179 protein-coding genes, 1 pseudogene and 2 riboswitches (2 of these 182 running past the window's edge) are annotated in these 230,686 nt (G+C 67.2%); of the genes and pseudogenes, 74 read left to right on the top strand and 106 right to left on the bottom strand.

Annotation, left to right across the window (positions count from 1 at the left end; translation table 11 throughout):
* The 4 genes from F1640_RS22825 to F1640_RS22810 all read right to left on the bottom strand — a co-directional run.
* Positions 1–388, bottom strand: partial view of a sodium:solute symporter gene (locus tag F1640_RS22825; protein ID WP_124808258.1) — the start only. It extends 1,178 nt beyond the left edge of the window; the window shows 388 of its 1,566 coding nt (coding positions 1–388); its start codon is at positions 386–388; its stop codon lies beyond the left edge, outside the window.
* A gap of 107 nt (positions 389–495) precedes the next feature.
* Positions 496–3,249 (bottom strand): TonB-dependent receptor domain-containing protein, encoded by a 2,754-nt coding sequence (locus F1640_RS22820; protein ID WP_223806484.1) that lies wholly within the window; start codon positions 3,247–3,249, stop codon positions 496–498.
* 144 nt (positions 3,250–3,393) lie between these two features.
* Entirely contained in the window at positions 3,394–4,500 is a 1,107-nt protein-coding gene (locus F1640_RS22815) for an anhydro-N-acetylmuramic acid kinase (RefSeq protein WP_194921927.1), read from the bottom strand.
* A complete protein-coding gene (locus tag F1640_RS22810; protein WP_124808260.1) occupies positions 4,500–5,357 on the bottom strand; it encodes a protein phosphatase 2C domain-containing protein in 858 nt (285 codons plus the stop codon). The genes F1640_RS22815 and F1640_RS22810 overlap by 1 nt, the downstream gene beginning before the upstream one ends.
* A gap of 149 nt (positions 5,358–5,506) precedes the next feature.
* Here F1640_RS22810 and F1640_RS22805 point away from each other — a divergent pair, with 149 nt between their 5' ends.
* The 5 genes from F1640_RS22805 to F1640_RS22785 are packed head-to-tail and all read left to right on the top strand — an operon-like array spanning position 5,507 to position 11,385.
* Positions 5,507–6,580: an SIS domain-containing protein gene (locus F1640_RS22805; protein WP_223806485.1), complete on the top strand. Its 1,074-nt coding sequence runs from the start codon at positions 5,507–5,509 to the stop codon at positions 6,578–6,580.
* Positions 6,577–7,728, top strand: coding sequence for an N-acetylglucosamine-6-phosphate deacetylase (gene nagA, locus F1640_RS22800; RefSeq protein ID WP_124808261.1), 1,152 nt, complete (start codon positions 6,577–6,579; stop codon positions 7,726–7,728). Before F1640_RS22805 ends, nagA begins: the two co-directional genes overlap by 4 nt.
* Positions 7,725–8,789 carry a beta-N-acetylglucosaminidase domain-containing protein gene (locus F1640_RS22795; RefSeq protein ID WP_124808262.1) on the top strand — a complete coding sequence of 355 codons (1,065 nt, stop codon included), beginning with the start codon at positions 7,725–7,727 and terminating at the stop codon, positions 8,787–8,789. The genes nagA and F1640_RS22795 overlap by 4 nt, the downstream gene beginning before the upstream one ends.
* Before the next feature lie 17 nt (positions 8,790–8,806).
* Complete coding sequence (gene dld / locus F1640_RS22790) at positions 8,807–10,522, top strand: D-lactate dehydrogenase (RefSeq protein ID WP_124808263.1); 1,716 nt, start codon at positions 8,807–8,809, stop codon at positions 10,520–10,522.
* Positions 10,519–11,385, top strand: a complete 867-nt coding sequence (locus F1640_RS22785) for a BadF/BadG/BcrA/BcrD ATPase family protein (protein ID WP_124808264.1) — start codon at positions 10,519–10,521, stop codon at positions 11,383–11,385. The genes dld and F1640_RS22785 overlap by 4 nt, the downstream gene beginning before the upstream one ends.
* Before the next feature lie 28 nt (positions 11,386–11,413).
* Here the strand turns inward: F1640_RS22785 and F1640_RS22780 are convergent, their stop codons facing one another.
* On the bottom strand, positions 11,414–12,892 hold the full coding sequence (locus tag F1640_RS22780) for a hypothetical protein (RefSeq protein WP_124808265.1): 1,479 nt from the start codon (positions 12,890–12,892) through the stop codon (positions 11,414–11,416).
* A 266-nt stretch (positions 12,893–13,158) separates the two neighbouring features.
* On the opposite strand from F1640_RS22780, the gene F1640_RS22775 reads away from it, so the two are divergent.
* On the top strand, positions 13,159–15,471 hold the full coding sequence (locus F1640_RS22775; RefSeq protein WP_124808266.1) for a bifunctional diguanylate cyclase/phosphodiesterase: 2,313 nt from the start codon (positions 13,159–13,161) through the stop codon (positions 15,469–15,471).
* Between the two features lie 6 nt (positions 15,472–15,477).
* On the opposite strand, the gene F1640_RS22770 is transcribed toward F1640_RS22775, so the two are convergent.
* The 10 genes from F1640_RS22770 to F1640_RS22725 form a co-directional block, all read right to left on the bottom strand.
* Positions 15,478–16,134, bottom strand: coding sequence for a 2-hydroxychromene-2-carboxylate isomerase (locus tag F1640_RS22770; RefSeq protein ID WP_124808267.1), 657 nt, complete (start codon positions 16,132–16,134; stop codon positions 15,478–15,480).
* 79 nt (positions 16,135–16,213) lie between these two features.
* Positions 16,214–17,521 (bottom strand): MFS transporter, encoded by a 1,308-nt coding sequence (locus tag F1640_RS22765; protein WP_124808268.1) that lies wholly within the window; start codon positions 17,519–17,521, stop codon positions 16,214–16,216.
* Positions 17,518–18,417 (bottom strand): TauD/TfdA family dioxygenase, encoded by a 900-nt coding sequence (locus F1640_RS22760; RefSeq protein ID WP_194921926.1) that lies wholly within the window; start codon positions 18,415–18,417, stop codon positions 17,518–17,520. The genes F1640_RS22765 and F1640_RS22760 overlap by 4 nt, the downstream gene beginning before the upstream one ends.
* The gene (locus tag F1640_RS22755; protein WP_124808270.1) at positions 18,414–20,042 is read right to left on the bottom strand and encodes a thiamine pyrophosphate-requiring protein; all 1,629 of its coding nucleotides are present in this window, start codon (positions 20,040–20,042) and stop codon (positions 18,414–18,416) included. Before F1640_RS22755 ends, F1640_RS22760 begins: the two co-directional genes overlap by 4 nt.
* A gap of 25 nt (positions 20,043–20,067) precedes the next feature.
* A complete protein-coding gene (locus F1640_RS22750) occupies positions 20,068–21,045 on the bottom strand; it encodes a TauD/TfdA family dioxygenase (RefSeq protein ID WP_194921920.1) in 978 nt (325 codons plus the stop codon).
* 96 nt (positions 21,046–21,141) lie between these two features.
* Positions 21,142–23,598 carry a TonB-dependent receptor gene (locus F1640_RS22745; RefSeq protein ID WP_194921917.1) on the bottom strand — a complete coding sequence of 819 codons (2,457 nt, stop codon included), beginning with the start codon at positions 23,596–23,598 and terminating at the stop codon, positions 21,142–21,144.
* Positions 23,599–23,720: 122 nt separating this feature from the next.
* Positions 23,721–24,488: an IclR family transcriptional regulator gene (locus F1640_RS22740; protein WP_124808273.1), complete on the bottom strand. Its 768-nt coding sequence runs from the start codon at positions 24,486–24,488 to the stop codon at positions 23,721–23,723.
* A 128-nt stretch (positions 24,489–24,616) separates the two neighbouring features.
* Positions 24,617–25,072, bottom strand: coding sequence for a DUF3237 domain-containing protein (locus F1640_RS22735; protein ID WP_124808274.1), 456 nt, complete (start codon positions 25,070–25,072; stop codon positions 24,617–24,619).
* A 76-nt stretch (positions 25,073–25,148) separates the two neighbouring features.
* Positions 25,149–25,631, bottom strand: a complete 483-nt coding sequence (locus tag F1640_RS22730; RefSeq protein WP_124808275.1) for a DUF3237 family protein — start codon at positions 25,629–25,631, stop codon at positions 25,149–25,151.
* Between the two features lie 157 nt (positions 25,632–25,788).
* Positions 25,789–26,427: a twin-arginine translocation pathway signal protein gene (locus tag F1640_RS22725; protein ID WP_124808276.1), complete on the bottom strand. Its 639-nt coding sequence runs from the start codon at positions 26,425–26,427 to the stop codon at positions 25,789–25,791.
* Positions 26,428–26,653: 226 nt separating this feature from the next.
* On the opposite strand from F1640_RS22725, the gene F1640_RS22720 reads away from it, so the two are divergent.
* The gene (locus tag F1640_RS22720; protein WP_124808277.1) at positions 26,654–27,496 is read left to right on the top strand and encodes a phosphatase PAP2 family protein; all 843 of its coding nucleotides are present in this window, start codon (positions 26,654–26,656) and stop codon (positions 27,494–27,496) included.
* A 19-nt stretch (positions 27,497–27,515) separates the two neighbouring features.
* On the opposite strand, the gene F1640_RS22715 is transcribed toward F1640_RS22720, so the two are convergent.
* The 11 genes from F1640_RS22715 to F1640_RS22665 form a co-directional block, all read right to left on the bottom strand.
* A complete protein-coding gene (locus F1640_RS22715; RefSeq protein WP_124808278.1) occupies positions 27,516–28,496 on the bottom strand; it encodes an acyl-CoA dehydrogenase family protein in 981 nt (326 codons plus the stop codon).
* Positions 28,497–28,513: 17 nt separating this feature from the next.
* The gene (locus tag F1640_RS22710) at positions 28,514–29,659 is read right to left on the bottom strand and encodes an acyl-CoA dehydrogenase family protein (RefSeq protein ID WP_190287143.1); all 1,146 of its coding nucleotides are present in this window, start codon (positions 29,657–29,659) and stop codon (positions 28,514–28,516) included.
* Between the two features lie 137 nt (positions 29,660–29,796).
* Complete coding sequence (locus F1640_RS22705; RefSeq protein ID WP_124808280.1) at positions 29,797–30,486, bottom strand: response regulator; 690 nt, start codon at positions 30,484–30,486, stop codon at positions 29,797–29,799.
* A 10-nt stretch (positions 30,487–30,496) separates the two neighbouring features.
* On the bottom strand, positions 30,497–33,154 hold the full coding sequence (locus tag F1640_RS22700) for a sensor histidine kinase KdpD (RefSeq protein ID WP_194921915.1): 2,658 nt from the start codon (positions 33,152–33,154) through the stop codon (positions 30,497–30,499).
* On the bottom strand, positions 33,151–33,747 hold the full coding sequence (gene kdpC, locus F1640_RS22695) for a potassium-transporting ATPase subunit KdpC (protein ID WP_124808282.1): 597 nt from the start codon (positions 33,745–33,747) through the stop codon (positions 33,151–33,153). Before kdpC ends, F1640_RS22700 begins: the two co-directional genes overlap by 4 nt.
* Positions 33,748–33,758: 11 nt before the next feature.
* Positions 33,759–35,756: a potassium-transporting ATPase subunit KdpB gene (kdpB, locus tag F1640_RS22690; RefSeq protein WP_124808363.1), complete on the bottom strand. Its 1,998-nt coding sequence runs from the start codon at positions 35,754–35,756 to the stop codon at positions 33,759–33,761.
* 43 nt (positions 35,757–35,799) lie between these two features.
* On the bottom strand, positions 35,800–37,503 hold the full coding sequence (gene kdpA / locus F1640_RS22685; RefSeq protein WP_124808283.1) for a potassium-transporting ATPase subunit KdpA: 1,704 nt from the start codon (positions 37,501–37,503) through the stop codon (positions 35,800–35,802).
* A gap of 12 nt (positions 37,504–37,515) precedes the next feature.
* Entirely contained in the window at positions 37,516–37,605 is a 90-nt protein-coding gene (gene kdpF, locus F1640_RS22680) for a K(+)-transporting ATPase subunit F (RefSeq protein ID WP_124808284.1), read from the bottom strand.
* A gap of 106 nt (positions 37,606–37,711) precedes the next feature.
* Positions 37,712–37,990 (bottom strand): hypothetical protein, encoded by a 279-nt coding sequence (locus tag F1640_RS22675; RefSeq protein WP_124808285.1) that lies wholly within the window; start codon positions 37,988–37,990, stop codon positions 37,712–37,714.
* 136 nt (positions 37,991–38,126) lie between these two features.
* Positions 38,127–38,840 carry an anti-sigma factor gene (locus F1640_RS22670; RefSeq protein ID WP_124808286.1) on the bottom strand — a complete coding sequence of 238 codons (714 nt, stop codon included), beginning with the start codon at positions 38,838–38,840 and terminating at the stop codon, positions 38,127–38,129.
* Complete coding sequence (locus F1640_RS22665; protein WP_223806486.1) at positions 38,837–39,301, bottom strand: RNA polymerase sigma factor; 465 nt, start codon at positions 39,299–39,301, stop codon at positions 38,837–38,839. The genes F1640_RS22670 and F1640_RS22665 overlap by 4 nt, the downstream gene beginning before the upstream one ends.
* 105 nt (positions 39,302–39,406) lie before the next feature.
* On the opposite strand from F1640_RS22665, the gene F1640_RS22660 reads away from it, so the two are divergent.
* Positions 39,407–40,657 (top strand): S8 family serine peptidase, encoded by a 1,251-nt coding sequence (locus tag F1640_RS22660; RefSeq protein WP_124808288.1) that lies wholly within the window; start codon positions 39,407–39,409, stop codon positions 40,655–40,657.
* A gap of 115 nt (positions 40,658–40,772) precedes the next feature.
* A complete protein-coding gene (locus tag F1640_RS22655) occupies positions 40,773–41,462 on the top strand; it encodes a hypothetical protein (protein WP_124808289.1) in 690 nt (229 codons plus the stop codon).
* A gap of 61 nt (positions 41,463–41,523) precedes the next feature.
* On the opposite strand, the gene F1640_RS22650 is transcribed toward F1640_RS22655, so the two are convergent.
* The gene (locus F1640_RS22650; RefSeq protein WP_223806487.1) at positions 41,524–42,825 is read right to left on the bottom strand and encodes an MFS transporter; all 1,302 of its coding nucleotides are present in this window, start codon (positions 42,823–42,825) and stop codon (positions 41,524–41,526) included.
* A 162-nt stretch (positions 42,826–42,987) separates the two neighbouring features.
* Here F1640_RS22650 and F1640_RS22645 point away from each other — a divergent pair, with 162 nt between their 5' ends.
* The 4 genes from F1640_RS22645 to F1640_RS22630 all read left to right on the top strand — a co-directional run bounded on the left by F1640_RS22645 (position 42,988) and on the right by F1640_RS22630 (position 48,678).
* Entirely contained in the window at positions 42,988–45,471 is a 2,484-nt protein-coding gene (locus F1640_RS22645) for a TonB-dependent receptor domain-containing protein (protein ID WP_375336210.1), read from the top strand.
* 65 nt (positions 45,472–45,536) lie between these two features.
* Complete coding sequence (locus F1640_RS22640; protein WP_124808290.1) at positions 45,537–46,658, top strand: glycoside hydrolase family 68 protein; 1,122 nt, start codon at positions 45,537–45,539, stop codon at positions 46,656–46,658.
* Entirely contained in the window at positions 46,655–47,548 is an 894-nt protein-coding gene (locus F1640_RS22635) for an ROK family protein (RefSeq protein WP_124808291.1), read from the top strand. Before F1640_RS22640 ends, F1640_RS22635 begins: the two co-directional genes overlap by 4 nt.
* 98 nt (positions 47,549–47,646) lie before the next feature.
* On the top strand, positions 47,647–48,678 hold the full coding sequence (locus tag F1640_RS22630; protein WP_124808292.1) for a substrate-binding domain-containing protein: 1,032 nt from the start codon (positions 47,647–47,649) through the stop codon (positions 48,676–48,678).
* A gap of 2 nt (positions 48,679–48,680) precedes the next feature.
* On the opposite strand, the gene F1640_RS22625 is transcribed toward F1640_RS22630, so the two are convergent.
* A complete protein-coding gene (locus F1640_RS22625; RefSeq protein ID WP_124808293.1) occupies positions 48,681–49,565 on the bottom strand; it encodes a sigma-70 family RNA polymerase sigma factor in 885 nt (294 codons plus the stop codon).
* Positions 49,549–49,995 carry a hypothetical protein gene (locus F1640_RS22620; RefSeq protein WP_124808294.1) on the bottom strand — a complete coding sequence of 149 codons (447 nt, stop codon included), beginning with the start codon at positions 49,993–49,995 and terminating at the stop codon, positions 49,549–49,551. Before F1640_RS22620 ends, F1640_RS22625 begins: the two co-directional genes overlap by 17 nt.
* A 968-nt stretch (positions 49,996–50,963) precedes the next feature.
* On the opposite strand from F1640_RS22620, the gene F1640_RS22615 reads away from it, so the two are divergent.
* From F1640_RS22615 to F1640_RS22600, 4 genes are all read left to right on the top strand, one after another.
* On the top strand, positions 50,964–52,007 hold the full coding sequence (locus F1640_RS22615) for a LacI family DNA-binding transcriptional regulator (protein WP_190287144.1): 1,044 nt from the start codon (positions 50,964–50,966) through the stop codon (positions 52,005–52,007).
* 150 nt (positions 52,008–52,157) lie between these two features.
* Positions 52,158–54,458 carry a TonB-dependent receptor gene (locus F1640_RS22610; RefSeq protein ID WP_190287146.1) on the top strand — a complete coding sequence of 767 codons (2,301 nt, stop codon included), beginning with the start codon at positions 52,158–52,160 and terminating at the stop codon, positions 54,456–54,458.
* A 65-nt stretch (positions 54,459–54,523) separates the two neighbouring features.
* Positions 54,524–56,245 (top strand): arylsulfatase, encoded by a 1,722-nt coding sequence (locus tag F1640_RS22605; RefSeq protein WP_124808298.1) that lies wholly within the window; start codon positions 54,524–54,526, stop codon positions 56,243–56,245.
* Between the two features lie 49 nt (positions 56,246–56,294).
* Entirely contained in the window at positions 56,295–58,532 is a 2,238-nt protein-coding gene (locus F1640_RS22600; RefSeq protein ID WP_124808299.1) for a beta-glucosidase, read from the top strand.
* A gap of 7 nt (positions 58,533–58,539) precedes the next feature.
* Here the strand turns inward: F1640_RS22600 and F1640_RS22595 are convergent, their stop codons facing one another.
* Together F1640_RS22595 and F1640_RS22590 are read right to left on the bottom strand one after the other, a co-directional pair.
* Entirely contained in the window at positions 58,540–59,472 is a 933-nt protein-coding gene (locus tag F1640_RS22595) for a formylglycine-generating enzyme family protein (RefSeq protein ID WP_124808366.1), read from the bottom strand.
* 56 nt (positions 59,473–59,528) lie between these two features.
* Positions 59,529–60,323 (bottom strand): enoyl-CoA hydratase, encoded by a 795-nt coding sequence (locus tag F1640_RS22590; protein ID WP_124808300.1) that lies wholly within the window; start codon positions 60,321–60,323, stop codon positions 59,529–59,531.
* A 129-nt stretch (positions 60,324–60,452) separates the two neighbouring features.
* Between F1640_RS22590 and F1640_RS22585 the strand changes: the two genes are divergently transcribed.
* Genes F1640_RS22585 through F1640_RS22575 form a run of 3 tightly spaced genes read left to right on the top strand, consistent with a single transcriptional unit; the run spans position 60,453 to position 63,694 of the window.
* Positions 60,453–61,511 (top strand): maleylacetate reductase, encoded by a 1,059-nt coding sequence (locus F1640_RS22585; protein ID WP_124808301.1) that lies wholly within the window; start codon positions 60,453–60,455, stop codon positions 61,509–61,511.
* Between the two features lie 28 nt (positions 61,512–61,539).
* Positions 61,540–62,382, top strand: coding sequence for a dioxygenase (locus F1640_RS22580; protein WP_194921913.1), 843 nt, complete (start codon positions 61,540–61,542; stop codon positions 62,380–62,382).
* Entirely contained in the window at positions 62,375–63,694 is a 1,320-nt protein-coding gene (locus F1640_RS22575; protein ID WP_206694932.1) for an MFS transporter, read from the top strand. The genes F1640_RS22580 and F1640_RS22575 overlap by 8 nt, the downstream gene beginning before the upstream one ends.
* On the opposite strand, the gene F1640_RS22570 is transcribed toward F1640_RS22575, so the two are convergent.
* From F1640_RS22570 to F1640_RS22545, 6 genes are all read right to left on the bottom strand, one after another.
* Positions 63,682–64,119, bottom strand: a complete 438-nt coding sequence (locus F1640_RS22570) for a hypothetical protein (RefSeq protein WP_190287149.1) — start codon at positions 64,117–64,119, stop codon at positions 63,682–63,684. The genes F1640_RS22575 and F1640_RS22570 overlap by 13 nt on opposite strands.
* Before the next feature lie 10 nt (positions 64,120–64,129).
* On the bottom strand, positions 64,130–64,651 hold the full coding sequence (locus tag F1640_RS22565; RefSeq protein ID WP_124808303.1) for a methylamine dehydrogenase light chain: 522 nt from the start codon (positions 64,649–64,651) through the stop codon (positions 64,130–64,132).
* Positions 64,648–65,277, bottom strand: a complete 630-nt coding sequence (mauD, locus tag F1640_RS22560) for a methylamine dehydrogenase accessory protein MauD (RefSeq protein WP_309229351.1) — start codon at positions 65,275–65,277, stop codon at positions 64,648–64,650. The genes F1640_RS22565 and mauD overlap by 4 nt, the downstream gene beginning before the upstream one ends.
* Positions 65,274–65,816 (bottom strand): MauE/DoxX family redox-associated membrane protein, encoded by a 543-nt coding sequence (locus F1640_RS22555; RefSeq protein WP_124808305.1) that lies wholly within the window; start codon positions 65,814–65,816, stop codon positions 65,274–65,276. The genes mauD and F1640_RS22555 overlap by 4 nt, the downstream gene beginning before the upstream one ends.
* Positions 65,813–66,985, bottom strand: a complete 1,173-nt coding sequence (locus F1640_RS22550; protein WP_124808306.1) for an amine dehydrogenase large subunit — start codon at positions 66,983–66,985, stop codon at positions 65,813–65,815. Before F1640_RS22550 ends, F1640_RS22555 begins: the two co-directional genes overlap by 4 nt.
* Before the next feature lie 64 nt (positions 66,986–67,049).
* Entirely contained in the window at positions 67,050–69,419 is a 2,370-nt protein-coding gene (locus tag F1640_RS22545) for a TonB-dependent receptor (protein WP_223806489.1), read from the bottom strand.
* 334 nt (positions 69,420–69,753) lie between these two features.
* On the opposite strand from F1640_RS22545, the gene F1640_RS22540 reads away from it, so the two are divergent.
* On the top strand, positions 69,754–71,856 hold the full coding sequence (locus F1640_RS22540) for a PQQ-dependent dehydrogenase, methanol/ethanol family (RefSeq protein ID WP_194921909.1): 2,103 nt from the start codon (positions 69,754–69,756) through the stop codon (positions 71,854–71,856).
* Between the two features lie 28 nt (positions 71,857–71,884).
* Here F1640_RS22540 and arsC read toward each other — a convergent pair whose 3' ends face one another.
* The 4 genes from arsC to F1640_RS22520 all read right to left on the bottom strand — a co-directional run bounded on the left by arsC (position 71,885) and on the right by F1640_RS22520 (position 74,865).
* Entirely contained in the window at positions 71,885–72,313 is a 429-nt protein-coding gene (arsC, locus tag F1640_RS22535; protein WP_124808308.1) for an arsenate reductase (glutaredoxin), read from the bottom strand.
* 16 nt (positions 72,314–72,329) lie between these two features.
* Positions 72,330–73,388 (bottom strand): ACR3 family arsenite efflux transporter, encoded by a 1,059-nt coding sequence (gene arsB / locus F1640_RS22530; RefSeq protein WP_375336214.1) that lies wholly within the window; start codon positions 73,386–73,388, stop codon positions 72,330–72,332.
* Positions 73,389–73,399: 11 nt separating this feature from the next.
* Entirely contained in the window at positions 73,400–73,786 is a 387-nt protein-coding gene (locus F1640_RS22525) for a helix-turn-helix transcriptional regulator (RefSeq protein ID WP_124808310.1), read from the bottom strand.
* Positions 73,787–73,878: 92 nt separating this feature from the next.
* A complete protein-coding gene (locus F1640_RS22520) occupies positions 73,879–74,865 on the bottom strand; it encodes an AraC family transcriptional regulator (protein WP_124808311.1) in 987 nt (328 codons plus the stop codon).
* Positions 74,866–75,139: 274 nt separating this feature from the next.
* On the opposite strand from F1640_RS22520, the gene F1640_RS22515 reads away from it, so the two are divergent.
* Entirely contained in the window at positions 75,140–76,693 is a 1,554-nt protein-coding gene (locus F1640_RS22515; RefSeq protein WP_124808312.1) for an aldehyde dehydrogenase family protein, read from the top strand.
* A gap of 279 nt (positions 76,694–76,972) precedes the next feature.
* A complete protein-coding gene (locus F1640_RS22510) occupies positions 76,973–79,297 on the top strand; it encodes a TonB-dependent receptor (protein ID WP_124808313.1) in 2,325 nt (774 codons plus the stop codon).
* Between the two features lie 208 nt (positions 79,298–79,505).
* On the opposite strand, the gene F1640_RS22505 is transcribed toward F1640_RS22510, so the two are convergent.
* From F1640_RS22505 to F1640_RS22495, 3 genes are all read right to left on the bottom strand, one after another.
* Positions 79,506–80,693: an SO2930 family diheme c-type cytochrome gene (locus F1640_RS22505; protein ID WP_124808314.1), complete on the bottom strand. Its 1,188-nt coding sequence runs from the start codon at positions 80,691–80,693 to the stop codon at positions 79,506–79,508.
* Between the two features lie 11 nt (positions 80,694–80,704).
* Positions 80,705–81,949, bottom strand: coding sequence for a parallel beta-helix domain-containing protein (locus F1640_RS22500; protein WP_206694931.1), 1,245 nt, complete (start codon positions 81,947–81,949; stop codon positions 80,705–80,707).
* 68 nt (positions 81,950–82,017) lie between these two features.
* The gene (locus tag F1640_RS22495) at positions 82,018–84,510 is read right to left on the bottom strand and encodes a TonB-dependent receptor (RefSeq protein WP_190287151.1); all 2,493 of its coding nucleotides are present in this window, start codon (positions 84,508–84,510) and stop codon (positions 82,018–82,020) included.
* A 292-nt stretch (positions 84,511–84,802) separates the two neighbouring features.
* Between F1640_RS22495 and F1640_RS22490 the strand changes: the two genes are divergently transcribed.
* Complete coding sequence (locus F1640_RS22490; protein WP_194921905.1) at positions 84,803–85,147, top strand: hypothetical protein; 345 nt, start codon at positions 84,803–84,805, stop codon at positions 85,145–85,147.
* A 403-nt stretch (positions 85,148–85,550) separates the two neighbouring features.
* Here F1640_RS22490 and adhP read toward each other — a convergent pair whose 3' ends face one another.
* The 5 genes from adhP to F1640_RS22465 all read right to left on the bottom strand — a co-directional run bounded on the left by adhP (position 85,551) and on the right by F1640_RS22465 (position 91,196).
* A complete protein-coding gene (adhP, locus tag F1640_RS22485) occupies positions 85,551–86,582 on the bottom strand; it encodes an alcohol dehydrogenase AdhP (RefSeq protein ID WP_124808317.1) in 1,032 nt (343 codons plus the stop codon).
* Between the two features lie 67 nt (positions 86,583–86,649).
* Positions 86,650–88,176: an aldehyde dehydrogenase gene (gene adh, locus F1640_RS22480; RefSeq protein ID WP_194921903.1), complete on the bottom strand. Its 1,527-nt coding sequence runs from the start codon at positions 88,174–88,176 to the stop codon at positions 86,650–86,652.
* 163 nt (positions 88,177–88,339) lie between these two features.
* Entirely contained in the window at positions 88,340–89,296 is a 957-nt protein-coding gene (locus F1640_RS22475) for a GAF domain-containing protein (protein WP_124808319.1), read from the bottom strand.
* Positions 89,297–89,390: 94 nt separating this feature from the next.
* Positions 89,391–89,951 (bottom strand): nuclear transport factor 2 family protein, encoded by a 561-nt coding sequence (locus tag F1640_RS22470; RefSeq protein WP_124808320.1) that lies wholly within the window; start codon positions 89,949–89,951, stop codon positions 89,391–89,393.
* 147 nt (positions 89,952–90,098) lie between these two features.
* Positions 90,099–91,196, bottom strand: a complete 1,098-nt coding sequence (locus F1640_RS22465; RefSeq protein WP_194921901.1) for a helix-turn-helix transcriptional regulator — start codon at positions 91,194–91,196, stop codon at positions 90,099–90,101.
* A gap of 185 nt (positions 91,197–91,381) precedes the next feature.
* On the opposite strand from F1640_RS22465, the gene F1640_RS22460 reads away from it, so the two are divergent.
* The 4 genes from F1640_RS22460 to F1640_RS22445 all read left to right on the top strand — a co-directional run bounded on the left by F1640_RS22460 (position 91,382) and on the right by F1640_RS22445 (position 97,295).
* Complete coding sequence (locus F1640_RS22460; protein ID WP_194921899.1) at positions 91,382–93,535, top strand: TonB-dependent receptor; 2,154 nt, start codon at positions 91,382–91,384, stop codon at positions 93,533–93,535.
* 73 nt (positions 93,536–93,608) lie between these two features.
* Positions 93,609–95,303 (top strand): amidohydrolase, encoded by a 1,695-nt coding sequence (locus tag F1640_RS22455; protein WP_124808323.1) that lies wholly within the window; start codon positions 93,609–93,611, stop codon positions 95,301–95,303.
* Between the two features lie 80 nt (positions 95,304–95,383).
* Positions 95,384–95,926 (top strand): Rrf2 family transcriptional regulator, encoded by a 543-nt coding sequence (locus F1640_RS22450; protein WP_124808324.1) that lies wholly within the window; start codon positions 95,384–95,386, stop codon positions 95,924–95,926.
* Between the two features lie 160 nt (positions 95,927–96,086).
* Positions 96,087–97,295 (top strand): NAD(P)/FAD-dependent oxidoreductase, encoded by a 1,209-nt coding sequence (locus F1640_RS22445; RefSeq protein WP_124808325.1) that lies wholly within the window; start codon positions 96,087–96,089, stop codon positions 97,293–97,295.
* A 69-nt stretch (positions 97,296–97,364) separates the two neighbouring features.
* On the opposite strand, the gene F1640_RS22440 is transcribed toward F1640_RS22445, so the two are convergent.
* Genes F1640_RS22440 through F1640_RS22430 form a run of 3 tightly spaced genes read right to left on the bottom strand, consistent with a single transcriptional unit; the run spans position 97,365 to position 100,169 of the window.
* Positions 97,365–98,660, bottom strand: a complete 1,296-nt coding sequence (locus F1640_RS22440) for a TolC family protein (protein ID WP_223806490.1) — start codon at positions 98,658–98,660, stop codon at positions 97,365–97,367.
* A 12-nt stretch (positions 98,661–98,672) separates the two neighbouring features.
* Positions 98,673–98,876, bottom strand: a complete 204-nt coding sequence (locus F1640_RS22435; RefSeq protein WP_124808326.1) for a DUF2892 domain-containing protein — start codon at positions 98,874–98,876, stop codon at positions 98,673–98,675.
* Positions 98,877–98,888: 12 nt separating this feature from the next.
* Entirely contained in the window at positions 98,889–100,169 is a 1,281-nt protein-coding gene (locus F1640_RS22430) for an NAD(P)/FAD-dependent oxidoreductase (RefSeq protein WP_124808327.1), read from the bottom strand.
* 219 nt (positions 100,170–100,388) lie between these two features.
* Between F1640_RS22430 and F1640_RS22425 the strand changes: the two genes are divergently transcribed.
* The 4 genes from F1640_RS22425 (at position 100,389) to F1640_RS22410 (ending at position 106,718) form a co-directional block, all read left to right on the top strand.
* Positions 100,389–101,420, top strand: a complete 1,032-nt coding sequence (locus tag F1640_RS22425; protein ID WP_124808328.1) for an efflux RND transporter periplasmic adaptor subunit — start codon at positions 100,389–100,391, stop codon at positions 101,418–101,420.
* Positions 101,420–104,644 carry an efflux RND transporter permease subunit gene (locus F1640_RS22420; protein WP_194921897.1) on the top strand — a complete coding sequence of 1,075 codons (3,225 nt, stop codon included), beginning with the start codon at positions 101,420–101,422 and terminating at the stop codon, positions 104,642–104,644. Before F1640_RS22425 ends, F1640_RS22420 begins: the two co-directional genes overlap by 1 nt.
* Positions 104,641–104,952, top strand: coding sequence for a helix-turn-helix transcriptional regulator (locus F1640_RS22415; protein WP_124808330.1), 312 nt, complete (start codon positions 104,641–104,643; stop codon positions 104,950–104,952). The genes F1640_RS22420 and F1640_RS22415 overlap by 4 nt, the downstream gene beginning before the upstream one ends.
* A gap of 95 nt (positions 104,953–105,047) precedes the next feature.
* Positions 105,048–106,718: an amidohydrolase gene (locus F1640_RS22410; RefSeq protein WP_124808331.1), complete on the top strand. Its 1,671-nt coding sequence runs from the start codon at positions 105,048–105,050 to the stop codon at positions 106,716–106,718.
* Between the two features lie 119 nt (positions 106,719–106,837).
* Here F1640_RS22410 and F1640_RS22405 read toward each other — a convergent pair whose 3' ends face one another.
* From F1640_RS22405 to F1640_RS22380, 6 genes are all read right to left on the bottom strand, one after another.
* Positions 106,838–106,996: a hypothetical protein gene (locus tag F1640_RS22405; protein ID WP_172700956.1), complete on the bottom strand. Its 159-nt coding sequence runs from the start codon at positions 106,994–106,996 to the stop codon at positions 106,838–106,840.
* Entirely contained in the window at positions 106,993–108,099 is a 1,107-nt protein-coding gene (locus tag F1640_RS22400; RefSeq protein ID WP_124808332.1) for a PepSY domain-containing protein, read from the bottom strand. The genes F1640_RS22405 and F1640_RS22400 overlap by 4 nt, the downstream gene beginning before the upstream one ends.
* On the bottom strand, positions 108,096–111,254 hold the full coding sequence (locus F1640_RS22395) for an amidohydrolase family protein (RefSeq protein WP_124808333.1): 3,159 nt from the start codon (positions 111,252–111,254) through the stop codon (positions 108,096–108,098). Before F1640_RS22395 ends, F1640_RS22400 begins: the two co-directional genes overlap by 4 nt.
* Complete coding sequence (locus F1640_RS22390; RefSeq protein WP_206694930.1) at positions 111,254–113,482, bottom strand: TonB-dependent receptor; 2,229 nt, start codon at positions 113,480–113,482, stop codon at positions 111,254–111,256. The genes F1640_RS22395 and F1640_RS22390 overlap by 1 nt, the downstream gene beginning before the upstream one ends.
* 39 nt (positions 113,483–113,521) lie before the next feature.
* Positions 113,522–114,160 carry an FMN-binding negative transcriptional regulator gene (locus tag F1640_RS22385; RefSeq protein WP_124808334.1) on the bottom strand — a complete coding sequence of 213 codons (639 nt, stop codon included), beginning with the start codon at positions 114,158–114,160 and terminating at the stop codon, positions 113,522–113,524.
* A 78-nt stretch (positions 114,161–114,238) separates the two neighbouring features.
* Positions 114,239–115,636: a PLP-dependent aminotransferase family protein gene (locus F1640_RS22380; RefSeq protein ID WP_255420443.1), complete on the bottom strand. Its 1,398-nt coding sequence runs from the start codon at positions 115,634–115,636 to the stop codon at positions 114,239–114,241.
* A 240-nt stretch (positions 115,637–115,876) separates the two neighbouring features.
* Here F1640_RS22380 and F1640_RS22375 point away from each other — a divergent pair, with 240 nt between their 5' ends.
* From F1640_RS22375 to F1640_RS22365, 3 genes are all read left to right on the top strand, one after another.
* Positions 115,877–116,344: a (2Fe-2S)-binding protein gene (locus F1640_RS22375; RefSeq protein ID WP_124808336.1), complete on the top strand. Its 468-nt coding sequence runs from the start codon at positions 115,877–115,879 to the stop codon at positions 116,342–116,344.
* Complete coding sequence (locus F1640_RS22370; protein ID WP_124808337.1) at positions 116,341–118,458, top strand: xanthine dehydrogenase family protein molybdopterin-binding subunit; 2,118 nt, start codon at positions 116,341–116,343, stop codon at positions 118,456–118,458. The genes F1640_RS22375 and F1640_RS22370 overlap by 4 nt, the downstream gene beginning before the upstream one ends.
* A gap of 76 nt (positions 118,459–118,534) precedes the next feature.
* Positions 118,535–119,545, top strand: coding sequence for a sugar kinase (locus tag F1640_RS22365; protein ID WP_190287152.1), 1,011 nt, complete (start codon positions 118,535–118,537; stop codon positions 119,543–119,545).
* A 12-nt stretch (positions 119,546–119,557) separates the two neighbouring features.
* Here F1640_RS22365 and F1640_RS22360 read toward each other — a convergent pair whose 3' ends face one another.
* Entirely contained in the window at positions 119,558–120,190 is a 633-nt protein-coding gene (locus F1640_RS22360) for a 2-dehydro-3-deoxy-6-phosphogalactonate aldolase (protein WP_124808339.1), read from the bottom strand.
* Between the two features lie 124 nt (positions 120,191–120,314).
* On the opposite strand from F1640_RS22360, the gene F1640_RS22355 reads away from it, so the two are divergent.
* Positions 120,315–121,022, top strand: coding sequence for a FadR/GntR family transcriptional regulator (locus tag F1640_RS22355; protein ID WP_124808340.1), 708 nt, complete (start codon positions 120,315–120,317; stop codon positions 121,020–121,022).
* Between the two features lie 24 nt (positions 121,023–121,046).
* Here the strand turns inward: F1640_RS22355 and cobU are convergent, their stop codons facing one another.
* The 9 genes from cobU to F1640_RS22310 form a co-directional block, all read right to left on the bottom strand.
* Positions 121,047–121,580: a bifunctional adenosylcobinamide kinase/adenosylcobinamide-phosphate guanylyltransferase gene (cobU, locus tag F1640_RS22350; protein ID WP_124808341.1), complete on the bottom strand. Its 534-nt coding sequence runs from the start codon at positions 121,578–121,580 to the stop codon at positions 121,047–121,049.
* Positions 121,577–123,037 carry a cobyric acid synthase gene (locus tag F1640_RS22345; RefSeq protein ID WP_124808342.1) on the bottom strand — a complete coding sequence of 487 codons (1,461 nt, stop codon included), beginning with the start codon at positions 123,035–123,037 and terminating at the stop codon, positions 121,577–121,579. Before F1640_RS22345 ends, cobU begins: the two co-directional genes overlap by 4 nt.
* Complete coding sequence (gene cbiB, locus F1640_RS22340; protein ID WP_124808343.1) at positions 123,025–123,960, bottom strand: adenosylcobinamide-phosphate synthase CbiB; 936 nt, start codon at positions 123,958–123,960, stop codon at positions 123,025–123,027. The genes F1640_RS22345 and cbiB overlap by 13 nt, the downstream gene beginning before the upstream one ends.
* Positions 123,953–124,744, bottom strand: coding sequence for an aminotransferase class I/II-fold pyridoxal phosphate-dependent enzyme (locus F1640_RS22335; RefSeq protein WP_309229350.1), 792 nt, complete (start codon positions 124,742–124,744; stop codon positions 123,953–123,955). Before F1640_RS22335 ends, cbiB begins: the two co-directional genes overlap by 8 nt.
* Positions 124,745–125,036: 292 nt before the next feature.
* Entirely contained in the window at positions 125,037–125,750 is a 714-nt protein-coding gene (locus tag F1640_RS22330; protein WP_124808345.1) for an adenosylcobinamide-GDP ribazoletransferase, read from the bottom strand.
* Positions 125,747–126,325: a histidine phosphatase family protein gene (locus F1640_RS22325; protein ID WP_124808346.1), complete on the bottom strand. Its 579-nt coding sequence runs from the start codon at positions 126,323–126,325 to the stop codon at positions 125,747–125,749. The genes F1640_RS22330 and F1640_RS22325 overlap by 4 nt, the downstream gene beginning before the upstream one ends.
* The gene (gene cobT / locus F1640_RS22320) at positions 126,322–127,338 is read right to left on the bottom strand and encodes a nicotinate-nucleotide--dimethylbenzimidazole phosphoribosyltransferase (protein ID WP_124808347.1); all 1,017 of its coding nucleotides are present in this window, start codon (positions 127,336–127,338) and stop codon (positions 126,322–126,324) included. Before cobT ends, F1640_RS22325 begins: the two co-directional genes overlap by 4 nt.
* 10 nt (positions 127,339–127,348) lie before the next feature.
* Positions 127,349–127,756, bottom strand: a complete 408-nt coding sequence (locus F1640_RS22315; protein ID WP_124808348.1) for a DUF1636 domain-containing protein — start codon at positions 127,754–127,756, stop codon at positions 127,349–127,351.
* Entirely contained in the window at positions 127,756–129,708 is a 1,953-nt protein-coding gene (locus F1640_RS22310; protein WP_124808349.1) for a TonB-dependent siderophore receptor, read from the bottom strand. Before F1640_RS22310 ends, F1640_RS22315 begins: the two co-directional genes overlap by 1 nt.
* Before the next feature lie 207 nt (positions 129,709–129,915).
* A riboswitch (cobalamin riboswitch) is annotated at positions 129,916–130,107 on the bottom strand.
* A gap of 58 nt (positions 130,108–130,165) precedes the next feature.
* Positions 130,166–130,367: riboswitch (cobalamin riboswitch) on the top strand.
* 244 nt (positions 130,368–130,611) lie between these two features.
* On the opposite strand from F1640_RS22310, the gene F1640_RS22305 reads away from it, so the two are divergent.
* The 4 genes from F1640_RS22305 to F1640_RS22290 all read left to right on the top strand — a co-directional run bounded on the left by F1640_RS22305 (position 130,612) and on the right by F1640_RS22290 (position 133,693).
* Entirely contained in the window at positions 130,612–131,184 is a 573-nt protein-coding gene (locus F1640_RS22305) for a hypothetical protein (RefSeq protein ID WP_124808350.1), read from the top strand.
* The gene (cobO, locus tag F1640_RS22300) at positions 131,181–131,783 is read left to right on the top strand and encodes a cob(I)yrinic acid a,c-diamide adenosyltransferase (protein ID WP_124808351.1); all 603 of its coding nucleotides are present in this window, start codon (positions 131,181–131,183) and stop codon (positions 131,781–131,783) included. The genes F1640_RS22305 and cobO overlap by 4 nt, the downstream gene beginning before the upstream one ends.
* A complete protein-coding gene (locus F1640_RS22295) occupies positions 131,780–133,069 on the top strand; it encodes a cobyrinate a,c-diamide synthase (RefSeq protein ID WP_124808352.1) in 1,290 nt (429 codons plus the stop codon). Before cobO ends, F1640_RS22295 begins: the two co-directional genes overlap by 4 nt.
* Before the next feature lie 129 nt (positions 133,070–133,198).
* On the top strand, positions 133,199–133,693 hold the full coding sequence (locus tag F1640_RS22290) for a flavin reductase family protein (RefSeq protein ID WP_223806491.1): 495 nt from the start codon (positions 133,199–133,201) through the stop codon (positions 133,691–133,693).
* A gap of 27 nt (positions 133,694–133,720) precedes the next feature.
* Here the strand turns inward: F1640_RS22290 and F1640_RS22285 are convergent, their stop codons facing one another.
* The 3 genes from F1640_RS22285 to F1640_RS22275 all read right to left on the bottom strand — a co-directional run bounded on the left by F1640_RS22285 (position 133,721) and on the right by F1640_RS22275 (position 138,704).
* Positions 133,721–134,203, bottom strand: a complete 483-nt coding sequence (locus F1640_RS22285) for a heme-binding protein (RefSeq protein ID WP_124808354.1) — start codon at positions 134,201–134,203, stop codon at positions 133,721–133,723.
* A gap of 26 nt (positions 134,204–134,229) precedes the next feature.
* Positions 134,230–136,296 (bottom strand): PQQ-dependent dehydrogenase, methanol/ethanol family, encoded by a 2,067-nt coding sequence (locus F1640_RS22280; protein ID WP_124808372.1) that lies wholly within the window; start codon positions 136,294–136,296, stop codon positions 134,230–134,232.
* An 83-nt stretch (positions 136,297–136,379) separates the two neighbouring features.
* Complete coding sequence (locus F1640_RS22275) at positions 136,380–138,704, bottom strand: TonB-dependent receptor (protein ID WP_190287153.1); 2,325 nt, start codon at positions 138,702–138,704, stop codon at positions 136,380–136,382.
* A gap of 300 nt (positions 138,705–139,004) precedes the next feature.
* Here F1640_RS22275 and F1640_RS22270 point away from each other — a divergent pair, with 300 nt between their 5' ends.
* Positions 139,005–139,970, top strand: coding sequence for an AraC family transcriptional regulator (locus tag F1640_RS22270; protein ID WP_190287155.1), 966 nt, complete (start codon positions 139,005–139,007; stop codon positions 139,968–139,970).
* A gap of 23 nt (positions 139,971–139,993) precedes the next feature.
* Here F1640_RS22270 and F1640_RS22265 read toward each other — a convergent pair whose 3' ends face one another.
* The 3 genes from F1640_RS22265 to F1640_RS22255 all read right to left on the bottom strand — a co-directional run bounded on the left by F1640_RS22265 (position 139,994) and on the right by F1640_RS22255 (position 143,383).
* Positions 139,994–141,304: an amidohydrolase family protein gene (locus tag F1640_RS22265; protein ID WP_124808357.1), complete on the bottom strand. Its 1,311-nt coding sequence runs from the start codon at positions 141,302–141,304 to the stop codon at positions 139,994–139,996.
* 142 nt (positions 141,305–141,446) lie between these two features.
* On the bottom strand, positions 141,447–142,250 hold the full coding sequence (locus F1640_RS22260; protein WP_124808358.1) for an SDR family oxidoreductase: 804 nt from the start codon (positions 142,248–142,250) through the stop codon (positions 141,447–141,449).
* A gap of 14 nt (positions 142,251–142,264) precedes the next feature.
* Positions 142,265–143,383 (bottom strand): HlyD family secretion protein, encoded by a 1,119-nt coding sequence (locus F1640_RS22255; RefSeq protein WP_194921894.1) that lies wholly within the window; start codon positions 143,381–143,383, stop codon positions 142,265–142,267.
* Between the two features lie 76 nt (positions 143,384–143,459).
* Between F1640_RS22255 and F1640_RS22250 the strand changes: the two genes are divergently transcribed.
* Genes F1640_RS22250 through F1640_RS22240 form a run of 3 tightly spaced genes read left to right on the top strand, consistent with a single transcriptional unit; the run spans position 143,460 to position 147,038 of the window.
* Positions 143,460–145,064: a DHA2 family efflux MFS transporter permease subunit gene (locus F1640_RS22250; protein WP_206694928.1), complete on the top strand. Its 1,605-nt coding sequence runs from the start codon at positions 143,460–143,462 to the stop codon at positions 145,062–145,064.
* An 11-nt stretch (positions 145,065–145,075) separates the two neighbouring features.
* Positions 145,076–146,458, top strand: a complete 1,383-nt coding sequence (locus F1640_RS22245; protein ID WP_124810987.1) for an efflux transporter outer membrane subunit — start codon at positions 145,076–145,078, stop codon at positions 146,456–146,458.
* The gene (locus tag F1640_RS22240) at positions 146,451–147,038 is read left to right on the top strand and encodes a TetR/AcrR family transcriptional regulator (protein ID WP_190287374.1); all 588 of its coding nucleotides are present in this window, start codon (positions 146,451–146,453) and stop codon (positions 147,036–147,038) included. The genes F1640_RS22245 and F1640_RS22240 overlap by 8 nt, the downstream gene beginning before the upstream one ends.
* Before the next feature lie 14 nt (positions 147,039–147,052).
* On the opposite strand, the gene F1640_RS22235 is transcribed toward F1640_RS22240, so the two are convergent.
* Entirely contained in the window at positions 147,053–148,165 is a 1,113-nt protein-coding gene (locus tag F1640_RS22235; RefSeq protein ID WP_124810988.1) for a LuxR family transcriptional regulator, read from the bottom strand.
* A gap of 80 nt (positions 148,166–148,245) precedes the next feature.
* On the opposite strand from F1640_RS22235, the gene cysD reads away from it, so the two are divergent.
* From cysD to estDL136, 4 genes are all read left to right on the top strand, one after another.
* The gene (cysD, locus tag F1640_RS22230; RefSeq protein WP_124810989.1) at positions 148,246–149,166 is read left to right on the top strand and encodes a sulfate adenylyltransferase subunit CysD; all 921 of its coding nucleotides are present in this window, start codon (positions 148,246–148,248) and stop codon (positions 149,164–149,166) included.
* On the top strand, positions 149,166–151,091 hold the full coding sequence (cysN, locus tag F1640_RS22225) for a sulfate adenylyltransferase subunit CysN (RefSeq protein ID WP_124810990.1): 1,926 nt from the start codon (positions 149,166–149,168) through the stop codon (positions 151,089–151,091). Before cysD ends, cysN begins: the two co-directional genes overlap by 1 nt.
* Positions 151,088–151,828 (top strand): 3'(2'),5'-bisphosphate nucleotidase CysQ, encoded by a 741-nt coding sequence (locus F1640_RS22220; RefSeq protein WP_124810991.1) that lies wholly within the window; start codon positions 151,088–151,090, stop codon positions 151,826–151,828. Before cysN ends, F1640_RS22220 begins: the two co-directional genes overlap by 4 nt.
* 74 nt (positions 151,829–151,902) lie before the next feature.
* Positions 151,903–152,838, top strand: coding sequence for a chloramphenicol hydrolase (gene estDL136 / locus F1640_RS22215; protein WP_124810992.1), 936 nt, complete (start codon positions 151,903–151,905; stop codon positions 152,836–152,838).
* Between the two features lie 81 nt (positions 152,839–152,919).
* On the opposite strand, the gene F1640_RS22210 is transcribed toward estDL136, so the two are convergent.
* From F1640_RS22210 to F1640_RS22185, 6 genes are all read right to left on the bottom strand, one after another.
* Positions 152,920–155,334, bottom strand: coding sequence for a TonB-dependent receptor (locus F1640_RS22210; protein WP_124810993.1), 2,415 nt, complete (start codon positions 155,332–155,334; stop codon positions 152,920–152,922).
* Between the two features lie 165 nt (positions 155,335–155,499).
* Complete coding sequence (locus F1640_RS22205; RefSeq protein ID WP_124810994.1) at positions 155,500–156,903, bottom strand: efflux transporter outer membrane subunit; 1,404 nt, start codon at positions 156,901–156,903, stop codon at positions 155,500–155,502.
* Positions 156,896–158,062 carry an efflux RND transporter periplasmic adaptor subunit gene (locus F1640_RS22200; RefSeq protein WP_124810995.1) on the bottom strand — a complete coding sequence of 389 codons (1,167 nt, stop codon included), beginning with the start codon at positions 158,060–158,062 and terminating at the stop codon, positions 156,896–156,898. Before F1640_RS22200 ends, F1640_RS22205 begins: the two co-directional genes overlap by 8 nt.
* Positions 158,052–161,279: an efflux RND transporter permease subunit gene (locus tag F1640_RS22195; RefSeq protein ID WP_124810996.1), complete on the bottom strand. Its 3,228-nt coding sequence runs from the start codon at positions 161,277–161,279 to the stop codon at positions 158,052–158,054. Before F1640_RS22195 ends, F1640_RS22200 begins: the two co-directional genes overlap by 11 nt.
* A gap of 152 nt (positions 161,280–161,431) precedes the next feature.
* Positions 161,432–162,802, bottom strand: coding sequence for a HAMP domain-containing sensor histidine kinase (locus tag F1640_RS22190; protein ID WP_124810997.1), 1,371 nt, complete (start codon positions 162,800–162,802; stop codon positions 161,432–161,434).
* Positions 162,792–163,472, bottom strand: a complete 681-nt coding sequence (locus F1640_RS22185; RefSeq protein ID WP_124810998.1) for a response regulator transcription factor — start codon at positions 163,470–163,472, stop codon at positions 162,792–162,794. Before F1640_RS22185 ends, F1640_RS22190 begins: the two co-directional genes overlap by 11 nt.
* 195 nt (positions 163,473–163,667) lie before the next feature.
* On the opposite strand from F1640_RS22185, the gene F1640_RS22180 reads away from it, so the two are divergent.
* The 4 genes from F1640_RS22180 to F1640_RS22165 all read left to right on the top strand — a co-directional run bounded on the left by F1640_RS22180 (position 163,668) and on the right by F1640_RS22165 (position 168,186).
* Positions 163,668–164,087, top strand: a complete 420-nt coding sequence (locus F1640_RS22180; RefSeq protein WP_124810999.1) for a group II truncated hemoglobin — start codon at positions 163,668–163,670, stop codon at positions 164,085–164,087.
* A 406-nt stretch (positions 164,088–164,493) separates the two neighbouring features.
* Positions 164,494–165,690: an AAA family ATPase gene (locus tag F1640_RS22175; protein ID WP_124811000.1), complete on the top strand. Its 1,197-nt coding sequence runs from the start codon at positions 164,494–164,496 to the stop codon at positions 165,688–165,690.
* A 44-nt stretch (positions 165,691–165,734) separates the two neighbouring features.
* A complete protein-coding gene (locus F1640_RS22170; protein WP_124811001.1) occupies positions 165,735–166,829 on the top strand; it encodes a ParB/RepB/Spo0J family partition protein in 1,095 nt (364 codons plus the stop codon).
* 106 nt (positions 166,830–166,935) lie between these two features.
* Positions 166,936–168,186, top strand: coding sequence for a replication initiator protein A (locus F1640_RS22165; RefSeq protein WP_124811002.1), 1,251 nt, complete (start codon positions 166,936–166,938; stop codon positions 168,184–168,186).
* Between the two features lie 660 nt (positions 168,187–168,846).
* Here F1640_RS22165 and F1640_RS22160 read toward each other — a convergent pair.
* The 3 genes from F1640_RS22160 to F1640_RS22150 form a co-directional block, all read right to left on the bottom strand.
* Positions 168,847–169,122 carry a helix-turn-helix domain-containing protein gene (locus F1640_RS22160; RefSeq protein ID WP_190287375.1) on the bottom strand — a complete coding sequence of 92 codons (276 nt, stop codon included), beginning with the start codon at positions 169,120–169,122 and terminating at the stop codon, positions 168,847–168,849.
* A gap of 263 nt (positions 169,123–169,385) precedes the next feature.
* The gene (locus F1640_RS22155; protein WP_194921892.1) at positions 169,386–169,700 is read right to left on the bottom strand and encodes a hypothetical protein; all 315 of its coding nucleotides are present in this window, start codon (positions 169,698–169,700) and stop codon (positions 169,386–169,388) included.
* Between the two features lie 102 nt (positions 169,701–169,802).
* Positions 169,803–170,651, bottom strand: a complete 849-nt coding sequence (locus tag F1640_RS22150; RefSeq protein WP_206694927.1) for a transposase — start codon at positions 170,649–170,651, stop codon at positions 169,803–169,805.
* Positions 170,652–170,784: 133 nt separating this feature from the next.
* On the opposite strand from F1640_RS22150, the gene F1640_RS22145 reads away from it, so the two are divergent.
* Positions 170,785–172,148, top strand: a protein-coding gene (locus F1640_RS22145) for an IS3 family transposase (protein ID WP_194919694.1) whose coding sequence is annotated in 2 segments (ribosomal slippage) — positions 170,785–171,132 and positions 171,135–172,148 — 1,362 coding nt in all. Because the reading frame shifts where the segments join, the coding sequence is not laid out codon by codon here.
* Between the two features lie 72 nt (positions 172,149–172,220).
* Here F1640_RS22145 and F1640_RS22140 read toward each other — a convergent pair.
* From F1640_RS22140 to F1640_RS22125, 4 genes and pseudogenes are all read right to left on the bottom strand, one after another.
* Positions 172,221–172,892: pseudogene (locus F1640_RS22140) on the bottom strand (ISL3 family transposase); the annotation flags it as partial.
* Positions 172,893–172,977: 85 nt separating this feature from the next.
* Positions 172,978–173,274 (bottom strand): Hpt domain-containing protein, encoded by a 297-nt coding sequence (locus tag F1640_RS22135; protein WP_223806874.1) that lies wholly within the window; start codon positions 173,272–173,274, stop codon positions 172,978–172,980.
* On the bottom strand, positions 173,271–173,531 hold the full coding sequence (locus F1640_RS22130; protein ID WP_124811351.1) for a lipid asymmetry maintenance protein MlaB: 261 nt from the start codon (positions 173,529–173,531) through the stop codon (positions 173,271–173,273). The genes F1640_RS22135 and F1640_RS22130 overlap by 4 nt, the downstream gene beginning before the upstream one ends.
* A gap of 33 nt (positions 173,532–173,564) precedes the next feature.
* Positions 173,565–174,974 carry a methyl-accepting chemotaxis protein gene (locus F1640_RS22125; RefSeq protein WP_194921890.1) on the bottom strand — a complete coding sequence of 470 codons (1,410 nt, stop codon included), beginning with the start codon at positions 174,972–174,974 and terminating at the stop codon, positions 173,565–173,567.
* Positions 174,975–175,195: 221 nt separating this feature from the next.
* Between F1640_RS22125 and F1640_RS22120 the strand changes: the two genes are divergently transcribed.
* From F1640_RS22120 to F1640_RS22110, 3 genes are all read left to right on the top strand, one after another.
* Positions 175,196–176,224 carry a chemotaxis protein CheB gene (locus F1640_RS22120; RefSeq protein ID WP_124811353.1) on the top strand — a complete coding sequence of 343 codons (1,029 nt, stop codon included), beginning with the start codon at positions 175,196–175,198 and terminating at the stop codon, positions 176,222–176,224.
* Positions 176,225–176,261: 37 nt separating this feature from the next.
* Positions 176,262–177,800 carry a globin-coupled sensor protein gene (locus F1640_RS22115; protein ID WP_194921888.1) on the top strand — a complete coding sequence of 513 codons (1,539 nt, stop codon included), beginning with the start codon at positions 176,262–176,264 and terminating at the stop codon, positions 177,798–177,800.
* Positions 177,801–177,888: 88 nt separating this feature from the next.
* Positions 177,889–179,691: a bifunctional diguanylate cyclase/phosphodiesterase gene (locus F1640_RS22110; protein ID WP_124811355.1), complete on the top strand. Its 1,803-nt coding sequence runs from the start codon at positions 177,889–177,891 to the stop codon at positions 179,689–179,691.
* Positions 179,692–179,718: 27 nt separating this feature from the next.
* On the opposite strand, the gene F1640_RS22105 is transcribed toward F1640_RS22110, so the two are convergent.
* Positions 179,719–180,699: an alpha/beta hydrolase gene (locus F1640_RS22105; RefSeq protein WP_124811356.1), complete on the bottom strand. Its 981-nt coding sequence runs from the start codon at positions 180,697–180,699 to the stop codon at positions 179,719–179,721.
* A gap of 246 nt (positions 180,700–180,945) precedes the next feature.
* Between F1640_RS22105 and F1640_RS22100 the strand changes: the two genes are divergently transcribed.
* The 5 genes from F1640_RS22100 (at position 180,946) to F1640_RS22080 (ending at position 187,488) form a co-directional block, all read left to right on the top strand.
* Complete coding sequence (locus F1640_RS22100) at positions 180,946–182,070, top strand: fumarylacetoacetate hydrolase family protein (protein WP_124811357.1); 1,125 nt, start codon at positions 180,946–180,948, stop codon at positions 182,068–182,070.
* Between the two features lie 53 nt (positions 182,071–182,123).
* The gene (locus F1640_RS22095) at positions 182,124–182,906 is read left to right on the top strand and encodes an SDR family NAD(P)-dependent oxidoreductase (RefSeq protein ID WP_124811358.1); all 783 of its coding nucleotides are present in this window, start codon (positions 182,124–182,126) and stop codon (positions 182,904–182,906) included.
* Positions 182,897–183,793: an SMP-30/gluconolactonase/LRE family protein gene (locus F1640_RS22090; RefSeq protein ID WP_124811359.1), complete on the top strand. Its 897-nt coding sequence runs from the start codon at positions 182,897–182,899 to the stop codon at positions 183,791–183,793. Before F1640_RS22095 ends, F1640_RS22090 begins: the two co-directional genes overlap by 10 nt.
* On the top strand, positions 183,790–185,694 hold the full coding sequence (locus tag F1640_RS22085) for a sialate O-acetylesterase (protein ID WP_309229349.1): 1,905 nt from the start codon (positions 183,790–183,792) through the stop codon (positions 185,692–185,694). Before F1640_RS22090 ends, F1640_RS22085 begins: the two co-directional genes overlap by 4 nt.
* Before the next feature lie 1,012 nt (positions 185,695–186,706).
* A protein-coding gene (locus F1640_RS22080; protein ID WP_202804794.1) for an IS5 family transposase occupies positions 186,707–187,488 on the top strand; the annotation gives its coding sequence in 2 pieces (ribosomal slippage) (positions 186,707–187,031 and positions 187,031–187,488; 783 coding nt in all).
* Here F1640_RS22080 and F1640_RS22075 read toward each other — a convergent pair.
* Positions 187,485–188,543, bottom strand: a complete 1,059-nt coding sequence (locus F1640_RS22075; RefSeq protein WP_124808867.1) for a LacI family DNA-binding transcriptional regulator — start codon at positions 188,541–188,543, stop codon at positions 187,485–187,487. The two genes, F1640_RS22080 and F1640_RS22075, sit on opposite strands and share 4 nt — an antisense overlap.
* A gap of 242 nt (positions 188,544–188,785) precedes the next feature.
* On the opposite strand from F1640_RS22075, the gene F1640_RS22070 reads away from it, so the two are divergent.
* Complete coding sequence (locus F1640_RS22070) at positions 188,786–190,201, top strand: sugar porter family MFS transporter (RefSeq protein WP_124808868.1); 1,416 nt, start codon at positions 188,786–188,788, stop codon at positions 190,199–190,201.
* 117 nt (positions 190,202–190,318) lie between these two features.
* On the opposite strand, the gene F1640_RS22065 is transcribed toward F1640_RS22070, so the two are convergent.
* Both F1640_RS22065 and F1640_RS22060 read right to left on the bottom strand, forming a co-directional pair.
* Complete coding sequence (locus F1640_RS22065; RefSeq protein ID WP_124808869.1) at positions 190,319–191,329, bottom strand: cupin-like domain-containing protein; 1,011 nt, start codon at positions 191,327–191,329, stop codon at positions 190,319–190,321.
* A gap of 5 nt (positions 191,330–191,334) precedes the next feature.
* Complete coding sequence (locus F1640_RS22060) at positions 191,335–192,027, bottom strand: SapC family protein (protein ID WP_124808870.1); 693 nt, start codon at positions 192,025–192,027, stop codon at positions 191,335–191,337.
* A 367-nt stretch (positions 192,028–192,394) separates the two neighbouring features.
* Between F1640_RS22060 and F1640_RS22055 the strand changes: the two genes are divergently transcribed.
* The 4 genes from F1640_RS22055 (at position 192,395) to F1640_RS22040 (ending at position 201,203) form a co-directional block, all read left to right on the top strand.
* Complete coding sequence (locus F1640_RS22055) at positions 192,395–195,316, top strand: TonB-dependent receptor (protein ID WP_124808871.1); 2,922 nt, start codon at positions 192,395–192,397, stop codon at positions 195,314–195,316.
* A gap of 79 nt (positions 195,317–195,395) precedes the next feature.
* Positions 195,396–196,958 (top strand): tryptophan halogenase family protein, encoded by a 1,563-nt coding sequence (locus F1640_RS22050; protein WP_124808872.1) that lies wholly within the window; start codon positions 195,396–195,398, stop codon positions 196,956–196,958.
* A gap of 73 nt (positions 196,959–197,031) precedes the next feature.
* A complete protein-coding gene (locus F1640_RS22045) occupies positions 197,032–199,695 on the top strand; it encodes a glycoside hydrolase family 3 C-terminal domain-containing protein (RefSeq protein WP_124808945.1) in 2,664 nt (887 codons plus the stop codon).
* The gene (locus F1640_RS22040; protein ID WP_124808873.1) at positions 199,692–201,203 is read left to right on the top strand and encodes a glycosyl hydrolase family 8; all 1,512 of its coding nucleotides are present in this window, start codon (positions 199,692–199,694) and stop codon (positions 201,201–201,203) included. The genes F1640_RS22045 and F1640_RS22040 overlap by 4 nt, the downstream gene beginning before the upstream one ends.
* Before the next feature lie 3 nt (positions 201,204–201,206).
* Here F1640_RS22040 and F1640_RS22035 read toward each other — a convergent pair whose 3' ends face one another.
* The 10 genes from F1640_RS22035 to F1640_RS21990 form a co-directional block, all read right to left on the bottom strand.
* Positions 201,207–201,947 carry a FadR/GntR family transcriptional regulator gene (locus F1640_RS22035; protein WP_124808874.1) on the bottom strand — a complete coding sequence of 247 codons (741 nt, stop codon included), beginning with the start codon at positions 201,945–201,947 and terminating at the stop codon, positions 201,207–201,209.
* Between the two features lie 99 nt (positions 201,948–202,046).
* Positions 202,047–203,504, bottom strand: coding sequence for a family 43 glycosylhydrolase (locus F1640_RS22030; RefSeq protein WP_194921887.1), 1,458 nt, complete (start codon positions 203,502–203,504; stop codon positions 202,047–202,049).
* An 11-nt stretch (positions 203,505–203,515) separates the two neighbouring features.
* Positions 203,516–204,217: an acetylxylan esterase gene (locus F1640_RS22025; protein WP_124808876.1), complete on the bottom strand. Its 702-nt coding sequence runs from the start codon at positions 204,215–204,217 to the stop codon at positions 203,516–203,518.
* Between the two features lie 40 nt (positions 204,218–204,257).
* The gene (gene xylA, locus F1640_RS22020) at positions 204,258–205,565 is read right to left on the bottom strand and encodes a xylose isomerase (protein ID WP_124808877.1); all 1,308 of its coding nucleotides are present in this window, start codon (positions 205,563–205,565) and stop codon (positions 204,258–204,260) included.
* 7 nt (positions 205,566–205,572) lie between these two features.
* Positions 205,573–207,021: a xylulokinase gene (gene xylB, locus F1640_RS22015; RefSeq protein WP_124808878.1), complete on the bottom strand. Its 1,449-nt coding sequence runs from the start codon at positions 207,019–207,021 to the stop codon at positions 205,573–205,575.
* Positions 207,022–207,027: 6 nt separating this feature from the next.
* Positions 207,028–208,140 (bottom strand): glycoside hydrolase family 43 protein, encoded by a 1,113-nt coding sequence (locus F1640_RS22010; RefSeq protein ID WP_124808879.1) that lies wholly within the window; start codon positions 208,138–208,140, stop codon positions 207,028–207,030.
* A gap of 164 nt (positions 208,141–208,304) precedes the next feature.
* Positions 208,305–209,231, bottom strand: coding sequence for a Gfo/Idh/MocA family protein (locus F1640_RS22005; protein WP_124808880.1), 927 nt, complete (start codon positions 209,229–209,231; stop codon positions 208,305–208,307).
* Between the two features lie 4 nt (positions 209,232–209,235).
* Entirely contained in the window at positions 209,236–210,237 is a 1,002-nt protein-coding gene (gene araD1 / locus F1640_RS22000; RefSeq protein WP_194921878.1) for an AraD1 family protein, read from the bottom strand.
* A gap of 23 nt (positions 210,238–210,260) precedes the next feature.
* Positions 210,261–211,787 (bottom strand): aldehyde dehydrogenase (NADP(+)), encoded by a 1,527-nt coding sequence (locus F1640_RS21995; protein WP_124808882.1) that lies wholly within the window; start codon positions 211,785–211,787, stop codon positions 210,261–210,263.
* 91 nt (positions 211,788–211,878) lie between these two features.
* A complete protein-coding gene (locus tag F1640_RS21990; RefSeq protein ID WP_206694924.1) occupies positions 211,879–213,189 on the bottom strand; it encodes a sugar MFS transporter in 1,311 nt (436 codons plus the stop codon).
* 204 nt (positions 213,190–213,393) lie between these two features.
* Here F1640_RS21990 and F1640_RS21985 point away from each other — a divergent pair, with 204 nt between their 5' ends.
* The 7 genes from F1640_RS21985 to F1640_RS21955 all read left to right on the top strand — a co-directional run bounded on the left by F1640_RS21985 (position 213,394) and on the right by F1640_RS21955 (position 225,421).
* A complete protein-coding gene (locus F1640_RS21985; RefSeq protein ID WP_124808947.1) occupies positions 213,394–214,500 on the top strand; it encodes an aldose epimerase family protein in 1,107 nt (368 codons plus the stop codon).
* 33 nt (positions 214,501–214,533) lie between these two features.
* Positions 214,534–216,342: an IlvD/Edd family dehydratase gene (locus F1640_RS21980; protein ID WP_124808883.1), complete on the top strand. Its 1,809-nt coding sequence runs from the start codon at positions 214,534–214,536 to the stop codon at positions 216,340–216,342.
* A 97-nt stretch (positions 216,343–216,439) separates the two neighbouring features.
* Positions 216,440–218,005, top strand: coding sequence for an alpha-N-arabinofuranosidase (locus tag F1640_RS21975; RefSeq protein WP_370449677.1), 1,566 nt, complete (start codon positions 216,440–216,442; stop codon positions 218,003–218,005).
* Between the two features lie 38 nt (positions 218,006–218,043).
* Positions 218,044–220,434, top strand: coding sequence for a glycoside hydrolase N-terminal domain-containing protein (locus F1640_RS21970; RefSeq protein ID WP_124808884.1), 2,391 nt, complete (start codon positions 218,044–218,046; stop codon positions 220,432–220,434).
* 112 nt (positions 220,435–220,546) lie between these two features.
* Positions 220,547–221,530, top strand: coding sequence for an alpha/beta hydrolase-fold protein (locus F1640_RS24915; RefSeq protein ID WP_309229348.1), 984 nt, complete (start codon positions 220,547–220,549; stop codon positions 221,528–221,530).
* The gene (locus tag F1640_RS21960; protein ID WP_370449678.1) at positions 221,527–223,452 is read left to right on the top strand and encodes an NPCBM/NEW2 domain-containing protein; all 1,926 of its coding nucleotides are present in this window, start codon (positions 221,527–221,529) and stop codon (positions 223,450–223,452) included. The genes F1640_RS24915 and F1640_RS21960 overlap by 4 nt, the downstream gene beginning before the upstream one ends.
* Positions 223,453–223,477: 25 nt before the next feature.
* On the top strand, positions 223,478–225,421 hold the full coding sequence (locus tag F1640_RS21955) for a glycoside hydrolase family 127 protein (RefSeq protein ID WP_124808886.1): 1,944 nt from the start codon (positions 223,478–223,480) through the stop codon (positions 225,419–225,421).
* Positions 225,422–225,442: 21 nt separating this feature from the next.
* Here the strand turns inward: F1640_RS21955 and F1640_RS21950 are convergent, their stop codons facing one another.
* The 4 genes from F1640_RS21950 to F1640_RS21935 all read right to left on the bottom strand — a co-directional run bounded on the left by F1640_RS21950 (position 225,443) and on the right by F1640_RS21935 (position 230,181).
* Positions 225,443–226,795: a cation:proton antiporter gene (locus tag F1640_RS21950; RefSeq protein ID WP_194921877.1), complete on the bottom strand. Its 1,353-nt coding sequence runs from the start codon at positions 226,793–226,795 to the stop codon at positions 225,443–225,445.
* A 166-nt stretch (positions 226,796–226,961) separates the two neighbouring features.
* Positions 226,962–228,194 carry an MFS transporter gene (locus F1640_RS21945; RefSeq protein ID WP_194921875.1) on the bottom strand — a complete coding sequence of 411 codons (1,233 nt, stop codon included), beginning with the start codon at positions 228,192–228,194 and terminating at the stop codon, positions 226,962–226,964.
* A gap of 74 nt (positions 228,195–228,268) precedes the next feature.
* The gene (locus F1640_RS25915; RefSeq protein WP_199558035.1) at positions 228,269–229,408 is read right to left on the bottom strand and encodes an ester cyclase; all 1,140 of its coding nucleotides are present in this window, start codon (positions 229,406–229,408) and stop codon (positions 228,269–228,271) included.
* Positions 229,405–230,181: an alpha/beta fold hydrolase gene (locus F1640_RS21935; RefSeq protein WP_168196161.1), complete on the bottom strand. Its 777-nt coding sequence runs from the start codon at positions 230,179–230,181 to the stop codon at positions 229,405–229,407. Before F1640_RS21935 ends, F1640_RS25915 begins: the two co-directional genes overlap by 4 nt.
* Before the next feature lie 127 nt (positions 230,182–230,308).
* Here F1640_RS21935 and F1640_RS21930 point away from each other — a divergent pair, with 127 nt between their 5' ends.
* On the top strand, positions 230,309–230,686 hold the beginning of the coding sequence (locus tag F1640_RS21930) for a cupin domain-containing protein (protein ID WP_124808890.1). It continues 642 nt past the right edge of the window; 378 of the gene's 1,020 nt are visible here — the first part of the coding sequence; it begins with the start codon at positions 230,309–230,311; its stop codon lies off the right edge, out of view.

Here is a 230,686-nt window from a genome sequence, read left to right as displayed (position 1 = left end):
CCAGGAACATGCCGCCGGCCCAGCGCGTCGCCTTCTCGCTGAAACGCAGGGTCAGGAGTTCATAGGCGGTCGTCGCCTTGATCCGGTAAAAGCGCGGGATCAGCACATGCGCGACGAAAATGGCTCCCAGCAAACCGCCGATATTGCCGCTGAGATAGGTGAGATCGCCGTGATAGCCATAGTCCGGCCCACCCAGGAAGGTCGCGGCGGACTGTGTGGCGGACAGCACCGAAATCGCCGCGAGCCAGGCCGGCACGTTGCCGCCCGCCAGGAAATAATCGTGCGCCGACGCGGTCTTGCGGGGCGTGAAGATCCATCCTCCCCCGACGAGCAGCAGGAGGTAGCCGGCGATCACCAGCCAGTCTGCCATCGAGAAAGGCAGCGTCATTGCGGAATTCTCCCGTCCTTTGCCCGGCATGCCATGGCCGGGGCCTTGGAAAAAGCCGGCGTCCGGTCAGCAGGGACCGACCGGACGCCGCGAAGGGTGGCAGGGTCTCAGAGATGCGCGGTCAGCGAAAGGCCGATCGTGCGCCCCATGATGTCGTAGGTATCGGGGAAGGTGTTGAACACGCCGCCGGTCGAAACACGCGGCGGGTCCTTGTCGAACAGGTTGTAGATACCGGCCGTCAGCGTGATCGCCTTGGTGAATTCATACGATGCCGACAGGTCGAAGGTATCCTGCGCCGCCAGCGTTTCCGTCGACCCGGCGGTGCTCGACCGCACCTTGCCGATGCGCTGCCAGTCGAACTGGATCACGCCCTTGTCGAACATCCAACCAAGGCCAACCGTGTGGCGATAATCGGGCTGGACCAGCGTGGTGCCATCGCTCGAACAGGTCGCGCCGAAGGTGCCCTTGCACTGCACCGCCGCCACCGTGGCGTTGGCCTGGATCAGATAGGACGTGACGATGTTGCCCTGATAGCTGAGGCGCATGCCCTTGCCGGGCAGCCAGTCGGGGCGGACGGTGTAGTTCGCCGCGATGTCGAACCCGCGCTGCAACAGGCGACCGAGGTTCTGGTTGTTGACGTAGGCGTCCTTGAAATAGCCGGTCGCCGGATCGCGGGTCACCAGCCCGCAGAGCGGGTTGCTGGCCGAGGGATTGGTGATGTAGCAGCTGGTGATCGCCGCGATCGGCTGGATCACGCCGACGGCGCCGCGCAGGTCCAGCTCGTACCAGTCGACCGTGACGTTGAGCCCCGGCACGAAAGTGGGCGTCAGCACCGCGCCCAGCGTCTTGGTATAGCCCGTCTCCGGCTTGATGTTGGGATTGCCGCCGTAGTAGTAGTTGCCGGTCAGGTAGCTGGCGGACATGGAATCCGCCGAACCCACCGCCGGGGCGCCGAAGCGCGCGCACTGCGCGGCGTTGCCGGTGCCGAGCACGCAGGGATCGCCGCCATAGCGGGGCTTGAGGCGATCGACCGTGACCAGGTTGTTGAACGGCAGCGACGAGGTGCTGGCGGCGAACTCGCCGAAGTTCGGCGCGCGCAGAACCCGCTGGTAGGTGCCGCGCAGACGCAGGTTGGCATCGACTTCCCAGTTGGCTTCCGCCTTCCAGGTGCCATGGTTGCCGAACAAGTTATAGTGCGAATAGCGATAGGCGCCACCGACGTTCAGCTTGCGGATCAGCGGCAGGTCATGCAGCAGCGGCACGAGCACTTCGCCGTAGAGCTCCGCCACATCGAACGAACCCTTGTAGGCCGCCTGCACGCCCTGGCGATAGGTATTGCCGCTGAGCAGCGCGCTGTCCTGCGCGATGGTCGCGTTTTCCTTGCGGTATTCCGCGCCGATCGCGAAGCCGATCGGGCCGGCGGGCAGCGAGAACAGTTCCTCCAGCGTGCCGCTCAGCGTGGCGGCGGTGACGAACTGGTCGCGCTTGCGGTTGAAGCCGTTGATCGAGCTGCCCAGCGCGCCGGCCAGGGCGCTCTGGTTCGGCCCGAAGATATTCACGGTGTTCACGATCGCGCCGAAGTTGTTCACGCCCGCCGCGTTGGCGACGAGGCCATCGCCGGTAATCAGCGAGTTCTCCGTCGAGCGGCTGTACTGCGCATAGATGTTCCACTTGGTCGAGGCCGTCAGCGGGCCACGCAGACCGGTCTGGAACTGCAGCGTGTCGCGTTCCGTATGGTACGTGATGAGGCCGAGTTCGGCCAGCGAGCGCGAGACGTTGACTTGCGCCGCGCCATTCACGAACGTCAGCTGGTTGCGGATCTGGTCGGTCAGGAACGGGTTGTTCTGGTTGATCGAGACCACACGGTTGACCGAGGCGGGCGTCGCGCCCGGCGTGCCGGTCTCTTCGGTGCGGGCGTTGGTGTACATCGCGCGGCCGTAGATTTCGACCTGCGGCGTGATCTCGTACTTGAACAGCGCGGCCACGTTGATGCGCTTCAGCGGCGAAACCAGCGGATAGCTGCCCGAAATGTTCGAGGTGGCCGAAGGCGTGGTCGTGAACGCGCCACCATCGGTGAAGCCGAACTTGCGCCCGCTGGCCACGTCGGTGAAGACGCCGCCGATGCTGGGGATCGTCTGGTTGGGCGTGGTCGCCCAGCTGCGCTGGCTGGCGGTAATCCCGTCCCGCTGGGTGTAGTCCGCCGCGATCACGATGTGGCCGCGATCGCCCAGCCCGGCGCCCAGCATCAGCGAGCCGCCATACTGCGCACCGCCATGCGTGGCGAGGCGCGCGGCGGACGTGGCCCGCAGGCCCTCGAAATCGTCGTTGAGGATGAAGTTCACCACGCCGGCCACGGCATCAGCGCCATAGACGGCGGCGGCACCGCCGGTCAGCACGTCCACCCGCTTGATCAGCGAGGCCGGAATCGCGTTCACGTCCACCGAGTTGCGGAAGCTGAACGGCGCGGCACGGGTGCCGTCGATCAGCACCAGCGAGCGGCTCTGGCCGAAGTTGCGCAGTTCGAGAACCTGCGCGCCGAATGCGTCGCTGCCCTGCGAGCCCTGGCGGACGCCGCCCGAAAGCTGCGGCAGCTTGGTCGAGAAATCCTCGATCGTCAGCGCGGACTGGAGCTTGATCTTCTCCTCGCTGGTCGAAGCGACGGGGCTGCTCGCGGTGAGGCCGGGCACGGCGATGCGCGTGCCGGTAACGACGATCTCCGCCGCTGGCGCTTCGGCGCCGGCATCCGACGGCGCATCGGCGGACTGCGCGTGCGCAACGCCCGTCCCCTGCACCAGCGCGACGGCGAGAGCGGCCGTGGCCACGGCATGACGATAGGATTTCACCATGGGATTTCCCTTCATTTTCCTGTTTCCCTGAACCCAGTCGCCGTCGCCGTGCTGACAGTGCGCCCCGAAGACTCGACGGCTTGCTCGGCTGGATTGACCTTCAAAATGCATACCTGTGCGAGAATGTAAAGTATCGGTATTTAACTGGTACTATTTTTATCATACCACAGCAGCGGATGCAGCCTGCGGACGCCACAGCGTTCCGCCGGTGAGCGGCGCTTTCACACCGGTCGTGCCGGGATAGGTCAGCGGCAATCCGCGCACGCTGCGCGCGGCCAGGAACGCCATGGCCTCGGCCTCGACGAAATCGCTGCGCAACCCCAGATCGCCGGCCGCCCGGCAATCGCCGAGCCGATCGCGCAACCCCTGCATGAGCACGGGATTGTGGCAACCGCCACCACAGACAATCCAGGCATTGGGCGGCTCCGGGAGGCTGCGACCGGCCAGCGCGACGGATTCCACCGTAAACGCGGTCAACGTCGCCACCGCGTCTTCCAGCGCCAGATCCGTCAGGCAATCCAGTGAAAAATCGTAACGATCCAGCGAGCGGGGTCCTTTGCCCCGGAAGTGTTCGTGCGCCAACAGATCGGCCAGAATCCGCGCATCGACCTGCCCCGCAGCGGCCAGTCTGCCCCCGTCGTCGTAACGGCCCGCGCCGCGCTGTTGCACGATCAGATCGATAAGACCATTGGCGGGACCGGTATCGAAGGCGACCAGTTCCCCGTCCGCGCCGATCCAGGTTACGTTAGCCACGCCACCGAGGTTCAGGAACGCCAGCGGCCCCGGCAGTCCCATCCGCGCCGCCAGCGCGGCGTGGTAGGCCGGCACCAGCGGAGCGCCTTCGCCGCCCGCGCGCAAATCGTCCTGCCTCATCTGCGCGACCACGGGCACGTCCAGCACATCGGCCAGCGCCTGCGGATCGCCGACCTGCACCGAAAGCTGGCGGCGCGGCCGGTGCAGCAGCGTCTGCCCATGAAAGCCCACGAGGTCGGGCCTGCGCCCCGCCTGTTCAATCGCCGCACGGCCCGCGCGCAGATAGCCCGCGTCGATCACCGCCCCCGCTTCTGCGAACGAGGACGGCACGCTGCCATGGCCATCCCACGCCAGCGCCTCATGCGTCGCCCGCACCACCACGGCGCGCTCGTCATCGGAGAACGGAACCAGCAGGCACGGCCCGTACCCGTCGATCCGTTCGCCATCGGTTTCGACCAGCGCGACATCGACGCCATCGAGCGAGGTCCCGCTCATGTATCCCATCACCAGCATCAGTTTGTGTCCTCCCAGCGGCAGACGACCAGGCTGGCGTCGTCGTGCGGCTTGACGCGCGCGAAGCGACGCAAGGAGCCCGGCGCACGCTCCAGCGCCCGCAGCGCATCCACCCAGCGCCGCCATTCATGGGCGCTGCGGATGGCCAGAAAATCGGCCGGGTCGGCCACGCCGAACAGTTCCGTAAGGCGCAGAAAACCGTCGCTGGCGATGGCGAAGCTCTGACCGGGGCGCAGCGGAAGGCGCGCCTGCCAGGCATGGTCCGCCGCCGCCGGTTCGGTGCCGAGCACCCAGTAGCCGCCTTCCCGGTTCATCAGCCGGCGATTGGCGACAAGGCCCGGCATCAGTCGCTCCTTGAGCGCATCCGGCGTGATCGCGGGGTCTTCCGCCAGAACCCCGCGCAACGCGGCCAAGGTGCGCTCTTCGATCGCATCCAGCGCTGCGCTGCCCCAGAGCCGCGCCGCGCCGTCCGCATCGGCCGCCACCACGCGGCAGTCGGCCAGGGTGGTGATCTCCGCCATGCCATCAATCGCCCGCACCATGGCGAACGCCGCGGAGGGCAACTCGTGATGCCCTTCCGGTTCGCGCACGCGCTGGCGCAGCAGGGCTTCGCCACACTGCGCCATGACCGTGCGCAGCGCTTCAACCGTGGGCATCGCCGGATGCGCGCGCAGAACGTCGGCGAGGAACCGGCTCGCCGTTTGCGCCAGCCATGCCGCGTCACTTGGTTCTTCCAGCAGCGAGGCGCCGATGCCGGTCGCGCCGTCGATCACCCAGGCCGCGTTTCCGCAATGCCCCACAACATCCTCGTTGATCGCGCCCTGGTAATCGGTGGCGGCTATCTCGATCCTGAGCATGCATACGCCTCCCTGAGCCCCACGCGGACGACACCGTCCCGCCGCCGCCGCATCGCGAATTCGCCAGATCGGTATCATCATTTTTGAAAATAATAAAACCATTTTAATGCCACTTGAGGTGAATCGCCCTGAATGGTATCTCACACGCCATGACCTCGACTCCCCATACCCTCGAAACGCTCGTGCCGGGCGCAACGCGGATGGCCGCGGAAGCGCTGTCCGCGCCGGCATTGTGCGCGCGGCAGCTCCAGCTTAATACCAATCTGGTCCGCGACGCCGGCCAGCGCCTGCGCGCGCTCGCCCCGTCCTTCGCGGCGACGCTGGCGCGCGGCAGTTCCGATCAGGCCGCCGCCTTCGCCAAGTTCCTGCTGGAAACGAAAGCCGGCATCCCCACGGTCAGCCATGCCCCGTCGACGGGTTCGCTCTATCACGCCACCTCGGCCCATTTCCGCAACGTGCCGCTGATCGCCATCTCGCAATCGGGCCGCAGTCCCGATCTGCTCGCCGCCGCCGATGACGCGCGCGCGCGGGGTGCGGTGGTCATCGCCGTGGTCAACGATGCCGCCTCCCCCCTCGCCGACCTCGCCGAGATCGTCGTTCCCGTCCACGCCGGCCCCGAAACCAGCGTGGCGGCGACCAAGAGCTTCCTTTGCACGCTCGTCGCGCTTACCCATCTCGTCGCCGAATGGAGCCAGGACGCGGCCCTGCTGGAAGCGCTGCCCCAGACGGGACGCGTGCTCGAACAGGCCGCCGCCGCCGACTGGACCGCCGCCGTCGCGCCGTTGAGGGACGCCAGCGAGATGCTCGTGCTGGGCCGTGGCCCCAGCCTGCCCATCGCCGGGGAAGCCGCGCTCAAGCTGAAGGAGACATCGAACCTCCATGCCGAAGCCTTCAGCAGCGCCGAAGTCGCGCATGGCCCGATGACGCTGGTGGGAGCAGGCGATCCGGTGCTGGTCCTCGCCCCGCTCGATATCGCCCGGACCGGCCTTCGCGCGCGGCTGGAGGATTTCGCAGCGCGGGGCGCGAACGTGATCGCCGCCGGCCTGCCCGAAGACGTGGCGCCCGCGAGCCTCGTCCTGCCGATGGACACGCAGGTCCATCCCGTGCTGGGCGCGATCGCGCAGATCCAGAGCTTCTATGGCCTCGCCAATGCGCTTTCACTGGCGCGGGGGTGCAATCCCGATAGCCCTCCGCATCTCAACAAGGTAACGCGCACGCTATGACGCTGACGGCTCTTACCGGCGCGAACATTGTTCTGGCCGACGCGGTTGCCGAAGGGCAGGCGCTGTTGCTCGATGGCGACCGCATTGCCGGCCTTGCTCCGGCGGATGCCCTGCCGGCCGACTGCGCCCGCCATGACCTTGACGGCGGCTGGCTGCTGCCGGGCTTCATCGACGTGCAGGTCAACGGCGGGGGCGACGTGCTCTTCAACGATCACCCCTCGGTCGAGGGCATTCGCGCCATCGCCGCCGCCCATCGGCGCTTCGGCACGACCGGGCTGCTACCGACGTTGATCAGCGACTATGCCGCCGTGGTCGATAACGCCATCGCGGCGGGCGAGGCGGCGCTGGCCGACCGGGTGCCGGGTGTCCTCGGCATCCATATCGAAGGCCCGCACCTCAACCCCGCGAAGAAGGGCATCCACGACAAGGCGCGCTTCGCGGCGGTCGATGCGGACGTCATCGCGCGGCTGGCGCGGCCCACCCTGGGACGGCGCGTGGTGACGCTGGCCCCCGAACTCGCGCCGGCAGGAACGGTGCGGGCGCTGGCCGATGCGGGCGTGCTGGTCTGCGCGGGGCACAGCCTTGCGGACTACGACCAGACCCGCGCCGCGCTGGGAGAGGGATTGGCGGGCTTTACCCACCTGTTCAATGCCATGACGCAGTTGCTCAGCCGCGATCCGGGCATGGTCGGCGCGGCGCTGGAAGATCGCGCCAGCCATTTCGGGCTGATCGTCGATGGGCTCCATGTCCATCCCGCCGCGCTGCGCGTGGCGCTGCGCGCGCGCGGGATCGACGGGGCGATGCTGGTGACCGACGCGATGCCCCCGGTCGGCGGCACGCAGGACCGGTTCACGCTGATGGGGCAGGACATTGCGGTGATCGACGGCACCTGCCGGGGGCCGGACGGCACGCTCGCCGGATCGGCGCTGAGCATGGTGCAGGCGCTGTGCAACGCGATGGACCTGCTCGGCTGCGACATCGTGACCGCATCGCGCATGGCGAGCGGCAATCCGGCGCGGTTCCTGCGGCTCGGCCACGAAACCGGCGCCATCGCGCCGGGCTTGCGCGCCGATCTCGTCCATCTGGACGAAACGCGCGCGGTCACCGCCACATGGATCGCCGGCGCGCGCGCGGATCACCCCGCATGATGCCCGAACTGGGCCTGATCGAAGGCCGCTTCGGACGCATCTGGACCGAGGCGGAGCGCGGCCATGTCGTGCAGACGCTCGCGGCGGCGGGCTATGGCTTCTACCATTACGGCCCCAAGGCCGACCGCGCGTTGCGCCGCGCCTGGCGCGAGCGCCACGATCCCGAACAGACCGCGATGCTCGGTCGCCTCTCGGCCCAAGTGCGGGCGGCGGGGATGCGGTTCGGCATCGCGCTGACGCCGATCGGCTCCACGCACCCGTTCGACGACGACGCCCGCGACGCCCTCGCCCGGCGGGTGGCGGACCTTGATGCCATAGGCATCGACGACCTTGCCATTCTGTTCGACGACCTGCGCGGCGACATGCCGGGCCTTGCCGCGCGGCAGGCGGACGTGGTCAACTTCTGCGCGGGCCTGACCCGGGCGACGCGGGTCTATACCTGCCCCACCTACTATTCGGACGACCCGGTGCTCGATCTGGTGTTCGGCGACCGGCCCGCCGGCTATCTCGGGGAACTGGGGCGACGGCTCGATCCGGCGGTCCTCGTCTACTGGACCGGCGAGGAAGTCTGCTCGCGGGCGATCGACCGCGCCCATCTCGAACGTGTGGCGCGGGAACTGGGGCGGCCGGTCTGCCTGTGGGACAACTATCCCGTCAACGACGGCGCGCGCATGTCGCGCTTTCTCCACTTGCGCGCGTTCACCGGCCGCTCCGCCGCTATCGCTCCGCACGTTTCCGGCCACGCGATCAACCCCGCGATCCAGGCGCACCTCGGCTGCATTCCCGCCCTGACGCTGGCTGCGGTTTACCGGCAGGGTGAAGCCTACGCCTATGGCGCGGCATTCGGCGAGGCCGCGCGGCAGGTGCTGGGCGCAGAGTTCGCGCAGATGCTGCAGCAGGATCTTCCGGCGTTTCAGGACGTTGGCCATGAACGGCTGGGATCGCGCGGCGAACGCCTGCGGGCGCGCTATGCGCCGATCGACCACCCCGCCGCGCGCGAGATCGTTCGCTGGCTGGACGGCGACGATCTGATGACCGACGACGAAGTCCAGACGCAATAGGGCCAGACAACGGCGCCATGACCGGAAAACGCGACACGGAATTGCTGGAGCGGCTGCGCGATGCGGTGGGGCGGCGTCACGTGCTGACCTCGGCGCGCGAAACGGCGCGCTACCGCCAGGGCTATCGCACCGGCAGTGGGCCGGCGCTTGCCGTGGTGCGGCCCGGCAGCCTGGTCGAGCTGTGGAAGGTGGCGCAGGCCTGCGTCGCGGCTGACGTCTCGATCATCATGCAGGCTTCGAACACCGGGCTGACCGGCGGCTCCACGCCCGATGGCGCGGATTATCCCGGCGGCCTCGTCATCATCAGCACCACCCGCCTTTCCGCGCTGCATGTCATCCGCAATGGCGCGCAAGTGCTGTGTCTGCCCGGCACCACGCTGCACCGCCTGGAGCAGGCCCTGCGCCCCCACGGGCGCGAGCCGCATTCGGTGATCGGCTCCTCCTGCCTCGGCGCCTCGGTCGTGGGCGGAGTCTGCAACAACTCGGGCGGGTCGCTCGTGCGGCGCGGGCCGGCCTATACCGAGCTGGCGCTGTACGCGCAGGTCCGGCCCGACGGCACGCTGGCGCTGGTCAACCACCTCGGCATCGCGCTGGGGGACGATCCCGAAACGATGCTCGCCCGGCTGGACGCGGGGGCCTTCGCCGAAGCCGACATCGATCCCGCCCTCGACCGCCGGGCGCACGACCATCGCTATGCCGAGCATGTGCGCGATGTCGATAGCGCCAGCCCGGCGCGCTTCAATGCCGATCCGCGCTGCCTGTACGAAAGCGCCGGCAGCGCGGGCAAGCTGATCGTCTTCGCCGTCCGGCTCGACACGTTCGCGCGCGAGGAAGACACCGCCACCTTCTACATCGGCGCGGCTTCGCCCGAACCGCTCACCGAACTGCGCCGGGCGATGCTGCGCGATTTCGCGCAGCCGCCGATCGCCGGGGAATACATGCACCAGACCGCGTTCGACGTGGCCGACCGCTATGGGCGCGACATGTTCTTCGCGATCGAGCGGCTCGGCACGGACCGGCTGCCCGCGCTCTTTGCCGCCAAGGGCCGGTTCGACGCGCTGTTCGGCAACGGCCTGAGCGACCGGGTGATGCAGTGGGCCAGCCGGTTCGTGCCCGATCCCCTGCCCGCACGGATGCGCGCCTTCCGCGATCGCTTCGCGCACCACCTGATCCTCAAGGTCTCGCGCGATCAGGTAGAGGCCACGCGCGGGCTGCTTGCCCGCCTGTTTCCCGGTGATGAGAACGGCGATCATTTCGAATGCACGCCGGCGGAAAGCGCCAAAGCCTTCCTGCACCGCTTCGTCGCCGCCGGCGCGGCCGTCCGCTATCGCGCGGTGCATCGGCGGGAGGTGGAGGATATCGTCGCGCTCGATGTCGCGCTGCCCCGCAACACCCGCGAATGGCGCGAACAACTGCCGCCGAACCTCGCGGAAAAGACCATTCACGCGCTCTATTACGGGCACTTCTTCTGCCAGGTGTTCCATCAGGACTACATCGTGCGCAAGGGCACCGATCCGCTGGCCTTCGAACACGCGCTATGGGCACTGCTCGACGCGCGCGGGGCGCAGTACCCCGCCGAACACAACGTCGGCCATCTCTACGTCGCGCGGCCCGAACTGGAGCGGTTCTACCGCAGCATCGATCCGCGCAACCAGTTGAACCCCGGCATCGGCCACACCACGCGCGGCCGCGACTGGACCGCAACGGCAACCCCTGGAGAACACCGGCCATGACCTATTTCCTCGGCATCGACGCCGGCGGCAGCAATTGCCGCGCGCGCCTGATCGACGCGGCCGGCGCTACCATCGGCGAAGGCCGTTCGGGCACCGCCAATGCACGCATCGGCATCGACGCGCTCTATGACACCTTGAAGGATACCGCCGACCAGGCGGTGGCGCAGGCCGGCCTTACCCCATCACAGCGGGCGCAGATCCGCGCCGGCATGGGCATTGCCGGCATTACGCGCCCCGGCGTGCGCGAAGCGCTCGGTGAACTGGATTTCGGCTTCGCCTCGGTCGCCTATGCCACCGACGCGCAGATCGCCAACCTTGGCGCGCATGGCGGCGAAGACGGCGCGATCCTGATCATCGGCACCGGCAGCGCCGCCCAGTTGCGCGTGCATGGCGAGGATTTCACCATCGGCGGCTACGGCTTTCCCATTTCCGACGAAGGCAGCGGCGCGGCGCTCGGCCTCTCGGCCATGCGCCACGCTCTGCGCGCGCTCGACGGGCGCACCCGCCGCACGCCGCTGAGCGCCGCCGTGACCGAGCGCTTCAACCACGATACGGCGCAGGCGATCGCGTGGATGGATCAGGCGACGCCCCGCGATTACGGTGCCTTCGCCCCGCTGGTGATGGACTATGCCGAAGCGGACGACGCCATCGCCCGCTCGATCGTGGAAGACGCGGCCGCGCATATCGAGCGCTTCATCGAGACGATCTTCGAGCGCGGCGCCACGCGCTGCACGCTGGTGGGCGGGCTCGCCCCCCGCATGAAGCCCTGGCTGCGTTCCCGCACCGTCGAACGCCTGAGCGATCCGCTCGGCGATTCGCTCGATGGCGCGCTCCGTCTCGCCGGCTATCGCGGACCGGCCTGACCCCGGGGGACGGCCCGGATACCCGCCGTCAGCGCCCGATCAGTCCCAGTGCGTGACGGATGAACGCGTCGCGGTCCGTGACCCACCGTGCTTGGGGCGGCAGTGCCGGATCGACCAGCGTCCAGCCCTGCGGCGCATAGACCTGCGCCAGCGTTCCCCTGGTGTTGAACGCCATGGAGACCATGCGCTGCTGCGCCAGCGTCGTCTGGCTGTTGCCTTCCATCGCCACGCCATCGGGCGCGAGATGCGTTCCTTGCGGGCGCAGCGCGATCGCATAAGGCTCCGTCCGGAAGCTCTGGACCGTGGTGTTGAGGAAGATCGACAGATAGACCTTGTCCAGCGCCTGTCCGACGACAGCGGCTTTCGTGGGCGGCATCCGCCACGCGGGATCGACCAGCAGGCTCCAGGGGTAATTCTCCGGCGCGCCGTATCGCAGTTCGGTACGCAGATCGACGAGGCCCTCACGCGGTGTCTGCGCCGGCGCGATCCGGTTCAGCCGCAGCCCGTTCGACCACGTGAAGCCAAAGGCGCTGACATCCACCAGCGGCATGGCCGACGGCGTGGAACCGACGGGTCGGTTCGATACCGTTACGTTCTCGTAGATGCGCAGATAGGCCTTGTCCTTGATCTGGTGGCCGCTGGCGAGGTTCTGCCACGCGCGCTGGCCCTGCCAGCTCGAACGGACGAAATGCGAAACCAGCGTACCGTTGATATAGGTGCCGTGTTCCTGATCGCTGTTGGTGCCGACGTTGCCGGCAATCTCGCTGTCCTCGACATAGAGCATGGTCTGGCCGCTGGGGACGAAGATCGCGTTCTTGCCGCCATAGATCTTCGAGCGCCGGATAACGGCCGTGAACAGGCCCGGCCGATGCCCGTCGAAGGCTTCCAGATAGACCGCGCCGATCGGCTGGATCGCGCCGGGGAAATCCAGTTCGACATCGCGCATTTCAAAATGCAGCCGCTGCTGGCCGATGTCGTAAAGGTGAAGGCCGACGGACGCCCACTCGTTCCCCGTCCGGAACGTAACACGGCGCCCGGGGATCGACGAGCGCAGGATATATTGGGTTCCGCGCAGATCACCCGCAACCTGCGGCATCAAGGGCGCGAACGGGTAGATGCACGGTTGCCCCGTGCCATCTAGCGCTTCATAAACGAGTTCGTAGCCCCCTTCGATGCGCCCGCCGAAATCATCGACGCTCCGTCCGGCATAGACTTCGCGGCCGGCGGCGCGCGAGGCATCGCATTTCACCAGCAGCCGGACGGCGGGGCGGCGCAAGCCATCCATCGGCATATAGAACGGATAGGCGCGGTCAGCCTGGTCGGGTGGCAACGTGGCTGCCGAGGGCGGCGAAGGTGTATCCTGCGCGCCGGCGAGCGTTTCCGGCATGGAAACGTCGGCATAGCGCAGGCTTTGCCCGGCTCCCGCCCCCGCACCGGACAGCAGGGGCAACGCCAGCACCGGCAGGGCCAGAATCGTCAGCAGTTTGACCCTTGCAGGCACGCGCACCGGTTGCTCCCTGTTTCACGCGAAAGGAACACCCTCCTAGACGGAAGGGCGTTAAGGCGAAGTATCGATGCGGCTGGCCCATGCCGCACTCCGGGAGCCGCGACAGGCATCCGAACATGCTCCGGATCGGTGGAATCCGCCTGTTCACATTCAACCGAACTTAACGATTGTGACCAATAAACCGTCGCCTCCGAAGCAGCGCCAGGCACGGTGAAGATTCGCCACGCCGCGAGAAGCGCTGCCCTGCCGCAGGTGATGGACCGCAGATGAGCTTGGTGGATACGACGGACGGACAGGCTCTACGCAAGGCGCAGGTCGAAGCCAGCCTGAAGCTGGCGCGGACGGCGGTCATCGGCGGTATCATCAACGCAATCATCGTCGCGACCGTCCTGTGGTCTTCCGTGTCCCACGCGGCCATCGCGTTCTGGACCTTGCTGGTCCTTGGGCAAGGCCTCGTCCGCATTCTGCACGCGCGCCGTCTGGCCAAGAACGATTACGAGGACCTGTCTCCGTCAAGGGACGGCCGCTTCATAGAGCTTCTTGCCACTCTTAACGGCATTGCCTGGGGCATTTCCATGGCGATCGGCGGCCTCGACGCCACGCCTGGCGTGTTCACGCTGCTGGCCATGCTCACCGGCGGCATGATGGGCGCCGCTGTCATCAGCTATGGCCCGCTTCCGCGCGCCGCCTTTTCCTATATGATCCCGCTGACGATCGGCTCGATCGCCGGATGGCTGCTGTCCGGCAATCCCCTGGCGACAACGGGCACGCTGCTGATCCTGTGCTACGCCGCCGTCCTCTCCCGCTCGATCAAGGGCAACGAAAAGGTCTTCGCTGAAAAAGTCGCGCGCGAGCAGGCGCTCCGGGAAAGCGCGGAGACCGTGCAACTCCTGCTCAAGGATTACGAGGCGCAAAGCGCGGACTGGCTGTGGTCGATCGACCGGGAGGGGCTGATCGTGGCCCCCACCGATCGTTTCGTCGAAGCAAGCGGACGCGACCGGGAAGCGCTTGAGGGGCATGCCCTGCTTTCGCTGTTCGAAGCCGGCCACGAGTACGAGCGTCTCGCCGAAATGCTGCGGAAACGGCAGGCGTTCCGCGACCTGACCGTGCAGATCGCCGTGGGCGGCGAAACGTGCTGGTGGCGGCTTTCCGCCCAGCCACGCGCCGGCGGCCGCATGCAGGGCGTCGCGTCCGACGTGACGGCGGAAATGCGCGCGGAAGCACGGGTCAGCTACATGGCGCACTATTGCGGCCTGACCGACCTCGCCAACCGCTTCCTCTTCAACGAGACGTTGAGCCGCGCGGTCAAGCGGCTGCACGAAGAGGAACGGACGGCCGTCCTGTGCCTCGATCTCGACCAGTTCAAATCGGTGAACGATACGCTGGGGCATCCCATCGGCGATCGCCTGCTCTGCGAAGTCGCGCGCCGCGTCGAGGCCTGCGTGCAGGAAAAGGCCATGGTGGCCCGCCTTGGAGGCGACGAATTCGCCGTTCTGATCGAGCGGGTGAAATCGTCCGACGAGGTGGAAGCCTGCGCTGCCCGGATCATCGATGCGGTCGACCAGCCGTTCATCCTCGACGGGATGCAGGTGATGACGTCGACCAGCATCGGCATTGCCTTCGCCACTGTGGCGGACAGCGATCCCACCGAAGTCATGAAGCGCGCCGACCTGGCGCTGTACAGCGCGAAGACCAACGGGCGGAACCGCTTCGCCCATTTCCAGGTCGGCATGGACGAAGCGGCGCGCGAACGGCGCGATCTGGAAATGGACCTGCGCGCGGCGCTGGTGCGCAACGAGTTCACGCTCCACTACCAGCCGCTCGTCAACATCTCGTCGGGCGACGTGGTGGGTTACGAGGCCCTGATCCGCTGGCAGCATCCCACGCGCGGGCTGATCATGCCCAACGCCTTCATCCCGCTGGCCGAGGAAACCGGGCTGATCGTGCAGGTGGGCGAATGGGTGATCCGCCAGGCGACGGCGCAACTCGCGCTATGGCCGGCCGACCTGCGCATCTCGGTCAATCTTTCGCCCGCGCAGATGCGCAGCGCGAACCTGATCCCCACCGTGGTCAACGCGCTGGCCAGCGCGGGGATCGACGCCGGCCGGCTGGAGCTTGAAATCACCGAAACCGTGCTGATGCAGGACAGCGAAGCCAACGTATCGACCCTGTACAAGCTGCGCGAGATCGGCGTGCGCATCGCGCTCGACGATTTCGGAACGGGCTATTCCTCGCTCAACTATCTGCGCAGCTTTCCCTTCGACAAGATCAAGATCGACCGGTGCTTCGTGGAATCGCTCGATCACAACGCCGAATCGCGCGCCATTATCCAGGCCATCACCGGGCTCGCGGGCAGCCTTGGCATGGACACCACGGCGGAAGGCGTCGAGACCGACGCGCAGCTACAGGCGCTGCGCGACAAGGGATGCACCGAGATCCAGGGCTTCCTCATCTCCCAGGCGATCGATCCCGACGGCATCGGGGAGGGAACGCGCCCTGCTTCGCCAAAGGGAGAAATCGACAGTCTTCCCGTCGAAGCGAAAGACGAGGACGCGGAAAAGCGCAACCGCGCAGCCTGATAGGCCCTATCCGTTCGTCCGGCGCGGCACGCCATAGCCCAGCCCTTCCAGCCGGGCCATCGCGGGGCCTCGAAACAGTGCGGGATTGGCCAGATAATCGTCGATCATCCCGATCGTGTCGAACCCCCAGAAAAGTTCCGCGCCCACTTCCACCGTCGGCACGCCGAAAACGCCCCGCGCGATGGCAGCCTCGGTATTGGCGCGCAGACGGTCCTTTACCGTGGGCGCGGCGAGTACCGCCGCCACGCGGTCCAGCCCCAGCGCCCGGCCGAACGCTTCCAGATTGGCCGGATCGCCAAGGTCCAGGCCATCGCGGAACACCGCATCGAACAGGGCGTCCACCGCATCCACCCGCGCATCGAGCGCGACCAGCAGGCGCAGCGCCTCGATCGAGCGGAACGGGTGAACATCGGGGAAGCGGAACGGAATGCCGTGCCGATCGGCAAGCCACTGGCACATGCGGTAGATCTGGATGCGCTTGGGCGGCACTTCGGCTGGTCCCAGTTGCCCCCAGTGCTGGAGCAGGCCGCCCAGCAGGACGGGTTCGGGCCGCAACGCCAGGGTGGCGTTCCGCCGCAACTGCTTCCACATCAGGTACGCGAACGGCGACACCAGATCGAAATAGAACGTGGCGGGCGTGGTCGCGGGTGGGAACGCGGACATGGCCGGATGCCTCCTTCCGGGCGATCATGTCGCCTCGCGAGCCATCCGGCAATGTCGGTGGGCAGAAAACCGCTGCGACCTATCCGTGCGCCCGCTCGCCATAGAGCCGGGCCGCGCGCATCAGGCAGGCGGCCGTGAGGACGGGGGTGACCGCGATGATCAGCATCGAATGCCGGATCGCCATGTCGCCATAGCGCGGCGTCAGCAGATCGGTGACGAAGCCGACAGCGCTTGGCCCCACGACGTTGCCGATGAAGCTGGCGCCGAACAGCAGCAGCGCGATGGCGAGCGCGCGCTGGCGCTCGGGCACGATGTTGACGGTGGCGGCATAGACCGGCCCCTGGTGGATCAGGGTGACGAAGCTGGTCAGCGCGAAGGCGGTGAACCAGACGGCGCGGTCCGAACCGAGCAGGAACACCGCTTCCGCAGGCCCCGCCAGCAGGCAGGCCAGCGCGGGCACGGCCAGCCGCCAGCGGATGCGGCTGGCGGGCAGCCGGTCGATCAGCAGCCCGCCGCACAGCACGCCCGCCGCGCCGATGAAGCCGCGCGTCGGCCCGATCGTGCCGGCAATCTCGGCCAGGCCCATGTGATGCACGCGCGAAAAGAACGTCGGCGTCCACGCCCCCGCCGCCCACACGTTCGCTCCCATCAGGGTAACACCCGCGAAAATCCAGGTGTAGCACTTGTCGGCAAACAGCGTCCGGATGTCGGCGAATATCTTCGTGGCGGACAATCGCTCGCGTTCGCGCGGCGGCGCCTTGCGCGCGGGCTCGCGCACGGTCAGCAGAAGCAGTAGCGCCACGATCATGCCGGGCACGCCCATCGCCACGAACATCGCGCGCCAGCCGTGGTTCTGCGCGATCCAGCCGGCGATCGGAAAGAACACGATGAAGGCGATCGAGTTGGCCGTACCGAAGATCGCCAGCGCCAGCGGCCGCCGGCGCGGGTGGAACAGGTCGGCGATGATCGAATTCGACGGCGGCAGCCCGCAGGCTTCGCCCGCGCCCATCAGGAAGCGCGCGATGGCCAGTTGCCAGATGCTGGTGACGAAGCCGGTCAGCACCGTCATCAGGCTCCAGAAGCCCAGCCCGATGGCGATGATATTGCGGCGGTTGAACCGGTCCGCCAGCCAGGCGATCGGCAGGCCCAGCAGCGAATAGAGGAAAATGAACGCGAGGCCGGTGGCGAGGCCCAGCGCGGTGTCGGACACGCCGAACTCGCGCTTGATCATCGGCAGCACCAGCCCCAGCAACGCCCGGTCGAGGTAGTTGAACACGGAAATGAGCGTCAGGATGAACAGCGGCCAGGTGGCCGACCACGGCCACGTCGCGTTCTCTTCGCCGGTTTCCTGGCCGGGTTCCTTGCCGGGTTCCTCGATCGCGCTCATTCTACCCTTATCCCTTCGCGCCGGGTGCGTTCGTGATCGTCGTCGATAGCCACCGACCGCTCGGCAAAGCGGATGTCGGCCGGGGGGCACAGGTCCGACCGCAGCCACAGGCGCAGCAACAGCCTGCGCTGCTCCGGATCGTCCTCGAACGCGGTGCGTCCGTGCAGCCACGACCAGTTGTGCCACAGCACCACGTCGCCGGGCGAGAGCCGGAATTGCGCGGTGGCGGCAAGTTCCAGTGCCAGCGCGCGCAGATCGGTGACGGCATCGGCAAACGCAGGCGGAAGCGCTTCCCCGCGCGCCTGCGCGGCGGCCTGCAGGAAATAGGGGTTGAAGCAGCACTGCACCCCGTCGCCATCGCCCGCGAAAACCGGAACCTCGCTGGCGCTGACCGGCGCGCGTGAGCGGAGCACCGGATTGGTGCCGAAAAAATACCCCTTGCGCAGCGCCGGCAGATGATGCGGTATTCGCTGCCGAACCGCGTCGTGCAGGTCCGCCGCGCGTACCAGAAACGAATCTCCGCCCCGCGCCGCCTCGCGCACCGTGCCCAGCGCCAGAATATCGTGCAGATCGGTATGCGGCGCCAGTTCGAGATCGGAATGCGTGCCGCGCGCCTGCGCATCGCCCGGCCGCCGCTCCACCCGCGCAACGCGTTCTCCTTGCGGCGACTGGATCGATGGCGTGCCCAGCCAGCGGCCCATCATCAGCAGGCGCTCGGCGAAGCCATCTTCCCCCACAACCGAGGGATCGCCGGTTTCGACCACAATCGCCCGCGCGCCCTGCGTAAACGCCGCGCGCAGATCGCCCCGCAGAGCCGCCAGCGCCGCTTCCTCACCGGCGGCAAACGCATGGCGTTCCGCGGCCGACAGGCCGCGACGCGGCACCACTGCGGTCACAGGCGCGAAGCTCTCGTTTCGGTATGCGTGATGAACTCGATCAGCGCGGGCTGACCGGCCTCGATCGCGGCAATACCGCGCCGGATCGCCGGGGCGATCTGGTCAGGCGTGGTCACCCGCTCGCCATAGCCGCCCAGCGCGCGGGCGAAGGCGGCATAATCGCCCGAGATGTCGGTGCTGCGATAGCGCTCGGTGGCGATCGGCATGACCGGCAGTTCGATCGCCATGGCGCTGTTGTTGAGCAGGATCGAAAGGATCGGCAGCCGTTCGCGCGCCGCCGTTTCGAAATCCATGCCGGTAAAGCCGATGGCGGCATCGCCCCAGACGTTGATGCACAGCTTGTCGGGACAGGCAAGCTTGGCGCCCATCGCCAGGCCAAGGCCATAACCGAGCTGCGTCGACTTGCCCCAGCCGAGGTAGGACAGCGGCGTCACAGACTTCCAGAACGGCGTCAGTTGGTCGCGCGGCGAGCCGGCATCGTGGGTGATGATCGTATTGGCCACGTCCACCGTGCGCTGCAGTTCCCACAGCACGCGATAGGGGCTGAGCGGCGTGTCGTCGCTTTCGAGCAGGGGCAGCCATTCCGCCAGCCAGCGGGTTTCCACCTCGCGGATTTCGGCAATGGTGGCCGAGGGATTGCGCGGGGCGTCCAGCCGGGCGCGGCAGGCGGCTATCAGCATGGCCAGCGTCAGCTGCGCGTCGCCCACCAGCGCCGCTTCGCAGCGCACACTCTTGTTGATGTCGGCAGGATCGAGCGTGGCATGGATGATCGGCACATGATCGGGCATGGCCACGCCGAACGCGGTCTCCGACAGGCTGCACCCGATGCCGAGGATCAGGTCGGCCCGGTCGAGGAAATGGCGAAGCTGGCCGGGGATGGCCGCGCCGCCCGATCCCAGCGCCAGCGGATGCGTTTCGTCGAACGCGCTCTTGCCTTCCAGACTGGTGGACACGGGCGCGCCGAGCAGCTCCGCCAGTTCGCGCAGTTCGGCATAGGCCTCGGCCCAATGGACACCCTGCCCCGCGTGGATCACCAGCCGCCGCGCGGCGACGAGCCGGTCCGCCACCGCCTCGACCGCTGCGGGATCGGGGCCGAAACGGGTGCTGATCACCGGGCGGTAGTCCAGTTCCCCCGGAATCTCCTCGGCCAGGACGTCCCATGGCATTTCGACGAGCGCAGGGCGCAACCGGCCGTTGCGCAAGGCCGAGAAGGCGCGGCGCAGCACCGCCGGCGTGTCCTCTGCACGCAGGATCGGCTCCGCCGTCTTGGTCACGTCGCGCATCGAGATCGAGGCGTTGAAGTTGTCCGGCACGTGGGCGATGCGCCGGGCATAGCCCTGCGGCAGCACCAGCACCGGCACGCTTTCCGAATAGGCCTGCGCCACGCCGCCATAGGCGTTCTCGGTGCCCGGCCCGTGCTGCATCGCGAACACGCCCATGCGGCGGCCGCGCGTCAGCCGTGACAGCGCATCGGCCATGTGTACGCCGGTCCGCTCCTGCCGGACGATGACCGGGCGGATGCCGATCGCCGCCGCCGTTTCCAGCACCGCGTTGCGCGGATAGCCGAAAATGACGTCAACGCCCTCGCGCCTGAGGATTTCCGCGATCGCGGCGCTCACCTTCATGCCGTTTCTCCGTGTCCGCCGCGGTTCAGTTGCCGGTCTGGCGCGCGGCCGGACCGAGCGGGCGTTCGCCCACCACGGTGGTACGGATCAGATGACGCCGCTCGTACTTGAAATCGTGGACCCCGCGATGGAGCGTGAAGCGGTTGTCCCACACGATCAGCGTGTCCTTCTGCCACTTGATGCGGCAATGGTAGTGCAGATGCTGCGCCAGGCTCTGGAGATAGGCCAGCAAGGCCCGGCTTTCGTCCTCGCTCCAGCCGACGAAGCGCTTGAAATAGGCACTCGTGGCAAACAGCGCCTTGCGCCCGGTTTCGGGATGGACGCGCACCGCCGGGTGGATGCTTTCGAGCTGGTCCTCGGTGAAATCGTGGCTTTCGCGCAGGCGCAGCCGCTTGTCGGGCGCGAGCTTCTCGTTCTTAGCCCAGATGTCCTTGCCCGAATAGACGACCTGCAGGCTATCGAGCAGCGTCTTCATCCCGTCGGACAAGTGCTCATAGACGAGGTAGGCGTTGGAAAAGGCCGTATCCCCGCCCCACTGCGGCACTTCCAGCGCGCGCATGACGATGCATTTGGGTGGCGTGGGCAGAAACGGGCTGTCGGTGTGGAAATGCTCGAACGAGGGCACCACGTTTTCGGGCTCGTGCGCTTCGCGGCGCACTTCCTGCATGTCGCGATGGCCGGCATAGGTCGGCGCCTGCGGCAGTTCGGTCAATTCGCCGAAATAGCGCGAGAAGGCCTTGTGCTGTTCCGGCGTCAGATCCTGATCGCGGAAGACGATCACCAGGAACTGCTCGAACGCCTTCATCACCTCGGCCAGCGTTTCCGCGTCAAGCGGCTGGCGCAGGTCCACCCCGGTGATCTCGCAGCCGCAGGCGCCCGAGATCGGTTCGACGCCGATCCTGCGAAATTCGGGCATCGGCAGGCCGGCGACGATGGGGGTTCCGGCGGGAGTTTCGGTGGCCGGAACGGCGGGGTTGGCAACGGGTCGAGACGACACGGTCATTCCTTTCCTGCGATAGTGCGGGTCGCCGGTCTCCGACCGGGCCGGATGTCCGGCGAAGGACGACCCACAGGCCGTCCTTCGCCGCATCAGCCGTTCCTAGAAACGGCGCTTGAGCGTGACGGCCCAGGTGCGCGGTTCACCGGGAACGCCCTGGATCGAGTTGGTCGATCCGCGATTGTCGAAAATGTCGGAATAATAGAGCTTGTTGGTAAGATTGCGGACTTCCACCGCCAGTTCCCAATCCTTCTCCGCCGTCGCGTAGGCCACGCGGGCGTTGACCAGCGTGCGGCTGGGGATCACGCCGAAAATGTCCTTGCCGCCGGTCGCCGCATCGACGTTGTTGGCATTGCGTTCGAACGCGTCCTCATGGTTGACGTCGATGCGGGGAATGATCGTGCCGGCCTTGCCCAGATCGAACTCGTATTGCGCGCCAAGGCTCCACTGCCAGGGCGAGATGTAGACGCCCTTGTCCTCCAGACCGATGCCGGCGCTCGCCGCGATCGCGCTGATCGAATCGTACTTGAAGTGGAGGTAGGCGAGCGACGCGTCGATCGAGAGGCCCTGCACCGGACGCAGCGCCAGCTCGGCCTCGAAGCCCTTGATCGTCGCCTTGCCGGCGTTGAGCGGCAGCGCGCACGGCGCGGCTGGCACGCCCACCGCCACCGGGCAGTTCGAGACCGTCACCAGGATGTCGTTGTACTTGTTGATGAACGCCGATGCGTTGAGGCGCACGCGATGGTCGAGGAATTCGCTCTTGAGGCCGATTTCATAGGCCTTGAGCGTTTCCGGATTGTGCGGCAGGGCCTGGGCCGGGAAGAAAGGCCGGGGATTGATACCGCCACCCTTGAAGCCGGTCGAGAACTGGGCATAGCCCATGATCGCGTCGGTCAGGTGGTACTGCGCGCCAAGCCGGTAATCGACCCGGCTCCCCGAGAACTCGCGCGACAGCCCGTTGAGCGGCGCCAGCGAAGCCGGAACGGCGCCACCGGTGGACGAGCCGGGAATGCCCTCACGCCCATAGATGAAGGTTTTGCTCTGGTCGGTGTAGCGGATGCCGCCCAGGATGGTCAGCCGCGCCAGCGGCGAAACTTCGGCGTTGGCGAACACGGCCTTGGTCTTGGCCGGAATCGTGTTGTCCTCGATGAAGTTCAGCGTCGGCAGTGTGACGCGCGACCGGTTGCGGCTGGTTCTGTCCAGATAGAACCCGCCGACGGTGAGGTTGACCATGTCGCCAATCTTGGCGGACAGGCGCAGTTCCTGGCTGAACTGGTGGTTATAGACGCGGTTTGCTTGCAGCCCGGTGTTGAATGGCGAACTGTCGCCGGACGAATAGTTGCCGTCGAACTTGCGATAGGCGGTGATCGAGGTGAGGTTGAGGTTGTCGGTCAGTTCCGCCGTGATCGTGCCCGAAACGCCCCAGCTGTTGATCAAGCCCTTGAGCGGCGCGGACCACGTGCCCGAACCATCGCGCGGGGTGACCTCGGTATAGTTTTCGTAGCTGACAAAGGGGCTCTTGGTGAACGTATCCTGCGCGTAGTTCCCGTAGGGCGAATACGAGATGTAGGGCGAACCCGATGCCGTGCCGAAGACGTTGCCATTGAGCACATAGGCCGAGGATGGCGGCGTCGCCACGCCGGTCAGCGTTGCGCCGGGGACCGCCTGGCGACCGACGTAGAGCAGCGTTGCGGGGCCGACCTCGCTGTTGTCGCGCGTCACGTCCGCCGCAAGGTCCACCGTCACCCGGCTGGAAGCCTGCCAGCGCAGCGCGAGCCGGCCGGCGACGTATTCCTTGCCGCCCTCGGTGCCCAGCTTGCACTTGTCGGCGGCCACCATGCTCGGCAGCGTGCTGCCGGGATGGGTGCAGGCATAGTCATAGCGGGTGACGTAACCGTCCTTCTTGACGGCAACGCCCGAAAGGCGGGCGAAGAGCTTGTCCGGCACCACCGTGAAATTCGCCGCGCCGCGCAGCTCCATGCGGTTGTAGCTGCCATAGGTCGCCGACAGGTAGCCGTCGTTCGAACCGTCGGGCTTCTTGGAATAGAGCTTGATCGCGCCGCCGATCGAATTCTGGCCGGCGAGCGTTCCCTGCGGACCACGCAGGATTTCGATGCGGTCAAGATCGATGAGGCTCAGCATCGATCCCTGCATCGTCGGCAGATAGACATCGTCGACATAGATGCCCACGCCCGGTTCGAGCGCGAACGAGGTATCGCGCTGGCCAACGCCGCGAATGTAAGCGACGACGGCGGGACCGAAGTTCGCCGAAGCCGTCCGGAGCGTCACGTTCGGGGCCTTGCCGCCCAGATCGACGAGGTTGGTCTGGCCGCGCTGTTCCAGCATGGCACCGCTCATCGCCGTGATCGCGATGGGCACGTCCTGCAGTTTCTGGTCGCGGAACTGCGCGGTGACGATGATCTCCTCGGCCGCCGGGTCCTTGCCCTTGGCCGTGTTGTCCGGAGCTTCCTGTGCGAATCCCGGCCCTGCCCAGAGCATCGCGCCGGCCAGCGCCATCACCGAACCGCCGGCCGCCCGTAACATAGCACCACGCGCCATTCGTCCATCTCCCCTTGTTGCGGCCATCTTTGTCCCGGCCTACGGGAGGTATAGAGCATGTTGATAAATCAACGGTCAAGGGCGTTCCGAATTTCGGAATCACAATTCCATTATACGGAAAACTAGCTGTAAGAGATGGCCGCCAGTTCGCTGATCCGCATGGCCGCCCCGCGGACGGCGGCGGCAAGGTCATCCTCTTCATGCAGCCGGTAGCGTGCCGAAGGCATGGTCACGCCGATGCAGCCCAGCATTTCCTTCTCCGCCCCGAAGATCGGCGCAGCGATGCCGGCGATGTCGTGACGCGGATCGAAATAGCGCGCCGTTCCTTCCTTCCGGATTCGCGCGAGGTCCGCTTCCAGTTCCGCCCGCGTTGGCCGGGGGCGCCCTGTCAGTGGGCCATCGCCGGCCTTGCGCAGCAGGATTTCCCCTTCCCCCGTCGGCAGGAACGCCAGAATGGCCCGTCCGAGCGAACCCCAGGGCAGGGCAACTTCGCCCCCCTTCTCCACCGCGAACCGCAGCAGGTGCGGCGTGGAGACCACATCCGCGATGATCCCGCAGCGCCCCGGCGGACTATAGGCGCACAGCACCGCCGTCTCCTGCCATTCGGCGACCAGCATGTCCAGGAACGGCCGCGCGCTGCGCGTCAGATCGAAGCGGGCAATGAGTTGGGAAGCCGTGCGGTAAAGCTCGCGCCCGGGGCGATAGCTCTGCCCGCTTCCCCGCTCCACGAAACCGCAATCGAGCAGCACCTTGAGCAGGCGATGGACCGTGCTTGGCGGCAGTTCCGCGCGCGCGGCGAGTTCGCCCAGACTAAACCGGTGCGGGCCGGCGGCGACCAAACGGATCAGGTAGGCGACGCGCTCGGCGGCACCACGCGGCGGTTCAGTCATGGCACCTCTTGTTGTTGATCCATCGCCTGTATCTCCCGCTTATGCTGCACGCCGGTCACCCGGCAAGGCAAGAGCGCTACGGACGGTGGTCAAGCAAGAGGGGACGCAAACAGTGGCACGGCGCGCGCTCAGACCAGCGCGTAGTAGCGGAACAGCGAGCGGTCGGGATCGGTTCGCCGTTCCCCGCCGCCGACGATGACCGTGCGCGAGAGCCAGTCGTGCGGCCCCTCGGGCACGCGGAAATAGGGCGTCAGCCGGAAGTATGACGGCTGCGGCTCACCCGGTAGCGGACGGACGAGATAGCCCTTGTTCTGGATGTAGATCGTCGTCCCGTCATCGGCCTGAAGCAGATAGTGCGCGTTCAGCTCAATGGTGCCGTCGGCGCGCACGGTCGCGTAGTCCGCACCGCTGTGCGGCACCACCGTACCGGACAGGCGCGGGCCGAAAATGGTGCCGCCGATCGCCGGGGTATAGCCTTGGTTGCCCCCGCCCGGAAGCGGACCGAAAATCACCCGGTCGGCACCGAACAGGACTTCGATGTCGAACACGTGCTCAAGGCGGCAGTCGGCGGGGGACGGGGTCATCGGTTTTCCTCGGAACTGAAAGGCAACAACGGGTTGCAATCAAAGGCGCCACCACCCGGGAGGCGATCGCGGCAGGTCACAGCACGACGAAGTAGTGGATGCGGTTGGCGCCGGGGATCTTTTCCGCCACGCCCACGAAGACATGCTGCGACAGCCAGGCGTGCGGCCCTTCCGGCGCATCGAACCGGGGCGTCACCCGCATGTAGTAATCGTCGAAGCCCACCGGCTCGTTGCGGCGCATCCGGTCGGCGATCTCGTCACTGCGCGCCCAGCGGAAGCCGCGGTTTTCCAGGTAGATGATCGCGCCGTCATCCGCTTCCAGCAGGTAACGCGCGTCGAAGTCAATCACCCCATTCGGGCGCGTCAGCGGGAAGTCCCCGCCCGACATCGGCACCACGCGGCCATTGAGGCGAGGCCCTTCGACCACACCCTCCTTGGCATAAATCGCCCCGCGCGAATCCCCTCTTGCGGCGGGAGCGACCCAGCTTGGCCGCGAAAGGGTGATCGAGATCGTGAAGGCGTGCTCAAGACGCGGCAGGAACGGATGCGGGTTCGACATCGCTCGAGCTAGACGCACAATAGTTGATTCGTCAATACAATAGCGATGGCGATGCCGCGCAGCATTTGGCGTCCGTCACCCTGATGCCGCTAGCGCCAATCTGGACGGGGACACCATGCTCCACGCGTTTAGGGTCAGGACCCAGCCACTGCTCGGCTTACTGCGCTTGCGCCGCTGATCCGGCTTTCCCGGCCTTGCTCGCCGCCACCATGGCATCCCACGCGCTCCATTCGATCGCACGGCCGGGATATGCGACGTTCGCGAACGGCCAGTCGGCCTTCACCCAGGCGGTCACCCACTGGTAAAGCTCGGCGTCGAAGCCCGCGTCGTATTCGGCCTTGGTCACCCACAGCCTGACCACGGCGTCGTAGCCGGGAACGGTGCTGGGATAGACATAGACACAGCCGCGTTCGCGCGTGCCATCGGGCGTCAGCACGGAATAGGCGAAGGACTTGCGGCCCTGAAACCGGGCCTGCTCGGTTTCCATGTCCTGCACGGCGTCGGCGGCGGAGATCCCCTCGCGGGGCCAGCTGGTGCTGCGCGAAAACGTCTTCTGCAAGTGCTCGATGGAGGCCATGTAGGCGTCGTAGTCGATCTTCGCCAAGGAGGGGGCGAGCGGCACGACCTTGAAACCCGGTCCTTCCACGTGAGTCGGAACGTTGAAGCCGGCCGATACAAAGGGCGGTGCCGGCGCGGCAACGGTCGCGGATGACGGCGCCGTCCCTTCAGCCCATGCGGCAGCCGCCGGCATGGCAAGCATCGTCAACGCCAGACCTGCACCGGCCTTCCACATCATCCTGTTACCCTTCCGGACCGAACGCGCCACACAAGCTGTCGGCCCTCGCAAGAACCGCAACGATGCGGTGGCTAGGGCGGCGGGCGGTGGCGGGCAATACGCCATTTGCGCGGGTGTTTCGCATTCTCGCCCCGCGCGTGAACCGCAGGGTTGGCGAAGCGAAAAAGGACTGGCATCACCCACCCCAGGCAGCCAGCCGGACGCTTGAACGAACGAGGCAGAAGCAATGACCAATCGCGGTACGATCACACTTGTCGCCCTGCTGTTGACCGGCGCCGGCGCGGGCGCCGCACTGGCCGGGCAGACCTCGCCCGGATCGTCCAGCGCATCGCCGTCTGCCTTGCCGATGACCGCAACGGCGGCGGGCGCCTATCTGGCTCCCGGCACGGGTATTGACAGTGTGGCGCTGGTGCCCCCCGCACCCGCGGCCGGTTCCGCCACGGAAGCGCGGGACCATGCCGCCGCCGACCGCGCGATGGCCTTGCAGGGCAAGGCGCGCTTCGCGCTCGCGGCGAGCGATGCCGATCTCTGGTCGCCCAAGGCCACCGGCACCTTTTCCTGCACCGCCGGCCTTGCCATCACACCGACGGACACGCCCGCGCTCAACCGGCTGATGCGCCGCGCCATGATCGATTTCGGCATGGCGACGAGCGGCGCCAAGGACAAGTACAAGCGCCCCCGCCCCTTCATGGAGAACGGCAAGCCAACCTGCACCCCTTCGCAGGAAGCCGGCCTGCGCACCAACGGTTCCTATCCCTCCGGCCACAGCGCCATCGGCTATGGCTGGGGGCTGCTGCTGGCGGAGCTGATCCCCGACCGCGCGACGCAACTGGTCGCGCGCGGCCGTACGTTCGGCGAGAGCCGCCGGATTTGCAACGTCCATTGGGAAAGCGATATCGAGGAAGGACGCGTGGTCGCATCCGCCGTCTTCGCCCGGTTGCAGGCCGAGCCGGGTTTCCAGGCCGACCTGGCGGCCGCCCGCGCCGAACTGGCCAGCCAGCCGCACAAGGCACCGGATCGCGATTGCGCGGCGGAAGCGGCCGCGCTGGCGGAGGACATCCCCGGATAAGAAGGTTCACTCGCCGCCGCTATCCGGCGAAGACTTCCGCGCGTACCCAGTCCACCGAACCCGCCGGATCGGCGAGCCGGGCATGGCCCAGCACGCCGTTCCAGTATCCTTCTGAGCCGTCCGCCAGGCGCCATTCGTGGAGCCGCCGGGTCAGCAACGGAAGGTCGAATTCCTCGCTGATGCCGATCGCGCCGTGGACGGCATGGGCAGTGCCGGCCAACCGCGCTGCCACCGACGAGGCGGTCGATTTGGCCACCGCAGCGGCCGCGAGCGAAACATCGAGCCCCCGCGCGCAGCCCAGTTGCGCGGCGATGCGGGCAGCGACGGCATCTTCCGCCATGACCGCGAGATTCTGTTGCAGGGCCTGCTGGCGGCCGATGGGCTTGCCGAACTGCACCCGTTCATTGGCATGGCGCGTCGTCATATCCAGCAGGCGGTGCGCCACGCCGGCGATCAGGGTGGCCCGAACGACCGCCGCCAGTGCCCGCAGCCCCGCCTCAGGGCGGGCGATCTCCTGCCCCGCTGGTGTGTCACGCCAACCGATCCGCGCGCACAGCGCGTGATGCACGCCCGTCGGCGTCACCGCCAGCGCATCGACCGGGGCAAGCACGAGGCGGTCACCCGTATCGACCAGGACATGCTTGGCCACGAGACCGCACGACACGATCTGCTCCGGCACGCCCGCCGTGGCGAGCGCGATCGGGCCATCGGGCGAGGCGACGCCAGCCCCGGCCATCAAGGCGCGCGCCACCATGGTTTCGGCCACCGGCAACGGCACGGCATGAGCGCCCACGGCCTCGATCAGCGGCGCGATAGTTGCCAGCGACAGGCCGGCTCCCCCCGCATCCTCGGGCACCAGCGCATCGAGAAAGCCCGATTGCGCCAGTTCGCTCCACATCGCCGAGGCATCGCCGCCGCTTTCCACGGCGCGCACCGCGGCCGGCATGGCAATCGCCACCAGCATCCGGTCGAAGGGTTCGAGCAGTTCGCTTGCATCCATCGGCTCTCTCCCGTCCCCTACCGCAGACCCATGCCGCGCGCGATGATCCCGCGCAGGATCTCGCGCGTGCCGCCGCGCAGCGAAAAGCTGGGCGCGATGTGCGTGACATAGAGCAGCGTGCGGTAGAGCTCGTCGCTCACCGGCTCGTCGGGATGCGCGGCCAGGTCGTCACCGATCGCCACGGGGAGGTCCTGTTCGAACGTCGTACCCCGATCCTTGACGATGCTCGCCTCAACCACCGGGCTCTCCCCCAGCGCAAGGCGCGCGGTGCAGGCGATCGACATGGCGCGCAGCGTGGCGATTTCCGCCATGAAACGGCCGGTCAGCGCATCCGCGTCACGGCGGCCAACCGCCTGCAGGTGCCGTATCCAGGCATCGAGCAGCACCACCGAGGAATAGATGCGTTCCGGCCCGGAACGCTCGAACGCGAGTTCGGCCGTGACCTGCTTCCAGCCTTCGCCTTCGCGGCCAATCAGCGCATCGGCGGGAAGCTCAACATTGTCGAAGAACACTTCGGCGAAATGCGCATCGCCCGTGAGATCGACGATCGGCCGCACCGCAACGCCCGGCGCCTTGAGGTCGATGATCAGCTGCGAAAGCCCTGCGTGCCGGTCTTCCGACGTGCCCGACGTGCGCAGCAGCGCGATCATGTAATCCGAATGCATCGCATTCGTGGTCCAGATCTTCTGGCCGTTGACGCGCCAGCCCGCGTCCGTGCGCTCGGCGCGGGTTCGCACGCTGGCAAGGTCCGAGCCGGAGCCCGGCTCGCTCATGCCGATGCAGAACAGCGCCTCCCCCCGGCAGATGCGCGGGATATAGGACTGGCGCTGCTCTTCGGTACCATAGCCCAGGATCAGCGGCGCGCTTTGCCGGTCGGCGATCCAGTGCGCGGCCACCGGCGCGCCGGCGCTCAGCAATTCCTCCACCACCACGAACCGGGCAAATGGCCCGCGCTCCTGCCCGCCATAAGCCCTGGGCAGCGTCAGCCCCAGGAACCCCGCCTGCCCCAGCGCACGGCTGAACGCGGCATCGAAGCCCTGCCACGATCGCGCCCGCCGATCCGCCGGCAGTCCCGCGACGTGACTGGCGATGAAGGCCCGGATTTGCGGGCGCAAAGCCTCATCCTCGGGCGGCAGCGCGGCCAGCGTCAGCGTGTCGAACACTGTGAGACATCCTCGATCAGAACCAGCCGCATGATCGTTCATGCGTTCCGCCGGACCGGCTTAACCGATCAGTTAAAGCGACGCAATGCAGGCTCCATCGCGCTTCAACCGACGGCAAGGGCAAGGTGGCAGGCGGGTTACGCCTCCACCTGCAGCCGATAGCCAACGCCGGGTTCGTTGCGCAGCAAGGTCGGCCGCGACGGGTCTTGCTCCAGCTTGCGGCGGATCGCGCGCGCCGCCACGCGCAAGTATTCCACATCGTTTTCGTGGCCAGCGCCCCACACCGTGCGCAACAGCTGGGTGTGCGTCACCACGCGCCCAGGCGATTTCGCCAGCTCCGCCACGAAGCCGTATTCCTTGGGCGTCAGGCGCACATCCTCACCGCCCCGGCTCACCCGGCGCGCCGCCAGATCGATCTCCACGTCGCCGTGGCGCAGCACTGGCGCGCCGGTGGCACTCGCCAGCCGGTGCCGCAGCGCCGCCCGGATGCGGGCGAGCACTTCCTCGCTGTCGAACGGCTTTGCCACGAAATCGTCCGCGCCAAGGTCCAGCGCCGCCACTTTCTCGTCCGTCGCATCGCGCGCGGAAACGACGATCACCGCCGCTCCGGCGACCTTGATGAGCGGGATGAGCTCCAGTCCATCCCGATCGCGCAGGCCAAGGTCGAGCAGAACCACTTCGGGCTTATCGATCTGCAGCGCCGCCAGCGTCTCGCGCGCGGACCCGGCCTCCACCACGCGATAGGCGGCGCGGGCCAGGCTGGCATGGAGCAGCCGCCGGATGGCCGGCTCGTCATCGACCACGAGTATCGTCACCGCACTGTTCATTCCGCACTGCTCATTCTGGGGGCAATTCCTTCAACTGGCCGGGCGGGAAGCGGATCGCGAACGACGCGCCGCGCCCGTCCGCGCGATCGGACGCGGAAACGCCCAGCCCCATCGCTTCGGCAAAACCCTTGACGATCGCAAGCCCCAGCCCGGTGCCGCCCTTGCGGTCCGATCCCTCGATCCGCGCAAACGTCTCGAAAATCCGCTGCGCCTGGCCTGCGGGAATGCCCGGCCCTTCATCCTCGACGAACAGCGTCAGCCCTTGCGGGTCGCGGTGGGCGCGCACGGTTATGCCCGTTCCGGGATCGCCATATTTGGCCGCGTTCTCGATCAGGTTGATCAGGCAATGGTGGAACAGTTGCGGATCGACCAGCACGAACGGAAGATCGGCGGCGATCTCTACGTTCACCAGACGCCCGTGCAGCGCCGTGCCCAGATCGTGCAACGCGCTGGCGACCGCCTCGGCCAGATCGACGGGCTCGATCTTGCGGTGCAGCGCCCCTGCCTCGATCCGCACCATGTCCAGCAGGTTGGCGACGAAGCGGTGGAGCCGTTCCGCCTCGGCGCGCGTCTCGGCGAGCTGGTCCTCCTGCTCAGGCGACATCGCGCGGATCTGCGCCAGCGAGCCGAGGATCGTGGTCAGCGGGGTGCGCAGATCGTGGCTGACGGACGACAGCAAGGCATGGCGCAGCCGGTCGCGTTCGCGGACGTGGGCGAGGTCCGCCATTTCCTCGGCCAGTGCGATCCGCTCCAGCGCCAGCCCGGCCTGGTCCAGCAGGCTCAGCAGGAACGGCAGCTGATCCGCCCGCACCGGCGCGCCCGCATCGGGGCGCGACAGGCCGAACACCGCCAGCACCCGGCTGGTGGTGCCGATCGGATAGAACAGCCATTCCGACGCGGTGAGCGTATCCGATCCCTGCCCCGCGGGCTTGTTGTTGTCGAAGGCCCAGCGGGCGGCGGCATCGTCGAGCATCGCCAGCCTGCCCCCCGGCGGCGCGGCAGCCCGCACCGCAAGGCCCGCCGCATCGGGCATCAGCAGCACCGTGTTACCGGCCAGGCGCTGCCCGATCTCGTCGCACAGCACCTGCGCCAGTTCATCGGTGGAAGCGATGCCGGTCAGCCGCCGGGCAAAGCCCGCGAGCGACCGGTTCTGCGCCGTGCTCGCCTGCGCCAGCAATGCCTGCGCCCGCACGCGCGAAGCGAGCTGGCTGCCGACGATGGCCACGCCCAGCAGCACCAGCACGGTGATGATGTTCTGCGGGTCCTGAATGGTGAAAGTGTTGAGCGGCGGGATGAAGAAGAAGTTGTACGCCAGCGAGCACGCGAGGCTGGTGACGATGCCGGTGCGCAGGCCATAGCGTGTCGCCGCCAGCATCACGGGCAGCAGGAACAGCAGGCCGATATTGGTAATGCTGCCCTGCGCGAAGATCATCCGCCCCAGCACGGTGATCGCCGCACCAAGGCCCAGCGACACGGCATAGCCCTGCCACGAACCCCAGCCCTCGCCCAGATCGGGAAGACGCATTTTGCGGGCCGCTCCCGCTTCGGACAGCGGCAGGACATGCACGGCAAGTCCGGGGGCATCGCGCACCAGCCGGTCCACGATCGATCCGTGGCGCAGTTCGAACCAGCGCGACCGCCGCGATTTTCCGACGATCAGCTGGGTCGCGCGCGCTTCCGCCGCGAACTGCCGCAAGCCGGCCAGCGCGCTTTCGGCGGGGATGGTCTCGATCTGCGCGCCGAGTTGCGAGGCAAGGCGCATGGCTTCGGCCAGCCGCGCACTTTCGGCCGAGGTGAATCCGGCATCGCGCGGGGTTTCGACATGGACCGCCGTCCACGGCGCGCGCAGCGCGTCGGCCAGCCGCTTGGCCGCGCGCACCAGTTCGATCGCGCCCGCCTGTTCGCTGATGGCCACGACCAGCCGGTCGTTGACCGCGAACGTGCCGCCCACCGCGTTGGCGCGCACATAGTCCAGCATCTGCGCGTCGACGGCTTGCGCCGCGCGGCGCAAGGCCAGTTCGCGCAATGCCGAAAGGTTGGACTTGGAAAAGAAGTGCCCCAGCGCGCGCGCGGCTTCGTCCGGCACATAGACCTTGCCTTCGCGCAGCCGTTCGATCAGCTCGTCGGGGGGAATATCGACGATCTCGATTTCCGCGTTCTCGATCACCCGGTCCGGCAGCGTTTCGCGCACGCGGACCTTGGTGAACGAGGCGACCAGATCGTTCAGGCTTTCGAGATGCTGGATATTGAGCGTCGAATAGACGTCGATCCCCGCCGCCAGCAGTTGCTCTACATCCTGGTAGCGCTTGTCGTGGCGGCTGCCCGGCGCGTTGGTATGGGCCAGCTCGTCGACCAGCACCAGTTGCGGCCGGCGCGCGAGAATGGCGTCGATGTCCATCTCCGCCAGGGTGTGTCCCTGATAGGCGATGGGTTTGCGCGGCATGATCTCGAAGCCGTCGACCTTGGCCTCGGTTTCGCGCCGGCCGTGGGTTTCGACCACGCCGACCACGACATCGACGCCCGCGTCACGCCGCGCCGCGCCATCGCTGAGCATCTCGTAGGTCTTGCCCACGCCCGGCGCCGCCCCAAGGAATACCTTGAGGCGGCCCTTGGCCTCGCGCGCGGCGGCGCGCAGCAAGGCATCGGGATCGGGCCTGGCGTCGTTCATGGCCTCCCGTGTGCGCCCGCAGGAGCCGCGCTGTCGAGAGCCAGATTGAGTTCCAGCGCGTTGACGCGCGGCTCGCCCAGAAAGCCCAGCGTCCGCCCTTCCACATGGCGGGCGACCAGCGCGCGCACGGCCGGTTCGCTTATCCCCCGCGCCCGCGCGATGCGGCCCACCTGGAAATAGGCCGCCTCGGGGCTGATATGGGGATCGAGCCCCGAGGCGGAAGTTGTCACCAGGTCAGGCGGAACGATGACGCCCGGTGAGGTCGCGAGAGCGCGGGTATCGGCTTTCACCCGGTCGGCCAGCGCCTGGCTGGTCGGGCCGAGGTTGGAACCGGCGGAGGCGGTGGCGTCATAGCCCCTGCCGGCGGCCGACGGGCGCGGATGGAAATAGCCGTCGCTGGCGAAGCCCTGCCCGATCAGGCTGGAGCCCACCGGACGGCCATCGCGATCGATCAGGCTGCCATTGGCCTGGCGGGGGAACAGCACTTGCGCCACTCCCGTCAGCACCAAGGGATAGGCAAGCCCCAGCAACAGGGAGAACAATACCGTGAGCACCAGCGCGGGGCGCAGCGCGGCCAGAAGATCCTTGGTCATATCGAAAATCCTCAGACGAGATGAAGCCCGGCGACGGCGAGATCGATCGCCTTGATGCCGATGAACGGCGCGACCAGGCCACCAAGACCATAGACCGCCAGATTGCGGGCCAGCAGCGGCCCGGCACCCATCGGCCGATAGGTCACGCCCCTGAGCGCCAGCGGCACCAGCGCCGGAATGATCAGCGCGTTGAAGATGATCGCCGAAAGGATCGCGCTTTCCGGGGAAGCGAGCTTCATCACGTTGAGCACGCCCAACCCCGGATAGAGCACCACGAACATCGCCGGGATGATCGCGAAATACTTGGCGACGTCGTTCGCCACCGAGAAGGTGGTCAATGCCCCGCGCGTCATCAGCAACTGCTTGCCGAGGCCCACGATCTCGATCAGCTTGGTGGGATCGCTGTCGAGATCGACCATGTTGCCCGCCTCGCGCGCCGCCTGCGTGCCCGTGTTCATGGCAACGCCGACATCGGCCTGGGCCAGCGCGGGCGCATCGTTGGTGCCATCGCCGCACATCGCCACCAGCTTGCCGCCCTGCTGCTCCTTGCGGATCAGCGCCAGCTTGTCCTCGGGCGTCGCTTCGGCCAGGAAATCGTCGACGCCGGATTCGGCGGCGATGGCGGCCGCGGTCAGCGGGTTGTCGCCGGTGATCATCACCGTGCGGATGCCCATGCGGCGCAGTTCCGCGAACCGTTCGCGCACGCCCGCCTTGATCACGTCCTTCAGCGCGATCACGCCGAGCAGCTGGCCATCCCGCGCGACCGCGAGCGGCGTCTGGCCCGACCGCGCGATCTCTTCGGATATGCGCCGCAGTTGGGGGGCATGACTGCCCGAAGCCGCCTCGGGATTGGCGCGCAGGATCGCGTCCACCGCGCCCTTCTGCACCAGCCCGGCGTCGGTCCTGACGCCCGAAATCCGGGTCTGCGCGGTGAAGGGAATGATCTCCGCGCCTGCGGGCAGGGCATCGATGGCGACACCGAACGTTTCGCGCGCGAGAACGACGATGGAGCGTCCTTCGGGCGTCTCGTCGGCCAGGCTCGCCAGCATGGCGGCCTGCGCCAGCGTGGCGGCGGCGATGCCGTCCAGCGGACGGAAGGCGCAGGCCTGCCGGTCGCCGATGGTGATCGTGCCGGTCTTGTCGAGCAGCAGCACGTCCACGTCGCCCGCCGCTTCCACCGCCCGGCCCGACTTGGCCAGCACGTTGAAGCGCACCAGCCGGTCCATCCCGGCAATGCCGATCGCCGAAAGCAGCGCGGCGATGGTCGTGGGGATCAGCGTGATGAGCAGCGCGGCCAGCACGGCGACGGGAATGTGCCCGCCGGCATAGCGGGCGAAGGCGGGCACCGTCGCCACCGCGATCAGGAAGATGATGGTCAGGCCCACCAGCAGGATCGTCAGCGCAATCTCGTTGGGAGTCTTCTGCCGCTCCGCCCCTTCGACCAGCGCGATCATCCGGTCGAGGAAGCCCTGCCCCGGCTCCTGCGTCACCCGCACGCGGATCGAATCCGAGATGACGCGCGTCCCGGCGGTGACGGCGGACCGGTCGCCGCCGGCCTCGCGGATCACGGGCGCGCTTTCGCCGGTGATGGCCGCCTCGTTGACGGAGGCGACGCCGGCGATCACTTCCCCGTCGGCGGGGATGAGGTCGCCGGTTTCGACCAGCACCTCATCCCCCCGCCGCAATTGCGAGGCGGGCACGACCTGGCCATTGGGCAGCCGGGCGGCAAGCTCGCTCTTGGTCGCGCGCAGCGACGCCGCCTGGGCGCGGCCGCGTCCTTCGGCCAGCGCTTCGGCAAAGGTGCCGAACAGCACGGTCAGCCACAGCCAGACGATCAGCTGCGCCTGGAAACCCAGCGGCAGCGGCTCGCCACCCAGCGCCAGCAGCAGCGTGAGCAACAGGGCCACCACCGCCGTGGTGAACAGCACCGGATTCTTCACGAGCGCGGCGGGATGGAGCTTGCGGAAGGCGTCGCCGATCGCGGGAACGGTCAGCTTGGCCGAGAACATGGATGCGGGAACGCTCTGGGGCGTGGTCATGATAACAAACCTCTCAGAACAGCTGGCCGGAGATCATGGCGAGATGATCCGCGATGGGGCCAAGCGCGAGGCTAGGAAGAAAGGTGAGGCCGCCGACGATCAGGATGATGCCCACCAGCAGGCCGACCCACAGCGGGCCGGTCGTGGGGAAGGACCCGGCGGTTTCGGGTGTGTACTTCTTGGCCGCGAGGCTGCCCGCGATGGCCAGCGCCGGAACGATCATGAAGAACCGGCCGATCCACATCGCCACCGACAGCAGCCCGTTGTAGAACGGCGTGCCGGCAGTCAGCCCGGCGAAGGCCGAGCCGTTGTTGCCCGTGCCCGACGAATAGGCATAGAGGATCTCGGTGAACCCGTGCGGCCCCTTGTTGAGCGGCCCGGCCAGCCCCGCCGGCAGCACCGCGCTGATCGCGGTGAAGCCCAGGATGCACAGCGGCAGCACGGCGATGGCCAGCACCGCCAGCTTCACCTCTTTGGCCTCGATCTTCTTGCCCACGTATTCCGGCGTGCGGCCAACCATCAGACCGGCAATGAACACCGCCAGCAGAGCGAACAGAAGGAAGCCATAGATCCCCGCGCCGACGCCGCCGACCACGATCTCGCCCAGTTGCATGTTGAACAGCGGGATCATCCCGCCCAGCGCGGTGAAGCTGTCATGCATGGCGTTGACCGCACCGCACGACGCGGCTGTGGTGACCACCGAGAACAGCGCGCTGGCGGCAATGCCGAAGCGCACTTCCTTGCCTTCCATGTTGCCGCCGGCCACGCCAAGCTGGTGCAGCACCGGATTGCCCGCCGCTTCCTGCCAATAGGTGATGCCGGCGCCCGCCAGGAACAGGATCATCATCGCGGCCAGGATCGCCCAGCCCTGTCGGACGTTGCCCACCGCCTTGCCGAAGCAATACGTGAGGCCCGCGCCGATCGCGAAGATCGACAGCATCTGCACCAGATTGGTCAGCGCGGTGGGGTTCTCGAACGGATGGGCGCTGTTGGCGTTGAAGAAGCCGCCGCCGTTGGTGCCCAGCATCTTGATCGCTTCCTGGCTGGCCACCGGCCCCAGCACCAGCGTCTGCTTCACACCTTCCAGCGTGGTCACGTCCACGCTCGACGCCAGCGTCTGCGGCACGCCGCTGGCCACCAGAAACAGCGCATAGACGATGCAGGCCGGCAGCAGCAGATAGAGCGTGACGCGCGTGCAATCGGCCCAGAAGTTGCCGATCGTGCCGCTCTCGCGCCGGGCGAAACCCCGGAACAGCGCGAAGGCGATGGCGATGCCGGTGGCCGCCGACAGGAAGTTGTGAATGGTCAGCGCCAGCATCTGGCTGAGATTGCTCATCGTGCTTTCGCCGGCGTACCACTGCCAGTTGGTGTTGGTAACGAAGGCGATGGCGGTGTTCATCGCGCCATCGCCGCCAATGGCGCCCAGCGCGCGCGGATTGAGCGGAAGCACCGCCTGGAACCGCAGCAGCGCATACGTGAACACCGTCAGCACCAGCTGGAACAGCAGCATGTGCAGCGCATAGGCGCGCCAGGTCTGCTCATGGTCTGGCCGGATGCCGGCAAGACGGTAGAAGCCGCGCTCCACCGGCCCAAGCACGCGATGGAGCGGTGTCGTCCGCCCTTCATAAAGGGCGAACAGGAATGCACCGACCGGCTGTGCCAGCGCGACGGTCAATGCCGTGAACAGCAGGATCAGGGTCCAGCCTTCGATGGTCATGGATGGCTCCGTTCAGAAGCGTTCGGGCCGCAGGAGCACGGCGAGAAGATAGACGAGCAGGCCGGCGGCGGTGATACCGGCCAGCAGAAGCGGAAGGGTCATGGCGAAATCCTCAGGCCTTTTCGCAAAGGCGGACAAAGGCGAGCGTAAGCAGGAAAAGGCCGCCCAGCAGGGCGAGCCACGCGATGTCGGGCATCGGACGGTCCTTTCAGTACCAGAGGCTGCGCGAGGGGATGGGGACGTGGCGGAACAGGCCCGGTCCCTCGATCACGAAGGCGAGCCCGCTGGTCAGCAGCAGGAAGACCACCCCGCACAACGCCAGTTCGCCGGGAGTGGTGTGGTGCGCCGGCGGCGTGGTAATGATCCGGTGCGCCCACACCGAGGCCCGGTGCGCGCCGCCGAGCAGCAGGACGCCAAGCGACCGCATGACGAGTTCGGCGGTCCACCAGCGTTCACCCCGGCGCAGGCGATCGAAAGCGTGTGACATGGAAAAGCTCCCGCAATGCAAATGCGGTGCTTCCACTGCGCCTTCCGGGCGTTAAGATTCCACGGGGAATTCAGGCCGCGCCGTAAAGATTCCATAAAGCGCGCGGGGCCGCTCGCGGCCGCCCGAACATGACGCCCTAACGCTTCCAATGCCGCGCAATAGCGGCCTTCTCCGCATCCGCATCGAGCGCCGACCCGCTCGCCATGTCCTGCACGGCCGCCATCAGGCGCGGATCGGCGCTGCCGGCCTGGCGATAGACGCCTTCTTCTCCAGCCGATCCACCGAACGCCTTCTCCAGCCGCCAGCCGCGCGCATCGCGGCAGGCGATCCCGGCCCCGGCCTGCCCGCTATAGCCACGGCAGAAATCGCCCTTGGCGTTGGCGAAGCTCAGCATCACGCGCACCGGCGCGCCCGCCGCCGGGGTTCCGGAAAGCTGCGTGTCGAGCGCCGCCGCCAATTGCCCGTCCGCATAGCCGGGGCCACCGCTCGGCGCCGGCCGATTGACCACCACGGCCAGCGCCAGCGAGGCCGCCAGCGCCGCCCCGGCGCCCCAGGCCCAGCGCGATCGCGTGCCGCTGGACGCCGACGCGGCGCGTGCCTTGCGCGCGGCATCGAGCGAAAGGACTTCGGCTTCCGGCCGCGCCCGCACCGCGCGGGTCAGCGCCTCGGGCAGCGGGGCGTCGAGAATCGGCGCGAAATGGGCGGAAAGCCGCGCCTTCAGGGCCCGGTGCGCTTCCACCTGGCGGGCGAGCGCGGGGTCCCGCGCCAGCGCCTGCTCCACGCGATCGCGCTCCGCGCCTTGGAGTTCGCCATCAGCATAGGCGGCGATCATTTCGGGGGTGATGGTCATGCCGCTTCTCCCAGCAGGGCGAGCAGGGCGTCGCGCCCCCGGACCAGACGCGAATTGAGCGTGCCGACCGGACAGCCGACGATGTCCGCCGCTTCCTTGTAGGACCAGCCTTCGACCATCACCAGCAGCACGGCCTCGCGCTGATCGTCGGGCAGGCGGGCCATCGCACGATCGACATCGGTCAGCATTGCGCGCGCTGCCTGCCCGCCGTCCGCGCCCACCGCGGCGCCGGCTTCCTCGTCTACGAAGGTCTGTCCACGCCGACTGGCCGCGCGCGTCTCGTCGATCCAAAGGTTGCGCATGATTCGGTACATCCAGCTATCCATCCGTGTCCCCGCCTGCCACTGGTCGCGGCTGCGCAAGGCGCGTTCCACCGTCATCTGGCAAAGATCGTCCGCCCGCGCCGGATCGCGCGCCAGCCCGGCCGCGAACCGGCGCAACCGGGGCAGCAGGGCCAGCATTTCGGATTCGAAGCGGTCTGACAGCGTTTTTGCCTTTCCGATGGATAAAACGGATGACGCCAATCGTTTCATCCATAATGAAATCCGAAAGATCGGGAAACGCGGATGCGAAGTCGAATATGGATACTCCTGTCGGTCGCCATGGCCTCCCCGGCGCTGGCGCAGATCGGCCCCATCGGTCAGCAATTGCCCGGCGTGGCCCAGCCCGTCGAGCGCGTGCTGGGCGGGACGCTGGAATCGGTCGATCGCACGCTCGGCACGGGCGTTGATGCCACGACGCGGACGGTGCGCGGGGCCGCCGCGCTGGCGCAGGCGCGGATCGACCGGATCGGCGATCTGGTTCGCCGCAACCCGGCGGCGATCGAGCGCGATGCCGACGGCAATCCCGCGCGCAAGGGCGAATTGCTGCTGGTAGCGCCGGATCAGGCGACGCTCGATGCCGCGCGGCAGCTTGGCTTTGCGGTCATGGCCGAGGAACGGCTCGATACGCTCGATATTTCCGTCACCCGGCTCTCCGTGCCGCGCGGCATGACGCTGGCCCGTGCGCAAGCCCTGCTGCGCAAGGCCGCGCCCGATGCAACCGTGTCCGCAGATACGCTGAACTTCCCGTCGGGATCGGCCGCGCCGGCGCGTGGGCGGGAAGGCAAGGCCTCGCCGCCGCTCCCCCCGGTCGCCACGCCGGTCGGCGTGATCGATGGCGCGCCCGGGCGGGCCATCCCCGTGGAAGCCGTCCGCGGCTTCGCGCCCGGCGCGCCGGCACCGGGCGATCATGGCAGCGCGGTGGTCTCGCTGCTGCGCCGCGCCGGGGTGCAACGGGTACTGGTGGCCGATGTCTATGGCGCGGGGCCAGCCGGGGGAAACGCGCTGGCGATCGCGCAAGGGATGGACTGGCTGATGGGGCGCGGCGTGCGGGTCATCTCGATCAGTCTGGTCGGACCCGCCAACGGCCTGCTGGCGCGGACCATGGACGCGGCGCAACGGCGGGGGGCGGTGATCGTCGCGGCGGTGGGCAACGATGGCCCGGCCGCGCCGCCGGCCTATCCCGCGTCCTATCCCGGCGTGCTGGCGGTCACCGGCGTCGACGGCCGCAACCGCGCTCTGATCGAGGCGGGTCGGGCGCGGCACCTCGACTACGCGGCCCCCGGCGCCGACATGCGCGCGATGAACGCTGCCGGACGGCTCGTGCCCGTGCGCGGCACCTCTTTCGCGACGCCGCTTGTCGCCGCGCGCGCCGCCAATGCCATGGATGCCCGCGCCGCGCTCCCGGCCGCACTCGACCGGGAGGCGATCGACCTGGGCGCGCGCGGGCCGGATGCGGTTTACGGCCGTGGCCTGATTTGCACAATTTGTCGATAAATCAGATATTTGTGAAAAATATCGAGCGAGCGTGGATTAAACCGAACGCATCCTTCGTTTTCAGGGCAAGGGGATGGATCAGGGTCCATCACCACCAAACGAAAGGATGGATACCATGCGTAAGCTCATCACGATTTCGGTTCTCGCCTTCGCCGTTTCGACCATGCCGGCCCACGCCCAGCTCCTGGGTGGCGGCCTTGGCGGCGGATCGCTCGGCGGCATGGTCGGCGGCACGCTGGGCGGTACGCTCGGCGGCGGCCTGAACGGCGACCTGCCGATCGGCTCGACCATGGACCGCGTGGGGTCGGCTACGTCCGGCGCGGCCAGCGCCACCGGCTCGACCACGGGCAGCACCCGCGTCAACCGCCACAACGGGCAGGTTCACGCCGACCGCAGCGCCAGCGGCAGCGCGACCGGTGCCGTCACCCAGAACCTTGCCAGCCCGGCCGGCGCCCTCACCGGCGCGGTTTCCGGCAGCGGCTCGGCCAGCGGGTCTGCCAACGCCGATGCGCAGCTGATCGGCACCGACCAGATCGCCTCGACCTCGCGCGCCGTGGCGGGAACGGCCCGCAACACCGCGAGCGCCGCTGCCGGCAAGGCTCGCACCACGGCTCAAGGCGCGGCGATGACCGCGCGGGACACCGCAGCCGGCGCGGCATCGCGGACCCGCGATGTCGCCGGCAAGGCGGCCCAGCGCGCGAACAGCACTGCGGGCGCCGTGGCCGACAAGGCCGCCAGCACCTCGGTGACCGGCGGGGTGACCGGTTCGGTCAGCGGAAACGGTTCGGCAACGGCCGGCAACTGACGCCCCGGGGGCACTCTCGAAGGGCCTGATCACTCCTTAAGGGGTGGTCAGGCCCTTTCGTTCAGGGCTGGGGCGCGGTGCGGACCCGCAGGGTGGCGACGGCCGCGAGCAACAGCATCAGCCCGGCCAGCGACAGCACGTTGCGTGGATCGGAGCCCAGCACGGTGCCGTATAGCAATGGCATCGTGACCGTCTGGATCAGCATCGGCACGACGATGAACATGTTGAAGATGCCCATGTAGATCCCCGTGCGTTCGGCCGGGATGCTGTTGGCCAGCAAGACATAGGGGCTGCCCATCAGGCTGGCCCAGGCGATGCCGATGCCGATCATCGGCAGATAGCTCCAGGCCTCGTTGCCCATGTGCGGCAAGGCCAGCATCGCCACGCCGCCCAGCGCGATGCTGACCGCGTGCACCGGCTTCACGCCCAGACGCCGGATCAGCGGAACGAGCGCGAACGCGGCGAGGAAGGCCAGGAAGTTGTAGAACCCGCCCAGCCGCCCGTTGACAAGCGTGGCATCGCGCAGCGCCACCGCCGAATCCGAACCGTGAAGCGACCGCGCCAGCGACAGCGTGACGTACTGCCAGTAGCAGAACATGCCATACCATTGGAACAACATGGCCACACCGAACTGCCGCATCGGCCCGGGCATTTCGCGCACCGCATCCGCGAAATCGCGCCACGCGGTTCCGGCCGACAATGGCTGGGCACGCATCGCCGCCGCCTCGTCCGCCGGCAAGGGCAGCTCCGGCACACGCCAGACCGACCATACGATCGTCGACAGCGACAGCACCGCGCCGATGATGAAGGCCACGCGCGTCACGTGCGGAATGCCGTTCGCGTCGACCGCGTCCGCGCTCATGCCGGCCCACACGAACAGCGACGGCGCAAGGTAGGACAGCGTCTGGGCAAGTCCGGTAAAGGCGCTCTGCGTCAGGAAACCGAGTGGCCGCTCGGCCGTGTCGAGCCGGTCGCTGACATAGGCCCGGTACGGTTCCATGGTGATATTGTTGGCAGCATCGAGCACCCACAGCAGCGACGCGGCGACCCACAAGGCGGGGCTGAACGGCATGGCCAGCAGGGCCAGGCTGCACAGCACCGCCCCGATCAGGAAATAGGGCGTGCGGCGTCCGATTCGCGTGGACGTGCGATCGCTGAGCGCGCCGATCAGGGGTTGGACGAGCAAACCCGTCATTGGGCCGGCCAGCCACAGCACCGGCATGATCGTCGCGTCCGCGCCCAGATAGGTGTAGATCGGCGCCATGTTGCTCTGCTGCAATCCGAAGCTGAACTGCAGCCCCAGAAAACCCAGATTCATCTGCACGATGCCAGGAAAACCAAGGCGTGGCCGGGTGCCCTTCATAGTTCCTCTCCTAACCGGGTTTGGCGCTGTTTGCTTGCATCGCTTGCCCTGTCCCCTGCGTAGCAAAAATGCAAAGGTTTGCAAATTATTCTTGCAAACGTTTGCAATCACCTTTAGCGACTGCCTGCAGATGTCGAGTCACTCGACCGTGTCAGGAGAGGGATGATGAAGGTTCTTCCGCTTAACGCCGTGCGCTTTTCCGCCGCCAGCCTGCTGGCAGCCAGTTCGATGTTCGCGCTGGGCGTCACCCCGGCCCTTGCGCAGGAGACTTCGGCGCAGGCCGATTCTCCCAACGATGCCGAGATCATCGTGACCGCGGTGGCACGCGGGCAGAACCGGCTGGATTCCTCGGTTTCCGTCAGCTCGCTCAACGCCGATCAGCTGCAGCAGACCACGCCGCGCTCGGTCGCCGAACTGTTCCGCAACATTCCCGGCATCCGGTCGGAAAGCTCGGGCGGTGAAGGCAACGCCAACATCGCGGTGCGCGGCCTGCCGGTCGCCTCGGGCGGCGCCAAGTTCCTGCAGCTGCAGGAAGACGGGCTGCCGATCCTGGAATTCGGCGACATCACGTTCGGCAATGCCGACATCTTCCTGCGTTCGGACTTCAACATCGCGCGCGTCGAAGCGGTGCGCGGCGGTTCTGCTTCGACCTTCGCCTCGAACTCGCCGGGCGGCGTCATCAACCTGATCTCCAAGACCGGGGAACAGGAAGGCGGCGCGGTGCAAGCGACGGTCGGCCTCGATTACGGCGAATACCGCGTCGACGCCGACTACGGCGGCAAGATCAGCGACAGCCTGCGCTTCCACGTCGGCGGCTTCTATCGCCAGGGCGAAGGCCCGCGCCGCGCCGGCTACGACGGCAATCGCGGCGGCCAGATCAAGTTCAACGTGACCAAGGATTTCGCCGGCGGCTACGTGCGGCTCTACGGCAAGTACCTCAATGACCGGGCCATCGGTTATCTGCCCAACCCGGTGCGCGTGACCGGCACCAACGCCAACCCGGTCTATACCAACCTGCCCGGCTTCAGTATCAACGAGGATACGCTGCATTCGCGCTATTTCACACGCAACATTACGCTTGATGGCAACAACAACCTGGTGGCCGACGACATCCGTGATGGCCAGCATCCGGTGGTCAAGGCCGTGGGCCTCGAAAGCAAGTTCGATGTCGGCGGCGGCTGGTCGGTGATGGAGCGCTTCCGCTACTCGGCGATCTCCGGCCGGTTCATCTCGAACTTCCCCTCGTCGGTCGATACCTCGGGCGCGGTGGCGACCAGCCTGGGCGGCGCGGGCGCGTCGGCGGTCTATTTCAATGGCCCCAACGCCGGGCAGGCGGTGGCTGCCAACACCTACCTTGCCAATATCGTGGTGTTCGACACCAAGCTGAACAGCCTGGACAACATCACCAACGATTTCCGCCTGACCAAGGACTTTGACCTGGGCGGCGGCAAGCTGACCGTGACCGGCGGCTTCTACAAGTCGCGCCAGACGATCGATACCGACTGGCTGTGGACCTCGGCGGTGATGGAAGTGAAGGGCGGCGGCGATGCGGCGCTGGTCAACATCGTCAACGGATCGGGCCAGCTCGCCACGCAGGACGGCTTCTATGGCTATGGCGCGCGCTTCTTCGGCAATTGCTGCCGCCGCAGCTACCGCCTGAGCTACGACACCAATGCGCCGTTCGCCGCGTTCACCTGGAACAAGGACGCGCTGACCCTGGACGCCAGCGTCCGCTACGACATCGGGCAGGCGCGCGGCTTCGTCGCCGGTGCCGATCTCGGCGGTGGCCGCAACGGCATCACCAGCTTCGACATCAACGGCAACGGCGTGATCTCCGGCCCCGAAACGCAAGTCTCGGTGATCCCGCTCGGCAGCCCCGCTCCGGTGCATTACAACTACAACTACGCCTCCTACTCGCTCGGCGTGAACTATCGCGTGCGTGACGATCTGGCGCTGTTCGCCCGGTACAGCCGGGGCGGCCGCGCCAATGCCGATCGCCTCACGTTCGGCCCGGCGATCCGCAACACCGATGGCAGCCTGGTCAATGCCGACGCCGCCGTCGATTTCGTGCGGCAGGCCGAAGGTGGCGTGAAGTACCGCTCGGGCGGGGTCGCGCTCTACGTGACCGGTTTCTACGCCACCACCGAGGAACAGAACTTCGAAGCAACGACCCAGCGCTTCCTCGACCGCAAGTACCGTTCCTATGGCGTGGAACTGGAAGGCAGCATTCGCAAGGGGCCGTTCCAGCTGAACGCCGGCGGCACCTGGACGCATGCCCGGATCACCGCCGATGCGCTCGATGCCACGGTCGTCGGCAACACGCCGCGCCGGCAGGCCAGCTTCGTCTACCAGATCAGCCCGGAAGTGAACCTCGACAAGGTATCGTTCGGCGCCAACGTGGTCGGCACCACCAGCAGCTACACGCAGGACAGCAACCAGCTGAAGCTGCCGGCCTATACCACGGTCAACGCCTTCCTGCAGGTGCGTCCGATCGAACGCCTGCAGCTCTCGGTGAACGCCAACAACCTGTTCAACGTGAAGGGTTTCACCGAAGCGGAAGACGGCGCGATCCCGGCCAACGGCATCGTGCGGGCCCGTTCGATCAACGGGCGCACGATCTCGGCCTCGGCGCGCATCTCGTTCTGATCTCCCTGCCTCGGGCCGGCCTGATGCGCCGGCCCGATTTTTCTTCTTTCGATCGGACCAGACCGATGCCCTGTTTCCGCTGGCTGCCCGAACATGTCGCGGGAATCGCCGCCCGCCCCCACCCGCAGGCGCGCCCTTTCACCCGCGCCGAAGCGCCCCGCATCGCCGCCGACATGGACCTGTGGGACCATTGGCCGGTGCTGGAAGCCAACGGTGATGTCGCCGCGATCGCGGGCGGCGCTCTGGTTATCTTCCTTGCGGCCCCCATCCTCGACGATCCCGAAGCGCGCCATGCCCTGGCGCGGCTGTGGCTGTTTCACCGCACACCGGCAGGCTGGCGCGATCTCGGCCCGGTGTTTGCCGATGGCTTTTCGCCCGGCAGCCGGGAATGGTCCGGCACGGCGATCGTCGATCCCGCACACAGCCAGGTCACGCTGCATTTCACCGCCGCCGGCGGGCGCGGCGAACCGGCGGTCACGTTCCGCCAGCGCCTGTTCGCCACCCGCGCCGCGCTGACCATCGCGGACGGCGTGCCCGCGCTGTCCGGCTGGACCGCCCCTGTCGAAACGCTGCGCCCCGATGGCGTGGACTACATGATCGATCTGGAGGGAACCGGCGCGGTCGGCGCGATCAAGGCGTTCCGCGATCCGTTCGTGTTCGAAGATCCCGCTTCCGGGCAGACCCGCCTGCTGTTTGCCGGTTCCCGCATGGGATCGGATTCGGACTGGAACGGTGTGGTCGGCGCGGGTACGTTGCAGGACGACGGCTCCTGGCGGCTCGACCCGCCGCTGGTCAGCGCCGATGGTCTGAACAACGAACTGGAACGGCCCCACGCGATCATGCACCAAGGTCTGGTCTATCTGTTCTGGTCCACCCAGCGCAAGGTCTTCGCCGCCGGCGGGCCGTGCGGCCCCACCGGTCTCTATGGTCTTGTGGCGCCGGGCATCGACGGCCCATGGACGCCGGTCAACGGCACGGGACTGGTCTTCGGCAATCCCGATTGCGCTCCGTTCCAGGCCTATAGCTGGCAGGTGCTGCCCGATCTTTCGGTCTGGAGCTTTGCCGATCTCGTCGGTCTTGCCGAGCTGCCGCGCTCGACGGAAGCGGCCCGGGCGGCCTTCGGCGGCACCGCCGCGCCCGTCCTCCGGCTGGCCCTGGACGGCGACCGGGCGAGCCTTGCCGCATGATCGACGAGCCGCTTCTCGCCGGGGTCGAGCTGGGCGGCACCAAGTGCATCGCGGTCGTCGCGCGCGGCACCGAAATCCTGCGCGAACGCCGCCTGCCGACGACCGATCCCGCATCCACGCTGGCAGGACTGTCCGAAGCGCTTGACGAATGGCAGGCCGAGATTCCGTTCACCGCGCTGGGCATTGGCACGTTCGGCCCGGCCCGCGTGTCCCCCGACGCGCCGGACTATGGCCAGATACTGCCCACGCCCAAGCCGGGCTGGACCGGCGCGCGGGTGCTGGACCACTTCGCCGATCGCTTCGCCGTGCCCATCGCGTTCGATACCGATGTCGGCGCGGCGGCCCTCGCGGAAGGACGCTGGGGCCGCGCGCGCGGGTGTTCGACCCATGCCTATGTCACGATCGGCACCGGCATCGGCATCGGCATCGTAGCCAACGGGCAGGTGCTGCACGGCGCCTTGCACCCCGAGGCCGGGCACCTGCGCGTGCGCCGGCGCACGGACGATACCTTTCCCGGCATCTGCCCTTTCCACGGCGATTGCCTGGAAGGCCTGGCCGCAGGCCCGGCCATTGCCGCGCGCATCGGCGGCGATGCCGCGCATATCGCCGATGACCATCCGGTCTGGGCCGATGTTGGCGCGGAACTGGGCGAACTGATGGCCACGCTGATCCTGACGGTGTCGCCCGAATGCATCGTGATCGGCGGCGGCGTGGGCGGTGCGCGGCCGGCGCTGCTCGACCGTATTCGCGATGCCGCGGCTGCAGCCCTGGGCGGCTATGTCCCCGGCGCCGACCGTGACGCGCTGGAAACGCTGATCGGCCCGCCGGGACTGGAGGCACGCGCCGGGCCGATGGGCGCGCTCGCGCTGGCCCTCACAGCATTGGGCTGACGGGGCTCGATTGACACGCTGACGCGGCTCCCGCAAACGTTCGCACGACTATCGGACCGGTCGCGCGCGATCGCCCGGGCAAGCGTGCGGAGCAGTCGATGGACGGGGATAACGAAAGCGAACAGCCGCCGGCCCGCGTCCGCAATATCGTCGAACTGGCCCGGATTGCCGGCGTTTCGGCCAGCACCGTCTCGCGCGCTCTGGCCGGCAACCCGCTGATCAAGGCGAACACGCGCGAACGGATACAGGCGCTGGCGGAAAAGCACGGCTTCCGCCTGAACCAGATGGCCAGCAAGCTGCGCACGCGGGAGACCCGCGCGATCGGCGTGGTGGTGCCGCTGGGGCACGAACGGCGACAGCACATTTCCGATCCGTTCTTCATGACCATGCTGGGCCATCTGGCCGACGGGCTGACCGAATCCGGATACGACCTGATGCTATCGCGCGTGCTGCCCGATACGCCGGGCTGGCTTGATGACATCGTTGACTCCGGGTTGCTCGATGGCGTGCTGATCATCGGGCAATCGGATCAGCTCGATGCGATCGAACACGTCGCGCAGCGCTATCGTCCGCTGGTGGTCTGGGGCCAGCAGACCCCGGGCTATCAGCAATGCACGATCGGGTCGGACAATCACGCGGGCGGCAAACTGGCCGCCCGGCACCTGATCGCCAGCGGGCGCACACGACTGGCCTTCCTGGGTGATATCCGCCCGCCCGAGATCGCCGCACGCTTCGCCGGCGCCAGCGCTGCCGTGCAGGAAGCCGGCCTGCCCGCACTGGAAGCGCTGCCGGTACACTTGAGCGGCGAGCAGGCGCAGGAGGATATTGCCACCCGGATCCGCAGGATCGGACGCACGCTGGACGGCATCGTCTGCGCGTCCGACGTGATCGCGATGACCGCGCTGCGCGCGCTGACGGACGAGGGCCTCGCCGTCCCGACCGACATTGCCGTTACCGGGTTCGACGATCTGCCGATCGCGGCGCAGACGGTTCCCCGGCTGACCTCGGTGCGGCAGGACATCGCCCGGGGCGCGGGCTTGATGATCGGCGCTCTCGCCGCCCGGTTGCGGGGCGAAGACAGCCCGTCGGTCCAGATGACGCCCGAACTGGTCGTGCGCGACAGCGCGTAGCGCTATCCGCTGCTTGTGTCGAAAGCTGCCGCAAGATGGCGCAGCTTGTCAGGATTGCGCACGATGTAGATCGCCGCGATCCGCCCGTCGCGCACGTCGAGGGCCGTCGTCTGGAGCACATCGCCTCGATCGACGCTGACATACCCCGGCAGGCCATCGATCATGGCGGTGCGCAGCAGCGTCGGCATCGATGTATTTTTGCGCTTGAGCCCGGCGAACAAGCGCAGTGCCCGATCGATCCCCCGCACGATGTTGCGGAAGGCGATCACCTTGCCGCCGCCATCCGAATAGATCGCGACGTCGCGCGCGAGCAGCGCAGACAGCGCGCCCGCATCGCCCTCGCGCGAAGCGGTGAAGAAGGCCCGGGCGATCCGGTCCGCCTCGCGCGCGTCCACCGGGAAACGCGGGCGCGCATCCTGCACGTGTTTGCGCGCGCGCGCGGCAAGCTGGCGAACCGCGGCGGGCTCGCGCCCCAATGTCGCGGCGATATCGGTCAGCGCCACGCCAAACACGTCGTGGAGCAGGAAGGCGGCGCGCTCCAGCGGGGACAGGCGCTCCATCGCCAGCATCAGGGTAAGCGTCAGGTCGTCGGCGATCGTCTCGTCAGGCTCGGTGGTTTCCATCAGTGGTTCGGGCAACCAGGCTCCGACATAGGTTTCCCGGCGAACACGGGCGGACTTGAGCTGATCGAGGCAAAGGCGGGTGACGATGCGGGTCAGATAGGCAGCCGGAGCATCGACGCTTTCCGCTTTTGCCGCCCACCGAAGCCATGCCTCCTGAACGATATCCTCCGCTTCGCTGACGGAGCCGAGCATACGGTATCCCAGGCGCAACAACCGTGGCCTTTGAGCCTCGAAATCAGCGGCATATTCATCCCTGCTCGGCACGCGCGTCCTCCACCGAGTGCGGCCAGCACCTCTCCCGTGCCGTATCGCGCCATGCCCACAGCGCAAGCGCAGTCGTCAGTATAGCCGGCAACGTCACCGCGGGAAAATCCCGGGCGAGTGCGCCGGTGCCGCAGATGCCAACCACCACTTCCCAAAAGTGGAACAGCGCATGGCCCGCCAGCCAGAACGCGGCGGCGGACCAGAGCGGAAGACGCGCCGCCGGCCGCGCGACGCCTGCAAGCATCGCGATCGCGACCAACAGGAAAATCAGCCCGATGTCGCGCAGGAAATGCTGGTTGAACGGGCCGGTGGTGGTGACACCGGGCACCGCGAAGTACCATCGGGCGGGCGAGAGCAGCATGAAGAGACCGTTGACGGCGGCTCCGATGCCGAGCGCCGAGGCCAGCGCGAGCGGCAAGCCCCGGCTCATGCCGTCCTCTCCGGGGATTGAGCGGCGCGCCAATGGCCCTGCGCTTGCGGAAGGGCAACGACAGGGACACCGAACCGTCCCGCGCCGCCGACGATAACAGGCTTCATGTTCGTATCTCCCATGCGCAATGCTTGTTTGCATGACGAGATGACGGCGACGAGTGTGACATGGGCGATGGCGAAATGAAAGCTCGCGCTCGTCGATGCCTCTCCGGATATCCAGGCGGTGCCGCTCGCGGTACCCTCGATCGAGCCGGATGCACGCCCCTCCGCTTCGGATGGGGATTTCGCGCGTCCCGGCCGGGCGCGGCGTCCTTCGCTGCGCTGGCCGGACGTCGAGACGTTACCGCCCTGGCACGTGCGATTGGGCAACTGGTGGCGCAACCGGACCGCGCCGAGGGAGATGCGGCGCGCGCCAAGCAACAATCTGCGCGACTTGGGCGCACGGCTACGCGAGGCGTCGCCGCTGGTGCTATGGCCACAGGATGGCGTGCTGGCGTTGCGGTCAGCCGACGTGAACCATTTGCCCGCTCCGGTGGCGCGACCCTGGTCCGGGAAGTAGCGGCCCTTGACACGGTTCGCTCAGCCGCCGCCGTGGACAATCCGGTCATGAGACCTCCTCTCAAGGGAATTTCGGGCTACCACTGTCATTCGTCAGTGGACTGTTTTGTCGGTGCCGAAGCCATCAGCCGTTTGTTCGCCACGCTGCGGATCATGTACGCAAAACGGTGAGCCTGGGCCAAATTGCTTCGCGGCGATCTTGCCGCAGCGGTTTGAAGAGATGACGGGCCGCCCCTACAGCGGCGATCATCCGTCACTGGCCATCCCGACCGCTCTGGAGTAATTGCCCTCGGGCCATGGCCTCTGCCGCGGCGGGCACGGCAAGGGCGGCGGGCGTTCACGGAGCAGCCGCCTGAACCGTGAACCTTTTCTGCGGCAGGTGCTCAGGGGGAACGTTTGAAACGGTCTGTGACCATTGTCGACATCGCCAAACACGCCGGCGTGTCTTTCAAGACCGTTTCCCGCGTTCTCAACGGAGCGCCGACCGTGGCCGCAGAGCTGCGCGATCGCGTTGAACAGGCGATACGGGACCTCGACTACAAGCCGAACAGGGCCGCCAGCCTGCTGCGTGGCGGCAAATCCCATGCTCTGGGATTGATCATCGGATCGCATACGGAGATCCTCCACGCTTCCGAACCCGATCATCACATGCCCAGTTATGCTGCGGACGTGATACTGGGTTTGCTGCAGGCGTGCCACGCAGCAGAGCATCATCTGGTCATCGAGAACATCTCGTCCGTGGATGCCCGGATGTCGGGAGAAATGCTGCGCCGTTTTCTCGATCTGGTAAAGCTGGACGGCGTTATCCTGGTGCCGCCGCTGTGCGATATCGCGTGGGTGCTCGACCTGCTCGACAACGCGGCAATTCCGTTTGCGCGGATCAATCCCGGCCTCGATCTGGACCGCGGGCTGTGCTTCGTCATCGACAACAACAGGGCAGCGCACGACGTGGGAGAAGCCATTCTCGCGATGGGACATCGGCGGATCGGCTTTATCGATGGCCCGGAAAGCCATGCGGCCCAGCGCGAACGCAAGATCGGCTTCCTCGACATCGTCGGCAGCGTGGCCGGCGCCAGCGTGGAAGTGCGGCAAGGCAACTTCCTGTTCGCCTCGGGTTTCGAGATGGGGCACGAATTGCTGGCTCTGGCCGAGCGCCCCACCGCCATATTTGCCGCGAACGACGAAATGGCCGCCGGCGTGCTGGCGGCCGCCATCGAACGGGGAATAGACGTGCCGGGCCAGCTGTCGCTGGTGGGTTTCGGCGGGCTTGCCGTTTCCGCGCATACCTGGCCCCGAATCGCCACGGTGCGGCAATCGACGATCGAGATTGCCCGGCTGGCGGGTAACAGCCTGATCGAGCGTGACGCGCGAGACGGCGTGGCATGGGACCGGGTCGTGACGATGCCTTACGAACTGGTGCCCCGCCAGTCGATGGCCCCGGCGGCGCGCTGACAGCCACAGAAACAACCGTCAGTCCGTCCACTGTTGACGCGGATTTTGCGCAACACTATGCGTTTGAGACAACGTTGTCCCGAATCGCTTTGCGTCAGTGGGCAAACGAAATCGGACCGAACACAATTCGGTCAGACAAGGGAGGGTGTCATGAATTATCGCCGCAGAGTGCTGTCGCTTGGGAGCGTGGCGTTTTCGATCGCGATGCCTCTGTCCGTGCATGCGCAGCAAGTTCAGGATAGCGCGGCCGCGGATGGAGAAACCCCCAGCGGCGAGATCGTGGTGACCGCGCAAAAGCGCGAGCAGAGCCTGCAGAAAGTACCTGTTTCGGTTGCCGTGCTTTCATCGACCGTGCTGGCGGACAACCGGATCAGCGGCCTGGAGCAACTTTCGCAGGTCTCGCCTTCGATCAACTTCACCAACAGCGCCAACACGCGCGGGCAGGGGTTGTCGATCCGCGGCATCGGCACGCTCAACTTCTCGGACGGCGTGGAGCCATCGGTTTCGACGGTGGTCGATGGCGTGGTCATCGGCCGGTCGGCGGCTTCGTTCTTCGATTTCAACGACATCGAGCGCATCGAAGTCCTGCGCGGTCCGCAAGGAACGCTGTTCGGCAAGAATTCTTCGGCCGGCGCGCTCAACGTCGTCACCGGCAAGCCCGATCTGGACACGTCATCCCTGTCGGCCTCGGCCAGCTACGGCACGTTCAACGACGTTCGCCTGAAGGCCACCGGATCGGCGGTGCTGGATCCGGGCCGCGCGGCGCTGCGCCTCTCGGGCTTCCGCTCCACCGCCGACGGGATCATCACCAACACCGTTAACGGCCAGAAGCTCAACGGCAACAACAGCTGGGGCCTGCGCGGCAAACTGTTGTTCAAGCCGAGCGACGTCACCTCGATCTATCTCATCGGCGACTACGGCGAGAGCAACCGCAACTGCTGCGCGTCGACCGTGCGCTCGGTGCTGCCGACGACGACCTACTACAACGGCCAGACGCGCGCCGCGCTGCTGGCGAGCCAGACCCTCGGGCCGATCAACCGACAGGTCACGATCGATGGCGATTACTTCAACCGCCAGAAGACCGGCGGCGCCTCTGTCGAAATCAACACGGAACTCGGCGGCCAGACGATTACATCGATCACGGCCTATCGCGAATTCAGGGTGTTCGACAACAACGATCCCGATCTGGTTCCCCTGCCCGTCGTAAGCCTGAACAACGCCCTGCAAAAGCAGAAGCAGTTCACGCAGGAACTGCGGCTGACCTCGCCGGCCGGCAAGCCGATCGAATATGTCCTCGGCCTCTACTATTTCTGGCAGGACGTCACCACCCGCACGCAGGTGAAAGGCAATCTGACGGTCAATCTGCCGGCCGGACAATATCTCGGCAACCAGGTCGACCGCGACATTACCACGAAGAACGTGGCCGCGTTCGGGCAGCTCACCGGCCATCTGACCGACTCCCTGTCGCTGATCGGCGGGTTCCGCCTGACGTCCGAACAGGCGGTGGCGCACTTCAACCGCACGGTGCTGCCAGGCGCGATCGCGGCGATGCCCAGCCTGGGCGGCCCGGCCTACGTCACCCCCACGCTCAAGGCCACCGACACCGATTTCAGCTACAAGCTCGGCATCCAGTATCAGGCTTCGCCCGATGTGATGGCCTATGCCAGCTACACCCGCGGCTACAAGGGACCGGCGCTCAACCTGCTCAACAACCTGACGGCGGCGACGGTGAACGCGGGGCTGGCTGTGCTGAAGCCGGAGATCGCGCGCAATTGGGAAGTCGGGCTGCGCACCACGCTGTTCGACCGGAAGCTGACGCTGAACGCGACCGGCTTCTACGAAACCTTCACCAATTTCCAGGCGCAGACCTACAGCGCGGTGCTGACCTCGTTCCAGCTGACCAACGCCGGCAAGCTCGTGACCAAGGGCGCGGAAATCGAGGCGATCCTGCGCCCGATGAACGGCCTCAGCCTTTCGGGCAATCTTGCGTTTACCGACACGGAAGTGCGCGGGCTGGTCGTCAGCTGTTATCCCGGGCAGACCGCCGCGCTCGGCTGCGTGACCGGCCGGCAGGACGTTACCGGCCAAGCGCTGACCAACGCCCCCAAGTGGGCCTATTCGCTCAACGCCAGCTACCGGACGGACATCGGCGACAATCTGCGCGGCGGTGCGAACCTGTCCTTCACCTACCGGTCGCGCACGCTGTTCAGCTTCCGCGATCCCAACACCGCCCAGCCCGGCTACGGCCTGCTCAACGGCAGGCTGTCGATCGAGACGCAGGACGGGCGCTACAGCCTTGCGGTGTTCGGCAAGAACCTCACCAACAAGCATTTCGCCACGCTCATCGGCACCGGACTGCTCGATACCTCGGCAACCGGCGCCGGCTATACCCAGTTGCTGACTCCGGACGCCTTCCGCACGTTCGGCGTCGAAGCGGCCGTTCACTTCTGATGCCTATCGCGGGGAGCGTCGGCACGTGCGCCGGCGCTCCCCGACCGTGCAGGAACGCCTGACCCATGCAGCTTTCCCGACGTCACTTCGTCAGTGCGCTCCTCGCCACGACCACCCTGGGGACCGCGCCCGCCCGGGCCATCGCGGGCAAAGGGCCGCGCCCCAACATCATCACGATCGTGCTCGACGACGTGGGCTATTCCGACATCGGCTGCTTCGGCTCGGAAATCCGCACGCCCGTGATCGACAGCCTCGCCAAGACGGGCCTGCGCTACGTCCATTTCGATACCAAGGCCGTGTGCGCTTCCACGCGCGCCGCGATGTTGACCGGGCGCAACGCGCACACGGTCAACATGCCCGACGTGCCCGATGTCGCGGCGGTGACCCCCGGCGATCCGCAGATGGCGCACCTGTTCCGCCTGCCGGGCAATGCGCAGACCATGGCGCAGGCCTTGCAGCGGCGGGGCTATGCCACCTGGGCGATCGGGAAATGGCATATGATCCCGATGGCCGAACTGGGCGCGGACGCCCCGCGCGAAAACTGGCCGTTGCAGCGCGGTTTCGACTATTTCTATGGCTTCCCGCGCGGCTGGACGGACCAGTATCGCCCCGAACTGGTGGAGAACAACGGCTATCTGAAGCGGGATTTCCCGGAGGGCTATCACCTCTCCGCCGATCTGGCCGACAAGGCGATCGGCCTCGTCTCGAACCATCTCGACCGGAACCCGGCCGCGCCGTTCTTCCTGAACCTGGCGTTTGGCACGGCGCATTCGCCGATCCAGGTGCCGCGCGAGTACTCGGCACCCTATGACGCGGTTTACGCAAAAGGCTGGGACGCGATTCGGGAGGAGCGCTTCGTCCGGATGAAACGGATGGGGCTCATCCCCGAGAACACGCTGCTGCCCGCGCGGGAATCGCGTGATCGCGCTTGGGCGGATTTATCGGAAGACGAAAAGGCCGTCTTCGCCCGGTACATGGCGGTCTATGCGGGCTTTATCGAACATTGCGACCGGCAGATCGGGCGGCTGCTCGATGCCCTGCGCGACCGGAAGGCGCTCGACAACACGATCATTGTGCTGTTGTCGGACAACGGCGCGGCTTCCGAGGCCGGTCAAGCGGGCTTCTTCGACGGCCTCTATCGTGCGAACACCGCTACGCCGGCCCAACAGCGCGCCCGTCTCGACGAACTGGGAACCGGCAAGACGCAGGCGGAATATCCCCGCCCCTGGGCGATGGCGGGAGACACGCCTTTGCGGCGCTACAAGCTGTGGCCCTATTCGGGCGGAACGCGCACCCCGATGATCTTCCACTGGCCGCGCATGGTCCGCGATGGCGGCGCGATCCGCCGGCAATTCGTCGACGTGATCGATATCGCGCCCACGCTGCTGGAAGCGGCGCAGGCCCGCTTCGACGCGACCGTGGAAGGCGTGCCGCAGATCCCGGTCGCCGGCAAATCGTTCCTTCCCACCGTGCGCAGCCGCAAGGCGCCGGGCCGGCAGGTGCAGTATTTCGAGCTGCGCGGCAACCGGGCGATCACCAGCGGCCGCTGGCGCGCCGTGGCGCTGCATGACTGCGACCAGCCCTATGCCAACGATCGCTGGGAACTGTTCGATCTCGACAGCGACTTTTCCGAAAGCACGGACCTCGCGTCGCGCTATCCGGCCAAGGTTGCCGAGATGAAGAGGCTGTGGGATGCGCAATGGGCCATGTATGGCAGCGGTGCTCTGGCGCAACCGGGCGCGCTGACGTGCCGGTATTCGGATATGTTCGACCGGCGGCCGGAATGATCGCCGGACGCGCGCCGACTGGATAAGACAAGAAACGGGGACGGGAACGATGAACAGGACAATGATGAAAGCGGGCCTTGCCATCCTGCTTGGCACGGCCGCCACGGCGGTCGTGGCGCAGGACCGGGTTGCAGCGGCCGGAAACGGTCCGGCCGCACCGAACAAGGCCGGCGAAGACGCGCTGCGCCGGGCCGACGCAACGCTGCGGCAGATGACACCGGACGAAAGGACCGTGCTGACCCACGGGATCATGCCCCTGCCGGTCGGCGTCAGTCCGCCGCCGATTCCGGCGGATGCCATTCCCGGCGCCGGCTATGTCGGCGGCATCGCCCGGCTGGGCGTTCCCGCACTCAAGGAAACCGACGCCAGCCTTGGCGTGGCCTACGTGTTCGGGCTGCGCCGCGATGGGGCCACCGCGCTGCCATCGGCCCTCGCCATGGCATCGACCTGGAATCCCCTCCTGATCGAACAGGGCGGCGCGATGATCGGCGCCGAAGCGCGCGCCAAGGGCTTCAACGTGATGCTGGGGGGCGGCGTCAATCTGATGCGCGATCCGCGCAACGGCCGCAATTTCGAGTATTTCGGCGAAGACCCGCTGCTCAGCGGCACGCTCGCCGGTCATGCGATCCGGGGCATCCAGTCGAACCACATCATCGCCACGATCAAGCACTTCGCGCTGAACGGGCAGGAGACTGGCCGCAAGTTCGTCGATTCCCGAATTTCCGAAGGCGCGGCGCGCGAAAGCGACCTGCTGGCCTTCCAGCTCGGCATCGAGATCGGCAATCCGGGCTCGGTGATGTGCGCCTACAACAAGGTCAATGGCGACCCGGCCTGCTCCAGCAGCTGGCTGCTGAACACGGTGCTCAAGCGCGACTGGGGCTACAAGGGCTTCGTGATGTCGGACTGGGGCGCAGTGCCCGATCTTCAGGCGGCGATGAACGGGCTGGACCAGCAATCGGGCGGGCAGCTCGACAAGGCGATGTTCTTCGATCGCCCGCTGGCCGAAGCCGCCGCCGGCAAACCCGCATGGGCCGCGCGGCGTGATGACATGAACCGCCGCGTGCTCTGGGCGATCTACGACAACGGGCTGGACAAATTTCCCGTCAGCCCCGGCGGCAAGATCGATTTCGACGCGCATGGCAAGATCGCGCAGGATACCGCCGAACAGGGCATCGTCCTGCTGCGCAACGAACGGGGAGCCTTGCCGCTTGCCGCTTCGGCCAAAAAGATCGCGGTCATCGGCGGATACGCCGACACCGGCGTTGTCTCGGGCGCGGGCTCAAGCCAGGTGCAGGGCCAGGGCGGGCCGGCGGTATCGATCCCGCTGGGCGGAGGCAGCGGTTTCGCGGCCTTCATTCAGGAGGCCTATCACCGCTCCGTGCCGCTGAAGGCGATCAGGGCGCAAGCCGGCGATGCCGCCGTTACCTATCGCAACGGCCGCTACATCTCGGAAGCGGTTACGCAGGCGAAGCAGGCCGATGTCGCGATCGTGTTCGCCACGCAATGGTCGACCGAAGGGTTCGACCAGCCCGATCTCACGCTGCCCAACGGGCAGGACGCGCTGATCGCGGCGGTGGCGGACGCCAATCCGAACACGATCGTCGTGCTCGAAACCGGCGGACCGGTGCTGATGCCGTGGCTTGGCAAGACCGCCGCGGTGATCGAGGCATGGTATCCGGGGGCACGGGGCGCGGAAGCGATTGCGAACGTGCTGTTCGGCAAGACCAATCCATCGGGCCGCCTGCCGATCACGTTCCCGGCCGCCGAAAAGCAGCTTCCGCGCGAAAAGGTCGATGGCTTCGACGTGCTCGAACCCGATTTCACCGGCAATCCGCCGCACGCGGACATGGCCCTTGTCGCCAACTACGACATCGAGGGCTCCGACCTCGGTTACCGCTGGTTCGCCCGCAAGGGGGAAAAGCCGCTGTTCCCGTTCGGCCACGGCCTGTCCTACACCACCTTCGCCACTAGCGGCCTCAAGACCGATGGCGCAACGGCCACGTTCACGGTCGCCAACACCGGCCAGCGCGCCGGCGCGACGGTGGCGCAGCTTTACATGGTCACGCAGGCGGGCGCGCGCCGGCAGCGTCTGGTGGGCTACGCACGCGTCGATCTGGCGGCAGGCGCATCGCAACCGGTCACGGTCACGATCGATCCGCGCCTGCTGGCGGACTGGAAGAACGGCGCATGGTCCATCGCCGGCGGCGATTACGGCTTCGCGCTAGGCGAAAACGCGGACGCGCTCAGCCCGGTCGTCACCGTGCGCATGAAGGCGCGGCGCTGGTAGGCGCCGATTACCCCGGGCGCACCACGCAGCGAAAGCCGATGTGCGTGGTGGAGGTATCGACCATTTCCGGGTGGCGCGCCGCCGGGCGGTAGCGCTGGCAATAGTTCGCCGCGCAGAGGTGCGATCCGCCCTTCAGCACCTTGCGCCCGATGCGCACCGCCGGCTGCGCCGGATCGTAGCTGCCCTTCAGCTTGCCGCCGCGCGGGTTGGAAACCGTACAGCAGGAACCCTTCGGCTTCTTGGGATCGGCTTGCGCCGCATGGTCGCTCCACCAGTCGCAGGTCCATTCCCAGGTGTTGCCGATCATGTCGTAGAGGCCATAGCCGTTGGGCGGAAAGGACCGCACCGGGGATGTCCGCTCCCATCCGTCCAGGCACTGGTTGGCGAAAGGGAACAGGCCCTGCCAGTAGTTCGCCAGCATCTGCCCGCCGGGCGCCAGTTCGTCACCCCAGGCGTATTCGCTGCCTTCCAGACCACCCCGCGCGGCATATTCGTATTCGGCTTCGGTCGGCAGATCCTTGCCCGCCCAGCGCGCATAGGCATCGGCATCCGCCCATGCGACATGCACAACCGGGTGGTCCCACAGGTCCAGATCGTCCAGCGAACTGCCGGGGCCAAGCGGATGGCGCCAGTCCGCCCCGAATTCGAAGTGCCACCAGTTGCCCGGTGCGCTCATGTCCACCGGCCCGCGCGTCTTGCGGAACACCAGCGATCCGGCGCGGTCCATGCCCGGCAGCATATCGGGATAGTCCTTCGGATCGGGCGCGATCTCCGCCTGCGTCACATGCCCCGTCGCCTCCACGAAGCGCGCAAACTGGCGATTGGTCACCGGCGTCTCGTCGATGTGGAAGGCATCGACCTTCACGCGGCGCAGCGGCGCTTCCTCCGGATAGAACGCTTCCGATCCCATCGTGAAAGTGCCGGCCGGGATGGCTATCATTCCCGCGTGCAGGTCCGTCACGGCTTCCAAACGCTCTTCCTTCCCCATCGCTACGCTTACACGCCCGCCCATACCGGCGCCCGCTTTTGCAGGAAGGCGTCGATCCCCTCGCCGGCGTCCTCCTCCATCATGTTCCGCGCCATCACTTCCGTGGCCAGTTCATAGGCATCGGCGCGCGGGCGTTCGCGCTGGGCATGGAACAGCGCCTTGCCATGGCGGATCGCGGCGGGGCTCTTGGCCATGATCGTCCGAACGAAATCGTCCACCGCCGCATCGAGATCCCCGCGCGCAACGGTCCGGTTGGTCAGACCCCAGCTCTCCGCCGTGGCCGCATCGATGAACTGCCCCGTCACCAGCATCTCGAACGCGCGCTTGGCCGGTACGTTGCGCGATAGCGCGACAGCCGGCGTCGAGCAGAACAGGCCGACGTTGATCCCCGAAACGGCGAACCGCGCATCGGAGGAAGCGACCGCGAGATCGCAACTGGCGACGAGCTGGCATCCCGCCGCCGTGGCGATGCCGTGCACGCGCGCGATCACCGGCACCGGCAGGTCGGCGATGGCCTGCATCACCTCGGTACAGGCACCGAACAGATCGCGATAATAGGCAATGTCGGGCGTGGCGCGCATCTGGCGCAAGTCATGCCCCGCACAAAACGCGCGGCCCGCGCCGGACAGCACCACGCAGCGCGCCGCGGGATCGGCGGCCACAACGGCCAGCTCGGCTTTCAGCGCCGCCAGCATCTCCTCCGACAGCGCGTTGAACTGCGCCGGGCGGTTGAGCACCAGATCGAAGCGCCCCCGATCGCGATGCACGAGGACGAGGGGGTCATCTTGGCTGGCAGACGTCATCGTGCGGGCATCCTCGATCCTGTTGTGGCCGACACCGGATTTTGCTTCGTATAGCGTACAGCGACTGCGAAAAACCGATTTTGCGCCTTGCCGCCGCCGCCCACCATGCGCCTTTCCCGCAGGAGGCCCATGCTCGACCGCTTCGCCTATACCACGTTGCCCGCACGCATCCTCTTCGGGCCGGGGATCGCGGCACAACTCGCCGGGGAAATCGAGACGCTCGGCTGCCGCCGGCTGCTGCTGGTTTCGACGCCGGGGCAGCGGGACAAGGCGCAGGCGATCGCCCAACCGCTCGAACGCAGGATCGCCAGCCATTTCGCCCATGCCACGATGCACACGCCGGTCGAGGTGACGGAAGCCGCGCTCGCGGAATTCCGCGACGTGGATGCCGATGGCGTGCTCGCTTTCGGCGGCGGCACGGCGGTTGGCCTCGCCAAGGCAATCGCCCTGCACACCGGCTGCCGGCAGGCGATCGTCGCCACCACTTATGCCGGATCGGAAGTGACCCCCGTGCTGGGGCAGACGGCAGCGGGCATGAAGACCACGGTGCGCGATCCCCGGCTGCTGCCCGATCTCGTGCTCTACGATCCCGAACTCACGCTGGACCTGCCCCTGCCGACCAGCATTACCAGCGGCTTCAACGCCATCGCGCACGCGGTGGAGGCGCTCTACGCGCCCGATCGCAATCCCGTTTCCAGCCTGATGGCGCTGGAAGGCGCGCAGGCGATGGTGGGAGCCCTGCCCCGCATCGCCGCCGATCCCCAACACCTGCCCGCGCGGACCCGCGCGCTCTATGCGGCATGGCTGTGCGGCACGGTGCTGGGCGCGGTTGGGATGTCGCTGCACCACAAGCTGTGCCACACGCTGGGCGGCAGCTTCGGCCTGCCCCATGCCGAGGTGCATACCGTGATCCTGCCGCACGCGCTGGCTTACAACACCCCGGCGGCGGTGGCGGAACTCGCCCCGCTGGCGCAAGCGCTGGGCGACGATCCCGCGCGGGCGCTGCACCGGCTGGCGCGCGACCTGGGCGCGCCGACATCGCTTGCAGCGCTCGGCATGGCGGAAAGCGATATCGACCGCGCCGCCACGCTGGCCACGCAGAACACCTACCCCAACCCGCGCCCTGTCGAACGCGGAGCGATCCGCGATCTGCTGGCGCGGGCGTGGCAGGGAGAGCAACCGGCATGACCGGGCCAATCATCAGGGAGCAAGGCGCATGAGCTATTTTACGGAGGCGCAATCGGCCGAGGCGGTCAACGCCCGGCTGGGCGCGGACATCGACCCGCGCCTTGACCGGATCATGCGCTCGCTGGTCACGCACTTGCACGCTTTCATCAAGGACGTCGAACTGACGGGCGAGGAATGGGCCAAGGCGATCGACTTCCTGACCGCCACCGGCCGCATCTGCAGCGCGGAACGGCAGGAGTTCATCCTGCTGAGCGACGTGCTGGGCGCATCGATGCTGGTCGATGCGATCAACAACCGCCGGCCGGACAAGGTCACGCAGAACACGGTGCTCGGGCCGTTCCACGTCGCCGGCGCGCCGGTGCGGGAAATCGGCGAAAGCATCTGTCTGGATGGCGAAGGCGAAGCCTGCCTGTTCGAAGGCATGGTTACGGACATAGCGGGGCGGCCCGTCGCCGGCGCGGAGATCGACGTATGGTCCGACAACGCCGATGGCTTCTACGATGTTCAGCAACCCGGCGTACAACCGCAATGGAACAATAGGGGCCGATTTATAACCGATAGGGATGGGCGATACGCCTTCATCGGCATCAAGCCCGTATCCTATCCCATCCCGCACGACGGTCCGGTGGGCCAGATGCTCGACGCGACCGGGCGGCATCCGTGGCGCCCGGCGCATACCCATTTCATCGTCTCCGCGCCCGGTTTCGACCGGCTGGTGACGCATACGTTCGTTGCGGGCGACGCATGGCTGGAAAGCGACGCGGTGTTCGGCGTCAAGGCGCCGCTGATCGTGGATTATGAACCCACGCCCGATGCCGCAACCCCGTGGCGCTGCGCTTTCGATTTCGTGCTGGCGCCTGCCGATGCGTGAGAAGCCCATCGCGCAGGACAGCGCCGCATCGTGGTACGTCGTGGCGATCTGCATGGCCGCCTATGTGCTGTCGTTCGTCGACCGGCAGATCCTGTCGCTGCTGATCGGACCGATCCAGGCCGATCTCGGCATCAGCGACACCCAGTTCGGCCTCCTGCACGGCTTCGCTTTCGCGATCTTCTACGCCACGCTCGGCGTGCCGATCGCCGGCTTTTCGGACCGGATGGCGCGCCCGGCGGTCATATCCGCCGGCATCGCCGTGTGGAGCCTCGCCACCGCCGCCTGCGGCCTTGCCGGCAGCTTCGCCGCGCTGTTCGGCGCGCGCGTGATGGTGGGCGCGGGCGAAGGCGCGCTTTCCCCGGCCACGCAATCGCTGATCGCCGATCTCTTTTCCCGCGAAAAGCTGGGCCGGGCGCTGGCGGTCTATTCGCTCGGCTCGTTCGTGGGCGCGGGGCTCGCCTTTGTCGCGGGCGGCGCGGTGATCGCGGCGGCGACGGCGCACGGCACGGTGCATATCGCGGGCCTGGCGCTGCGGCCCTGGCAGCTGTGCTTCATGATCGTGGGTCTGCCGGGCCTGTTGCTGGCACTGATCGTCGCCATGACCGTGCGCGATCCTCGCCCCGCCGCAAGCGCGGAACGGGCAGACCTCCCGCCCGGCATCGGCGCGGTTTTCGCCATGATGCGCCGGCATCGCGCGATCTTCGGCCCGCACCTTGCCGGCTATGCGCTGACCGGCTGGGCGCTGTTCGGCACGCTGGCCTGGGCGCCCGCCGTGCTGACCCGCGCTTTCGGATTCGATACGCGCGAGGCCGGGCTATGGCTCGGCCTGATCGCGACCTGCGCGGGTGGCGGCGGCGCCTATGCCAGCGGCTGGCTGATGGACTTGCTCGACCGTCGCAGCGGACGGGGTGACGGCGCGCTGCGCGTCGGCATGATCGGCGGGCTATGCTCGGCGCTGTTCGGCGGCGCACTGGCCTTCGCGCCTTCGCCGGGCACGGGCCTGGTGCTGCTGGCGGGTTTGCAGTTCTTTTCGTCGTTTCCCATCGCGCCGTCGGGCGCGCTCGTCCAGATTGTCGCGCCGCCGGCCATGCGCGCGCGGGTTTCGGCACTGCTGATCTGCTGCACGTCGCTGCTGGGCGCGGGCGTAGGAACGCTGCTGATCGGCCTGCTGAACGACCATCTGTTCGGCGCGGGCGCCGGGATCGTGCAATCGCTGGCGCTGGTGACCGTGATCGGTGGCGTGGGCGCGGCGACGATACTCGCGCCCGGATGCAAGCCTTTGCGCGCCTTCGTTGCGGGTCAGCGGGCCTGAACCCGCGCCTCGGCCATTGCCGCCTTGAGCCGCGCGCGGACCGGCCCCGGCGACCGTAGCCAATCGGCACGCAGCCGCGCCACTTCCTCGGTCGTATAGTCCTCGAACCCCGCCGGCATCGGCCCCATCCGGCGGACCAGCCAGTTCATCAGCCGGGCCACGTCGGCATCGCTGAGGCGTGAGGTGGAAACGCCGGGCACGCGCACCAGATACTCGCGCCCACCCGGCAAGGCTGCGAAAGGACCGAGCTGCCCGCGCATGTCGGGCACCTTGCCCGCCATGCCGCGCCCGTCGGGCAAGTGGCATCCCTGGCAGTGCAGCGCATAATCCACCCACGCGCGGTGCGCGCGCTCGTCCGGCGCCGTGCCGGTCGCCGCGACGCCGAACACCAGCGCCAGCGGGAGCAGGACAACCGGTCGCCGCACGGCCGCGCCGTCAGTCCGCCGGCCCGAGCACGACCGACGTGGAGCAGTGGTAGGCGACCCCCGCCTGCGTGCCGAGGCACCAGTCGAGATCGTTGGACGTGGTCGGCTGGTAGGTCGGCGTCGCGCCTTCGTCGCGGCTGCAGTTGCAGCGGCCGCACGCGGATTTGCCGCAGCAATCGTTGTAGCTGATGATGTAATTGCGCCCGTCCACGGGGTTGCGGCAGGTGCCGACCCAGGTGATCGGCGAAGGCTCGGTTCCCGGCGGGCACGAGGATGCCGAACCGCCGCAGCACGAACAGAGGAAGCCGTCCACCGCACAGTAGCGCCAGTATTCGCAGGACATCGGATCGCCCTGCTCCTGCACCTGCACGGGATTGGGCGCGCGTTCCGCGCGCGCGCGCGCCACCGGCAGCAGCGTGGCGGCACCCGACACGGTCAGGAAAGCGCCCAGCCGCCCGATGAAGCCCCGGCGCGACGTGCCGCGCGCGGCGCTGCGGGCCAGGTATTCGGCGGCGCGGTCCAGTCTTCTCATGCTTTGCTTCCCTGGTTCTGCCCCAGCAGCCCCGCCGCGCGGGCGCGCTGGAAATCCTGCAGCGAGGCGACGCCGATCCGGCTCGCTTCGAACAGGCTTTCAAGATGTTCGCGGTTGTTGATGAGGCCCTTGGCCACGATCTGGTTGTTGGCGTCGATCAGCACGGCATGGGGCAGCTTCGACACCTGGAAGGCGATGCCGAGCGGCGTCGACAGCACCAGCGGGAAGGCCTCCAGCCGTTCGCGCTCGACCATTTCGTATTGCGCCTGCGCATCGCCATCGCTGGCCAGCACCACCTGCAAGGCGTCACCCTGTTCGCGCGCGATCGATTTGACCACGGGAATCAGCGACTTGCACACCGGGCAGGTCGGCGAAAGAAAGAACAGCAGGGTGGATCGCCCGTCCGCCGGACCGCCGATGCGCACGGCGCGGCCATCGATGGCTTCCAGTTCGAACGCCGGCGTCTCCTGCCCCACTTCGGGGCCGCCCGGCAGCATCAGCGCGCCGACCGGACCAAGCCGTTCGTGCAGCATCCCCACCTGCCGCAGCAGCGCGACGACCACCAGCGCCAGCACGAGCACCAGAATCCACAGCGCGATCAGCGCGGCAATCACGGCATTGGTCACGAGCGGATCTCCTTGCGGGGAAGGTGCAGCGCCATGTCGGCACCGGCATGAATCAGCGCCATCAGCGCGAGGCCGCCGAGCAGGGTGACGGCGTCGAGCCATACCAGCGGGCGGGAGGAAACCGGCAGCAAAGCGGTCAAAACCGCCGCAAGCAGGAGCGCGTTGCGGCCGACGAGGCCCCAGCGCAGTTCGGGCACGCGCGCGCCGAAGCCGAGGCAGCCGCAATCGATCCGCGTGTTCCCGCGCAGGAGATTGATGGCGATAGCGGCCGCATAAGCCCCCAATAGCAGCGCGCAACCGAGCACGCCGGCCCGGCCCAGAGCAGGCCACAGGGGGCTGGCCAGCGCCGCCGCGCCGGCCGTGATTTCCGCCGCGATCACCGCTGGGGCTGCAACGGACTCCCCTCCGGCGGGCAACAGGCGATAGGCGCCCAAGGTTGGCACGAAACGCGCCAGATCGCGCATTTTATGCACGCCCGCCGACACGAACAGGCATCCCGCGCCGATCGCGGGCAACAATGCGAGAACGGGATCGATCATCGCGCGCCCACCGTGGCCACGACCGGCGCGGGCTGGATCAGCGTGAGGTCGGCCCCCAGCCCTTCCACCTTGCGCAGGACCGCCCCGGTGCCCGGATCGCGCACCGCCAGCGTGCCGCTGCCGAACAGGGTGGTGTAGAGCAGCGGCGCATCGTCCCCGCTGACGGCCACCGCGCTGGCCGGCTGGTCGAGCGCGATGCGGGCGGTGCGCTTGGCCGAGGCAACGTCATAGACCCAGATTTCCTCGCCGGGATATTTGTGGGTGCCCGCGCCGCCCTTGTGCATCAGCACGAACAGCCGCCCGCTGGGCGCGTGGTAGGCCAGCGGCTGCAAACCGCCCGGCCGCCACGCGGATTCGTCCGGCCCCGCCAGCTTCCAGCGCGCCTTCACCGCGATCTGCCCGCCGGCCCCGTCGATCACCGCGACATCGCCGGCAAAGGTGGTGAACAGCCAGGTCGATGGGCCGATCCGCACCGGCTTGTCGCTGGCGGGATCGTCGGCGGTGAACAGCGGCTTGGTCGTCGCGCCCAGACGGACCGCGCCGTCCGCATCGAGCGCGACCGCCTGCAACGATCCGTCGGCGCATTGCATCAGGAATCCGCGCGGCCCGGTCATGTGCATCAACCCGCAGCCGGGCGTCGGAAATTCGCCCACCAGCTTGCGCGCCTGCGCATCGACCACGCTGACCGACTGTTCGGGCGTGAAATTGTACACCAGCAGGAACCGCCCGTCGTCGGTCAGCGGCATGGTGGAGGGCAGCGGCAGCGACTGGATGCGCTTGGCCGGGATCTCCACCTCGTCGCCCGGCATCAGGTCGCTGATCTTGAAGAACGTGACGACATCGGTGCGCGTGCCCCGGCTACCGCGCGAATAGTACGTGCCCGGCACCATCGCCGTGCGCCCTTCGGGCGAGACGGCGACACCGGTGTGCGACATGCCGCCCGGAATCGTGCCGAGGAAATGGCCACTGTCCGCATCGATCAGATAGGCGCGGCCATCGGCGATGTGCAGGAAGCTGATGTCGTTCACCAGCACCCAGTGCGGCGGCATCTGCTCCTTCAGCTCGACCGTGGTCAGTTCCTCGGGCTTCAGCGGCGCTGGCTTCGGCGGCGCGGCCATCGCGTGCGACGCGCCGAGCGCGAGGAGCGAAAGGGCAAGCAACGTCTTCATCGCATACTCCGAAACGAAAACCGGCCCCGCGCCCGCTTCCCCATAGCCGTGGGCCGAGCGGCAATCACCACTTCACGCTCGCGCTGACACCATAGGTGGCGGGCTTGGCGTACATAGCGGTGGTGCCGAGCGGACCGAGATTGAGCGTATACTGGCGATAAGCCTTGTTGAAGACGTTGCGGCCGAACACCTCGATGCTGAACCGGTCGTCCGCGCTCGTCCAGGTCAGCGAGGCGTTCGAGACGTTGTAGGCCTTCTGGAACGAGGACGCGCCGTTGGTCACTTCGAGATACTGGCCGTCGTACCACGCGCCATCGAACTGCGCGGCGACATTGCCGAGCGCGGTGTCGATGTCATAGCGGAACAGGTAGTTCACGCTGAAGCGCGGCGCGTTGGGCAGCTTGGCATTGGTGACAGTGGCCGCCGGGAACGTGCAGAAATAGTTGCCGGTGCCCTGATCGACGCAATATTGCGGCACGCTGGCGCCGGGGACCAGCACCGAGAGGTACTCCGACCCCGCCGTCGCCACCGACTTGACCTTGCTGGTTTCCCAGGTCGCGCCAAGGTTCACGTTGAAGTGCGGGACCGGCCGGAGCCACGCCTCGAACTCCGCGCCCGTTGCCGTGGCATCGCTGTTGCGGACCTGCGGCACGTTGGCGATCAGGGCGAAGGCCTGATAGTTCTTGTAGCTATAGTGGAACACGGTGGCGTTGGCGCGGATGGTCTTGCTGTCGTTGGACCACTTGATGCCGCCCTCGAACGCGTTGAGCGTCTCCGCCTTGTGCTGGAAGGTCGAGGCATCGATCGCGGGGCTGAGCGTGAAGTTGCCGCCCTTGATGCCCCGGTTCCACGATGCGAACAGCAGCGTGTTCGCCGCCGCCTTGTAGTTCAGCGTGGCGCGCGCCGCCCAATCGCCCTTGGAGATGCGATCGACGCCGGGGATCACCGCATCGAAGCTCTGGTTGGAGGCCAGCTCCACCGTGCTGCCGTCCGAACTGACGAGCGAATGGTAGGTAACGCCCTTGGTGTCCTTGGAATAGCGCAGGCCGGTAATCAGCGTCAGCGCATCGGTCAGGTCGTATTCGGTCTGCGCGAACAGCGACCAGTTCTTCGAGGACAGGCGATAGGTCTCGTCGATCGAGGGGTTGCTGCCACCCAGCCCCACGGCCACCGCCGCGCCCAGCGCCGGGTTGCCGGTGGTCACGGTATGGCCGTTGATCTTCATGTCGAGGTAATAGAACCCTGCCTGCCAGCGGAAGCGCGGCAAATCGCCCGACAGGCGCAGTTCCTCGCTGAACTGGCTGTAGCGCGCCTGCGTCTCGTAGCGGATGAGGTCGAGCGGCGTGGCGTCGCCATCCTCGAGATAGGACTTGGTGAGCTTGGTATAGTTGGTGATGCTGGTGAGCTTGATGCCGCCCAGATCGTAGGCCAGCTTGCCCTGATAGACATCGATCTTGCGATCCAGGAAACCGGGCACGTTGGAGAAGTTCTGGTAGGGACTGGCCTTCTCGCCGGTGATGCCGTTGATGACCCCGCCGGTGCCGTTCGAGAGGCCGGCGGCATCGGTGGTGCAATAGCCGTTGTCCTGCAGGTTGCAGTTGTCGAAGACATAGCCGCCGGTAGCGACGTGATCGTCCTGCGAATGCTTGTACCACAGGTCCAGCTTGCCGTTAGGGCCAAGGTCCGCCTGCACCGTGCCGCGCACGGCCCAGCCGTTTTCCCCGCCCAGCGCCTGCCCGTCGCTTTCGAACACGCCCGGCAGCGCGGCCGCCGGCTTGATGTAGCCATCGGCCTTGGCGACGCGGCCCGCCACGCGGAAACGCAAGCCGGAGGTGATGCTGCCGCCCACCGCGCCTTCCAGCGTGCGCCGGTTGAAGCGTTCGTAGGTGCCCGAGGCATAGCCGTTGAAGTCCGCCCGGCTGGCATCGTTGCTGACGTACTGGATCAGGCCGCCGGTGGCGTTGCGGCCGAACAGCGTGCCCTGCGGCCCGCGCAGCACTTCCACGCGCTGCACATCGAACAGCTGGCCGGAAATGCCGTTGATCGAGCCCATGTAGGCATCGTCGACATAGACCGCGACCGGGCTTTCCAGGTAGTCGGTGAAGTTGTTCTGCGAAATGCCGCGCAAGTTGAAGATGGTGACGTTGGGCGACCAGGCGTTGAGCTGAAGCCCCGGAACGTGCTGCGTGATCTGGGTGGTGTCGGTCACGCCCAGCGCCTTGAGCTGGTCGCCCGAGAACGCGGTGATCGAGATCGGCACCTTGGCGACGTTCTCGGACCGCTTGGTGGCGGTCACCACGATATCGCCGAAGCCGCTGGTCGCGTCCTGCGTGGCGGTTTGCGCCTCCTGCGCGTGCGCCGTCCCAGTCATGCCGGCGATCGCAACCGCCATGGCCAGTATGCTCGACGCCGCTTTGGTTTTCCCGAAGGTCATGCCGGATGCTCCCTGATCGCCGGCACCAACTGGTGCTTTTGTTGACCGGATGCTCGCCGAGGGGCCTTGGTATTTCAACAGTATAGAAATGCCGAAAACGTACATCCGCCGCGCATTGCGGATTGCCGGAACGCAAAGCGGCCAAGCTCTGCGGAACCCGCAGGCGGGGTTCGCGAAATCGGTTGAAACCTGTGACCGAAATGACGCGCTTTGCGTACAGCGCCGTTCGCGTTCCGGATAGCGCCGCACCGTCAAATCGGGTGCCCTTCGGCCCTCAGCGACAGCGGGCGCGGCCGTGACCGGCCTCGTGCCCCTTCCATATGGCGGAACCCGGATGAAGACCAAAGCGATCCTGCTGACCGCGATCTGCGTCAGCGCCACGGCCCTTGCCGCGCCGAAGCCCGCGCCTGTCCGCGCCAGCACCGAGACCGCCAGCGCAGATACGGACTGGGCCATGCACGGCCTTGATCCCGGCGAGACGCGGTTCAGCCCGCTGGCCGGTATCGACGCCACCAACGTCGCCCGGCTGGGCGTGGCGTGGAGCGCCGATTTCGACGCGCGAACGCTGCGCGGGGTGGAAGCGACGCCGATCGTGGTCGACGGCGTGATGTACGTCAGCGGCCCGTGGAGCGTGGTCATGGCGCTGGATGCGCGCACCGGCCGCGTGCTGTGGCGCTACGATCCGCAAGTCGATGGGGCCACGGCGCGGCGCGGTTGCTGCGACGTGGTCAACCGGGGCGTCGCCTATGCCGACGGCAAGGTGTTTCTGGGCGCGTTCGACGGACGGCTGATCGCGCTCGACGCGAAGACGGGGCACGAGGTCTGGTCGATCCAGACCACGGACCGCGACCGGAACTACACCATCACCGGCGCGCCGCGCATCGTGAAGAACCGCGTCATCATCGGCAACGGTGGCGCGGAATACGGCGTGCGCGGCTATGTCACCGCCTATGACGTGGCCACCGGCAAGCAGGCCTGGCGCTTCTACACCGTGCCCGGCGATCCGGCGAAGGGCTTCGAGAACAAGGCCATGGAAATGGCCGCCGGCACCTGGTCGGGCAAATGGTGGAAGGTGGGCGGCGGCGGCACCGCGTGGGATTCGATGGCCTACGATCCCGAACTCGACCTGCTCTACATCGGCGTGGGCAACGGCGGACCGTGGGATCGCACGGTGCGCAGCGCCGGCAAGGGCGACAACCTGTTCGTCTCCTCGATCGTGGCGATCCGGCCGGAGACGGGCGAATACGTCTGGCATTTCCAGGAAGTGCCGGGCGACGAATGGGACTACACCGCCACGCAGCACATGATCCTGGCCGATCTGGAAATCGGCGGACGAACCCGCAAGGTGCTGATGCAGGCGCCGAAGAACGGCTATTTCTATGTGCTGGACCGCGCGACCGGCGAGTTCATCTCGGGCACGCCCTATGTGCCGCTCAACTGGTCGAAAGGGCTGGACCCAAAGACCGGCCGCCCCGACATCGTGCCGGCCGCGCGCTATGCCGAAAGCGGCGCGCCGTGGCTGGGGCTGCCCTCGCCCGCGGGGGGGCACAGCTGGCAACCGATGAGCTATGATCCTTCCCGCCGGCTGGTGTTCCTGCCCACCGCCGAAATGCCCTATGGCTATGTGTCGGCCAAGCCCGGAAGCTTCGCCTACGATCCGCGCGGGTGGAACACGGGGCAGGACCCGGCCGCCTCCTCGATGCCCGAAGATCCCAAGGTGCGCGCGCAGATCCGCGCGATGATGAAAGGCGCGCTGGTGGCGTGGGACCCGGTGGCCGGGCGCAGGGTGTGGAGCGTGCCGATGCCGCTGCCGTGGAACGGCGGCGTGCTCTCGACCGCGGGCGGGGTGGTGTTCCAGGGCAACGGCACGGGCGAATTCGCCGCCTATGCCGCCGACAGCGGCCGCAAGCTGTGGTCCGTGAACCTGGGCAGCGGCATCGTCGCCGCGCCGGTCACCTACCGCATCAAGGGCGTGCAATACGTCTCGGTCGCGGTCGGCTGGGGCGGCATCCTGCCGCTCAACATGGGCGAGGCGCTGAAGGAAGCGGTCGGCCCGCGCGTGAACCGCATCGTCACCTTCCGGCTGGATGGCAAGGCGCCCTATGCGCTGCCGCCAGTCGATCCGAAGGTGCTGCCACCGCTACCCGCCAGCGCCGGCGATCCCCGGCAGGTGGACGAAGGCCGCACGCTGTTCCACGTGCGCTGCTGGATGTGCCACGGGGATACGGCGGTGAACCACGGCGGCGTGCCCAACCTGCGCTATTCGCAGGCGATCACCGATCCGCAGATGTTCGCCGCCTTCGTGCTGCAGGGCGTGGGCGAACCGCAGGGAATGCCCAACTTCGCCAAGGACCTGACCGCCGCGCAGGCCGAAGCGATCCGCACCTATGTGGTGAAGCGCGCGCTGGACCTGAAGGCCGATCCCGACGCGCCGTGAGCAAGCGTCGTCGCGCCCTCCCGCTGGTTCAGGCGATGCGGTTTCCGTCGGCGTCCACGACCGCTTCTCCATCTTCCTTGGAGAACGCCGCCTGCTGACGCCGGGGCAGGAGATCGAGAACTTCCTCGGACGGGCGGCACAGGCGGACGCCGAGCGGCGAGACCACCAGCGGGCGGTTGATGAGGATCGGATGCGCCATCATCGCATCGATCAAGGCGGCGTCGCTCAGGCTTTCGTCGGCCAGGCCCAGTTCGGCGTAGGGCGTGCCCTTCTCGCGCAGCAGGGCGCGCGGGGTGATGCCCGCGCGGGCGATCAGGCTTTCAAGGAGAGCGCGCGACGGCGGAGTCTTCAGGTACTCGATGACATGCGGTTCGATGCCGGCATTCCGGATCATCGCGAGCGCGTTGCGCGAAGTGCCGCAATCGGGATTGTGATAGATCACGATGTCGGTGGTCATGGTCGTTCCTTGACGTTCAGGCGATCGCCGGGGTTTTCCCGCCGCCAAACCAGTTGCGGCGGAACCACAGCGCGAGATTGACGAGGGCGATCAGCACCGGCACTTCGACGAGCGGCCCGATGACGGCGGCGAAAGCCACCGGCGAGGCAAGGCCGAAGGCGGCGATAGCAACGGCGATCGCCAGTTCGAAATTGTTCGAAGCGGCCGTGAACGAAAGCGACGCCGTGCGCGCGTAGTCCGCGCCACTGGCCCGGCCGAGCGCGAAGGCCAGCACGAACATCACCACGAAGAAGATCACCAGCGGGATCGCCACGCGGACGGCATCGAGCGGCAGCGCGATGATCTCGCCGCCTTTCAGGCTGAACATGCACACGATGGTGAAAAGCAGCGCCACCAGCGTGACCGGGCTGATCGCCGGCAGGAACGTGCCCTCGTACCAGGCCGCCCCGCGCATGCCGATCAGGACGCGCCGGACGAGATAGCCGCCGAGGAATGGCATGCCGAGATAAGTCACGACGGCCCTCGCGATCGTTGCGAAATCCACGTCGACCATGTGCGCCTCCATGCCGAACAGGGGCGGCAGAACGCCAAGGTAGAACCAGGCGTAGGGGACGTAGAACACGATCTGGAACAGCGAGTTGAACGCGACAAGGCCCGTCACGTACTCCGGGCTTCCCTCGGCCAGCTGGTTCCACACCAGCACCATGGCGATGCACGGCGCGATGCCGATCAGGACGAGCCCGGTGAGGTATTCGGGCCTGTCCGGCAGGAACAGCGCGGCGAGCGCGAACATGAAGGCGGGAGCGACGACCCAGCACAGTACGAAGGACAGCGCCAGGACCCTGCCGTCGCGAAAGACCTTGCCGAGTTCCTCGTACCGCACCATGGCGAGCGGCGGAAACATCATGAGGATCAGACCCATGGCGATGGGAATGCTGGTCGAGCCGACCGACATCGCCCCCAGTGCGCGCGGAACCGATGGCGCCAGCGTGCCCAGAACAATCCCCACGGCCATTGCCGCGAAGATCCAGACGGTCAGATAGCGATCGAGAAACGAAAGACGCGGATGCGCCACCACCGGCCGGGTCATCGTGCAACCATCCTCTTGCTAGTCGCCGCGTTGCCCGCGGAGTCTTCGTCCGCGGCCGGAGCGCATGCCAGGTTTGCGCCGCAGGGAGCCCCGCCGCAGCAGTTTTCGGTGAGATAGGCCATGAGACCATTCATGGCGGGGTAGTTGGCCGAGTAGATGATGGACCGGCCCTGCCGGCGCTGCCTCACCAGTCCGGCATGGGCCAGCTGGGCCAGATGAAAGCTCAACGAGGACGCCGGCACCGCCAGACGACCGGCAAGCTCGCCCGCAGGCAGCCCTTCCTCGCCCGCCTGAACCAGCAGGCGATAGGCGGCCAGCCGATGTTCCTGGGCAAGCGCGCCAAGGGCGCGGACAACCTGTTCCGCAGCAAACGATGATTCCATATTTCCAATATTATGGAAATGATATGGCGCGTCAAGAGGATGACCGCGCCGCGGGGCAACGGTCGCGCCATCAGGACCGCGACGATGCGCGCCTATCCCCGCTTGCGCAGGGTTTCCGAGGGGAGGCAGCCGTATTGCTGGCGATAATACTGCGCGTAACGGCCGAAATTGACGATGCCGCATTCGAGCATCAGTTCGGTCACGCTGGCGGCGCCATCGCTTTCCATCAGCGCGCTGTGCAGCTTTTCCAGCCGGTGGCGGCGGACGTATTCCAGCGGCGTTACGCCCAGGAAGTGGCGGAAGCCGCTTTGCAGCGAACGCACCGAAACGCCGACCTGCGCCGCCAGCGCGGCGATCGAAATCGTCTCCTCCACCGAATCGTGGATGATCTCGCGCGCGCGGCGGACGTGGCGGGGCGAGATGTCGTTGCCGTGAAGCGCAATCTGTTCGGAATAGCTGTTGCAGTAATTGCCGAGCAGCACTTCGGCGAGCAGCATCCCGTACTGGCGTTGCAGCCGCTTGTTGCCCATCGTGATCGGGCAAAGCTGCAACTGCCCGCAGATGTGGGTCAGCATCCCGCGCCACACCAGCGGCAGTTCGCGCGTGCCTTCGCGCCCCGGGTAGAATTCCAGGCGGCGCTGGACCGGGATGTGGAGCTGCTGGCCGAGATAATCGGTGCAGATCGACGCGGGCATACGCACCGCGAGGTGGCGGCAGTTGCCCGTCATGTGGACCTTGAGCGGCGTGCCGGGCGAGGACACCATCAGTTCATCGGGCCGCAGCTGGTAGCGGTTGCCATCGGCCCACATCACGGTTTCGCCATCGAGCGCGAGATGGACCAGGAAGTGATCGTCCTCCAGCTGCGCCTCGACATCGACCTCGGTGCCGTACTGCAGATCGACGAACTGGATCGCGCCGAGTTCCATGCTGTAGATGCGCGCATCGATCGGCTCCGCCCGGCCGCAATCGAAGCGGTGGCGCGAAAGGCGCTTCGAAAGGTGTTCGTGGACCACGTCCGCCCGATCCGAATGGAAGGACTGAACACCGGCGACATTCGACTGGGCAAGGACGGCTAGCATGTGGCGGCTCCCTGAGCGCGACGGTTTGCCCGCCGTGTGTTCTCGCTTGCACTGTTACCCGGCTCACGCGGCCTGATCGGGTGCCGATCATGAGAACCGCGTAGCCGAGTCCTCATCCGATGCAGGACACTGAAAGCCGCGTCTCCTGTCAAGAGGCGTGCGCCTTCCTTTTGCCGGATCGGCACGCGGCCTGCGCAAAGTGGATAGCGCGGGCGCGAACGCGCCTCCTACGATCGCGGAACGTCAGCACCATCCACGAAAAGGTGACCCTGAAATGAGCGACACGCTGGACATCGCAAGCACCGCCGGGGCGAGCCCTTCCGCCACCGTCGGGTCCGGCGCGCAGGCCGCCAGCGCCCCGACGCAGGCCTTCCTCGCCCACCGGCACGGCCTGTGGATCGATGGCGCGCAAGTACCGGCCATCAGCGGCGACCGGCGCACCGTGATCGATCCGGCGACCGGCGCGCCGATCGCCGAGGTGGCCGAAGGCGGCGCGGCCGACATCGACCGCGCGGTGGCCGCCGCGCGCACCGCGTTCGACACCGGCCCCTGGCGCGCGCTGCGGCCGGTGGAGCGCGAACGCCTGCTGCTGCGCCTGGCCGACCTGATCGAACGCGATGCCGATCTGCTGGCCGAGCTGGAAGTGCTGGACAACGGCAAGATCCTGCCCATGGCGCGCCACGGCGATCTGGTCCTCGCCATGGATTCGCTCCGCTACATGGCCGGCTGGGCGACCAAGATCGAAGGCACGACCATCGCGCCCTCGTTCCATTACGTGCCGGGCCTCAGCTTCACTTCGCACACCATCCGCCAGCCGGTGGGCGTGGTCGGGCAGATCATCCCGTGGAACTTCCCGCTGGTCATGGCGATCTGGAAGATCGCGCCCGCGCTGGCCGCGGGTTGCACCGTGATCCTCAAGCCGGCCGAGGACACGCCGCTGTCCGCGCTCTATCTGGGTGCTCTGATCGCCGAAGCCGGATTTCCGGCCGGCGTGGTCAACATCGTGACGGGCGGCGCGGCGGCGGGCATCGCGCTGGTCGAACATCCGCAGGTCGACAAGATCGCCTTCACCGGATCGACCGAAGTCGGGCAGGAAATCCAGCGCCGCGCCGCGACCACGATGAAGCGCCTGAGCCTTGAACTCGGCGGCAAGAGCCCGGTGGTGGTGCTGGGCGACTGCCCCGTGCAGATGGCGGTGGAAGGCGCGGCCGGCGCGATCTTCTTCAACCACGGGCAGGTCTGCACCGCCGGTTCGCGGCTGCTGGTCCACCGCAGCATCTATGCCGATGTGATCGACGGCCTCGCCGCCGTGGCCGATGGCATGGTGCTGGGCGCGGGGCTCGATTCGGCCAGCCAGATGGGGCCGCTGGTTTCGGCGAAGCAGCGCGCGCGCGTCGACGGCTTCGTGCAAGGCGCGCTGGCGCAGGGCGCGCGGCTGGTGGCGGGCGGCGCGGCCCCCGACGGCCCCGGCTTCTTCTATCGCCCCACCGTCTTCGCCGACGGCACGCCCGAGATGACGCTGTGCCGCGAGGAAGTGTTCGGCCCGGTGCTGGTGGCCATGCCGTTCGACAGCGAAGAGGAAGCGCTGGCGCTGGCCAACGATACCCGCTTCGGCCTCGGCGCCAGCGTGTGGACGCAGAACCTGGGCGCGGCCAACCGCTTCGCGCTGGGGCTGAAGGCGGGCAATGTCTGGGTCAACGCGCACAATCTGCTCGATCCGGCAGTGCCGTTCGGCGGCCACCGGATGTCCGGCTATGGCCGCGAACTGGCGCACGCGCCGCTCGAACTCTACACCGAGGCGAAGTCGGTGACGGTCACCCTGCTCTGAGCGCCTCCACCCCTTTTTGACGCCCCGCCCCCCGGGAAGCCGCCGCGCCCTCACGCGGCGGCTTTTTGCGTATGCGAAGGGTGCGAGCCAATAGGCCGGCCTTTTTGGGAAATCCTTATTCGCAATCGCACCACGCCTTGCCGAACGCGCACATTGGCTGCGGATAGCGAATTGCCGCTGCCCGGCGAAATCCGGAAGTTCCCCGCAATGACGGCCGGCGCGGAACCGGACGCAGAAGTTCGCAGGCCCCGCCACGCAACTTTCCAATGAGGGATCACAATGACACCGGGAAATCACCGACACATCGGCCGCACGATCGCGGCCGGACTGCTGGCCGCAACCGCGCTTTCCTTCGGCGGCATCGCCCATGCCGAGGAAACGACGCCCGGCACTTCCGCCAGCACCGGCCTTGAGGAAATCACCGTCACCGCGCGCAAGCGCAAGGAATCGCTTCAGGAAACGCCGATCGCGATTTCCGCCTTCTCCGGCAACGCGCTGGAACAGCGGCAGGTCAGCTCGGTAACCGGGCTGGACCGGGTGGTGCCCAACCTTGTCGTCAGCGAGACGGCGCCGGTCGGCGGCAGCAGCGCGGCCGCCTCGTTCTTCATCCGTGGCATCGGCCAGACGGATTTCAACCAGAACACCGAACCGGGCGTGGGCATCTATGTCGACGGCGTCTATATCGCGCGTTCGGTCGGATCGGCGTTGCAGCTGGTGGACCTCGAGAACCTCGAAGTGCTGCGCGGGCCGCAGGGCACGCTGTTCGGCCGCAACACCATCGGCGGCGCGATCAACATCACCACCAAGAAGCCCGGCACGGAACTGGGCGGCACCGCTTCCGTCACCGGCGGATCGGACCACCTGCTCCAGTTCAAGGCGACGCTCGACGCGCCGATCACCGACCGCATCCTGACCAAGCTGACCGTGTTCTCGCGCAACCGCGACGGCTATGTCACGCGCACGAGCGACGGCGTCGATCTGGGCAACGACAACAAGTTCGCCATTCGCGGCGATGTCCGCCTGCTGCCGACCGACACGCTGACCATCGACGCCTCGATCGAACGGATGCGCGAACGCGAACACGGCGCGCCGCTGCAACTGATCGCGGCCTATGCCGACGCGCCCTTCGCCCAGTACAACAACCTGGCGCTTAACGGCGCCGTCTGCGCCACCACGCCCACGGCCGCGCCGTGCTACGGCTCGCAATGGATCGCGCCGGCCGGCAAGGATTACGGCACCGGCCGCGTCGTTTCCAACATCGACGTGCTGGGCGTGAACGTGACCGCCAACTGGAAAGCACCCGAACCGATCCTGGGCAGCGAGATCGCGGTCAAGTCGATCACCGCGTGGCGCAAGCTGGATTCGATCTTCGGCGCCGATCACGATCACAGCCCGGTGCTGATCGACCACACCTTCAACGATTATTCGCAGCGCCAGTTCTCGCAGGAACTCCAGGTCACCGGCTCGTCCAAGCTGCTGAACTGGGCGGCGGGCGTCTACTACTTCCGCGAAAGCGGCACCGACGCCAACACCGTGGACTTCTCGATCGGCAGCCTGCTGAGCGGCGGCGCGATCCGCAACCGCAGCCTGGCCTTCTATGGGCAGGCGACGCTGAACATCACGCAGGCCCTGTCGATCACCGGCGGTATCCGCCATACCGACGAAGACAAGCTGTTCCTGCCCAACCAGGTCTATCTGACCGACTTCGTCGCCAGCGCGACGCAGATCCTGCCGGCGGGCACGCCGCAGGTGCTGCCGGGCGCGACCGGCAAGCTGAAAGTCAACGAAACCAACTTTCTCGCCAATATCTCGTATAAGTTCACGCGCGATATCATGGCCTATTTCAACTATTCGGACGGCTTCAAATCGGGCGGCTTCACCCAGCGCCTCGCCGGCCCGCCATTCATCTCGCCCCCCTCGTTTTCGCCGGAATACGTCAAGGTCTACGAGGCCGGCATCAAAAGCGAACTGTTCGACCGGCGCGTGCGCCTGAACCTTGCCGCGTTCCAGACCGACTACAAGGACATCCAGCTCAACGTCCTCTCGCCCGGCCTGCCCAACCCGTTCACGATGAACGCCGCCAAGGCCCGCATCCGCGGGTTCGAAGGCGAACTGAACACGCGGATCGGCGGCGGCTGGGCGTTCAACGCCTCGGTGGGCTACCTCGACGCGAAGTATCTCGCGGCGAGCGGCGGCATCATCCTGCACACCGTGGCGGGTGACATCCCGGTCGGCACCGGGCTGGTCAACGTGAACAGCAAGTTCGTGAACGCCCCGAAATGGACGGCTTCGGTGGGCCTTGCCTACACCGCCGAAACCGCCATCGGGAAGTTCTCGCCGCGCGTGGACTGGGCCTATCGCAGCGACGTGTTCCTCGATGCGCTGAACACCCCGCTGCTCCACCAGCCCGGCTATGGCCTGTGGAACGGCACCGTGAGCTATACCGACACGGCGGAAAACTGGACGGTGAGCGTGGGCGCGAAGAACATCTTCAACAAGCGCTTCCTGGTCGCCGGCTACGCCGACGTGGGCGCCTCGGGCTTCGTCGAAGGCGTCTACAACCGTGGCCGCGAATGGCAGATCGAGGTGCGGCGCAAGTTCTGATCTTCGAGTGGACGTGGAGAAGGCGCGGGCTAGCGCCCTTCTCCTCCGATCGCCGCGCCACCCTTGCCCCGTCTCCTTATGGAGGCGGGGCTTTTTCTGCGGCGACCATATCGCTGCGGAAGGCCCACCCCGCTGCGACTAACGCCGCCTGCGGTGGCGCAAGTCTCGCTCCCCTCCCGCTTGCGGGAGGGGCCTGGGGTGGGATGGCTTATTGCTCCGAGGCCAGCCGGCACTGGCCTTCCATCCGCTCGATCCAGCTGCGCACCAGCGCGATGCCTTCGGCATGGACCAGGCTGCGGCCGATTTCCGGCATCATCGTGCCCGGCACGTTCGAGCGCAGGCGATAGAGCAGGATCGACTTTTCCGGTTCGCCCGGCGCCACGTCGAACGGCAGGCCGCCGCCGCCATGCCCGCCGGCCACGATCTGCTTGCATACGCCAATCCGGCGCGGGCTGGCCCAGTCGGCCCCGTGTTCATGGCCCTGATCGAACCACAGCCCGGTGGTGCGCGCGGCGCCGACGGGCGAATGGCAGTGGCTGCAATTGATGTCGAGATAGCTGCGCGCGCGCGCATCGACGGGCAGGCGCTCGTCATGCCAGTCGACGTTGCGCGGCGCGGACGCCGCCGCCGGCGCGCCGGTCAGGTAGCCCAGCCGCTGCAGCCGCGTAAGCTGGTTGATCGTGCCGAACTTGCCCGGAAAATCGCGGTTCAGGTGCCGCGCCTTGATCCCGATCGGCTCGATATGGTTGATCTCGCCCGTCGTGAAATTCGGCGCGTGGCAGTTCGCGCAATCGTTGGCGTTGGGCACGACATAGACGAAGTCCTTGCGCTCCGCGCCGTCCACCATCGTCAGCGGGATCGCATCGCCCACGCGCTCCAGCGTGGCATCGCGCTGGTCCTCGTCCCAGACATAGGGCAGCGCTACCCAGCCGCCCGCGCGATGGACCAGCAGGCGCGTTTCCATCAGGCGCACGTGCGCAAGCCGCAAGCCGCCCACGCCATCCTGATAGTCGCTCGCCCGCGCCTTGACCACGTCCGTGCTCTCGCCCGTGTGATCGGCGGGCGCGACGGGGTAGTAGAACGTCTTGGCGATGACCGTGCCCACCGGCAGGTCGAACGCGCGATCGGGATTGTAGGCCGCTTTCTTCCCGTTCGGAATGAACAGCACCCGCCATTTCAGCGCGTAGTCGGTGAACAGCGGGGTGGCGAGTTCGTAGGTCACGCCCGATGGCGCGGCGGCCAGCCGGTCGCCCGCGCGCTGGATCAGCTTCCATTGCGAGAGCTTCGCCGGAAAATCCTCCCGCGATCCCGCCGCGCTGGAATGGTGCGTCAGCATCGCGAAGCCGAGAACGGAAGCGACCAGCGACCACAGCACGAACCGCAGGGATTTCGGCACCGGACAGCCCCCTAGCGGATGACGACAGGCGGCTGGCGCTTGAAGCCGTCGCAGCTCTTGCCGTCGATCACGGCGAACTTGCCGGGGCTTTTCGGATCGAGCCGGATCAGCTTGTCCGGCCCGGACGCGAGGCAGATGCCGTTGTCGTCACCGGGCGCGCGGGTATAGCCGTCCCATACCACGTTGGTGCTCTGGCCCGCCGCGCGGATCACCGGGGCCGCCGGGAAGCGCTCCGCATCAGGCGCGTTGCCGCCACCCGAGATACGGTTGCCGGCGATCAGCACCCGGTCCGGATAGGGATCGTGCTCGCCGGGCGCGCCGGCCTCGATCTTGTAGTCGGTCGAGAAATCGCTGGCGATGGCGATGCCCATGGTATCGTTGTTGCGGATGTCGTTGTCGAAGATCTCGACGTCGTCGTTGGCCAGCACGATCATGCCGGTGCCCTTGGGCACGATGCTGACCGCCGTGCCCTTGGCCGCGAAGTTCGGAGTGTTGTTCGCTTCGGACACGTTGTTGTGAATGCGCGTGCTGTGGCCGGGCTTGGGCAGGTTGGGCATGTTGAACACAAGGATGCCGCCGGTGTTGCGGGTGGCGACGTTTTCATAGACGTCCGCGTTCGTCGAGTTCTCGATCTCGATCCCGGCGACGTTCAGCTCCGCCCGGTTGCGGCGCACGATGATGTTGTCCGACTGCCCGACATAGATGCCGGCGTCGGAGGAACCGAACACTTCGCTGTCTTCGATCAGCACGTCGGTGCAGCCCACCGGGTAGATGCCATAGGCGCCGTGGGTGCTGTTGTCGGGATCGGTCCAGCGCACGCGCACGTTGCGGAAGGTGACGCCCTTGGTGCCGTTGATCTTGATCCCGTCGCCCTTGGTGTCCTGCACGGTCAGGTCGCTGACGACGAACTGGTTGCCCGTCACCAGCAGGCCGACCGGACCGGCGACCATGCCCGCGAACGACAGCACGGTCTGGTCCTTGCCCGCGCCCTTGATCGTCACACCCGAGGCAGTGAGGCCCAGGCCGCGCGAAAGGCGGTACTTGCCGGCGGGAATGATTATCACGTCCCCGGCCTTGGCATCGAGCAGCTGTTCCTGGAGATGCTTTTCGAAGGCGCGATCGGTGACGAAGCCATCGGCATCGGCCTGCGGACCCGCCGCCCAGGCCGGCCCGGCCAACCCCAGCGAGCCCAGACCCGCCACCATCAGCGCACTGCCCAGCAGCGCCGCGCGGCCGCGTACAAATCCTGCCTTCATCGTTCTCTCCTCGCTTGGTGCGATCCCGTGTGCGCGGCCGGCGACGCTTTTTGCCGGCCGCCGATTCGTCAATACTTGAGCGCCACGCTGCCGCCGAAGAAACGCGGCGGCGAAATCCGCGTGTAGGGCGTGCCGAACGTGGTCGTGGTGATGTTGTTGATGCCGTTCATGTACTGCTTGTTGAACAGGTTCTCGACCCAGAAGGTCACGGTCACGCGTTCGTTGGCGCTCTTGCCGCCGATGCGGGCGTTGACCAGATCGCGCGAGGACCGCAGCGTGCCGAGCTTCGTCCAGTCCACCCCGCCCAGCACGGTATCGAGCGCGTCGTCATAGGGCGTGCGCGCGTTGGTGCGGGCGCGCGAACGGTGGCTCCAGTTGAAATCGGCAAAGAGCTTGCCGAAGCCGACCGGCACGGTGGCGTGCGCGCCGAACGTGCTGCTGAGGCGCGGCTCGCCGGTCGGCTGTCCGTTGAGGTTGAGATTGATCGGCCCGCTGAAGGTCTGCACCTGCTCGATACGGCTCGCCCAGGTGGAATCGATCCAGGAAAGGGTGCCCGACAGGCTCAGGTAGTCGTTGATCTTCAGCGCCGTATCGAGATCGAAGCCATAGGCTTTCGAACTGCCGGTGGTGGTAACGTATTGCGGAATGGTGCTGCCGTTCTGCACCAGCGAGATCGACTGGCGATCGTTGTAGCGGAAATAATAGCCGGTCAGGTTGAAGCGCAGCCGCCGGTCGAAGAATTCCGACTTCACGCCGGCTTCGAAGTTCCACACGGTTTCCGGGCGGAAGTAGCTGTTGATCGCCTGCGAGTTGAAGCCGCCCGCCTTGTACCCGCGCGAGGCGGAAACGTAGGCCATGACATCGGGCGTGAACTTGTAGCTGACGACGAAGCGCGGCGAGACGTCGTTGAAGCTGGCCTTGCGCGTGAACGGCACGTTCTGCAACGCGCCTTCGTTGAAGATCAGGTTGCCCGTGGGGTAAATCGGCGCACCCGCCAGGAACGGCTGGGCAGCGAGCGTCTGATAGACCTGCAGCACCGAATAGGTGGTCGCCGGATCGAACAGCGGCGGCAGGCCGAGCTGGTCGAAGCCCGCGTTGAACACCGCGCCCGGCAACTGGATCGCCGACAGGCCCGGCGATTGCACGCTGGGCGCGAACCAGGTGAAGGTCTTGCGGTCGTTGGTATAGCGCAGGCCGAAGCGCAGGCTCCACTTGTCGGTCACGTCCCAGGTCACGTCGCCGAACGCGGCGAAGGACTTGTTGCGCGCGGTGTTGGTCATGTCCTCGCGCCAGGTGTTGCCGAACACCGGCAGGCCGGCGCCGGCGAAAGCGCTGAACAGCGGCAAGCCGCCGCTCGACAGCGCGAAATCGATCGAATCGACCAGCGCCGTCACCGCGCTGGTCTGGTGGCCGACCTCGTTGAAATAGCTGCCGCCCATCAGCCAGTGCAGCTTTTCGCCATCGTGCGAAAGGCGCAGTTCCTGATAGAAGCTCGTGTTGCTCTCGATATTGTCGGTGTCGAGATAGCGCGTGGGATCGTTGGTGCCGTCCTCGTCCTCGCGGTTCGAGGTCGAGAAGCGGCGGTACGAACTGATGCTGGTCAGCTTCAGCCCGTCGGTGATGTCGCGGTTGATGGTCAGCGCATAGCCGTTGAGCAGGCGCGTTTCGCGCGCGCCGCCGACCACGTCGTTGGTGAACGGCCCGAACGGATCGCGCGACAGCGCCACCTGGCTGATGCCGATCGCCACCGGGCCATCGTTGCGCGTTTCGTCATGATCCCAGGCGAAGACCACGTCGGTCGCGCTGTCGGGCGTCCAGCGGGCGGAAATGCGGCCCGACGTGGTGTGGATGAAGCCCCGGCCCTTGCCCGTGACGGCATCGTGCAGCCAGCCGTCGCGCCGGTTGATCAGCACGTCGCCGCGCACCTGCAGGGTATGCGTCAGCGGCACGTTGATCATCGCCTCGATGCGCTTCGAGCCATAGTTGCCGAAATCGAAATTGGCGGTGGTGGTGAAGCGGTCTTCCGGTTTCTTGGTGACGATCGAGATCGCGCCGGCGGAGGTATTGCGCCCGAAGATCGTGCCTTGCGGCCCCTTCAGCACTTCCACGCGCTCGATATCGTTGAAGAAGATCAGCGCCGAGCCGGTCCGCGCGGTGTAGATGCCGTCGACGAAAACCGCCACGGCGGGTTCGGTGCCGATGCCGAAATCGTCGGTCGCCACGCCGCGAATGGTGAAGCGCGGCTGCGTGACCGAGCTGTCGTCCACCACCAGCCCCGGCGTGAAGGCGGCCAGCGAGCCCAGGCTGATCGCGTGCAGTTCGTTGATCTTGGCCGAACTGACCGCAACCACGCTGACCGGCACGTCCTGCAGCCGTTCCTCGCGCTTCTGCGCGGTCACCACGATTTCATCGAGCCCCTGGGTCGCCGTTTCCCCGGCGGCAGGCGGCCCCTCCGCCGCGCGGGCCGACGTTGCGACCAAAGCCAGGCTCAAGCCGATGGCCAGTACCGAAACCTGATGGAACGCGGGCTTGCCCCCGCCGCGTCGCGTAAATCCGGTCACCTGTACCCCCCAATATTTCTGCATTGTTATGTTTGTTTGCTACGCAATTGGCACGGCCCATGTCAAGAACATTGCCCTCCAAGCATTTTGGAGGACTGCCAATGAATTCAATCTGATATGTTGGGGAGGACGGCGTGAAATGGGGCCAGATCCGAGCAGCCGGATTGTGATCGCGGATTTGCGGGTTGGTGACGAACGCAACGGAAGATCATACCACCACGCCGGGCTTGCAACGGCGGGGAGGGGGGAGAGCGGACGTTGACATCGCGGACCCAGACGGCATTCTGCGTTGATGGACGAGGAGCAGATTGCCACTTGGACGGGATTGGGGCGTTGGCTCTTGATCGGCTTCGGGATAATGCTGATCTTCCTTTCCATTCCTATCGGCTTCTCACAGGACAATGGGGCTGCCGCTGGTTGGAACATTTTTCTCGGCCTATTGGCGATTGGCGCCATCGCATCCGGCAATCGCAAAGCGCCTCTGCTGTCTCTGGTCTTGGCATCCTTGATGGCAATCAGGCTGATCGCCGCGATCATCAATGGTTCATCAGTTTCAGTGCTGGCGGGTTCGCTGATCCTTTTGGTCATCGCGGCGGGCGCGGCGTACGACCTTCGAAAGCAGGCGAGGTTGGATTAGCGCGTTGCCATTGAAACGCCGAATGACCGCTATCTTGTCGTGTCTGGAAGGACCACCCCCACGGAAAGATGTCGGATAGCTGCCGCTCCGGCCACGCCGGACTGTGTCCACGTCGCCTGGCGAACGCGAAAAAATCGAGTCTGTGTCCGAAGTCACGGCGGTGTCATCGCCGGCATGGCAAAGAAAAGCCGCGACCCGAGGATGGCTTGCCATCTGAACTGCGCCTCCTGCCTTGTGCAGGGGGCGCATTTTTTCTTGCGGGTATAGTATCGGCGGTGGAAGCCCACCCCGTTGCGACTAACGCCGCCTCCGGCGCCGCAAGTCTCACTCCCCTCCCGCTTGCGGGAGGGGTTGGGGGTGGGTAGCGCCCAATTGTCTGCAATGACGCGCCGGCGCGGGTCTTCTACGCCGTCAGGTCCAGCACCACGCGGCCTTCGATCTGGCCCTTGTGCATCCGGTCGAACACGGCGTTGATGTCCTCCAGCTTCGCGGTTTCCACCGTCGCGCGGACTTTGCCGTGCGCGGCGAAATCGATCGATTCCTGCAAGTCGAGCCGCGTGCCAACGATCGATCCGCGCACGGTGATGCCGTTCAGCACCAGGCCGAAGATGTTGAGCGGGAAATCGCCCGGCGGCAGGCCGTTGAGCGCGACGGTGCCGCCGCGCGCGGTGACGCCGATCGCCTGCTCGAACGCCTTGGGGCTGACCGCCGTGACCAGCACGCCGTTTACGCCGCCACCGGTCTCGCGCTTGATGACGGTGGCGGGATCGTCGTGGCGGGCATTGACGGTGATCGTCGCGCCCAGCCGGCGGGCAAGATCCAGCTTGGCATCGTCGATGTCGATCGCGGCGACGTTCAGGCCCATGGCGACGGCATATTGCACCGCCATGTGGCCCAGCCCGCCGATACCGCTGATCGCGACATAGTCGCCGGGCTTGGTGTCGGTCATCTTCAGCCCCTTGTAGACCGTGACACCGGCGCAGAGCACCGGCGCGATCTCGGTAAAGCTGATGTTGGCGGGCAAGTGGCCAACGTAGTTCGGATCGGCGATCACGTAATCGGCGAACCCGCCGTTGACCGAATAGCCGGTGTTGAGCTGCGTCTCGCACAGCGTTTCCCAGCCGCCCAGGCAATGCACGCAATGGCCGCAGGCGCTGTAGAGCCACGGCACGCCGACGCGATCGCCTTCCTTCACGTTCTTCACGCCCGCGCCCACCTGGCTGACATAGCCGACGCCCTCGTGCCCCGGAATGAACGGCGGGTTGGGCTTGACCGGCCAGTCGCCCTCGGCGGCGTGGAGGTCGGTGTGGCATACGCCCGATGCCTGGATCGCGACCTGGATCTGGCCGGGGCCGACCTGCGGCACGGGCACTTCATCGATCGTCAGCGGCTTGCCGAATTCGCGCACGACGGCGGCCTTCATGGTGCTGGCCATGGTTCTTCTCCTTGGATTCCTGGGGAAAGCGGATGGCCCGGCCGCGCGGGCCGGGCCTTGCGCACGGTCAAAAGAAGCCAAGCTTCTTCGGGCTGTAGCTGACCAGCATGTTCTTGGTCTGCTGATAGTGATCGAGCATCATGCGATGCGTTTCGCGCCCGATGCCCGACTGCTTGTAGCCGCCGAACGCCGCGTGGGCGGGATAGGCGTGATAGCAGTTGGTCCACACCCGTCCGGCCTGGATCGCCCGGCCGAAGCGGTAGCAGGTGTTGGCATCGCGGCTCCACACCCCCGCGCCAAGGCCATAGAGCGTGTCGTTGGTGATGGAGAGCGCCTCCTCGGCATCGCGGAAGGTCGTGACCGACAGGACCGGGCCGAAGATTTCCTCCTGGAAGATGCGCATCTTGTTGTGGCCGCGGAACACCGTGGGCTGCACGTAGTAGCCGCCCGACAGTTCCCCGCCGAGATCGGCCGCGCCGCCGCCAATCAGCAGGTCCGCGCCTTCCTGCCGACCGATGTCGACATAGGAGAGGATCTTGTCGCGCTGCTCCGCCGAGGCCTGCGCGCCGATCATGGTGGCGCTGTCGAGCGGGCTGCCTTGCCGGATCGCGGCGACGCGGGCCAGCGCCTTTTCCATGAAGCGGTCGTAGATGCTTTCATGGATCAGCGCGCGGCTGGGGCAGGTGCAGACCTCGCCCTGGTTAAGCGCGAACATCACGAAGCCCTCGATCGCCTTGTCGAGGAAATCGTCGTCCTCGCGCGCCACGTCCTCGAAGAAGATGTTGGGCGACTTGCCGCCCAGTTCCAGCGTCACCGGGATCAGGTTCTGGCTGGCGTACTGCATGATGAGCCGGCCGGTCGAGGTTTCCCCGGTGAAGGCGATCTTGGCGATGCGCGACGAGGAGGCAAGCGGCTTGCCCGCTTCCAGCCCGAAGCCGTTGACGATGTTGAGCACGCCGGGCGGCAGCAGATCGCCGACCAGATCGATCCACACCATGATCGACGCGGGCGTCTGTTCGGCGGGCTTCAACACGATGCAATTGCCCGCCGCCAGTGCCGGCGCCATCTTCCACGCTGCCATCAGCAGCGGGAAGTTCCACGGGATGATCTGGCCCACCACGCCCAGCGGCTCGTGGAAATGATAGGCGACGGTATCGTGGTCGATCTCGCCGATCGAGCCTTCCTGCGCGCGGATGACGCCGGCGAAATAGCGGAAATGGTCGATCGCCAGCGGCACGTCGGCGGCCATCGTCTCGCGGATCGGCTTGCCGTTGTCCCACGTTTCGGCGGTGGCCAGCGTTTCGAGATTCTGCTCCATGCGGTCGGCGATGCGCAGCAGGATCGCGGCGCGTTCGGCCACCGAGGTGCGGCCCCAGGCATCCTTGGCCTTGTGCGCTGCATCCAGCGCGGCCTCGATATCCTCCGCTTGCGAACGGGCGATCTCGCCCACCACCTTGCCGGTGATCGGGGACACGTTCTGGAAATAGCGCCCGGCCCGGGGCGCGACCCATGTGCCGCCGATGAAATTGTCATAACGGGCCGCGAAGGGCGGCTGCAGCGTCGCAACCGGGCGATCCTGAACGACGGAATCCATAAACCTGATCCTCTTCCTGGCTGAACCGGCGCCGTCTTTCGGCGTCTGTCCCGCATCCTAGGAACGCGATCGGAACGGGGGGAAGAGGGGGCCGGGACAAGGCCATGCCGATGTGTCTCGCCAGCGAGACAGGCGCGGGCGCAAATCGTTCAGGCCGAGGCTTTCAGGGGGTCAGGCCGGCCCGCGCCAAGCGGCGATAGAGCGTGGCCCGGCCGATGCCGAGCAGGCGTGCCGCCTGGCTGGCGTTGCCGCCGGCCTGCGCCAGCGCCTGCCGCAGAACCGCGCGATCGGCATCCTCGAACGAGGGGCCAGCCCCTTCGCCGAGCAGCTGGCCCAGCGCGCGCGGCGTCGTCAACGCCGCATCGTTCAACCCCAGTCGCAACCGCGCCGCCCGGCTCGCGCCGACCACCAGATCATCGCGATCGACCGCCAGCAGCGCCGTGCCGGTGGTGGCGTCATCCGAAAGGAACACGATGCGATGGCCATCGAAGTGACGACAGAAATAGTCCCGCTCGATCTTGCGCGCGGCGTCGCGCACCAGCGCGGCGATCATTTCCGCCATCGCGGGGCCATGATCGTCGCGGCAGCTCGATACGTCGAGCGCCCCCGCCAGCCGGCCGTGCGGATCATGCACCGGCGCGTCCATGCAGCTGATATCGACATTGCGCCCGGCGAAATGCTGATCGCGGTGAACGATCACGGGCTGGTCTTCGTAAAGGCAGGTGCCGATGCCGTTCGTGCCTTCCTCCGCCTCGCCCCACCGCGCGCCCTGGACCAGCCCCGCCGCGGTGAAGGAAGCGGCGTCGGCATCGTTCGTGCGACGCTCCAGCACGATGCCGCGCGCATCGCTCAGAATGACCGCGCAACCCGAACGCCCGACCGAACGGAACATTTGATCGAGCACCGGCGCGGCCACGGTGAGCATGACCTCGTGCTCGGCCCGCAAGGCCGACAGGAAAGCACCATCGACTCGCTCGCGCGCCGCGTGCTGGTCGGGGTCAAGTCCATGGAACAGGACGGACCTGCACCACGATGCGGCGATCGCCGAAGAGGCGGCCGCGCTGGGGGACCGCACCACATCCAGAACCGTGTCGCTGTGTCGAGCGACCACCACGGGCATCCTCCGCACTTCAGGCCATGAAGATCACGCCAACGTCGCCCGATGGTACAGGGACTCCGCCCCCCGGTAAAGCGCGCGGATCAGGCGCCCCGCTTCACACCCCCGCCATCAGCACCGAGGTCTGGATCAGGGTCTGCGCCCAGTTGTCGGGCAGCTTGCCGATAAACAGGTTTTCGGTGCGGTAATTGGCGATGCGCCAGCCCGCTGCGGTCTTGCGGAACTTCACGTGCAGGCGGCTCGACCGGATCAGCGAGGACCCGTCGTCATAGACCCACGGCTGGAACTGCACCCATTCGCCCTCGGCGGTTTCCGCGCTGGTGGCGCGCAACTGCTCGGCGGTCAGGTAGTGCGTGTTGAAGATCTGCTTCGGATTCTCGGCGGCGTAGAACTTGCGCATGTGCGCGGCGATCTCGGCCGGGCCGCGGTGCTGGCCGAACTGCGCGCCGTGCGCCCCGCCCACGCCCTGCCAGATGGCGTCTTCGGTGAACAGCGCGCCGATCGCGTCGGCGCGGGCTTCCGCCGGCATTCCGGCTTCGGGCAGAGGGCTGTCGCACAGGAACATGTAGCGCGCGAGCAGCCGGCGCGCCTCCGCTTCCGCCTGCAGGAACGCGACCTGCTGCTGCAGCTCCGCAATGGCTGCCCTGACGTCTTCCATGCCCTTCATCCTCGCATCAATCGACAATGCCGCCGTGCTTACGCGCTAACACCGGCCGCGTCATGGCCCGCGACAAGCCGCCGGCGGCTTCGTTTCGCGAAACGGGCAAAGCCTGCCGGAAGCGGTCAGGAGATGGGGCGTCGACTCTCAGTTCGATCGCCCGAACAGGTGCGAAGGGCTGGCCAGAGCCAGCCGGATCAGATCGGCCTGGCGGCTCGCTCGCGTCTTGGCCATGACCTGCTTGAGCTGCGTGCGCGCGGTGTGGATCGAAACCCCGCGCGCCTGCGCGAACGTGGCGACATCGTCTCCGCCGCACAGACGCGCCAGCAGATCGGCCTCGGACGGGGTCAGCGCGAAAAAGGCGCGCAGGTCGGCCGGCGCTGGCGGTGGCGGTCCGCCCGCGTCGGCCAGCGCCAGCGCGAAGGCAGGCCGTTCGGCCGCGATGGCGTACCGCTCCAGCGCGAAGCGGGGCAAGGCGACGGCGTGAAGCAGCACTTCGCAATCCCCGTTGCGCCACCGCATCGCGCGGGGAGAGCCGGACAGCAGCAAGGGACGCAGCCCCTCAATCAGCCGCCATTCCGTGTCCGCCATCCCCGGCACCCGCACCACCAGGCCTTCCAGCAGGCCCTGTGCCGCCGGATTGGCGATCTGGACCCGCCCCGCATCGTCACAGATCGCCAGCGCGAACTGCATCCGGTCCATCACCTGCCGCAGCATGGCGTTTTCATTGGCGCGGCGATCGGTCTCGATCAGCAGGCGCAGCGCTTCGCGCACGTGCGGCATGAGGTCGATCAGTGCCTGCCGGCAATGCGCCGCCAGTGGCGTGCCGACCCCGGCATGAACCGCAAGCCCCGCCTCGCCCAGCGCGCCCATGGCGATGCGCGCGCCCAGGAACTGCCCCAGTCCCTGTTCGCGCAGGCGCGCCTGCCACTGGTGGAACTGCCCCTGCAGGGCATCCGGGCAATTGTCGTCCTCCAGCATATAGACGCCGTCGTGGACGGGATTCACCGCGACGATGGTGCGCGGATTGACGTCGTCCAGCAGCGAGAGTTCGCCGGCGGGCGCCGGGGTCGCCGAGCAAGTCGCCAGCCAGCGATGGCGCAGGCGGTCGGGCGTGCGGTTGAACCAGTGGATCGTGACGCTGCGCGCGCCGGTTTGCGTGCGCAGCCGGTCCAGCGCCGTGGCCAGGCGCGGACGGTCCATGCTGGCCCCGTACAGATCGCCCAGAACATTGGAACAGAGCATCGCCATACCCCCAACAAAGGCAACGGGGCATGGTGTTGGCGGCGGCAGGCGATGGCAAGGCTGGGCTTCCGCCTTTGTGACAATTCTTGCCGAAATTGCACAGCGCGTACCGCAAATGGGCGATGCCGCGCCCAGTGCCGGTTCCCATCATCGCCCGATCAACGAACACAACAGGGAGCTAGATCATGTGGGGAACCCATCGCGGCGCGGCGCTGCTCGCCATCTGCGCGGCCGGAATCGCGGCCTCGCCCGCCCTTGCCGCCGAACCGGCGGAGACCGGCGCGCAGGATAGCGGCGCGCTCGACACCATCGTCGTCGTCGCGCGCAAGCGGCAGGAAAACGTGCAGAGCGTGCCGATCTCGATCACCGCGCTGACCGGTGCGGCGCTGCAGCAGCGCGGCGTGGCGCGCGTGGGCGACCTGATCGGCACGGTCCCCAACCTTACCCAGGACGGCGGCGGTTCGGTGCTCGGCGCGATGGGCATTCGCGGCATCGTTTCGCAGACGCGCAACATCGGCTTCGACAGCGGGCTTGGCGTCTATGTCGACGGCGTGCTGACCGTGCGCCCCAACGCGGCGGACCAGGAACTGCCGGACATCGCCACGCTGGAAGTGCTGCGCGGGCCGCAAGGCACGCTGTTCGGGCGCAACACCACCGCCGGCGCGATCAACATCACCACGCGCAAGCCGAGCCTGGACGGCATCGAGGCCAATGCGCGCACCGCCTTCGGCAATCTGGGCACGATCGAGGCCAACCTGTTCGCGACCGCGCCAATCGTGACCGACCGGCTGGGCGTGAAGATTGCCGGCTCCATCGCCACGCGCGACGGCTATATCACCAACCTCTTCGACGGCTCGAAGCTCAACAACCTCAACCGCAAGTCGCTGCGCGGCGGCCTGCTGTGGAAGCCGGCCGAGACGCTGGAAGTGGCGCTTTCGGGAAGCTGGCTGAAGCAGGCGGACCGGCTGCTGCTGGGGCAGGTGGCCGACAACACTTCCGGCGGCCTCGCCGGGCTGCCGGGCTACTTCACCGATCCCTACACCGTTTCGCAGGACCATCCCAGCCTGCAAAGCCGCGAGATCTGGAGCACCAACCTCAACATCGACTGGCACATCGGCGGGTTCACGGTCACCTCGATCAGCGCCTATGGCGACAACCGTTCGCGCCTGATCGACGACGACGACGCCCGCCCGATCCCGCTGTCCACGTCCGACTTCCAGGACCGCGCCCGCCAGTTCACGCAGGAACTGCGGCTGGCTTCGCCCACGGGCGGCAAGATCGACTACCTCATCGGCCTGTACTACCTGCGCCAGAACGCCGACGCCAACCGCGCCACCACGGTCAACGGTCCGCCGGGACCGGCCGCCTTCGTCGGCGCGATCTCCAGCATCTCGAACCTCAGGACCAATGCCTATGCCGCGTTCGCCAGCGCCAACTGGCGGCCGCTGCCGGGCCTGACGATCAGCGGCGGCCTGCGCGTCAATACCGAGAGCAAGGATCTGGTGTTCGACCAGACCAACACCTCGTTCATTGCCCTGCCGCAGCTTTCCGCGCGCCTGCACCGCAAGGACAGCAACCTTTCGGGCAACGCCAGCGTGTCCTACGAAGTCGTGCCCGATACCCGCCTCTACGTCAGCGCCGCGCGCGGCTTCAAGAGCGGCGGCTTCAACCCGGACATCGTCGGCAGCACCGACATCAGCTTCGGTCCGGAAAAGGCGTGGTCGTTCGAGGCCGGCATCAAGTCCGACCTGTTCGACCACAAGCTGCGCATCAACGCGGCGGGCTTCTACACCGATTACAAGGACCTGCAGGTCTCGGCGCTGGTCGGCGCGGCCTTCCAGATCCGCAATGCGGCGGCGGCGCATATCAAGGGCTTCGAAGTGGAAGTCACCGCCAGGCCGGTGCGCGCGCTCGAACTCAACGCGGGCGCGGGCTATACCGACGCGACCTATGCCGACTTCCCCGGCTGCGCCCCGGCCACGAACTGCGCCGGGCAGCGCCTGCCGTTCGTGCCCAAGCTCTCGCTCAACGCCGGCGCGCAAGTGACGCAGCCGCTTGGCGAAGGGCATCTGACCGGGCGGCTGGACCTGTCGTGGCGGAGCGGCATCTACTACGAGGCGACCAACACGCCCGACGGACGCCTGCCCGGCTACGTGCTGGTCAACGGGCGGCTGGGCTACAGCTTCGCCGGCGATCGGCTGACCATCGCCATGTTCGGCCGCAACCTGTTCGACAACCGCTACCGCGACTACTCGTTCTATCTCGCTCCCTTTGCCGAACGGCTGGTGCGCTGGGCGCCGCCGCGCACCTACGGCATCGAAATGACCACGCGCTTCTGATGGTCGGCCGGCGGCGCAAGCCGCCGGTCCGCCCCCCCCCTGAAATTCTCCGGCCACAAGGATTCGCCGCTCCATGTCCAGACGTCCGCTCGCCATCGCGCTGGCAACCCTGATCGCCAGCCCGGCTTCGGCCCAGTTCCAGGACGCCATCGGCACGGCTCCGCCGGTTCCCGCCGAGGTGATCTACACCCATGGCCATGTCGCCACGCCCGCCGGCTGGCAGACCGACATCGCCATCGCGCAGGGCACGATCGTCGCGGTTGGGAGCGAAAGCGAGGTCACGGCGCATCGCGCTGCCGCAACACGGATCGTCGATCTCAAGGGCATGACGGTGTTGCCCGGCCTGATCGACATGCATGTCCACGCGGTCGACGCCGGATTGCAGGCCCGCGACTGCCGCTTTCCGCAAGGGGCAGACGCCGCCACGATCACGCGCACGGTCAAGGACTGCGCGGGCGCGGCGCGCCCCGGCGAATGGATCACGGGCGGCCAGTGGGACGCCTCCTCCATGGGCGGGACGCCACCCCACAAGCGCCTGCTCGATGCGGTCGCGCCGACCACGCCGGTCGTGCTCCACGACATCAGCCTGCACAGCGTTTGGGCCAATTCCGCCGCGCTCAAGGCCGCCGGCATCACGCGCGCCACGCCCAACCCGGCGGGCGGGGTGATCGAACGCGACAACAAGGGCGAGCCGACCGGCGTGCTGCGCGAGAATGCGGCCATCGCCCTGCTCAACACGGTTCCGGCCCCCAGCGAGGACGATCGGGTCGAAGCGCTGCGGACAGCCAGCAAGGCGATGCTGGCGCAAGGCATTACCGCCTACGAGGAAGCGCTGCTCGCCACCACCAACGCGCGCGTCTATGCCCGGCTCGCCGACGCGGGCGGGCTGGCGCAGCACGTGCGCGCCTGCATGTGGGACCGCGACCAGGCACTGATCACCCAGCGCCATCTCTATGCCCGGCCGGGCCTGGAAATGGGCTGCGTCAAGATGATCCTCGATGGCGTGCCCACGGATTCGCACACGGCCGCGATGCTGGAACCCTATGCCGACGCGGCGGCGTTCGGCGATGCGGCCCGGGCAAAGGGTTCGCTGCTCTATGCACCGGGCGAGATCGACGCAAAGGTCGCGCGCTACGATGCGGCAGGGCTGGTCGTGAAGCTCCACGCGGCGGGCGACGGTTCGGTCAGCGCCGCGCTCGACGCCGTGGCGGCGGCGCGCAAGGCCAACGGCCCCTATGGCCCGCATCACGAAATCGCCCACGCCAATTTCGTGACGCCGGCCGATATCCAGCGCGCCCGCGCCTTGACCGCTACCTTCGAGTTCTCGCCCTACATCTGGTTCCCCAGCCCGCCGGTGCGCGACGTGATCCGCTCGGTAGGCCCCGAACGCATGGCCCGCTTCACCCCGGTCCGCGACGCGATCGATGCCGGGGACCGCGTGGTGCTCGGTTCGGATTGGCCGGTGGTGCCGTCGATGTCGCCGTGGCTGGCGATCGAGACACTGGTGACGCGCGAAGCGCCGGGCGGCGGCGGCGAAACGCTCGCCCCCGGCCAGAAGGTGAGCGTGGCCGAAGCCCTGCGCCTGATGACCGCCAACGCCGCGCGCCAGATCGGCCTGGGCGACCGGATCGGCACGATCGAAGCGGGGCGGCAAGCCGATCTCGTGGTGATCGATCGCGACATCTTCGCCATCGATCCGCACCAGATTCACGCGACCCGGGTGCTGCGCACGATCATTGCCGGCAAGGAGGCCTATCTGGCGCCGTGAACGCCGGTAAAATATAGACGACAAAATTAGTCTCTGTTTTTAGCTTGACCCATGAACGCGGACTCGGTAAGTCCGTGTTCATGGCACATATCACCACCAGCGTCGAATACGGCATCCATTGCCTGCTGCTGCTCGTCGGCAACGAAGACCGGCCGATGAGCAGCCGCGATCTTGCCGAATTGCAGGGCGTTTCCGCCAGCTTCCTCGCCAAGATCTTCCCGAAGCTGGAAAAGGCCGGGATCGTGAAGGCCAGCGAGGGCGTGCGCGGCGGCTACCTGCTGGCGCGGCCGGCCGATGCGATCACCTTCCTCGATATCGTCGACGCCATCGAGGGCGCCAAGCCGCTGTTCGACTGCCAGGAAGTGCGCGGCCGCTGCGCCGTGTTCGGCGGCGATGCGCCCGGCTGGGCATTGGACGGCGTCTGCGCGATCCACGCGGTGATGCTGCAGGCGGAAAAGGCCATGCGCGATGCGCTGGCCGCGCAGACGCTGGGCGCCGTCGCCGGGCGCTTCGGCCGCAAGGCTCCACCCGAATTCTTTTCCGAAGTCAGCACCTGGATCGACGGACGCCTGACCGGCCGCACCGCGAAGAGCGGCAGGCCGGCGCGCGACGTGCCGGACTAAACGGGCGCGCCCGCGCGGCGCCCGCCCCCCTCCCCACCTGAACGTCTTTTCTCGGCCCCCCTTGCCGGGCCGCGCCGGGAAAGCGCCTGCACGCCATCCCTCTGCGGCGTCGCGGGACGATGAAGCGCGCCCGGCAAAAAGCAACAGAAGGAGAAATGCCATGACCCAGAAGATCGTGATTGCCGGAACCGGATTTGCCGGTGTCTGGGCAGCCCTTTCCGCCAGCCGCGCCATCGCGCTTGCCGGCAGGCAGCAGGACGTGGAGGTGATCGTCATCTCGCCCGCCCCCGCGCTCGTCATTCGCCCGCGCCTTTACGAAGCCGTGCTCGACAACATGAATCCCGATGTCGGCGCGCTGCTCGCCGCCGTGGGCGCACGGCACCTTGCCGGCCGCGTCGAGACCATCGATGTCAACAGTCGCACTGTCACCGTGGCACGGAGCGACGGGGAGCGCGAAACGATCGCCTATGACCGCTTCGTTCTCGCCGCCGGCAGCCAGCTGTTCCGCCCGGATGTCCCCGGCCTTGACCGCCATGCGTTCGACACCGACCAGTTCGCCACCGCCCGCGCACTGGACGTGCAGCTGAAGGCACTGCCCGGCGAGCCCGAGACGGAGGCGCGCAATACCGTCGTCGTCGCCGGCGGCGGGCTGACCGGCTTCGAGGCGGCGACGGAAATGCCGATCCGGCTGCGCGCCGCGCTGGGGGACAAGGCAAACTTCCGCGTCATCCTGATCGACACGGCGGATCGCCCCGGCGGATCGCTGGGGGACGAGGCGCAGCCCCATCTCGCCGAAGCGCTGGCCTTCACCGGCGTCGAAACGCGGACGGGCGTGCGGGTCACCGCGATCGAGGCGGACGCCGTGGTCCTCTCTTCCGGCGAACGGATCGCGACCAATACCGTCGTCTGGACCGCGGGCATGCGCGCCAGTCCGCTGGCGGCGCAGATCCCCGGCGAACATGACGCGATCGGCCGCGTCGTCGGCGATGCCTATCTGCGTGCGCCCGCCGCGCCGGGCGTGTTCGTGACGGGCGATACGGTGCACGCCGGCACGGACGATGACGGCAATGTCGCCCCGATGTCGTGCCAGCACGCGCTGAGCCTGGGGCGCGTGGCGGGGCACAACGCCGCCGCCGAACTGGTCGGTCTGCCGCTGCATCCCTATAGCCAGCCCAAGTACGTGACCTGTATCGACCTGGGCGACTGGGGCGCGCTCTACACCGAAGGCTGGGACCGGCAGGTGCGGATCACGCGCGAGGCGGCCAAGGCGATCAAGCAGGAGATCAACCGCGTGTGGATCTACCCGCCCGCCGCAGACCGCGACGCCGTGTTCGCCGTCGCCAATCCCGACTACGTCATCGTGCCCTGATGTCCGGAAGCCGGCGGCATTCCTCGGATGCCGCCGGCCCTATCCCGAAGGCCGCGCTCCGCTGGCCGGTTATGGCGCGATATTCCCGGTCAGCGCGTTGAGCCGCCATGCCGCCACGGTCTGCATGCCTTCCGCCTGCAGCAGGGCGGCTTCGGCCTCGATCGCCTCGCGTTCGGCGTCAAGCACGGCCAGTGGCGGCTTCGCCCCCACGCGCGCTTCCAGTTGCGTCCCGCGCAGCGCTTCCGTGGCCGCATCGCGGCGCAGCCGGGAAGCCTCCGTCATGCGCCGCGCGGTCGCAAGACCCTGCCACGCATCGATTACCATGCCCGCAAGCCCTTGTTCGGCCTGACGCAACCGGGCCTCGCTGGCATCGAGATCGGCATCGGCGGCACGGACCTGCGAAGATACGCGCCCACCCGCCCACAGCGTCCAGCGGCCCCTGATGCCCACGGCGACCGTATCGGCCTTGTAGCCGGGGAAGAACTGGTCGCGCACATGCCCGGCTTCGGCAAAGGCGCCCACCGTCGGCATGCCCTCGGCCCGCGCCGAACGGGTGCCGGCCCGCGCGACATCGACGCCCGCCTGGGCCTGGCGGAGCGCGGGATTGGACGCGCGGGCCATGTCCATGGCTTCGTCGAGCGTCGGCGGCACGGCGGGCGGCTCGGCAAGCGGCGCCAGATCGCCCGCCGGCTTCCCGGTAAGGCGCTGGTAGGTCGCTTCCGCCGACGTCCGCCGGCCCTGCGCCTGCGCGAAACCCGCATCGGCTTCGGCCTTCCGGGCTCGCGCCTGGGCGAGGTCCGAACTCGCGATTTCACCCGCCCGGAAGCGCAGGCCCGCCTGGCGTTCGGTTTCCGTCAGTTCCTCGACAAGCTGGCCATAGCGCGCCTCGAGCTTTCGCGCCGTCAGCACCTCGGTATAGGTGCCGACAGCCGTGACGATGGTCTGCAACCGCGCCTGTTCGGCGCCGAAGTGCGCCATCGCCGCGCCGCCACGCGCCTGATCGATGGCGGACGACACCCGCCCACCCGCATAGAGCGGCAGTTCCGCCGTGGCCTGCAGGGCCAGCGGATTCACATTGTCCGCCGTGATCCCGAAAAAGCCGCCGTTGTCGATCCGGCCGGCGCCATAGGACCCTTCGACCCGCAGGAGCGGGTTGCTTTCCGCCCGCGCCCGATCCAGCCGGGCTTTCGCCGCCGCCTCGCCCGCATTGGCCTCGGCCAGCACGGGTGCGTTGGCGAGGGCATCGGCGATGGCGGCGGCGAGGTCCTGCGCCATGGCTGGGGGAACGGCTAGGGCGCAGGAGAGCAGGCAGGACAGCGGCAACGACAGGGCCGGGAGCAACCTGGGCGGCATCAGGCGGGGCATGTCACACCTGCGTCAGTTGAAGGAGCTGCCGGGCCTGATCCCCAGCTTCTTGAAGATCATGGCCGCAGGGCAAAAGCCGGTGAAGCTGGCCTGAAACATGTTCGCGCCGGCAAAGGCCGTCAGCCAGAGGAACCCGGGGTGAACCCAATGGGCCAGGGCAAGACTGGCGAGCACGACCACTCCGGCGAAACGGAAAACCGCTGAATCAAGCGTCATCGCACCTCTCCCTTATTTGAAACGCAGCTTGCGGATGCCGAGCGCGTGCATGGCCAGCTTTTCGTAGAACGGCTCGCTGGTGCCGCGACGGACCTTGTGCAGGAAGTATTTCTCGAACCCGATCTTGGCGAGGTGCACCCACTTCCCGCTTGACGACCAGTTGAGATTGCGCGGCGGAATCTGCGGCTGGGCGACGAAGGCAACCCCGCCATCGCCGAAGTCGGCAAGGCACACGGCGTTCCAGGTCGCTTCCTCGACCGGCTCCTTACCAGCCAGTTCGAGCGCCAGGTTCCGCGCGATCGCGGTGACCATCGATTCGATCATGAACCCGGTCTTGGGCACTCCCACCGGCACCGGCGTAGGGCCGACCGGTGGAATTGCCACGCATACGCCCAGCGAATAGACGTTGCGGAATGTGGGATTGCGCTGGTGCTTGTCGGCAAGGATGAAGCCGCGCGGATTGGTCAGCCCCTCGATCCCCTGCACGGCGGCGACGCCACGAAAGGCCGGCAGGATCATCGAATAGCCGAAAGGCAGCGCATGGACGGACCTCACCGACCCGTCGTCCGCCACCTCTTCCACATGCATCGTGCCCTCTTCCACCTTAGTGATGCGGGCGCTGGTGATCCACTTGATGTGCCGATCGCGCAGTTCGCTCTCCAGCAGCGTCTTGGTGTCGCCCACCCCATCGAGCCCGAGATGGCCGACATAGGGTTCCGGGCTGACGTAGGTCATCGGCACCTGATCGCGGATCTTGCGGCGGCGCAGTTCGGTATCGAGGATGAGGGCGAATTCGTAAGCCGGGCCATAGCAGGAAGCGCCTTGCGCCGCGCCGACCACGATCGGCCGGGGGTTTTCGCAGAAGCGGTCGAAGGCGTCGGCCGCGTGTGCCGCGTGGTCGGTGCGGCAGACCGACTGGGTGAAACCATCGGGGCCGAGGCCCTCGATTTCATCGAACGCCAGTTCGGGACCGGTCGCGATAACCAGATAGTCGTAAAGCAGCGAGGTTCCGTCGTTCAGCTCGACGCGGTTCTCGGCAGGGTGGACGCGCCGCGCCCCGACGGCGGTGAACCCGATGCCTTTCTTGGCCATGATCGGCGGCAGATGCACCTTGATCGCGTCCGGTTCGCGCCACCGCACCGCAACCCACGGGTTCGACGGCACGAACCAGTAGTCGTCCTGGTCATTGACCACCATGACCTGCGCCTTGCCCTTCACGGCATCGCGGATTTCGTAGGCGGCGATGGTGCCCCCAAGTCCGGCACCCAGAACGATAATCTGCGGCAACGACATTGCTCATTCTCCCGTAAGCTGGCGGCGGGCCTGGAACCCTCGCGGCGCTCACCCCGATCGACCGGATCACTCCAGGCGCGCTATGTATCGTTCTTGACTTATATAAGGTATTTAGGATATGAGCAAGTGATAATGTATTGAGGCTGTCGCCCAACGCCGCGCGCAGCCCGCTGGAGGAAGGCGCACGCCATGGTTTTCGGTTTCGGAACGAACAGGGACATGCGGGGACATCTGTTTGCTTTCGCCGCCATCGGCATGGCGACGGCGTTCGGGCTGCCTCTCGCCGGCTGCGCCGACAGCGGCGAAACCACGCAGACGGCGAAGGCCCCCGCCGGCCCTCGCCTCACGCTTGCCATGCAGGACACCACGGCATGGCAGGACGTCAGCGCCGAAATCGCCACGGTCGACCAGGCGCAGGTGATGGCGCGCATCCCCGGCATCCTGAGCACGCTGACGGTCAAGGCGGGGGACACGGTCGCGAAAGGGCAGGCGATCGGCCGGATCGTCGATAGCCAGCTAGGGTTCCAGGCCGGCGCCTATGGCGCGCAGGCAGCGGCCGCGCAGGCACAGGCGGCGCAGGCCGCGGCAGACCTCCAGCGCGTAAAGTTCCTTCACGACAACGGCGTCTATGCCAAGGCCCGGCTCGATCAGGCGCAAGCCGCAGCCAGCGCCGCGCAGGCGCAGGTCCGCGCCGCGCAAGCGCAGCAGGCCGCCGTGGGCGCGGTGGCGGGGCAAGGCACGGTCGTCGCGCCGACCGCTGGCCGGGTGCTGCGCGCCGACGTGCCCGCCGGCGCGCCGGTTGCCCCCGGCATGGTCATCGCGGTGATCACCGCCGGGCCGACGATCGTCCGGCTCGAAATGCCCGAATCGCTCGCCGGCAAGGCCCATGCCGGATCGCGGGTGTCCGCGGCGGGCATGGGCGAAGGCCGGGTGATCAAGGTCTATCCCTCGGTCAACGCCGGCAAGGTGATGGCCGACGTCGACATGCCGGGCATCGACAACAGCCTGATCGGGCGGCGCGTGGCGGCGCGCGTCGAGATCGGGACGCGCAAGGCGCTGGTCGTCCCGGCCCGTTTCGTCACCACACGCTATGGCATCGATTACCTGACCGTTCTGGCGAAGGACGGCAGCGCAACCCAGGTTCCCGTCCAGACCGCGCCCGTCGAACAGGCGGACAGGGTCGAAATCCTCTCTGGCGCCAATCCGGGCGACACCATCGTTGCGGACACGGGCAAGGGAGCCGACCGCTAATGAACCTGGGCATTTCCGGCAGGCTGACGCGCGCCACGATCCAGTCGCCGCTCACCCCCCTGTTCCTGCTTGCCGCGATCATCGTCGGCCTCATCGCCACGATCACGATCCCGCGCGAAGAGGAGCCGCAGATCAAGGTGCCGATGGTCGACATCATGGTCCAGGCGCCGGGGCTATCGGCCTCGCAGGCGGTGGAACTGGTGGCCAAGCCGCTGGAAACGATCGTCAAGAGCGTGGACGGCGTGGAGCACGTCTATACCCAGGCGCAGGACAACGGCGTGATGGTCACGGCGCGCTTCCTTGTCGGCTCCAATCCCGAAGATGCCGCGATCCGCATCAACGAGAAGATCGAGGCCAACAAGGATCGCATTCCCGTGGGCATTCCCGCGCCGCAAGTGACGGTGCGCGGGATCAACGACGTGCCCATCGTGGTGCTGACCCTGACGCCGAAGCCCGGCGCCGCCGGCCAATGGGACGATCAGGCGCTGGCCGAACTGGCCGGCAAGCTCAGGACCGAGGTCGCCAAGGTCGATGACGTCGGCCTTACCTTCATCACCGGCGGGCAGCGCATGGCGCTGCGCGTGATCCCCGATCCGGCCAGGCTGGCGCTCTACCGCGTGCCTCTGGGCAACCTGATCGAAGCCGTTTCGCAGGCGAACCGCGCCTTCCCCGCGGGCACTGTGCGCGAAGGCGGATCGGCCGCGCTGGTCGTGGCGGGGCAGACGCTCCGCGATGCGCAGGAGCTTTCCGCGCTGACCGTCCGCTCGGCGACAGGCGCCCCGGTCCTGCTGGGCGACGTGGCGCGCGTGGAACAGACGCCGACGCAGGACCAGGCCCGTTCCTGGCGCTGGGCCAGGGCCGACACCAAGGACGGGAAAGGCGTCTGGTCGATGGCCCCCGCCGTCAGCCTTGCCGTCGCCAAGCGGGCGGGCGCCAACGCGGTGACCGTGTCCGAACAGGTGGTGCAACGCATCGATACGCTCAAGGGCACGCTGATCCCGGCTGGCGTCGATGTAGCCGTCACGCGCAATTACGGCGAAACCGCCAACGAAAAGGCCAACGAGCTGATCTTCCACCTCGCCCTGGCCACGGTATCGATCGTCATCCTGATCGGCTTCGCGATCGGGTGGCGCGAAGCCGGCGTGACGGCGATCGTCATCCCCACGACGATCATGCTGACCATGTTCGCCTCGAACGTGATGGGCTTCACGATCAACCGCGTCAGCCTGTTCGCCCTGATCTTCTCGATCGGCATTCTGGTCGACGACGCGATCGTCATGATCGAGAACATCGCCCGGCACTGGGGCATGCACGACGGCCGCGACCGCATCACCGCCGCGGTCGAGGCGGTCGCCGAAGTCGGCAACCCGACGGTCATCGCCACGCTGACCGTCGTTGCCGCGCTTTTGCCGATGCTGTTCGTGTCGGGCCTGATGGGGCCGTACATGGCGCCGATCCCGATCAACGCCTCCGCCGCGATGATCTTCTCGTTCTTCGTCGCCGTCATCATCGCGCCCTGGCTGATGATCCGCTTCGCGCGCCAGACGCTGTCGCAGGGGCACGGGGACGAACACGGGGGCAAGCTGGGCGCGCTCTACAAGCGTTATGCCGCCCGCGTCATCGCCACGCCGCAAAGCGCCAAGCGCTTCCTGATCGGCGTGGGCGTGGCCACCCTCGTCGCCTGCTCGATGTTCTACTTCAAGGCCGTGACCGTGAAGCTGCTGCCCTTCGACAACAAGAGCGAGGTCCAGCTCGTTGCCGACCTGCCCGAAGGCACCAGCCTGGAAATGACGTCGCGCGTGCTGGAACAGGCGGCGGCCGTGGCGCGCGGCGTGCCCGAAGTCGTGTCGATGGAAGCCTATGCCGGCACGTCCGCGCCGTTCAACTTCAACGGGCTGGTGCGGCACTACTTCCTGCGCAACCAGCCCGAAATGGGCGACCTGATGGTCACGCTTCTGCCCAAGGGCGACCGCTCGCGCTCAAGCCACGAGATCGCGGTGGCGCTGCGCGAGAAGCTCCGGGCCATTCCCCTGCCGGCGGGCGGATCGCTCAAGGTGGTCGAAACGCCGCCGGGGCCGCCGGTGCTCGCCACCTTGCTCGCCGAAATCTACGGCCCCGACGAGGCAACGCGGCAAAAGACGGCGAAGCAGGTGGAGGCGATCTTCCGGTCGGTGCCCTATATCGTCGATGTCGACAACAGCTTCGGCGCGCCCCGGCCCACGCTGAAACTGATCCCTGACCGCGCGAAGCTCGATCACTATGGCCTGTCCGAACGCCAGCTCTTTGACAGCATCGGGGCACTGCTGGGGACGCAGGTCGTCGGCTACGCTCCCCGCGCGGCCGATCACGATCCCTTGCCCATCGAGCTCTCGCTCGATCAATCGCAACGGTCATGGTCGTCGGCACTGGCGGCAACCCCCGTCGCGACGACACCGACCGGGCAGTTGATCGCGCTGGGTGAACTGGTCACCGCGAAGATGGTGCCGGGCGAACAGGCGATATTCCGGCGCGACGGGCGCGGGGCAACGATGGTCACGGCCGAACTCGCCGGGCGCTACGAAGCGCCGATCTACGGCATGCTGGCGGTTGACGACGCCATCGACAGCTTCGACTGGAAGGCGCACGGCCTGACCAGGCCCGAAGTCATCCTGCACGGCCAGCCCGAGGACGAAAGCAGGCCGTCGCTGCTGTGGGACGGCGAATGGGAAATCACCTGGGTGACCTTCCGCGACATGGGCGGGGCGTTCATGGTCGCGCTGCTGGGCATCTACGTGCTGGTCGTGGGCCAGTTCCGCAGCTTCACGATCCCGCTGGTCATCCTGACCCCGATCCCGCTGACTCTGGTCGGCATCGTGCTTGGCCACCTGCTGTTCCGGGCGCCGTTCACCGCCACGTCGATGATCGGCTTCATTGCGCTGGCCGGCATCATCGTGCGCAATTCGATCCTGCTCGTCGATTTCATCCGGCACACCCGATCACCGGGCAAGAGCCTGCGCCAGACCTTGCTGGAGGCCGGGATGATCCGCTTCAAGCCGATCGTGCTGACGGCGGCCGCGGCCATGATCGGCGCTTCGGTGATCCTGACCGATCCGATCTTCCAGGGCCTCGCCATCTCGCTGCTGTTCGGGCTGGCCTCCTCGACCCTGCTCACCGTCCTCGTGATTCCCGCGATCTACATCGTCCTGCGCGATGACGGCCATCCTCTGGCGGAGTCTCCATCATGACGCCGGCCGATCGTTCGGACCTCAAATCCAACGCCAACGCGATGGCGGCACGGCTGAAGCTGATGAGCCATCCGGAGCGCCTGCTGATGCTGTGCCGGATGGATGAGGGCGAGGTTTCGGTCAACGAACTGGTCGATCTGTCGGGCCTGTCGCAATCCTCGGTCTCGCAACATCTGGCGCTGCTGCGGGACGAAGGTGCGGTCAGCACCCGGGGCGCCGCGCAGACCCGCTTCTACAGCCTGCGCGATCCCGTGGTGCGCGGGATCATCCATGCCTTGTGCGAACTTTGCGAGCGGCACTGCGGCTGACGCTGGCCCCCGGACAATTCCGTAGCTGGACGCCGAAGCATGACGTTTCGCGCTGAAGATGCCATGATCGTTGCAAAAAGCAGGAAGGCACCATCATGGTCACGCGCCGCGCGTTCGTATCGGGTTCGCTCAACGCCATCGTCGCGGCGGCCGTGCCGGCGCGGGTCTGGGCCGCCACGCGCGGCGGGGTGGAAGTGGCCTACGTCAATGCGGCGGTGTGGACGGGAACGGGGCCGGACGTGCGCACCGACGCCATCGGCGTGGCCGGCGGGCATATCGTCGCCATCGGCAAGGATGCGGTGCGCGCCGCGTCCAGCCCGCGCACGCAGGTCATCGACCTGCAAGGCGCGTTCGTGACACCGGGGCTGATCGATTGCCATACCCATTTCACCATCGGGTCGATGGCGCTGTCGCAGCCCTCGCTGCGCGATGCGGCGACGCCCGACGCATTCGTGCAGCGGATCGCGCAGGCCGCGCGCGCGCTGCCCAAGGGCGAATGGCTGGAAGGCGGCAACTGGGATCAGGACCGCTGGGGCGGCAAGATGCCCACGCGCCAGTGGATCGACGCGGTGACGCCCGATACGCCCGTGGCGGTGATCCGCTATGACCTCCACATGATCCTGTGCAATTCGCTGGCGCTGAAGCTGGCGGGGATCGATCGCAACACGGCCGACGTGCCGGGCGGCGTGATCCTGCGCGACGAGAACGGGGAGCCGACCGGCATCGTCAAGGACGCCGCCAAGGATCTCGTCCTGCGCGCGATCGCGAAGCCGAGCGAGGCCCGGCTGGACGCCGCCCTGCGGCAGGGTATCGCGCTGGGCCTGAGCAAGGGCGTGACCGAAGTCCACGTGCCCGAACTCGACTGGTCCACATTCGAGAACACCCGCCGCCTGCGCGCGCAAGGCGAAACGGGGATGCGCTTCTACAACTTCACCCCGCTGAAGGACTGGGAACGGCAGGCCGCCATCGTCGCGCAGGAAGGGCGCGGCGATGACTGGGTGCGCTGGGGCGGGTGCAAGGTGGTGTTCGACGGCTCGCTCGGTTCGCGCACCGCGCTGATGTATCTGCCCTATCTCGACGAACCGCACGCGCACGGCATCATGGTGACCGATCCCAAGGATCTGAAGGCCTGGATGACCGGCGCGGACAAGGCCGGGCTGCAGGTGACCGCCCACGCCATCGGCGACGAGGCGAACGACATCGTGCTGGACACGATGGCGGCGGTTACCACAGCCAACGGCGCGCGCGACCGGCGCTTCCGCGTCGAACATGCGCAGCACTTGCGCGAGGAAGCGATCGGGCGGTTCGCCAAACAGGGCGTGATCGCCTCGATGCAGCCCTACCACGCGATCGACGACGGACGCTGGGCGGTGCGGCGCGTCGGACCCGAACGGCTGCGCACCAGCTTCGCGGTCGGGTCCATGGTGCGCTCGGGCGCGCATGTCTGCTTCGGTTCGGACTGGCCGGTGGCTCCGCTCGATCCGCTGACCGGCATCTACGCGGCGGTGACGCGCGAGACGATCGACGGGCTCAACCCGCACGGCTGGTATCCCGAACAGCGCATCACGATGGCCCAGGCGCTGCGGGGCTATACCCGCGAAGCGGCCTACGCGGGCCGGGTGGAACGGCAGCGCGGCGCGATCATGCCCGGAATGCAGGCCGATTTCGCGGTGTTCGACCGCGACCTGTTCCGGATCGACCCGGAAACGATTCCCCAGACCAAGGTCCTGCGCACCGTGGTGGGCGGCACGCAGCGCTTCGGGTAGAGCGGAACGACTCTGCCCCGCTTCGTCATTGCGAGCGCAGCGAAGCAATCCAGGGCCGTGCGCGCCGCTCTGGATTGCCGCGGGCTTCGCCCGTCGCAATGACGAACGATGCCGGCGCCTCAGCGGCGCAGCAGCGCGACGCCGATCGGCGCCACGGACAGGGCAAGGCCCAGCGCGGCGAGGGCATCTTCCCAGCCATCGCCGGTGAGGCCGATAACGAGCCCGGCGAAACTGACGACGGCGATCGCCGCGATCGGCACCAGCGGGTGTCGTCTCATGCCGCGCGGCCCCGGCGCGCGGCGCGCGGCTTGCGCAGCCACAGATAGAGGCCGCTGCCCAGCACGACGATGCTCACGAGGTCGAGAACCGCCCACAGCAGCTTCATCGCCATGCCGCCATAATCGCCAAAGTGCAGCGGCTGCGCGAGCAGCAGCGCCTTCATGTACCAGGGCATCGGCGCCACGCCATCGACCTTGCCGGTGCGCGCATCGACCATGACCGGGGTCAGCAGCTTGGCGGTCAGCGGCGTCGCGCCCTGCAGATAGACGGCCAGATGATCGCGGCTGCTGAAGGCCGCGCCGGGAAAGGCGATGAACTGCACGCGCATCCCCGGCACGGCCGCCTGCGCGTTGCGCAGCGCCTCGTCGGCAATGCCGGGGCGATAGGGGGCGATCGGCCCGGCATGGTCGCGCACCAGATGGGCCAGCGCATCGGCGCGCCACCACGCGGTGATCGGATCGGCCAGGGTGTTGATCGTGCCGGTCAGCCCCACGACCAGCGCCCAGGCGAGCGTGACGCCACCGATCAGGTTGTGCCAGTCGAGCCAGCGCGTGCGCGCCGTCTTGGCCTTGCGCACGCTGGCGAAGCCCGCCTTGCGCGCGAACGGGGCGTAGAGGACGATGCCCGAAACGAGCGCCAGCACGAAGCACAGGCCGATCGCGCCGATGAAGTATTCGCCCACCGTGCCCAGCAGCAGGTCCTTGTGCAGATCGAGCACCACGTCCATCACCCCGCCGCCGGGCACGTCACCTTGCGGCGGGGTGGCGGTGCGCCGGTCGATCGGGTGGAAGCGCATGGCGGTTTCTGGCGCATCGCCGACCGGACCGCTGGTAAGGTTCACCACCGGGCGATCCTCGTCGAAGCTGAGGTAGATCGGCACGGAGCCCGGCTCCAGCGCCAGCGCAGCGGTGATCGCGCGGTCGAGCGTGACCAGTTCGGCATCGTTCCAGCGTTCGATCCGTTCCGGCTTGCCAATGCCATCGATCTCGTCGTGGAACACCAGCGGCAGGCCGGTCAACGCCAGGATCAGCATGAACAGCGTGCAGATCAGGCTCGACCAGGTATGCACCTTGCTCCAGGCGCGCAGCGTCGCCGGCTTCATTGCGGGGCCACCCCGGATGACTCTTCGCGCCACCACGGCACGACCGGGCTTTCGCCGTCGCGCGCCAGCGTGGTGCCGTCGAACGCGATGCCGCCGCGCAGCACCAGCGCGATGCGCCGGGCATTGGCGATGTCGGCGCGGGGATCGGCATCGAGCACCACGAGGTCGGCGAGCTTGCCGGGCGTCACGCTGCCCAGATCATCTGGCCGGCCGATGATCGTGGCGTTGTCGATCGTGGCCATTTCCAGCGCTTCTTGCGGCGTGGCGCCGCCGGCCACGAACGCGGCCATTTCCCAATGGACGCCGATGCCCTGCATCTCGCCATGACTGCCCACGCCGACCAGCGTGCCGGCGCGGCGCAACCGCATCGCGTCTTCGGCAAAGCGCCGCCACGTCTGCCATTCGGGCAGCGTCCAGTGCCGGTCGCGCAGCTTGGCGGCCAGCACGAACGGCGGGGTGAACCGGCGCAGGCGCGGATCGTCCTGCGGGCGATCGTTCTGGATATCGGCGAACAGCATCGGCGCGCCGCCGTAAAGCACTGTCAGCGTCGGCGTGTAGGCAATGCCGCTGGCGGCGAAGAGGCGGATCACGTCATCGTGGATGGGCGTGACGGGCAGGTTATGCTCGTTGCCGGAAAAGCCATCGATGGCGTGGGTCAGCTCCAGCACGAAATCGGCCGCGCCTTCGGTGGTGGGCATCATGCCCAGCTTGCGCGATGCAGCCGCCATATATTGCCGCGCGGCCCGGTCGCCGACCATGTAGCTCTTGATATTGCGCGTGCGATAGGCGTCGCGATAGCGCGTCAACACCTGTTCGGCCACGGCCTGTGCGGTGATGGCGCTGTTCACGAACACGCCGGGGCCGGTGCTGAACAGGCGCGGCCCCGTGGAAAGCCCCGCGTCCATCCGGTCGGCATAAGCAAAGATGTCCGGCGTGAACGGCTGCACTTCCAGCACCGCGGTGACGCCATAGGCGAGCAGCGTGGGGAATTCCCAGTGCGTGCCGTCGTGCACCCCGCGCGGGATCGGGAAGAAATGGGCGTGCGCGTCGATCAGGCCGGGCATGACGAACTTGCCGCCCAGCTCGCGTATCCGCGCGCCGGCCGGAACGGCGATGGACCCACGCGGGCCGATCGCGGCGATGCGGTCACCGGTTATCAGCAGGTCGGCATCGGTGACGATCTTCCCATGGTCCATCGTCAGCACGGTAGCGCCGCGCAGCAGTTGCGCCTGCGCCGGCAGGGCACGCGGCACGCGGACCGACAGATCGCGCGAGGCTGCCGCAGCTTCGGGGTCGGCAGCCGCCAGCGTGCCGGCCGAGGCGGCGTGACGCCAGAACGGCCCGACCGTCCACGACAGGCCATCGCCTTCCCAGCGCATCGTATCGGCGCCGATCCGGGTAATCTGGCGGTGGCCCGGGACGGTTTCCATCAGGTTCACCGGCCTGGCGTCGGCCGGCATCGGCAGAAGGTGCAGCTCGAACGCGGTGCGCGCCGCCAGCGACCGGCCATCGGGCGACAGGCGCAGTTCCTCGACCGGGCGCGGCTCCTTGACGTATTGCCCCATCGCGCGGGCGACGACCGTCGCGCGCGCCAGCAGCGTGCCGTCGGCCATCACTTCCTTGAGCGCGCCATCGGCCTGGACGAACAGACGCCCGTCCGCCGTCCGCTGAAGCGAACGCAGACCCGCGCCATGGCCGATGACCGTCGCGGCGCCAGCGGGGGAAAGGCGCACCACATCGACCAGCCACGCCGGGGCCAGCTCGTCCGGCGCGTGAAGGCGATCGAATTGCGCGGCGCGCAGCGCGATCAGGCTTTTGCCATCGCGATCCCACAGCGGTTCGGACCAGTAGGCGCCCTGCGGTCCGGCAGAACGGGGCGGGCCGGCGGCACGCGGCGCGCCGCCGGCCGCATCGACCGTCCAGATGCCGCCGCCCTGCTCGGCGGTCCAGCGCGTGAAGGCCAGCGTGCGCCCGTCCGGCGACCAGGCTGGCTGGAAGGCGTTGCCATCGAACAGCTTGCGCGGTGCGGCGGTGCCTTGCGCATCGGCGATGTACAGCGCGCCCAGCGCGGTGAAGGCGATCCGCCGGCCGTCCGGCGACAGCGCGGCGCCTTCGGCCAGATGCGTCCGGACCTCGCTGCCATCCTCAACCTGCTGGCGCACGCGGCTTTGCGGCGCCAGCGCCAGCCGCACCGGCGCGCGGAACGGGATCGCCTGCTGCTTTCCGGTGACAAGATCGAGCCGCATGAAGCCGCCATTGCGCGCGAGCACGATGGCCTTGCCGTCGGGCGTGAAGCGGTAGCCCGGAGTTAGATCGTAGTAGTAGCCGCCTTCCTGCCCATCGTGATCGATCGGCCAGGCGATCCAGCGGTCCTCGCCGGTATCGAGGTTGCGCAGGCGCAGCCCGGTTTCGCCGCCATCGCGCCGCGCGGCATAGGCGAGCGACCGCCCATCGGGCGAGAGCACCGGATGCATCCCGCCGGGGACCACCGTCTCGACCGCGCCGGAGGCCAGATCGCGCCGCGCGATGGACCAGGTGGGCGGGTCCTTTTCGGTCCAGGTGTGGCCCAGCTTGGTCGCGTACCACACCGCCTTCCCGTCGGGCGAAGGAGCCGCGCCCATGGCGTTGATACGCTCGTCCCACCCTTCGTTGCCGCCGGGCTGGGCCGCCACGAGCAGCGCGGGCGGACTGCCATCGACGGGAACGCGCCACAGTTCGAACGCCAGCACCGCGTGGACGGCGCGGCTGACGTAGACGCTTTTCCCGTCCGGCGCCCATGCCGGCGAGGTCATCAGGACGAGCGCGTTATCGTGCGTCAGTTGCCTCGCATCGCTGCCGTCGCTGCGCGCGATCCACAGGTTGGTGACGCCCGACCGGTCGGAAATGAAGGCGATCCAGCGCCCGTCGGGCGAAGGCACCGGGTTGCGTTCGAAGGCAGGCCCGGCGAGCACCGGCTGCGCATCGCCACCAGCGGCCGGCATACGGTAGATGTCGCCCAGCAGATCGAACCACAGCCACGCGCCGTCCGGCGACAGCGCCGGCTGCGCCCAGGTCACCTCGGTCGCCTGATAGGCAAGCGACCGGGCCTCTTCGGCGCGAAGAGGCCCGGCCACGAGAGCCAGCGTTGCCGCGAGAAAGACGGCAACGCGGCGCATTACAGCGACCAGTCGAGCCGCAGGCCCACCGTGCGCGGACGCACGATCGATCCCGCCGGGGTCGCCTGCGACGTGAACGGCGCGTTGAGGATGCCGAACTTGTCGAACACGTTGTTGGCGAAGACCAGCACGCGCACCTTGTCCATCAGCGTCACCCCGGCGCGCAGGTCGATGATGTTGAAGTTGCCGCGCGTTGCCGTGTTGCCGAACGCCACGGGCGCCGACGACAGGTAACGATGCGCCACTTCGAACGAAGGCTTGAACGCCACGTCCTCGAAATCGAACTTGAGGTTGTTCGCCACCGACCACTTCGACGAACCCGGCAGGGTCGATCCCGAGGCATAGCCGCCGCCGACCGCGAACGTATCGGGCAGGAACGCGGTGAGGCTCGCATCCTGGCGCGTTACGCTGGTGCTGAAGCTCGCAACCTTGGCGATCTGCCAGGTGGCCGCCAGTTCGCCACCGACCACGTTGGCGCTGCCCGCGTTCGAGACATAGGAATAGTACGACGGCGCCGGGCCGAACAGGCGGGCCTGGATGCCCTTCCAGTCGATGTTGAAGACGGTGGCTTCAACATAGAGCTTCCCGTCGAACGCGTGGAATTTCACGCCCGCTTCGTAGTTCTTCACGCGGTCGCTGTCGTACTTGACCGGAATCGTCGGCAGCAGGCCGGCGTTGGGGTTGATGCCGCCGACGCGATAGCCTTCCGAATAGGTGGCGTAGGCCAGGAAGTCCTTGGTCGGACGGGCGGTGATGGTTACCTTGGGGGTGAAGCCGTTTTCCTTGTTGGACACCCGGCCCGTGGCGTCGACCGGGCTGTAGCCGCCCGGATAGCCGCCCAGCGCGCCTGCCTGGTTGGTGACGGTGGCGTTGTACTTGTTCCAGAAATAGCGGCCGCCGAACGTGATCTCGATGCTTGGACGGATCGCGTAGCTCACTTCGCCGAACAGGCCGATGTCCTCGTTGTAGGTATCTGCCGCATAGCCATAGAGCCGGTCGCCCGGCGTCAGCACGCTGCCCGAATAGCCGCCAAACAGCGCCGGGTTGGCGTTGATGTAGGCCGCCGCGCCGTTCTGGAAGATCTGGTCGTAGCTGAACTTCTTGGCCGCCATGTAGCTGGCGCCGATCAGGTAGCGGAACGGCCCATCGCCCTTCGAGGCCAGGCGGACCTCGGCGGTCTTGATGTTGGCGTTGGCATTGCCCGCCGAATAGGCCGCGCCCGCCCCCGTCGTCACCCCGGTCACGTAGAAATAGGGGTACGAGAACTGGGTGAAATTGTGCTTTTCGACGATGGAGCCGATGGCGGTGAGTTCCGCGCCGCCCAGATCCTGATCCAGCCGCAGCGAGTTCATCCAGAAGCGCGTCTTCTGCGGTTCGGCCCGCGCGGTATTGCGGATGTAGGGATGATCAAGGTCGAGGTAGGTCTGGTCCTCGAGATAGGTGTCCTGCCATGACGAGAGATAGCTGATCTTGGTCGCGCTGGTCGGCGTCAGGACGATCGAGCCGCGCAGGCCCCGCGTGCGGAAATCGTTGCTGCCGCGAACGCCGGTGCCGGGATTGTCGAGATAGCCCGCGTCGAAGCGCTGCAGCGCAACCAGGCGCACCGCCAGCTTGTCGGCGATCAGCGGCACGTTGACCATCGCCTTGGCTGCGTAGTTCACTTCGCCGTGCGAATTCTTGGTCGAACCGATCAGGCCCGATGCGGCGGCATCGATCTTGCTCGTATCGGCCGTGTTGACCACGTAGTTGACCAGGCCGCCCAGCGTGGACGAACCGAACAGCGTGCCTTGCGGGCCGCGCAGCACTTCCACGCGGTTGAGATCGAAGGTGTCCACGTCGGGAATGCCGATCGGGAAGCCGGGTTCGACCAGCGGCACTTCGTTGAGGTAGTAGCCGACCGTGGTCTGGCCCTGTTCGTGGTAGGTCGTGGCCGAGATGCCACGGATGATCACTTCGGAAACGCCGGGCTGGTAATCGTTGAACACCACGCCAGGCAGGCGGGTGATGTAGTCCGACAGGCTTTGCGCGTTGGCGGCGGCCAGATCCTTGCCCGAAACCGCACTGGCGGCGATCGGCGTCTGGTCGAGCGCGATGGCGCGCTTGGTCGCGGTCACGACGATCGTGCCCAGCCCGTCGTCGGCGGCATCTTCGGCGGCCAGCGCCGGTGCGGCCGCCATGGCCAGCATGGAAACGCCGGCAAGGCAGGCAAGGTGCAGTGTGGTCCTCATGTCTATTCCCCTCTGAATGTCATGGATCGCCCGTTTCGGCTATCCCGTCTCCCCGATGATCGCTTCCGCATCGTCCGTATCCAGGCGGTCCGCGTTGAGCCGCCGCATCCAGCCGGCCATCACCGGATCGGGATAGGCCGCCAGGATTTCCCTCAGCACGTCGACGTCTTCTTCCTGACCGAGCTTGAATCGCGCGTCCGTAGCGTGAACCGTTGCCCGAAAGCTAATGATTCTTGATAGCAAATTTGGCAAGCGCTCGCCAGCGTCCTCCACCTGCCATGGCCTGCCCTGCGATGCTTCCGCATGCTCCGTCAGCAGGCGGACCGCCGGCAGGGTCTCGCTGTCTTCCCCGAATGCGACCGTCACCTCGAAGGTAGCGACGGCGAAGTTCCACGTCGGCGCCCAGTGCGGGCGCGACACCAGCGCCGGCGAGACATAGCCCTGCGGCCCCATGAACAGGATCTGCGCGCGCGGATCGGCCCGCAGCGCGGCGACTTGCGCGTTGCGGCGCGAACAGTGGCCGATCAGCGCGACCACGGCGCCATCCGGCCCGGTTTCGGCGATCAGCGGCAGCGGCGTGGCGAAAAAGCCGGCCGGCCCGTTGTTGGTCAGCCAGGCCAGCGGATAGGCGGCCACAAGATCGGCAAGATCGCCGTTGGTTCCGGAAGGAAAGTCCATGGCGACGTTGTCACCAAGCGATTGGCCCTGAAAAAGCGCCAGATCGGCAAAAGCAAGGGGACCAGCTTCGCGGGCGGATCAACTGTGGCCCAGATGCCCCAGTATGCGGACGGCCTCCACCGTCCGTTCGCTGGGGTAGCTCGCGAACCCCAGGCGCAGGCCGTGCGGGGCATCGGGGGCCAGCCGATAGGAAGCGGACGCGGCGAAGGTGATGCCGGCGGCGGGCGCGCCGGCCTCGATCCGGGCCAGGGCATCGAGATCGAGGAATTCCAGCCACATCGCCAAGCCACCCGCCGGCAGCCGCGCGCTGACGAAATCGCCCAGCGCATCGCGCACCGCCTGCGCCAGCGCATCGCGCCGCGCGCCATAGACGCGCGTCGCCTTGCGCGCGTGGCGGCGCACCTCGCCCTCTTCCAGCAACAGGGCGATAGCGTCCTCGGTCAGGCTGTTGCCCATGCCGTCACTGATCGAAACCTGGTGGGCGGCGGCGGCGATCACCGGCGCGGGCGCGACGATATAGCCGACCCGGAGCGCCGGCAGCAGCAGCTTGGACAGCGAACCGACGTAGATCACCACGTCCGGCGCATAAGCAGCCATCGGCAGCAGCGGCTGTGATCCGAAGCGGAATTCGTGGTCGTAATCGTCCTCGATGATCGCGAAGCCGAACTGCCGGGCCAGCTCGACCAGGCGCAGGCGCCGTTCAGGGGCGAGCGAGACCGTGGACGGAAACTGGTGATGCGGGGTGACGAACACCGCGCAGACCTGCCCGTTGCGGCACGCCCTTTCCACCGCACCGACATCGATCCCCTCTTCGTCCAGCGCGACCGGCAGCACGGGCACGCCGGCGGCCTGGAAAGCGGCGACCGCCGGTTCGTAAGTCAGCGCCTCGGCCAGCGCGACCGCGCCGGGGCGGGCCAGCAGCCGCGCCGCCAGCGCAATGCCCATCTGGCTGCCGCGCGTGACGCAGACGTTCTCTTCGCTGACGACAAGGCCGCGCTCCTCGCGCAGCATCGCGGCCAGGCCCGAGCGCAGCCGCTCGCTGCCGCAGGGATCGCGATAGCCCAGTTGCTGCCGCCGCGCGGCATAGAGCGCGGCGGTGCGGAAGGCGCGCGCCAGCGCCTCGGGCGGAAACAGGCTGCCGTCGGGGCTGCCCTCATCGAGCTTGATGAGCCGTCCGGGCGGAACGGCAATCGGCCGCGACGGCGGCGGCACGAAGCGATAGATCGGCTGACGCCCGATCGGAGGGCTGCTTTCGCGGGTTTCCGGTCGTCCGCGCGGCAGGCTGGTCGCGACCGTGGTCCCCTTGCGGTCCGCCGTTTCCAGCCAGCCTTGCGCGACAAGCTCCTCGTAGGCGGTCACCACCGTCTTGCGGTTGAAGCCCAGTTCGTTGGCCAGTTCCCGGCTGCTGGGAAGCGGCGATCCCGGCTGGAGCCGTCCCCGTTCGATCTCGTGAATCAGCGCGTGGGCCAGCTGCATGTAAAGCGGCGTCGACCCGGCCGGCCGGATCCGCTTTTGCAGTGTCAGGGACCAGCCGCGTCGCATTGGCTCCCCTACTCCCCTCGAAATCTCAACGATGAAGGGACCAATCGGCCAGACCGCCCGGCAAAGTCAAGCGGCGGCCAGTGCCGGTTGCGCATATAAGGATTTTGCTTGGCCAACGGCTCGCCGCATAGTGCGGCCCGGACGCCAAGAGAGGCGCCAGATGGGGACAAGGGCATGAGTTATTCGCTGACGGTCAACGGCAAGCAAGTGACGGTGGACGCCAGCGCCATCGACATGCCGCTGCTGTGGGTGCTGCGCGACGTGATCGGGCTGACCGGCACAAAGTTCGGCTGCGGCGCGGGGCTGTGCGGCGCGTGCAGCGTGCTGATGGGCGGCGAACGCTTCTTCAGTTGCCAAGCCCCGGCGCGCGCGTTCATCGGCCAGCCGGTCACCACGATCGAGGGCCTGCGCGACGACCCGCTGGGCAAGCGCCTGCAGGATGCCTGGGTCGAAGCCGACGTGGTCCAGTGCGGCTATTGCCAGCCCGGCCAGCTGATCGCCGCCGCCGCGCTGCTCAAGGCCAACCCCGCGCCCGACGACGATGCGATCGAGGCGGGGATGAGCGGCAACCTCTGCCGCTGCGGCACCTACCCGCGCATCCGCAAAGCGGTGAAACTGGCGGCGGCGGGAGGCAAGGCATGAGCGGCGGCGTGGCTGGGGGGCTTTCGCGCCGGGGCGTGCTGCGCGGATCGGCCGCGCTTGGCCTTGCGCTGGTGGTGCCGCTGGGCCGGGCCTCCGGCGCGAAGGCCTCCGCGCTGTCCGCCAACGCCTTTCTCTCGGTGACGGCGGAGGGCGCCGCGCTTGCCCTGCCCAAGACCGAGATGGGACAAGGCGTGTTCACCACGCTCGCCATGCTGGTGGCGGAGGAACTGGGGCTGGCGCCCGCGCAAGTGGTCGTGACCATCCCCGAAGGCGACAGCGCGCGATTCGCGCCGATCGACCAGGGCACCGGCGGCTCCAGCTCGGTCCGGGAACTCTACAAGCCGCTGCGGCAGGCCGCCGCCAACGCCCGCGCCGCGCTGGTCGGCGCGGCGGCGCGGCAATGGGGCATCGCGCCCGAACGCTGCGACCTGGCCGGCGGCATGGTGATCGAGACCAAGGGCGGCCGCCGCCTGCCCGTTGGCGATCTGCTGGCCGCCGCCAGCGCCGCGCCGCTGCCCAAGGATGCGCCGCTCCGCCCGGGCAGCGCGCTGCGGGTCATCGGCAAGCCCACCCGGCGGCTCGACAGCCTGGCCAAGGTCACTGGCGAAACCGTCTATGGCATCGACGTGCGCCTGCCCGGCATGAAAGTGGCGATGCTGGCGCAATGTCCGATGTTCGGCGGCACGCTCGCCGCGTTCGACGAAAAGGCCGCGCGCGCCACGCCGGGCGTGGTGCAACTCGTCAAGGGCGCCGACGTGCTGTTCGTGGTGGCCGAGAACTACTGGGCGGCGATGCAGGGCTATATCGCCGCCAACCCGCAATGGACCGCGCCCAAGGCGCCGGCCGACCATGCGCATATCCTCGCCGGGCTGGACGAGGCACTGGCGAAGCCGGGGTTCGAGGCCAAGTCCACCGGCGATCTCGCCGCCGCCAAGGCAAAGGCGGCGCGTCCGTTCAGCGCTACCTATCGCCAGCCCTTCCTGGCCCATGCGCCGATGGAGCCGGGCAGCTGCACCGCGCACGTCACGCCCGAAGGCTGCACGATCTGGGCGGGATCGCAAGTGCCCGCGCAGGCGCGCGACGATGCCGCCAAGGCGCTGGGCCTGCCGGCGGACAAGGTCACGTTCCACAACTGCCAGATGGGCGGCGGCTTCGGCCGGCGGCTGGAGACCGACATGGTGGTGCGCGCGGTCGAACTGGCGCGCCAGGTGCCCTACCCGGTCAAGCTGATGTGGTCGCGCGAGGAGGACATGAAGCACGACATGTATCGCCCCGCCTATGCCGACCAGATCACGGCCGCGCTGGATGCCGGCGGCAGGCCGATCGGCTGGGAGCACCGGATCGCCGGCTCCTCGATCATGGCGCGGCTGCTGGGCCAGGGCTTCAACGGCGTGGATGCCGATGCGATCGAGGGCGCGGTCGCCATCCCCTACGCGCTCGACGCCCACCGCGTGACGTTCCAGCAGGCGGAAAGCGCGGTGCCTACAAGCTGGTGGCGCGGCGTGGGCGGGCTGCGCTCGGCCTTCGTGGTGGAAAGCTTCATCGACGAACTGGCACATGCCGCAGGGCAAGACCCACTGGCCTACCGCCTCTCGCTCGTCACCGACCCGCGCATCCGCGCCGTGCTCGAGCGGGCCGGACGCGAGGCAGGCTGGGGCACGCCGCTCCCTGCCGGCCAGGGACGCGGGATCGCCGTGCTGCAGCTGTGGGGCACGATCATCGCGCTGGTGTTGGAGGCGCGCGTTGCCGACGGCGCGATCACCGTGCCCCGGGCGACCGTGGCGGTCGATTGCGGGCTGGCGATCAACCCGCTGGGCGTGGCCGCGCAAGTGGAAAGCGGCGTCATCTTCGGCCTTTCCGCCGCACTCCATGGCGAAGTGACGATCAAGGGCGGGCGCGTCGAACAGTCCAATTACCACGACTACCGCATCCTGCGCCTGAACGAGGCCCCCGCCATCGCCACGCATATCGTCGACAGCGGCGCCGACCCCGGCGGCATGGGCGAACCGCCCTGCGCCGTGGTGGCGCCGGCGCTGGCCAATGCCGTGTTCGCCGCCAGTGGCAAGCGGCTGCGCACCCTGCCGCTGGCGATGGCGCTGGAACGGGCGTCCTGAACCGCGTTACACGCGCCGCTTGTTCCATCGTTATTTGTCATATAATTAATCGACGAGCGCGATGGAGAGGTGCCGGGTGTCCAGGATCATCTGTTTTGGCGAAATGCTGCTGCGCCTGGCCGCCCGGCCGCCGGCGCTGCTGGGGCAGGAAGGCACGCTCGACGCCACGTTCTGCGGCGCGGAAGCCAACGTCGCGGTAGCGTTGGCTGGGTTCGGGCACGATGCGGACCTCGTCACCCTGCTGCCCGACAACCGCCTGGGCCGGGCAGCGCGGGACGCTATTCGGGCATTCGGCGTGAACCTGGCCGGCACCCCGTTCACGTCCGGCCGGATGGGGCTCTATTTCCTTTCGCCCGGCGCCATGGCCCGGCCTGCGGAAATTCTCTACGACCGCGCGCATTCGGCATTCGCCGACCTCTCCCCCGATCTGTTCGACTGGCCCGCTCTCCTGAACGGCGCGGACTGGCTGTTCGTGGGCGGCATCACCGCGGCGCTGGGCGAAGGCCCGCTGGCGGCGTTGCGGTCGGCTATGGCCACGGCGCGCGAACGGGGCGTGCGCATCGTGTTCGACTGCAATTTCCGGCCAAGCCTGTGGCAGGGTCGGGAAGATCAGGCGAAACGCATCCTGCGCGAACTGTCGCTGGCCGCCGACGTCCTGCTTGCCGACCCGCGCGTGATCGGCCTGATGCTGGATCGTACTTTCGCCGATCCCGATCCCGCCACGGCCTTCCAGAACGCGGCGCAGGCCATGTTCGCGCTCGCCCCCGCCCTGACCCACGTCGCGGCGACGCACCGCGAAGTGTCCTCCAGCGACAACCAGCGCCTGACCGGCCTGCTCGCCAGCCGGGCGGGCGTGGCCCGCACCGCGCCCGTTGCGCTGGCGGCCATCGTCGACCGGATCGGCACGGGCGATGCCTTTGCCGCCGGCATCGTACACGGTCTGGCGCGCGGCATGGCGCCCGATCGCGCCGTCACGTTCGCGACGGGCTGCTCGCAGTGGGCGCACGCCGTATCCGGGGACTTCCTGCGCGCCAGCGAAGCAGACATCGAGAGCATCCTTGCCGGTGGCGGGGATGTCCGCCGCTAGGGTCGGGATCCGTTAGCGCCGCGCCTTCGCCGCGTGGAACGCGGAAACGATGGCCCGCGCATCGCTGGCGATGGCGTCCAGCGGCTTGCCGGGCCGGAACAGTGATCCTCCCATGCCGAAGCCGGTGGCGCCCGCCCGGAGATAATCGGCCATGTTGGCCGCGGTGATCCCGCCGACCACGAAGATCGGCACGTGCGGCGGCAACACCGCCCGGACGGCGCGGACACCGGCCGGCGGCATGGCTTCCGCCGGGAATATCTTGATGCCCGTGGCCCCCGCTTTCAGGGCCGCCATCATTTCGGTGGGCGTGAACACGCCCGGCAGCACGGTCATGCCCTTGCCCGCGGCATGGCCGACCAGCGCCGGATCGCAATGCGGCGATACCACCAGACGCGCGCCCAGGCTTTCCAGTTCGTCCACCTCCTCGGTGCGCGTCACGGTGCCCGCGCCGATCAGCGCGCGATCGCCGAGCGAACGGACAAGGCTGGCGATGCTGGCGAACGGGTCCGGCGAATTCATCGTCACCTCAAGGATGCCGAAGCCGGCCTCGACCAGCGCTTCCCCGACGGCCTGCGCTCTTTCCGGCTCAAGGCCGCGCAATACCGCAAACAGCGGCAAGGCATCGGCAAGCGTTACGACTGCCATGGCTGGGGTTTTCTCCTGTTCCCGATCGACGCAACGGCTTGATCCCGCCGCGCGGCGGCTCTATCACCATTTATCATATTAATACAGCGGCGATCCCGATCCGCAATCGGGACGGGAGCAGCCCATGACCCCCTTCGAAAACGGCGGCAAGGTTACCGCCCGCATTGTCGAAACGCTTGGGCGGGCGATCGTTGCCGGCGAATACGCGGATCGCCCTCTGCCCATTGAAGCGGACATCTCGGAACAGTTCAAAGCCAGCCGCAGCGTTACCCGCGAAGCCATCAAGATGCTGACGGCCAAGGGGTTGATCGCGTCCCGGCCCCGGCTCGGCACCAGCGTCGCGCCGGAGCGCGACTGGAATTTCCTCGATCCCGATGTGCTGCGCTGGCTGCTCAACCGGGGCCTTTCGCTCGATCTGCTGGCGGAGTTCACCGCCTTCCGCAGCGCCATCGAGCCGCAGGCCGCGTCGTTGGCGATCCGTCGCAACGATCCGGCAGCGACCGCGCGCATCGGGGAAGCGGCAGAGCGCATGACCAAGGGCGGGATGAGCCAGGAGGACGCTCTCCAGGCCGACATCGATTTCCATGTCGCCATCCTGCTCGCCAGCGGCAACCGCTTCATGATCCAGTGCCGAGATCTGGTCGAGACAGCGCTGCGCTTCAGCATCCGGCTGACCAACCGGCAAAAGGGCGTGGCGACTGCGGACAGCGACGCCCACCGGGCCATCGCCAACGCGATTGCCGCCGGCGATGCGGAACGGGCCGTCGGCGCCAGCCGCGATCTTCTCAACGAAGCCGCCGCGCTGATCGAGCAGGTGCGCCGGGCAGGGTGAAGGCGGAAGGCCAAGGCGCAGGGTTCATACCCCGGATACGACCGAGCCTGCGCCCTTCAAAACCATGGGCAGGCCGGCCGCGACGAACACGACCTCGTCCGCCATCGCCGCGAGCCGCTGGTTGAGCCTCCCGGCCTCATCACGGAAACGGCGGGCCAGCGCATTGTCGGGCACGATCCCCAGCCCCACCTCGTTGGCGACCAACGCCACCGGCACCGGACAGGCAGCGATGGCTTCGGCCAGCGTCGCGCCTTCGCCCTGCGGATCGCGGTCGGCCAGCAGGAGGTTGGACAGCCACAGCGTCAGGCAATCGACCAGGATCGCGGCGTGGCTCTCGCCGGCCCGCGCAATGGCGGCGGCAAGGGCAAGCGGCGCCTCTATGGTGTGCCAGCGCGCATTGCGGTCCGCGCGGTGCCGGGCGATCCGGTCGGCCATCTCGGCATCGAGCGCCTGCGCCGTGGCGATATAGGCGAGCCGGCCCGCGCAGGCTTCCACCCGCTGCTGCGCATAGCGGCTCTTGCCCGAACGCGCGCCGCCCAGCACGAGCAGGCTGGTCATGCGAGGCCCCGCCGCGCCAGCGCCTGCAGTCCTTCGATATCGAGGTGCCGCTCCAGTTCGCCCGCCAGTTCGTCAAGCGCGGCATCGACCGCACGGTCATGGTCCGCGCCGTTCGAGCGCGCGCCGATCCGCGCCAGCATGGCCGCGCGCAGGCCAGGTGCGGCGAACAGGCCGTGGCAATAGGTGCCGAACACACGCCCGTCGGCGCTGATCGCTCCATCGGCGCGCGCGCCGTCCAGGCAGGCGAAGGCACGGTCCGCGCCCGGCCCGGTGGTTTCGCCCATGTGCATCTCATACCCCTCGAACGCCGCGTCCAGCGCCACGCCCCGCACGCGCCGCAGCGCCTTTCCCGGGGTGAGCACGGTCTCCACGTCGAGCAGGCCCAGCCCGGCGATGTCGCACGGATCACCTTCGATCCCGAGCGGATCGGCGATCCGGCGGCCGAGCATCTGGTATCCGCCGCAAATCCCCAGCACCGCGCCGCCGCGCCGGTGATGGGCGAGGATGTCGATGTCCCAACCCTGCGCGCGCAGAAACGCCATGTCGGCGATCGTCGCTTTCGATCCCGGCAGCACGATCAGCGCGGCATGGGCGGGGATCGGCGTGCCGGGCGGAACCATCGCCACGTCCACCTCCGGCTCCTGCCGCAAGGGATCGAGATCGTCGAAATTCGCGATGCGCGGCAGGATCGGGCAGGCGACCAGCTTGCGCCCCGGCGTGACCGAGGCCGCGCGGTCGAGCACCACCGCATCCTCGCTGGGCAGGCGCGCGGTGGCCGCGATCCAGGGCACCAGCCCGAAGCCGCGCCAGCCCGTCAGCCGGGCGATCGCGTCGTAACCATCGGCGAACAGCGCCGGATCGCCCCGGAATTTGTTGACGATGAAGCCCCGGATCATCGCCGCGTCGGCCGGATCGAGCACCGCGCGCGTCCCCGCCAGCGAAGCGATCACCCCGCCACGGTCGATATCGCCCACCAGCACCACCGGCACATTCGCCGCACGCGCGAAACCCATGTTGGCGATATCGCCATCGCGCAGGTTGATCTCGGCCGGCGAGCCGGCGCCTTCGACCACCACCAGATCGCAGCGCGCGCGGAGGCGTTGCCAGCTTTCGAGCACTTCGGGCAGCAGGCTGCGCCGCCCTTCGCGGAAATCGGCCGATCCCAGCGTGCCACGCACCCGGCCATGGACCACGAGCTGCGACGTGCGATCCGCCTGCGGCTTCAGCAGCACGGGATTCATGTCGGTATGCGGCGCGGCGCGCGCGGCCAGCGCCTGCAACGCCTGCGCCCGGCCAATCTCGCCGCCATCGACCGTGACCGCCGCATTGTTCGACATGTTCTGCGGCTTGAACGGCAGGACGCGGATGCCCCGGTTGGCCAGCGCGCGGCACAGCCCCGCGACCAGCACCGATTTGCCCACATCGGAACCGGTCCCCTGCACCATCAGGCCAGCCATGCCATTCCTCCCGCTATCAGCCATCCCAGCCCGCAGGCCCTGACATAGACACGCCGCGCCGCGATCAGCGCGGCAAGGCCGGCCTCTCCTCCCGCACCGATCCACGGTTTGTCCAGCACCGCCCCGTCGTAACGGACCGGGCCGGCCAGCCGGACGCGGAGCACCCCCGCCATGGCCGCCTCGGGCCAGCCGGCGTTGGGAGAGGCATGGCGAGCATGATCGCGCCACACGATGCGCCAGCCGCCTCCGCCCGCCAGACAGAGCAGCAGCGCGGAAAGGCGCGCCGGTGCCAGATTCAGCAGATCGTCGCTGCGCGCCGCCGCCCAGCCGAACGCGCGCAGCGGCGGCTCGGGATGGCCGATCAGGCTGTCCGCCGTATTGACCGCCTTGTAGGCCCACGCACCCGGCAGCCCCAGCACGAGCAGCCAGAACAGCGGCGCGACCACGCCATCGCAGAAGCTTTCCGCCAGGCTCTCGATCGCGGCGCGGACGATTCCGGCATGATCGAGCGCGGCGGTATCGCGCCCCACGATCCTGCCCACGGCCTTGCGCGCGGCGGGCAGGTCATCGCGCGCCAGCGCCGCGATCACCGGGCGCACATGGTCGTCAAGGCTGCGCTGCGCCAGCGCGGGCCAGGCGGCCAGCGCGAGCAGAGGCCAGGCCAGTGGCCCCGCTGCCCGGCGGATCGCGTGCTCCACCGCCAGCGCCCCGAGCGCCGCAGCGGCGATCAGCAGCGCGACTGTGAGCACGCCCAGAACGCGCCGGGAAAAGTCACCTAAGCCGGGCCGGTTCCAGCGGCGTTCACAGGTTGCGATCAGGCGCGCGAACGCGCCGACAGGGTGCCCGGTCACCGCGTGCAGCCGGGCCGGCCAGCCCAGCCCGGCGTCGAGCGCCAGCGCGACCAGCGCGACAGGCTCAGCCATCGGCCCGTCCCTGCGCCAGCGCCGCATCCAGCCGCGCGCGTTCCGCGTCGTCGGCCGGCAGACCAAGGCGCAAGAGATCGGAGTGATCCGCGAAAGGCCGGGTCAGGATGCGGCGGCGGGCGAGCATGGCGAACAGCCGCCCGGCCTCCGGCGTGCGCACCAGCCGGAACAGCGGGCAGGCGCCCTCCGGCGAAAGGCCGTGGCGGCGCAGCACGCGATCGAGCGCGGCGGCCCGCGCCGGCAGCGCTAGCCGGGTCTGCGTGATCCACGCCCGGTCGGTATAGGCCGCCGCGCCGAGCGCCAGCGCGGCGGCATGGACCGGCCAATCGCCCAGCAGATGGCGCAGCGCCGCCAGGACCCCCTCCGGCGCGATCACGAAGCCCAGCCGCAACCCGGCAAGCCCGAAGAACTTGCCGAACGAGCGCAGCACGATCAGCCGACGCTGCGGGGCGACCAGCGCGGCCAGGCTGACGTCCGGCGCGCAATCGGCGAAGGCTTCGTCCGCGATCAGCCAACCGCCATGCGTTTCCTGATGCGCCAGCAAGGCCAGCGCGCGGGCGTGCGCGAGCACCGTGCCATCGGGGTTGTTGGGGTTGCCGAGGACGATGGCGGTTGCACGAGGCGGTGGGTCTTCGCCCGAAGCCAAAGCCGCTCCGGGCGCAAAGGCATCGCGATAGGTGCCATAGGAAAGCAACGGGTAGCGGCCCGGCAGGGCCAGCACGCGGGCCAGCAGGCGCAGCGCCGTCTCGCTGCCCGGCACGGCCATGCAAAGATCGGGCGCCACACCGAAATGCCCGGCAGGGCCAGCACGCGGGCCAGCAGGCGCAGCGCCGTCTCGCTGCCCGGCACGGCCATGCAAAGATCGGGCGCCACACCGAAATGCCCGGCGGCCCGCGCCTCCAGCCGGGCGAGCGCCTGCGTATCGGGCAGGCCGCGCCAGTCGATCGCCAGTGCCGGGGGCGGCTGCCACGGCACGGGATTGATCCCGGTCGAAAGGTCCAGCCAGTCCTCCGGCGCGCCGCCGAAGCGCGCGCAAGCGTCCGCGATCCGCCCGCCGTGGTGGGTGAAAGCCGCGCTCATCCGGTCACCGCCAGCACCAGCAGCCCCGCCGTTTCGAGCAGCTCGATCCCCGCGCCATGCCCGTCGCCCGAAAGGCCGCCGATCCGGGCGCGCAGCCACCACGCCCATAGCGGCACCAGACCGAGCACGAGCAGGAGCGCCGCGTTGGTCAGGCAAGCGCAGAAGGCCAGACACGCCAGCCAGACCGCGAAAACCCGGCCGGTCGCGCCAGCCCGGAACAGCGTGCCCATCCCCGCGTGCAACGGCGGCAAGGTGATCGCCCAGGCGATCGGCCCCAGCCGCGCCAAGACCGGCACCAGCAGCAGCGCGGGCGGCACCGACACGGTGAGGGCAAGGTGCAACAGCACCAGCTTGGCCGCCACTTGCAGCCCGATGGCGACCACACCGAAGCTGCCGATATGCGGATCGGCCAGCACGGCGGAGACGCGCGCGCGATCTTGGTGCGCCGCCCCGGCCGCGTCCGCGATGTCGCCCAGCCCATCGAGGTGCAGCGCACCGGTGATCGCGATCCACGCGGCCAGCGCCAGCAGCGCGGCAAGCCAGGGATCGCGGTGCAGACCCAGCCACGCGGCAGCGGCCACCGCGCTGCCGACGACCAGCCCGGCGGCGGGAAACCAGCGGATCGCCCGGCCGAAGTCCGCCTCGTCCGCCGGAATCACCGGCAGCGGCAGGCGCGTCAGGAATTGCAGGGCGAGCAGGCAAGGTCTCACGGCGCGTTCCCCGACCGGAGGTCCGTGATCTGGCCAGCCGGCTTCTCCCCCGGCCAGACCTTGAACGAGAGCAAGGCGCCATAGGGCAGGTCCAGCGCCCAGACGGCGCGATGGTCCAGCCCGGTCAGGACCGAGACCGCCGCGCGCATCGCGCCGGCGTGGGTGACGACCAGCGTCGCGCGATCGCGTTCGCGGATCGCCTGCCCTACCCGGTGGCACAGGGCCGACCAGCGCTCGCCGCCCGGCGGGGGGCAGGCATCGGGATCATCCCAGAACCGGGCGAGATCGGCCTGCGGCACGGCGTCCGGGGCACGGCCGTCCCAGGCTCCGAAATCGAGTTCGCGCCAGCGCGGATCGACAGCCAGCGGCAAGGCGCGGGCCTGCGCGAGCGCTTCCGCCGAGGCCCGCGCGCGCCGGAGATCGGACGTGACGATCCCCGCGACGTCCAGCGCCATCGCCGGCGCGAGCAGCCTTGCGCAGCCGGGATCGTGCGCCGCAACGTCGGTGTGCCCCAGCAGCAGGCCGGGCCGCAGCGGCGGACCGTGCCGCAGCAGGTGAAGCGTCACGGCTTTCATAGGGCCTGCGCCACCGCCGCTTCGGCAAAGGTCGCCATGCCGTTGTGGGCGGCAAGGGCGGCGCGCACCAGTGGCACCGCGACCGCCGCGCCCGATCCCTCGCCCAGCCGCAGATCGAGGCGCAGCAGCGGCTCCAGCCCGAAGTGCCCGAGCAGCCGCGTATGCGCCTGTTCGGCCGAGCAATGCGCGGCAAGGCAATGATCGGTAAATGCGGGCTGTGTGGCGACCAGCGGAGCAATCGCCGCGCAACAGATGAACCCGTCAAGCAGCACCGGCACGCGCAGCCGCCGGGCGGCCAGTATCGCGCCGGCCATGGCCGCGATTTCGCGCCCACCAAGCCGTCGCAACGCCTCGAACGGGGTAACGCTCTGCGCACCATGCAACGCCAGCGCGCTTTCGACGGCCGCGACCTTGCGCGCGATGCCGGCGGCGTCGACGCCGCTGCCGCGCCCGCACCAGTCCACCGCATCGCCACCGAAAGCCTGCGCGCACAGCGCGGCGGCGGGCGTGGTGTTGGCGATCCCCATTTCGCCCACGAAAAGAAGATCGGTATCCGCCGCCACGCTTTGCGCCCCGGCATTGAGCGCGGCGAGGCATTCCGCCTCGCTCATCGCCGCCGCGCTGGCGATGTCGCCGGTCGGGCTGTCAAGATCGAGCGCGACCACGGACAGCGCCGCGCCGCACGCCCGCGCCAGCGCGTTGATCGCCGCGCCGCCGGCCTGGAAATTCGCGACCATCTGCGCGGTCACGTCCACGGGAAAGGCGCTGACGCCGCGCGCGGCCACGCCGTGGTTGCCGGCGAACACGGTCGCCCGCACCCGATCGAGCACCGGCCGTTCGCGCCCCTGCCAACCCGCCATGAACAGCGCGATCTCCTCCAGCCGCCCCAGCGATCCCGCCGGCTTGGTCAGCACCGCCTGCCGCGCGCGCGCCGCGGCCAGCGCGGCATCGTCGGGCCGCGGCAAGGCGTCGAGCGCGGCGCCGAACGCTGCCGCATCTTGGAAGCGGATCATGGGCAGACAATCATGGGCAGACATGGCCTTCAGGCGGCGTGCGCGTGATGAAGTGCCCCTTCACGCCTTCCGGCCATTCGGCATAGGGCACCACGCCTTCCCTGCTTTCGGCGTGGCGCGCGGCATAGCTCAGGATCGCGCGGGCCGCCGCCTCGTCGGGCGTGAAGCCGCCCAGCACGTAGCCAATCCGGCCGGGCGCGCGGATATGGACCGTGCAATGGCGCTGGCAGGCGAACAGGCAGGCCATTTCCTGCACCGCCACGCCGGCAAGGGCCGGTTCCTGTGCCTGAACCTGCCGCAAGGCCTCGGCGAGCAGCGCGCCACCGCGCCGCCCGCCTTCGTCCTCGCGCCGGTCGGCGGACAGGCGGCAGGTGGAGCAGACCACCACTGCCGGCCCCGCTGCAACCGCGCGCAGCATCAGAACCGGCTCCGCAGGCCGATGTAGACCGTCCGGCCCAGGCTGCCGTAACCGCTGGCGGTCTCGTAGTGCCGGTCGGCCAGGTTTTCGATGCGGCCATGGACCGTCAGCCCACCAGCCACGCGCCACTGCACGCGCAGGTCGACCAGCCAGTAGTCGGGCAGGGTCGCGCGGCTGCCCGCGCGGTCGAACGTTGCGCCGGCGTAGCGCGCGGCCACGCTGGCCTTCACCCCTTGCGGCAGCTCGATCCCGCCTTCGATATCGGCGAGATGGCGCGGCACGCGGGCAAGCTGGCGGCCGAAGTCGGCGCCGCCGGGCGACCGGTCCTGCGCGGAGATCCAGCTGTAGTTGGCTTGCGCGAACAGCACGCCGATCCGCGCATCCCCGCTCAGTTCGATGCCCCGCGCGTGCGCCTTGCGGACATTGGCGTAATAGCCGAAGCGCGTCGTGGTGGTGCTGGGCACGTAGCAGGACGCGGGCAGCGCGCCGCTGGTGGGGCAATAGGCGAAGTCGATCAGGTTGTCGGTGTCGCGCTCGAACCATGCCGCGGAACCGTGCAGCACGCTGCCCAGCGTCTGCTCGAAGCCGGCCGACCAGCCCCTCGCCCTTTCGGGCCGGAGGTCCGCGTTGCCGTAGAGGCTGAACAGCTGGTAGAGCGACGGAGCCTTGAACCCGTCGTCATAGCTGGCGCGCAGCACCGTCCTGCCCGCGTTGGGTGTATAGACCCCGCCGGCGCTGAACACCGTGTTGCCACCGAAGCGCGACTGGTGATCGTAGCGCACGCCGCCGTTGAGCGTCAGCCCGGCAAGCGGCGTCGCGCGCAGCTCGCCATAGAGGCTGTCAGTCGAAGCGGTCTGGGGCACCAGTGTGTAGGGCGCGGTGTTGTTGCCCGGCGAGGCCGTGGTCATCCGCTGTTCCTCGCGCTCGGCGCCGAACACCGCCTGCACCGCGTCGGAAAGGCGCAGCGATCCCTGGTACTCGAAGCGGCGGACGCGGCCGTGGGCATCGAAGTTCAGCGGACGGATCGCGCGGGCGGGGTCGTAGTTCTCGCGGTCCGTCTCGGTCTGCATCGCCGCCAGCCGGTTGGTGAAACGGCCATTGAGCAGCGCCAGATTGAGCCCCGCATAGCCCGACCATTCCTTCGTCCGGCCATAGATGAGCGAATCGCCCGCCGTGCTGTCGAAATCGTTGCGCGCGTCGGCCCAGTAACCGCGCAGGTCCAGCGACAGGTTCGGCGTCAGCTTGACCGTGGCTGTGCCACTGGCGGAGGTGCGGCGGTATCCGTCGGGCTCGGTGCCGTTGCTGCGCGCCGAAATGCCGTCGGTGGAGAAGGTCGAGGCGGACAGCCGCCAGTCGACCAGCGTGCCCGTGCCGCCGACGCCGGCTTGCGCGTTCACCGTATCGTGCGTGCCCGCCTCGACCGCCAGGCCGCCTTCCAGCGGCTTTTCCGCCCGGCGCGTGGTCACGTTGATGACGCCGCCGATCGCGTCGCTGCCCCACAGGATCGATTGCGGACCGCGCAGGATCTCGATGCGTTCGATGTCATCGACCAGCAGGTTGGCGAAAGCATAGCCGCCGGACGTGGCGGAAGGATCGGACAGGCGCATCCCGTCGATCACCATCACCGACTGGCCAGCGTCCGCGCCACGGATGCGCAGCGACGTGGCGGCGCCGTAACCGCCGTTGCGCGACAGGCTGATGCCCGGCGTGCGGACCAGAAGATCGGTCACGGCCAGCGGCTGCGCCTGGCGGATGGCCGCCTCGTCCAGCACGGTGACGGTGGAGGAGACGCGATCCTGCGCGACCGGCGTGCGCAGCGCGGTGACGACGATGGAGGTGTCGGGAACGGCGTCAGGGGCCGGATCTTCGGGGTAAGGGGCAGCATGGGCGGCCACGGGAAGGCCCAGCGAAAGGGAAAGGGCAGAAACAACGGAACAACGGGTCAGGCGCATGGTGCGGTTCCCTGGATACGAACGGCGATGACCTGCCGCTCGGACCGCAAGGAAAACGCCCGCCGCGCGACGCCCCGGCGAGGTGGCCGGAGGGCACGAGACGACGCTTCCCGCACGGTCTTCCCGGCAGGCAGTGGCTGTCGTTGCGCGAGGGATCGTCCCGCCTTTGGCGCGGGAACCTCGAACGTCCGGTGCACCCTGCCCGAACGAAGAACGACCGCGTCAGGCAGGTCTCCTGGCTCACGGGTCAATGCCGGTCCGGCCGCCTTCTCAGGACGGTGAAGTCCCAATGGCGTGATGGCCGGTCGGCTCGCCGCTTACAGTTGCAGGGGCAGCCGGGGTTTCGCACCCCGTTCCCTTTTGATCCCCTTCCGGGGAACCTGTCGCAGAGCGGCGGATAGCTTCGCGCCGGCGCTGCCGCAAGCGCGAATGCTTGCGGCAGCGCACCGGTTCGCTTATCACCGGCGGCGTAACGGGTGCCCGAAAGGGCTTAATCGGGAAGTCCGGCCGGCGGAAATCCGCCGAATCCGGCACTGCTCCCGCAACTGTGACCGGTGAGCGCATCGCCATCATGCCATTGGGGTTCCGGCCCTGAGAAGGCGGCGACAGGCGCGATGATCCGGGAAGTCAGGAAACCGGCCCGCTATCGTCGTTCCTTCGCGCGGGCGGGATGCACCGGGCGGACGAGGGCTTCTCCCTTGGCGGACGACATAAGTGCGTTTGTTGCCGAAGGGGGCCTGTGATGAACTGCGTCTGACATCCACGACAACCGCAGCAGGCGTGCGCCCCGGCCCCGAGCTTTCGGTTCCGCGCCCGCCCGCGCATCGCAAAGGCCCCCGCGCCGCAGCCGATGGTCGCGTGCGCGGCCACAACGCGAAATCCAACCCGTTCAGGAGACCCCTCATGGTCCGTAATACCCGGTTCGAACTGTCCGTCTTCGGGCTTCTCGCCCTCGTCATGCTCATCACGCGCAGCCATTCGCTGAGCCAGGTCATCCACCTGCCCGATACCAGCCTGGCCAGCTTCTTCGTGCTCGGCTTCTTCGTCCGCCGCGCGGCCGCGTTCGGCGCGCTGTTCCTGCTGGGCTATGCCATCGACGTGGTGGTGATCGGCTGGTTCGGCCAGTCGGCCTTCTGCTTTACGCCCGCCTACGGGATGCTGGTGCCCGCCTATGGCGTGATGTGGCTGGCCGGACGGTACGCGCAGGCCCGGCTGGGCGAAAGCCTGGCCGCCCTGCCGATCATGGCCGTGCTGCTGATCTGCGCCACGTTCGCGTCCGAACTGCTTTCGAGCGGCGGTTTCTACTTCCTCGGCGGCCGCTTCGCCGATCCGACACTCGCGGGCTTCCTGCCCCGCATCGGGCGCTATTTCCCGTCGACGCTGTGGGCGACGCTCGGTTGGAGCGGCCTGGCCGCCGCCGCGTTCTCGCTGCTGTTCCTGATCCGGCCCGAGCTGCGCGAAAGCGAGCGCCGGTGAGCGGGTCCGAAGACAACGCGCACCGCGAGCGCACCCGCCGGCACAAGGCGGTGGTCGACGCCAAAATCGCCGCCGCCACGCGCGACAAGGGCCTGCTGCTGGTGCTGACGGGCAACGGCAAGGGAAAGTCCTCCAGCGCCTTCGGCATGGTCGCGCGCACGCTGGGATACGGTCGCAAGGCGGCCGTGTTCCAGTTCATCAAGGGGGCCGAGAACGTGGGCGAGCGCGCCTTCTTCTCGCGCCATCCCGACGTGATCTGGGAAAAGTGCGGCGAAGGCTTCACCTGGGAAACGCAGGACCGCCAGCGCGATATCGCCGCCGCGCGCGCCGGCTGGGAAAAGGCCAGGGCCGCGCTGGCCGATCCGGCGATCAGCCTCGTGGTGCTGGACGAGCTGACCTACCTCGTCACCTATCGCTATCTCGCGCTCGACGAGATCATTCCCGCGCTGGAAGCGCGACCGGCGATGCAGCACGTCGTCATCACCGGCCGCGCCGCCGACGAGGCGCTGATCGCCGCCGCCGACACCGTCAGCGCGATCCGCGACGTGAAGCACGCCTTCCGCGACGGCGTGCGCGCGCAGGAAGGGATCGACCGGTGAAGGCGGCGCGGTGCCCGGCCCTGCTGGTCAGCGCGCCGGCATCCGGGCAAGGCAAGACGCTGGTGACGGCGGCGCTGGCCCGCCGTCACCGCCAGGCCGGGCGCAAGGTTCGCGTATTCAAGTGCGGCCCGGACTTCCTCGATCCGATGATCCTCGAACGGGCGAGCGGCGCGCCGGTCTATCAGCTCGACCTGTTCATGGTGGGCGAGGCCGGATGCCGCCGCCTGCTAGCCGATGCCGCGCGCGAGGCCGATCTCATCCTCGTCGAAGGGGTGATGGGCCTGTTCGACGGCGATCCGTCCGCCGCCGATCTGGCCGCCCGCTTCGGCCTGCCGGTGCTGGCGGTGGTGGACGGCAGCGCCACGGCGCAGAGCTTCGGCGCGCTGGTCCATGGGCTTGCCTCCTACCGCGACGACGTGCGGGTGATCGCGGCGCTGGCCAACCGCGTTGCGGGAGAGCGTCACGCCGCCATGCTCGGCCAAAGCCTGCGCGGCGGCGTGCAGTGGCTGGGCGCCCTGCCCCGCGATGCCGGGATCGCCTTTCCCGAGCGCCATCTCGGGCTGGTGCAGGCGGACGAGATCGCCGATCTCGACGGGCGCATCGACCGGGCGGCCGCCGCGCTGCCGGGCGACGCCTGCTGGCTGCCGGCGCCGGTGGATTTCGCCGGACACGAAGCCCACACCTCCGCGGGACGCGATCTCGCCGGACTGCGGATTGCCGTCGCGCAGGACGCGGCGTTCGGTTTCCTCTATCCCGCCAACCTCGATTGCCTGCGCGCGATGGGCGCCACGCTGGCGTTCTTCTCGCCCCTCGCCGATGCCACGCTGCCCCCATTCGACGCGCTGTGGCTGCCCGGCGGATACCCGGAACTTCACCTCGACCGGCTGGCCGGCAACCACGCCATGCGCGATGCCATCCGCGCGCACCATGCGGCGGGAAAGGCGGTGCTCGCCGAATGCGGGGGCATGCTCTATTGCCTGGAGGCACTGGACGACGGCAAAGGCGCGCACGCCCCGATGCTGGGCCTGATGCCGGGCCGGGCGACAATGCAGGCGAGCCTTGCCGCGCTGGGATTGCAGGACATGGCCTTGCCCGCGGGCAGCCTGCGCGGCCACACGTTCCACTATTCCAGGATGGATACCCCGTTATCCCCCGTTACCCGGGCCAAAAACCCCGGCGGCCGGACCGGCGAAGCCCTGTTCCGGCAGGGATCGCTGCACGCCACCTACATGCATTTCTATTTCCCCTCCTCGCCCGCCGCTGTCGCCAGCCTGTTCGGGGCATGACCCGGCTGGGTCCTGCACATGAAGACGGACGATTCCTGCGCAGATCGCATATAACCCGCGTGGCGCGATGCGATAAATCCGGCGCAGTTTCGCATCCCGGGATCAGGCAGGCAATCGATGGCAATCAACATGACCACGACCATAGACAGCCGGCTCAAGCGCGTGCTGCGGCACATGCCCGCGCCGGTGGGCATCGTCACCAGCTTCGATCCCGCAACGAACGCACCCGTCGGCCTCGCCATGTCAGCGATCATGCCGGTGTGCCTCGATCCCTGCGCCATGGCCATCTGCGTCAACCGGTCGGGATCGAGCCACGACGCGATGATCCGCGCGGGGCGTTTCTGCATCAACCTGCTGCATGACGCGCATGACGCTCACATGGCGCCGTTCGCCGGTGCGGCCGCGCGCGAGGAACGCTTCGCGCAGGATGACTGGCACCAGCACGGGCCGGTCTGGTTCATCGAAGGGGCGCCCGCGAACATCTTCTGCGACATTCGCGAGCGCGTGCCCTATGGAACCCACGATCTGCTCGTGGGCGAGGTCTACGACCTGTTCGACAACGGCGGCGAGGATATCCTTGGCTGGGCGAACGGTGCGCTCGGCCGGATCAACCCGCTGCGGTAACCTTCCCTGCGAAGGCGCCGGCCATGCTCAATCCGCTTTCGAACCTCCGCTCAGCCCCGCCTGCGCGATGGTCTCGTCTTCATCGGGCGCGCCGCCACTCACGCCGATCCCGCCGATAACCGCGGAGGCCGATGCGATCGGCAGACCGCCGGTGACCATCACCACGTCGGGAACCGACAAGGAAGCGGGCTTCCCACCATCGACCTGCTGTTCCAGCATCCGCGTCGGCACACCGACCGCTGCCGCAGTAATCGCCTTTCCTTCCGCGACCTTGAGGCTCACGAACGAAGCCCCGTCCATCCGCTGAGCCAGGATCACGCGCCCTTCGCGGTTGACCACCACGATGGACACCGCGCGCTGCATGGCGCTGGCCTTGCTGGCAGCCGAAGCCGCCATGCGGATCGCATCCTGCAGCGCCAGCATGGGCCGCACCGTCTGCGCCGCCGCCGGTATGCCCGTGCAGAACAAGCATCCGGCCATGGCCGCCAGAGCAACAAAGAAAATCCGCATCCTTTATTCCCCGCTCAATGCCCCGATCAGTGCATGGTCTTGGCGCCGGCTTCGTCCTTCTTCACCGGCGCGGCCAAATAGGCATGGATCGCCATTGCATCGTCCTTGCTCAGCACATCGGCGAACGAGGCCATGCCCGCGTAAGAATAGGCGCCGCCCAGCACGATCTGCTCGAACACCTCGTGCGTTTCGGGCGCCATCTTCCAGAGATCCGGGTAGCCGCCAGGGCTGTCTGCCGAAGCGTGGCAGCGCAGGCAATTGTGCGCGAAAAGCTGCTGCCCACGCCTGACCTGCTCCTCGCTACCCCGGAACCTTGCGGGAGCGGGCACAAGCGGCGTTGCCACAACGCGCGGCGGCAGCCTGGGCTGGTCACCTCCGATCCGGAAGACCAGGAGGCGCGGCGCGTTGACCCGGTCCATCGCCGCCCATCCCGGCAAAAATGACCGATTCATCGCGCCACCGAACCCGGCCGCGACCGCAACATACTGAGTGCCATCGATCGTGTAGCTCATCGGCGAAGCCAGAATACCGGTGCCGATATTGATCCGGTGCAGCAGCGTGCCACTGCGCCCGTCATAGATGTTGAGATAACCATCGGCCGACCCCTGCATGACCAGGCCGTTGCTGGTGGTCATTGTCCCGCCGCTCCAGAACGGCATGACGCGAGAGGTCCAGGCCACCTTCTGCTTCACCGGGTCCCAGGCTTTCAGCACCTGTTCGAAGCGCGGCGCGGGCTGGCCCGCCAGCACACTGGCATCCTGCGTTCCGCCCCAGGACGCCACGGTCGGGAAAGCGCCGACCGATCCCTGCACGTTGCTGTAGGGGCGATAGGGCGTGGGGGCCATCGAGAAGATCATCGGCGCTTCGAGGACCGGAATATAAACAAGTCCCGTTTCGGGGCTGTAGGACATCGGCGGCCAATTGTGTCCGCCGGCTTCTGAAGGCCAGACCAGCTTGGCCTTTTCCGAAAAGTTCGACTGATCGGAGATGACCGGCCGTCCGGTCTTGAGATCGACGCGATCGGCCCAGGTGACCGTGGTGTATTTCTCGGCCGACAGCAGCTCGCCGGTCAGGCGGTCCAGCACGTAGAAGAACCCGTTCTTGGGCGCCTGCATGATGACCTTGCGCCGCTTCCCGCCGATATCGAGATCGGCCAGGATCATGTTCTGCGTGGCGGTGTAGTCCCAGCTATCGCCGGGCGTGGTCTGATAGTGCCACTTCTTGCGACCGGTATCCGCATCGAGCGCGACGATCGAGGACAGATAGAGGTTGTCACCACCCGCCGGGCTGCGCAACCACAGCGGGTGGGGCGATCCGTTGCCCGTGCCGAGGTAGACGGTGTTGGTGTCCGGATCGTAGACGATCGAATCCCACGGCGTTCCGCCGCCACCCAGGTCCCAGGCCGAATGCGGGTCCCAGGTCTTGCGCGCCTCGGTCACGTCCGGGCTTTCGTCCGGCCCGGCCTGCGGATCGCCCGGCACCACGAAGAAGCGCCATGCCAGCTTGCCGGTGCGGCGGTCATAGGCGCTGGCATAGCCGCGCACGCCCATCTCGCCGCCGCCATTGCCGATCACCACGACATTGCCCGCCACGCGGGGCGCGCCGGTGATGGCATAGCTGCGCGACCGGTCGGTGATCGTATCGGCCTTCCACAGCGGCTTTCCGGTCTTCGCGTCGAGCGCCACGAGATAGCCGTCGAGCGTGGCGACATAGACCGTGCCATCGACCACGGCGACGCCGCGATTGACCGCGTCGCAACAGGTGCGCCGGGCAAACGATCCGTCGACGTCGGGATCGTACTGCCACAGGAGGCGACCGGTCCGCGCATCGAGCGCATAGACCACGCTCCACGGCCCGGTGGCATACATCACGCCATCGACTACTACCGGCGTGGCTTCCACGCCGCGATTGGTCCGCCCGCGCACCACGAAGCCGTCGAACTCCCAGGCGACCCCCAGCTTGCCCACGCTGGCGGCATCGATCTGCCCTTCGGGATAGTGATAAGCGGTTTCGAGCGCCCACTGCGGATCAGGCGCCTGTGTGCCGGCCAGGGCGTGCCAGCCCGCCAGCCCCGCAATGATCCCGGCGGACATGCCCAGCCATCCCCTGCCGAACCACGTGTTCCTTGCTGTCCCGTGCATTTCAGTCACACCCTGTTCCCTGCGATGATGCGGCTTCAGAAGCGCTGCCGCAGTTCGACGCCAACCGTACGGGGCCGGATCGTCGTCGCGCGGTCGGACCCGGCCGTCAGGTCGAGATCGATCAGCGGTCGCGCGTCCAGCAGGTTGTTGGCATAGAGCCGCACCTCCGTCCCGCCCTTTCCGAGCGAGGCCGACAGATTGACAACATCGAAGCCTTGCCGGAACTCGGCCGCGTTGGGTGTGGTGCCGGCCACGGCGTTGGCATAGACGATCGAGAGCACCCGATCGAACGAACGGCGCGCGCGACTCTGGTACTGGTATTCGCCGCGCATGTTCAGGCGCCACCCGTTGGACAGATCGTGCGCGAAAGCGGCGTAGGCGCTCGCCATCCATTTCGGCACGGCCTGCACCATGTCACCATCCCGCGCCGTCGTTCCGGGTGCGGCGTTCTTGATAGTGGCATCGGTATAGGTGGCATTGCCGCCGATCTGGAAGCTGGGCGAAAGACGGACCTGACCTTCGATTTCCGCGCCCTTCACTTCAGCCGTTCCCGCGTTGCCGGTAAAGGCGAAGCCGCAACTCGTCAGGTTGAGCTGCTGCTGGATCTTCTTCCAGTCGGAATAGAATGCGGCGGCGTTGAACGTAACGACGTTCCCGAACGTGTTCTTGGTGCCGACCTCGTAGGTCCACAGATTGTCGGACGAAAAGCTGTCGGGCGCGCGCGTCAGGCCCAGCGCATTCAGATCGGCCGCGCACAGGACGGGATTGATCTGGAACCGGTTGGGGCCGCCGGGGCGGAAGCCTTTCGCGGCCGAAGCATAGAGCAGGTTCTCACGGGCGACCTTGTAGGAAATGCCGAACTTCGGATTGACGCCGCTTTCGCTGCTCTTGCGCCCGCTCACCACGGTCAGTCCGCCATTGAACGGCCCATCGCCCAGAATATCGACGCGCTGGTCGATCTTGAAGCCGCGAACACCGGCGGTGAGGTCAAGGCCGTCCAGCACGGTGTAGGTGACTTCGCCGAACGCGGCGTACTGCTTGGTGTTGGTGAAGGTGTCGCCATAATAGACGAGATCGGCGCCCACGAAGGCGGCGGCTCCCGGCTGGTTGACGGCCTGGACAAGACGATCGTCCTGATTGGAATAGTAGAGCCCCAGCAGCCACTTGAAGCGCGTACCCGGCCCGTTGTCAGAGGCGATGCGCAGTTCCTGGCTGAAGGTCTTGGTGCGGCTGTCCGAGACGTTGCGCGCCGTCAGCGGGAACAGCGGTGGCACGAGATTGCCGATGAAATAACTGTAATCGCGGACGAAGCTCAGTTTGCGATCGAAATAGGCCGTCAGCGACGTGACCTTGGCGCGCCCCAGATCCTTGTCGATGTTCAGGCTGTAGATGCCCGCCTTGTCGTAGGTCGGCTGCTTGATGCGATAGGAGGATGTCAGTTCGGGCTGATCTATGAACAACTGCCCGGCGTTAGCCAGCGTATAGTCCTGATAGAATACCTGCGGCCGGATCGACCAGCTCGGATCGGGTTGCCACTCCAGCGAGAGGCGGGCAGCAAAGGTGTCTCCGTAGTTCTGGTTGGAGGTGCTGCGCGTGCTGAGCGTGTCCTGCACCAGCGGCGTGTAAACCGGCGAGGCGGTGCTGGAATAATGCGAATTGCGCAGGTTTCCGGGCTGGTTGTCGATATAGCCGCCATCGCGGCGATAGAAGAAGCCGCCGCGCAGCGCCAGCGTATCCGCCACCAGAGGGACGTTGGCCACCACTTCGCCGTTGTACGAAGGCCCGCCGTGCTCGGTCACTGCCACGCCGGCCGCGATACTCACTTCGGTTTCGTTGATCTTCGGCCGTGCGCTGACATATTTGATCGCGCCGCCCATGGAATTGCCACCATAGAGCGTTCCCTGCGGCCCTTTCAGCACTTCCAGCCGTTCCATGTCGAAAAACACGGGGTCGAACGCGCCGCTGAACGACGTGGCAATGGTAACGAGCGAGATGTCGTCCAGGTAAATGCCCACCGTGGGCGATGACGCGACGGTACTGATGCCGCGAATGTTGTAGTTGGAAAGCCCGCGCTCGGTGCCAGAATAGGAAAACCCCGGAATGCTCCGCAGCACGTCCTTGACATCGGCGGCACCCCGGTCCCGCAACTGGTCGGCAGTAACCGCGTTCACGGTGACCGGCACATCCTGCAGGCGCTCACCCGTCTTGCGCGCCGTGACGATGATCCCGCCCTGCGGATCGACATCCTCGTTGGCTTCGCTGGCCGCCTGGGCCGCAACCGGCGTCGCCAGGCAGACCGCTGCCGCTCCGCTGGCGAGCAGGGCCAGGCTCCGAAGCCGGCCATGGCTTTCATGTATCATCGATTTTCCCCCACGCTGGTTCCGGACCGATATTTCGGCGGACCCGATCCCCATACTTTACGAAAGCGCGCGCGCGGCGCTTATCCTCGAACCCGAATTTCCTTTGCGTTTTCCGGAAAGCCGCGCACCTTTGTTCCGCTTCACCGGGCCGGGGGCTACCGTTCGGCCATGAGGCGCGATAAAAATGCCACCGCGCAAGGAGGCGTGCCCGCTCATCGCACTGGCGGTCATACCGAACCCGCCGGCTTCACCAAACGGGACCTGCTATTGGACAATCTGCTCACACGAAACCGAGACCCGTTGGATCCCACGATCCTTGCCGTTGTCGATCCGGGCAAGATCAGGGCGATGGATTGCGGCGCCGGATTGCTGGCGGATACCGAAATGATCCACGAAGCCGGGCCGACAGCCCAGGGCTGGCTGCGCGGCGTCACGGTGCGGCAGGGCTATTCGGTGTTCCTGTCCGATGTTTCCCACCTGGACCGAAGCGATTATTTCTATGAAAGCAGGGACTTGCTGAAACTGCACTGCAACCTCGGCGGGGGCAGCACGATCAGCAGCGGGAACGACGAATCCGAATGCCATCCGGGAAGCTTTTCCTTCCTCGTGCAGCCCGATGGCAGCATCAAGAAGGAAGTCGCCCCGCCAAAGGTCCGTTCACGCGCCATCACCATGATCTGCACGCGGGACTTGCTGCGCGATTTTCTGCCGGGGCGGAACGGTCTGCCTTCGACCATTCTCGAATACATGCGCGGCTCGGTCGCCCAGTTCTGCCACAGCGACGCGCCCCTTCCCGTGCCGATGCAGTCCATCGCCGAAGAGATGCTGAATCTGCGTCCCGGCCCGATGACGGACCTGATGTTCGAAGCCAGGGCGCTCGAGCTGCTCTACATGGGATTGCAGCAGCTCGCGGGCTGGAGCGCCGGCCCGGATCTCAAGCCGCATCACCGCAGGAAGGTGCAGCAGGTCCGGGATCTGCTGCACAGCACGGAAGGCACAAGCCTTGGCATCGGCCAGATCAGCCGCGCGGTCGCCTGGAACGAGACGCAGATGATGGAATGCTTCAAGCAGGTCACCGGGATGACGATCTCCGCCTATCGCCAGCGCCTGCGCATGGACGAAGCGCTCGCCATGCTGCGGACCAGCCAACGGTCGATCACGGAGATCGCTCTGGAAGCAGGCTACGAACATCCCGGCAATTTCACGACCGCGTTCAAGCGGACCTTCGGCTTCACACCCAGGGCCGCGCGTTCGCCCTGCAATTGAGCGTCTTCACCATCGCGGCTGCATCAGCCCACGGGCTTGCCCCCGGCCTTCACGATCGCGCCGCCCTTCATCACGAAATCGACGTTCCGTAGCGCGGCCATATCCTGCAAGGGATCGCCCTCCACGGCAATAAGATCGGCAAAATGCCCCTTGGTCACCGCGCCCACGTCGTCGCTCGCCCCCAGCAGGTCCGCGGCGTTGCGCGTTGCCGTGAGGATCGCGTCCATCGGCTTCATGCCGAGCGAGGTCATGAGTACCAGTTCCTGCGCGTTCTCGCCGTGCGCCGAGAGCCCGAACGTATCGGTACCCATGGCAATCTTCACGCCGGCCGCCGCCGCCGCGCGGAAATTTTCGTGCAGGACCGGGGCTATGGCGATCGCCTTGGCGGCAGTGGACGGGTTGAGCTGTTCGGGATGCGTCTTTGCAACCTCGTAGACCCGCTCTCCGACGAGCAGCGTCGGCACGAGATAGGCGTTGTGCTGCTTGAACAATTTGTAGGTCTGCGCGTCGGCGAACGTTCCGTGCTCCACGGAATCCACGCCCGCCGCCAGGGCATGTTCGATGGCCTGCTTGCCATGGGCATGGGCCGCGACTTTCATGCCAAGCGCGTGCGCGGTGGCGACAACGACTTTCAGCTCATCGTCATCCATGAGTTGCAGGTAGGGATTGTCGCCGATCGACATGACCCCGCCCGAAGGCATGATCTTGATCAGGTCCGCGCCTTCGCGCTTCAGCCGGCGGACCGTGCTGCGCGCTTCGTCCGGGCCGTCGATCACGGCATCGCGCGCGTGCGGCAGTTCGGCGATATCGGGGATCAGGCCGTTCGCGGGATCGCTGTGCCCCCCGGTCGGCCCGAGAGCCTCGCCTGCCACCCACATGCGCGGACCGGGCACCTTGCCGTCCGCCACCGCCTTCTTGAGCGCGACGACGGCGTAAGTGTTGTCTCCCACAGACCGGATCGACGTGAAGCCGGCAAGCAGCGTGGCCCGTGCATCGTTCACGCCATCGATCAGCACATCGTAACCCGATTGCGTGACGGCACGGCGAATGGGATCGCCCTTGTAGCCGGTGACCGTAATATGGACGTGCATGTCGATCAGGCCCGGCAGCACCGTCCGGTTCGACAGATCGATCAGCGTGTCCCCCTGGGCGATCGGTGCGAAGCCTTCGCGCACTTCGACAATGCGATCACCGTCCACGACGATCGAGACATTCTCCCGGGGCGGAGCGCCGGTTCCATCGATGAGCTTTCCGGCACGAACGACAGTATGCGCGGTAGCACCGGAGGGGATCAGGGCCACGGCGCAGGCCAGCGCCAATATCGTGCGGTGCATCTTCGTTAGCCTCCCTTTCGCGGACCGTGCTCCGCCCGCGCAGGAATGGCATAGAGCATTGCTGCAAACTTTTGCCAGCCCATGATTTTCCTGTGCCGCATCCCGAACCGGCGGCTGGTCCGCCGGTTCGGCGCGGTTCCGTTCAGGCCAGAACCGCGCGATAGCGGGCGGCGACCTCGCTGCGGGACAGTTGGGGGCCAAGCGCCACGCGCGCCGACTGCATCGCTTCCCAGCCGGCTAGGTCGGCCAGCGGCGGGATCGTCACGTTCTCGCCGCGATCGAGTCCGACCAGCGCGGCATCGACCAAGTCGTTCACGTCCATCACCATTTCCGCCGGGAAGGCATCGACGTCCTTGCCCGAACGCTCCCAGATCTCGGTGCGCGTCGCGCCCGGAAGCACCGCCTGCACATGCACGCCGCTGCCCGCCAGTTCGGTGGACAGCCCCTGCGACAGGTTCAGGATGAACGCCTTGCTGCCGCTGTAGGCACCGTCGAACATCTCCGGCGCCAGCGCGAGGACCGACGCGATGTTGACGATCGCGCCTGCGCCCTCGTGCGTCAGGCGCAGCGCCGCGGCGCGGGCCAGCAGGGCGGGTGCGGTGATGTTGAGCGCGATCAGCCGCGTCACTTCCTCGACCGGGCTGGTGACCAGCGTGCCGGTGAGCGCCATGCCGGCATTGTTGACCAGCAGGCCAAGGTTCGGGACCGTGGCGATCCGGTCGGCCACACGCGCGACGGCGGCGGGATCGGTGAGATCGGCGGGCAGGACTTCGACGGACTGGCCGGTTTCCGCGCGCAGGCGCTCCGCCAGCGCGTTCAGACGGGCAACATCGCGCGCGACGAGCACCAGATCGTGCCCGCGCCGGGCCAGCCGGTCGGCATAGACGGCGCCGATACCCGTCGAAGCGCCAGTGATCACGGCGGTCGCATGGTGGGGAATAGTCATTTCAGGGTGTTCCTTCAGTTGGAAAGCTGGACGTTCGCGGTGACGGAAAGGCCGGGGCGCAGCGCGGCGAGCGCGGACTGGCCGGGATCGAGCCGTATCCGCACCGGCACGCGCTGCACGATCTTGGTGAAGTTGCCGGTGCCGGGCTCGAACGGCAACAGCGCAAACGTCGAGGCCGATCCCGGCGCGAGGCTCTCCACCGTGCCCTTCAGCTTCGCGCCGCCCAGCGCATCGATGCGAACGGTGGCGTGCTGGCCGGGATGCATCCGGCGCGTCTGCGTTTCCTTGAAGTTGGCCGTCACATAAAGCGCCTGCATCGGCACCAGCGTCAGCGCGCGCGTGCCGGGCTGGACGTAATCGCCGACGCGCAGCTGCCGGTTGGCCACTACGCCATCGATCGGCGCGCGCACTTCGGTGTGGCGCAAGTCCTGGCCGGCAAGATCCAGCGCCACGCGGGCGCGGGCCTCGCCCGCCTGTGCCTGCGCCAGCGCGGCCAGCAGATCGCCGCGCCGGGCGCCGACCACCGCCACCTGCTGGCGCGCGACCGCCAGATCGGCTTCGGACCGGGCCAGCGCCTGCCGTGCGGCAACCGCGCCCGTGCGGATGCTTTCCGCATCGCGCGCGGCCACCGCGCCCGTCGCCAGCAGCGCGTCATAGCGCCCCTGATCGGCCGAGGCGTGCCCGGCATTGGCCTGCGCCGCGCGGATCGTCGTCGCCGCAGCGCCGGCCTGCGCGCGGGCAAGCGCCTCTTCCGTGCCCTGCCGGACCAGCGCGGCCCGCGCCGCCGCCACGGCCGCCCGCGCATCGGCAAGATCGGCTTCCGCCGTCGCACGGCGCGCGCCATATTCCTCGGGATCGATCCGCAGCAGCGGCGCGCCCGCGCGGACTGCCTGGTTCTCCTCGACCAGCACCGCGCTGACGAAGCCCTTGATGCGGGGCGCCACGCTTGTCGCATCGGCGCCGACATAGGCATCGTCGGTGGACTGGCTGGCCGGCTCGGACAGGATCCAGGCCGCGCCCAGCCCCGCTGCGACAAGCGCCGCCCCTGCCGCGATCACCGCGCGCGGCGCCCTGCGCCGGGGTGCCGGCGCCACCGCGTCATCAACCTGGGATTCCGATGTGCGCTGAAGCATGGAAATGCACTCTTGCTGATATGATGATCGTAATATATATGTTGTTCATCATTCGTCCAGAGGGAAAATTGCCACCATGCCCAGATGGTCTTTCGCGCGCTTCGGCACGGACTGGTCGGACGATCCGACGGCCATGCCCACGGCCCGCAAGTTCCTGATCTTCGGATTGATGGCGTTCGGGCAGTTTCTCGCGCTTTTCGACATCCAGATCGTCTCCGCCTCGCAGCGCGAAGTGGCGGCCGGGCTTGCCGCCGGAGCGGATGAAATCAGCTGGGTGCAGACCGCCTACCTGATGGCCGAGCTGGTGATGATTCCCCTGTCCGGCTTCCTCGCGCGGGCACTGTCGACGCGCTGGCTGTTCGTGGCTTCGTGCACCATGTTCACGATTTCCAGCCTGCTGTGCGGCCTGTCGTGGTCGATCGGATCGATTATCGCCTTCCGCGCCTTGCAGGGCTTCACCGGCGGCGCGATGGTGCCGCTGGTGTTCGCGGTCGGTTTCACGCTGTTCTCGGGCAAGCAGCGCGCGCTGATCCCGGCCATCCTCGGCACCGTCAGCGTCCTGGCGCCGGCGCTTGGCCCTTCGGCGGGCGGATTGATCACCGACGCGCTGGACTGGCGCTGGCTGTTCTTCGTCAACGTCCTTCCCGGCCTCGCCATCGCCACGGCCTGCGCCATGCTGCTGCGGATCGACAAGGCCGACACCAGCCTGTTGCGCCGGATCGACTGGGCGCACTTCGTAGCCATGGCGGTCTTTCTCGCCGGCCTTGAATACGTGCTGGAGGAAGGCCCCCGTCACGACTGGCTGGGCGATGAAACCATCGCGATCGCCGCCTGGCTGTCGCTGGTGGGGCTGGTGCTGTTCGTGGAGCGCGCGCTGTTCTCGCCGATGCCGGTGGTTTCGCTGCGCCCGTTCCGCCGGCCGATCTTCGCCTTCGCCTGCCTGTTCAACCTGGTGATCGGCTTCGGCATGTATGCCTCGATCTCGCTGGTGCCGGTCTATCTGGCGCAAGTGCGCGGGTACGACGCCTTGCAGATCGGCAAGACGATCTTCGTGGTCGGCGTGGCGCAGCTGGGGTCGACGGTCGTCGCCGCGTCGCTGTCGCAGCGCATCGACATGCGCTGGATGATCAGCGTTGGCCTTTCCCTGTTCGCACTGAGCCTGTGGCTGACGTCGGGCATGACCAGCCAGTGGGGCTTTTCGGAACTGCTGGTGCCGCAGATGCTGCGCGGCTTCGCCCTGATGCTGTGCATCGTTCCTTCGGTAAACATGGCGCTTTCGGGCGTGCCGCCGCAGGATCTCGGCGCAGCCTCGGGCCTGTTCAACCTGATGCGCAACCTTGGCGGCGCGATCGGCATCGCGGTGGTCAACAGCTGGCTGCAGGACGATACGCGCATCGCCGCCGCGCGCCTTTCCGAAGCGCTGGGCCATCACGCGCGGCCGGCCAGCGATGTCATGGCCAGCCTGGGGCAGCGGATTTCCACGATGACGCCCGACGGCGCGCGCGCGCAGGACATGGCGCAGGCCGTGATGGCGCGCGTGATCGGGCGCGAGGCGCTGGCGCTGGGGTTCGACGACGTGTTCCGGGTGATGGCCTGGATGTTCATCGCGGCACTGGTGCTGGTGCCGTTCTGCCGGCAGGAGCCGGGCGCGACGCCCCCTCCCGCCGATGCCGCGCATTAAGGAGAAGTCTCATGCGTTTCCGCAATCTGCGGCGAGCCGCGCTCGCCCTGCTCCTGGTGACTACCACGCCGGCGATGGTCCATGCCCAGCCCGCCACCGGTGCCTGGTGGCAGGCGTTCCACGATCCGCAGCTCGACGAAACCGTCCGCCGCGCGCTGTCGGGCAACCTGGACCTCGCCGCGGCCGCCGCGCGCGTCGATCAGGCGCGGGCCATGGCCAAGGGAGCCCGCGCGGCGCTGTTGCCGTCGCTCGACGCCACCGGCGCGGCCGAAGCCGACCGGCAATCGCTCCATTCGCCGATCGGCGCGGCATCGCGGCAACTGGGCTTGCCCCGGAACTACGAACTCTATCAGGCCGGGGTGGAAGCCCGCTGGGAGATCGACCTGTTCGGAGGATTGTCGGCCCGGCGCAAGGCGGCCGCGGCCAATGCGGCGGCCACGCTGGCCGAGATGGACGCCATGCACCTGGCCATCGCTGCGGAGACGGCGGACGCCTATCTCCACTTGCGCGGCTTACAGGAACGGCTCGCGCTGGCGCAGCAGCAGGCGCGGTTGCGCGGGGATCTGGCGGCGCTGGTGCGCCAGCGGGCCAACCAGGGACTGGCCAGCGATTTCGATGCCAACCGCGCCGAAGCGGCCCACGCCGCTACGCTGGCCGCCTTGCCGCCGCTGCGGCAGGCGATCGAAGTCGACATCGACCGGCTGGGCGTGCTGACCGGTGGAAGCGACCGGGCGTGGCTGGAGCGCCTGCGCGAAACGGCCGCCATCCCTGCCCCGCTCGATCCGGCGCTGGATGCCGATCCCGCTACGCTGATGCGTCGCCGCCCCGATCTGGCCGCTGCCGAACGGCGGGTGGACGCCGCCCGCGCCGGCATCCGCGTGGCGCGGGCGGAATACTACCCCCACCTCTCGCTCGGCGGTCTGGTCGGGCTGGTGACGCTCGGCGGCGCCTCGTTCGGATCGGGGGATTCGGTTTCGGCCAGTGGCGGGGCGACGCTGCGTTGGCGCTTGTTCGACTTTGGACGGCTCGATGCGGAACTCGCCGTCGCGCGCGGGCATGAGCGCGAGGTGCTGGCGCTGTGGCGGCAGGCTGCGCAGGTCGCCAGCGCCGAAGTGGCGGACGCGGTCGCCGCGCTGGCCGAAGGCCGGCGGGAACAGGACGAACTGGCCCGGCAAGTCGCCTTGCTCCGCCGTGCGCGCGATCAGGCGCGCGAAGCTTACGCGCAGGGAATCGTCGCCCTGATCGACGTGCTGGATGCCGATCGCAATCTGCTGGAGGCGACCGATCGCCTTGCGCAGAATCGCGAGGCGCTTGCGCGCGCCTCGGTGGCGGCGGTACGGGCAATGGGCGGCGGCTACGGCCCCGGCGAGCAGGAGGCGGATCACCATGGCTGACAAGAGCGCCCACAAGGCCAAAGTGCGCGCCCGGATTCTCGACGAGGCCGCCATCGCACTGCGCAGCGGCGGCACCGAAGGGTTGAGCGTCGCCAATCTGATGAAACGCGCAGGCCTGACGCATGGCGGGTTCTACGCCCATTTCGAGAACCGCGACGATCTGGTTGCCCACGCCGTCGATCGCATGTTCGAAGACAGCCGCGCGATGCTGGAACGCTTCCTGGGCGACCGGCCCGACCTTGGCGGGCTGATCGACCACTACCTGTCGGAAGCGGCCATGCGCCGGCACGATCTTGGCTGTCCCCTGCCCTGGCTGGCGGGTGAGGCCCCGAGAATGCCCGAGCCCGCACGCCTCCGCTTCCAGGCCGGCATTTCCGCCATGCGCGATGCCATCGCCGGCGCGCTGGTCAGAAGCGGCCACCCGAAGCCCGAAGCCGATGCCCTTGCCGCCTCGATAGTCGCCGAAATGGTCGGCGCCATGACTCTCGCCCGCGCACAGGGCGAAGGCGAGGAAGCGGTCGCCACGCTGCAGGCCGCGCGCGCGGCGCTTCACGCACGCGTGGCGTTACGGCCTCACTGAACCGGGCCGCGGACTCAGGTGAAAGGCGCCAGCCCGGTCAGCACCATCCGCACCAGATCGGCCTGCCCGGCGGCCCCGGTCTTGGCATAGATGCGCTTCGAATAGTTCCGCGCGGTCTCGCTGGTCAGGCGCAGGCGGCGGCCAGCCTCCACGATCGTTTCGCCCATGCTGATGGCGTGCGCCAGCGCCGCTTCGCGATCCGACAGGCCATGGACCGCCGCCAGCGTGCGGACCGCTTCGCGCGCGGCTTCGCGGTGTTCGCGGCGCAGCGTGCCGATCACTGCCGGAAAGGCGCAAGGCTCCGCCAGGGCAAGGTCCGACTTGCGCAGCAACACGTCGAGCGCCGAGCGCTCGTCGAGCCGGATCACCCGCGTTCCGCCCGCCGGACCGGCCGCCAGCGCGGCGCAGGCTGCATCGAGCGAGCGCGCGACATCGGGAAGCACCTGCAACCGGCGGCCCGGCGCCGGCCCTGGTTCGGGCGTGAACGCCAGCAGGGCTTCCGCCCAGGGATCGGCGGCCATGACCCGCCCGCCAGCATCGAACGCCAGTTGCCCCACGCCCAGCCGCGCCAGCGCGGCCTGCGCCATCGCCGCCTGGAGCCGCTGCTCGGTCAGCGCGCCCAGCGTACGCAGGGCGGCGGTCAGGTGCGGCGCGATCACCGCCAGCGCGGAGACGGCGGTGGCGCTGAAATCCTCGCGCTCGCGCACCAGCAGCAGCCAGGCATCCGCCGCGCCGCCCGCCGAGACGCGCAACCAGCGGCCATAGCGGATGCCCATGTCGTGCAGCGCCGCGCGCTGTTCGGCGAGCCGGGCGGGATGGTCGTAGTCCAGCATTTCGTCGAGCGCATAGACCCGGCCGGGGCGCAGCGCGCCGTATGGATGCAGCCGCAGCGCGTCGAGCCGACGGAAGTCGATCGGCGGCTCCTGCGCCGCGCGAGGCGCGGCGACATGAAGCACCGTGGGTTCCTGCGCAGGCATGGCATTGGCCAGCGTCACGATCAGGAACGCACGCCGGGCATAGGTGCGCGCCACCAGATTGCGCATGAACGCACCCCATGGCGGGCTTTCGTGAATGCCCTCGATCAAGGGCAGGAAAAGCTCGCGTTGATCGGGCGAAAGAAATGCCATCTGTTTTTGCTCCCATATGGGAGCTTCATGGTCAAGCCGTTACGCCGATGTGACAGGCAGCCACTCCCACGGAGTCATCCATGTCCAGTTCGTTGCCCCGTTCCTCGCTGACCCATCTCGAACGGCTCGAGGCCGAAGCGATCCACATCATGCGCGAAGTCGTGGCCGAGGCCGAACGCCCCGTCATGCTCTATTCGGTGGGCAAGGACTCCGCCGTGATGCTGCATCTGGCGCGCAAGGCGTTCTATCCCTCGCCACCGCCCTTCCCGCTGCTGCATGTCGATACGACGTGGAAATTCCGCGACATGTACGCGCTGCGGGACCGGATGGCTTCGGAAAGCGGCATGGAACTGCTGGTCTATCGCAATCCCGAAGCGCTGGAGCGGGGCATCAACCCGTTCGATCACGGCGCGCTCCACACCGACATGTGGAAGACCGAGGGGCTGAAGCAGGCGCTCGACAAGTGGGGCTTCGACGCGGCCTTCGGCGGCGCGCGGCGCGACGAGGAGAAGAGCCGCGCCAAGGAGCGCATCTTCTCGTTCCGCACCGCCAGCCACGGCTGGGACCCCAAGAACCAGCGCCCCGAACTGTGGAGCACCTACAACGCCCGCAAGAACAAGGGCGAATCGATCCGCGTCTTCCCGATCAGCAACTGGACCGAGCTGGACATCTGGCAGTACATCCACTTGAACGACGTGCCGATCGTGCCGCTCTATTTTGCGGCCGAGCGCCCCACCGTGGAGCGCGACGGCATGCTGTTGATGGTCGATGACGATCGCTTCCCGCTGCGCCCCGGCGAGGAACCGGTGATGCGCTCGATCCGCTTCCGCACGCTGGGCTGCTATCCGCTGACCGGCGCGGTCGAAAGCAGTGCCGCCACGCTGCCGCAGGTGATCCAGGAAACGCTGCTGACCACCACCAGCGAGCGCCAGGGCCGCGCCATCGACAAGGATGCGGGCGGCGCGGGCATGGAAGTGAAGAAGCAGCAGGGGTACTTCTGATGTCCGAAGCAGACGTCATCTACAAGACCGATGCCCTCATCGCCGAGGACATCGACGCTTATCTCGAAACGCATCGCAACAAGACGATGCTGCGCTTCATCACCTGCGGTTCGGTGGATGACGGCAAGTCCACGCTGATCGGCCGGCTGCTGTATGATTCGAAGATGATCTTCGAGGACCAGCTCGCCGCGCTGGAAGCCGACAGCAAGCGCGTGGGCACGCAGGGGCAGGAGATCGACTTCGCGCTGCTGGTCGATGGCCTTGCCGCCGAACGCGAACAGGGCATCACGATCGACGTCGCCTATCGCTTCTTCGCCACCGAAAAGCGCAAGTTCATCGTTGCCGACACACCCGGCCACGAACAGTACACGCGCAACATGGTGACCGGCGCCTCCACCGCCGATCTCGCCGTGATCCTGATCGACGCGCGCAAGGGCATGCTGACGCAGACGCGGCGGCACTCGTATCTCGCGCACCTGATCGGCATCCGCCACATCGTGCTGGCGGTGAACAAGATGGACCTTGTCGATTACGACCACGCCGTGTTCGACGGCATCGTCAAGGACTACACCGCCTTCGCGCGCTCGATCGGCATCGAAACCTTCGTGCCGATCCCGATTTCCGGCTTCAAGGGCGACAACATCACCGCGCTTTCGGCGAACACTCCCTGGTACCATGGGCCGGCGCTGATGGAACACCTGGAGACGGTGGAAGTCGACGCTACCATCGACCAGACCAAGCCGTTCCGTCTGCCGGTGCAGTGGGTCAACCGCCCCAACCTCGATTTCCGGGGCTTCTCGGGCCAGATCGCGACCGGTTCGGTGAAGCCGGGCGACGCGGTGCGCGTGCTGCCTTCGGGCAAGACCAGCACCGTCACACGCATCGTCACGCTCGATGGCGATCTGGAGGAAGCGGTCGCCGGCCAGTCGATCACGCTGTGCTTCGCCGACGAAATCGACTGTTCGCGGGGCGACGTCATCGCCGCCGCCGACAATCCGCCGCAGGCCGCCGACCAGTTCGAGGCGACGTTCGTGTGGATGGCCGACGAGGCCCTGATCCCCGGCCGCGCCTACTGGCTCAAGCTGGGCACGCAGACGGTTTCGGCAACGGTGCAGCAGCCCAAGTACACCGTCAACGTCAACACCATGGAGCAGCTGGCCGCCAAGACGCTGGACCTCAACGCCATCGGCGTGGCCGAACTGACGACCGACCGCGCAGTGGTGTTCGAACCCTATGCCGAAAGCCGCGCGCTGGGCGGGTTCATCCTGATCGACAAGATCACCAATGCCACGGTGGCGGCGGGGATGCTGAACTTCAGCCTGCGGCGCGCGCAGAACGTCCACTGGCAAGCGCTCGACGTGACCCGCAAGGCGCATGCCGCGCTCAAGCACCAGACGCCCGCGGTGCTGTGGTTCACCGGGCTGTCCGGCTCGGGCAAGTCCACGATCGCCAACCTCGTGGAAAAGAAGCTCCACGCATCGGGCAAGCACACGTTCCTGCTCGATGGCGACAACGTGCGCCACGGGCTGAACAAGGATCTCGGCTTTACCGAGGCGGACCGCATCGAGAATATCCGCCGCGTGGGCGAAGTGGCCAAGCTGATGACCGACGCCGGCCTGATCGTGCTGACCGCCTTTATCAGCCCGTTCCGCGCCGAACGCGAGATGGTGCGCGCGATGCTGCCCGAAGGCGAATTCATCGAAGTGTTCGTCGACACCCCGCTGGAGGAAGCCGAGCGGCGCGACGTGAAAGGCCTCTACAAGAAGGCGCGGTCCGGCCAGCTCAAGAACTTCACCGGCATCGACAGCCCCTATGAAGCCCCCGAGCGGCCGGAAATCCGCATCGACACCACGCGCGAAACACCCGAAGATGCCGCCGAACGCATTGTCGAGCGCGTGATCGGCAGCTGGAGCCCCGTGATATGAACGACGCCGAACTGGCCGCCCACCTCGCCGAAGTGGCGGGCAAGCTGCTGATCACGGTGCGCGAAAGCGGGATGCTGAGCCTCAAGGCGCTGGGCAAGGCGGGCGATGCCACCGCCAACCAGTTCCTCTGCCACGCGCTGCGCGAACAGCGCCCGGACGATGCGCTGCTGTCCGAAGAGGAGAAGGACAGCCCCGAACGGCTCGCCGCCGCGCGCGTGTGGATCGTCGATCCCGTCGACGGCACGCGCGAATATGGCGAGGCGCGGACCGACTGGGCGGTCCATGTCGGGCTGGCGGTGAACGGCGCACCGGTGCTGGGCGCGGTGGCGCTGCCCGGCGCCGGGGTGATACTGCGCTCCGACCGGCCGATCCCCCTTCCCCCCGCGCCCGCGCGGCTGCGCATGGTCGTCAGCCGCACGCGCCCCGCGCCAGAGGCGACCGCCGTAGCCGCACGGCTCGGCGCGGACCTGGTGCCGATGGGTTCGGCCGGAGCGAAGGCCATGGCCGTGATCCGGGGGCAGGCGGATATCTACCTGCATTCGGGCGGGCAGTACGAATGGGATTCCTGCGCGCCGGTCGCCGTCGCGCTGGCCCATGGCCTCCATGCCAGCCGCATCGACGGCAGCCCGCTCGTGTACAACCAGCGCGATACCTACATGCCCGACCTGCTCATCTGCCGGAAGGAACACGCGCAACACGTGCTCGATCTGGTGCGCGACGTGCGCGTGGAGGCATGATCACGCGCTAGCCTGGACACGGCACCGCGGCGCGATCCGACAGAAATGAAGATGCGGAAGGGGAGAGTGGTTTCATGGCGTTGAATGCACAAGTCGAAGCCCTGCTCGCGATGTTCGCGCAGATGCCGCCCGTCGATTTCGCCGCGATCTCCGCACGGGCACTGCGCGAAATCAACGACCAGCGACCGATGCAGATGGGGCCGCCGCCCGCCGTGGCGATCGTCGAGGACCTGGCGCTGGACCTTGCCGGGCGGACGATCCCGGCGCGGCTCTACGTTCCCGAAGGTTCGGGCGAGAACCCGCCCCTGGTGATCTACTACCATGGCGGCGGCTGGGTGATCGGCACGCTCGATACGCACGACGGAACCTGCCGCGCGCTCGCGCGGGCCAGCGGCGCGGCGGTGCTTTCCATCGGCTACCGGCTGGCGCCCGAGCACCCCTTCCCGGCCCCGTTCGACGATTGCTACGACGCGGTCGTCTGGGCGCGGGACCATGCCACCGATCTGGGAGTGGACGGCACCCGGATCGCCGTGGCGGGGGACAGCGCCGGTGGCAACCTGGCGGCGGCGGTGGCGATCCGCGCGCGCGACGAAGGCGGACCGGCGCTGCGCCACCAGTTGCTGATCTATCCCGTCACCGATGCCGATTTCTCGCTGCCATCCTATGCCGCCAACGGCGGCGGGCAGTATTTCCTCTCCACCGCCGCCATGCGCTGGTTCTGGGACCAGTATGTCGGAACCGAGGCTGACGGGCATATCCACGGCGCAACCGTGCTGCGCACCGAAAACCTTTCCGGGCTGCCGTCCGCCACGGTCATCACCGCGCAATACGATCCGCTGCGCGACGAAGGCGTCGCCTATGCGGAACGGCTGGCGTCCGCCGGCGTGCCGGTGGAGGCGGAGGAAGCGCCGGGCATGATTCACGGCTTCTTCTCGATGTTCGCGTTCGTGCCGGATGCCGTGGCCTATATCAATCGCGCCGGCGCGCGCCTGAAGGCGGCGCTGGCCTGATCGAAGAAAAGGGGTGGATGGCCATGCCACCCACCCCAGTTTTGCGCAGGGTGAGGATCCTGCGCGCCCTTCGATAGCTCGTCAGAAGTTGATAGAGGCTTCGAGGCCGAACGTGCGCGGCGGGTTGAAGTTGCCGTAATCGCCCAGCACCGCATCGTTCGCGCCCGAGCGGCGATAGATATGCGTTTCGTTGAACAGGTTGCGCGCCCAGGCGGCGACCGTCAGCTTCTGGCCGTTGCCGTTCATCGGAATGTCCGCCAGCGCGAGTCGGCCGTTGACGATGAAGCTGTCGTCCGTCTTCACGTTCTCGGACTGGAAGCTGTACATGCTGCTCGCGTAGTTGGCATCGATGTGGAAGCGCAGAGCGGTGCCCGCGGCATTGAGCGGCACTTCGTAATCCGCGTAGGCCGAAGCCGCGTTGCGGGGCGTGTACACCACGAAGACCTGCGTCAACTGCCCGAACGTCGGCCCCGGGTTCGGGTTCGCCGTGGCGGGGATGTTTGTGTAGGTATAGGCATAGGACGCGCCCAGCGTCATGTTCTCGACCGGACGCACCGTCAGGTCCGCTTCCACGCCGCGGATCTTGGAGGTGCCCGGCGCATTGGCGGTGTTTTCGGTGTGCAGGTTGTAGGTCGGGTTGGGTGAACCATCGGCCAGGAACTGCAAGGTATCGACGTTGTCGAAATCGATCTGCGTGCCGGTGCGATCCATGATGTAGCCGGCAAGGTTCAGGCGCACCTTGTGATCCAGGAAGTCCATCTTCGCGCCGAGTTCGTAGGCCTTGACCTTTTCCGGCCCGAACGCGCCGAACGTGCTCGACCGGTCGTTGGCGCCGCCGGCGCGGTAGCCGGTGGAATACTTGGCATAGACGTTCACGCCGGAGGACAGGTCATAGGCCAGCGTGACCATCGGATCGAACCGGTCCTTGTCGAACCGGAACGTCCACGGCGTGGCGACGCCCGAAACCGTGGTCAGCGCGCCATTGCGCTTGTCCTTGGTATAGCGGCCGCCGACGGTGATGTGCAGCGGATCGATCGGCGACCAGGTGACCTGCGCGAAGGCGGCATAGCTGCGGGCCGTGGCATGGCTGTCGCGCTGGATGAAGCGCGAGCCATAGGCCCAGCCGTTGTTCGACGAGGTGATCGCGCCGTTCACGATCTCGCTGTTGATGATGTAGCCGGTGCCGTCCGCGTTCCAGGTGTTCGACGAAGGCGTCGCCGCCGATTCCTGGGCGTTTTCGGTGAAATAGTAGAGGCCGACCACATAGTCGAAGCGCGCCACGCTGCCCACCGCCTGCAGTTCCTGGCTGAACTGGCGCTGGTGCAGGTCGGAAAGGCTGTAGCGGCTGAACGTGGCGTTCGGCAGGAACACCGTGCGGTGCGCGCCGCCGGAATTGTCCCACTGGTTGGTGGTCACGCCGCGCCATGCGGTGATCGAGCGCAGTTCGAGGCCCGGGCTGACCTTGTACTTGAGCACGGCGGAGAACCCGTCGGTCTTGTCCACGCTCGGCTGCTGCGGCACGCCGATGTCCGCAACCGACATGCGCTGGTTGCCGCTCACCACCACCAGCGGCGAAAGCGGCGCGATAAAGCCCTTGGGCAGCTTGCCGCCGTTGGCCTGGATCTGCGCCAGCGTGGCAACCGGCAGGCCATTGGGGTTGTAGTTGATCAACTGGCTGTAGAACGGCGTGTTCTCATCGCGCGACTGATCATAGGAAAACTCGGCCGAAAAGCCGTCGAACGGCTTCCACAGGGCCGTGGCACGGCCACCGACGCGCTGATACTGGTTCCAGCCCGCCTGCCCCGCCAGCGGGTTCTTCACGGTCGGGTCCTGATGCTGGACCACGCCGTCCAGCTTGAAGGCGATGTTGTGGAATTCGGGCAGATTCACGTGCAGTTCGCCGTTGTAGCTGCCGTAATTGCCCACGCCCGCCAGCACCCGGCCGCCGAACTCGCCGGTGGGCTGCGCGGTAACGATGCTGACCGCGCCGCCTTCGGTGTTGCGGCCGAACAGCGTGCCCTGCGGTCCGCGCAGGACTTCCACGCGCTGCACATCGAACAGCGCAGCGTTCAGCCCCTGCTGGCGACCCAGATAGACGCCGTCGAGATAGACGCCCACGCCCTGGTCGCGCGCGGTCTGGTTGGCGTCGAACGGCACGATGCCGCGAATGCCGACCGTCAGCGCCGACTGGCGCGCTTCGAACGTGGCCACGCGCAGCGACGGGATGGCGCCATCGGCCAGATCGATCAGGCTTTGCACGTGGCGATCGCGGATGACCGTGGGAGTTACCACGGAAATGGCGATCGGGGTCTTCTGCAGATTGGTCTCGCGCTTGGTCGCGGTGACGACGATCTGCTCCAGCCCGCGGCCGGATTCGGGGCTTTCCGCCTCGGCGGCGGCGGCGGGTGTCGCATCGTCAGCGGCGTGCGCCATGGCGGGCGCGAACGCGAGCGGAAGCGCCAGCGGCAGGGCCGCCAGCGACGTATGGAACTTCATTTCCGAATTCCTCCCTGGGGTGATGGACGGGCTGCGACGATCGCTTGCGCCCAAGTCCTTCGACACCGCGGGAGCTAACTTTAGTAATTTGCATTCACGTTACAGAAACAGTGTGGAAAATTAACTTTAGGTAATCTTCGGCAGATTCCTGCGCGACCGCCACGATCAGGCCCAGCCGCCACCCACGGCCTTGAACAACCCGACGGTCGCTTGCTGCCGGCGCGTGTCGATCTCGATCGCCTGCCGCTGCGTCCGCAGCGCGGTGGTTTGCGCCATCACCACGTCCAGGTAGCTCACCGCGCCCTTCTCGTACCGCCGCGTTGCCAGCTGCTCCACCTGCGCCGCCTGTTGCGCCGCGCGCTCTTCGGCGGCCGCTTCGTCTCCCAGGTGATGCAGACGCGACAGTCCGTCCTCGACATCCTGCATCGCGCCCAGCACGCGCAGGCGATAGTCCGCCGTGGCCTGCTCCCACCCGGCCCTCGCTTCGGCAACGCGCGCCCGGTTGCGACCGCCATCGAACAGCGTCAGCAGGACGTTGGGACCGACCGACCAGAACAGGTTGGGCGCGCTGGCCAGGCCCGCCAGCGCGGTGTTCTGGACACCCCCCTGCCCGCCCAGCAAAAGCGAAGGGAAGAAGGCCGCTTTGGCAACGCCGATCCGGCGGTTGGCGGCGAACATCCGGCGTTCGGCCGCCGCCACGTCTGGCCGGCGCTGCAGCAACGTCGATGGCAGGCTGACCGGCACCTCCGGCATGGGCAACGGCGCGGAGGAAGCGGCGATCGAGAAGCCCGATGGCGTGGTTCCGATGAGCGCGGCAATCGCATGTTCGGTTAGCGCACGGGCGTTGCGCAGATCGGCCAATTGGCCCTGCGCCTCGGCAAGCTGCGTGGCCGATTGCCCGGTTTCCATGCCGTTTGCGATACCGCCCGCGAACCGCCGGCGCGTCATGGCATCGGCGCGGGAATAGGCATCGACCGTCCTTTGCAGCAGATCGATCTCGCGATCGTAGCCGCGCAGGGCGATGTAATCCGTCGCAAGCTGCGCTTGCAGCGAAACCCGCACGGCCGCCAGATCGTCGGCACTGGCCTCCGCATCGGCACGACCGGCCGCGACGCTGTTGCGTACCCGCCCCCAGAGATCGGCCTCGTAGCTCACCTGCGCGCCCAGCGTATCGGCAGCATAAAGGTCTGGCTGCTTCTGTCCGCGCAGCGGGCGATTGTCCGACTGGCGGTTCTGCGTAACCGTCGCCTGCGCCCCGATCTGCGGGAACAGGCCCGCGCGCACTTCGGCGAGATAGGCCCGCGCCAGATCATAGCGGCCGACCGCCACCGCCAGCGATGGATTATCGGTGGCGAGCCGGGTTTCCAGCGCATCTAGCGTGCCATCGCCGAACGCGGTCCACCAGGTTTGCGACGGCGCCGCATCGCCGGGCGCGGCCGGCGTCCATGAGCCGGCCTCCGCATACGTCGCCGGCACCGACACGGCGGGCGGCTGGTAGGGCGGCGCCATCGAGCAACCCGCCAGCGCGGTAAGCCCCAGCAGCGCGGCCAGCGCGCGACGGTCAGCCATGGCGGCTCTCGTCGACATGGACCGCTTCGCCCGTGGCGATCGAATCCGGCGGGTTGTCGACGATGCGCATGCCCGGAGAAAGGCCGGCAAGGACCTCGACCGTGCTGCCGAGATCGCGCCCCAGCGTGACGCGAACAAGGCGGACTTTCGAATCCGCCCCCACGGTCGCGACCTGGGTGCCGGCGGCGCGGAACACCAGCGCGCTGGAAGGAATTGCCACGGCTCCCGTGCTGCCCGGCAGATCGAACGAAACCTGCGCATAGCCCCCCGCGCGCAGCACCTGCCCCGGATTGTCGGCAACAAGCTGGACCTGCAGGGTCCCGGTCTGCGGATTAATCGCGTCCGACGTGCCGACAAGGCGCGCGGTGAACTGCCGGCCCGGATAGTCGGGCACGGTCAACCGCGCCTGCAAGCCCGGCTTCATCGCCGCCGCGTAATTCTGCGGCACGCCGACGTAGAGGCGGATGCGGCTGATGTCGGCGATCGTGAACATCGGTTGCTGGCTGGACGCGCCGGGACCAACAAGGTCGCCAATGTCGGCATTGCGGGCGGTGACCACGCCGGCAAACGGGGCGCGGATGGTGGCATAGGCCTTCATCGCCAGAAGCCGGCCGAGATCGGCCTCAGCGCCGCGTACCGTCGCCACCTGCACGGCCAGATTGCCGTTCTTCTCGTCCGCCTCCTGTTGCGACACCGAATGATCGGTCAACAGGTCGTTCCAGCGGGCCGCCGTGCTGCGCGCAAGGCCGGCGCCGGCCCGCGCCCGCGCCAGGGACGCCCGCGCCGCGACGATCTGCTGATCCAGTTCCGGCGTATCGATCCGCCCCAGCGGCGTCCCCAGCCCCACGGCTGAGCCGATGTCGCGATCCCAGGACCGGACGTAGCCCGGCACGCGCGCGAAGATGTGCGCGGTGTTCCACGCCGCCATCGTGCCGGGCAGTTCGAGCTGCCCGTTCGCATCGGCGCCGCGCACGGGGATGAGGTGAACCGTGGGCAGCGAGCGCGCGTCGCTCCACGCTTGCGCGCGGCTGGTGTCGCTGGTGCGGCTGATCATGCCGGCGGCCACCACGGCCAGCGCCAGCGCTCCGGCAACGATCCCGGCGGTTTTCAGCCCCCGTGGGGACGCGGCCGGCGTTTCGGCAAGCCGTTCACTCTGCATGGACAAGGTCTCCCGTGGAAGAATGGGGCGCGGCATCGGGCGCGAGGCGGTCCTTGCGATGCGCGATGGAGAAGACGACCGGCACAAACACCAGCGTGGCGATCGTGGCGCAGATCAGGCCGCCGATGACGGCACGGCCAAGCGGCGCGTTCTGCTCGCCGCCCTCGCCCAGCCCCAGCGCCATCGGCGCCATGCCGATGATCATGGCCAGCGCGGTCATCAGCACCGGACGGAAGCGGGTCGATCCGGCTTCCACCGCGGCGGTCACCGCATCGCCCACGGCGGCAAGGCGTTCCCGGGCGAAGCTCACCACCAGCACCGAATTGGCGGTGGCAACGCCCATGCACATGATCGCTCCGGTAAGCGCCGGCACCGACAGCGGCGTGTGCGTGGCGAACAGCATCCAGGCGATGCCCGCCAGCGCGGCCGGCAGGGCCGAGACGATCACGGTGGGATCGATCCAGCTCTGGAAGTTCACCACGATCAGCAGGTAGATCAGTGCGATCGCGCCCAGCAGGCCAAGGACCAGGCCGACGAACGCGGTGTTCATCGTTTCCACCTGGCCGCGCAACTTCACCGTCGCGCCCTTGGGCAGGTCCGCCTTCGTCGCGTCCAGCACCTTCTGCACATCACCGGCGACGGCCCCCAGATCGCGGCCTTGCGTCGTCGCGTAGACGTCGAACGCCGGCTGAACGGCATAGTGCGAGATCACGGCGGCCGAAGGTTCGCGATGCATCGTGCCGAGCGCGCCCAGAAGCTGCACGTCGCCGGGCCGGCCGCCGCTGACCGGGATGTTCTGGAGATCGGGGATGGTGTCCGTCCGGTACTGCGGCGTCTGGACGACGATGGGATAGGACACGCCGTTGCGGGGGTTGAGCCAGAACGCGGGAGCAACCTGGAAGCTGCCGGCAAGGTTCACGGAAAGGCTTTTCGTCACGTCGTTCTCGGTCACCCCGACGCGGTCGGCGGCGGTGCGATCGACGTCGAACCGCAGTTCCGGATAACTGCTGGCCTGTTGCAGGCGCACGTCGGCGATGCCGCCCACGTGCTGCATCCGCGCCACCAGTTCGCGCGCATAGGCTTCGTTCTCGCGCACGTTCGGACCGGTCACCATGACGTCGATGGGCGCGGGCGAACCGAAGTTCAGGATCTGGCTGATGATGTCGGCCGGCAGGAACGAGAACGTCGATCCCGGGAAGACCCGGGGCAACCGTTCGCGCAAGGCACGGACATAGCCCGCCGTGGGCCGGTGCCCTTCGCCCAGCGTGACGAGGATATCGCCGTCCTGCGGGCCGACGCCGCCGGTGTTGGAATAGGCGCGGTTGATCCCCGACACCGGCAGGCCGATGTTGTCCACCACCGACACCAGTTCGTCCTTCGGCACGGTGCGCCGGATCTCGTCCTCGATATGGTCGAACAGCGCCGCCGTTTCCTCCAGCCGCGTGCCCACGGGCGCGCGGACATGCAGGCTGATTTGCCCGGAATCGACGCTCGGAAAGAAGTTGCGGCCAAGGAACGGCACCAGCGCCAGCGATGCCAGGACCACCGCCATGAAGGCCGGGACGAACACCCTGCGCCGCTCCAGCGCGAACACCAGAACCGACACGTAATAGGCGCGCACTTTCTCGAACCGGTGCTCGAACCCCTGCTGGAAACGCCGCAGCGGATGGCCGCGCGGCGCGCGCCCCGCCAGTGCGTCGTGGCTCGCCATGATCTCCGCCGTGTGCTGCGAGGCGTGGTCGCGCAGCAGGTAGTTGCTCATCGTCGGCACCAGCGTGCGCGACAGGACGAAGCTGGCGATCATGGCGAAAACCACCGCCTTGGCCATCGGCGCGAACAGGAAGCCGGCGACGCCGGGCAGGAAGAACATCGGCACGAAGGCGATGCAGATGCACAGCAGCGACACGAAGGCCGGGCGCACGATCTGCTCCGCGCCGTCCATGATCGCGGCGCGCACGGTCTTGCCCTGCTCCAGATGCCAGTTGATGTTCTCGATGGTGACCGTGGCGTCATCGACAAGGATGCCGACGGCGAGCGCCAGTCCGCCCAGCGTCATGATGTTGAGCGTTTCGCCCGCCGCCGACAACCCGGCGACCGCGGCCAGAATCGCGAGAGGGATGGATGTCGCGATAATGACCGTCGATCGCCAGGAACCGAGGAACAGCAGAATCATCAGCGAGGTAAGGCCCGCCGCGATCACGCCTTCGCGCACCACGCCCGACACGGCCGCCTTCACGAACAGCGACTGGTCCGACAGCAGCTGCACCTTGAGATCGGCGGGAAGCGTCTCCTTGAGTTTGGGCAGCAGCGCCTTGACCTGATCGACGATGGCGATGGTGGAAGCGGAGCCGGACTTGAGGATCGTCATCAGCACGGCGCGGCCACCGTCCACGCGCACCTCGTTGCGCTGCGGCGGCGAACCATCGCGAACATGCGCCACGTCGCGCATATAGACCGTGGTGCCATCGACCGTGCGGATCGGCAGATTGTTGAGCTGATCGACCACTTCCGGGCTGTTGTTCAGCCGGATATTGTATTCGTACTGGCCGATCTTGGCCGTCCCGGCGGGCACGATCTGGTTCTGCGCCGCCAGCGCCAGGCCGACGTCGGTGGCGGAAAGGTGGCGCGCGACCAGCGCCGCCGGGTCGAGATCGATCTGGATCTGGCGTTCGCGCCCGCCATAGGGCGAAGGAATCGCCGCGCCCTGCACCGATGCCAGCGACGGACGGATGAAGTTCTGCCCCAGATCGAAGATCTTCTGTTCGGACAGGCCCTTGGACGACAGCGCCATTTGCAGGATGGGCACCGTGGAGGCGTTGTAGTTCAGGATCAGCGGCGGGGTGATGCCCGGCGGCATCTGCTTGAGCACCGTCTGCGAAACCGACGTGACCTGCGCCGTCGCCGTGCGGATATCCACGCCGGGACGGAAGAAGATCTTCACCACGCCGATCCCGTTCAGCGACTGGCTTTCGATATGGTCGATGTCGTTGACCGTCGTGGAAAGCTGGCGTTCGTAATAATAGACGACCCGGCCCGACATATCCTCCGGCGGCAGGCCGCGATAGGTCCATACCGCCGCGATCACCGGGATGCGGATGTCGGGGAAAATGTCGGTGGGTGTCCGCACCCAGGCGATCGAGCCGGACAGCACGATCAGGATGGCGAGGACGACGAAGGTATAGGGCTTGCTCAAGGCAAGCTTGACCAGTTGCAGCATGGCAGTTCCGCAAATCGCGCTCGCGCAACCAGGGCCGGAAGGGGGGAGGCTGGTTGCGCGAGCGCCAAAGTTTGCCGTGGTCGCCCGTTGCGTGCGCCGCCGGCCGGCGCTTCAATCGCGCCGGCGCGGCCCGAGCGCCAGTGAAATGAATTTCACCTTGCCTGTTGCGCTTCCACAGGCGCGACGATGCGCGCGCGCAGGCCCGGTTCCGCCGGCAGAAGCTCCAGCGCGAAGTGGTGCAGATGCACGATCGCGGCCACCACGCTGAGGCCCAGCCCCGATCCGGGAACAGCCGCGGACGCCACGCCCCGATCATAGCGCCGCAGCACGGCCTGCAACTGGTCCATCGGAATACCCGGACCGTTATCGCACACCTCGATCGCCACGAATCCATCGTCCTTCGCCAGCCGGATGGACACGCACCCACCCTCCGGCGCGAACTTGATCGCATTGTCGACAAGGTTGCTGAAGGCCTCGAAGATCAGCTTCTCGTCGCAGTACAAGCGCACCGGCTCCGCACCGTCCCATCGCAACGCGACATCGCGCTCCTCGGCGAGCGGGCCGTACAGTTCGACCACCGCGTCCAGCAGCCGATCGATGCGGCTCGTCGCGAAACCCTGGCGGCGGCCGGACGCCTCCAGCTCGGAAATGCGCAGCAACGCCGCGAACCGCGCCAGAACGAGATCGAGATCGGCCATGGCCGCCTCGATCCGCACGACATCCGCCGGTGCCATGTCCGGATCGCGGCTGGCGCGATAGAGCTGGTTGCGCACCCGGGTCAGCGGCGTGCGCAGATCGTGCGCGATCGCGTCGGTGACGGATTTCACCTGGTCGACGGTGCGCTCCACCTCCCCGATCATGCGGTTCACGGTTCCGGCAAACAGGTCCAGTTCATCGCCGCGCCCCTCGATCGGCATCCGTGCTGCCAGCCGGCCCGAACCGATCTCCAGCGCCACGCGCTGCAGACGGTCCACGCGTCGGAGCGGCCCAAGGCTGACAGCGAACCCCGCCGCCAGCAGCAAGGGCGCCACGAACAGGCCGCTGAGGACGAGAATTTCCACCATCCGCCCGCGCAGATCGACGATGGGCCGCACATCGCGGCCGACCATGAGCAGCGCTCCGCCCGAGGTTCGCGCGGCAAGGATGCGCAACGGCCCGCGCACGTCCGGCCCGTCATCGCGCTCATAGGGATGCCCGATGACCAAGGGCGGGCTCGCTCCCATGTCTCCCGCCAGCCAGCGTCCGCCCGGAGAGAGCAGGCCGAAGTGGTTGAGACCGCTGACACTTGTCGCCGATGATTTATCGATTTCCCCCGGCAGGTCCGCCTCCGGCAAGGCCGCCAGCCGCGCGATTTCCGTGCGGAGGATGCGATCGCTACGGTCGTTCAGTTCGCGCTCGGTCAGGCTGTAGATGATCAGCAGAAGCAGAAGCACGCCGACGGTCGCGGCCCCGCCCAGTGCCAGCGTCAGCCGGAAGGTGCTGGTCTTGCGAATGTCGCGCAGATGCGGCCAGTCACCCGGCATCGAAGCGGTATCCCTCCCCCTTCACCGTCGCGATCAGCGACGCGTGCCCTGGTCGATCGATCTTCTTGCGCAACCGCGCGATGTGCACGTTGATGAGGTTGGCGCCCGGATCGAAATAATACCCCCACACGCGTTCGAAGATGATCTGCCGCGTGACGATCTCGCCCGCATTGCGCATCAGGAATTCCAGCAGGCGGAACTCCATGTGCAGCAACCGCACCGGATCACCATCGACGCGCACCTCGCGCCGGATCAGGTCCATCTCGACCGGTCCGCCCCGCAGCATGGCGGCAGCCGTTTCCAGTTGCCGGCGCCGACGCAGCAGAACTTCCACCCGCATCGCCATCTCGTCCGGCGCGAAGGGCTTGATCAGATAGTCGTCGCCCCCGGCGCGCAGCCCGTCGATCCGCGCATCGACGTCACCCAGCGCGCTGATCATCAGCACCGGCGTGACGATGCCGGCGGCGCGCAGCCGCGCCACGACGGCTAGGCCATCGAGGCCGGGCAGCATCCGGTCCAGCGTGATCGCATCGAACGGTTCGCGCAGGGCGCGCTCCAGGCCGTTCTGCCCATCCGCCTCGGCGTGGACGGTGTGACCGTGCACGCGCAATTCGTCCGCAATCTCGCGCGCCGTTTCGGCATCATCTTCAATGACGAGAATGGAAGCCATGTGCACCGTCGATCGGGCCGCTGCCCTGAAAGCCCGCACCTCATAGCGAACAGGGCCGGTGCGGCGCACGTTACATCTGCGTCACGTGGTTTGCCGCATTCCGCGCACGGCGCGCGGAGCCAGGCCGCCACGATGCCGCTTGATTTCCTGCGCGGCATCGCGTGAATGCGCGGTCGCACACGGACAGGACACGGCATGACGGACATCCCCGCGCCCGCAAGCGCCACACCCTACGAGACGCTGGGCGGCGAACCGTTCGTGCGCGCGCTTTGCGCCCGTTTCTATTCGCTGATGGATACCCTGCCCGAAGCCGCCGCCTGCCGGAACGTGCATCCGCCGTCGCTGGCCCGGGCGGAAGAAAAACTGTTCGAGTATCTTACGGGCTGGCTGGGCGGCCCGCCGCTCTATACGGACAAGTACGGCCACCCCCGCTTACGCCAGCGCCACTTCGTCGCGGCCATCGGACCGGACGAGATCGAGGGCTGGCTGCTGTGTTTCCATCGCGCATGGAACGAACTGGCGGAACCCTCTCCGGTGGCAGATGCCATCCTCACCAAGATCGACGCCCTGGGTTGGCACATGCGCAACCAGGCGGGTGCCGCGCCAGTGGCCTGATCCATCGTCCGGAATCCGAATCGGCGCGGCGACGCACGGCGCCCGAATCGATTCTCATTTGTCCCGGCGGCTCGATCGGAACGCGCCGATGGCCCGATGACGGGCAATCCCAATAAAAGTATTTGTTTACAAGTGGTTAACAAACTCTCCCGGAAACGGCCCGTAGAGACGAAAAATCCGCCCTCCGGTAGTCGTGTGTAGGGTGCACGCCTTTTTGCGCTCTACGGGGCTCTGAGGGCAAAATCCGGCCAGGAAGGGCCAATGTTCGCCCGAAAGATGCGCGAACGGGGGGCGTATCGGGCCAGAACGCGCTTTCCTGAACCCGTAATGCATCATCCGTTGCTTGTTGAAGCACTTTCATGCATGTATTCTGAACAAAGCTTCATATCCGCGCGCGGGGCAGTCCATGAATGAAATCGTAGCCCAGATCGGCGATCTTGCCGATGCCGGCGAAAAGATGATCGAGCGGCTGCGGCGCAAGGCCTTTCTGCCCGAAAGCCGCAAGGGGCTCAACTTGCGCTTCGGCATTGCCGAGGCAGCGCAACTGCTGGGCTGCTCCACCAACCGCATCCGGATGGCGGAGGACGACGGACGCCTGCCCCCTCCCCCGGCGGGAGAGAACGGCCGGCGCGTGGGCTACACCATCGAAGAGCTGCTCAACATGCGCGAAGTGCTGGGTGCTGCGCCGCATCGCGCCCCGCTCGACGTTCCCGCCGTGATCGCGGTGCAGAACTTCAAGGGCGGCGTGGGGAAGTCCACGGTCACCACTCACCTCGCGCACTACTTCGCCGTCCAGGGTTACCGCGTACTGGTGGTGGACTGCGACAGCCAGGCAACCACCACCACGCTGTTCGGCTTCAACCCGCACTTCAACATCACGCGCGAGGAAACGCTCTACCCGTACCTCTCGATCGATCCGACCCAGGCCGACCTGCTCTATGCCGTGAAGCGCACGCCCTGGCCCAACGTGGACCTGATCCCGTCGAACCTCGAACTGTTCGATGTCGAGTACGAACTGGCCGCAGGCGGCGCCGATGGACAGTCCGTCCTCGCCGCGCGCTTTCGCAAGCTCAAGGCGGGCCTGATGGACCTCGCGCGCGATTACGACGTGGTGATCCTCGATCCGCCGCCGGCGCTGGGCACCATCAGCCTTGCGGTGATGCAGGCGGCCAACGCGCTGCTCGTGCCGCTGGCGGCGACGACGCCGGACTTCTGCTCGACGGTCCAGTTCCTGTCGATGATGGACCAGGTGATCGCGCAACTCGTGTCCGCAGGCATCACCGTCGATTACAATTTCGTCCGCCTGATCTGCTCCAAGTTCGACAGCAACGATCCCAGCCATGCGATGATCCGCACGGTCATGGAACAGACATTCGGGCCGGCCCTCCTCCCCGTTCCGATCCTCGAATCCGCCGAGATCAGCCATGCCGCGATGCGGATGATGACGGTGTACGAACTCGAAAAGCCGATCGGCACGCCAAAGACGCACAAGCGCAGCAAGGCCAATCTCGACGAAGCGCTGGGCCAGATCGAGCAACTGGTCCGGCAAGGCTGGGGCCGCGTGGCCCCGGCGCGCGAGGAGGATGTCCTCAATGCCGCATGATCCCCCTTCCCCCCATGGCCTGACGCCATCCAGCGAGAAAATCCATGGCGCGTAAGCAAAGCGACTATCTCGCCGCGTTGCTCGCGGACGATGAACCGATTGAAAAATCATCGGAAAATGACCTGATCCAAGCGGAATCGCGGACGCCGGCCGCCCCGCCTGCCCCAATCGAGACCCCACGCGCCGAACGGCTGCGCGGAACCACGCTGCTGGGGCGCGAAAGCGCTCTTGCCCGCGTCGCCAGCGGCGAGGTCCGGCAGGTAACGCAACTGTTGCTCAATCCCGAACGAGTGCGGATCTGGCCCGGGAACGCCCGTTCCTATGGTCATCTGACCGAGGAATCCTGCCGCGAACTGATCGATTCGATCGTGGCGGAAGGAGGGCAGAAAGTGCCCGCCGTGGTCAGGCGCGTCGAAGGTGACCCGGAGCACGATTACGAAGTGATCGCCGGCACGCGGCGGCATTGGTCGATCGCCTGGCTGCGTCGTCATTCCTATCCGGACATGATGTTCGTCGCGCAGGTCGCCCAGCTTGACGACGAGGCAGCCTTTCGCCTTGCCGACCTGGAAAACCGGGCGCGCAAAGACGTCTCGGACCTCGAGCGCGCGCGCAACTACGCCCAGGCGCTCAAGGATCATTACGGCAACCACCAGTCCCGCATGGCAGAGCGCCTCAAGCTGTCCAAGGGCTGGCTTTCCAAGATGCTCAAAGTCGCCGCCCTGCCCGACGACGTGGTCGCCGCGTTCGCCTCCCCGGCCGACGTGCAGTTGAAACCGGCGTACCCGCTGGCGCAGGCGCTGGACGATCGCGGAGCCGCGCAAGCCATTCACCGCGAAGCCAAGGCGCTCGCCCGGCTTCAGGACGCCCGGCGCAAGGCGGGCGATGCCACGCTTCCTGCCGCGGAAGTGCTTCAGCGGCTGCTAACGGCTCCGGTCGGCGACAAACGCCCTGCCGGACCGCTTGCCGAATGGGTCAACCCCCGCACGCAGCGCGCGGCGGTTTCGGTCCTGTCGTCCAACCGGCAAGGCGCGACAGTGCGCCTGCACGCGGGTTCGGGATCCAACATAGAAGACCTGCTGAAGGGCATCCGCGATGTGCTGGAAAGACTGGCTGCGGACGGCAAGGGCGTACAGGCTTGAGGCCGTGCGACCGCTTTCTGTCGGCCCGCGGATGGCCCCTGCCCCGTCCTGATAGCAGGAACGCGCGCCGCATTGTCGCTCCGGTTTCCCCGGGGAAACTTTCCCCGTGAGCCGGGTGCGCAAGTCTGGCGAGTCAGACCAGTTCGACCTTTTTCTTCCCTACATCGCCGACCTCCCCTTGCGCGATCAGCGCGAGATGATGGAGCGGCCCTTCTTCAGTCTTGCCAAGTCGAAGCGCCTCAAGCCGATCGACTACACCTCCCCCGACGGGAAGCTGTGGGTGCATGTTTCGGCCAACCCGGACTACGGCATGGCGACGATCTGGGATGCGGACATCCTGATTTATTGCGCCAGCGTGCTTGCCGACATGGCTAGGCGTGGCGTGAACGACGTGCCGCGCAAGCTGCACATCATGCCCTACGACTTGCTGCGCGCGATCGACCGGCCCACCACGGGACGCGCCTACGAGCTGCTGGGCCAGGCGCTCGACCGGCTTGTCGCCACAACGATCAAGACCAACATCCGCGCCGAAAACCGGCGTGAAGCCACGTTCTCGTGGCTGGATGGCTGGACCCAGTTGGTCGACGAGAAGACCGAGCGGTCGCGCGGCATGACCCTGGAGCTATCCAACTGGTTCTGGGAGGGCGTGATGATGAAGGGCGGCGTCCTGTCGATAGACCGCGCCTACTTCAAGCTTACCGGGGGCCGCGAACGGTGGCTCTACAAGGTCGCGCGCAAGCATGCAGGCGGCGCCGGCGATGACGGGTTTGCCATTTCGATGCCGGTGCTGTTCGAGAAAAGCGGTGCCGAAGGCGAATACCGCCGCTTCAAGTTCGAGATCGTCAAGCTGGCGGAAAAGAACGCCCTGCCCGGCTACACGCTGACCATCGAGCCCGGCAAAAATGGCGAGCCGCTGCTGCGTGCCACGCGTACCGATGGCAAGGATGGAGGCAGCCGCGCGGCATCCCATCCGGCAGCCGCGATGGTTTCCCCGGGGAAACATCCCTCCCCTGCTCCGCATGCGCCCTCCCCCCTCCCCAAAGTGGCAACGGCTCCCGCACCGTCAGCGCCAGATCGCCTCGCTCCGACCGAAAACGACGACATGGTGATCGATGCCGGCGCGCTCGTCCGGACTGCCCTTGCCGGTCTGACCAGCGCCTCGACCCGGGGCTTCGTTACCGGCGAAACCGCGGAGTATCTGCGCGAAACTTGCCCCGGCTGGGACCTCTACGCCCTGCATGCGGAGTTTGAACGCTGGGTCGATGCGGCCCCGGAACGTACCCCCGCCAACTGGCAGCGCGCCTTCATCGGCTGGGTCAAACGTCATCACGCCAAGAACCGGAACAGCCTGCGCTGAGTTTCGAGCCGGGCGCAACACCCGCCCGGCTTCTCCTCCAGCCCCACCTCCACGATGGCGCGATAAGGGGGGGAGGGGAGGGGGCCTGTTCGGTTTCTTCAGCGGGCCGACAGTTCTTCCGCCATTCGCGACCCTGCCGCGAAAGAGCCGCCACCAGATCCAGCGCGCCACGACGCCGATTCGGCGCAAGCTCCCTGCTTCCAACGCAGACCAACGCGGCATTGCTCTTGCTAATGCCCGTTCCCGAAGTGTCGGGCGGGCCGAGGCAGGCATCGCATTCCCCCATCCATCCGCATGTCGACCTCGCGGTTTTGAACCTTGATTCGGACTCGTTCGCCGGAATTGATTCAAACCTGCGCGGCAGGGATTGATCGGTACGTGATCTTCGATCTATCAGGAACGGGAGTTCGGCAGCCTTCGATCCATCGGGAACGCAAGCACGATCCTTCGAGAACATAATGTCGTTCCTTCGGGAACGGATTAGCGGCACATCGGGAACGCGCGCATCACGCGACTCGCGCGGAACCAACGAGTCGGAACGCCGCTCCGCGCTTTAACTCTTCTAAAGGCGTTTAACCCTATCTAACGCCGTCGGAAATTTCATACTGAAATAGATCCCGGAGAATGCTTGTCCGGCAAGCGCCACCATAACGACGATCGTCAGGGGAGGGGAGGGGATGCGCCGGCTGTCTGCCTTTCGTCCAGGTGGCGCAGCAACCGCAGCAGACGCGGGCCGGCGACATAACCTCCGCCCGCGCCCCGCGCGAGATAGCCTTCCGCCACCAGAGTTACGACCTGCCGGTGCGCGGTTGCCGGCGGAATGGCGAGATCGCGCGCGATATCCGCAATTGGCCGGCCCACACCGTCTATCAGCACGGCGTCGAGCGTTGCCAATGTCCGCTTGAGCGAACTGATGTGCGGCGTACCAGTTCTCATAATATGAGATCGTATCATCTCGTGCACGAATGCCAAGAGGGAAGGGGGAGGGCAGCCATGTGCGCCAAACGCGCTCATGCCCCTCGGGCGAACCTCAACGGTCTGTCCGTGGCGATTTCCGGGCGCCAGCCATGGCAGGATTCATCAAGGCCGCGCGGATATGCACAGTCGCCGCGTGCGACCCGTTTAACGCGGCCGCAAGCAGGCCTTGGACGGGGGCAGGGCGCGGGTCGACCCTCCGTTGGACCAACCCGCGCTCCGCGTCAGAACGTGGCGATCCGGGCGACCAAGCGGACGGACCGGCCGGGCATGACCACCAGGTCCTTGTTGAAGGCGGTGGCGTAGCGCTGCACATCGTTGGTCAGGTTCTGGCCGACGATCGAGAACTCGACGCCGGGATGCGCCTTGAACGGCCGCGCGGTGAGATGCGCGCTGAGGGCGTTGTAGCCATCGGTCGGGGTGTCGAACGCGCCGTAATCGTTCTGGCGACCATAGTGGATCAGCAGCATCCCCGCGTCGAACCGGGGACTGGTCCAGTCGACCCCGCCGCCGATCCGGTAGGGCGCGATGCGCGGCACGTTGTTGCCGTCATGCTGTTGATTTCTGCTGAGAGTTGACCCGGGAGGGGCGTAAATTTCCACTGAGAAGTGGCTCTGACTCACTTTTGCTGCTGGAGGTGCTCAGTTTGCGCCGACGAGGCGAGCTTCAAGCAGATCGAGCTTTGCGCGGCCATACATTTGACGTTTGATCAGCTTTAGGCGGGTAATCTGCCCTTCTGTCTGTCCGTTCGACCATTGTGATACCATTGCATTTCGGACCGCTGCCAAGTCTCGTTCAACGCCGTTGACAAAAGAGCTCACGAGGCCGCCTCTTGCGCTGTCGAGCCAGTCACTGAGCTTAGCCGCTGATTTTGAACGGATCATCGATTGGAACTCGCTGATCGCTTGACGCGCTGCGACCAGATCAGGGACATGATCTTCGATCACGGCCACAAGGATCGCTTCGGATCTGGCAAGTCCGTCGCGCGCAGATGTCATCAGCCGCGCAAGCACCCGTGCCGATGGTGTGCGAGCGAGGCCGCTTTGATTGGCCTTCTCGGCAAGGCGCCGACGTTGCGCCCATTGCGATACGATACCACGTTGCCCGACAAAGCCTTCGTTGCGCATTTCACGCCAGAGCGCCGAGGCATTGCGAGCACCAGCCTCCCACCTATCATTCATCCATGGCAGCCAGGCATCAAGGGAGCTAGGCCGAGTGCGGAATACATCCAGACGCTGACCGCGCAGCACGTCGCGTACGAGCTTGCGGCTGTACCCCGTTTGTCGAACGATTTGCCGGATGGAGGTCCCATTCTGTGAGAGTTGTTGGATTGCTTCATTCGTCTCCTGCCGGCGCAGGTAGCCTTCATACTGCAGCTTCTCGGCACAGGTGAGAAGCTTGGGATCCACGACATTGTTGCCGACCGCATGCCTAATCTGACGCATGGATTTGTTCACGGCATCAAGGAATGCCCGGCTCGAGTTCTCCATAAGATGCCATCTGTCCGCGACCTGTTCAGCATCAGGTAGACCTTTGGCTGTCCCCCGTCAGCGCCAATGGCACAGATTTGAGGTTGTGATTTAAGGAGGTTCTGGGCTTCGTCGTAGTGACGAAGGAACGAAGATGAAGCCCAGAACCTCCAATGCAAGATCGGCGGCGAAGGCCCCTGCAGAGCAGGTGGTGAAGGATATCCGGCGCCAGACCCGGCGCCACTTCTCAGCCGAGGACAAGATCCGCATCGTGCTCGAAGGCCTGCGTGGCGATGACAGCATTGCCGAGCTGTGCCGCAAGGAGGGCATCGCCCAGAGCCTGTACTACACTTGGTCGAAGGAGTTCATGGAAGCGGGCAAGCGCCGCCTGGCCGGCGACACCGCCCGTGCCGCGACCACCGGCGAGGTGCAGGACCTGCGCCGAGAGGCCCGGGCGCTCAAGGAATGCGTGGCCGACCTGACGCTGGAAAACCGTCTGCTGAAAAAAAGCATGATCGCGGATGGGGAAGACGGCGAATGAGGTATCCCGCATCCGAAAAGCTCGAGATCATCAGGATCGTCGAGCAGTCGCACCTGCCCGCCAAGCGCACGCTGGATCAGCTCGGCGTCGCTCGGCGGACCTTCTACCGCTGGTACGACCGTTACCTCGAAGGCGGCCCGGAGGCGCTGGAAGACCGGCCATCGGCACCGAGCCGGGTGTGGAACCGTATCGCGGTCGAGGTGCAGGACCAGATCATCGAGATGGCACTGGAGCACAGCGAGCTGTCACCGCGCGAGCTGGCGTTGCGCTTCACCGACGAGAGGCACTACTTCGTCTCGGAAGCCACGGTTTACCGCCTGTTGAAGGCCCACGACCTGATTACCAGCCCGGCCTATGTGGTGATCAAGGCGGCCGATCAGTTCCATACCCAGACCACCCGGCCCAACGAGATGTGGCAGACCGACTTCACCTACTTCAAGATCATCGGCTGGGGCTGGATGTATCTGTCGACCGTGCTCGACGACTTCTCGCGCTACATCATCGCCTGGAAGCTGTGCACCAACATGCGCGCCGAGGACGTCACCGACACGCTGGACCTCGCCCTGGCTGCTTCCGGCTGCGACAGCGCCACGGTGCTGCACAAGCCCAGGCTGCTATCCGACAATGGCCCCAGCTACATCGCGGGCGAACTGGCGGAATATATCGAGGCCCGGAAGATGAGCCATGTCCGCGGCGCCCCGTGTCATCCCCAGACCCAGGGCAAGATCGAGCGCTGGCACCAGACCCTGAAGAACCGCATCCTGCTGGAAAACTACTTCCTGCCCGGCGATCTCGAAGCCCAGATCAAGGCCTTCGTCGAGCACTACAACCACCAGCGATACCACGAAAGCCTGGCCAACGTGACGCCCGCCGACGCCTACTTCGGCAGAGCACCGGCCATCATCAAACTGCGCGAAAGGATCAAGCAACAAACAATCGAATATCGCCGCTTGCAGCACCGCAAGCTCGCCGCCTAACATCAAACCCCAGACGAGGCCCGCTCTCCGCTAATTTACGCCGCGATCTGTGCCAAATGTTCTGACGACGGACAGACCTTTGGCGATGGCTTCACCGTAGCCGCCACCGCGATCACGGGCGACAACCGATATCGAGGGATGCCTTGCAAGCCAGGCGCGGGACGTTTCCAAGGCGCGATCTGGCAGCAAGGTAACAGGTTTGCGCCGTTCCAAATCGCAAACAATCGTGCCGTAAGTTTGACCACGCCGAAAGGCGAAGTCGTCAATGCCAATGACATTGAGCTCATCGCACCGTGCACCGACACGTCGCCGTACGACCCGCAACAGAGTGTCTTTGCTCACAGGCATCATCAGCCGTTGGGCAAAAGCTGCTCCAGGCCTGCCACCAAGCGCCAGTCCAAGCTGATGAACGATCGTTTCGAGCCGCTGAGTTCGCCGAGCGTACCGGGTAAGAACGCTTTTATTGAATTGCTCGCAAAAGATGCGTCGGCCACAAACTACCACGTCACACCAGAAACGACGTGCCTCGATCAAGAGAATAACCCGCCGACCGCTAAGCGGAAGGTCCGATGGTCTGCGCACATATCGACTTTGTACGCGCCGACTTCGTCGGCCACAGTCGGGACATGTCCCTACAGAGCAACGCGACCGTAACAGAATATGGAAATTCTCACCGACGCTATCAACCGAAACGACCACGAAACCTTCGGGGACCAAGTTCGCGCGCTGAAATCGACCGGGCATGGCAGATCCTCTCAATGGAACAGCCAAAGCCTATCATACCAGCAGCAAAAGTGAGTCAGAGCCACTTCTCGATGAAAATCCCGGGTCAACTCTCAGCAGAAATCAACACGCGAAGGAGCAGATCAACCAGACCCGGCGTCAGGTCGACCATCCCTTCGCGCACATCCGAAAGCAGCGTTTCGAACGTGTGCGTATAGGCCTGCAGCGCGGCAAACCCGAAAGCGCCGGCGCCGCCCTTGATCGAATGCACCGCGCGAAAGATCGCGTTGACGGTCTCGGCGTCGTGCGTCCCCGCCTGGCACGCGGCAAGCCCGGCTTCGGCGGCCGCCAGCGATTCTTCGCATTCGACGAAGAATATCTGCTGAAGTTCCTCGTTCGTCATGCCGGTTCACTTTCGTTCAGGATAGCGGCGAGTCCCGCCATGCGCGCGATTTCGGACAGGGCTTGCGACGGCACGATGCGAACGGTGTCGCTGGTCTTGCGCGCGCTGATGACAAGCTGCAGCAGGGCCTGGCTGACGTGCGTCACCTGCGCGGCGTCGATCGTCAGCGGACCTGTGCCAACCGCCGCGACAAGATCGGGCAGCAAAGCCTCTACAGTCGCGCGATCGCAGCGGGGGGGAAGCGGAAATGTCTGCATGATGAAACGGCGTCCTTTGCGGGCTGGCTCGGCTCAGAATTCGGACCAGTCGTCTGCCTGGTCGGCGACAGCGGCCGCCGGTTCGGGAGCGAGAGCAAGGTTGCCTTGCACCCTGGGTATCGACGGGATTGAAGGCTTGGATCGCGCCGCCGGGCGATAGGCGGGACGGTCTTCGCTTTCGCCCATGCGGAACCGGTCCACCAGCGCGGTCAGTTCATGCGCTTCGCTGGCGAGACTGCGCGCCGCGGCCGTGGCCTGTTCGACCATCGCCGCGTTCTGCTGCGTCATGCGATCCATCTCGCCCACCGATGTGTTGACGTGGCGCAGATTCTGCGCCTGCTCGTGCGCGGTATCGGCAATCTCCGTAACCAGCGCCGAGATCTCACCGACACCCCCGACGATCCTTTCAAGCAGGCCGCCGGCTTCACCCACCAGCATCACGCCGTCGGCAACCTGCCGCGAACTCAGGGTGATCAGTTCCTTGATGTCTCGCGCGGCGTTGGCGGAGCGCTGGGCCAGCGCCCGCACTTCGTTCGCCACCACGGCGAAGCCCTTTCCGGCATCGCCTGCGCGCGCCGCTTCAACCCCTGCGTTCAGCGCGAGCAGGTTGGTCTGGAAAGCGATGCCGTCGATCACGTTGATGATCTGGCTGATTTCGCGCGCGGACGACTCGATCGCGGACATCGCCTCGGTCGCCCGCGTCACCACCTCGCCGCCTTCGCTGGCTTCGCGATGCGCGGCCCCGATGGTCTGCTGCACTTCGCCGGCGCGTTCCGCCGTCGACACCATCTTGCCGGTGATCTGGTTCATGGCCACCGCCGTTTCTTCGAGGCTGGCCGCCTGGCGTTCGTTGCGCTGGGCAAGATCGTCCGACGCGGCCCGGATTTCCGATGCTCCGACCAGCACCCCGGAGGCTGCGGCCCGCACCGACTGGAGCGCGGTGGCAAGGGCTTCGGCCGCCGCGTTGAAATCCCGCCGGACGGCATCGTACGCGCCGGGGAAGGGCTTCTCGAGACGGAATTCCAGATTGTTGGCCGCAAGGTGCCCCAAGCCGTCGCTGAGGCTGTTGATGATTTCGCGCTCCTCGGCGGCGCGGCCTTTGCGCAGTTCCAGTGCATTGTTGCGAAAGATCGCCATCGCCTTGGTCATCCGGCCAACGCAATCGCGGTATTCGGTGAAGCGGACCGGCGCATCGACATCGCCCGCAGCCAACGCCTCCATGCGTTGCACGGTCTGGACATAGGGCGTGCAGATCGCGCCGCGCGCGTATGCCAGGATCGCCACCGCTGTCACCGCAAGGGCCAGCGCGGCCGCCATCACCGGGGCGCTGCCGCCGGCGGCGAGCACCAGAATCACGCCAGCGCCGGATAGCACCGCCTGAATAGAGATCAGAACGGCGAATTTCGTGCGGATCGGCGCGTCTTTGACAAACCAGTCTAACATCGGACCTCCTGCACCAGCCCCATCCCGACAGCGCCATCTGGCCGCGCGGGACTTGCGGTGTGGTGCAGGGTTTATCCCTACGTAATGAACGCAAGGCCCTGTTCGGGGATCGTAAATCTACGATCAGGCGGCAGCGGTTTGCTTGCTTTTTATGGTTAGAAGGGACCCGTGCCCTAGCGGCTGACGAATCCACCAATACGTTGAAATGAAAGACTTATGCCATGCATGACGCAAGGGTTCTCGTGGTCGACGACTCCGCAGCGATGCGCGCCCTCTTTTCCGATCTGCTGGAACAGTCCCGCAACGTCCGGGTCGTGGGAACCGCCGCTAACGTCAACGAAGCGCGCGAACAGATCGAGCTGCTGCGTCCCAACGTCCTGACGCTCGACGTGGAAATGCCGGGCATGAGCGGGATCGAGTTTCTCGAAGAGATCATGGACAGCAATCCCATGCCGGTCGTCATGCTTTCCAGCCTGACGCAAAGCGGCGCCGTGACGACGCTGCGGGCCTATGAGCTGGGCGCGGTGGAATGCTTTCCGAAGCCTTTGAAAGTCAGCCCTGAACAGTTCGCCAAGAACGTCAGCAAGCTTGGCAAGATCGTGCTGGCGGCCGCCAACAGCAACGTGCGCCAAAAACGGCCCCACCACGTGAATCGCTGGCACAAGGAGCAGTTCCACTGGAACGGCACGCTGATCGCCATCAACGCATCGATGGGCGGGTTCGAGGCCCTGACAGATCTGTTTGCCGCCTATCCGCCCAATTGCCCGCCGACGGTGGTGGTTTTGCAAGCGGAACCCGAAGTGGCCAATGCGTTCATCCAGCGGCTGAACACCGAACTGGCCTGCACCGTAACGCCCGCAAAAGACGGTACGTCGCTGCTCCAGGGCGGCATCTACATCGCTTCCGATCCGGATTTCCACGTCGTGCTGGAAGCGGGCGAACCGGCGCAGTTGCGCCTTCTGGCGAGAGAGCCGGCCAACGGGGTTCGCCCGTCGGCCGACCTTCTGTTCGGAACGATCGCCCGCGCCGGCGTGCCGGCCATCGGCATCATGCTGTCCGGCCTGGGGCAGGACGGGGCCAAGGGCCTTTTGCTGATGCGCAACGCGGGCGCCGAAACGTTCGCGCAGGAACGAGGCAACGCCATCGTGCCCGAGGCCCCCACCGCGGCGATCAACCTGAACGCGGCCATGCACGAACTGCCAGCCGACCAGATAGGCGCCGAAGCCATCAAGGCCTGCACAGAAAAATAGACCTGCAAACGTCTCAACCGATCGCGAAGGACCACTCATGAGCAATATCAACGTAAACGAATTCGTGAACGAGCGCGTCGATTTCTTCGGTATCGACGATGCCGATTATGGCAATTTCGCCAAGATTGCCGAAGCGCTGGCCTGTCATGCCCCCGCCGCGCTCGATCGCTTCTACGACAAGGTCGGAGCGACTCCCAAGACGGCGGCCTTCTTTTCGTCGCGGCAGGCGATGGACCACGCCAAGGGCAAGCAGATCGCGCATTGGGCGGCGTTGTTCTCGGGCCGGGTGGATGGCAGCTACATCGCCAAGGCGGAACAGATCGGTACGGTCCACGCCCGCATCGGGCTGGAGCCGACCTGGTACATCGGCGGCTATGCCCGCGTCGTTTCGGCCATCATCACCACCATCTGCGACAAGGGCTCGGGCCTGTTCGGCAACAAGGCCGCCGGCCGGCAGGTAGCCACGCTGGTCAAGCTGGCTTTGCTCGACATGGAAATCGCGCTGTCCGCCTATTTCAAGGCCGAGGAGAAATCCCGCCTTGCCGTGATCGAACAGCTGGGACACGCGCTGGCGGAAGTCGCCAACGGGCGTTTTTCCACCAAGCTCGAAGGACTGCCCGAAAACTATCGCCAGATTGAAGCCGATTTCGAAACGATGCGTCTCGAAATCGGTGGCGCGCTGGCGTCGGTTGCCGAGGCGGCATCGACGATCAACACCGGCGCTGCCGAAATCCGCCAGGCTTCGGACGACCTTGCCAACCGCACCGAACGGCAGGCTGCCTCGCTTGAGGAAACAGCCGCCGCGATGCAGGAGCTGACCACCGGCGTGCGCGAAGCGGCCGATGGCGCCGTTCACATGACCGGCTCTGTGGCGGAAGCCGATCACGAGGCCGTGCAGGGACGCAACGTGGTCAAGGAGGCCGTGGGCGCGATGGACGGAATCCATCGCACGGCCACCGAGATCAGCAAGATCATCGACGTGATCGATGGAATCGCCTTCCAGACCAACCTGCTTGCGCTCAACGCGGGCGTCGAAGCGGCCCGGGCGGGCGATGCCGGCAAGGGGTTTGCGGTGGTGGCCAACGAAGTGCGGGCGCTGGCCCAGCGCTCCGCCGACGCCGCCAGCAATATCAAGCACCTGATCAACGGCAGCGTCGAACAGGTCGAACGCGGGGTCAAGCTGGTGGGGCAGTCGGGCGAGGCGTTCGGTTCGATCGCGGCGCGCGTTGGCGAGATCAAATCGCTGGCGACGGGCATTGCCGATCTCGCGCAGGCCCAGGCGCTGAACCTGCAGCAGGTTAACGATGCGGTTCGTGAAATGGACCAGATGACGCAGCACAACGCGGCAATGGTGGAACAATCGAACGCCGCGTCGCGCAGTCTGGCCGGAGAAGCCGAACAACTGGCCACGCTGGTTTCGCGCTTCAACGTATCAGGCGCCGCGGTCGTGCCCATTGCCAAAGCCAAGGACCGGCGCAAGACACCGGCGGCCGCTCCACGTCCTTCCCCCGCCGCGGGACGGAAATCCGCGGGGATGGCGGCCACGGCCACGGCCGAGGACTGGTCGGAATTCTGAAGCGGCAGCCGGCCCATGACGCCGTGCATCTGCCCGGGACTGCGCGGTTTCGCTGGCCGGAACCGCCACAGCCGAAAGACGCCTAGCCATGCGCGAATATTCCATCAGCCATTTCGACTTCCCGGGCAGTGACGGACTGCCCGGCGAGGCCGCGCCGAAAAACGTCTCCGACGGCGCGGCCTCGCCCCTCCGTGATCCCGACACGCCATCGCAAGTCGGCATGCGCAGCCGCTTCTACCAGCATGCGCTGGACGAAGCGGCGGTGGTTGCGGTGACGGACCGCAAGGGGACGATCGTTTCGGTAAACCGGAAGTTCTGTGACCTGTCCGGCTATTCGCGCGAGGAACTGATCGGCCAGAACCATCGCGTCTTGAAATCCGGCCGCCATGATCGCGCCTTCTTCCACCAGTTGTACCACACGATCAGCCAGGGCGGCATCTGGCATGGCGAAATCTGCAACCGGGCCAAGAACGGCGGGCTTTACTGGGTTGATACCACGATCGTGCCGTATCGGGGCGCCGATGGTGAAATCGAACGGTACATCGCGATCCGTTTCGACATCACCCGCCAGAAGATGGCCGAGGATCGACTGTGGCATCTTGCCAACTTCGATCCGCTGACGGGGTTGCCCAACCGGCTATGGTTCATGAATGAAATCAAGGACTGCATCCACCAGGGCCTTGAACGCATAGCTCCGTTTGCGATCGCCATGCTCGATCTCGATAATTTCAAGGATATCAACGACAGTCTGGGCCACGCCGCCGGCGATAGCGTGCTGCGCGCCGTGGGCGACCGTTGTCGCGCGGCGATCAGGAATGGCGATTGCATCGCCCGCATCGGCGGAGACGAATTCGCGATCATCATGCACGACTGCGGTGATCCGAAGATGGCCATGGAACGTGCCGACACCCTGTTGCGAGCCATAACTCCGCCGGTCCATGTGAAGGGTAGCGATCGGACAATCTGCGCCAGTATCGGCATCGCCATTTTCCCCCGTGATGGCTGGGACCAAAACGAATTGCTGAAATGTGCGGATATCGCGCTCTATTCCGTGAAATCGAACGGACGGGCGCGTAGCGCCCTGTTCGACAGCGAGATGCGCCAGGCGGTGCTGCAGCGCGCGCGCATACGGGCCGATTTCGAGACCGCGCTGCACACTGGTCAGCTACGCGTGTTCTATCAGCCGATCATCGAGAGTGAAGGCCGTTCGCCGATCGCGATGGAAGCCCTGCTGCGCTGGCAGCATCCGCGCGATGGCCTGATTTCGGCTGCGGCTTTCGCGGACGCCTTGATCGAGGAGAGCCTCGCCGCCAGGGCCGACATGTTCGTCCTGCGCACGGTGATCCGGCAGATCCGCGCATGGCGCGATGCGGCGGTGCCGTTTCGCTCCATTTCGATCAATGCAACGATCGCGGATTTCAGATCATCCGACTATGTCGACCTGATCATCGAAGCTGTCGAAAGCGGCATGATCGACCGACGGGACATCTGCGTGGAAATCAACGAGGATACGCTCCTTGGAAGCCAGCAGAACGAGGCGATCCTGCAAATCAGCCGCTTGCATGACGCAGGCGTGGGAACGGCCTTCGACGATTTCGGCACCGGGTTCGCATCCTTGCGGCATCTGCGCGATATTCCCGTGGACACCGTCAAGATCGACAAGAGCTTCATCGATTCCGTGGAAACCAAGCCATCCGACTGTGCGATTGTGACCAGCGTGATCGAACTGGCCCATCGGCTGGGCAAGAAGGTGACTGCCGAAGGCGTGGAAACACTGGCGCAAGCCGACATCCTGCAACGGCTGCACTGCGACAGCATCCAGGGCTATCTGGTCGCTCCGGCGATGGACAACACCATGATCGAGCGGTTCATCGGTGACATCGAAGTGTGACTGCTGTTGTCACCCTGTTCCGCCGGTTCAGCGCGCGGCCTTGACCCAGCCGTGCATGTCCATCCAGCGCACGAACGCATCGAACCAGCCGGTGCTGGTCGTTGTCTTGGGGTACATGCCGAATCCGTGCCCGCCCTGTTCGTAGAGGTGGAATTCGACCGGACGCCGGGCGGCGCGCCAGCTTTCCACGAGGCCAAAGCCATTGTTGGCGAAGAAGGGGTCGTCTGCGGCAATGGCCACGAACATCGGTGGCGCATCGGCCGGCACGGTAACAGGGGCAAGCGGGCCATAGACAAGGCCGAGGAAGGCGGGACGGGCATCCTGTCCGGACAATTCGGTAGCCAGCGTCAGCATAGCGCCGGCGGAAAAGCCGACCATGCCAACACGGTTGGGATCGATATGCCATTCGCCGGCACGCTGGCGGATCAGCGCGAAAGCGGCGCGCGAATCGGCAATTTGCGGAGCAAGCCCCGCCATCCGTTCTTGCGGGGTCGGCTGGGATTGTGCCGGAGACTGCGAAGCGCGGGCCACACCCGCGAACATGGCGCGCATGGACTTGTCGAACTCGGCCATCGTCGCCGGGGTCTGGTTGAGCCGGTACTTCAGCACGAAGGCGGCGATGCCCCTGGCGGCAAGCGCCTTTGCCACGTCGGAGCCTTCGTTCTCCATGGAGAGCGTGAGAAAGCCGCCGCCCGGCGCCACGATCACGGCCGTCCCGCTGGCCTTGGCGGGATCGGGCAGGTACGGGGTGAGCGTCGCGATCGTCACGTTGCGGGCAAAGCGGCTGCCGTATTGCGCATGCCACGTCTCGGGGTTGCGTGCGCCGGGCAAGGGGCCGGTGCCGAGTTCGATCGCGCCAGGCTGGGCCGGTGTGGGGATCGGCGTCATAGCGTCGTTCTGAGCCCGGAGCGGTGTCGCCATGGCCAGCGCCGCCGCGAGGCTCGTGACGGCAAGACGTGCCGGAAAGTGCCGGGTTGCGCGGGATTTGGCCTTGCATCCATGCTTCATGACATCTCTCCTGAAGATGCGCACCCTGTTTTCGAGGATCGGCGGGCGCACCGTTGCCTTATGTGGTAGCGATACCATCATGCCGGGGCAAGGGGCCAGCCGCATGCCGCTGCGCTTGCCCGGCCCGAAGCTGTTACAGCCATGCGGAGGATGCGTTGAAAACGAATGCGCGTCCGTCCGCACTTGATATTGGCGGTGCGGCCACGTAAGGTAGCGCTATCAATTAGAGAAACAAGGGATGCATTGATGGGTATGAGCCTTACGGCTTGCCTTCCGCACGACTTTACGGACGGGGCCTTCATCGGTCGTGCGCAAGCGCCCGATGGGCCGCATGTGATCGTCCTTGAAAGCGGCAGAATCCGTGACATCACCGAGATTGCGAGCACGGTTTCCGGTGCGCTGGCGCGGGGCGTGCCCGATGGGGGCAAGGACCTGGGCGCCATCGAGGACGGTTTGCCCGCAGGCTGGGAACTGCTTTCGCCGATCGACATCCAATGCGTGAAGGCCTGTGGTGTGACCTTCGCCGTTAGCGCTATCGAACGTGTGATCGAAGAACGCGCGCGGGGCGACGCGGGCGCGGCGGCTGAAATCCGCATCGGCCTGGAGGCCACGATCGGCGCGGGCATCCGCGCGGTGGTTCCCGGCAGCGATGAGGCCATGGCGCTGAAGCAGGCGCTGATCGCGCAAGGCATGTGGTCGCAGTATCTCGAAGTGGCGATCGGGCCGGACGCGGAGGTGTTCTCCAAGTCGCCCGTGCTTTCGACCGTCGGCCATGGCGCGCCGATCGGGGTGCGTTCGGATTCGAGCTGGAACAACCCGGAGCCCGAGGTCGTGCTGGTGGTCGATCCGGCCGGCCAGACTGTTGGCGCCACGCTGGGCAACGACGTGAACCTGCGCGATTTCGAAGGCCGTTCGGCGTTGTTGCTGTCGAAGGCGAAGGACAACACCGCGTCCTGCTCCATCGGCCCGTTCATCCGCCTGTTCGACGCGGGCTTCGGCATCGACGACGTGCGCCGCGCCGATGTGGAACTGGTGGTGGAAGGGCAGGACAACTTCCGCATGGAAGGCACCAACCGCATGACCGAGATCAGCCGCGATCCGCTCGAGCTGGTCCGTCAGACGCTCAGCGAACACAGCTATCCCGATGGGTTCGTGCTGTTCTGCGGCACCCTGTTCGCCCCGACGCAGGACCGCGACGAACCCGGCGGGGGGTTCACCCACAAGGTGGGCGATCGCGTGACGATCCGTTCCGAACGGCTGGGCACGCTGACCAACACCGTCACCACATCGCGCGATGCGCCCAAGTGGGCGATGGGCATCGGCGCCTTCATGCGCAATCTGGCCGCGCGTGGCCTGGTGGACCGGGCGTGAACGCGGTGTCGTCGACCGCATCCGGGGCTGCTCCGCAAATCAAGGGAAAGCAGGTGCTTGCACAGACAGAGAGCCGCGCGTTGACGGCACAGTACCCCAGCATCCGCGACAAGCGGGTGATCGTGACCGGTGGCGCGAGCGGGATAGGCGAGGGCATTGTCGAGGCTTTCGTGCTGCAGGGTGCGCAGGTCGGTTTCGTCGACATCCTGCCCGAGGCAGGGGAGCGCCTTGTGCAGCGGCTTGGCCACGCCGAGCATGTGCCGGTGTTCCGCGCACAGGACGTATCGGACAGCGACGGGCTGGCCGGCGCGATGACCGCACTGGCCGGCGTGCTGGGCGGCTGCGACGTGCTGATCAACAATGCCGCCAGCGATGACCGCCACATGCTGGATGACGTGACGCCGGCCTACTGGGACGAGCGGCTGGCGGTGAACCTGAAGCACAAGTTCTTCGCCTCGCAGGCCGTATGGCCGGGAATGAAGGCCGGCGGCGGGGGCGTGATCCTCAACCTCGGTTCGATTTCGTGGCATCTGGGGCTCGACGAACTGGCGCTCTACCAGATCGCCAAGGCCGGCGTCGAAGGCCTGACCCGTAGCCTTGCGCGCGAGCTGGGGCCGTATAACATCCGCGTCAACACGATCATTCCGGGCAATGTGCAGACCGAGCGCCAGATGCGCTGGTATACGCCCGAAGGGGAGGCGGAAATCGTCGCGGCACAATGTCTCAAGGGCCGGCTGCAACCGGTGGACATCGCCGCGATGGCGCTGTTCCTCGCCTCGGATGACGCGCGCTTCTGCACGGGCCACGAATACTGGGTCGATGGAGGATGGCGTTGAACGCGACCCGAAGGGTGGAGCACGCGCTCGCGCTCGGTTGTACGCTGGGCGAAGGCCCGGTGTGGGACGCGGCACGCCAATGCCTGTGGTTCACCGACATCAAGCAGCGTCGTATCCACCGCTTCGATCCGGTGGACGGGCGACACCAGAGCTATCCGGTGCACGAGCAGGTGGGCTGGGTGCTGCCGGCCGGCGGCGGGGAACTGCTCGCCGGGATGAAGGACGGGCTGCATCTGTTCGATCCCGCGACCGGCCATTCCCGACACGTGGCGCACGTGCCGGGCGAACCTGCCGGCAACCGGCTCAACGATGCCTGCACCGATAGCCGCGGGCGCGTGTGGTTCGGTTCGATGGACGATGACGAGACCGCCTCCAGCGGGCGCTTCTATCGCGCGCAGGGCGGGCGGATCGTGCCGCAAGGCCCCGACCGGGTGTGCATCACCAATGGCCCGGCGATCGCGCCGGATGATTCCCGGCTTTATTTCACCGATACGCTGGCCCGCGCGATCATGGTTGCCGATGTCGATGCCGACGGTGCCGTTGGCCCGGCGCGCGCCTTTGCCGACGTGGCGCGCGATTTTCCGGACGCTTATCCCGACGGGCCGGTTTGCGATGCGCAGGGCTGCGTGTGGACCGGGCTGTGGAACGGCTGGGGCGTCGCGCGCTATTCGCCAGAGGGCGAACTGCTGGAAAAGGTCGAGGTGCCGGCCGCCAACGTGACCAAGCTGGCCTTTGGCGGGCCGGACATGACGCGTGCCTTCGTCACCACCGCACGCAAGGGGCTGGACGCGGCGGCGCTAGCGGCACAGCCGCTGGCGGGCGATCTTTTCGCCTTCGATGTCGATGTGCCGGGCGTGGCGCCGGCGCTGGCGGACTTCCCCGCGTGATACGGCTGGCGTTCACGGGGCTGGCGCTTGGCTTTGCTGCTCCCGCATTGGCGGCGCCCGCGCTCGATCTGGGCGCGGTGTGGAGCGACCATGCCGTGATACAGCGGGACCGGCCGGTGCTGGTGGAAGGGCGGGCCGCGCCGAACGCTGTGGTGTCCGCCACGCTGGGCACCGAACGCGCCGAGGGCAAGGCGGACGCCGCCGGCGATTTCACCTTGCGCTTTGCCGCGCGGCCGGCCTCGGCCGATCCGGTCGACCTGGCGGTGACGTCGGGCGGGCAGAGCCTGCGCGTCTCCGATCTGGCGGTGGGCGATGTCTGGCTCTGCTCCGGCCAGTCGAACATGGAATTCCCGCTGGCGCACGCGCTGAACGGCGGCATGGAAGTGGCACGGTCGGGGGACCCCGGCCTGCGTCTGTTGCAGGTGCCCAAAGCGATGGCGTATCTGCCCGAGCGCGCGTTCGGGAAGCCGACGCGCTGGGCCGTAGCCGGTCCGGACTCGACCGCGGACTTCTCGGCGGTGTGCTATTTCATGGCGCGCGAATTGCGCCGGGCGCGTGGCGTGCCGATCGGCGCGATTCACGCCAGCTGGGGCGGATCGAAAGTGACGCCGTGGCTGGATCCGCAGGCCGGCGCCGCGATCGGCGGGGCCAGCGACATGGCACTGCTGGGCCTGTTCGCGAAAGACCGGCTGGCCGCCGTGGCGCAGTTCGCGCCGCGCTGGCAGGCGTGGTATGCGGGCGAGGCCGGCGGCAGCGCGCCGTGGACCCGGCCCGACGATCTGCCATGGCAGCCCGTGCCGGCGATCAGCGGCTGGCTGGCGTGGACCGGTACGCCACTGGCCGCCAAGGCGACCGGCACGGTCTGGCTGCGGCGGCAGGTCACGCTGACGGCGGAGCATGCCCGCGCCGGGGCGACACTCATGCTCGGCGTGCTCGATGACATGGACATGACCTTCGTCAACGGCCACGCGGTGGGCAACACCTTCGGCTGGGACGAGGAACGCGCCTACAAGCTGCCGCCGGCGTTCCTGCGCGCGGGGGTGAACGAGGTCATGGTCGCCGTGACCAACTCCTATGCCGATGGCGGGATGGCGAGTGCCGCGGACCGGCTGGCGCTGGTGACGGGCAACGGTCAGCGCCTGCCGCTGGCAACCGGCTGGCGCTACGCGATCGCGCCCGTGCGCAGCTATCCGCCGCGCCCGCCATGGGATGCGAACGCGGGCATCGGGCTGATGCACAACCGCATGATCGCCCCGCTCGGCCATTTTGCGATGGACGGCGCGGCCTGGTATCAGGGCGAAAGCGATGTCGACACGCCCGACTATGCGCGGCGGATGAAGGCGCTGATCGCGGGCTGGCGCGCGCGCTTCGGGCCGGCGCTCAAGGTCGGCATCGTGCAACTGGCGAATTACGGCCCGGCGGCGGACAAGCCGGTATCATCCGACTGGGCGCGGACGCGCGATGTGCAGCGGCGCATCGTGGCGGAGGATGGCAACGCCGTGCTCGCCAGCGCGATCGACATTGGCGAGCCGACAGACATCCATCCGGCCAACAAGCTGCTGGTGGGCCAGCGGCTGGCGGTGGGCGTGCTGGGCAAGCCCGTGCCGATGCCGCTGGCGGCGCGGCGCGAAGGCAATGCCGTGCGGGTGACGTTCGGCGGCATCGAAGGCGGGCTCCATGCGCTGAGTTCGGCGCAGGCGATCGGCTTCGAACTGTGCGACGCGGGCGGAGCCTGCCGTTTCGCGCCGGCGCGGGTCGATGGCGATGCGGTGGTGATCGACGGGAACGGCGGGCCGATTGCGAAGGTCCGCTATGGCTGGGCCGACAGCCCGGTCGTCAACCTGTTCGACGCGCGCGGGCTACCGGTGCCGGGCTTCGAACTCGACGTGGTGGGCGAGTGACGATCGCCTGGGGCGCGTGGACACATTCCGCTTTGGAGGGATGAGCGCGATGGGCGCCGCCCACCCGGGGGCCTAACGGCAAGGAGGGGGGGGAGTGATCGCTCCCCTTGCTCGTCATGCTGAACTTGTTTCAGCATCCATCGCGCCTCCGGGCACGGCTGTGAGCAAGGAAAAATGGACCCTGAAACACGTTCAGGGTGACGCGTTTGCAACGTCCGCAATCGCGTCTGTCCGGACTGCGCGTTCGTCGGGAATGGTGGGGGGAGCGGACACGGCATCAAACCGATTGACCCCAAACCGCCAACCACCAAGTGGCACCAGCGATAGCGATCAGCGATGCGGAAACAATCATCTGCCATGGTAGCTTACGTCGTCGTGCTAACGCTCCGAGCAATACCGTCCATGCGATCAGCGCTGAAGGCACGCCCAAGAGAACCCAAACGTCGTCAAGACCGGAGCCATCTGCGTAAGCGCCATGCTCACGGAGCCGTGCAACTGCCATCCACAATGGAACCAGCCACACAAGGCATCCGGCTGCGGTAAGGAATACCCCTCTCATCCGTCTATCTAGGTCGTATACTGGGATGTCCGCAATCGCGTCGTGTCCGCGCAGGCTGGTTTCTAGGAATTGCCAGATAGCTGCCGTTCCGACCGCAACAGTAATGGGTCCTGTCCCTAGGCGGCGTGGACAAATTGCCTAGAGGCGAGCTTTCCAAGTGTCTTCGGGATATTTGATGATTTGTCGCCGCCATATCCAAACGGCGAACGAAAACATGATTGCTCCGGTAGCTATACCAGCACCCCATCCCTTCTGATGACCATGAAAATAGGCCACCAGAATACTGACAACGGCCGGAGCAGATAGCGCAAGCCAATCCCGTCGGGTCACTTTCCTCATGCGGCGTAATCTATCGCGAGGTGGCCGTAAAAACACCGATTTCTGCATGGTGTTTGGGAACGCGATTGACGCGATGGCCAGTCGTTGATTCAAGCCTGCTTTTTGGAGGCAGATTTGAGCCGGGGCGATCTCACCGAAGCAGAATGGCGAATTTTGAAGGGCTTGTTGCCAATCGAGCCTGAAAATCGCGGTCGAGGCAGGCGGCCGGAGCAGAACCGTTCTGTCGTCAACGGCATACTCTGGCGGCTCCGTTGCGGCGCACCGTGGCGCGATGTACCACCGAAATACGGCAGTTGGAACACGATCTATCGGCGGTTTCGACGCTGGAGTGAGGCTGGTGTTTGGGAGACCGTTGCGGTTACGCTCGCCGAAATCATGGCTGACAGCGGCCACTACAGCATCGATAGCACAACAGTCCGCGCCCACGTTTCGGCAGCGGGCGGAAAAGGGGGACTCATCGACGCGCTCTTGGCCGCTCGCGGGGCGGGTTCACCAGTAAGCTTCACTGCTTGGCTGATGCCCTCGGACGACCAGTTGCCTTCCACCTAACAGGTGGCGAGGCAGCGGACTGCAAGGCGTATGATGCTTTGATCGATCTGCCCGAGTGCACGCCCGACGCTTTGTTGGCGGACAAGGGGTATGACGCTGATGCCATTCGTGCGGATCTTGCCGAGCGGAAGATTGCTGCCGTCATCCCCGGCCGGTCAAACCGCCGCGTCAAGATCGAGCATGATCGAACGCTCTACAAGCAGCGCAACCGCATCGAGCGCATGTTCGGCCATCTCAAAATCAACCGCGCCATCGCCACCCGCTACGACCAGCTTGCCAACAGCTTCCTCGGCATGGTCCATCTCGCCACCGCCAGATACTGGCTCAAATTTGTCCACGCCGCCTAGGCCTTGCCCGGCGGCGCGGCATCGGATTCCCGCCGAACCAGTTCGTACGCAAGCGTGGCGAGGCGCGGTTGCGGGTTTTCCTCGGCGCGGTCTGCGCGGATTTCCTGCGCCAGAAGCTCCAGCGCGGTCTCGGCCATCTTGCGGATCGGCTGGCGGATCGTGGTCAGCTCCGGCCAGATCGTGGAAGCGAACGCGGTATCGTCGAAGCCGCACACGGTAAGGTCGTGCGGCACTTCCAGATCGTTGCGGTGCGCAGCCGCCACGCAGCCGGCGGCCATATCGTCGTTCGAGGCGAAGATCGCGGTCGGGCGCTGGGGCAGGGCGAGCATGTCCATCGCCGCGTCCAGCCCGGAGCGGTAGGTGAACTGCCCCTGTTTGACGAGCGCCTCGTCCACGTTCACGCCGGCTTCGGCCATGGCATCGCGAAAGCCGGCAAGGCGCAGCGCGCTGGCCGATTGGCGGGGGTTGCCGATGATGAAGCCCACGCGCTTGTGGCCCAGATCGAGGATGTGGCGCGTCATGTCGTAGGCGGCCTGGTAATCGTCGATCATCACCACGCCGTGATGCGCTTCTGCTTGGCCGGGGCCGACCAGCACGGCGCGGGTTCCGGCGCGGCGCAGGCGGGCGAGCAGCGCGGTGTCGTCGCACAGCGGCGGGGGGAGCAGGAAGCCATCGACCGCGCTTTCCACCAGCCGCGCGATCATTTTCGCCTGATCGCGATCCGGATCGCAGCGTTCGACCATCAGGTGGGCATCGAGCCGCGTCGCCGCGTCCATGCAGCCGATCAGCAGTTCGCTAAGATAGGAGGCGGAAGGGTTGGCATAAAGCAGCGCGATGCGCAGCTGCGATGCGCCGGCAAGGCTGCGCGCGGCGCGGTTGGGTGCGTAGTTGAGTTGTTTGATGGCCGCTTCGACCGCAAGGCGCGTTTCCTCGCGCACGCCTGCGCCTCCGTTGACCACGCGGCTGACGGTCATCGGCGAGCACTGGGCGAGGCGCGCGACGTCGGTCACCGTGGGGCGCCCGGACTGCCGACGGCGCGATCGGATATCGTTCATCTCTTGCTGCTCCCGTTGCGGATTTCCTGACCGCGCGGCACGCCCTTGGCAAGCGGGATTGTCATTTAAGCAGACTTAAACCCATTTCACGCTTGCGCGGCGCGAACGGCGCGATATTGAGGTAGCGCTATCATCGAGCGGGAGAGCGGCATCGGAAGAACCGGTGACAGCTCAAGCAAGACCGTCGATGCAAGGCGAAATGCGTGGCAATCAATGCGCATTGAACGAGTCGGGAGAGGAAAATGACGGCAGTGCAGCAAGACCGGGTGAACATGGCGCTTGTGGGCGCCATCGTATCGGTCGCCACGATCGGCGGACTGCTATTCGGATATGACAGCGGCGCGGTCAACGGCACGCAGGCGGGCCTGAAGGCGGCGTTCGCGCTCGACGACAATGGTCTTGGCTTCACCGTGGGGTCGCTGCTGGTCGGTTGCGCCGCCGGCGCTTTCACCGCCGGGCGCATGGCCGACCGCTTCGGGCGCAAGCGCATCATGGTGCTGGCCGCGATCCTGTTTCTCACCGGCGCGCTGGTGCAGGGCCTTACCGGAAATCACACCCTGTTCGTGATCGCCCGTTTCTTCGGCGGCATGGCGGTGGGCGCGGCCAGCGTGTTGTCGCCCGCCTACATTTCCGAGGTTGCGCCGGCGGCGATCCGCGGGCGGCTGACCAGCGTGCAGCAGGTCATGATCATCACCGGCCTGACGCTGGCCTTCGTCGTCAATTACGTGCTCGCGCGGCAGGCAGGGGATTCGCTGGGGCAATTGGGCGGTGTTCCGGCCTGGCGCTGGATGTACATCGCGCAGGCGATTCCGGCGGTGGTGTTCTTGGTCGCGCTGCAGTTCATTCCGGAAAGCCCGCGCTATCTGGTAAGCAGCGGCCGCGCCGAGGAAGCTCACGCGGTGCTTTCGCGCCTGTTCGGCGAGACCGAGGCCCGCCGCAAGGTCGATGAGATCCGCGCATCCTTCGCCACCGACCACCGCCCGCGCCTGGCCGATGTGCTGGCGCCGGGAACGGTGCTGCGCCCGGTCGTGTGGGCGGGGTTGATCATTGCCGTTTTCCAGCAGTTCGTCGGGATCAACGTGATCTTCTACTACGGCGAAACGCTGTGGAAGCTGGCGGGCGTTTCCGAACAGGCGGCGCTGGAACGCAACATCATCTCGGGCCTCGTTTCGATCGCGGCCTGCTTCGTCACCATGGCGCTGGTCGACAAGGTCGGGCGCAAGCCGCTGCTGCTGATCGGTTCGGCGGGGATGACGCTATCGCTCGGCGCGATGAGCTGGGCGTTCTCGCGCGGGACGCTCGACACCGCCGGGGCGCTGCAGATGGACCAGCATCTGGGCCTGATCGCGGTGATCGCGGCCAATATCTACGTGGTGTTCTTCAACGTCAGCTGGGGTCCGGTGATGTGGGTGATGCTGGGCGAAATGTTCCCCAACCAGCTGCGCGGATCGGCGCTGGCGGTGTGCGGGCTGGCCCAGTGGGGCGCGAACTACGCCGTGGTGCAGAGCTTCCCGGCCATGGCGAGCGGCCTGGGCCTTGCCGAGACCTATGTACTCTACACGCTGAGCGCGGCGGTGAGCTTCTGGCTGGTCAAGGCCTTCCTGCCCGAAACCAAGGGCAAGGAGTTGGAGCAGATGGAAGGCTGGGGCGGGCACTGATTCAAACGTTCCCTCGCTGCGGCCCCAATCCCTCCTCTCCCGGGGCCGCCGCAGTACCTGAGAAGGCCCGGAAGGCACATGCTTTCCGGGCCTCATTTTTGTAGGCGGGTCGGGAAGTCAGCCGCCGCGCAGGGCGCGCAGCACCATCGCGCGAATCGGACCATAGCCAGCCCCCTTGATGTCGCGCAGCACGCCGCGCCGGTCTTCCGGCAGGTGCGCGAGGGGGTGGCCATCCGGCCGGAACACGTAATGATCGAAGAACGCGCGGAACGCCGCGCGCTCCGCCTCCGGCCGCTCGGCGATGGCGATCATCGAGAGCAGCATGGCGAGCAGCGGGGCGTCGGGGCCGATCGCGGTCGCATCCCACCAGTAATTGAGCATCACGTTGACCGGCGCGGTCGCTTCCACCTGGTGCCACCACAGCTTGGGCAGGAACAGCGCGTCGCCGGCAGCGAGGTCCACGGTGATCGCGCGGTCCCGCGCCGCCGCGAACCGGGGATAGCGCACCGGGTCTGCACTCGCGGCGGCAAGGCTGGCCGGCTGGCCGGCCATCGTGTGATCGATCGGCCCGACATAGAGATCGCCGATCGCATCGGGCGGATAGAGCGTGAAGCGCCGTGCCCCCGCCAGCACGCAGGCGAGGTTTTCATAGGCGTCGTAATGGGTGGCGGCGGTCGACGGGTTGCCGATCCACAGCCGCGCCTCGACCTGCGGCGGCACGATCGGCACCGCGTTGGCCTCGGCAAAGCCGGGAAGATAGGCGGGCGCGACCAGCGAGCCGAGATAGGCGGTGGGCGCGGACGGATCGTCGGCATGGCGCAGCATGTGCGCGAAGGCCTGCGCCAGCGGCAGTTCCGCGCGGGTGAAATTGAAGCCGGAAAGATCGTCGCTGTAGTAATAGCGGCCGCCGATCGCCGGATCGCCGAGAAAGACCTGCGGCCGCCGCCCGGTATCGAACGACAGGACATGGTCGAGCGCGGCGCGGGCGGATGCGCGCGCCGCCTGCGCCGCCGGCAGATCGGCGCACAGGCTCCGGATGACAACGGGCGTGCCCGCAAGGATCACGCCGGCGTGAAAGCTTTCCGCACTCGCCAGTTCGGGCGCGCCGGGTGCAAGCTCCGCCAGCATCAGGCTCAGTTCCAGCCGCCCGCGAGCCGTTCGTTGCGGCGGCGGGCGAGGATGCCCACCTGCTGCAGCGAGCCGTGGATGGCGAGCGCGGCCTGGAGCCAACCCTGCCGGAATAGTCTGATGATTGTCGCATCCTCGAGCGCCGACAGCGCCTCGCCGCTCACCGAATAAAGGCCGTTCAGCGCGATCGTCTGCCCGTCGTCGAAAGAAAGCGAAATGTCGACCGGTTCGATCAGTCTCTCTTCCACGAGCATGGCGATGAATTGCTCGGTCGGCGCGGCGGTGCCCATGAGATGGCCGATCGCGCGCTGGACCACGCGCATCTCGTCGCTCGGCCCCCCCATCGCGTCGAACAGCGGCACCGTGCCGCCGGGCGCGAAGCGCGGGTGGGCAAGGTCGATCGCGATATTGTCGTCCGCGGTGAAGAAGCCCTGGCGTTGCAGGTCGAGCGGAAGAAAGGCCGCGTTTCCGGCCTCTGCGCCCTCGACCAGCACTTCGCCCGGCTGGAATCCGAACAGCGCCACCAGCGCGAATCGGCCCGTCTCGGGCGACTTGGCGAGCACGACCGGGCAGCAGGCGGCGGCGCGTGTCACCTCGGTAACGACGATCTGCACCATGTGCGGATGCGGCCCCGCCAGCGGGTGCATGGCAAGATTGCGATGGGCATCGCTGTTCAGAATCTCGATTTGCTCCGCCAATCGTCCTCTCCTGCATTCTCGCGTGTTTTGCGATGGTTATTACATGATATTGCGGGCCGCGATGTGCGCGCTAACATCGAAACTCTAACCGGAATCGTGGGCTTTTTGCAACACTGCCGGGCACCCGTCTGATTGCGCAGACAATTTCATGTTGATAGCGCTACCTTTATCGGTTACTCAAAATGGGCAAGGTGACGAGCAGAGCACCGGCGTGGCGGAGAGATGGCTGGCAACCGCAGTTGCACGGCGTTGTCCTCAGCGACCCTGGAGCTCCCCGTTTCGGCCCGTTCGGGAGGCAGTGAACGGTGCGAGCGATGTCGTCTCCTTCCCGGGCGGGGGGGCCGTCAGACAGAGCAGTGGAGAGGGTATGAGGACTTCAATCAATTCGCGGTTCCTGCTGGGCGGGGCGTCGGGCGCCATCGCGCTCGCGATCGCCATGCCGGCGGTGGCGCAGCAGGCGCCGGCCGAAAGCGCAGGCCCGGCCGATGCCGAGGTCAGCAACGAGCCAGGCTCCGAAATCATCGTCACCGGCATCCGCGGTTCGCTCCAGCGCAACATGGAAATCAAGCGGAGCGCCTCCGGCGTGGTCGACGCGATTTCCGCCGAGGACATCGGCAAGTTCCCCGATGCCAACGTGGCCGACGCGTTGCAGCGCCTGCCCGGCATCTCGATCCAGCGCTCGGGCGCGCGCGGCGAAGCCAACGGCGTGACCGTGCGCGGCTTCGGCGGCGATTTCAACGATACCCAGTTCGACGGCCGCCACCTGTCGACCGCATCGGGCAACCGCGCGGTGGATTTCACCACGATCGGTTCGGACTTCGTCCAGAACATTTCGGTCTACAAGACGCCCGACGTCGAACTCGGCAACAGCGCGATCGGCGCGACGATCAACGTCGCGCTGCCCAAGCCTTTCGACAGCAACGGCACCAAGCTGGCGCTGAAGGCATCGGGTTCGGTGCAGGACCGCAGTGGCCGGGTCGTCCCCTCGGGCGCGGCGCTGGCCAGCACGACCTTTGCCGACGATACCATGGGTATCCTGGCCTATGTCGCCTACAAGCGTTCGGACACGACCTCCAACCAGGTCTTCATCCCCGGCTGGATCGGCAACTACTTCTACCAGTGCCAGTCGCAGCCCGCGTGCCAGACCAGCGACTTCACGCCCGCCAAGAAGAACGTGCTGGGCTGGTTCCCGCAGCAGCTGGGCGCTAACCAGGTCAACACCAAGGACGAGCGCATCGACGGCCGCCTGGCCTACCAGTGGCGCCCCAGCGACAAGGTGCTGGTGACTCTGGACGGCAATTTCACCCGCCAGACGCTGCACACCGCGACTTACGGTTACGGCGCGTGGTTTAACGGCGATGACCTGCGCAACGTGAAGCAGGACAGCAACGGCACCGTGGTGGACTTCAACCAGTTCGGCACGCCGATGGACTTCAACGCCAACCTCGCGCGGGACATCAACCAGACCTACATGGTGGGCGGCAACCTGAAGTGGGAAGCGACTGACGAACTGAGCTTCGATGTCGATGCCTCGCTCTCGCGCTCGGTCCTGAACCCCGGCAAGAACGGGTACGCCAACGCCATGGACATCGGCTATGGCGGCACCAACGCCGATCCGAACGGCGGGTTCCTCTCGACCGGCTGTACCTATCCGGCCGGCGCGGGGCCGACCACGCCGCCGACCTCGTGCACCCGCTATTCGACAGTGCTGGGCGCCAACACCGGCGTCACCATCGGCGGCCCCAGCTCGGGCTATCTGCCGAGCATCCACGACGTCGGCCCGAACGGCAACGTCGGGAAGTTCACCGACCCGTCGCTGATCGGCAGCCACGTGATCGCGGGATTCCCCAATTATTACACGGATCTGGTCAAGCAGATCAAGATTTCGGGCAAGTACGAAAGCGACGCGATCAAGATCCACTTCGGCGCGAGCTATCAGGAAAACAAGTTCCACAAGGAAAACCAGAGCCCGTTCGTCAATGGCACGTTCTTCCGTTACGGCGGCTATGGCGCGCCGTCGGGCCGCACCGGCGCGGTGGCGCCGTTGCCCAGCAGCATCTACCAGGGCACGATCAGCACCGCCAACTTCATCCCCGGCTACAAGGGCAACCTGGCGCCCGCGATCATCGCCTACGATCCGGTGGCGGTCTATCGCGCTCTCGAAGCGACCGGTGGCGGCACGACTGCGCCCGCGTTCGATCCGGCCAGCGTGCTGAATGTGCGCGAACGGACCTTTGCCGGCTATCTGCGCATCAACTTCGACAGCATGGTCGGCAACATGCCGATCCACATCAGCGCCGGCGTGCGTGACGAGTACACCAAGCTGACCTCGGGCGCGATTGGTCGCAACCCGGTGACGCTGGTGACGGTCCCAACCGACCCGACGCTGATCTCGGTGGGCTCCTATACCCCCGACCAGCTCATCACCCGCGAGACGAGCTACAACTACGTCTTGCCGAGCCTGGACGTGAAGCTGGAAGTGACGCCGAAGCTGCAGCTGCGCTTCGACGCTTCGCGCACCCTGACCCGGCCGGTGCTGAACGACCTCAGCCCCACGATCACTCTGGGTACGCTGCGCAAGGGCAGCCTCGCGGCATCGGGTGGCAATGCCAACCTCAAGCCCTACCTGGCCGATAACCTCGATCTGGGCGCCGAATACTACTACGGCTCCAACTCGTACTTTGCGGTCAACGGCTTCATGAAGTTCATCTCGAACTTCATCGTCGGCGGCGTGCGCACCCAGACGATCAACGGGGTGACCGATCCGTTCACCGGCCAGGCCGCGCAGTTCCAGGTGAACGGCAAGGTCAACGGGCCGGAAGGCGTGGTGCGCGGCGTGGAAATCGCCTGGCAGCACGTGTTCGGCGAAACCGGCTTCGGCTTCAACGCCAACGCCACGCTGGTCAGCACCAACCGCACGTTCGACACGAGCGATATCTCGGGTTCGGCGTTCGCGATCACGGGGCTGGCCAATTCGGCCAACATCATCGCCTTCTACGACAAGAACGGGCTGGAGGTCCGCCTTGCCGGCAACTGGCGCGACAAGTACCTGCTCAGCCTGGGCCAGACCCAGGGTGGCACGTTCGGCGCGGAACCGGTGAACGTGAACCGCCAGTTCCAGATCGACGCCAGCGCCAGCTACCAGCTGACCAAGCAGGTCTCGGTCTTCTTCGAAGGCACCAACCTCAACAACTCGACCTACAGCACCTATGGCCGGTTCTCGAACATGCCGCTCGATACCTGGTCCTACGGTCGCCGCTTTGTGTTCGGCGCCCGTTTCAACTACTGATGTGACGTGGTGGCGGCGCCGGTTCCCATGCTGGCGCCGCCACCACCAATAGTCGTTCGAACAACGGGGCAGGACGCGGATGGTGCGTGCAGTGCGCGATGTCGTGATTGTCGGCGGCGGGACCGCCGGATGGCTGACCGCGGCGATCATTGCCGCCAAGCATCGCCCGCGCATCGGGCACGACTTTTCCGTTACCCTGGTCGAATCCCCCAACGTGCCGATCATCGGTGTGGGCGAGGGGACATGGCCGACCCTGCGCTCCACGCTGAAAAGCGTCGGCATTTCCGAAACCGATTTCTTCCGCCAATGCGATGCCGCCTTCAAGCAGGGCGCGCTGTTTGCCAAATGGACCACCGGCGCGGATGACGATGCCTATTACCACCCGTTGGTGCTGCCCCAGCGCTTCGGGCAACTGAACCTCGCGCCACACTGGCTGGCGGGAACGCTGGTTGAAAATGAGGACGCGGACGAGACGTTCTGCGATGCCGTCTGCCCGCAGGGCCGCATCTGCGACGAGAACCTGGCGCCCAAGACCATGGCCGATGCCGAGTTCGAGGGGCAGGCCAACTACGCCTATCATCTCGACGCCGGCAAGTTCGCGCCGTTCATGCAGCGGCACTGCACCGAAAAGCTGGGCGTGCGCCACGTGCTCGCCGACATGCGCCAGGTGTTGCAGGACGAGAGCGGCGACATCCGCGCGATCGTGACCGAGCAGGCGGGCGAGATCGCCGGCGACCTGTTCGTCGATTGCACCGGCATGCGCAGCCTGTTGCTGGGCGAGACGATGGGCGTGGGCTTCAAGGACTGCAACGACGTGCTGTTCTGCGATACCGCGCTGGCCGTGCAGGTGCCCTATCCCGATCCGGACGCACCGATTGCCACGCACACCATCTCCACCGCGCAATCGGCGGGCTGGATCTGGGACATCGGCTTGCCGACGCGGCGCGGCGTCGGCCACGTCTATTCGAGCCGCCACATCAGCCGCGAGCAGGCCGAAGCGGAGCTACGCGCCTATATCGGCCCGGCCGCCGATGGCCTGGCCGTGCGCAAGATCGATATCCGTTCCGGCCACCGCGAACTGTTCTGGAAGGGCAATTGCGTGGCGGTGGGGCTGGCGGCGGGCTTTCTCGAGCCGCTGGAGGCCTCGGCGATCGTGCTGATCGAGCTTTCGGCGAAGATGATCGCCGAACAGATGCCGCCGGCGCGCGAGGTCATGGACATCGTCGCCCGGCGCTACAACGAGAAGACGCTGTACCGCTGGGGGCGGATCATCGATTTCCTCAAGCTGCACTATGTACTGAGCCAGCGCCGCGACACCGCCTTCTGGCGCGACAACATGGATCCGGCGACGATCCCCGAACGCCTGCGTGAACTGCTGGCGCTGTGGCGCTGGCAGCCGCCCTACCTGCACGAGGAGTTCGACCGGGTGGACGAGGTGTTCCCTTCGGCCTCCTACCAGTACGTGCTCTATGGCATGGGCTTCCGCTCCGAGGTTTCCGCCCGCGCGCTGGAACCTGAGGTGCGCGATGCGCGGCGCGCGAGAGGGCAGAACGCCGATATCACCACGCGGATGCTGACGGCCCTGCCGCGCCATCGCGACCTGATCAACCGCATCGTGGAATATGGCCTTCAGCCCGTGTGACCACGCTTGAACGCCGGCCGGGGTGCGACCCGGCCAGAAGACCAGAGAGGACATCTTCGTGATCGAGAGTTCGATGCCCGCGCGCCGTCATGCGCGCTCGCTGCTCGCCGCTGCAAGTCTGGTAGCGCTAACTATCCCGCAGGCCCAGGCGCGCGAGGCCGCTTCGGCGGCGCCCGAGGCGTGGACGGAAGCGGATCGCGCGGCCTCGGCGCTGGTCGCGAAGATGACGGTCGACGAAAAGGTCGAACAGCTGCTCAACGTCGCGCCGGCAATCCCGCGGCTGGGCATTCCCGCCTACAACTGGTGGACTGAGAGCCTGCACGGGGCGGGCGGCGCGGTGCCGACCACCAATTTCCCGCAGTCCATCGGCCTTGCCGCCACGTTCGATCCGCCGCTGGTGCACGACGTGGCGCGGGTGATCAGCACCGAGCTGCAGGGGCTGCACACGCTGGCGCGGCAGACAGGGCATCTCGGCAAGATCGGTACCGGGCTCGATACCTGGGCGCCCAACATCAACATCTTCCGCGATCCGCGCTGGGGGCGGGGACAGGAAACCTATGGCGAGGACCCGTTCCTGACGGCCCGGCTGGGGGTCGCCTATGTGCAGGGCATCCAGGGCCCGAACCCGGACCTGCCCGAAGTGATCGCCACGCCGAAGCACTTCGCGGTCCATTCCGGGCCGGAGCCGACGCGCCACACCGACAACATCATGGTCTCGCGCCATGATCTGGAAGATACCTACCTGCCCGCCTTCCGCGCCGCGATCGTGGAGGGCAAGGCCGGGTCGATCATGTGCGCCTACAACCGCGTCGATGGTCAGCCGGCCTGCGCCAGCGACCTTCTGCTGAAGGACCGGCTGCGCGGCGCGTGGGGCTTCAAGGGCTATGTCGTTTCGGATTGCGACGCGGTGGTCGATATCTACGACCGCCACAAGTACGCGCCCGATGCCGCCTCGGGCGTCGCGGCGGGGCTGCTGGCGGGCGTGGACAACGAATGCCACACCGGCACGATCGGCGAGGCCCCCGGTCTGGCGGACCGCTACAAGGCGGCGCTCAAGGCCGGATACCTGACCGATAGCGACATCGACCGCGTGCTGGTGCGCCTGTTCTCGGCCCGCTACCGCAACGGCGACCTGCGCGGGATCGCCGCGCGCAAGCCCAACGCCACGCCGGTGAGCGCGGTGGGCACGCGCGAGGGATGGGACCTTTCGCTCAAGGCGGCCGAAAAAAGCCTTGTCCTGCTCAAGAACAACGGCGTCCTGCCGCTCAAGCCCGGCGTGCGCGTCGCGGTGATCGGGCCGCTGGGCGATGCCACGCGCGTGCTGCGCGGCAACTATTCCTCGCCCAATTCGGCGCCGCCGATCTCGGTGGTCGACGGGCTGCGCCGGGCCATGCCCGAAGCGAAGGTCACGATGGTGCCGTTCGCCCCGTCGATCACCGACGGCGATCTCGTCACCGACGGCAATTTCCTGACGCTCGATGGCCAGCCCGGATTGCGCGCGGTCTATTACAACGCGATCGATCCCGCGAAGCCCCGCGGCGAACGGACTTTCTCCGCCAGGCCGGTGGTCACGCGGATCGAGGCCAACCTCCAGAGCAGCGCGATGCAGCTGAAAGAGGTTTCCGACGCGCACAAGGTGGTGTGGGACGGCTTCTTCGTCGCGCCGGAAAGCGGCCTCTACAAGCTGGGCGTGACCGGGGTGAAAGGCGCGCTGGAAATCGGCGGAAAGCCGGTTGTCAGGTCGGACCACTATTCGTTGTGGGGCGAAGCGCCCAAGTATGTCGAGGCCGAGCTGAAGAAGGGCGAGCGCTATCCGCTGCACTTCGATCTGGAAGGCGGCGGCGCGGCGGTGCCGGGCCTGTTCTGGAAGCGCATCACCCACGATCCCTGGGGCGATCTGGCGCGGGGCGCGGCCGACGCGGACGTGCTGGTGGCGGTGGTCGGCCTGACCTCCGATCTGGAGGGCGAGGAAATGCCGCTCAAGATCGAAGGCTTCGACGGCGGCGACAAGACCGGGCTGGAACTGCCGATGGACCAGCGCGAACTGCTGATCCGCGCACGCACGCTGGGCAAGCCTCTGGTCGTGGTGACGATGAACGGCAGCCCGATCGACTTGTCATGGGCCAGGGACAATGCCGATGCACTGGTGGAGGCGTGGTATCCGGGGCAGGCGGGCGGTTTGGCCGTGGCCAACGCGCTCTCGGGCAAGGTCAACCCCTCGGGCCGCCTGCCGCTGACCTTCTACAAGGACACGGCGGACCTGCCGGCCTTCACCAGCTATGCGATGGCGGGGCGCACCTACCGCTACTTCACCGGCAAGCCCGTCTATGGCTTCGGCTATGGCCTGAGCTACACCACGTTCGGCTATGGACCCGCGCGGGTGGAGCCGGTGGACGGTAGCACCGCGAACGGCATCCGCGTGACCGCGCAAGTCACCAACACCGGGGCGCGCGAGGGCGAGGAAGTGGTGCAGGCCTATCTGCGCTTCCCCGATCAGCCGGGCGCGCCGCGCGTGGCACTGCGCGGGTTGCAGCGGGTGGCGCTGAAGCCGGGCGAGAGCAAGGCGGTGACGCTGGAACTTTCGCCGCGCGACCTTTCGGCGGTGCGGCCCGATGGCGTGCGGCAGGTCTTCGCCGGGGCCTACCGCCTGAACCTGGGCGGCGGGCAGCCGGACAGCGGCTTGCCGGGCACGGAAACCGCGTTCACCGTCGATCGCGTGGTGGATCTGCCGAAGTGAGGGGATTCGCGCTCCTTGCCCTGACGGTCGCGGTCCTTGTGCTGCCGGCGGCTTCGCCCGCGGCCGCACAGCCGGCGAAGAAGGCGCAGGTTACCGAGGCGTCCACCGCGCCGCCGGGCGTTGCCTTCACCCGGCATCAGGAAGCGCCGCTGTGGAAGGTGACGCGGCATCCCGGCGAGGGCAAGGGCGCCTATGCCACGGGCACCTACCGCAATCTGTTCAGCGAACTGCTCGGGGTGCCGCGCGAAGAGGTGAAGGCGCGGATCGAGACGACGTGGCGCGCCTATTTCCATGGCGACGGGCAGGAGCAGCGGCTCTATTTCGAAACCGGCGCCAACGCCAACGGCACGCTGGCCTACGTTACCGACTGGGCGAACAACGATGCCCGGTCGGAAGGCATGAGCTATGGCATGATGATCGCCGTCCAGCTGGGCCACAAGCGCGAGTTCGACGCGCTGTGGAACTGGGCGAAGACTTACATGCAGGTGACCGACCCGGCCAATCCTTCCTATGGCTACTTCGCGTGGTCGATGGGCACCGATGGCAGCGCGCGCAGCACCGGGGCCGCGCCCGATGGCGAGGAATTCTTCGCCATGGCGCTCTATTTCGCGGCGAACCGCTGGGGCAACGGCACCGGCATCTACGACTACAAGGCCGAAGCCGACCGCATCCTGACCGCCATGCGCCATCGCGCGGTGATGACCGGGACGCCGCCGTTCCGCATCCACCCCGAAGACGCGCCGTTCGTGCAGCCCGATCGCCCCTGGCCCAGCATCAACAACCGGGCCGAGGCTGCGGCGCTGGCGGCGCAGGGCAAGACGCCTCCGCCGCCATGGCGCGATCCCGCGCCCAAGCCCCATGCGGTGGGGCCGATGATGGAGGAAAGCCACGCGATGATCCGCTTCGTGGCGGACGTGGGCTATCCGGGGTCGGACGCGTCCTACCACCTGCCCGCGTTCTACGAACTGTGGGCGCGCTGGGGGCCGGAGGCCGATCGCGCGTTCTGGGCGACGGCCGCCGACGTCAGCCGCGATTACTTCGTGCGCGTGACGAACGCGCGCACCGGCCTGGCCCCCGATCACAGCTATTTCGACGGCAGCACCATGACGACGGGCACGGGCGAGCCCTATCCGTTCGGCTACGACAGCTGGCGCACCGCCAGCAACTGGTCGGTCGATGCCAACTGGTGGGGCAAGGACCCGCGCCAGAAAGCGCTGAGCACCGCGATCCAGACGTTCCTGGCGGGCGAGGGGATCGATCGCTTCGCCGATCGCTACACGCTGGACGGCAAGCCCCTGTCGCAACGCCATTCGCCGGGAATGGTGGCGGCCACGGCCGTGGCCGGGCTGGCGGGCACGCCCGAGCCGCTGGCGCGGGCCTTCGTCAAGGAGCTGTGGGACACGCCGATGCCCGAAGGCGAGCAGCGCTATTTCGACGGCATGCTCTATCTGATGAGCATGATGCACCTGGCGGGCGAGTACCGGATCATCACGCCGCCGGTGCGGTAGCTATCAGGCGCGCGCGGGCGCGTCGATATCGGCCAGGGCCAGTTCGATCAGCGTCTGCATCGCCGCGCGCGCGGCCGGGCCATCGCCATCGGCCACGGCATCGAACAGCACGCGGTGATCGGGCAGGGGATCGCGCGGCAGCTTGCGCTTGCGCTGCTTGTAGATCGTGGTCCACCGCACCGCCGCCGAAATCGTGCTGGCCAGCGAGATCAGCGCCATGTTGCCGGTGGCCTTGAGCAGCGTGGAGTGAAAGGCCTGGTCCGCCGCCTGCCCCAGCGGGGAAGCGAGCGTGTGCTTGGCCATTTCCTCAAGCGCATGGCCCATCTGCGCCAGTTGCGCCCCGGTGCGGCGCGTGGCGGCGATCTCGGCGGCGGCCGGCTCGATGATCAGGCGCAGCTCGAACAGGTCGTCGATTGCCGCCCGGCTGGGTTCGCCCTCGAACGTCCAGGCCAGCACGTCAGGATCGAGAATGTGCCAGCGCGAGGGGTCGGTGATCTTGGTGCCCGCCTTGGGGCGGCTTTCGACCAGACCCTTGGCGGCGAGGATGCGGATCGCCTCGCGATAGGCGGTGCGCGAGATGTGGTTGCGCTCGGCAAAATCGACTTCGCTGGTCAGCACGTGGCCCGGCGGGTACTTGCCGGTGACGATGGCGATGCCAAGGTCCCGCGCGATGCTGCCATGCAGCCGCAGTGATTTGTCAGACCTGTCGATCCCGTCCCCGACCGGTTCCTTGCTTCGCGACACGTTCCACTCCTTGCCCTTCCCCCTATTTGGGCGCAATTCCGCCAAAGTCCAGCGGTTCGATGATGCCGGGCGCCGGTGCGATCTGTCAGTCCTTTCGGATCAGGGCCGGCGGAACGTCCACTTGCCCGCATCGGACGCCGGATCGAAGCGGACAAGGCGCGGCGTGCTTGCGCCCACGGCCGACAGCGCGAGGGGCCTGAACGGATCGGGCGTGGACTTCGGGATGATCCGGAAGGCGCCGTCGGCAAGCTGGTCGACCCGCCAGAGCTGTTCGGGCGCGCCGGTGAAGGCGGGCGCGGCCACGACATCGCCCCCCGGCGTCGCCGCCAGCGCACGGCTGGTGCCGGCGATCACGATCCGCACATAGGGCGCGCCGAACCAGCCGCCGGCGCCGGCCACCGGCTCGATCGTCCAGTGCTGGTGCGGCCGCACCATGTAATCGCCCATGTCGACCGGGATCGGCCCGGCCGGCCAGGTCGCGCGGTTCTGGTCGAGCGTCTGGTCGGGCACCGGCACCAGCGGTTCCTTGGGCGGTCCGAACCCGGCCCATTTGAACGGCAGCCGCACCTCGTCCACCGCCAGTTGCAGCGCGCCGCCGCGCTCGGACTGGATCTCGTAAGTCCCGGGCCGCAGGTTTTCCTGCCCCACGGGCCAGCCGTTCTTCCAGGTGAGCGGCAGGATCGCCAGCACGCTGCGGCCGGCGCGGTCCATGTCCGCCTCGTAGTGGAACGAGAACTTCTCCACCCCGTCGCCAAGGTCCACCAGCCCGAAGTGGCCCGCGCCCATGCCGCGCCCGTTCGACCCCCAGACGAGCTTGCCGCCGCCCTTGAGCAGCGGCACGCCGAAGTTGTCGAGATACGGCCCCAGCGGGCTGCGCGCGCGGCCGACGCGGATGTTGTAGGTGGAATTGGGGCCGTCGCAGCAGGTGCCGTGGGTGCCCAGCAGATAGTACCAGCCATCGCGGTGCAGCAGCGCGGTGGCTTCCATGTCGATCGCCACATCGACGGGTTGGTTCCCGGGCAGGCGCTCGGCGGTCCTGGGATCAAGCTCGATCATGCGGATCGAGCCGAAATAAGTGCCGTAGCTCAGCCACAGCCGCCCTTCGGCCAGCAGGAACGCCGGATCAATCGCGTCGTGCAGTTCCACTCCGTCGCTGGAGGCGACCGTGCCGATCTCGTGGAAGGCGAAATCCTTGGACGCCGGATCGAGTGACTTCGTCCACATGATCTTGATGTCGCTCTTGTGCCCGCCGTTCATGCCGCCGCCGCCCACGGCCCAGGCGACGAAATAGCGGTCGCCCAGCTTGATGACGTCGGGCGCGACGCCGCCGCCGGGGCGCACCGGGCCGCTCTTCCAGGTCCAGCCGTCGCTGGAGACGAGCCCGCCGCCGAACGTGCCGAACGTGTAGAACTTGCCATCCGATTCCACGATGGTCGAGGGATCGTGGATATAGGGCTCGCCCTCCAGCTGGGCGACGGGGTTGCTCTGCGCGAGCACCGCCGCAGGCACGAGAGCGAGGGCGGCGGCGAGGGCGGCGGCGAACACGTGGCGTTTCATCGGCATTTCCCTCACTGCGCGCGCACCGCAAGATCGCGGATCGGCTGGCCCTTGCCATCGACGAAGCGGACGCAGAAATCGCTGAGGCCGGGGCCGTTGATCACCGCGCCGATCAGCACGTTGCGGCCCTTCTTCAGGCCGACGGCGGGCGAGACGACATCGTCCATCACCATGCGGCGGTCGCCGAACAGCGCGGCCGTCTCCGCGCCGTTGAGCCACCAGACCGAGGCGGAATTGGAGCCGGCGGCGAGATGCGCATCGGGGATGTCGCGCGGGGCGTCGATCACGGTCACCGCCCAGAAGATCACGCCGTAGGTCGGCTTGCCATAGGCCTGGGCAAAGCCGAACAGCTTGACGTCCCACGGCGTGGCATCGAGCGCGTGCCAGGTGAGCGAAGCGCCCTTGTGTGCGATGGTCTGGCCATCGCGCGGCAGTGCCTGGCCAGAGCCGGTACCAAGCCCGGCCGGACGGTCCGCGGCGAAGGCCGCGCGGACATAGGTGCTGGTGAACAGCTGGTTGGTGCGGTTGGGCTTGGCGATCGGTTCCAGCAGCAGCCAGCGCCGGATGAAGCCATCGGCATCGGGCGCGGCGCTCCCCGCCGTCGCTGGGGTGAAGTGGGGCGCCAGCGGCGGCGCCGCGCGCGCCACCACCGGCAGGGCGCTGGCGGCGAGCAGCGCGAACGCTGCCCCAAGAACGCGGGCCTTGTGCATCATCACCTCTCCCCAGCCACGTAACCCCGTCCGACAACCGCCGTCAGAAGCGGTTGAGCATGTTCTCCAGCCATTCCTGCCGGCCCGAAACCGGCTTGGGAGCCAGATCGCGCGCCACGGCGAGATCGGCGATTTCGGCAAGGCTCGCGCCCTTGATCGCCTGTCCCAGTTCGCCATTCCATCCGGCGTAGCGTTCGGAGCGGAAGGCATCGATGCGGCCATCGGTGATGATGGCCTCGGCGCGCAGCAGGGCCTTGGCGATCACGTCGACGCCGCCGATGTGGCCGTGGAACAGGTCCGCCGCGTCGACCGACTGGCGGCGCACTTTGGCATCGAAGTTGAAGCCGCCATCGGTGAAGCCGCCGGCGCGCTCGATCTCGATGCAGGCCAGCGTCAGTTCCTCGACCGAGTTGGGAAACTGGTCGGTATCCCACCCGTTCTGCGGATCGCCCCGGTTGGCGTCGATCGAGCCGAAAATGCCGAGCGCGCGCGCCATGGCGATTTCGTGTTCGAAGGTATGGCCCGAAAGCGTGGCGTGGTTGGCCTCGATGTTGACCTTGACCTCGCTCTCAAGGCCGAAGCGCTTGAGGAAGCCGTACACCGTCTGCGTATCGAAATCGTACTGGTGCTTGGTCGGCTCGTGCGGCTTGGGCTCGATCAGGATCGTGCCGGCAAAGCCGATCTTGTGCTTGTGCTCGACCACCAGGCTGAGGAACCGGCCGAAGTTTTCCTGCTCGATAGCGAGGTCGGTGTTGAGGATCGTGTCATAGCCTTCGCGGCCGCCCCACAGGACGTAGTTGGCGCCGCCCAGCCGGTGCGTCGCTTCCAGCGCGTCGCGCACCTGGCTCGCGCCCCAGGCATAGACTTCGGGGCGGGGCGACGTGGCCGCGCCCGCCAGATAGCGCGGGTGGCCGAACAGGTTGGCCGTTCCCCACAGCAGCTTGCGCCCGTGCGCGGCCTGCAGTTCCTCCAGATGATCGACCGCGCGGGCGAAGCTGGCGCGGAATTCGCCGATGCTTTCGGCCGGGGCCATCACGTCCACATCGTGGAAGCAGTAGAACGGCAGGTCGAGCTTTTCGACGAAGGCCAGCGCCGCCTCGCGCTTGGCGCGCGCGGCGGCTTCGTCCTGCGGGCCATTGAGCCAAGGTCGGTCGAACGTGCCCGCGCCGAACACGTCGCTGCCCGGCCAGCAGAAGGTGTGCCACATGCACACGGCAAAGCGCAGGTAATCCTCCATGCGCTTGCCGAAGACCACGCGGTCCTTGTCGTACCAGCGATAGGCGAGGTCGTTGGCGCTGTCGGGGCCTTCGTAGCGGACGGTGTCGAATGCGTCGAAATAGGCAGCGGACATTGCAGGCTTACTCCTTGATGGCGCTGAGCGCCCGATAGGCGGCGCGGAAGCGTTCCCGCTTCGGCGCAAGGCGGGCGGCGAGATCGGGATCGGGTTCGATCACCGCGCGAACGGGGGGACGGGTGCAGACTTCGGCGGCGCTGGCGCCGGTGGCGGCCATCTGCGCCAGGCGCGCGCCACCCAGCGCGGGGCCGACTTCGCCGCCGTGCAGATAGACCAGGCGGACGCCGAGCACGCTGGAGAGGATGCGGCCCCAGTGCGCCGAGCGCGAGCCGCCGCCGATCACGCACAGCTCCTCGATCCGCGTGCCGGCGCCGCGCAGCGCGTCGATCCCGTCGGCGTGGGCGAAGGCCACGCCTTCGAGCACGGCGGCGGCCAGGCGCGGCGTGGTGCTCTCGTTGCCAAGGCCAAGGAACGCGGCGCGAATGTGCGGATCGTTGTGCGGCGTGCGTTCGCCGGAAAGATAGGGCAGGAACAGCTCGCCGCCGCTGGCCGCGCCGGCTTGTTCGGCCAGCGCGAAGAATTCGGCTGGTCCCGGCACGTTGCAGGCGCGCGCGGCCCAATCGATGCAAGAGGCGGCGGAAAGGTGCACGCTCATCTGGTGCCAGACGCCGGGCAGGGCGTGGCAGAACGCGTGGACGGCCTGCGCCGGATTGGGCCGGAATGCCGCGTTGGCGACGAAGATGACGCCCGACGTGCCGAGCGAGAGCATGCCCTGGCCGTCGCCCAGCACGCCCACGCCCAGCGCGCCCGCCGCGTTGTCGCCAGCGCCCGCGACCACCGGCACGCGGCCCATGCCCCAATCGCGCGCGACATCCTCGCGCAGCACGCCGGTCACGTCGGGGCCTTCGTGCAGGCGCGGCATGTGGCGTTCGTCGAGGCCGGTCGCGGCCAGCATTTCGCCCGACCAGGCGCGCCCGGCCACGTCGAGCCACAGCGTTCCGGCTGAATCCGACATGTCGCTGGCCTTCTCGCCGGTGAGGGCAAGGCGCACATAGTCCTTGGGCAGCAGCACGGTGCGCGTGGCGGCGAAGACATCGGGTTCGTGCCTGCGGACCCAGGCGAGCTTGGGCGCGGTGAAGCCGGGCATGGCGATGTTGCCGGTGATCGCGCGCGTGCGCGGCTCGTCCGCTTCCAGCGCGGCGCATTCGGCGAAGCTGCGGCCGTCGTTCCACAGGATCGCCGGGCGGAGCGGCCGGTCGTCCGAACCGAGCAGCGTTGCGCCGTGCATCTGACCGGCAAGGCCCACCGCCTGCACGCCGCCGCGCAGCGCGGGATCGATGCCGAGCACGGCCTTGTGCGCCGCCTCCACCCAGTCGGCCGGGGCCTGTTCGGACCACAGCGGCTGGGGACGCGCCACGGAAAGGTCGGCGCTGCTTTGCGCCAGCACCTCGCCGCTCGCGGCGGTGACCACCGCCTTCACGCAGCTCGTGCCAACATCGATGCCAAGGAACATGGGCGCTTACTTCGCCTTCATCGGATCGATCGTCCGGATCGTGCCGTCGGGGTTGAAGGTCAGCTCCGTCACCTTGACGTTGCGCAGGTGGTTCTTGTTGGAAAGCTGGGTGTCGGCGTAGAACAGCCACCATTTCCCGTCGTGCTGGATGATCGAATGGTGCGTGGTCCAGCCCTGCACCGGCTTCAGGATATGGCCGGCATAGCGGAACGGGCCATAGGGGCTGGTGCCGATGGCATAGTTGAGAAAGTGCGTGTCGCCGGTGGAATAGGTGTAGTAATACTTGCCGTTCTTGCGGAAGACCCACGAGGCTTCGAAGAAGCGGCGTTCGTGGTCGCCGCCGGTCACCGGCTTGCCGTCCTCGCCCAGGATCACCGCGTCGCGCGGGGGTTCGGCAAAGGTCTTCATGTCGGGGTTCATCCGGACAACCTTGCCCGAAAGCGCGGGCTTGTCGTCCTGCTTGAGATCGGTGTCCGATCCGTTGGGATCGTATCGGCCGGTTGCCCAGCGCTGGAGCTGCCCGCCCCAGATTCCGCCGAAATACATGTAGGCGGTGCCGTCATCATCCACGAACACCGCCGGGTCCATCGAGAACGAGCCGGGGATCGGCTCCTTCTCGGCCACGAACGGGCCGGTCGGGCTGTTCGACGTGGCCACGCCGATGCGGAAGGCGCCCAGGCCGTTCCGGTCCTTCGATTTGTCGCGCGCGGGGAAATAGAGGAAGTAGGTGCCGTCCTTGTAGGCGGCATCGGGCGCCCACATCTGCTGCGAAGCCCAGGGCACGTCCTTCACGTCGAGCGCGACCGGGCCAACCGTGACCTTGCCGCCGACCTTGTCCATCGAAAGCACGCGGTAGTCGCGCATGGCGTACTGGTTGCCCAGGTCGTCGTCGGGCGTCGGCGTGGCGATGTCGTGCGAGGGATAGACGTAGATCTTGCCGCCGAACACGTGCGCGGAAGGATCGGCGGTGTAGATGTCGCTGACCAGCGGCTGATCGCGGAACGCGCTGGCGGGCGCGCCGCCGTTGCCGGGCTGCTCCGCGTTGCCCGCTTTGGTGCAGGCCGCGATGGCCAGGACGCTGGCGAGGCACAGCGCGGCGGTGGTGATTCTTGCCTTCATGGTCAAACATCCTCTTGCAGGCCGCTTTTCCGGGCCTTTCGCATGATCGCTCGGGTAATGATAGCGCTACCTAAATGGTACGGCAATTTGAAATGTGGGGTTGGGGCCAGTGGGGTTGTGCCAGTCGATTGTGGAGACGCGGGGGCGGTCCCCCGCCGTCACGCTCAATCCTCGAACGGATCGACCGCAACGCGCGTGCCGCGCAGGAAGGCGTCGGCGACCAGGCGCAGCGGATCGATATCCACGTCGCTGCGGCCGGTGCGGATCAGCGTGGCGAAGCGGGCATAGAGGCCGGGATATTCGTGATCCTCGTCGCGCTGGGTGCCGGAAGGCAGGGTCAGCACCGCCCCGCCGCTGGAGAGCCGGAGCATGCCGGCATCGGTTTCCACCGCGATGTCCCAGCTTTGCGGGCCGGTCTGGCGCCAATCGAGGTCCATGTGGACGATCGCGCCACCGGTATCGCGGAAATGCAGATCGGCGGCGATCGGCGCGGCGCGGTTGGCGGGAATTTCCAGCGTGGCCGCCTCAAGGAAGATCGGGCGCGGCAGGATGCGGGTGACGATGGACAGCGCGTTGATGCCGGGATCGAACACGCCCAGGCCGCCCGGCTCCCAGATCCACGCCTGCCCCGGATGCCAGACCCGCACGTCCTCGCGCCAGGTGATCTCCACGCGCGCGATCCGCCGCTCGGCCAGCCAGGCGCGCGCCGGGGCGACGCCGGCGGCAAAGCGCGAATGCCACGCGGCGAACAGCGTGGCGCCGACCCTGTCCGCCTGGCTGTGCAGCGCGGCGACTTCCGCCAGCGTCGCGCCGGGCGGCTTTTCCAGGAACACATGGATGCCGCGCGCAAGCGCCGTGCTGGCCAGATCGTGGCGGACCTGCGGCGGCGTGCAGAGCGCCACGGCATCGACTGCGGGGCCGCCGGCCAGCAGTTCGTCGAGGCTGGCGAAATGCGGCACGCCATCGACGCCCGGATCGTGCGGGCTGACCGTGGCGGCAAGGCCGAACGCGCGGTTGCCGGCGATGGCGGGCAAGTGCTGGTCGCGGGCGATCTTGCCCACGCCCACCACGGCGATGCGGATCGGGTCCATCGCGCTAGAGCACCCGCACCTTCAGCGGGACCGAAACGTCGCCCCCCGTCCGCGCCAGCGGATTGCGGCAGGGCAGGGTGAACGGCGCGGCCTCGATCTCGGACACGTCGCCCACCTGCGTGCGCACCGCATCGCTGAACGAAAGCGTGGCGGTGCCGAAGAAATGGACATGGATGTCGCCCGCGCGGCGGAACAGGTCGTACTTGAAGTGATGGTGTTCGAGATTGGCGAGGCTGTGGCTCATGTTGTCCTCGCCGGTCAGGAACGGCTTTTCCCACAGCACCTTGCCATCGCGCAGGATGCGGCTGGTGCCGCGAATGTCCGTCGGCGCGGCGTCGATCAGCAATTCAGGGCCAAGCGCCGCGCGGCGCAGCTTGGAATGGGCGAGCCAGAGGTAATTGTGCCGCTCGGTCACGTGGTCGGAAAACTCGTTGGCCAGCGCGAAACCGAGGCGGAACGGCGTGCCGTCGGGGCCGATCAGGTAGATCCCGGCCAGTTCCGGCTCCTCGCCGCCATCCTGCGCGAAAGCCGGCATGTCCAGCGGCTCGCCGGGGCCGACAAGCTGGCTGCCATCGCCCTTGTAGAACCATTCGGGCTGCTGGCCGACACCACCATCGGTGGGCTTGCCGCCTTCCAGCCCTTCCAGGAACATGCGCATGGAATCGGTCTGGTGCGCCGCGGCGGCGGCGTCGCGGTGCATCTTGTCGCGCCCTTCAGCCGAGCCGAGGTGGGTAAGGCCGGTGCCGGTAAGCGCGAGGTGCGCCGGGTCTTCGTGATCGATGGGCGCGAGGAAGTGGCCCGCTTCGAACTCGGCGGCGAGATCGATCGCCGCGCCGGCGGGGCACTTCCGCGCCTCCGCGGCCAGCGTGGTGCCGGCCGCGATTGCGCGATGCGCCAGGTCGGTGGTGCGCGCCACGCCTTCGAGGACATGGGCCACATCGCCATCGGCGAGGACGACGCGGCGCGTGCCGTCGCCGGCGCGGTGCTGCAGGAGGCGAAGTGCCATGGATGAAATCTCCTGTCCCGCGCTCAGAGCGTCAGCGTGCCGTCGATCAGGCGGGGCGCGCCATCGCCACGCGCCTCATCGCGCAACTCGGGCGGAAGCACCGCCGGGCTGAGGTTCTGGTAGCTGACCGGGCGCAGGAACCGGTCGATCGCCAGGCTGCCGACCGACGTGGTGCGCGGGTCGGACGTGGCGGGGACGGGGCCGCCGTGGACCATGGCGTGGCAGACCTCGACGCCGGTTGGCCAGCCGTTGGCGAGGATGCGCCCGGCTTTCGCTTCCAGCACCGGCAGCAGGCGCGTGGCCAGCGCCTCGTCGGCGGCATCCAGGTGGAGCGTGGCGGTCAGCTGACCTTCCAGCCCCTTGAGCACGGAGACGAGTTCCGCCTCGTCGCGGCAGACGACCACGATCGAGGACGCGCCGAACACCTCGTGCCCCATCGCCTTTTCGGCGAGGAACGCCTGGGCCGTGGTGCGGAACAGCGCTGCATGGCCCTGCAGCGCTGCGCCGGCCAGGCCTTCGGCCAGCTTCTCCACTCCGGGCGTGGCCTCAAGCGCGGCGACGCCCGACTGGTAGGCCTTGCAGATGCCGCCGGTCAGCATGGTCTGCGCGGCGGCGGCGCGCGTCGCCTCGGTGGCGGCGGTGAGGAAGGCGTCGAGCCCTTCGCCCTCGATCGCGAGGACGAGGCCGGGGTTGGTGCAGAACTGGCCGGCGCCCATCGTCAGCGAACCGATGAAGGCGGCGCCGAGCGCGCTTCCCCGGGCCTGCAGCGCTTCGGGCAGGAGCAGCACCGGGTTGATGCTGGACATTTCGGCATAGACCGGGATCGGCACGTCGCGGCTCTGGGCGAGGCGCACGAGCGCGAGGCCGCCCCCGCGCGATCCTGTGAAGCCCACGGCGGCGATGCGCGGGTCCTGCACCAGCGCGGCGCCGAGGTCGTTCGAGGGGCCGACCAGATGGCCGAACACGCCGGCGGGCAGGCCGGAGGCGGCCACCGCGCGGGTGATGGCGGCGGCCACGAGCGCGCCGGTGCGCGGATGGGCGGGGTGGCCCTTGACCACGACCGGGCATCCGGCGGCGAGCGCCGAGGCGGTATCGCCCCCGGCGGTCGAGAAGGCCAACGGGAAGTTCGACGCGCCGAATACCGCGACCGGGCCGACCGGGATCATGCGCAGCCGCAGGTCCGGGCGGGGCAGCGGCTGGCGATCGGGCAGGGCGGGATCGATGCGCAACTGCTGCCACGCGCCCTTGCGCACGACATCGGCGAACAGGCGCAGCTGGCCCACGGTGCGGCCGCGTTCGCCTTCCAGACGGGCGCGGGGCAGTCCGGATTCCTCCATGGCGGCTTCGATCAGCTCGTCGCCGATGGCCAGGATCTCCGCCGCGATGGCTTCCAGAAACGCGGCGCGCTCCTCGCGCCCGGTGGCGCGGTAGGTATCGAAGGCGGCGGCGGCGGCGGCGCAGGCGGCATCGACTTCGGCCGGGCCATCGATGGGGAAGGCAGGGCCGGTCGGCTGACCCGTGGCGGCAGCCACGGAGCGGAATTCGGTCATGGGAATCTCCTGATTTACTCTGACATATTGCCAGAGGTGCCGGAACGCAACCGGTGGCGCGTTCCGCAAAGAGGTGTGGTAAGTTAAGTGTTCAGGCGGTTTCGCCGGTCGGGCGCGATCCCCACAAGGCGTAGAACAGCACGTACAATTCACAGGCGGCCGTCAGCAGGAACGATGTCTGCAGCCCATAGGAATCGGCCAGCCACCCTTGCACCACCACCAGCGCGCCGCCCGCGATCGCCATGATCAGCAGGCCCGAGCCTTCCTCGGTCAGCGGGCCGAGCCCGCGAATGCCGAGCGTGAAGATCGTCGGGAACATGATCGAATGGAACAGGCCGACAAGGATCAGCGCCCACATCGCCGCCGGCCCGGTGGTAAAGACGGTGACGAGCATGACCACGAACGCGCCGACCGAGAACGCGGCGAGCACCCGCGCGGCATCCACCTTCTGCATTATCGCGGACCCGAGGAAGCGGCCGACCATCATGCCGCCCCACAGGAACGTGAGATAGCGGCCTGCCTGCTCGTGCGTGAGATTGGCGATCGTGGGCTGGCTGACGAAGTTCACGAACAGGTTGGCGACGCCGATTTCGGCGATCAGGTAGATGAAGATCGCAGGCACGCCGAACACCAGGTTGCGGTGCTTCCACAACGACAGCTTGCGGCGTTCCTCGGGCGCGAGGCGCAGCGTCGCGCTGCCCATGGCGGGCAGCGGAAAGCGCGCGATCACTACGGCGAGAACCACGAGCACGACCGCGACCAGGCCATAGGGCAGGATCACCGACTGGGCATCGGCCAGCCGCTCCGCCGGGGTCAGCACCACGTCGGCGCTGGCGGTGCCGCCCTTCGACCGGCCGAGGATCAGGTAGGCGCCGAACATCGGCGCCAGCATCGTTCCCGCCGAATTCATCGCCTGCACCAGGTTGAGGCGCGAGGAGGCGGTTTCGGGCTTGCCGACCACGGCCACATAAGGGTTGGCCGCCACCTGCAGCAGGGTGATGCCGCTGGCGATCACGAACAGCATGGCCAGCGTTACCCCGTAGGACGGGATCGACGCGGCCAGCATCATGCCGAGCGCGCCCGCCGCCATGACCAGCAGGCCGATTACCAGCGCCTTCTGGTAGCCCGCCTTCTCGATCAGCTTGGCCGAGGGGATCGAAGCCACGAAATAGGCGATGAACCACACCGATTCGATCAATGTTGTCTGCGTATAGTTGAGATCGAACACGCTGCGCAGATGTGGCAGCAGCGTGTTGTTGATCACCGTGATGAAGCCCCACATGAAGAACAGGCTGGCCAGCAGCGTCAGCGCCGGGCCGTAGCGGACGGGGGAACCGGCGCTATCCGGCGAGATGTTGCTGTTTTCCGGCACCTTCGATTGTGTTGAGGCCACTGGCGGCATGGTCTCGGCTTCCTCTCGTCTGCTCTGCGCTGGCAACGGCTTGTTACCGTCTTGCGCAATCTGTATTTGTCAGACTATATCCGGGAAAAGGTCGCGTCAATGGGCGGCGCCGGTGACGACACGTTCCGAAAGGATGAGAGGATGACGATTGTGGGCAGGCCGAAAGGTGGCGTCCTGATGGTACTGGCACTGGCAGCGCCGGCGATGCTGGCCGCCCCGGCGGCGGAAGCGGCCGAAGCGCGGCAGGAAAGCGCCGGCCGGCTGGCCGACGGGTCGGAGGCGTTCGCGATCACGCTGAAGGCCGCGAACGGCGTCTCGGCGCGGGTCCTGACTTATGGCGCGACGCTGCAAGCGCTGATGGCGCCGGGCCGCGACGGCACGGTGGCCGATGTGCTGCTGGGCTATGACGATGTCCAGTCCTACGAGGCGAAGCCCAACTTCTTCGGCGTGACCGTGGGGCGCTATGCCAACCGCATCGCCGGCGGCCGGTTCACGCTCGACGGCAAGAGCTACCAGCTGCCGCAGAACAACAACGGCAACAGCCTGCACGGCGGCGCCAAGGGGTTCGACAAGCGCAACTGGCAGGTCGTTTCGCTCAAGTCCGGCCCGGTGGCGAGCGTGGAGCTGTCCTATGTCAGCGCCGATGGCGAGGAGGGCTATCCCGGCAAGCTCGATACGAAAGTCACCTACAGCCTCGACGAGCGCGGCAACCTGACCATCGCGTTCGAGGCCACCACCGACAAGCCGACGATCGTCAACATGACCAACCACGCCATCTTCAACCTGGCCGGGGAAGGTTCGGCGATGGGCGCCATGGGGCACCGCCTGACGATTCCGGCTTCGACTTATACCCCGGTGGGCGCGACGCTGATCCCCACCGGCGAGCGGCGCAAGGTGGCCGGCACCGTGTTCGATTTCCGCACGCCGCGCCGCGTGGCCGATGGGTTGCGCGACGGCACCGACCAGCAGATCGCCTATGGACGCGGATATGACCACAACTTCGCGCTCGACAAGGGCGCGACGGCTGCGCCCCAGCTTGCCGCGCGGCTGGAAGACCCGGCATCGGGCCGCGTTCTCGAAGTGCTGAGCACCGAGCCCGGCGTGCAGTTCTACACCGGCAACTTTCTGGACGGGACGCTCATCGGCAAGAAGGGGCATGTCTATCGCATGGGCGATGGCATCGCGCTGGAACCGCAGAAGTTCCCGGACGCGCCCAATCAGCCGTCGTTCCTGTCCGCGCGCGTCGATCCGGGCAAACCCTATCGCCACGTGATGATCTACCGCGTCAGCAAGGCGCCGCCGGCGCGCTGACCCCTTTCGCACCTCCAGCACCCGAAGGCCGCAATGACCGATTCTTCCAGCAAGCGTCCAACCCCGAAGCTGCGTTCCCGCGCGTGGTTCGACAATCCCGACAATATCGACATGACCTCGCTCTATCTCGAGCGCTATCTCAACTTCGGCTTGAGCCTTGAGGAACTGCGGTCGGGCAAGCCGATCATCGGCATCGCGCAGACCGGAAGCGATCTTTCGCCCTGCAACCGCCACCACATCGTGCTGGCCGAGCGCGTGCGCGAGGGCATCCGCGAGGCGGGCGGGATCGCGCTGGAAATCCCGGTCCACCCGATCCAGGAAACGGGCAAGCGGCCGACCGCCGGGCTGGACCGCAACCTGGCCTATATCGGGCTGGTCGAGGCGCTCTATGGCTATCCGATCGACGGCGTGGTGCTGACCACCGGCTGCGACAAGACCACGCCGGCGCTGCTGATGGCGGCGGCCACGGTGAACATCCCGGCGATCGCGCTGTCCGTCGGGCCGATGCTCAACGGCTGGTTCAAGGGCGAGCGCACCGGATCGGGCACGATCGTGTGGAAGGGCCGCGAGCTCATGGCCAAGGGCGAGCTGGACGAGGAAGGCTTCATCAAGCTCGTCGCCAGTTCCGCGCCGTCGACCGGCTATTGCAACACCATGGGCACGGCCACCACGATGAACAGCCTGGCCGAAGCGCTGGGCATGATGCTGCCCGGCTCCGCCGCGATCCCCGCGCCCTACCGCGACCGGCAGGAATGCGCCTGGCGCACCGGCAGGCGCGTGGTCGAGATGGTCCACGAGGACCTGAAGCCAACGGACATCATGACGCTCGATGCCTTCCACAACGCCATCGTCGTCAATTCCGCGATCGGCGGGTCGACCAATGCCCCGATCCACCTTGCCGCGATTGCCCGCCACGTGGGCGTGGACCTGCCGCTGACCGACTGGCAGCGGCTGGGCCACAAGGTGCCGCTGCTGGTGAATCTGCAGCCCGCCGGCGAATATCTGGGCGAGGACTACTACCGCGCCGGCGGCGTGCCGGCGGTGGTCGGCCAGCTGATCGCGCAAGGGCTGATCGCCGAGAACGCGATGACCGCGAACGGCCGGACCATGGGCGAGAACTGCCGCGACGCGAAGATCGAGGACGAGCGGGTGATCCTGCCGTTCGAGCGGCCGCTGAAGACGGAAGCGGGCTTCGTGGTGCTTTCGGGCAACCTTTTCGATTCCGCGATCATGAAGACCAGCGTGATCAGCGAGGAATTCCGCGCGCGCTATCTGTCGAATCCGGACGATCCCGAAGCGTTCGAAGGCCCGGCGGTGGTGTTCGACGGGCCGGAGGATTACCACGGGCGGATCGATGACCCCGCCACCGGGATCACCGCCGAAACGCTGCTGTTCATGCGCGGTGCGGGGCCGATCGGCTATCCGGGCGCGGCCGAAGTCGTCAACATGCGCGCGCCGGCCTATCTCATTACCGAGGGCGTCACCGCCTTGCCGTGCATCGGCGACGGGCGCCAGTCGGGCACCAGCGGCAGCCCCTCGATCCTCAACGCCAGCCCGGAGGCGGCGGCGATGGGCGGCCTGGCCCTGCTGAAGACCGGGGATCGCGTCCGCATCGACTTGCGCCGGGGCACGGCCGATATGCTGGTGCCGGACGCGGAACTGGCCGCGCGCCGTGCTGCTCTCGAAGCGGCGGGCGGCTATGCCTATCCGCCTTCGCAGACGCCGTGGCAGGAAATCCAGCGCGAACGCGTCGGCCAGCTTGCGACCGGCGCGATTCTGGAGGGCGCCGAGAAGTACCAGCGCATCGCGCAGACGCGGGGCCTGCCGCGCGACAACCACTGATCCGCGCCCGCGGCGGACGCGCGCGCCGGCCGGACATCCGCGGGGCGCGCTCTGCCCGGGCACCAATCGCTACCGTTCTGCACAAAGGGGACTATCGATGCGTGGCAAATACCTCCGGACGCTCATGACCATGGGGTGTGCCCTGGCGATGACGGTGCCCGCCGTAGCGCAGACGCCCGGCGGGGCCACCGTCACGGTCCAGGCCGACCGCCCCGGCCCGGTGATGAACCGCCAGGTCTTCGGCCAGTTCGCCGAACACCTCGGCCATGGCATCTACGGTGGCATCTGGGTGGGCGAAGGCTCGCCGATCCCCAACGATCACGGCTATCGCCGCGATGTGCTGGACGCGCTGAAGGCGATCAAGGTGCCGGTGGTCCGCTGGCCGGGCGGCTGCTTCGCCGACGAATACCACTGGCGCGACGGCATCGGCCCGCGCGCCAAGCGTCCGGTGAAGATCAACACCAACTGGGGTGGGGTGGACGAGGACAACAGCTTCGGCACCAACGAATTCATGGGCTTCGCCGAACGGCTGGGCGCGGAGGCCTACATATCGGCCAACGTCGGCAGCGGTACGCCCGCCGAAACCAGCGAATGGGTCGAGTACATGACCTCGCCCAACGGCTCGACCCTGGCGGGCGAGCGCGCGGCCAACGGCCATCCCGCGCCGTTCCAGGTGCGTTATCTGGGCATCGGCAACGAATTGTGGGGCTGCGGCGGCAACATGCGCGCCGAATATGCCGCCGATCTCACCAACCGCTTCGCCCAGTTCGCCAAGGCCGGCGGCAAGGACAAGATGCTCAAGATCGCCAGCGGCCCCAGCGACGAGGACTATCCCTGGACCGAGACGCTGATGAAGCTTTCGGGCAAGTACATCGATGGCCTCTCGCTGCATTACTACACCCGCCCGCGCGACAAGGACTGGAACGACAAGGGCGCGGCGCTGGGCTTTCCCGAGAGCGAGTGGGCGACGACGATGCGCAACACCCTGCGCATCGACGAATACATCACCAGGCATTCGGCGATCATGGACAAGTATGATCCCGAGAAGAAGAAGTGGCTGGTCGTCGACGAATGGGGGACGTGGTACGATCCGGCGCCCGGTTCCAACCCCGGCTTCCTGGTCCAGCAGAACAGCCTGCGTGACGCGGTGGTGGCGGGCCTCAACCTCAACATCTTCGCGCACCATGCCGATCGCGTGAAGATGGCGGCGATCGCGCAGATGGTGAACGTGCTGCAGGCGATGCTGCTGACCGACGGCGCGAAGATGGTCAAGACGCCCACCTACTGGGTCTTCGACCTCTATAAGCCTTGGCAGGACGCGACGACCTTGCCGATCGACCTGCAATCGCCGCTGTACCGCAACGGCGACGTCACGGTGCCGGCGATCAGCGCCTCGGCCGTGCGCGATACGGCGGGCCAGGTGCACGTGGCGCTGGTCAACCTCGATCCGCACCGCGCGATCCCGGTGTCGATCGGCCTTGCCGGCGTGCGGGCGGGCGCGGTGACGGGGCGGATCGTCACCGGCACGGCGATGGACGCGCACAACAGCTTCGACGCCCCCGATGTGGTGCGGCCGGTGGCGTTCACCGGCGCGCGGATCGCGGGCGGGGCGGTCACCGCGACCTTGCCGGCGATGTCGGTGGTAGTGCTGGACCTGCGGTAGGGCCGGACGGAAGCCGGGGCCATGAGGCGGGGGCCGCGATGACGGACGAAGCGCGCGGCATCACCCGCCGGGGCCTGATCGAAGGCGCGGTCGGGCTGGGCGCTGGATTTGCGGTTTCTGGGCTTGCAGTTCCCGGGCTTGCAGTTCCCGATCTAACGCTGGCGGAGCCGCCGATCTCGGCCGCACGGCTGTGGTATCGCCAACCGGCGGAGCAATGGACCGAGGCGCTGCCGGTGGGCAACGGCCGGCTGGGGGCGATGGTGTTCGGCGGTGGCGGGCACGAGCGGATCGCGCTCAACGAGGCGACGTTCTGGAGCGGTGGCCCCTACGATCCGGTCAATCCGGGGGCAAAGGGCGCGCTGGCGGAAGTACGCCGGCTGATCTTCGCCGGGCAATTCGCGGAAGCGCAGGCGCTGGCCAACGCGCGGCTGATGGCCACGCCGCTGGGCCAGATGTCCTACCAGCCGATCGGCGATCTGCTGCTGGACCTGCCCGGCCTCGGTCCGCTGGTCGATTACCGGCGCGAGCTGGACCTTGACGCGGCGCTCGCCACCACGCGGTTCGCCACACAATACCTCCGCTACCGCCGCGCGGTCGTGGCCTCGCCAGTGGATCAGGTGATCGCGATCGAGCTGACCTGCGACCGGCCGGGGCGGATCGACCTCGACGTGGCGCTGACCACGCCGCAGCGGGGCACCGTGATCGCGAGCGGCGACACGATCCGGCTTGCCGGGCAAGGCCCGGCGGAGAACGGCGTGGCCGGCGCGCTGCGCTTCGCCACGGCCGTCCGCGTGATGACGCAGGGCGGCGTGACCGAAGCGCGGGGCGAACGGCTGGCGGTTCGTGGTGCCGATACGGTGACCATCCTCGTCGCAATGGCCACCAGCTACCGCCGTTTCGACGATGTCGGCGGCGATCCCGCAACCACCACGGCCGCGCAGATCGAGCGCGCTGCGCCCAAGGGCTTTGCCCGCATCGCCGAGGAGACGGCGGCCGAGCACCGGCGGCTGTTCCGCCGCGTCCGTCTGGACCTGGGCCGCACCCCGGCGGCGGACCGCCCCACCGACGAACGCATCCGCGCCGGCGCAACCACGGACGACCCGGCGCTGGCGGCGCTTTATTTCGATTACGGGCGCTACCTGCTGATCAGCTCGTCGCGCCGCGGCGGCTCGCCGGCCAACCTGCAGGGTCTGTGGAACGATGCGCCGCAGCCGCCGTGGGGCTCGAAGTACACGATCAACATCAACACCGAGATGAACTACTGGCCGGCGGAAGTGACGGCCCTGCCGGAATGCGTCGCGCCGCTCGTGCAACTGGTCCGCGAACTGGCGATCTCGGGCGAACGCACCGCGCGCGCGATGTACGGCGCGCGCGGCTGGGTGGCGCATCACAATACCGATGGCTGGCGGGCAACGGCGCCGATCGACGGGGCGCAATACGGCCTGTGGCCGATAGGCGGGGCGTGGTTGTGCCTCCATCTGTGGGACCGCTACGACTACGGGCGCGACATCGCCTATCTGCGCACGGTCTATCCGCTGATGCGCGGGGCGGCGCTGTTCTTCCTCGATACGCTGCAGACCGATCCGGCCAGCGGATATCTCGTGACCAACCCGTCGCTGTCGCCCGAGAACGAGCACCCCCAAGGGGCGTCGCTGTGCGCGGGGCCGGCGATGGACCAGCAGATCCTGCGCGACCTGTTCGACCGGACGGCACAAGCCGCCGCCATCCTGCATACCGATGCCGGTTTCGCGGCGCAGCTCCGCGCCACGCGCGCGCGGCTGGCGCCCGACCGCATCGGCGCGCAAGGGCAGCTTCAGGAATGGCAGGCCGATTGGGACGCCGCCGCCCCCGATCCGCATCACCGGCACGTCTCCCATCTCTATGGCCTGTTTCCCAGCGGCCAGATCGATCCCGATACGACCCCGGCGCTGGCGCGCGCGGCGCGGCGGTCGCTGGAGCTGCGCGGCGATGAATCGACCGGCTGGGCGACAGCGTGGCGGGCCAACCTGTGGGCCAGGCTCCGCGATGGCGACCATGCGCATCGCATCCTCGTTTTCCTGCTGGGGGCCGAGCGCACGTATCCCAACCTGTTCGATGCGCATCCGCCCTTTCAGATCGACGGCAATTTCGGCGGCACCCGCGCCGTGGCCGAGATGCTGATGCAGAGCCGCGACGGGGAACTGCTGCTGTTGCCCGCGCTGCCGCGCGCCTGGCCGTCCGGATCGGTGTGCGGCCTGCGCGCGCGCGGGGCGATTGGCGTCGATATCGCGTGGCGGGGCGGACGGCTGGAACGGGCGGTGCTGACCGCCGATGTCCCCGGTTCGCTGGTCGTCCGGTGTGGCGATGCGCGCCGCAGCGTGCGGCTGGCGCCGGGGAAGAGCGTGATACTGAACGGCCCGGGCCTGCAACTGGCACCGGGCGCGTCGTGAAGGAAAGGAACTGAACGTGGGCAAATACTTGTTATTCAATCGGAAAGGTCTTCTCGCCGGGCTTGTCCTCATCGGCGCCAGTTTCGCGGCGTCCCCGGCGTTTTCCCAGGCGGTGACCGAGAGTCCGCCGGTCGTCGCCGGCGCGCCGCGGCTGACGGTGCAGACCATCACGGTCCACGGCGCGGCGCTCGAAGGCAATCTGGAAGGCGAGGCGGCGGACCGGACGGTGCTCGTCGTGCTGCCGCCAAACTACGCCACCCAGCCCAAGCGGCGCTATCCGGTGCTCTATGCGCTGCACGGCTATTCGATCGGCGCCGAACAATGGGTCCAGGAGATCCACGTGCCGCAGACGATCGCCAACGCCTATGCCAAGGGCCTGCCGGACATGATCGTGGTGATCCCCGATACCAAGACCGCCTACAACGGGTCGATGTATTCGGGCTCGATGACCACTGGCGATTTCGAGACGTTCGTTTCGCGCGATCTGGTCCGCTACGTCGATGCGCACTATCGCACGATACCCGATCGCCTGAGCCGTGGGCTCGCCGGGCATTCGATGGGCGGCTACGGCACGGCGCGGATCGGGATGAAGCACGCCGACACGTTCGGCGCACTCTACATGATGTCGCCGTGCTGCCTTTCGGCCCGCGCCGCCGATCCGCTCACCCCGGAAGCGGCGGCCGCGCTGGCCAGCGTGACGTCGCCGGGGGATTCGGCGAAGCTTCCGTTCCCGCTGCGCGCCCAGTTCGCGGTGGCGGCGGCCTGGTCTCCCAATCCGAAGAAGCCGCCGCTCTACCTGGACCTGCCCGTCGAGAACGGCGTGACAAGGCCCGACGTCATCGCCCGGTGGGCGGCCAACGCGCCGCTCTCCTTTGCCGATCAATACATCGGCAACCTCCGCCAGTATCGCGCGATCGCGATCGACGTGGGCGATCAGGACAGCTTGAAGGTGGATGCCCAGAAGCTCCACGACCTGCTCGATGGCTACGGGGTGGCGAACAGCTTCACCATCTATCCCGGCACCCATGTCAGCCGTGTCGCCTTCCGCTTCCAGGACGAGGTGCTGCCCTTCTTCGGTCGGGAGCTGAAGCGGTGAAGCACCGGTTGCACCGGATCGCGCCCGCCATCGCCGCGTTGGCGTTGGCCCATGTCCCGGTTTCCGCCTTGGCGGACCCGCTGGACCCCACCGGGCGGTGGACCGCCAACGAACGTGGCGATGCCGCCCTGCCGCCGATGGGGTGGAATTCGTGGAACGCCTTCACCTCGGACATTTCGGAGGAGAAGATCATGGGTTCGGCGGAGGCGATCCTCCGTTCGGGGCTTGCCGCCAAAGGCTATCGCTACATCAACCTCGATGATGGCTGGTGGCTCAAGCGGCGCCAGCCGGACGGCCGGATGATGCCCCGCACGGCCCAGTTTCCCTCGACCATTGTGCCGGGGGGCGATCCCAGCTTGCGCCCCTTCACCGATCGCCTCCACGCGATGGGATTCAAGGCCGGCATCTACAGCGACATCGGGCGCAATTCGTGCGGGCAGGTCTATACCTCGACGATGCCGAACCAGCCCGAGGGCAGCGTGGCGGAGCGCGAAGTCGGCCTCTATGGCCATATCGATCAGGACATCCGTCTCTATTTCCAGGACTGGGGCTTCGATTTCATCAAGGTGGACGGCTGCGGCATTCGCGGGCTGCCGGCGGACCACCCCGAAGTGCGCTCCGGGCGCTATCGCGCGCTGCCGCCGCTGGTGGATTCCGATAGCCTGGCGCGGACCGACGTGGCCGCGGTGCGGCGCCTCTATGGCGAAGTGGCCGATGCGATCCAGCGCTACCGGCCCGACGGCCACTATATCTTCTCTATCTGCCTGTGGGGCTCGGCCGACGTGCGCGCCTGGGGCAAGGATGTCGGCGGCATTTCGCGCACCAGCGAGGACATTGCGCCGAGCTGGGCCAGGATGTTGCACAATCTCGATACCGTCGCGCGCCGGCCGCTCTATGCGCACCCCGGCTCGTGGAACGATCCCGACATGCTGTTCGTCGGCACCGGCGATTTCGACGAGCATCACCTGACCGAGGCGCGATCGCACTTCGCGCTGTGGGCGATGGTCAATGCGCCGCTGTTCATCGGCTATGACTTGCGCCACGCATCGCCGGCGCTGCTGGAACTGCTGGGCAACGAACGCATCATCGCGATCGATCAGGACCCGGCCGGCAACCAGGCGACGCTCGCGTTCGATAGCGACGAGGTTCAGATCTTCGTCAAGACGCTGGCGAGCGGCGACAAGGCGGTGGCGGTGTTCAACCGGGGCAGCGGCCCGGTGGACATGAAACTGACCGCCGCACACCTGACCTTCGCCGATGCGGTGGAGATCGGGCTGACCGATCTGTGGTCGGGCGAGCAATCCCGCTTCACTGGCGAGAAGGAGCTTCACCTCGCGTCGCGCGAAACGCTGATCTTCACCGCGCGGGGAACACGCCTGCTGGCGGACGGTGTCTACCTGTCCGAGCAGCCCGGCAGCGTCAATCCGGCGGTGGACGGGGTGAGGACGCCGCAACCGGACCCGCTGGTCCACCGCGCGCCGCTGCAGTGGCAGGGCACGCGCGGCAAGGGCGATTTCCCGCGCTATGGCGGCTGGGGTGGCGCGCGGGTGGACCGCACGCCGTTCGACCAGCCGCAGCGCATCGCCGGGCAATGGCTTGGCAACGGCATCGGCGTGCTCGCCAATTCGCGGCTGGAAGTGCGCAGCGCGGGCTATCGCCAATTCCGCGCGCGGGTGGGGATCGACGATTCCGCCGCGCCCGATGCGGCGCCCGTCACGTTCCTGGTGTACGGCGATGGCCGGCTGCTGGCCCGGTCGCGGCCGCTGCGGCGGGGCGAGCCCGCGCAACCGCTGTCGGCGGACATCGCGGGGGTCAGGATCGTCGAACTGGTGACCCGCCAGGCGAGCGCCAGTGCCGCGGACATTCCGGTCAACTGGGGGGAAGCCGCCCTGCTTCGTCCGGATGGATCGCGGCCGGACTGAGTTCGGACCCGTGCGAGGGAAAACCATGAACCACGCTTCCTGCTGTGGCCATTCGCGCCGCGACTTCCTCTGTTCCGCCGCGACCGCGGCGCTGGCCGCCGGCCTTGCGCCGGCCGCCGTGGAAGGGGCGACGCCCGCACCGGCGGGAGGCGTGCCCGCGCCGGCGCTGCGGCCGTTCGATCTGGCCGACGTCGATCTGGGCGAAGGCCCGTTCCTGCACGCCCAGCGCATGACCGAAGCCTATCTGCTGCGCCTGCAGCCCGACCGGCTGTTGCACAACTTCCGGGTCAACGCGGGGCTCGCGCCCAGGGCACCCGTCTATGGCGGCTGGGAGTCCGCGGGCATCTGGGAGGATATCAACTGCCACGGCCATACGCTTGGCCACTATCTGTCGGCCTGCGCGCTGGCGTGGCGATCGACCCGTGATCGCCGCTTCCGGCAGCGGGTGGACTATATCGCCGACGAACTGGGCGCATGCCAGCGGGCGTCGGGCATCGGCCTGGTCTGCGCGTTTCCCAAGGGGCCAGCGCTGGTTGCGGCGCATCTGCGCGGGGAGCCGATCACGGGCGTGCCCTGGTACACGCTGCACAAGATCTTCGCGGGGCTGCGCGACGGGGCGCTGCTGGCCGAGAGCGCCCGATCGCGCGAGGTTCTGCTGCGCCTTGCCGATTGGGCGGTGATCGCCACCGCCCCGCTGACCGACGCGCAATTCGAGGCGATGCTCGATACCGAGCACGGCGGCATGAACGAGGTTTTCGCCGATCTCCATGCCATGACCGGCAAGCCCGCATACCGCGACCTTGCCCGCCGCTTTTCGCACAAGGCGATCCTGGAGCCGCTGTCGCAGGAGCGCGATCATCTCGACGGGCTTCATGCCAACACGCAGATCCCCAAGATCGTCGGCTTCGCACGGGTCTACGAAGCCACGGGCGACACCGCTTACCGCAATGCCGCCGCGTTCTTCTGGAAGACGGTGGCGCAGACCCGCTCGTTCGCGACCGGCGGCCACGGCGACAACGAACACTTCTTCCCGATGGCCGATTTCGCCAGCCACGTGTTCTCGGCGAAGGGCGGCGAGACGTGCTGCCAGCACAACATGCTCCGCCTGACCCGCGCGCTGTTCCTGCGCGATCCACAGGCCGATTATGCCGATTACTACGAGCGCGTGCTGTACAACGGCATTCTTGCGTCGCAGGACCCGGACAGCGGCATGGTCACCTATTTCCAGGGCGCACGGCCGGGCTACATGAAGCTGTACCACACGCCCGAGGATTCGTTCTGGTGCTGCACCGGCACGGGCATGGAAAACCACGTCAAGTATCGCGATTCGATCTATTTCCGGGATGACGACAGTATCGTCGTGAACCTGTTCATCCCCTCGACCGTGCGCTGGGCCGAACGCGATGCGGTGTTGACCCAGACCACCGCTTTCCCCGAGCGCCCGTCGACCTTGCTGAAATGGGCGTTGAAGCGCCCGACCGAAGCGACGCTCAAGCTACGTCACCCGCGCTGGAGCAAGGAGGCGACCGTGCTCGTGAACGGGCGCGAGGTCGCGCGGTCGCAAAGCCCCGGTCGTTTCATTGACGTGCGCCGCGCCTGGGAGAACGGCGATCAGGTGGAGCTGGTGCTGGCCATGCATCTCGCGATCGACCGCGCGCCCGCCGCGCCGGACATCGTGGCGTTCACGTACGGTCCGCTCGTGCTGGCCGGCGCGCTCGGCCATGAAGGTCTGCAGGAGGGGGCCGATGTGATCGTCAACGAACGCCTCTATGGCGCCTATAACGATGGCCCGTTCACGCCGCCGCAACTGGCTGGCGATCCGGAGGATATTCTGGACCGGATTCGCCCCGGCCCGGAGCCGCTGCACTTCACCGTGCCGTCATCGACGGGTGCCCCGGTCCGCCTCGTGCCCTATTTCAGGATCGCCCATGAGCGCTATGCGACCTACTGGCCGACGACAGCCTCATGACCTGATGCTGGCGCCGGCCGGTCACTCGGCCGGCACGGCGATGTCCTGCCGCGCCATGCGGCGCGAGCCGTAGACCAGTTCGAACAACGGGCCGGCCATCATCGTCGTCACGATCGCCATGAACACCAGCATCGCGAACAGCGTCGGCCCAATCAGGCCCTTCTGCAGGCCGATGTTGATGATGATCAGTTCCATCAGCCCGCGCGAATTCATCAGCGCGCCGATGCCGAGCGCGGTGGGATTGTCCTCTCCGCACAGCCGCGCGGCGAGGTAGCAGGCCCCGAACTTCGCAAGGATCGACGCGGCCAGGATGCCGAGCGCCAGCAGGAACAGCGGCCACGAGCCGATCATGTCCATGCGCGTGTTCAGCCCCGAATAGGTGAAGAACATCGGCAGCAGCATCACCACCGTGAGCGGCTCGACCCTGCGCTTCAGCTCTTCGGCGAAAAGCCCGCGCGGCGTGAACACGCCCAGGATGAACCCGCCGAAGATGGCGTGGATGCCGATCGCGTCCATCAGAAAGGCCGAAAGGCACAGCAGCATCAGCGCACTTGCCAGCACGGCCATGCTCATTTCTCCGCGCTGTTCGACCGCATGGCCCAGCGGGACCAGCAGGCGCCGGCCGAACGCGAACAGCAGGCCCGCGTAGAGAAGCGCTCCCCCGATGGCGATGACCGCGATTCCCGCGCCACCGCCGAACGTGGCAAGCACCACCGCCAGCACGCACCATGACGCGGCATCGTCGAACGCGCCGGCGGTGAGCGAGAGCGTGCCCAGCGGGCTTTCGGACAGGCCGCGCTCGTTGATGATCCGCGCCAGCATCGGGAAGGCCGTCAGCGCGATGCAGGCGCCCGTGAACAGCGTGGCGCTGGTGCGGCCGATGTTCGCCGCAAACAGGCCCGGCACGTCGAGCAGGAACGGCGTGATGACCACCGCGATCGCGAACGGCGCGGCGATGCCCGAGACCGAGACGGCGGCCGCGCTGCGCGCCTTCGCGCGGAAGTGCGCGGGGCTGAACGTCAGCCCCACCAGGAACATGTAGAGCGCCACACCAAGCTGCGACCCTGCATACAGCACATTGCGCGTTTCCGCAGGGAAGATGGCCGCCTGCAGGCCGGGCGCGAGCAACCCCAGCAGCGAAGGACCGAGAAGCACGCCCGCGATCATCTCGCCGACCACCTGCGGCTGGCCGAGGAACTTCTGCCCGATCCGGCCCACGACCTGACAGGCCAGGATGATCAGGGTCAGCTGGAGGAAGAAGTGCACGCTGAAGTCGCCGGGCACATAGCTGGCCGCCGCGCCCGGTGCTGGCGGACCGTGTGGCGCCAGGATTCCGCCCAGTATCGGCAGGACTTCGTCCAGAATGTGGGCCATGGCTCCTTGCAGTCTCCCGGGGCGCAGCGCCTTCACGCTTGTCGTCGATCGATGCCGGGGAGATGAGCTACGCGTCCTCCGGCATCAATGCATTGACAGCCATGGTAGCGTTATCGTGCATGTCTGGCAATCGCCGCTAGGCGGGAGGGGAAGAGTCGGTTGCCGCCTACCTCCGCTGCAGCGTTTCCCGCTGCATGAGCCAGATTACGGCTGCCGTTGTGAACGACGCTGCACCGAGCAGCATCGCCGTTGCCAGGCTGAAGGACTGCGCGATCTGCGCGGTGATGATCGGCGCGAAGAAGCTGATCACCCGGCCCCAGTTGAAGATCGAGGCGGCCGTCGATTGCAGGTGCGGCGGATAGAGTTCGGCCATCCACGGTCCCCAGATCACGCTGGAGCACAGTGCGGCGCCATAGATGAGCCCGGCCAGTTTCAGCACCGTCGGGTCCGCCGACCCCAGCAGATAGACCGCGATCGCGCCCGAAGCGATGAGGAAGCCGATGGCGTTGAAGCGGCGCCCGAAGCGATCGGCGGCCCAGCCCCAGAAGAAGCCGCCCACGATATTGCCGCTGAACTGCCAGGCAACCAGCGCGCCGGCGGTCTGGGCGCTGAACCCGCGTTCGCCGGTCAGGTAGGTTGTGAGCCAGCCGCTGAACGCCGCGTATCCGAAGAAATTGAGGCCGGCCATGGTCGCCAGCATCAGCGTCTGCCGGCGCAGACCCGGCGCGAACAGTTCGCTGACCGGCAGGCGCGATACCCCGCCGCGCGCCCCGCGATCCATGCGCGATCCTGTGGGGATGGCGGCAAGGACAAGCAAGGCCAGGGCGAGGGGAGGAATGCCCCCGATCAGCAGCAGGTGTTTCCAGTTGCCCGGCGCGACCAGCCCCATCGCCACGCCGAGCATGACGATTGACAGGCTGAAGGCAGCGTTGAGCGTGCCGGCAAGGCGGCCGCGCAAGGTGGGCTGGAACAGGTTGATGTAGATGCCCACCACCACCGGGAACGAACCGCCGGCAAAGAAGCCGAGCAGGAAACGCTGAAGCAGAAGCTGCGGGTAGCTCGCAACGATCATGCCGGCGAGCAGCAGCACACCGTAGCCGAACACGAGGCCCGACAGGACGCGGCGGCGCCCGATGCGATCCGCGATCTGCCCCAGCACGATGGCCCCGGTTAGCGCGCCCGCGCCCTGCGCCGAATAGGCCGAGCCCGCCTCGATCAGCGAAAGCCCCAGCGATTCCCGGATGTAGGGCCGCAGCACGTCCACCGTGTTCCAGGCCCAGCCATAGAGGAACTCGCAGGCAAGCAGCAGCACGAAGACCAGCACCTGACGCCCAAGGCCGGGTTCGGCCGAGGCTGGATCGGAGTGCGGCAGCGGAACGGAAGCGGCGGGAATGGACATGGGATCGGTCCGCTGAACGGGAGGGCGGGAGGGCTTGCCGCGCGGTGGGGGCCGCACGGCAAGCACGGATGCGATCAGGCGGCGCGCTGCAGTTCGGCGAGCTTGATCTGGACCAGCATCGAGAGTTCATCATAGACAACCCATTCGTCGACGATCTTGCCGTCGCGAATGTGGAAGTGGGTGACGCCCATCACGGAAAGGTGGTGGCCGGTCGGCGCGCCGAGCGAGCCGTAGCCCATGTGGTGACCGTCCATGGTCCAGCGCAGGGCATACTTGGTGCCGCCCTCTTCGCTGTCGACCGAGCAGATATGCTGCGGCACGAAGGCGCAATCCGGGATCAGGGCGACCAGGCGCATCGTCTGCTGCAGCACCGCCGCAACGCCGCCCAGTTCGCGCATCAAGGGGCCATGCCACTGGCAATTGGGCGCGTAGATGTCGCGGATCAGGCCGAACATGCGCTTGTTGTAGATGTGGTGCAGCCAGCGGAGCAGCTGTTCCTCGCCTTCGTTGTGGGCGATCGAAAGGTCGGCTTCGCTTTCGGGCGGATACTGGCCCAGCAGGCGCCGGTTCTCGGCAAGGTCCAGCACCGTCTCGCCGTTTTCGAACTTCTTCCGCGCCAGCCCTTCGGCGAACACTTGCGGGTCGACGCCGACCTGGATCAGCGGGCCCATGTTGTCGCGGACGATCCATTCCTTGTAGATCTTGTTTTCCAGGATCATGCATTCGGCAACGGTGCGGGTGCAGAACGTCCGACCGGTGGGCTTGCCCCACGAACCGAACTCGGAGTGGCGGCCCAGCCCGTGGGTCATGTGGCTGGTGTAGAAGCCGTCCACGTCGTTGCCGCGCCAGATCACCTGCTGCGCCATGCCACGGCGGTCCGGAAACTCGACAAGCCGCTGGATCGTGTCGCGGATGTGCGTCTCGCGGTCATACATCGTGCCCAGCGTGGTGTAGGCAACGCAGTTGTGGGTGTAGTGGCTGTAGATCAGCCCCACGTCGCGCTCGTCCCAGATGCGGTGGGTACAGCGGATGATGTAGTCGACGATGTCGGTATAGGATTCGTCGAACCCGCGCATCGACTGCACCCGCGGCCGGTTTTCGGGCACCAGCTGCGTGAAATCGCGGCGCTCCACCTGAAGGACGCTGCCGCCGGAGGGCGCGGCCGCTTTCGCGGATTCGACCGGCTTTACGGGCTTGGGATTGCTTTCGGTCACGATACCTCCGACGCGTTGGAATAGGTTGAGATGTTTGCGCACTGACGTTCTGCGCGCGATTGGTGAAGATCGACCTGCCCGAGCCAGGTGGAAAACGCGGCGGAACAGGCGGCGGGTTGCTCAAGAAGCAGGAAGTGCCCCGCATTGGCAACCTCGGTCCATGTCGCCCAGGGCAGGGCGTTGGCCATTTCGGCCTGCAGCTCTTCGGGCGCGACGACGTCCTGCGCGCCCGAAAGCACGAGTGTCGGCATGTCCATGCGGGCAAGGCGCGGGCGGTTGTCGGGGCGTGAAAGCGCGATCTCGGTCTGCCGTTCGGCCGTGCCCGGCGGGCACGCGTTCGCCATGGCGATGATCAGCGCGCGAAGGCACTTTTCATCGCTGCGCGACGGGTGGACATACCGTGACCAGAGCTGTTCGCTGACGAGCGTTGCGGGATCGACACCGGCCACCGCGGCGCGACGGGCGGCATGATCGGCCTCTGGCACAGGCCGCGCGTTGCCGGCGATCAGGGCCATGGCCGCGATCCGGTGCGGCGCACGGGCGGCGAGTTCCAGCGCAACGATGGCGCCGAGAGAAAAACCCACGGCGATGAACCGGTCCGGCGCCGTCGCCAGCAGCCTTTCGGCCGCGTCTTGCACCGACGTATCTTGCGTCAGATCGGCATGAAGCGTGCGTTCGGCGGATAGCGCGCCCGAGATCGCGGCGAAAACGCGCGCATCGCACAATGTTCCGGGCAGGAACAGGACGGGTACGGTGCTCTCGGCCGGCAGCATCGAAGGCGGTCTCTTTTCTCGTTTCAGTGCAGGCCTAATCCGAAAAGCGAAAACTCGGCCTTGCGCTTTCCCCGGTCTTGACCTACCAGATTTGCATTCGAATGCAACATCAAGTTTGGAGCTTATCGTGACCGAGTGGACCCGAGAGGCCATGGCGCAGCGCCTGGTGCGTTATGCCGATCTCGTGCCTTGCCGCACCGCCTTCATCGATACCCGCACGCCGGGGTCGACAGAGAAGGAGAACTTCACAATCATCGGTCCGGGCGTGTCCGAAAGCACCGACCAGTTCGTGCACATAACTGAAAAGCACGGTTTCAACATCGGGGCGGCGCGCCAGCCCTTCGGCTGCGTCAATTCGCAGCACAGCCATGATACCGCCGAGGTCTTCATGGTCCATTCCGGGCACTGGCGGCTGCTGTTCGGGCCGAACCGCGAGGATGGCACGCTGGACATCGGACCGGGCGACGTCGTGTCGGTGCCGATCCACATGTTCCGCGGCTTCGAA

Source organism: Novosphingobium sp. NBM11 (assembly GCF_015390225.1).
In the GTDB taxonomy this organism is placed as follows: Bacteria; Pseudomonadota; Alphaproteobacteria; order Sphingomonadales; family Sphingomonadaceae; genus Novosphingobium.
The sequence above is the reverse complement of the archived record's forward strand: the minus strand, read 5'-3'. Positions and strand labels throughout refer to the sequence as shown.

Coding starts and splice junctions, on each gene's coding strand:
- F1640_RS22675 (WP_124808285.1), bottom strand. CDS start 37,990: ATGTCACACGCTTTCGATCGCCTGCGCCGGGGTGAACGCTGGTGGACC.
- F1640_RS22440 (WP_223806490.1), bottom strand. CDS start 98,660: ATGCCCCGCCTGATGCCGCCCAGGTTGCTCCCGGCCCTGTCGTTGCCG.
- F1640_RS22070 (WP_124808868.1), top strand. CDS start 188,786: ATGACGGCAGTGCAGCAAGACCGGGTGAACATGGCGCTTGTGGGCGCC.
- dld (WP_124808263.1), top strand. CDS start 8,807: ATGACCGGAAAACGCGACACGGAATTGCTGGAGCGGCTGCGCGATGCG.
- F1640_RS22430 (WP_124808327.1), bottom strand. CDS start 100,169: ATGTCGTTGCCGCAGATTATCGTTCTGGGTGCCGGACTTGGGGGCACC.
- F1640_RS22700 (WP_194921915.1), bottom strand. CDS start 33,154: ATGAACGACGCCAGGCCCGATCCCGATGCCTTGCTGCGCGCCGCCGCG.
- F1640_RS22135 (WP_223806874.1), bottom strand. CDS start 173,274: ATGACGAACGAGGAACTTCAGCAGATATTCTTCGTCGAATGCGAAGAA.
- F1640_RS22390 (WP_206694930.1), bottom strand. CDS start 113,482: ATGAGGACCACACTGCACCTTGCCTGCCTTGCCGGCGTTTCCATGCTG.
- F1640_RS22670 (WP_124808286.1), bottom strand. CDS start 38,840: ATGACCATCACCCCCGAAATGATCGCCGCCTATGCTGATGGCGAACTC.
- F1640_RS22640 (WP_124808290.1), top strand. CDS start 45,537: ATGCCCTGTTTCCGCTGGCTGCCCGAACATGTCGCGGGAATCGCCGCC.
- F1640_RS22120 (WP_124811353.1), top strand. CDS start 175,196: ATGCATGACGCAAGGGTTCTCGTGGTCGACGACTCCGCAGCGATGCGC.
- F1640_RS22820 (WP_223806484.1), bottom strand. CDS start 3,249: ATGAAGGGAAATCCCATGGTGAAATCCTATCGTCATGCCGTGGCCACG.
- F1640_RS22500 (WP_206694931.1), bottom strand. CDS start 81,949: ATGAAGGCAGGATTTGTACGCGGCCGCGCGGCGCTGCTGGGCAGTGCG.
- F1640_RS22265 (WP_124808357.1), bottom strand. CDS start 141,304: ATGCACCGCACGATATTGGCGCTGGCCTGCGCCGTGGCCCTGATCCCC.
- F1640_RS22520 (WP_124808311.1), bottom strand. CDS start 74,865: ATGCTAGCCGTCCTTGCCCAGTCGAATGTCGCCGGTGTTCAGTCCTTC.
- F1640_RS22550 (WP_124808306.1), bottom strand. CDS start 66,985: ATGAAGACGTTGCTTGCCCTTTCGCTCCTCGCGCTCGGCGCGTCGCAC.
- F1640_RS22715 (WP_124808278.1), bottom strand. CDS start 28,496: ATGGATGCAAGCGAACTGCTCGAACCCTTCGACCGGATGCTGGTGGCG.
- F1640_RS22635 (WP_124808291.1), top strand. CDS start 46,655: ATGATCGACGAGCCGCTTCTCGCCGGGGTCGAGCTGGGCGGCACCAAG.
- F1640_RS22310 (WP_124808349.1), bottom strand. CDS start 129,708: ATGCGCCTGACCCGTTGTTCCGTTGTTTCTGCCCTTTCCCTTTCGCTG.
- F1640_RS22075 (WP_124808867.1), bottom strand. CDS start 188,543: ATGAACGATATCCGATCGCGCCGTCGGCAGTCCGGGCGCCCCACGGTG.
- F1640_RS22745 (WP_194921917.1), bottom strand. CDS start 23,598: ATGGCGCGTGGTGCTATGTTACGGGCGGCCGGCGGTTCGGTGATGGCG.
- F1640_RS22755 (WP_124808270.1), bottom strand. CDS start 20,042: ATGAAGGTGAGCGCCGCGATCGCGGAAATCCTCAGGCGCGAGGGCGTT.
- F1640_RS22110 (WP_124811355.1), top strand. CDS start 177,889: ATGCGCGAATATTCCATCAGCCATTTCGACTTCCCGGGCAGTGACGGA.
- F1640_RS22285 (WP_124808354.1), bottom strand. CDS start 134,203: ATGCGGATTTTCTTTGTTGCTCTGGCGGCCATGGCCGGATGCTTGTTC.
- xylA (WP_124808877.1), bottom strand. CDS start 205,565: ATGTCCGCTGCCTATTTCGACGCATTCGACACCGTCCGCTACGAAGGC.
- F1640_RS22185 (WP_124810998.1), bottom strand. CDS start 163,472: ATGGCTTCCATTCTCGTCATTGAAGATGATGCCGAAACGGCGCGCGAG.
- F1640_RS22150 (WP_206694927.1), bottom strand. CDS start 170,651: ATGGAGAACTCGAGCCGGGCATTCCTTGATGCCGTGAACAAATCCATG.
- F1640_RS22490 (WP_194921905.1), top strand. CDS start 84,803: ATGGACGAGGAGCAGATTGCCACTTGGACGGGATTGGGGCGTTGGCTC.
- F1640_RS22160 (WP_190287375.1), bottom strand. CDS start 169,122: ATGAGAACTGGTACGCCGCACATCAGTTCGCTCAAGCGGACATTGGCA.
- F1640_RS22130 (WP_124811351.1), bottom strand. CDS start 173,531: ATGCAGACATTTCCGCTTCCCCCCCGCTGCGATCGCGCGACTGTAGAG.
- F1640_RS22170 (WP_124811001.1), top strand. CDS start 165,735: ATGGCGCGTAAGCAAAGCGACTATCTCGCCGCGTTGCTCGCGGACGAT.
- F1640_RS21975 (WP_370449677.1), top strand. CDS start 216,440: ATGCGTGGCAAATACCTCCGGACGCTCATGACCATGGGGTGTGCCCTG.
- F1640_RS22205 (WP_124810994.1), bottom strand. CDS start 156,903: ATGGCTGACCGTCGCGCGCTGGCCGCGCTGCTGGGGCTTACCGCGCTG.
- F1640_RS22305 (WP_124808350.1), top strand. CDS start 130,612: ATGGTCCGTAATACCCGGTTCGAACTGTCCGTCTTCGGGCTTCTCGCC.
- F1640_RS22425 (WP_124808328.1), top strand. CDS start 100,389: ATGCGGGGACATCTGTTTGCTTTCGCCGCCATCGGCATGGCGACGGCG.
- F1640_RS22245 (WP_124810987.1), top strand. CDS start 145,076: ATGCGTTTCCGCAATCTGCGGCGAGCCGCGCTCGCCCTGCTCCTGGTG.
- F1640_RS22620 (WP_124808294.1), bottom strand. CDS start 49,995: ATGAGCCGGGGCTTGCCGCTCGCGCTGGCCTCGGCGCTCGGCATCGGA.
- F1640_RS22210 (WP_124810993.1), bottom strand. CDS start 155,334: ATGAAGTTCCATACGTCGCTGGCGGCCCTGCCGCTGGCGCTTCCGCTC.
- F1640_RS22395 (WP_124808333.1), bottom strand. CDS start 111,254: ATGCGCCGCGTTGCCGTCTTTCTCGCGGCAACGCTGGCTCTCGTGGCC.
- F1640_RS22435 (WP_124808326.1), bottom strand. CDS start 98,876: ATGACGCTTGATTCAGCGGTTTTCCGTTTCGCCGGAGTGGTCGTGCTC.
- kdpA (WP_124808283.1), bottom strand. CDS start 37,503: ATGACCATCGAAGGCTGGACCCTGATCCTGCTGTTCACGGCATTGACC.
- F1640_RS22815 (WP_194921927.1), bottom strand. CDS start 4,500: ATGCTGGTGATGGGATACATGAGCGGGACCTCGCTCGATGGCGTCGAT.
- cobT (WP_124808347.1), bottom strand. CDS start 127,338: ATGATCCGCTTCCAAGATGCGGCAGCGTTCGGCGCCGCGCTCGACGCC.
- F1640_RS22805 (WP_223806485.1), top strand. CDS start 5,507: ATGACCTCGACTCCCCATACCCTCGAAACGCTCGTGCCGGGCGCAACG.
- F1640_RS22090 (WP_124811359.1), top strand. CDS start 182,897: ATGGCGTTGAACGCGACCCGAAGGGTGGAGCACGCGCTCGCGCTCGGT.
- F1640_RS22600 (WP_124808299.1), top strand. CDS start 56,295: ATGAACAGGACAATGATGAAAGCGGGCCTTGCCATCCTGCTTGGCACG.
- F1640_RS21985 (WP_124808947.1), top strand. CDS start 213,394: ATGCTGGCCGCCCCGGCGGCGGAAGCGGCCGAAGCGCGGCAGGAAAGC.
- F1640_RS22355 (WP_124808340.1), top strand. CDS start 120,315: ATGACCCCCTTCGAAAACGGCGGCAAGGTTACCGCCCGCATTGTCGAA.
- F1640_RS22610 (WP_190287146.1), top strand. CDS start 52,158: ATGAATTATCGCCGCAGAGTGCTGTCGCTTGGGAGCGTGGCGTTTTCG.
- F1640_RS22220 (WP_124810991.1), top strand. CDS start 151,088: ATGAACGACGCCGAACTGGCCGCCCACCTCGCCGAAGTGGCGGGCAAG.
- F1640_RS22660 (WP_124808288.1), top strand. CDS start 39,407: ATGCGAAGTCGAATATGGATACTCCTGTCGGTCGCCATGGCCTCCCCG.
- F1640_RS22730 (WP_124808275.1), bottom strand. CDS start 25,631: ATGTCGAACCCGCATCCGTTCCTGCCGCGTCTTGAGCACGCCTTCACG.
- F1640_RS22010 (WP_124808879.1), bottom strand. CDS start 208,140: ATGAAGGCAAGAATCACCACCGCCGCGCTGTGCCTCGCCAGCGTCCTG.
- F1640_RS22450 (WP_124808324.1), top strand. CDS start 95,384: ATGGCACATATCACCACCAGCGTCGAATACGGCATCCATTGCCTGCTG.
- F1640_RS22420 (WP_194921897.1), top strand. CDS start 101,420: ATGAACCTGGGCATTTCCGGCAGGCTGACGCGCGCCACGATCCAGTCG.
- F1640_RS22650 (WP_223806487.1), bottom strand. CDS start 42,825: ATGAAGGGCACCCGGCCACGCCTTGGTTTTCCTGGCATCGTGCAGATG.
- F1640_RS22785 (WP_124808264.1), top strand. CDS start 10,519: ATGACCTATTTCCTCGGCATCGACGCCGGCGGCAGCAATTGCCGCGCG.
- F1640_RS22775 (WP_124808266.1), top strand. CDS start 13,159: ATGAGCTTGGTGGATACGACGGACGGACAGGCTCTACGCAAGGCGCAG.
- F1640_RS22385 (WP_124808334.1), bottom strand. CDS start 114,160: ATGGACTTTCCTTCCGGAACCAACGGCGATCTTGCCGATCTTGTGGCC.
- F1640_RS22665 (WP_223806486.1), bottom strand. CDS start 39,301: ATGCTGGCCCTGCTGCCCCGGTTGCGCCGGTTCGCGGCCGGGCTGGCG.
- F1640_RS22455 (WP_124808323.1), top strand. CDS start 93,609: ATGTCCAGACGTCCGCTCGCCATCGCGCTGGCAACCCTGATCGCCAGC.
- F1640_RS22415 (WP_124808330.1), top strand. CDS start 104,641: ATGACGCCGGCCGATCGTTCGGACCTCAAATCCAACGCCAACGCGATG.
- F1640_RS21955 (WP_124808886.1), top strand. CDS start 223,478: ATGAACCACGCTTCCTGCTGTGGCCATTCGCGCCGCGACTTCCTCTGT.
- F1640_RS22735 (WP_124808274.1), bottom strand. CDS start 25,072: ATGACCCCGTCCCCCGCCGACTGCCGCCTTGAGCACGTGTTCGACATC.
- F1640_RS22360 (WP_124808339.1), bottom strand. CDS start 120,190: ATGGCAGTCGTAACGCTTGCCGATGCCTTGCCGCTGTTTGCGGTATTG.
- arsC (WP_124808308.1), bottom strand. CDS start 72,313: ATGACCACCGACATCGTGATCTATCACAATCCCGATTGCGGCACTTCG.
- F1640_RS22765 (WP_124808268.1), bottom strand. CDS start 17,521: ATGAGCGCGATCGAGGAACCCGGCAAGGAACCCGGCCAGGAAACCGGC.
- F1640_RS22400 (WP_124808332.1), bottom strand. CDS start 108,099: ATGAAGCCGGCGACGCTGCGCGCCTGGAGCAAGGTGCATACCTGGTCG.
- F1640_RS21945 (WP_194921875.1), bottom strand. CDS start 228,194: ATGTCCATTCCCGCCGCTTCCGTTCCGCTGCCGCACTCCGATCCAGCC.
- F1640_RS22325 (WP_124808346.1), bottom strand. CDS start 126,325: ATGAAAGCCGTGACGCTTCACCTGCTGCGGCACGGTCCGCCGCTGCGG.
- araD1 (WP_194921878.1), bottom strand. CDS start 210,237: ATGGCACTTCGCCTCCTGCAGCACCGCGCCGGCGACGGCACGCGCCGC.
- F1640_RS22555 (WP_124808305.1), bottom strand. CDS start 65,816: ATGATCGATCCCGTTCTCGCATTGTTGCCCGCGATCGGCGCGGGATGC.
- F1640_RS22655 (WP_124808289.1), top strand. CDS start 40,773: ATGCGTAAGCTCATCACGATTTCGGTTCTCGCCTTCGCCGTTTCGACC.
- F1640_RS22720 (WP_124808277.1), top strand. CDS start 26,654: ATGACCAATCGCGGTACGATCACACTTGTCGCCCTGCTGTTGACCGGC.
- F1640_RS22595 (WP_124808366.1), bottom strand. CDS start 59,472: ATGATAGCCATCCCGGCCGGCACTTTCACGATGGGATCGGAAGCGTTC.
- F1640_RS21995 (WP_124808882.1), bottom strand. CDS start 211,787: ATGACCGAATTCCGCTCCGTGGCTGCCGCCACGGGTCAGCCGACCGGC.
- F1640_RS22705 (WP_124808280.1), bottom strand. CDS start 30,486: ATGAACAGTGCGGTGACGATACTCGTGGTCGATGACGAGCCGGCCATC.
- F1640_RS21935 (WP_168196161.1), bottom strand. CDS start 230,181: ATGCTGCCGGCCGAGAGCACCGTACCCGTCCTGTTCCTGCCCGGAACA.
- F1640_RS22200 (WP_124810995.1), bottom strand. CDS start 158,062: ATGCAGAGTGAACGGCTTGCCGAAACGCCGGCCGCGTCCCCACGGGGG.
- cobU (WP_124808341.1), bottom strand. CDS start 121,580: ATGACCAGCCTGCTCGTGCTGGGCGGCGCGCGTTCGGGCAAGAGCCGC.
- F1640_RS22375 (WP_124808336.1), top strand. CDS start 115,877: ATGAGTTATTCGCTGACGGTCAACGGCAAGCAAGTGACGGTGGACGCC.
- F1640_RS22025 (WP_124808876.1), bottom strand. CDS start 204,217: ATGATGCACAAGGCCCGCGTTCTTGGGGCAGCGTTCGCGCTGCTCGCC.
- F1640_RS22045 (WP_124808945.1), top strand. CDS start 197,032: ATGCCCGCGCGCCGTCATGCGCGCTCGCTGCTCGCCGCTGCAAGTCTG.
- F1640_RS22465 (WP_194921901.1), bottom strand. CDS start 91,196: ATGCTCTGTTCCAATGTTCTGGGCGATCTGTACGGGGCCAGCATGGAC.
- F1640_RS22190 (WP_124810997.1), bottom strand. CDS start 162,802: ATGCCGGGTGACTGGCCGCATCTGCGCGACATTCGCAAGACCAGCACC.
- F1640_RS22445 (WP_124808325.1), top strand. CDS start 96,087: ATGACCCAGAAGATCGTGATTGCCGGAACCGGATTTGCCGGTGTCTGG.
- F1640_RS22240 (WP_190287374.1), top strand. CDS start 146,451: ATGGCTGACAAGAGCGCCCACAAGGCCAAAGTGCGCGCCCGGATTCTC.
- F1640_RS22065 (WP_124808869.1), bottom strand. CDS start 191,329: ATGCTGGCGGAGCTTGCACCCGGCGCGCCCGAACTGGCGAGTGCGGAA.
- F1640_RS22005 (WP_124808880.1), bottom strand. CDS start 209,231: ATGGACCCGATCCGCATCGCCGTGGTGGGCGTGGGCAAGATCGCCCGC.
- nagA (WP_124808261.1), top strand. CDS start 6,577: ATGACGCTGACGGCTCTTACCGGCGCGAACATTGTTCTGGCCGACGCG.
- F1640_RS22405 (WP_172700956.1), bottom strand. CDS start 106,996: ATGAGACGACACCCGCTGGTGCCGATCGCGGCGATCGCCGTCGTCAGT.
- F1640_RS22410 (WP_124808331.1), top strand. CDS start 105,048: ATGGTCACGCGCCGCGCGTTCGTATCGGGTTCGCTCAACGCCATCGTC.
- F1640_RS22470 (WP_124808320.1), bottom strand. CDS start 89,951: ATGGAAGACGTCAGGGCAGCCATTGCGGAGCTGCAGCAGCAGGTCGCG.
- F1640_RS22575 (WP_206694932.1), top strand. CDS start 62,375: ATGCGTGAGAAGCCCATCGCGCAGGACAGCGCCGCATCGTGGTACGTC.
- adhP (WP_124808317.1), bottom strand. CDS start 86,582: ATGGCCAGCACCATGAAGGCCGCCGTCGTGCGCGAATTCGGCAAGCCG.
- F1640_RS22380 (WP_255420443.1), bottom strand. CDS start 115,636: ATGCAGCTGGCCCACGCGCTGATTCACGAGATCGAACGGGGACGGCTC.
- F1640_RS22565 (WP_124808303.1), bottom strand. CDS start 64,651: ATGAGAAGACTGGACCGCGCCGCCGAATACCTGGCCCGCAGCGCCGCG.
- F1640_RS22770 (WP_124808267.1), bottom strand. CDS start 16,134: ATGTCCGCGTTCCCACCCGCGACCACGCCCGCCACGTTCTATTTCGAT.
- xylB (WP_124808878.1), bottom strand. CDS start 207,021: ATGTTCCTTGGCATCGATGTTGGCACGAGCTGCGTGAAGGCGGTGGTC.
- F1640_RS22115 (WP_194921888.1), top strand. CDS start 176,262: ATGAGCAATATCAACGTAAACGAATTCGTGAACGAGCGCGTCGATTTC.
- F1640_RS22510 (WP_124808313.1), top strand. CDS start 76,973: ATGACACCGGGAAATCACCGACACATCGGCCGCACGATCGCGGCCGGA.
- F1640_RS22580 (WP_194921913.1), top strand. CDS start 61,540: ATGAGCTATTTTACGGAGGCGCAATCGGCCGAGGCGGTCAACGCCCGG.
- F1640_RS22250 (WP_206694928.1), top strand. CDS start 143,460: ATGCCCAGATGGTCTTTCGCGCGCTTCGGCACGGACTGGTCGGACGAT.
- kdpC (WP_124808282.1), bottom strand. CDS start 33,747: ATGACCAAGGATCTTCTGGCCGCGCTGCGCCCCGCGCTGGTGCTCACG.
- cbiB (WP_124808343.1), bottom strand. CDS start 123,960: ATGGCTGAGCCTGTCGCGCTGGTCGCGCTGGCGCTCGACGCCGGGCTG.
- F1640_RS21990 (WP_206694924.1), bottom strand. CDS start 213,189: ATGCCGCCAGTGGCCTCAACACAATCGAAGGTGCCGGAAAACAGCAAC.
- F1640_RS22275 (WP_190287153.1), bottom strand. CDS start 138,704: ATGATACATGAAAGCCATGGCCGGCTTCGGAGCCTGGCCCTGCTCGCC.
- F1640_RS22290 (WP_223806491.1), top strand. CDS start 133,199: ATGACCACGACCATAGACAGCCGGCTCAAGCGCGTGCTGCGGCACATG.
- F1640_RS22030 (WP_194921887.1), bottom strand. CDS start 203,504: ATGAAACGCCACGTGTTCGCCGCCGCCCTCGCCGCCGCCCTCGCTCTC.
- kdpF (WP_124808284.1), bottom strand. CDS start 37,605: ATGACCCTTCCGCTTCTGCTGGCCGGTATCACCGCCGCCGGCCTGCTC.
- F1640_RS22605 (WP_124808298.1), top strand. CDS start 54,524: ATGCAGCTTTCCCGACGTCACTTCGTCAGTGCGCTCCTCGCCACGACC.
- F1640_RS22180 (WP_124810999.1), top strand. CDS start 163,668: ATGACGGACATCCCCGCGCCCGCAAGCGCCACACCCTACGAGACGCTG.
- F1640_RS22475 (WP_124808319.1), bottom strand. CDS start 89,296: ATGCCCGTGGTGGTCGCTCGACACAGCGACACGGTTCTGGATGTGGTG.
- F1640_RS21970 (WP_124808884.1), top strand. CDS start 218,044: ATGACGGACGAAGCGCGCGGCATCACCCGCCGGGGCCTGATCGAAGGC.
- F1640_RS21980 (WP_124808883.1), top strand. CDS start 214,534: ATGACCGATTCTTCCAGCAAGCGTCCAACCCCGAAGCTGCGTTCCCGC.
- F1640_RS22645 (WP_375336210.1), top strand. CDS start 42,988: ATGATGAAGGTTCTTCCGCTTAACGCCGTGCGCTTTTCCGCCGCCAGC.
- F1640_RS22055 (WP_124808871.1), top strand. CDS start 192,395: ATGAGGACTTCAATCAATTCGCGGTTCCTGCTGGGCGGGGCGTCGGGC.
- F1640_RS22175 (WP_124811000.1), top strand. CDS start 164,494: ATGAATGAAATCGTAGCCCAGATCGGCGATCTTGCCGATGCCGGCGAA.
- F1640_RS22750 (WP_194921920.1), bottom strand. CDS start 21,045: ATGACCGTGTCGTCTCGACCCGTTGCCAACCCCGCCGTTCCGGCCACC.
- F1640_RS22540 (WP_194921909.1), top strand. CDS start 69,754: ATGAAGACCAAAGCGATCCTGCTGACCGCGATCTGCGTCAGCGCCACG.
- F1640_RS22460 (WP_194921899.1), top strand. CDS start 91,382: ATGTGGGGAACCCATCGCGGCGCGGCGCTGCTCGCCATCTGCGCGGCC.
- F1640_RS22235 (WP_124810988.1), bottom strand. CDS start 148,165: ATGGCATTTCTTTCGCCCGATCAACGCGAGCTTTTCCTGCCCTTGATC.
- F1640_RS22100 (WP_124811357.1), top strand. CDS start 180,946: ATGGGTATGAGCCTTACGGCTTGCCTTCCGCACGACTTTACGGACGGG.
- F1640_RS22585 (WP_124808301.1), top strand. CDS start 60,453: ATGCTCGACCGCTTCGCCTATACCACGTTGCCCGCACGCATCCTCTTC.
- F1640_RS22810 (WP_124808260.1), bottom strand. CDS start 5,357: ATGCTCAGGATCGAGATAGCCGCCACCGATTACCAGGGCGCGATCAAC.
- F1640_RS22515 (WP_124808312.1), top strand. CDS start 75,140: ATGAGCGACACGCTGGACATCGCAAGCACCGCCGGGGCGAGCCCTTCC.
- adh (WP_194921903.1), bottom strand. CDS start 88,176: ATGGATTCCGTCGTTCAGGATCGCCCGGTTGCGACGCTGCAGCCGCCC.
- F1640_RS22260 (WP_124808358.1), bottom strand. CDS start 142,250: ATGACTATTCCCCACCATGCGACCGCCGTGATCACTGGCGCTTCGACG.
- F1640_RS22255 (WP_194921894.1), bottom strand. CDS start 143,383: ATGCTTCAGCGCACATCGGAATCCCAGGTTGATGACGCGGTGGCGCCG.
- F1640_RS22370 (WP_124808337.1), top strand. CDS start 116,341: ATGAGCGGCGGCGTGGCTGGGGGGCTTTCGCGCCGGGGCGTGCTGCGC.
- F1640_RS22630 (WP_124808292.1), top strand. CDS start 47,647: ATGGACGGGGATAACGAAAGCGAACAGCCGCCGGCCCGCGTCCGCAAT.
- cysN (WP_124810990.1), top strand. CDS start 149,166: ATGTCCGAAGCAGACGTCATCTACAAGACCGATGCCCTCATCGCCGAG.
- F1640_RS22050 (WP_124808872.1), top strand. CDS start 195,396: ATGGTGCGTGCAGTGCGCGATGTCGTGATTGTCGGCGGCGGGACCGCC.
- F1640_RS22105 (WP_124811356.1), bottom strand. CDS start 180,699: ATGAAGCATGGATGCAAGGCCAAATCCCGCGCAACCCGGCACTTTCCG.
- estDL136 (WP_124810992.1), top strand. CDS start 151,903: ATGGCGTTGAATGCACAAGTCGAAGCCCTGCTCGCGATGTTCGCGCAG.
- kdpB (WP_124808363.1), bottom strand. CDS start 35,756: ATGTTCTCGGCCAAGCTGACCGTTCCCGCGATCGGCGACGCCTTCCGC.
- F1640_RS22740 (WP_124808273.1), bottom strand. CDS start 24,488: ATGACTGAACCGCCGCGTGGTGCCGCCGAGCGCGTCGCCTACCTGATC.
- F1640_RS21950 (WP_194921877.1), bottom strand. CDS start 226,795: ATGGCCCACATTCTGGACGAAGTCCTGCCGATACTGGGCGGAATCCTG.
- F1640_RS22545 (WP_223806489.1), bottom strand. CDS start 69,419: ATGACCTTCGGGAAAACCAAAGCGGCGTCGAGCATACTGGCCATGGCG.
- F1640_RS22590 (WP_124808300.1), bottom strand. CDS start 60,323: ATGACGTCTGCCAGCCAAGATGACCCCCTCGTCCTCGTGCATCGCGAT.
- F1640_RS22280 (WP_124808372.1), bottom strand. CDS start 136,296: ATGTCCGCCGGGATCATTGCGGGGCTGGCGGGCTGGCACGCCCTGGCC.
- F1640_RS22725 (WP_124808276.1), bottom strand. CDS start 26,427: ATGATGTGGAAGGCCGGTGCAGGTCTGGCGTTGACGATGCTTGCCATG.
- cysD (WP_124810989.1), top strand. CDS start 148,246: ATGTCCAGTTCGTTGCCCCGTTCCTCGCTGACCCATCTCGAACGGCTC.
- F1640_RS22125 (WP_194921890.1), bottom strand. CDS start 174,974: ATGTTAGACTGGTTTGTCAAAGACGCGCCGATCCGCACGAAATTCGCC.
- F1640_RS22195 (WP_124810996.1), bottom strand. CDS start 161,279: ATGCTGCAACTGGTCAAGCTTGCCTTGAGCAAGCCCTATACCTTCGTC.
- F1640_RS22525 (WP_124808310.1), bottom strand. CDS start 73,786: ATGGAATCATCGTTTGCTGCGGAACAGGTTGTCCGCGCCCTTGGCGCG.
- F1640_RS22345 (WP_124808342.1), bottom strand. CDS start 123,037: ATGGCTGGCCTGATGGTGCAGGGGACCGGTTCCGATGTGGGCAAATCG.
- F1640_RS22315 (WP_124808348.1), bottom strand. CDS start 127,756: ATGCTGCGCGCGGTTGCAGCGGGGCCGGCAGTGGTGGTCTGCTCCACC.
- F1640_RS22795 (WP_124808262.1), top strand. CDS start 7,725: ATGATGCCCGAACTGGGCCTGATCGAAGGCCGCTTCGGACGCATCTGG.